The following is a 230,686-nucleotide window of genomic DNA, read 5'->3' as shown; positions in this document are numbered from 1 at the left end:
TTACGGCCTTTTATCAATCCGATCACTCCGGTAACGGCCATTATCTCAAAAGGGATCTCCATTGCCCCCAGTTGTTCCTGTATATACCTGGAAGTTTCAAATTCCTGGTAACTCAGCTCCGGATGGGCGTGCAGGTGCCGGCGCACCTCAATAAGTCCGGGAGCGTATTGTTTTGCCAGTGCTCGTATTTCATCAATCATCCGGCAAAAATAACTGATAATGCGTGTATTGGGAAATCGGGACTTCAGGTACAGCTCACTCCTCGCTGCCGGAGCTGTCCGGGCTCACTTCCACGATATCATTCATCAGGAAAACCCCTCCCGGAAAAAACGCGGAAAGCCGTTTCTGATAAGCCTGCGCCTCCTGGCGGGAGGTAAAATTCCCGGCCTTCACTTTAAAATAAGGCGACTGGTGCCACATATAGGGTTTGAGTTCCGGAAAGTTTGAGTAGATCTTTGTACGGGCAGCAATAGCCTCTGCCTTATTATTAGTGCTGATGATCAGCAGCCGGTACCCCGGAGCTGTTCTTCTTTTTGTGGAATTACGGGTGGATATATTATTTACGTCGGCCTGCTTCTTAAGCAGCTGATCAATACGCGGGTCTTTATACACAGCTACGCCTCCCTGTGCCTTTAACTGGGAAGACAAAAAAAACAGTAAAACAGGTAAAAGAAGATACTTCATATTTTTCTAGGGGGTTAAAATCGAATAGTCTACCGGTCCGTTCCAGTCCACCTAGTGTTTAAACTCAGATTATCCAATGACTGAAAAGGTTGCAGCAAAAATAATGCTATAAATCCAATAACTTTATTCCACCGGGAAAACCGGTCATTTTTTTTAACCATCAGATCCTGATTATGAATGATTATATCGAATACACCGGTTATCTGGCCATGACACTGCTGGTTATTTCATTTATTCCCAAACGGCTGGGCGCGATACGGATCATTAACTTTGCAGGTTGTGTATTCTTTATTGCCTATGGGATCCTTTTGGGATGGAAATGGCCCATCATTATTTCGAATGGACTGATCGCCATTATTCAGCTTTACCATCTTTTTGTTAAAAAACAATCGCAGACAACAGATAAAAGAGATTGATTGTGATTTGCTTGCCTTATTTTTGAATCTTTGCATTTCATGAAGATCCCGTCTGTTGCTATTGTCATTTTAAACTGGAATGGTAAAAAATACCTGGAGCAGTTCTTACCCGGCGTGGTACGCATCCGCTATGACCGTTTAGAGGTGGTAGTGGCGGATAACGGATCAACGGATGACTCAGTTGCCTACCTGGAAAAGGAATTCCCTGAGGTGCGCATTGTCCGGTTTGAGGAGAATCATGGATTTGCCAAGGGCTACAATCTTGCGCTGGAACAGGTTTCTGCCACCTATTACCTGTTGCTGAATTCTGATGTACAGGTTACGGAGGGTTTTCTCGATCCGTTGCTGCAGCTGCTTGAAACAGACCCGTTCCTTGCCGCCTGTCAGCCCAAGATCCTCTCTTACAACCATCCCCGGTATTTTGAATATGCGGGTGCCGCGGGAGGATGGCTGGATCATTACTGTTATCCTTTTGCCAAAGGCCGGGTCTTTGATTTTACGGAAACAGACGAGGGACAATATGATACCCCCGCTCCCGTTTTCTGGGCCAGCGGCGCAGCCTTGTTTATACGGGCGGCTGTTTTTCATGAGGCGGGTGGCTTTGATCCGTACTTCTTTGCCCACCAGGAAGAGATCGATCTCTGCTGGCGGATACAGCTGCTCGGGTATGGGATCAGCTCCTGTCCGCAGTCCGTTGTTTACCATGTAGGGGGCGGCACCCTACCAAAAGGCAATTCCTTAAAGACCTATCTCAATTTCCGCAACAACCATATCATGATGTTCAAAAACATGTACGGATGGAGGCGGTTGTATGTAATCCTGCTGCGGGCTGTACTGGATGGTGTTTCGGCGTTCAAAAGCCTGCTGGGCGGAGACGGCGGCTATTTTATAGCGGTGGCCAGTGCGCACCTGTCTTTTATAAAATGGATGCTTGTCGACCAGAAGAAAAGTACATTCCCGAAGGATAAAAAGAAGCCGCTCAGTGGCTTTCTGAAAAAGAACATTGCCTGGGAACATTTTGTAAGAGGTAAAAAAAAGTTCTCGGAAATTGTTGACAAAGAAGTGACAATTTAATAAATAGATCCTTATTTTTGCGGCATAATATTACTGATACAGAATGGAACATAATTTTGACGTTGAGCAAATAAAAGAACAGGAATACCAGGAAGAATTAAAGCAAAGCCAGAAAAAGGATTTTAAATTCAGTTGGGTTTCATCTTCTGCCTTTTTATTTTACCTGACATTTGCCTGTCTGATCCTGTTTACATGGGGAGGCTGTTACCGTCTTTATACCAAGAGATTTGAAAAGCCTGCTGTTACCATTCAGGAAAGCACTTTATATACTCCGAAGTATAAATAAAAAAAAGTTGCCGATTTTTTTTGTAATAAAAATAAATCGCTTATATTTGCAACCCCTTAAGTAACAATCCAATACTTGAGAAGAATACAAAAGTTCTTATAAATGCGGAAGTAGCTCATTTGGTAGAGCACGACCTTGCCAAGGTCGGGGTGGCCGGTTCGAGCCCGGTCTTCCGCTCACGAAAAAAGGTCCTCTCAATAGAGAGGATTTTTTTTGGGCGTTGGTTCTTCGACATGTTCAGAACCAGCCCCGTGAAGTAGTTCTTAACTTATTTCCCGATAGCTATCGGGATGGTAGACACACAGCGCTCGAGTTATTCCTGGCCGATGATGACAGCAAAGGTCTGAGTTCTTAAAATATTGCCCTGGTGGTGGAATTGGTAGACACGCAGGACTTAAAATCCTGTGGGCAGCAATGTCCGTGCGGGTTCAAGTCCCGCCCGGGGCACTGATTATCAATCAGATAGAAAGGTTCGCACAAGCGAGCCTTTTTTGTTTTTGAGAAATTTGCATACAATTTGCACATGGAGATTTCCCGGAGATATTAAAGAACTTTATTACTGAAGTTAACTCTTTTTAAGCACTAATCCTATTATCCGTTATAGTCATTTTATTTGAACGACATCACCTTTTTTCTTTTAAGGACCAGCCAAACTTTAGGCCTATAATAAAAACTACCAGTAACAGTTCTCCTATTGCGAGCAAAATATCACCAGGCACACGCATCCATCGCAAAAAATGCATCACATCAGTCTGCATAAACTCTGCTGACCGGGCATACCAGTATCCGTTTTTAATGGATGCCGCAGATTGCATAATGCCAATTGGCAAAAGGCTTATGGTTACCATAACCAACAAGCCTATGTTTGTAAGCCAAAAAGCCCACCCTATCAGCTTATCATTCCACTGTCGTTCCGGGTATAGCCCCCTCAGCACAAATAGCATTAATCCTATTCCCAGAATACCGTATACACCAAAGAGTGCCGCGTGGCCATGGACTGCTGTTGTATTCAGCCCCTGAATATAATACAATGCAATTGGTGGATTTATAGCAAAGCCAAAGATGCCTGCACCCAGAAAATTCCAGAAACACATTGCGATAAAACAGTAAATGGGCCATTTGTAAGCTTTGATCCATTTTGTAGACTTACTAAGCTGGTAGTTATGGTAGGCCTCGTATCCGATCAGCACCAACGGAACAATTTCCAATGCGCTGAAAGTAGCACCTAGCGCTAGAACTGCGGTTGGTGTTGCCGAAAAATACAGGTGATGAAAGGTTCCTAAAATACCTCCGGATAAAAATATAATAGTGGAGAACAATACTGCGTTTGTTGCTGACTTTATTCTTAGTAATCCCAGTCTGGTAAATAAAAAACCTGCCACGACCGTTGCAAAAACTTCAAAAAATCCTTCTACCCAGAGATGTACCACCCACCATCGCCAATATTCAGCAATGGCCAGATGCGTCTGTCGGCCATACATGAGCCCAGCCCCATAAAATAGAGCAATGGCTACTGAAGCCACAACAAAAAGGATTAGTAAATGTCGATTTTCATCTTTTCTTTTCAAAGCCGGCATTAGCGCTCTCAGCATTAACACCAACCAAAGGAGTAAACCAATCAATAGCAAAATCTGCCAGATTCTTCCCAATTCAAGATATTCATACCCCTGATGTCCCCAAAGGAAATTGTCAACAAGGCCCAATTTTTGCATAACACCCATCCATTGACCAGCGAGCGAACCAAGCACAACAATTAATAGAGCACTGAACAGTATGTTTACACCCAATTTTTGATATTTAGGCTCATATCCTGAAACAGCGGGTGCTATATACAAACCCGTTGCCAGCCACGATGTGGCAATCCAGAAAATAGCTAACTGTACGTGCCAGCTACGGGAAACAGATTGGGGCAGAAACCGATCCAGCGGTATCCCATAAAAAGCACTCCCTTCTACACCATAATGCGCTGTAATAACACCCGATAGCATTTGCACCAAGATCAAAAGAGCAACAATCCAGACATACTTCAGGGTTGCTTTCATTGACGCAGTGGGTTTCATATTTCGCAGCGGATCTTCCAACGGGGGTTTTTCGCTCATTTCATCGTCCTTATTCCGCGCATGATACAGCACCAAAATTCCTAAACAGGTTAAAAGCATCAGCACGCTAAATCCCGACCATAAGAATAAAGATCCAGATGGCGTATTGCCTACCAGTTCTTCATGCGGCCAGTTATTTGTATAAGATACGTCATTGCCAGGTCGATTCGTAACACAGACCCAGGTGCTCCAGGAAAAGAAAGCAGTCATCTTATTCATACGGCTACTATCTTTGATCGTATGCACAGGTATGGCATAGGCATTTCGTAATTTTGTCATCGAAGAATCACCCATAAAAAGTTTAGCATAATACTCCTCTAATTGCTTGTATACCCTAGCTCGCTCTGGCGAAACAACAATTGCATTCGTTTTTTCATCAAATGTATTGGTACGCAACTCTCTTTTTAACAAGATCCCATATTTAGCCTGCTCTTCGTCAGGAAGCTCCCGATATATCTTACCATCTTTTTTCGCCAATTCTTCGAGCAATAAAGAAGCTTCGCGATGGAGATAATCTGCCGTCCAATCCGGAGCAATATATGCCCCATGTCCCCATACGCTACCCACGGTTTGCCCTCCGATCGATTGCCAGACATTCTGACCATCTTTTATATCCTGGCCGGTATATAGTAGCTGGCCACCTGTCTCAACCACTTTGTCAGGAATTGGGGGTATTTTACGATAAATATCTACTCCAAAGTATAAAAGCACCGCAAAAGATGCTACAATGACTGTGGCAAGCCAGCTCCATAGTTTTTTAGGTGTCATAATTATCTATAGTTTTGTATTATAAAGCATTGGATTTTCTATGGGAGCCCGTTTATGCTCAAACGCAATCTCACTACAATAACTTAATATGTCTGACAGCAGAGCTTAGTAGCTTAAAGTTACTAACTTTTCAAAACCAGAAAAATCATTTACAATTGACGATCCGTTTAATCAATGTAGCTCCAAATAAGATCCCACACTCTTCAAAAATTCAACAATCAATATCTGTATTACTTCCGTATAGTCATTTTAAGATAGAATCTTCGCTTTACATACTCTGCAGTAGCAGCATATCCCATAACAATCAGCAGCATCCACCCATAAAAAGAAAATGGCAATGGCACAAAACCCAAAAATAAGCCAACTGGTGTGAAGGGTAATATTAGCACAACCAGCACAATTACAATAGCTGCCCGCGTAAGCAATTTTCCCGGCCTGCTTTTGAAGAACGGAAGCCGGGTCCGCACAATAAGTAGCACCATCACTGCCGATATAACAGATTCCGTAAACCAACCCGATTGAAATTCTTTTTCATTGGCATGCAACAAAAATATGAGTACACCAAAAGTAAGGTAATCAAAAACGGAACTCAGTAAACCAAATACGATCATAAACTTACGGATGAATGAAAGATTCCAACGCTGAGGGTGTTTGATCGACTGCGGATCAACATTGTCTCTGGCAATTGCCGTCTCCGGGAAATCAGTCAAAAGATTGGTGAGTAAGATCTGCTTGGGTAGTAATGGTAAAAAACGCAGGAATAATGAGGCACCGGCCATACTAAACATATTCCCGAAATTGGCGCTTGTTGCTATAAAAATGTACTTCATTGTATTTGCAAAAGTTTTGCGCCCCTCAATGATACCATTCAATAAAACCCCAAGGTCTCGTTTTAGTAGTACAATATCTGCTGCCTGCTTGGCAACATCTGCTGCCGAATCAACGGAAATGCCCACGTCGGCTACATGTAATGCCGACGCGTCATTGATACCATCTCCCATATACCCTACAACACATCCGGATCTTTTAAGTGCCCGGATGATCCGTTCTTTTTGATTGGGCTCCATCTCAGCAAATACGTCAACCTGACGGACTCTCTGAAGCAAGGCAGGATCACTTATTTCACGCAGCTCTATTCCCGTGAGTATTGCAGCAGATTTCAACCCAATATTTTCTGCCATCCGGGCACTAATCAGGGCATTGTCACCGGTTATCACTTTTAAAGCCACACCCGATTCGTTCATTTTCTTCAAGGTTTCTATAATATCTCCCTTGAGGGGGTCAAAAAAAGTAATAAATCCCAGGAACACCATCTCAACTTCATCATCCTTCTGAACTATTGATGATGTTGGAAAGCGCCGGTAAGAAATCCCCAATATACGTGCGCCCTCGTTACTTAATACTTCAAAGCGGTGATTTAAATCCTGCATTAATTCGTCAACGGGAACAATACCTTCTGCTGTTTCTACCCGGTTACAGCAGTCCAACACATTTTTAAATGCCCCCTTGGTAACCATCAGACTTCCATCGTTATCTAAAACCTGAACGGACAGTCGCTTGCGAATAAAATCATAGGGTATCTCTCCGATTATCTTGTAATTGTAACGGTACTCAGAAAATGCAGTCATTATTGCCTCGTCGATGGGATTATGAAATCCTTGCTGCAGTGCCGCATTCATCCAGGCATATTGCGCTGCTTTTTGACTGGTCTTACCCCCTGCATCCAAAGCTTCTTTCAATACTACTTTGCCTTCTGTAAGCGTCCCTGTCTTATCGGAACAAAGCACATTCATGCTTCCGAGATTCTCAATAGATGATAATCGTTTTACTACCACCTTTTGGGCTGCCATCCGTGATGCTCCGGTGGACAGGTTAATGCTTACTATTGCCGGGAGCAATTGCGGTGTAAGACCCACTGCGAGTGCGAGAGAAAACAAAAAAGAATCTAATGCAGGTTTATGAAGCAGTACATTGATCGCGAAAATGGAAAGCACTAATAGCAGCGTTAGTTCCATCAGCAAATAACCAAACCTTCGAATACCTTTCTCAAAATCTGTCTCAACTGCTGCTATTTGAAGGTTGGCGGCAATTTTTCCGAACTCCGTATATACTCTTGTATGTATCACCAAAGCAGTAGCTTTTCCGCTAACGACGCTGGATCCCATAAAAAGAGTATTTAACCGCTTCATTAACGGAGCATCTGCAGCTACTATTCCCTTTCTTTTCTCAACAGGAAATGATTCTCCTGTAAAAGTGGCCTCGTCCACGAACAGTTCGTTGGAATCCAATAAGAGGCAATCTGCAGGAATAATATCGCCCGCCGTAAGCTGAACAATATCACCTGGAACAGCGGCTTCAAATGGAACTTCCTGTTTACAACCATCCCGAATAACTGAAAAGCGCAATTGGACCAACTTAAGCAGCTCTTGAACGGCCTTATTGGCTCCCTTTTCCTGCCAGAAACTCAGGTAACTACTGACAAACACAATCAACAATATGATCAACATATCGGAAACATCGCCTAAAAACGCGGATAAGACTGCTGTTGTAATGAGCATTATCGTTATCGGACTTTTAAATTGCCGGAGAAACAGTAATAAAAGTGAAGTCCGATTATTGTCTTTAACCAAGTTAGGACCATATTGTTTTAACCGGTAAGCCGCGTCCTCACTGCTTAAGCCATCCCTATTACAGGAAAGCTGCGAAAAAAGATCTTCAACAGAGCTACTCCAGAAGCTTTCGGTATTTAACTGTGATTGATAACTCATAACTGGAATGCTATTGCAATAAACTGATCAAAGGTTGTACATCCTTTATTTTGAAGTGTCTGTCGCTGGCCCTGGCCTTTCAAATGCAGAGGACATCACATTGCTTTTAAATTTTGAAGATAAAAACAGCACCGGGACCGAAGGCGCTTCAATAAATGGTTTTGTTACACTTTTATGAAAAAAACGATGCTTATTTACCAACATGATTAATAAATCGGGTTTATTTTCAACTATATATTCCTTAATCCCATCAACGACATTATCATTCGTTAAAAAATAATATCGCAAGCCGAAACCCTTTAGTTGAGCGTTCACATTGATCGTCATTGCTGCTTTATTAGCCGGGGCTGTTGTGTCGGAAGTTACATATACAATATCCACTTGCGGGTGAAATAATTTTAACCAATTTCTTAAAAAACGCCATTCCACGGAACTATCCAATTTGAAATCAATGGCAATAGCCATTTTTTTAAATCCGGTCATGGTTGCAGATAGCGGAACGACAACAACGGGAAAGGCGCTGTACTTTGCGATGGAAACAGCATAAGTACCTAAGATGAATCGCTCAAATGCGGTAACAAATTGAGCCGCAATGAAAATTGCAAAGGGCTTTTCCCGTTGGCACAATGCATTCAGTTCACTGATCACCGATCCTACCTTATACAATATCTTCACTTCTATTTCATTATTGACTCTTGCCTTTATTTTTGAAAACAATTCCTTTAATAATTTATCTGATTCCTCGATAGTGGCATCACAGGCCTCCAATGGCAGCCGGGCATCCGACATAGCAGGCACAAGGCCAATTACATTAAAAATAATCAGGCGTGCCTTTATAGTCTTTGCCACATCCGCGGCAAAAGCCACTGCATGATTTGAGACCTCGGAAAAATTTGTGGCTGCAATAATGGTTTTCATTATTAAGCTATTTTATATTTAATACATGCTAAAATAGGATTGTCATATCCCCTGATTGATGACTTAACACATCCAATTCAATGATATTGATCATTCTGAGCCAACTCTTTTCTGATTTCTTTTGTAATAAATTATGGTTACCTCACAAATGAGTCACTAAAACACAGTACAAAAACATGGAATCCATTGAGGACCGATACTTTTTAACGGTAAACGCCGGCTCTTCCAGCCTAAAAATCAATCTATTTAAAGTTGATAAAGATTTGGGCCTTGTATTAAAGGGCAGTATACAGGATATTAGTAACGATGAAAGTCATTTTTTGGTAACCACAGAAAAAGAGCGGGTTTTAAACAATACAAGAGAACATTGCGACAGCCTTGCAACAGCCGCCCAGTTGTTTGCACAGTGGCTATTTCTTGAAGAAATTCCTGTCACTGCAATTGGTTACAGAATCGTTCAGGGAGGTACAGCCCATCGTCAGCCAGAGCTTATCGATAGTGTTTTTTTGGAGTATTTGAAATCTATACGATCATTAGCACCAACTCATATCCCCGATGAAATGAATGTAATCAGTACATTTATGAAAGTATTTCCGACAGTGAAACATATTGCCTGTTTTGATACTTTTTTCCACAGTTCCATTCCTCCACATGCAAAATACTACCCCCTCCCAAGATTTCTATGGAAAGAAGGAGTTCAAAAATATGGGTTTCATGGCCTTTCATTTGAATATATTATGCAATACCTTCAGAGATCTGTCCCAGATGAAACTAACGGAAAAATAGTAATTGCGCACCTGGGTAATGGTTCCAGTCTGGCTGCTGTTAATAACGGTGTATCCGTTGACACGACAATGGGAATGACGCCTATCGGAGGGTTAATGATGGGTACAAGGTGTGGCGATGTTGACCCTGGCGTGTTATTATATCTCTTAATACAAAAGAAAATGACTGCCCCAGACCTGGAACATTTATTAAGTCATGAATCAGGGCTAAAAGGTGTATCGGAAGTAAGTGCGGACCTGGAAACGCTCCTTTCCTTGGAGCTGGAGAACAGCCAGGTGGCCGAAGCCCTGGACCTATTCTGTTATAATATAAGAAAGATGATCGGGGCGATGACGGCTGTGTTAAATGGTATTGACACCCTGATCTTTACCGGCGGTATAGGAGAGCATGCTTCCGTTATCAGAAACAGGATTTGCGACGGTCTTCAATATCTGGGTATTCGCATCAACTCCGGGAATGGCAATAGCGGTGAACTTATTTCTTCAAAAAATTCTGCAGTTAAAGTACGGGTGATAAAAACAGATGAAGCTTATATGATTGCAAAACATATGCTTCTTTTTTCTTAAAAACGTAATAATTATGACAACAGAACAACAATTGCAAAGTATGCACCGGTACTGGCAAGCAGCCAATTATCTTGCAGCCGGGCAAATATATTTACAAGATAACCCGCTGCTGCGTGAACCGCTAAAGGCCGCACATATTAAGCCTAGACTACTCGGCCATTGGGGCACATCACCGGGTTTAAGCTTTATTTATGTACACCTTAACCGCCTGATAAAGGATACCAATGCCAATATCCTTTATGTATGTGGTCCGGGACACGGGGCGCCGGCAATCGTGGCTAATACTTATCTGGAGGGGAGTTACTCGGAAGTATACCCGAAAGTATCTATGGATGAAAAAGGTATGAAAAAATTATTCAGGCAGTTTTCGACTCCTGGCGGCATTCCCAGCCATGTAAGTGCACATACCCCGGGTTCCATACATGAAGGGGGAGAATTAGGATATGCAATGGTACATGCTTTTGGTGCCGCTTTTGACAATCCGGACCTGATTGTTGCCTGCGTAGTCGGCGATGGTGAGGCCGAAACGGCCCCTCTGGAAGGTAGCTGGAAATCTCTGAGCTTTTTGAACCCGATAAGGGACGGAGCGGTACTCCCTATTCTGCATTTAAACGGATATAAGATAGCAGGGCCAACTGTACTTGCAAGGAAAACAGATCCCGAACTTAAGGCCTTGTTTACCGGGTACGGGTATGAAGTGCATTTTGTAGAGGGCAGTGATCCTATACTTATGCACCGTGCAATGGCAGAAACATTTGACAAAGCCTATTCACAAATCAGAACACTTCAACAACGCGCCAGAACTACAAATGAGCCCGAAATCGAGGGGTGGCCCATGATCGTCCTGAGGTCGCCAAAAGGCTGGACAGGGCCAAAAGAATGGAATCATCAGCCGATCGAAAACTCCTTCAGGTCGCATCAGGTACCCTTAACCGATGTAAAATCCAACCCGGAACAGCTACAGCTTCTGGAAGAGTGGATGCGCAGTTATGCCCCGGAAAAACTATTTAATAAAAATGGAAGTCTGATTCCTGAATTGCAAAATATTGTTCCTAATGGGGGCAAGCGGATGGGGATGCTTTCCCTGGCCAACGGAGGAACAGTTCTTAAAGAATTGAACCTCCCTGATTTCAAAAAATACGCTATTACCGTTCCTCATCCCGGAACCACCGAAGCAGAAAGCACCCGGATCTTCGGTAATTATCTACGCGATATTTTTGAACTGAACCAGGAAAACCGGAATTTCAGGTTATTTTGCCCGGATGAAACAGCCTCAAACCGGTTACAGGCAGTTTTTGAAAAAACAATGCGTTGCTTTTTAGAAAAAAGACTGGATACAGACGACCATATTTCCGCAGATGGCCGGGTAATGGAAGTCTTAAGTGAACACCTTTGTGAAGGTTGGCTGGAAGGATATCTATTAACCGGAAGGCATGGACTGTTTTCCTGCTACGAAGCTTTCATAACCATTATTGACTCCATGTTCAGCCAATATGCAAAGTGGATAAAAACCAGTAGGGAACTGCCATGGCGCAAGCCGGTAGCTTCATTGAATTACCTGTTAACATCGCATTCCTGGCGCCAGGACCATAATGGATACAGCCATCAGGGCCCCGGATTTATTGATACGGTGATCAATAAAAAAAGTACCGTCACCCGTATTTATTTCCCTCCAGACGCAAATACCCTTTTATCAGTAATGCATCATTGTTTTTCCAGTAAGGATTATGCAAACCTGGTGGTTGCAGGAAAACAACCCGAATTACAATGGCTGACAATCGAAGAAGCCGTTGAACATTGCGCGCGTGGCGCATCCGTATGGAAATGGGCCGGTAACGATGACGGAACCCAACCAGATGTCATCATCGCCTGTGCAGGGGATGTTCCTACACTAGAAGCTGTGGCTGCCGTTTCAATTTTACGCAAACAGCTTCCAGAGCTAAAGGTACGACTCGTAAATGTTGTGGATCTTATGACATTATCACCGGTATTATACCATCCACATGGTTTAAGCGACGAGCAATTTACCGAGCTCTTTACAGATAATGCTCATGTAATATTTGCTTTTCACGGCTATGTACGCATTATCCATGACCTGGTTCATGGGCGTCCCAACCCTCCAAGGTTTCATGTACGGGGGTATATGGAAGAAGGTACAACCACTACCCCATTTGACATGACGGTACTGAATAATATGAGCAGATATCAACTGGCAATGGAAGCAGTTAGACGCGTTCCCGGGATGGTATATAAAAGGGACCAGTTTGATGCTTATTGTGAGCAAAAATTAAATGAGCATAAAGCGTATATCAGCACTTATTTTGATGATATACCAGAAATTAAAAATTGGAAATGGGAGTACTAAAAAGTGCTTCTAAACAAACATTGTTATCTGTATTGTCATTGATTGTGGCCTGAACATCCAGGCTGGTATATGCTGGAGATTTAACAAATCATCAATTCGTTTCAGATTAGTAAATGCACAAATCTGACACGGACATGGGCTTTAATGAGGCAATTTTTCTCTTAGCCAACCATAAACCCAGGTGCCGGCAACAGCACTCAAAAGCGTAACCAAAATGACAGTGCTCCCCGTTCCGATTTGCGCAAAAATCGGTCCCGGGCAAGCCCCCGTCATAGCCCAGCCCAAACCAAAAATCAATCCGCCATAAATTTGCCCTTTGTTGAACGTCTTTGGCGAGATTGTAATGGGTTCGCCGTAAATCGTTTTGATATTGAATTTCTTAATAACCCATATGGAAATAATGCCTGTTATTACGGCACTTCCGATTATTCCATACATATGGAATGATTGCAGGCGAAACATTTCCTGTATACGAAACCAGCTTACAACCTCGGCTTTAATCAATACAATACCAAACAGTATCCCGACGACCAGGTACTTCAGATTGTGGTACCATTTGTGTTTTAACATGCTTTCATTTACACACATTGCATCCAGCGAACGTGTTTCAAAATTTTTGTTACCCATAGAGTACATCTTATCGCGCTCAATTTATTAAAGTGATAAAACAAAGGGCAAAATCAGGTTTGCCATAATGAACCCTCCAATCATAAAGAAAATGGTGGCAATTAAAGAAGGTCGCTGCAAATTTGATAGGCCCATTATAGCATGGCCACTGGTACATCCCCCGGCATACCGTGTACCAAAACCCACTAAAAAACCACCAATGATCATTAATATAAATCCCTTCATCGTAAACAACGACTGCCAGCTAATGATATCTTCAGGAACTAAATTGTTATAATTGGTAATACCGTATCCAGCTAGCTCTTGTACGAGCTTAGGATTGATCTGGATAACAGACGGGATTGATAACAGGTTTATAGCTATAGCACCACCTAAAAAAATCCCCAGGGCAAAAAACAGGTTCCATACCTCTTTTTTCCAATCATACTGAAAAAATGGAATATTAGCCGGCATACAAGAAGCACAGATATGCCGGAGGGATGAGCTGATCCCAAACGATTTATTTCCCAGAATTAATAAGATGGGTACTGTAAGTCCAATAAGAGGTCCCGCCACATACCAGGGCCAGGGCTGTTTTATGAATGTCATCATCTTTATATTTTTCTTTTGAAGCTGCAGAACAGGAACTGCTGTATGGTCTGAAAAGGTGTGGTGTGATTTTCTGTTGTGCAACGAATTTTTTCAAAACTGCCGACAAAGCTATTAGAAAGTGTTGTTTCACTATATTGCTTAATAGGAAGTCCGCTGCATTTTTGCGGGCCATATTCCGAAAAAGTGCCAATCGTCAGAAATTTTGTTACAGATCTTTGAGCAATGCTTACGTACATTGAAACTTGCTCCCTCATTGTCAGGAAATGAAAAGTAGCTCTATCATGCCATATATCATAAGTTGTTTTGGGCTTAAAGTCCATAATATCACTTACGATCCAGCTTACGTTACCTGCTTTAACTCCTAAACGCTCTTTTGCTTTCTCAAGTGCTTTTTCTGATATATCTAAAACCGTTATATTTTTATACCCTTGTTCAAGTAAATGATCAACCAGTTTACTATCGCCACCACCCACGTCTATAATTTTTGCCTGCTTATCCACACCAAATGAAGCAATAAGATCCAATGAAATCCTGGGAATCTCCTGTGTCCAGCTTACCTCACTAGGGCGCGTAGTTTCATATACTGTCTCCCAGTGCTTCTTTTGTTTATCATTATTCATAATAGGTTTCACTTTTTAATAATTATTTTCATCGCTTTTTAAAATAGTCGTATCCCAGCCTTCGGCACAGCAACAACCGGTATTCAAAAACTATGAAAGCAACCCTTCCAATATCATTAACAGTATGAACACCGTTTTGCCAATTGTCTCCGTATTCTTTTTTATTATTATAGATTTCTGATTACGACCTCCCTTACGTTTCGCCAGGATCCACCGTTGACCACATTTTGAAAACCATTTTGTTCCAATATGCGTTTCGCCTGGCTGCTACGGCCACCACTCATGCAAAAAACAACAATACATTTTTTCCCTTTGAATTTTACTAGTTCGGATGGTATGCTTTCTACGGGAATGTTTATTGCACCATTTACACTGCCGCCCGAAAATTCTGCACCTGTGCGTACATCCACCAAAAAAGCTCCATTTTTTATAGCTTTGGTTAAATCATTACTATCTGTGTTCCCGAAAATGTTCGAAAAAAATCCCATAGTACTCTATTTTAAGAATTAATAATATGCACAGCAAGCTGTTTCACGATTCTCCGAAGACCATTCTTTCATTCCTCCTGAAAAAATTTTTACGTTTCTAAAACCATTTTTGGCAAGTATGGAATACGCAATTGTTGAACGATCTCCCGCCTGGCAGTAAATAACTACTTGTTTGTCTTTACTGATTTTATCAAGGTTCTCCCGAATGGTCCCGACAAAAATATTGTCTGCCCCGTCTATATGCCCTGCTTCGTACTCGGATGCGCCACGCACATCTATAATCTGCACACCTTCTTTTCCGATGTACGTTTTAAATGCATCTAAAGAAATTACATCTGTCGTCTGAAGTTCGATGTCTAACTCCTCTACCGCTGGAATATAGCCATAGATGTTATCCATGCCGATACGCATCAGTTTACGTGTCAAATCTTCCATTTGGCTATTATCAGCCACCAACATGAATTGTTCCTGATAGTTCAATAACCAACCACACCAGGTTGAAAAGGAGTTATTGCCCTGAATGTTAAAGCTGCCGGGAATAAATCCCTTAGCAAAATCAGCTTTATCACGGGTATCAATTACTTTAATCCCTTTCTTATAGGCAGAAAGGAACTGTTCCTGGGTTAACCGAGTAGGCTTCGGAACTTCGATCAGCAGCGGACGGTTGACCTTGTTCAGGTGCTTCATCATAGCAAAATATTTCGGCGGTTCTGGTTGATCTGCTAATAAATAACTGGTAAACTTCTTTTCATCTTCATCATATTGAAAGGCCCAATTGCGGATTTTTTCGTAACCTACTGTACTGTTATGAACTGCTCCCAAAGCCTTTCCACAAGCTGAGCCTGCCCCGTGAGCCGGCCATACCTGAACATATTCGGGGAGTGGAGCAAATTTTTTCAACGACTGAAACAGCTGTTTGGCTCCGATCTCTTTTGTACCGAAAAGTCCTGCTGCTTTTTCCAATAAATCAGGGCGTCCAATATCTCCAACAAATACAAAGTCACCTGTAAATATCATTACCGGTTTTTCGGTGGCCGGGTGATCGGTCAACAAAAAGCTGATACTTTCCGGAGTATGCCCGGGTGTGTGCATAACTTCCAGCATCAGATTGCCTACCCTGATCCTATCGCCATTTTTTAGACCTTGATGCGCAAATTGATATTGCCAGTTCTCACCACCTTCATCCGAAAGGTACATCGTTGCTCCTGTAACGGCAGCAAGCTCCCGGGAGCCACAAAGGAAGTCTGCATGAATATGCGTTTCTGTAATATGCGTGATACGAAGATTGTTCTGTTTTGCTATTTCCAGGTATACATCGATATCTCTTTTGGCATCTATTATTATTGCCTCCCCCGTTGCTTGGCAACCTATTATGTAACTACTCTGCGCCAAACTCTTGTCGTAAATGTGTTGAAAAAACATACTGAATTGTTTTAATAATTATGTACTTTGATATTGTAAATTTCTGACGATTATTTATCTTCTACTGCTACTTTTGTTACATTAGCTAAAATCACCTCTATATAGCTCTACTCAGGCTATAGCGCAATTTCTTTTACCAGTATGTAAATGCCCATCACTAACACAAACCATCCAAAAGCCGGCTTTAATATTTTACCTTCAATTTTAGATGATAGATAGCTACCGATCAGGATACCGATTATTGCAATAAAAGTAATACCGGTCAAAAGCGTCCACTGCACCGACATATGGGGCAAGGAAAAAAGGAATCCTAACAGAGAATTAGCCGAGATAATAACCAGCGACGTACCAACGGCAGTTTTCATTGGCAATTTTATTAAGTGCACTAAGGCAGGAATAATCAGGAATCCTCCACCGGCACCCACCAATCCGGTAACGCCTCCGATAAAAACACCCTGGATAATCAATTGTGTGTATCGAAGAGGTTCCTGTTGTGTGCTGCGGTCACTTTCTTTCCTTTCCGCACGTATCATACTATAAGACGCAACGATCATCAATATCGCAAAAAGCAACATTAATAAAATACTTTTTGTAACCTTAAAAGTTGTTATACTGAAAATCTCCTGGGGAATTAATGGAAGAAAATAGGTTCTTGTAAGAAAAATAGCAGCGATTGACGGGATACCAAAAACAATCGCAGCCTTAACATTTACCCATCTTTTTCTCAGGTATGAGACCGACCCCACGGCACTGGTGACACTCACAATAAAAAGTGAATAAGTTGTTGCCAGAACAGGGTCTATTTCAAAAAGATATACTAATACAGGAACAGTAAGAATGCTGCCTCCACCGCCTATGAGCCCGAGAGAGAAGCCAATAAAAACCGATGCCATATAACCTGCTATAACCATTGACTTTTGAATTGATCGTACAAAACTGCAACAATTCAAAAACCTGTACAGCTACTTTAGTTACACAAGCGTAATTTTATTTCTGCCCAGCTGGACCATTTTGTTTTCCTCTAACTGCTTTAATAACCGTGACACTACAACCCGGGCTGTTCCCAGTTCGTTAGCCAATTGTTCGTGTGTAATATTTAATGTTTTATTTCCTGTTAGCACTTTTTTCTTCTGAAGTAAGGACAGCAATCGCTCATCTACTTTCTTAAAAGCGATCGCATTAACAATTTCCAGCAGCTCCTCAAAACGTTTGTGATACAAGCGAAAAATATAATCCAGCCACTGCGGATATTCTTTAATGAACAATGACACTTTTTCAATTGGCAAGAAGAGGATCTCCACATCATCATCTGCCTCTGCCTTAACTTTACTTGTTTCATTGTGCAGTCCACCCAAAAAAGACATGATACAGCTTTCACCTGCCTTAATATAATACAGTAGAATTTCCCGGCCGTCTTCTTCGGTCCGGATAACCTTCAGCATTCCCTTTGTAACAATTGGAATCGAACGAACAGAAGCATTTTCATTCAGTATGATACTTCCGGCTTTGTAGTTTTTTTGAATCCCATATTTATACAATTCCGCTATTAACCCAGGGGAAGATTTAAATTCCACAATCTGCTCCAATAATTCCATAATAAAAAATAATATAAAAATACACCAAATTTACTTACTACATTCTACTCTCACAAGCCGATTTTACGTATCCACTCCTTTCCGCTCTACAAGCCCCTTTTTTTGTTTCTTTTGATCATCTTATAAAGTTCAAACCATACGACAGATACTACCGCAATAAGAGCAACGGTTCCTAGTTCAGACAAGTTCAATCCTGCAGTTTTAAAAAAAACAGAGAACGGTCTGATATATAATATGGCAAAAAGAAGCACTAATGTCAATCCGTTAATGATTACAAAAAGAGGGTTTCTATTTTTAAAACTTTCAAACAGGCTGTAAAAAAAAGAGCGGTTTACCAGACTTAGCATTATATTAGCAAAGATCAACGTGCTAAAAACCATTGCCCGGGTCTTTTGCTCATTACCGCCGCTTTGTACACCTAACTGATACGCAAACAGCACGCCAGCAGTAATTGCCAGCCCCTGAAAGATACTAATGGTTAATTCTCGCCAGTTCAAAAAAGTATCCGTCATTATTCTTGGCGGCAGTTTCATCGTGTTTTTTTCCATGGGCTCGTTCTCATATACAATGGAACAAGTGGGACCCATCACCAATTCCAGAAAAATAACGTGTACCGGAGTAAATATTTGAGGGAATCTCCATCCCAGAAACAACGGTAATGATACAGTAAGTATAATAGGAATGTGAATAGAAATAATATACTGGACGGCCTTCTTGATGTTGGAATAAATCCTTCTGCCGGCGGCAATACCAATAACCAGTTTTCCCAGATCATCATTTGTAATTACCAATGAGGCTGCTGCTTTTGCTATTTCGGTGCCCTTACTCCCCATGGCTACACCAATATGAGCCGCTTTAAGTGCGGGACCGTCGTTTACACCATCACCCAGCATTGCCACCACTTCCCCTCTCTTTTTCAAGGCATTAACTACAGCCAACTTTGCGTCAGGGAACATACGGGTAAACAACACTTTTTCTTCACAGACCTGCATCAACTCTGTTTCTGTGTATCCGGCGATCTGTTTTCCTTCTACTACAGCTGCGGTATTTCTAATTCCTGCCTGCGAAGCAATACTTTTTGTGGTATCAATATTATCTCCCGTAATTACTTTTACTTTTATACCCGCATCATAAATATGTTGAAACACCTCGTTAATGCCTTTTTTGGGCGGATCATAAAATACAACAAGCCCAATAAATCCAAACTCAAATTCCTGCTGCTTCTTGGGGAAGTTATTACCCTCAAAACCTGACCGGGCAACGCCCAAAACCCGATATCCCTGTCGGGCAAATTTTTCTACAACACTTCTTATCTTATTTTTCGCTTCCCCAGAGAGTCTGGAAACAGCAATAATAGCTTCCGGCGCACCCTTTGCAGCTATAACGCGCTTCTCATCCCCATTTTCAAAAAGATGGGTCATCATTGGAGGCTTCCCCTCCAAAGGATATTCATAAAAGAGCTGGTACTCTTTACGCAAATCTTTTTTTTTCGTTTGCTCATATACCCGATGTAGTGTTTTTTCCATCGGGTCAAACGGAACGGGTTCACTGCTCCACATAGCGTAATCGATCAGCGTTTCAAGGCTGGCAGCACCAAATTCTCCTTCACTAAAAGTCTTGTCCGACTGGTAATCGTACAGGTATTTTAGTTCCATGCTATTCTCAGTAATGGTTCCCGTTTTGTCGGTACAGATCACCGTTGTGCTGCCCAGAGTTTCAACAATAGCGCTTCTCTTGATAATAATACCTTCCCGCATCAGCTCCCAGGCACCCAGTGCCATAAAAGTGGTAAAAGCAACGGGGATTTCCTCAGGAAGTACAGACATGGCAAGCGTAAGACCGTTAAGCAGGCTTTCAATGAGGTTCCTGGTATGGTAATAATTAAAAGCACAGACTATCAGAAAAATAACAATACCGGTAATAGCCATCACCTTAACAAACCTTCGGATCTGCAATTGCAGTGGAGATGTTTCATCCTTTATTCCGGCTATCGATTCACCAATTTTGCCGATACGGGTTTCTTTTCCTACTTTTTCTACTTCAAAGATTGCCAAACCGGAAACAACGACTGTACCACTATAGACTTTATTATCTTCTGCATTACTGTTCTTGAAAACTGATAAACTCTCACCAGTAAGCGAAGCCTCGTTCACCGAAAAATCGTTGCTGTGTACAATGCGCCCGTCAGCATTGATCATTTTCCCCTCTTCCGTAATACAGAGATCACCTACTACTATTTCATGTGTGGGAATTTGTACTACTGCAGAAGTCCTGATCACAACACTCAAAGGCTCATTCAGTCTTTCCAATGCTTCCAGGGCTTTTTTACTGCGATTATCCTGATAAAAAGAAATCGCAGAAACAGCGATGATTGCAAAAAACATAAACGAGGCTTCTCCATAATCACCGATCAAAACGTAAATAATTGAAATGGCAAAAAGCAGGATAAGCATTGGTTCTTTCAGTACACCCATCAATAATTCAAGCCAGCTGCCTTTATTTACTTTTCCCATTTGGTTGTAACCGTACTGCTTTCTCGAAGCAATCACCTGGCGCTCCGTCAGGCCCTTAAAATGATCGGGAATATTATAAGACATTGGAATTCAGAGCTATACTCAAATAAATAATAGTTCGTCATGGCAAATACCCTCTGTTTCAATTCGAACAGGAGCTGATTGCCAATGTAAAAGATACGACAACTTCGTCTTAATCCTTATATTCTGTTATTTTGTCTCCATCCTGCAATCCGCCGGCTTGATTTGTAATATGCGCGCGTCGTAACATTCCTCTCATTATCCAGACAAATCAGGTTTTCAAACTGAAGGCCATACCAAGTATTGGATTGTACTTTCATAAGTTATAGGTTCGCCACAATCCAAAGCTCAAAAACAGAAAGCAATCTTATTTACCGATTAGTTATAGCAGTTTACCGGTTTTTCGCCTTATCAAAGATCCGCTATTCTATCTTTACTATAAATTCAAAAGAATGTCTACGCCAAAAGGATTGCAGCCGTGGTTAACGGTCATGATGTATTTTCTGGTTTTATCAATAGCAACAGTAATTGCAAAATTTGTCCCCGTACTGGATAACCTGTTCTTTTATTTTTGCGTATCATTTTTATCGAGCTTATGGATCTTGCGCAAGCAAAAGCTAGCAATTACTACAATCGGGTTTATTCCCACACGCAAAAGGGATTGGAAAAATTTTTTTATTGGATCAGGGATCGGCCTTCTGATGTTTATTGTCACATCCCTTTTAATAATATGGTTTGCAAAGGAGCAATGGCATCTGAATAAACAAATTTCGGTCATAAATTTAGTGATAACACTCATTATGGTTTTATGGTCAGCCTTTGTTCAGGAATTTGTATTTAGAGGATATCCTTTTCAGGAATTGTTGAAAAACTACAGGCCGTGGGTCGCACAAATTGCCATTGCTATTCCCTTTGGGCTGATGCATATCAATTCCTCGATGACGCCACTTGAAATGGGAAAAGTGATGCTTACCACAGGAATGGGATCCTTGTTATTTGGCCTGGGTTACATAAAAACAAAAAAGCTATTATTTCCGATTGGGTTGCATTTTGGCTGGAATTATGCGCAGGCACTGGTCTCAAGGACAGGCGATAATGCCTTTACGTTATTCAATGTTACGCAGAGCAATATGGAACACTATTCATTCTACAATACAACATTTCTATACCTGGTAGTGATTACGATCACCATGGTTGTAATTGCCAGATATAAAAGAGAAGATGTTTAGTTATTTCAATAATACGCCCATCCCACTCTTAAAGAAGCCATCGCAGAGGAAATCTCAGGAACTCAATGTAATGCTGGCCACTTCTTCCAGAGAGGAAGATTTTAAAATTGCCAATAAAGAAACCAGAACCATCCTCTTCACCCCTAATACATTGATTTACAATCGACTTATTCATTAACCAGTTTGGAGACATTATCCGAATTTAGATTTTAAATTAAATAGGATTCATTAATTTTTACATACTCCCTGTTTTCAGTGGTTGTTTTTGCCTTATTGGAATATACAATAGTTTGGTCAGACAATCACAACTATAACAAGGTAATTTGCGTTTTTAAATAACACCCCTTTTACGATTGATGATCATATGATATTCATGTAACTTATTGAAGATTTCATTTACATAACGAAGCGCAAAGGGTTCCTTTTGAAAATACAGGTGGTAGTTATTTTGGTAATCACGCACCCGGTGCACCAGAATAAGCCCAAAAGAGGCAAGCATATTCCTAAAGAAAATCCGGGAAAACAACCATTGTTTTAAGGGCATAGTCATAATGCTGACTGTAACAGGTTCCTACATCTGGCTTTTACAACGGATAAAGCTTACTGACTATAATTAACATCACATTTAGCTGTGACTGACATCATTGATCTGCCTTTAACGGGAATGATAATTTTACATTGAATTAGTTTTTTTAAAAAAACAATAGATCAACTATTAACGAGAGACAACTGCACTAAAAAAATCGAATTCAAATGAAACGTTATACGCTTTTTATAGTAGTTATTTTGATTGTCAAGATTTCCTTCGCCCAATCGAAAATAGAAATGGGTTTCAAAGTGGGGCTAAGCATCCCTAATTTAACTTCCGGAAATTCAGATAACCCCCTTAGTTCCGGGTATAGCTCACAATTAAATGGGTATGGTGCCATACAGGCTGAATTTCACATCAATAAACATTTCTCTATTCAGCCGCAATTGGAACATTCAGTTCAGGGTGGGAAAAAGAATGGAATGCAGGCCTTTAAAATACCGGATGAGATGGCGCAACAATTCCCGCCCGGAGCCGCACCAGCTTATCTTTATGCTGATTACAAAAGCCAGTCAAAAATGACTTACCTCATGTTGCCCATATTAGTTAAGTATCGCTTGGATCTAAAAAAGAACTGGGGAGCCTATATTGCGGCAGGACCATTTGCCAGCTACCTTTTAAATGCAAAAAATAGTACAAAAGGCTCCAGCCTCATTTATCTGGATAAAAATAAAACCCAGCCGCTTAGTCCAGAGCCCCAATCATTCGATAGCAATGATAATATCATCAGTGATTTGCATCGTTTCAATGCGGGGATAACGGGTCACCTGGGCTTAGGCTATAAGATTGTAAGGGGCAGCATTTTTTTTGAAGTTGGCGGCAATTATGGTTTAATCATCATTCAGAAAAATAGCGCTAACGGCAAAAATAAAACAGGGGCTGCTGTAATAAGTCTTGGATATCAATATGAATTGTGACCTGAAGTTGTACCTTTTTTCCCAACCAGTCAGGACCTAATTTTAAACTGCCCTAAAGTCATGGATGAAAAACCGGAAAATAAAAAACTATTTTCAATAGGAAATCTCATCTTCTATGGGCTTGCCATTTTAATATCCCTATTTGCTGTTTATTATTTTGGAGAAATCAAAACGGATTTCGAGCTTTTCCAAACGATAAATCCATATTGGCTTTTGCTCGCCGTTTTAGGTCAAATCGGCACTTATTTCTTTGGGGCAATGGTCTATCAGCAGTTATTGCTCGGATTTGATATTCATATCCATCAGACCGTATGGAGGTTATTTAAGATCAGCTTTATTACATTATTTTTTAATCAAACCATCCCAAGCGCAGGAATCAGTGGTAATACTTTTTTATTTAATTATTTGCAGAAAAGCAAAATTGCCGTCTCTAATATAATTTCGCTCATTTCGGTAGAGCTTTTAAGTTTTTATGCTTCCATTGAAATCATTATTATTTTGGTAGTGATGCTCAGCATGCTTTTTCTAAACATACCTGGTTCACTGTATATTATTTTTGGTACCGGTTTTATTGTCTATTTTTTATTTGGCCTGAGTGTAAATGTTCTTTCAAATAAATATACAATAGATGCCCTCCAAAAAAAACTGGCATCAATAAAGTTATTTACAAAGCTGGCGGATAAGTTTCAAACCTTTTTTACGACAAAGGAGCAGGTGGAAAGGCCTACGCAATTTTTTCACGAACACAAAACGGCGGTATATCGGGCAGTGGGGTTGCAGTTTCTTATTTTCCTTTCAGATGCTTTTACAATTTTGGCCCTGTTTCACGGCTTTGGTTTAGCAATTAATCTGCTTACGGTATCTGCAGGTTTTCTGTTAACAAGAATCATCTCTCTGTTACCAATATCTCCCGGTGGGCTTATTTTATATGAAAGTGGTATGACCTATTTTTTTTCAAGACTCGGCGTACATCTTAGCTCAGCACTGATAATCACGATCTTATATAGGGCATTATCATTTTGGCTGCCAATGATTGTTGGTTTTTTTGTATATAGAAAAATGCGAAGCGAATGATCTCAGCTTAGCCCGGGTTTCCCGCATAACAATTTTGCATTTGTTATTTGTGCTGCATTAAATTCAAAAACGGCTTTTTTAGCGATCCGTTTTGGCATTCGCAACCTCATTCTTGATTGCATTTAGGGTTTCGGGTATTTCCCGTACCACATCTGCAGGCCTTTTGTCGTTGCGGAAACCCAAAAATGTTGCAGGTTTTCGGATTCTTCCCGTTTTTGTCCAGGTAGCGAATTCAAAATTAGCAACAAGCCTTGGGCGTACATAATGTACCATCGCCCCTTTAGCGTCCAGGACCGGATTCACAAAGGGAGAAGTTTTCATTTCCAGTGCCTTAAGCTTCTCCAGAATATCAACCATTTCTTTTTCCTTATAGCCACCTCCGCTACGGCCAATCCAGGTAAACCGGTCATTTTCATAGGCCCCGAAAAGAAGGCTTTTAAAAGGACGCTTTTTGGAAGATTCAGCCCAGCCCCCAATTACAAACTCCTGCCGCTTCCTTGTTGGGATTTTTAACCAGTCATTACCACGCTCCCCTTCCCTATATGGACTATCTTTGCGCTTTGCTACAACGCCTTCAAGATTCTGAGACAGCATTTGCTTGTATAATGACTGCCCATCATCAAAGCTTTTACTGAACTTAAAAACTGCACGCTTATTTACAAGTTCCTTCAATAATTCCTTTCTTTCCGTCAGTGGACGCTGTTCCAGGTTTTGGCCGTCCAGCCACAGCAAATCAAAAACGCAGTAGCTGATTGGCGTATTTTCACCATTATATTTTTGAAGTGCATCAAAATCAGGTTTCCCTTCATCATTGAAAACTACTATCTCTCCGTCAATGATTACATCATGCTTTAAGTTCCTCAGCGCTTTTTCTATTTGCGGGTACCTGGCAGTATAGTTAAGTCCGCCTCTGGAATCCATATGAACCATACTCTCCTTTACATAGGAAATAGCGCGGTAACCGTCCCATTTGATCTCATACAAATAATTTTCCAGTTCAGGAAGCGCCCTCACTAATTTACAAAGCATCGGAGCTATCTGCTTCGGTATTGCGCTTTTTTCTTGCTTTGACATATGCCTTTTTTTCAGGTTGAATGTATTCTGGATATATCGGATCGATTTAAAAGCCGGATTCAGGGCATTATTCAATAACGCAATATTAAAGCCATCCTGTTATACTGTTTTAGTAACCCGTTCTCTACAAAACAAATACTGCCATTTTTCTCTAATACGCTTTCAATAATAACGGCAACAACATCCGGCAATGCTTTTTTCATTTTTTTGGGAGGATGCAGATAAAGATGATACTCGTTTTCTGCAAGAAATGCAGGTCGCCTGTAATCTTTTTCCACCAGCAACTTTAGTCCTCTTCCTTCCCGGGCAGCCACCCAGATATCCTGGATGTCTGAAAGGCCAAGATGCTCACCTAGTTTTTCCTCAAATGTTTCCATAAGATCTTTTGCTTCATTCTCAAAATACCGCAGCATCACGTTCCAGGCCAGCTGGGCAAGTTGTTTTTTATTATCATGATTATAGTTACCTGCAATTTTATCAATAACCTGTTGTAAATGGCTACTAACCTGAGCAAACAGGGACAGTTCTTTCTTTACTCCCAGTACTATCAATGGTGCATCCGTTACCAGACAGGCGTCCAGCGCTTTATCCAGATGCCGGAAAAAGTCTCTCAACCGTATGGTTTCCAATTCCGATTTATCTTTTTCAAAATCTTTTACATGCGCATAGCCTGCAGAAGACGAACTATGTGCAGGCCTTGCGTATATATAATCATCTGTATAACTCATTGGAAAACCATTATCCTTTATTTCAAAAACTGTATTCCAGCTGCCCTGAAACAAGCGGCCGCCCTGTGCCGTAAGCAATAGAAGATAATAAGGAGTTGCATAGTACTCCTTGTACATTAATTCTCGTAATTCAAAATGATCCGTCACCATTACCTTTTCCTCTACCGGAAAAGGAAATCTTACAACCAATTTAGCACCAGAAGATACAAAAAGTCCCAAACCTTCTGCATTGTTTGTAAAATCGATGGTCCCTGACAACTCATCTGCGTATCGCATTAAAACTTCTATTTCAGCCTCCCGACCCTCGTAATACAATAATTCCTTCACTTTAGCCAGGGCATCATTCAAAGTATTTTTGATCAGTGCTTTTTCTGTCGAGAATTGATGTGCCGGAAGTATTACGGAGATGCAAGTATTCCCATCCTCCTTTCTCAAGGAGGAAAGTGTACCATTCACAGGAATTTTAGTTTTCATAATGAAATAATTTTTTTCATCAACTTTGATATATACCATTAACTCTTTGATTTAACCTGCAGGCAGCACGGCCGGACGTGAAAGTCATTTTTGCGGGCATTGCTTATATAATAAAATATTACGTATTATATTGTAACTGTTGATTTTTTCCTCCAGGAAATACTCAGTACTATAGCACCAAAACAAGCACATATTAAAAGGATCACTATAATCCACCCGATGACAGGCATCAAGGTTATCAATTTCAATGCTACAAAAATCCAGAAGGCTGCAAATGCCAGACGCCAATAACTACATTTCATTTCAAATCTGTTATTGAGCCAGTTTGCCATAACAACCGCCGTAATTACTGTTGCAAGAAGAACAAGGACCAGGTAAGCGAAAATCAATAGTATACTCACAGGCATACCCACTAAAGTCAAAAAAGTGATTCCGGCAGCTACCGGAACTCCAATAAAAAACAGGCACCCAAATCCAATAGATTTTAATGGATGATCAAACACGTTATTGGCAGCATTTTTTAGGGTACGGGGAAATAAGTATTGTATAATCAGAATCATCAAAAGCACCATGCCCAGGTACCATAACAATAAAAAGACGCTGGTCATGCCTAGAAAATACCACTTTGCGTTTTCTACGCGCAAGGCGGGATCGTAAATCGCTTTCGCATTTTTCATGTGGTTACTAAAATCAATCTTTCCCTGCTCACTCCAGTATCGGACATCCTTATTAAAAACAGCTTTATCTCCTAAGATAATGTATTGCGCGCCAAGTATGGACGTGTCTCCAACGCTGCCATTTATACTGAGCGTTCCCCCGCGATAGGTGATACCTTTTGCAATATCTCCGTTAAGATTGAGCTGCCCAACAATACCGCTGACGGCTCCGTCTACATTTCCATTAACCGTAATCCGCCCCCCACAGAACGCCAAACCTCCAATAGTAACGCCCCTGTCAACAACTACCTCACCGCCTGCAACCAAAACGTCACCGGTTACATTTTTACTGATGCGAATATTGCCACCGGTACAGCGTATATCATCTCCTACGTAACCATTAAAGAGGACGGTACCACCGGCTAACAGGATATCATTTTCAACTGTATCATTAATGATGATTGTTCCACCAGCGATAACCAGATCTCCGTAGACGGGTGCATTGATCGTGATATTTTCCCCTCCAACATAGAGATCACCATATACGGGCTGGCTGATGATCACACGACTGCCAAATTCAAAATGGAAAGCAGTAACCGGTAAAAACTGAGCAAGGAATATACCAAGAATAAAAATCTTTTTCATAAACAAATTATTTAAGTATAAAGCCGCTATTTATAAAATATTTACCCCTATTCCCGGTAAGCCTTAGCCTCACTAACGATTTTTCACCAGTATATCCTTACCGTAAAGTCCTTCATTTTGTTTGGCGAAGCATCCTTTGTTAAATTCCTGCTATACCAATCTATTTTGACTTATTTCAAAGTAACTCTATTCAATAATAGGGAACCAATGACTTCAATCAGAATTGATTTTGATAAGTATCATCCTGGCAGATGGATGACGGTTGTACATTTATAGGGATTAAAAAGCGATATGGTAAAAAATGACAATAGTATTTCGTCCCTCCATCATTTCTGCAATCATGAAGCCGGCAAACTGACCTCAATTGAAACACAGATGAAACAGAACCTCAGGGAATGGATTATTCTGGCAAGATCAAGACAGTTAAGAACCATTTTATATGATTATCATGATGTTGTACGGCAACATGCTGCAAAACTGGAAAGCTTTTATCAAGAGGAGGTTAATGCCCCAATTGTTATTGACCGGGCATTGGAGGCATTTGTGAAAGAGGCAAATGAAAAGATAAAACAGTGCAGCGATCCGGAAATAATGGATGCCTGTTTAGTTACCTGTATACAAGCGATCAATCACTTTAAAATACTTTTATATAAAACTGCAGGCGTTTTTGCAAAAGAATTGGGAATGGAAAAGGCGGCAATAACATTCCGTGAAATGGAGACGAATGAAAAACATATTGATCATTGTCTGTCGCAATTAACCCAATATGATATTAATAAAAATACCCAGGCATTACTAATAATCACAGGAGAAAATTTAAAGAATAAGAAGTATACCTCATAGGGAAATATGCTTTCCTTCCAGGTGTGGAACCTATCTCCTCGTTAGAACATCATTTACTTATTTTTTTCTTCTCCTGTTTCCTGAAATAACCTCTTAATAGGAAGTTGTGCTTCAACGCCTCCATGCTTTGGTTGAATCCATCCGTTCCCTTCTGAATATTATCGAGACTGATATTCAGCTTTTGTGCGATTGTTGTATCGTAGAGCAGCGCATGGACCGGCCCATTTTTCTCTACCACCCCATTATGCACATTGTCCGCCACATTTTTGAGCAGTACAACCAGAGAGTCGGCAGTTTCGCTGGCCGAATAGATCTTATCCCCTGCCAGGCGAATATTGCTCGCAAACAGGGAGTCCTTTAAAATCGTTCCTGCTGCGCCCTGCCCATTCTGGACATCGTTCACCATTTCATCCAATTTGCCGGCAATTCCCGATACCCGGCTGCTGGCTTTCCGGATATTGAACAGCGTCGCTTTCACATCTTCAGGAACCGTGCTGTCATCCAATAGGCGCCAAATAGCACTCCTGTTAATACGCTGCGCCGTAATTTTCAGTTCCGCAGCAACCACGGCAATATCCCTACTTGATTGATCCAGTGTATCTAACATGTTCGTCAGGTTTGCAGAGGCTCTCGTAATCAATGTATCACCTTCCTGAGCCAGCCTACTGGTTAAAGAGACTGGCGTAATATCTACCACTTTATCACCAACCAATCCGTCTGTGCCAATAGCAACAACAGCATCCTTGCGGATCACCTGCCGCATCTTTCTGTCGATTGACATCACTATTTCTATCTGCGTGTTTTCCTCTATTGTGATCTTTCTTACAGTACCTACCTGTATACCGGAAAAGCGTACGTTATTACCTTTCACAAGCCCCCGTGCATTAAAAAATCGCGCTTTTAGCATATAGGTTGCTCCGAAAAGGTGCTCGTTCTTACCAATCATATACAACAGCAAGACCAATACCAGCAGCCCCGCCAGGACAAAGGTTCCTAACCTTATATTATCAGAAGTTCGCTTGGCCATGTTATTTATTCAAAAAATTGTTTAATCCGGACATCATTGCTCCGGCAAAAAGTTTCATAGTTCCCATCAGCATAACACTTCCCGTCGATCAGTATCACAATTCTTTTTCCTGCGATTTTTACGCAATTCATATCGTGGGAGATAATCAGCGATGTCGTATTGTATTTTTTCTGCATATCCATCATTAATCCGATAATTTCCCTACCGGTTATCGGATCCAGGCCGGTCGTAGGCTCATCGTACAGAATCACCTCCGGTTTCAGGATCAGTGTACGTGCCAATGCAATCCGTTTGCGCATCCCCCCTGACAGCTCTTCCGGCATCATTTCTATGGTATGCGCCAGGCCCACATCATTCAATGCTTCCAATACCCTTTCGTTAACCTGCTGATGTGTCAGGCGCATCCAGTGGCGGCGCAGCGGAAATTCCAGGTTTTCCCGTACCGTCATCGAATCATAGAGCGCATTACTTTGAAACAGAAATCCCACTTTAGCCCGTAGCTGATCCAGGCTCTCTCCCGTTGCATCCGGTACACGTACGTCTAAAAGCACCACATCACCCTGATCTGGTTTTAGCAAACCAATAATGCATTTAATCAAAACAGACTTACCGGATCCCGATCTTCCCAGTACTACTACGCTCTCTCCTTTTTTCAGTTCCAGGTTGAAATCAACGAGTACTTGATTCTCTCCGAACGACTTATAAAGATGCCTTACAATTAACACGGGTAACGCTTCCGGCAAATCCTGTTCTATTTGGGTGTGTATACGCATACCGTCCAAATTTTAGTTAAGACCCATTGCATCTGCAATTTGTACGGTAAGTAAATCAATGATGAAAATCACAACGGAAGAGACCACCACTGCGGAATTGGCAGAGCGACCAACGCCTTCTGTGCCTTTGCGGCTGCTATATCCTTTGTAACAGCCAACCGTTCCTACAGCAAATCCAAAAAAGTAGCTTTTGATAAAAGCAGGCAGCACATCACTGAATGAAAGATTATCAAAGACCTGTGACCAGAACAGGTTAAAGCTTGTAATCCCCCGTATATTGACACCAAGATAAGCCCCATACAGAGCAATGGCATCGCCCAGCATCACCAATACCGGCAGCATCAGTGTAGCTGCTAAAATGCGGGTCACCACCAAATATCGAAACGGATTGGTTCCGCTTACTTCCATAGCATCTATCTGCTCTGTTACTTTCATAGAGCCCAGTTCTGCACCGATACTACTACCGATCTTTCCTGCAAATATCAAAGCAGTAATCACGGGGCCTATCTCCCGTACAATAGCAATACCCACAATGGCCGGGATCTGTGAGGCCACACCATATGCTACCATAGAAGGACGAAGCTGCATGGTCAATACCAATCCCATAATAAACGTGGTAAGACTTACCAGACCAAGTGACCGGTAACCAATCACAAAACACTGCCTAATAAATTCTGCAACTTCATAAGGTGGCCTGAAACACTGGCGAAAAAACCTCCCTGCAAACTGGGCTAAATCACCTGCTTCAGATAAGAATAGTTTTATTGAAATAGCTTGTGGCATAGTGGATAGGATCTTTTTAATAGTTGCACGCCAATCATTGATCCATATTCGAAATTATCATTCTACATCGCAAAGACCGATGATCTTCATCATCCCTACCCCTGATCGTACTTTTCAACTTAAACCATTAACAAGCATCCACTTCTACCCTGGCTGCAAGCCAGTTAATCTCTTCGGCGCTTCAAAATGCGCGTGAACAGGCCTACCATTCTATTGATTGCCGAAACGCTCACGTTTGAAATAAAAAGTGCACACATAAAGTAGGATGCGAATAAAGTTGTAGCAAAGACGTTCAAACAACCTTACAAATGGCCTTTGATGAAGATAGTGATCCGGGCTGACCGGCGTACAATGAGCTACGATCAGCTGCTCCAGCTCCTGCTGCACCCGACGAACAAATGGGCGGTTACGAACTTCAAGATTTAACTCAATACTGGCATAAGTGCTGATATTATTGATATTGAAAGAGCCAAGGGTCAGCCAACGGCCATCTCTGACTCCCATTTTAGCATGCAATATACTATCCTGGTACTCATACACTTCTATGTGGTTACGAAGCAGCCAGGGGTAAAGATAACGCTCGGCCTGCTTGGCAATTAAAACATCCGACAAGCCTGCAGTAATTACTTTGATCTTAACCCCTCTGCAAGCCGCCAATTTCATTTGTCTGCGTAACCGCTTCCCGGGCAGAAAATAACTACTCACAAGATATACTTCCTCCTTGGCTTTGCTCAGCAGGTTAAAATAGCTTTTCCAAATGTCATTCCGGTTACGGACCCAGTCATTACGGAGTACTCTTACCGATATACGCTCAACTCCTTTTTCTAAATATCTCACCTGCTGCGTTGTCTGGCACATTGGTCTGTTACGAGCAGCTTCCTTATTCCACAACTGTACACATATTCGTTCCAGTTCTCCCGCCACGGTACCCTCTACAAACAAGGCCATATCCAACCAGGCGGGATGACTTAGGCTACCATAATAATCGTCATCAATATTATTACTTCCCACAAGCGCGCGACGTCCATCTGCCACTACAATTTTATGATGCATCCTTCTGCCAAAATAAAAGGCACCGTTTTTAAACAGCGGCTCATACCGCTCCACTTGTACGCCCTCACTTTCAATACGGTGCAGTATATTAAAAGCCAGATGTGTTGTATAGCCATCAACCAGCAGATAAACACTGACTCCTCTCCTGGCAGCCTGGCACAACCATTCCATAACCATTTGGCCGGCATTGTCATAGCGAAAAATATACATTTGAATATGTATACTCTGCTCGGCGGTAAGGATCAAATCACGCAATAATTCAAAATATTCAATCCCGCCTTTGAGAAGTAATAGCCTGTCCTGAGGCTGATAACTACTTTTACTATGCTTTTTATGAAGATGCACAAAAAGAATCTTAGCGTCATAATAATAACTAAAATACCAGGAAATTCCTCATAGAATAAATGACTTTAATCATCCCTAATAATGACTGCCAAAGCCAGCGGCAGCAATCATCAGTTCCTATCTTTTATGCACTTCCTAACAGTCCTGCTTCAAATTGACCTGCATCATCACGTCTGATGAGTCGCATCATTTTTTATCGGCCACTGATCAGATTATCTTAGAGATTATTAACAATAAAAAAAAATCATGAATCAGCTTAGTAAAACTTTGACAGCGGTTGCAGCGGGTCTGGCCGCGGGTGCTACTATAGGCAGCCTATTTGCTCCAGAAAAAGGTAGTGACACCAGAAAAAAAATAATGGCAGCCTGCAAAAAAATGGCGTCAAAAACGGACAATGCATTTGGCCGGTCAAAAGCAACAAAGCAGGAACCCGCATAAATGCAATAACTCAAATTCCAGCAGATTCTTTCATCTTAAAATTTTTTTATGGCAATTGTAAAAGTATTGGAACTAATGGCCAGCTCCACTAAAAGTTGGGAGGACGCCGTATCTCAAGCGGTACATGAAGCTTCCCAAACCGTCAAAAATATCCGCTCTGTGTATATCAAAGATCACAGTGCTGTAGTTAAAAACAATAAAATTACTGAGTATCGCATTGTTGCCAAACTCAGCTTTGAAATTGAGCCTAACGGAGCAAAAAAAACTTAAAATCAGCTGCGCCAAGGCTGGCTCCCCCAAACAGACACAGAGCTGCAATAATACCCGATACAAACCTCCCTGACTCAACAGATTGCCTGATGAGTCAGGGAGGTTTGCCGTTACGCTCTCTATGCGTGGCTATCATCCAATCTTTCCATTAACTGCAGTGCCATAATGCCCCCTCTTCTATTATTGCACCCAACTAATTTTGCTACATTTGAGAGCACTCAACCGGTTCCATCATTGAGATATTTCAGTTTTTTCAGTTACCCCTGGTATTGCCCCGGAAAAAGGGCAGGTTTCAAATCGAAACCTGCCCAAACGACAATGAGGGTTTATGATTCCTGGTTTAAACAAATATGCCGGGAGATACTTTTTCAAATTGTGTTGCCCAAATCCTTATCTCTCAGCTCACTTTTTAATCAAAGGCAAATTCCACCAAATCAATCTCAAGCTCATTTTCTACACTGGAGACACCCGGAGCATTCCAGGCAGCCTGTTCAGCATCTTCTTTTTCCGCAAATGAACGCACTTTACCGTGCAGCGTAACTTTACTGCCAGAAACATCAATACCAATACGCTCTGCGTCAACAGTTGCGCTGCGGTCGAATGCATCCCTTATTTTTTGCTGAACGCCTGAGGTGGTTACTTTTGGCTTTACAGTAATATAATTCAGTACGCTGCGTACTCCGGCCAGATTTTGTATGGCTGATTTTGCGTTATTACGCTGATATTCCCATTCCACTTCTCCATCAAGCTGCACAATCCCATCTTCGACTTTAATTTTGATTTTCTCTTCCTGTACAGCCGAATGCCATTTTAAAGCGTTCAATACTGCTTCCGCTATTTCTGTGTCTGTCTTGCGATAAGCAGAGGAAACGCCGACCTGGATATCTTCTGCCACTGCTTTTACCCCGGCGACTTTTTTTGCATCTTTTTCTGCCGCAAGTTTTTGAGAATAAGTGCTCACCTGACCTCCCAGCGTCACCACCCCCTCTTTTACAGCCACTCCGATTTCAGCTGCGCTTAAAACCGGGTCCCAATTCAATTCTTCCATTACATCTTTTTGAATTTGAATGTCACTTTTCATGATCTTTTGTTTTAATGTTTTTAAATAATAAATTTTTTTTAAGCTAACTCATAGCTTTAAAATCAAATTTAACTTTGGCTTCATCCTATTTCAATGACTGTCATCACCGGCATGTTTGAGTCCTGTCATCGAAAAAAGACCGCACAAAACCGAACGGTCAAAATGCATAAAGGCGGGAGTCTATAACAAGCCATATACATCCGGGAAATACTTCACTGCGCCACTGGCAGTGGCCTCAGCCGTCATGTACAAAACAAAAACCGGTACAGGTTCAGCTACTTTTTTTGCAATAGGTTGCTGGCCCTTAATACTGGCTTTTAAAAAACCCTCATCGAGCTTGTCTTCCAAAATCTCATTCGCCAGTTCAAGCGGTTGCTCGATCCGTATACAACCATGACTGAAATATCTTTTCTCCGCCTTAAAATCTGATTTCAGGTTTGTATCATGCAGGTAGACACTATAGGGACTGGTTAAGTTGAACTTTATAACACCTAATGCATTATCACAGCCCGTAGATTGGCGAAAGCGATAGGGAAAATTCTTGGCTGTAAACTTTTTCCAATCCAATCGTTTTGGATCAACAATTTCGCCTTTACTGTTAATCACCTGCATTTTTAGGATATCGAGCACCACGAGGCTTTTCTTGCAAAAGGGAAGAATTTCATTAACGGCAATGCTCCTGGGCACATTCCAATAGGGATAAAGAATAACCTGATCGCAGTACGTAACAAATCGCGGTGTCATCGTTGAAGGCTTCCCCGCTACAATCCGCATATTTAATATTACCGAGTCTTGCTCAAAATAATTTAACTCCGCTGAAGCGATATTAACCACTATAAAATTCTTAAATCTGAAATGACAGAACCAGCGAAAATTATTGAGACTGATCACCAGTGATGCGATTTTCTTCCGGTCTCCCAACTCCAACTGCTTTTGCAGTTCATCTTTTAATGACAAATACAGGGGTTGCGATGGCTCGAGAGCCGGCACCAGGGCCTTCAGGAGAGCGCTACTATTTACTTCGCTTAGACGGTCGACAATATATTGACGATCAATCATCCCATATTTCCCGGTGATTTCATCACTACCAACCCGTGTCCTTACCCTGGGATCCCCCCCATAGAGATCCGCAAAATAGGCGAACGCGGCATCTGTAAACATGCGGTCACACACCTCACTTTCAGACGAATCCAGGTCTGCAATAGTGGCTGGCAGCATTGACAGATACTTCAGGGAGTCCAACCCCTGAAGAACTGCCTCCTCCTTAAATATTCTGATCAGTTCGTTTCGCATGGTTCCTTCCGTTCCAGCTCCAGCCCCAAACCAGAATAAACGGCCTTCCCGTTGACGGTAAAATGCGTCCACCATTGAGGGATTTGACAATGGCCTGCTAATAAAGCGTCCTTGTGCATTTGTACTGGTTGCCATTATTGTACACAGAATCAGCAGAATAGCGAAAAAATCCCGTATGCAATTGCTACATAATTCCTGTATTTTATTTTTAATTAGCATAGTTATCTTTTGAAACCGTTGCCACAGTTTGTTCAAATAAAAGAGCCTTGTATCCGATTGGGTCTTCGTAAAATTCCTATAGATGCTACTGACAGCGACCTTATATGGCAATAGCCCGATTCAAGGCTGCCGCCTCAATTTCACCATTGTTTAAGCGTAATTCCGGGGGAATATACCTTAATCCCAATACGCTATACATATCTTCTTCTGTCAATCCGGCTAACCTCCGGTGCGTTGCAACTTCAAAAATCCCGTATTCATTCATCGTATAACCTTTCCGTTTGGCAATCAGGCGTAAATGAATCGTATGTTCCCGGGACCCCGTCATATAAAGCAATGCTGCACCATATTCATAGGCGCGAACGAGCCGAATATCTACCTGGATATTCCGGCACTTCAGTAAAACACTCGTCTTATTGATTCCTTTAACCAATACCCGCAGAATATGTTTGGAGGCAATAAAAGCCTTTACAATTGCTGACCGGTCTTCAGGCTCCGCAATAATAAGGATGTCAATATCTCCTATTAGTTTACTTTTTCTGCGGATACTGCCACACAGTTCCGCATGTTGCACGCCCGGCATTTTTCTTAGTACACCAATCAGGGCGTTTCCGATTCTCCGGCCATCCTTAAGCAACAGGGGTGTTCCCTTCCTTGTTACCGCCAATGACACCTTCATGTCTTCAATCTTCCGTTTACCGATCCCTTTAACTCCTTCAAGTCGCCGACCATTCAGCGCATCCAGAAGCTCGCTTTCATTCTTTATGCCCAATTGATTGTAAAGAATTCTTATCGTTGCAGGGCCAAAACCATTTATATCCATTAAGTCTAACAACCCGTAGGGCACTTGCCTTTTTAAACGGCTGAACAGTGCGATCTTACCCGTTCTGAGATATTCGGATATTTTCTTTGCCGTGCTAACGCCAATATTACCAAGAGCCTCCAGTCTTTTGGTATCCGAAGCATAGACCCCAATATCTTCCTGCATATTAAGCAGCCTGTTAGCTGCTCTTTCATAGGCTGACACCCGGAACTGCTCCCCACCCAGGTAGCGGTAGCAGAGTGCTATCTGTTGGAATATAAAGGCTATCGCCTCGTTGTTTTTTTGCTCCGGCTTTTGCATTATAGAAAATTAATCTCTTAAAAATGGGAGATAAAAACAGGATGCCCAATCGCTTCTCTATCCAAAGGCATTTTGTCATTCGATACCACTTCTGAAAGATTCGTTCTTCCCGATGCTCCCATTACAATAAAGCAATTGCTTCTTCTCCGGTAAAAATCAAATAGTTTACTGTCAAAATTCTTAGTGTACAACACCTCAAATTCTATTTGAGGATAATATTCCTCCAACTGATCTCTTATCAATCGCTCATGCCTAATTTCAGGGAACCGATCTGCGGAGACTACAACAATCTGTTTATTTTTAAAACATGGAAACAAATGGGCAAATCGTCTGAAGGCGAACAAAGAAGATGCAGAGCCATCATAAGTGAGCACGATTTCATCGATTTCGGACGACTGATCGGATACAATAACAACCGGACATTCAGCAACCTGAAGAAATGCCCAAACAAACGGGCTCAGATATTGCTTATCATCAGCATCAAATGACATTGCTCCTCCTAGCACCATCAAATCAGCAAAACGACTCTCAGAAACAGCATCCATCAACGGATCGCCTTCCAGGCAGTTTACAACACAGGGAATCTGTTCTTTCTTACAAATTTTCTTGAATTGACGGATATCATTCTGGGCGGCTTCGCGGAGACTTCCCGGTAATTTTTTAACCGAAGCTACCGATGTGACCTCACTACCCGCACCCTCCGTATACGGCACTTCTTCCTGAGCTTTTGTCAGTAACAACCCCTGAAGCCGGGACTGGGTTACCCTTGCCAGGTAGCAGGCAAACTCCAGCGATTTATCATTCAAAGCAATATCATTAATAACCAAAAGCAAATTTTCCATGAAAGTAAGTTTTAGAATAGTTTATTTTTTTGACCTTTAACGGTGCGCAACAAACAAAGGCATACGCTTGTCTTTCAGTATCCCTGATAAAAAGCTTCTCTTAATCAGTTGCGATGCCCTCGATCGACCACAAGCACCGGCAACTAATATTGCCGCCTGTTGACTTACCACCCATTCAGATAATTCATTAGCCGTATTCAATCTCAAACAGGTCGGATCCAGTGAATGATAATGGTTTATGGTAAGACTTTCCAAATTCGTTTTATTTAACCCCCCATTTTTGTTATTATTGGCGCCAACATTTACAAGAATCGTGGAATTAGCTCCGAGATCAGGTAATAAATAGAAAAATTGTTTAAGGGCATATACTGAGGAAGCGCTTGCATCAAAAGCAATAATATTTTTACTTGGAAACACGAACTGATCGGGGACGACGATTACCGGACATTCACAATGATGCAGAATCCGGGATAAATACTGCCGCGGCTTGCGCAATTTTTTGTTCTTTTGCTGAAAAATTGTATAGCTAACCACAAGATAATCTGCATACCGGCTTTCCCTTCTGAGTTTTAACAGGGGGGCTTCTCCTCTTCCGGAATAGGATGAATGGTTAATATGATGTTCCCGGCATAAATCTGAGAACCTGCAGGCCGCAGCAATCAGCTTTTCCTCTGTTTGAAAATTATAGGGAGGTAGCAAAAAAAAAGAGCCCGCCCTCAGCAGCCAATACCCCAGCGACCGTTTTGGTAAAAATATTCCATATAAAAACACAGGCGACCTTCGATTTATTTCTTTGATAAACTCAAATGCACCTTGTTCAACATCAACACCATCAGATATAAATAATACCTTCATCATAGCCTTTCAATATTGGTTTAAAACTACGGTAACCACTGTCGCTTATCTATGACAATAATCAACTTGCCCAATGATGCTGATTAAACATCAAATGCCGTTAGTCCCATCAATTTATTTCGAACAAACAACTATGACTGGAATCATGGTGATATCAGGTCCTTCTCATTGGATGGCACTTTGACAAAATATATCTTGTCATTTCGGCGACAAAAAAACAAGTCGTCCATTTTAATTTAAATAAATGCCTTACTATGCAACCAGTAACAATTAAACCCAGGACAAATAGGCTACCATTATGGCCGATAACCCCGATCGCAAGTATACTATTGATTGGAATAAGTGTTTATATTTTTACTTATCCCTGGGATAGCTATCTTCAGCTAATCAAACTTTCAGGGATTGGAATTCTGTTAAATGGCTTATTACTCATAGTTTTATACTATATCGAGGGAGCACTTCTTACTCGCTCTATCTGGTTGCTTATGGAGAGTGTATTAAATAGTTTATTCGGCGCACTGATGCTGTTCAATCCTTTGTTAAATTTCCTTCTTTTTTCATATTTTACCAGCATCTGGGCAATCTGTTGGGGTTGCCTGAAAATTGTGCAATCTCTATTTCAAAAAAAAGAGCTCAGAGGATGGTACCTCTTATCTGCCGAAGGTGCGTGTGCAATTGTAATTGGAGGGATACTGCTGCATCTCCCATTTATAAAGGCAAGACAAACTATTCAATGGATCTGCCTCCTGTTATTTCTTATAGGGTTCTTAAATATCTTCATCAATCTGAAAAACAAAACATTTAAAAAGAATCTTCCAATTATCCTTTAATCAACAACAGCAAACAGACTTCAGAGCACCCCAAAATATAAATCATTTAACCTCCGCGTATAATTTCCGGAATCGTTCGTAATAGGCCTGCTCTAACACCGCTCTATGATCAGGATGTGCAATACTAATTAGCAACCGGGCCCGTTGCTCCATATTCCGGCCATACAGATTCACAATCCCGAATTCAGTAGCAATATAATGAACATGTCCTCTGGTAGTAACCACTCCTGCACCCGGTTTTAAAAAAGGTACAATTCTTGAAATACCTGTACGCGTTATAGAAGGCATTGCAATGATAGGTTTTCCTCCTTCTGATAAAGAGGCTCCCCGCATAAAATCCATTTGTCCCCCAATTCCTGAATATTGAAAGGTACCAATGGAATCTGCACAGATCTGACCCGTAAGATCAATCTCAATGGCACTGTTAATCGCCACTACTTTTGGATTTCTACGAATTACATCACTGTCATTTACAAAAGCGACGTTCATGCAATTTACAAACGGGTTATCATTGACAAAATCATAGACTTTTCGTGTGCCAAGGATAAAACTGGTTACGATTCTGCCTGGTTGTACTTTTTTATATTCATTGGTAATTACCCCCTTTTCCACTAAGGGCACCAGCCCATCCGAAAACATTTCTGTATGTACTCCCAGATCTTTATGTCCTGAAAGTTGCTGCAAGACTGCATCCGGGATTGTTCCGATGCCCATTTGCAGAGTGGCCTCATCTTCAATTAAAGAAGCTACATTTTTACCAATTTTGATTGCGGTTTCGTCTACTTCAAGACTGTAGTCGATTTCAGGAAGTGGGCTGTCTTCCCAAACCATAGCCGTGAATTCAGAATAATGGATAATCCCATCCCCCATAACTCTTGGCATTTGTGGATTGACCTGTGCGATTACTACCGGCGCCATCCTGGTAGCACAAAGAGCTGCATCCACAGAGGTCCCTAAGGTACAATAGCCATGCCGGTCAGGAGGTGAAACCTGTACCATCGCAACGTCCAGCCGCAAAAGGCCTTCTTCAAACAAAGCGGGGATCTCGCTGAGGAAAACGGGAACATAATTTCCATTGCGTCCATTTACCCATTCACGTACATTCGAAGAAACAAATAAAGAATTTATGAAAAAGCCGTTATTAATCACTTTGGGCCGATTCCATTCTATTTCTCCATAGGTACTGATACAGGTCAGCTCAATGTTTTTAATTATTCCTGCCTTAGCCAATAATTTGTTCAACAGGAACCTGGGAGTTGCAGCGCTGCCATGAACAAAAACACGGTCCCCGCTTTTGACAAGACCTAATGCGGTATCTGCATTCTCATAATGGATTTCCATCTTTTCCGTTTTAATTCCTGTTCAATAGCTGCTAGTCGTCTTCTTGCAAATCAAAATCTTCCGGCTTATCAGGCACGGTAAGCTTACTGTCTTCGTATCCTTTTTCATTCTGCTGTTGCAAGGTCCAATCGTCCGTCTCGGTTGTCTGGATCCATACACGACCAGAGAAACGCATTACCTGTACAGCTATACCTGTTTTTTGAAAAAATTCTGATTCAAAATCGGCCACAGTCTGATTGCCTCCGGCATTAATAGACTGATTGCCAGTCATGGACGCCTCTTTTTTGACCAATGATTGCTTGCCTAACTTGTCATTGAACCATGAGGCCTCTCCCTGCAGATGAGGATGTCTATAAAACTCAAGTTTTAAATACGGATACTGTTCGTGAAAACTTGACTGGATATCTTCCATTGATGTATGCTCATCAAAATTAATATTCATATTCTTATTTTATTCTTCAAAATTATTCTATCATACGACAGATTTTAATGACATTCGTCATCTCCGAAGATTACAGGTATCAACATTTTCGTCTAAAATTCCACCACTATATGTAATGATCATCAAAGAATTAACCCGGTGCTTAGTATTCGCTATGGATGAAGTGCCATAATGGGCACGCTACAGTGAAGGACAAGTTTTTTGGTATGAGTGGGGAAAATCAGCTCTTCGAATAACGAATATTCTCCGGGAAAAAGAACCAATAAGTCAAATCCATTGTTTTCAACATACTCCATTATACTTTTTGAAGTCTTTTTACCTTCCAGGCAGTGGAATACAGGTGCCAGACGCGAAAATTCCATTTGAGATTTCAGGGTCTTAATGCGTAACTGAAGAAGATCCTTTTCCCCTATAATTACGCTAATTACATGCAATTCCGCACCAAAATCAGAAATAAGCTGACCAATTTTTTCAATAAACGATCGGTCCATTGGGTTTTGAAAATCCCAGGCAAGTGCAACTTTTTTTATTTCTGAAAACCTCATCTTGCAGGGCACTGCGAGCGATGTACATGGTAAATGCTGCATTTCATAGACAGCATGTCCACCCAACACCAGTTTTTCCATTATGGAAGTTCCCTGGCTACCCATTATGACGATATAGGGTCTGACGTACTCACAAAACGATTTCACCTCCGAAAAAAAATTGCCATTGCGCACTTCACTAAATATATTGAGGTCACCTCTGGTTCTTTCGTGAATTTTCACTTTTAATTTTATCAATTCTGCTTCCGCATTGAGACGCTCATCATCAATATCCAGGGATACCGGCACCTGGGTAAAATTAACCGGCAAATCGCAAACATATAATAGGAATAGGCTTGCTTTACAGGTCATTGCCACTTCAACGGCATAGTTAACTGCATTAAAAGCAGCTTTAGAAAAATCTACCAGAACAAGTATTGTTTTCATAAACATTATTTTATTAAGACCCAGAAAATCCGGGGCAGCTCAACTCCAGATTGGAAACCTGAAGCAGATTAAAAATAAAATCAGCCTTTTTTTGAATCAATGAGATTAATCAGGTCGCTTTCTGATCATTATTAACAGGCTACCATGAACGAATAAAAAATATACGGCCAAGGAAATACATCTTTTGAGGAAAATACAGCAGCACAGGATCTTACAAAGACTAATATCCGTCAAATGAATCAATGATTTTGGTCATTGTAACCCTTCATTTTTGTTCTTATTTTAGAAAAGGAAATGTTTTATTATATTTTTTGAAAACGCTCACTACCAGCGATGTCAAAAGAATCCTTTTTTAAAAGATTTTATTTTATTCCCCGGATCATTGATCATTTCTTTCTTCCATGGACAGCCTGGTTAAGAATGAACGGCTTTATTGAGCAAACGACGGTACCGGCATTAAAAGTTTCTGACGAAAAAGATCTTTACAAAATCACCGTCGCAGCGCCCGGTATTCACAAAAATGATTTTTTGCTTAAGACAATCCGCGATGAGCTTATCATTAAAATATTAAATGACAGGAAGCAGATAGTGCAAAAGGATCCGGTTTCAAAGAAAAAAGACCATTGTGACTTCTCTTGTTCCATCATTTTACCACGCGAAGTAAAACAAAGCATGATTGCTGCTCATTTGGATGAAGGTGCCCTTTCCATTTACCTGCCTAAAACGTCAAAATGCCCGGATCTGAAGACAACTATATTTTCTAACTATAAATAGCAATAGAATGAAATCAGATAAAACAATTCAGCAGGATGTAATAGCAGCCCTTCAGTGGGAACCCATCCTTAATGCCGAAGAAATCGGTGTTGCAGTAACGAATGGAGTCGTAACGCTGAGTGGACATGTTGATAAGTACATAAAGAAATGGAAAGCAGAATCTGTCGCCAAAAGAGTTAAAAACGTAAAGGCCGTCGCAATAAACATTTCTGTTGAAATCTCGGCCAGCGACAACAGCAATGATACAGAAATAGGCGAAGCCATCATCAACGCTTTCCGTTGGAACAGCCTGATACCGCAGGACAAAATTAAGGTTAAAGTGGAAAACGGTTATGTAACGCTGGAAGGGGGTGTTGAGTGGCAATACCAAAAACAAGAAGCATACAACACGATCAAACCGTTGCTTGGAGTCAAAGAAGTTTATAATTTACTATCCGTTAAACCTGCAATTAGTAAAGCATTGGTGAAAGATCAAATTAAAAAAGCAATGACCCGGAATGCCGATATTAAATCCAGTAAAATAGACATCGACATCTCTGGTAGAAAAGTCATTCTAAAAGGATCCGTTGGGACCTGGCAGGAGCGAACGCTGATTGAAAACGCGGCATGGTGTTCGCCAGGAGTAACCAACGTAATTGATGAGATCGAAGTCCGGTAATCGAGCAGCAGCCTATCACGGAATGCTGTTTGAGGCATTAAAAACCGGATGCTGGAAGTGCCCGGCATTTACTACTCCACCGGTGTATTTATAGTTTCTGTCATTTTTTATAATAAAATGATAATCAACATTTTAAATTATTTTATAACAAATAAAATCGCATTTATCAAATATAAAGGAAATATAAATTAACCCATCAATTTATTGGTATATTTGTTAAACCAAAGGATATTTAAAGGTACGGTTAGCAGGTCAGTTCATATTAATACATTGACACTCCCCTGACAATAATTTCCTCTTGAATGTCGGCCAGACAACCACATTTGATCGCTTTTGGAGTCAGGATTTGGATCAGCCAATTTTGGAAATTGCTATTTGGAATTATCATCAGTTGCCTTTGGTATTTTTCTTACATTAAGAACACTTAGCACAATGACAAGAATATTGCTTATCGAAGACAATCCAGAAATAAGAGAAAACATGACCGAAATTCTGGAGCTTGCAGGTTATGAAGTATTTACGGCTCCAAACGGGAAAGACGGTGTTGATACCGCCATCAGGGAGCAACCTAATCTCATTCTCTGCGATATTATGATGCCGGTGCTGGACGGTTATGGCGTGCTGCATATGGTGCAGAAACACCCCCAACTGCAAAGCGTTCCGTTCATATTTCTTACCGCAAAATCCGAAAGGAATGAAATCCGCAAGGGAATGGAATCCGGAGCAGATGATTATATCACGAAACCGTTTGATAGTACAGAATTGTTGAATGCGATCGAAATGCGTTTAAAAAAGATTGAACGACTAAAACAGCCGTTCCAGGGCAATCTGGAAGGTGTCAATGAGCTGATAACTGTTACCTATGGTAAAGATTACCTGGAAGAACTCAGAAAAGACAGGAATATTAACCGGTATAAAAAGAAACAGGTTATTTATTCTGAGGGCAATCACCCCTCCCGCTTATATTATATACAAAAAGGAAAGGTAAAAACTTTTAAGCGTAACGATGATGGGAAAGAACTTATTGTCGGGCTATACGCCGAAGGAGATTTCCTGGGCTATCTACCCCTGATGGAAGGGAGAACTTATCGTGAAACTGCTGAAGCTATGGAGGAAGTAGAACTCTCAATTATTCCCCGATCCGAATTTGAAGAATTGCTCGGCAGTAATCCCACCGTGATGAAAAAGTTTATGGGCATATTGGCTCGTAATGTTGATGAAAAAGCTGAACAATTACTTGCAGTCGCTTACAATTCATTACGAAAAAAAGTAGCAGATACTCTGGTCACCCTCAACAGAAAATACAACAAGGATAACGATGAAAGTTTTCATATCGATTTGTCGCGTGAAAACCTGGCCGCAATAGCAGGCGTAGCAAAAGAATCGCTGATCCGTATGCTCAGTGAACTGAAAGAAGAAAAACTAATTGGTCTGCAAGGAAGCAAGATAAAAATTCTGAATTATCCCAAACTGGAGGACATGTTCAACTAAACTCGCTTCTATTAAGAAAGGCAATAAAAGACAATTTCATTTTTTGAAATTCGACCTGTAACTGTTTCACAGCTTTTTCCAGCATCTTATATTGTGCTTTATCCTCATCTGTCATTTCATTAACCGATGTTTCTTCCCGTAATACTACGATATCCCTTCGCAACAAATCAATAACCAGGTCTTTTTCTATAAACTGCTGTTGAAATAACTCAGCTTTCTCAACAAAATCAGAAGACACTTGCCCGCTGATAGCTTTCGAAAGCCAATCCTTAAGTTGAACATTATCCATCTTAAGTTCCGTTAAAATGGTGATCCATTTCCTGTCTTCTTTCATATAAAATTTCTATTCCTTTCAAACGGCCTTATTCTATTTATCTTTTCAGCATCTGTTTAAAGGTAATGTTCGCTATCACGTATGATCCTAATTTAAATCATCGGTTTACAAGATTGAGGTCATTGTTATTCAGAAAACGTTGTATACCAGCATGTTTGAGATCGATGACGGAGTCATACTGCACTTTCTGACACCCTGATTGATCATTTGTGATCATAGCCAGGGCTAACTCAACGTCGGCTTAATCCTGTGGCATTACCAATACAGCAGCACCTTGCACGCTACCCTTGCGGAGCGCATCAAGCGCATCATTAGCCCGCTGAAGCTCAAAAAGCTGAACAGAAGCCTTTACAGGAACCTTAGGCGCAAGTTCCAGGTACTCCCGCCCATCGCTTCGTTTTAAATTGGCGACCGAACAAATTGTGCGTTCCTGCCATAAAAGATCGTATGAGAAAGAAGGGATATCAGACATATGGATTCCCCCACATACAACAATTCCTCCCCTATCAACATCAGCCAGTGCCTTGGGGACCAGTGGACCATGAGGAGCAAAGATAATTGCAGCATCTAAAGGTTTCGGCGGATCCTGTAAAGAATCTCCAGCCCAAACTGCACCGGCCTGGCGGGCAAACCTCTGGCCGTCGGTATCGCCCGGACGGGTGAAGGCATATATTTCTTTTCCTTCAAAGATAGCCAGCTGTAACAGCAGGTGGGCAGCCGCTCCAAAACCATATAACCCGATCCGACGCGCTGTGCCAGGCACCTTCCGGTAGGACCGGTAACCAATCAGGCCGGCACATAAAAGTGGTGCAGCGGCGGCGTCATGAAAGCTTTCAGTTAATGGGAAACAAAACTGCTCCCAGGCCACAGTATAAGAAGCATACCCTCCGTCTATATTATACCCTGTATAGATCGCATGCTCACAAAGGTTCTCACGGCCACTGCAGCAATAACTGCATACACCGCATGTATGGCCCAACCAGGGAACTCCGATCCAATCGCCTTCTTTTAGTTGCCGGACATTTGGTCCGGCGCTTACTACATATCCGACGATCTCATGACCGGGCACCAGTGGCAATTTAGGCTGCAATAACTCACCGTCAATAATATGCAGGTCTGTCCGGCATACGCCGCAGGCTAATACTTTAACAAGCACTTGTCCTTCCTGTGGCAGCGGCATAGGCAATGTGGCATATTGTAATGGTTCACCTTGCTGATATAGCACCATTGCATTTATAGTACTTGGTAAATTCATAATCGATGAAAATTAAGTTTTGAAAGAAAATAGTCAATTAGAGTAGGCCATAAAGCTGAAAACATGGTTCATAAATTTTACGAACCGTTTACTATCGCTCTTAAATTTTTTAAATATAATTCACCAAATTTCGTATTATGCGAGCAACACTAAAATGACATAAGAGAATATCGCTGCTGATTTAAATCATTAAGGCTCGGCACTATCAGACAAAAGCGAATATCATTTCGTTAAAATAAAATTGAAAATTTTATTGCCAAAAACAAAGCAATGACAAATCACAACTTTTATCAGCATCTGCGATGACCAGGTTCATTGTATTACAGTTATCCTGACAATAGCTTTGGGTATCCATTCATCCAAATCAGTTTATATCATGGAAGCATACCCGTATATAAGTAAAGAAAAGTTAATGGCTTTTATAACAAGCGCCTTTATTATTAGTTCTGTTTTGTTTTTTGGCCGCCATATAATCAAAGACGCCTTTATTGACCTGTTTTGGAAGCTATACGACATGGTCGTTAAGGCTCGTTAAGAACAGGCATCCTTATATTTTGAGGTGGATCCGGAAATTTACGGAAAACCATTACAGCCTTATCCATATTAAGGCCGGAATTATTTTTTGTAGTCTACAGTTATAGATGAAATGTGAGAGCCATCTATAAAGAATCAATATAGTTTTCCCTGGCATCCGGGTATCTCCATTTCAGCGTTCCCAGGTCATTTGTACCAATGGCACAACGGCCTGTCATTTGCTTCAGTTCTATACAAAAAAGGATACCATCTTTATCAGAATCTGAAATAGCAAACGGCCAGTAGGAAGATTTCAGGAGGTCGTCGCTTCCCACTTTGGCTGCAATCCGTGCCTGTAATACACGAATCGCGTTCTGGCGGTCCTCTGCTGAGTTCAGCTCCTTAAATTTCCCCCAGCAAACAACGCTTTCCCACTTCACCATTGTCTCAATATTCTCTACCTGAAAGCATACATCTGGATTTTCACGCATTATTTTTAGTTTTAGCCCTTCAGCCGTTCGGCCAAAAACGCAGCCTTGAGCATAGGCATAACAAATAGGGACAACATAGGTAAGACCATTGGCGTGACAACCGATATGGCCGAAAACCCGATGCTGCAATACACTTTCAATCTGATTCCTGCTTAATTCCTGAAACATTGCTGATACTTAAATAAATTAAAAAAACTAGATTACTATCAACCACTACCCCGATCCCACCACTAATAACTTTCCGGCTAATTAATGCTAATTCCGGAGATATCGAATACAAGTAAAGTTGCGCTATATAGCAAGCAGATTACAATGATTATTATCAACAATTCAGCTAACATCTGTTAAATTGACTAAAGAGCATATAACCCGGCAATCAGGGAAAGTTTTATTGATATCATAGGTTATTCCAGCGCCATTTCAAGACAGTCAGGGGCATCCTGGTAAAGTTTCTTTATCAAATAACCCACGTGCTGCCACAAATTGGAAATAGCTGAAGAATGATGTTTCCGGGCGTAGAAACACTTTGCCTGTAAGGTTCTAAACTTTATCAGGACTTTATTTGAGGCCACGTTCGCGCTGCAGTCGACAGAAGCGGTTCCACAAAGGTCAATGCTCCATTGTATGCCTTTTTTATGAAAATGTAATTGAGCTGGAAATTGTTCACGCATACCGTTGATATCAAGATAAGGCCTTTCAATAAAAAAGTATATATTCCCATGCAAATCAAAATCAAATACTCTGATCAGGGAAGTCGGGCATCGCAACACCTGGTCACTCTGATCCCGAAACAGGGCAGTATCTAATTCCATAATTTTGCTCATTAAAAATTCTGTTTGGATCTTTGTATTCATTGTATGATTCTTTGTGGCCAAATTAGATCAGATGATACCGAAAATCTATGATTGCTGTCGATCGGGATCGTGACGGTCATCACCATAATTAAAGTCCGAAAGAAGAACCAATAAAACGACCAGTCATCATTTCTGATTCCATGAGCTGCCGGAACTCCGTTAATACGCCTGCATCACTGATACCATCCCCTGAAGCCCCGTATATCTGATGCCCAAAGACTCCAGTAATTTTTTTATCCAACACCGGTCAAATTGTGATCACAATCAGTCAAAATATTAATTTTCCTCAATAAGAAAGCAATATTGGCTATATAGCTTTGTATACAACCTTGAGAAGAAAGGATGAAACCTTACTGTTCAAGCAAAATAAAATTTCTCATCATGAAAAAATATATTGTAGCATTTGACGGCCTTAAATATTCGGAAAGTGTTAGAGACTATGCCATCCAGCTTGCAACACAAAACAATGCACATTTAATCGGGGTTTTCCTTGATGATTTTATGCACCACAGTTACAAAATAGCTGAATTGCTAAAGCAAGACGGCGAATTTGAAGCAAAACGAAAGAAATACGAACAGAAGGACGAAAAGATGAGAGATCAGTCTGTGTCTGATTTCGAAAAGGCCTGCCAGCATGCATCGCTAACCTATTCGCTGCATCGTAATAAATGTGTCGCCATACAAGAGTTATTGCATGAAAGTATTTTTGCCGATCTTTTATTAATTGACAGCACAGAAACCCTCACGTCATACACTGAAAAAATTCCGAGTATGTTTATCCGCGACCTGCTAAGCGGTGTGTACTGCCCCGTTATCCTGGTACCACATTCCTTTAAGCCGATCAACAAAGTAATATTATTATATGATGGCGAGCCGTCGTCTGTACATGCTATCAAAATGCTTAGCTATACACTGGACGCTTTGAAGCAATTGCCAACGACAGTATTAACAGTAAAGGCAGACGACGAGACACTGCATTTTCCTGACAATAAATTACTTAAAGAATTCCTGAAACGCCATTTCCCGAAGGCCCAATATACTGCGCTGAAAGGAGCTCCTGAAACGGAAATTATCAATTATCTGAAACGGGAGAAAGAAGGGATATTTATAGCCTTAGGCGCTTATAGCCGTAGCGCGGTCAGCCGTTGGTTCCGGACCAGTATGGCTGATGTATTAATGAAAGAAATGAAGTATCCTTTATTTGTTGCACACACCTAATACGGGAAAAAAGAGAAACTGGAATCTACTTCAACAAGCAATCACACTGGGCATATTGAAGCGCAAAAAAAAGGTATTCACAGAAGCCCAACTAAAATGCCAGGTTCTGTTATCCAATTTGATTAACAAAAGGCAGGCTTTTCAGCCTGCCTTAAACCGATGACCACAGTTTATGGTCTTTTACAACGTTTATTCTGTGGTGACCTAATCAATTCAGTTGTATCCTGGTTAAGTTAACAGTTTTTATTCTGCGTTTAAAATATTCAGCTTACTGCCCTTTAAACAGATATATCTGAACTCCTTACTTTCCGACTGCAATTGAATTGAATCTAGTATAAAGATAAACGCTCCGAATAGGCCAATAAAATGACAACGGTCAACAATTCCGGCAATTGTCATCATTTTTCCTCCATAATGAATGGCCATATTGTCATTGGTAATAGAGCGATCTCTATGATTACAGAAACATTATACTAAAAAACATATAATCATCTGGTTCATTGATAATGCTCATTTTTTCTTGACCAGGGTCCACGCTATCTTACAATGTATATAATGGACATTTTCTAATTGGCATCGAAAAGTGATGCAATAGCGTTCGGTCTGATAGAAACATTCAACAAAGGATTAAAACTTGGTAGCAAATATTGAAAACTCAGATGTTATGAAGAAGAATATCAACTCAAAATTACTTTTCCTGCTGTTTTTATTTTTTGGTCAGTGCTTATTCATTTCCTGTGGCTCTTCAATTCGTCTAACAGCATCCTGGAGCGATAAGGATAGTCGGGCAATAAAGTTTTCCAAAATATTAGTTGTGGCTATCGGGCAGGATCTGCCAAAGAGAAAGCTGGAGGAAGATCAGATAAAGAGGGAGTTGTGGGCAAATTCTATACCTGCAATGACAAGTCTTGATGAATTTGGTCCTGATTTTGCGACCCAACAGGATTCTACAAAGATGAGAGAGGCGTTATTGTCCAAACAATTCGATGGCATATTGACGGTAAGAGTGCTGGACAGTCAGGAGCATGATCGATGGGTTCCAGGTAATGGTTATTATACTCCGGTTGATTTTTATCATAGATTTTACGGTTATTGTTATAGGGTATGGGAGTCTTATAGAGATCCGGGATATATGATAATAAATTTAGAAGTTTTGTTAGAAAGCAATCTGTACCAAGTGTCTGCAGGAACACTTTTATGGTCTGGGCAATCCAAAGCATTCAGCAGAGATCTCACGCAGACTATGGCTGCCAGCTATGCACATTATATAGTTAAGAATATGCTTCGTAGAGGTATAATCTCTATATAATTCAAATCATGAACGTTGCTATGTAATTTTTAATGGCCGGTTTGTACCAGCGTTGACAATATGGCAAAAAGCAATGGCAAATTGAGGTTCCCTATGAGCAGAAAACAGTGCAAGGAGGTCTTTCCAGATTCGTTCCCAATTCAGTTCTGCATAAAAAGGCAGGCTTTCAGCCTGCCTTAAACCGATGACCACAGTTTATGGTCTTTTACAACGTTTATTCTGTGGAAACTTAATCAATTCAGTTGTGTCCCGGTTAAGCTAACAGTTTTTTTTCTGCGTTTAAAATATTCAGTTTACTGCCCTTTAATACAGCTATATCTGAAATTCTTACTTTCCGACTGCAATTGAATTGAATCTGGTACAAATATAAACCTGATAAGGGAGGCAAATAAATGACAGTGATTAACTATTTGCTGATTATTATTATTGTTTTGAGTCTCGCAGAGGATTAATAGCTTATTATAAAAAAACAACATTCCCAGGTTAAGCAACCATTTAACCAACAGAAAGCAATTCGCTGATTATCAAAATATTATTGTTAAAAAATAACAAGTAATAATCATTACCTTTGAGTTGCCAAATCAACAGTCATGAATAAGGATACCGGCATTGGATTCGACGTCCTCTTCACCAATGCATCATTAGGCATAATGGTAGCAAATGAGCTAGGAGTCATTGTATTAGTAAACCCATTTCTTCTCAAACAATTTGGCTATTCAGAAAAAGAATTGCTTGGGCAGAAAATTGAAAAATTGATTCCCGAACGCTATCATGAACGGCATGTCACTCATGTACAGCACTATAATGAGCACCCCAAAAACAGGCCCATGGGATTGGGCCTGGATTTATATGCAATCCGAAAGAATGGAACGGAATTCCCGGTAGAAGTCAGCCTGGGAAGTTACCAAACAGAACAGGGTAAATATGTGATTGCGTTCTTAAGCGATATCTCTAAAAGAAAGGAAGTAGAACAGGCCTTGCAGCGACTCAACGAAGAACTGGAACAAAAGGTCGAAGAACGAACGGTGACGCTTAAAAGCACTGTAAAACAATTAGCAGCGCTCATAGCAGAAACCGAAGCAAAGGATACCGAACTTAACCGGATTAATATATTCCTAAAAAACATCTGGAACCATGCTGAAGCCATTATTATTGTAACAGATGATGCCAGCGTTATCAGGATGATTAACCCTGCTGCCGAAAGGCTATTGCAATATAGTGGTACAGAATTGGTCGGTAAAAAGACCCCTTCCATTTTCCTGAACGAAACAGAAATATCTTTATCCAGCTTGCTTGAGAAAGCCAATAGTGGAATATCAAGTGAAGTAGAAGTATATTATGAAAGAAAAGATGATACGCACTTCCCCGTCTCTCAAACTTTTACCGCAATGCGTAACATTAAGGGAGAAATTGAAGGATACCTAATGATCGCCATGGATATCTCCAAGCGAAAGAAAGCTGAAACGGACCTGCTTGTTGCGTTGCAAAAGGAGAAAGAACTGAGTGAGTTAAAGTCGAGATTTGTGTCCATTGCTTCCCACGAATTTAGAACACCTCTTAGCACAGTACTCTCATCAGCCTATCTGATATCTAAATACGCCGAAAAGGAAGACCAGCATCGCAGAGACAAGCATATACAGCGTATTGTTTCCTCTGTAAATATGCTCACAGATATATTAAATGACTTTCTTTCTGTAGGAAAGATCGAAGAAGGCAAAATTCAATTACGGCGTAGTATATTCGATATAAAACAACACTTACAGCAGATCACAAATGAGTTGAACGGATTACTAAAAAAAAATCAGCAAATACACTACCAACACAATGGAGCATTGCAAATTGACCTGGATCCATCCCTGATGAAACACATTTTAATGAACTTGCTTTCCAATGCGATAAAATTCTCACCTGAAGATAGCGTTATCGAACTCCGAAGTACACGAACACCAGAGAACCTGAAAATATCAGTCGCTGATAAAGGCATCGGGATCTCGCAGGAAGATCAGCACCATTTGTTTGAACGATTTTTTCGTGGTGCGAACGCAGTGAATGTTCAGGGAACCGGCCTGGGGCTTCATATCGTTAGCAAATATGTTGAACTGTTAAACGGCACCATTACCTGTGACAGTCAATTGGATACAGGAACTACATTTGAGCTCAACTTTCAAATGGAATCCTAACCCTCTTTCAGTCTTAATACGCTGTTTTATATTTGCCGCCGGAAACTGGCCCATGCTTTTATAGCCCTACATCTTCGGGCAGTTTAAAGGGCGCGAAATGCGCCCTTTAATAATTACAACTGGATAAGGCAGACTTAGCTGCTATTTTACCGCTACTTTCTTTTCAACCCGTTCTTCGCCGTCTTTATTTTTGGGCAATTCCAGGGTAAGGATCCCTTTATCATAATGTGCCTCGATTGCATCCGTTTTTACATCCGAGGGAAGTGTTAGTGTACGGGAAAAGCTGGAGTAGCTGTACTCCCTGCGTCGATACTTCTTTTCATTCTCTTCATGTTCTTTTTCGGAACTAGCGCTAATAGTAAGTACATTATCATCCACATCTACGTCAAAATCGCTCTTCTCCAATCCAGGTGCAGCCACCGTTATCTTATAACGGTCTTTCTCATCAGAAACGTTCAGCGCTGGTACTGTGTCGTGATTGAAAAAATTGTTTCTTCGAAACCAATCGCTCCATGGAGTAAAAAAATCATCGACAACTCCAGGAAAAACATCTTTCAAACTGATTAAAGATTGTTTAGACATAACATCCTCCTTTGTTTTTTGTAGTTAAAATTTACTTTTTGATATTTTGCTTATAGTGATAAACTTCGATCTCTTATAAAAGTAGTTGATCAAACAGTCATCATCCAATGACCTGGATCACCTAGCTTTATGACCATTGCTGTATCTGTCAGTGTAAAGGCCTTATTTTTAGTTCTGCCTGTACCATATTGGCGATACCACTTAATAAGGCATCCGCGTTAAAAGAAATGCTATCAATGCCTGCTTCAACCAGGAACTCAGCGAAGCCCGGATCATCACTGGGTCGCTGACCACAAAGACCTATTTTCTTTCCTTGTTTATTTGCCTGAAATATCATCTCGGCAATCATCTTCATTGCCGCAGGATCTCTTTCGGAAAACAGAGGGGCTATAATTCCCGAATCCCGGTCTACGCCTAAAATCAGCTGGGTCAGATCATTGGAACCGATCGAAAAACCATCGAAGATTTTGGCAAATTCAGCAGCCAGCAGAATATTTGATGGAATTTCCGCCATCATGTACACCTCCAATCCATTCTCTCCTTGTATCAATCCCTCCTCCCTCATTACAGCAATTACCTTTTTTCCTTCTTCTGTTGTTCTGCAAAACGGGATCATAAGCTTAACATTGGTCAATCCCATTTCGTCTCTCACCTTTTTCATTGCTGCACACTCCAGCCCAAAGCCCTCCCTGTACAAAGGGTGATAGTACCGTGACGCCCCACGAAAGCCCAGCATTGGGTTCTCTTCCTTGGGCTCAAACGCGTCGCCTCCCAGCAAATGAGCATACTCATTGGTTTTAAAGTCACTCATTCTTACAATCACGTCCTTTGGGTAGAAGGCCGCAGCTATTGTTGCTACAGCCTGAGCCAGCTTCTCAATAAAATATTTCCGTTTATCTTCATATCCTGTGGTCAACCGCTCAATCTGCTTCTTAGCTGTAACATCCCGTAACGTTCCATATTGTACCAGGGCCATAGGATGAATGCGGATAACATTATTGATAATAAATTCCATGCGCAACAGTCCCACTCCTTTATTAGGATAGAATGACCAAAGAAATGCCTTATCCGGATCGCTTATGATCAACATAGGTGCTACCCGATTTGGCATCTGTATATTGCCAGGTCTGACCATTTCCTCCGTCCACTCTCCCCGCCCCCTGTAAACATATCCTTCTTTTCCTTCGGCACAGCTAATAGTTATTTGCATTCCATCTGTAATTTTCTGTGTTGCATCTCCACAACCCACTACAGCAGGAGTGCCCATTTCCCGTGCAATAATAGATGCGTGACTGGTACGGCCACCTTTGTCAGTAATTATACCCCCAGCTTTTTTTAAGAAAGGATCCCAATCCGGGCTGGTCAGCTCTGTAACCAGGATATCCCCGGGCTGTAGCCGTGTTGCTTCTGAAGGTGTATTCAGTATACGGGCCGTTCCGGAAACAATCTTATTACCTACTGCCATACCTTTGGTAACGCAGGGGTAAGTACCTTTTAACCGAAATAGGCTGAAAGCTGGTTCCTTTTTTTTACCGTGGACCGTTTCAGGCCTTGCCTGTAGTATGAATAACCCATTAGTAAACCCATCTCTGGCCCACTCTATATCCATAGGCCTTTTATAATGGTCTTCAATAACCACCGCCCAACGAGCTAATTGCTGTATCTCTTCATCGTTCAGAATAAACTTGTTCTGCATGTCTTCCGGAGTATCAGTATTTATAATCCCCGTACTACCTATATCTTCACTGAATCGCATCCATTTTTCTTTACTTCCCAAAGCCTTTTGCAAAATGGCATATTTACCCATTTTTAGCGTTGGCTTAAATACCAGAAATTCATCAGGTGTTACTGTTCCCTGTACCATATTTTCCCCAAGACCCCAGACACCCGAAATATGCACAACATCCGAAAAGCCCGTTTCCGGTTCCAGCGTAAAACAAACTCCGGAGCAGGATTTATCAGATCGAATCATCTTCTGTACGCCTACAGATAATGCTACCTTATCATGCGGGAAGCCATTTTCAATGCGGTATTTGATCGCCCGGTCCGTGTAAAGCGATGCAAAACATTTTACAACTGCCTGTAAAAGGGGCTGTTCTCCGTGTATATTAAGAAAAGATTCGTGCAATCCTGCAAAACTGGCTTCGGGAAGATCTTCTGCAGTAGCACTGCTTCTTACTGCAACAGACTCCAAAACGGGTGTGTTTATTGCTTGATATGCGCTTAGCAACTCTTCCTGAACTGCATCGGGGATATTAGCTGTCAATAACAATCCCCTGCAGGCCTTCCCTACCTCCGCCAGATTATCGTAATCGGGAACAGTCAGCTTTGCCAATAGCTGTTTTAGCGGGTATGCTAACTGATTTTCGTGTATAAAAAGGCGGAAAGCATCAGCCGTGGTGGCAAACCCTTCCGGAACCTTAATATTCAGAGTAGATAGGCAGCTGTATAATTCACCAATAGAAGCATTCTTACCCCCTACTACGGCTATGTCAGCTATCCCTATCTCGGAAAAATGTTTAATATATTTCATTCTGCTTCTAAAAAATGATCATCAACTCTTGTCTACTCTAAATCAAAACCTTAGTCGGAGGAATAATCTACCCAAAATGGCGCATCCAGACAACCGGTTGCTCTGCAAAACTTTGCCATAATGCTTTATCAATTTTCACTTTACTTCCTGGGAAATAAACATGACAGGCACCGGAGGCAATAAGATAAATGACTTTGTTATACTTTTATGAAGAATTCCATGTTTCTGAACAAACATTACCAGCAAATCAGGAGTATTTTTTGTAACATATTCCCTGATACCGTCCTCAACATCATTATTGGCTACAAAATGATAGCTCACTTTGTAGCTCCCCAGCTGCTCTTGTGTATCAATTGTAAGTGGTACCCCCCTGGAAGTCAATTCTGCAGCGGGTGACACCGCTACTATATCCACTTCAGCATTAAATAATTTTAACCAGTCCCGTAAAAACTGCCATTGAATGTGACTTCTATGCTCCAGGTCGATCGCAATACCCATCTTTTTAAAATCCTTCATCATTGCATTCGCCGGCACAACAATAACCGGGAAGGAACTATGTTTTGCAATGGGAATAGCATGTGAGCCCCACAACAACCGCTCAAACACCGTAACAAACTCAGAAGCAATAAAAATAGCCAGTGGATCTTCTTCATCACACAAAGTATCCAGCTGAGTTGCCACTGTTCCTACTTTATAAAGGGCTTTAATTTCAATCTCGTTATTTGTCCGCTTCTTCATTTCCAATGCCAATTCTGACAAGGATTTATCTGCCTCTTCTTCCGCTACCTCATAGAAATCTATGGGAACCTGTGCGTCGGTAGTTACCGGCAGAATATCGACGACATTAAAAATAACCAGGCGGCCTTTTAGTAAACAGGCCACATCCGCTGCAAAAGCAACCGCATGATTGGCGGCCTTGGAGAAGTTCGTGGCGGCAATAATAGTTTTCATATTTAAAAAATATTGATTTCTAAAAATTTATTAATCTCTTAGAGTGAGAAATGATACTTTTAATAGCTGTTCATTTAATTCTGTATTAAAAATGATCCTTATAAATACAAATCTATTTTCTGATACACTGCCACGGAATGACTCAGATCACCAGATCAATTTACCTTTGTCATCTCAAAAAACGTGACCATCCCAAAATATCCTTTTAGCAATGTGTAATAAAAACAGGCTGCTTCAATAATTGTATCAGAGGTGTTGCTGTACTGTCCTTAAATAATTGAGATAAATAGGCGCGGCCGTAGGCCCCCATAACAATAAAACAATGATCCCTTTTTTTCAAAAAATTAAACAACTCAAACGCAGGGTCTTCTCCATGTAAAACCTCATATCCTATTTGCGAATAGTATCCTTTTAGTAATTCACTAATCTGTTGCTTATAGGATACTTCCGAAACATCTCCAACCTGAACTACAATAATGCGCTTGCTGTCAAAAAAAGATAATAGGTACGCAAATTGCCGGATTGCAAATACCGATGATGCAGAACCATCATACGCTAAAATGATCTCTTCAACATACCTGATCCGCTCAGATGAAATGATTATCGGACATTCGGCTTTTTGTAGTACTCCCCTTAAAAAGGGAGATGGGAAGCGGTTTTTCTCATCAGGAAAGGACATTTTTCCTCCGGCAACAATGAGATCGGCAAACCGGCTCTCTATCAAAGCATTATCTAAATCTGCCTTCCCCAAACAGCGAACGGTGCACGTTATATTCCTTTTTGCACAGAAATCTTTAAACCGCTGAATATTAAGTGCCTGAATTTCGGTACTGGTTTCGAAACCCACGGTATCCGGTTCTCCCAGGATATCCCCACATGGAGAAGGACTTAAATCAGATAATACAGCATCATCAACATAATCAGCGTCTTCGAAAAACAAGCCCTTTAGTGAAGCCTTTGCGTTGCCTGCAATAAAACAGGCGAAGTCCAGGGCATTACAATCTAAAGAGCACGCATCTGTCATAAATATTACTTTTTTCATAATTACTATTTTTAAAACCTTGAGACCTATCACTTAATAGCCAGTTATAAACATAGGCGCTCCAAAGCAGGGAAGCGCTGTACAAGTTGCGGCAACAATCATCGCTTTCTCTGAACTCTTTTCCCCGGAAAAATACTCCAGCATATTCCCAATCTCCGGCTCCATCCTATAAAATGGATAATGACTGTTTGCTACCTCAGTTAACTGCCCTTCTTTAAGTATTGAATCGTCTCTCACGCTATCATTGGAAACGGCGACAAACAATGTCTCATTTGCTGCAAATCCAGGCAATAGATGTGAAAACTGTTTCAACGCAAGAACAGCAGCTTCGCTCCCATCAAAAGCAATAATATTCTTAGTCGGAGCAGTATACTTTTCAGGAATTACAACCACCGGACACTCACAATCTTGGAGGAGCTTTTCCAGGTATTTTCCAGGCCGACTGTCTGTGTTACCACTCTTCAATAGCTCTTCGCCAATAATGAGCAGATCCGCGAATCGGGTTTCACGTTGCAATTCTGGCAGCTCAAATTGGCCGCTATCCGAATAGAGTGTATAATTGATATTATTGCATTTGCAAAAATTTATAAACTCATAAACGATTGTAACTAATTCCCAATGCATTTTTTCATCATACAACAGTTCCTCCCTTACGGAAGAACCAGCAGACAACAGATCAATAAAATGTAATTTTGGCAAAAACAAACCGGAAAGCAAAACGGGAGTATTTCGGTTCATTTGCTTAATAAACTCAAAAACCGTCGGACTGATCGTCGCACCTTCAGAAGCAACTAATACTTTAAACATAATTGCGATTATTCTCCAAATGTATTTCCTTGCACACTGCAAAATCAATGATGATCATCACTTCCGCCGCTAACGGCCATCAAAAACATTTCGTCGGCATAAGCCAACCATTTCAACCGTATCATAAGAAAATCCAGCTTCCAGCAAAAAGTCCTATAATAAAGATGACAGTAATCACTGCCCCTGTTAACCATTATCATAGACTTGTACACTCAAACCTCATTAGATTGCAAGAAAACATATTAAAATGAAAGCATTAGTTTATCAGGGTCCCGGAGATAAATCATGGGAAGAAAAACCAAAACCTGTTATTCTCGAGCCAACAGATGTAATTGTGCGCATAACAAAGACCACCATTTGTGGTACTGACCTCCATATTTTAAAGGGCGACGTACCTGAGGTGACTAAAGGACGCATACTCGGGCATGAGGGTGTTGGCGTCATTGAAGAAATCGGTGGAGCAGTCACTAATTTTAAACAAGGTGACCGGGTCTTAATTTCATGCATAACTTCTTGCAGCAAATGCAGCTACTGTAAAAGAGGCATGTATTCTCATTGCATAAATGGCGGGTGGATATTGGGACATTTAATTGATGGAACCCAGGCAGAGTATGTTAGAATTCCTTATGCCGATTCCAGTCTCTATCCAATTACCGAAGGAAGCGATGAAGACGCCCTGGTAATGTTAAGTGACATATTACCAACGGGATTTGAATGTGGCGTTTTAAATGGAAAAGTACAACCTGGCAGTATTATAGCTATTGTAGGTGCTGGCCCTATAGGATTGGCCGCCCTTCTTACAGCCCAATTTTATACGCCGTCTGAAATTATTATGATTGACCCCGATGATAACCGGCTGGCTATTGCCAGGCAGTTCGGCGCTACTCACATTATTAACAACCGGCAGGGAAACGGAGTAGCACAGGTTATGACCCTTACTTCAAACATCGGTGTGGACACAGCTATTGAAGCAGTTGGGATACCGGCTACATTTGAACTTTGTCAATCCATTATTGCGCCGGGAGGGGTCATTGCCAATATCGGGGTGCATGGGAAAAGTGTAGATTTACACCTGGAAAAATTGTGGTCCAGAAATATCACCATCACAACCAGGCTCGTTGACACTGTCACAACGCCTATGCTACTAAAAACGGTAAACGCAAAAAAAATTGATGCCAAAAAGCTTATTACGCATTACTTCAAATTAGACGATATCATAAAGGCATATGATACGTTTGAACATGCTGCATCTCAAAAGGCATTGAAAGTAATTTTAAACAATTCCTAAGCATAAAAACCCAATAATAACAACACGGTGAAAAAGATACTTTTTGTTTGTGATGGCGACAATTATTCGCACGAAGCTTTTGAGTTTATTAAGCAAATTCAGCAATATGAACCCTTATTAGTAAAAGGCATTTTCTTCTCAACCGTTGAGATAAGCGAACTAATCTATGCAAGCTACGCATTAGAGAATAATAATGAGTTGCGAGATGCCGAAAAGGGTATTCCATCCCAAGTTATTGAGCGTTTTGTCAATCAATGCAAAACGAATAACATCCAGCATATTGTAAAAGAAGAGATGGGCACCTCCTGGAACAAGGTTTTTTGGAGAAAAGAAACCAGATTTGCCGATCTTATGATCATCAGTCAGAAAATGCTTTGCAATAATATTGACGCACAGCAACCCAATGAGTATATGCTGGAGTTACTTCGTTGGGCGGACTGCCCTGTATTGTCAGTTCCGGAAAAAGCAACAAATTTTGAACAGATTATCGGAGCTTATGACGGTTCTCAGGAATCTACACATGCTCTAACGGCGTTTTGTAAAACATTTCCTCAGTATAGTAATTTGCCCGCAAATTTTGTGTATGTCAAAAATGAAGAAAGTGATAAAATTCCCGATCTAGAATTACTAGAAGAGTATGTCAATGCACATTTCAAAAATGCGGAACCCTATATTTTAAAATCAAATAGTTTAATTTTTGTGGCCGTTTTCTTTACCTCGGTTCCTACGTTTTCAACATCAGTACATACTTTTTGAAGATATCCGAATTTTCAATGATTGGTTTTAAACTACCGTTAAAGCGGAAAACGCTTTTTTTACATTTCTATCCCTCGTTTCATCGGTTTTAGCATTTACGATAGGCGCAACCAGCGCTTTTTTCCTGCTATTCGAAAGCGCTTCAAAAGTCTTTTTTGCAGCTGCATTTTTATTGAGCATTTTTTGCAGCTCAACAGGCACATCCACCGTTCTTTCTTCCGTATCCAATTCAATAGTTACATCAATCTTATCACCACCTTTTATTTTCGCGGCCTCACGATTTTCAGCATTAACACCTACCATATAAGCGCCTCCCATTACAGCTACGGCACTGCGGTAAGTAAAATTATTAATCGTAACTTTTACCAAAGGCTTTTTCCCACCACCTAATTTTTCTATTATCGCATCCGGGATTTTTATTCCCGTTGCTGTTTTACCCGACTGCAATAAGGTGGTTTTAAATTTTAGTTTTTGAGTGCTGGCCATTGTATACTATTTTTTAAATGGTTTCACGACAGTATCACCCGCCGACTTTACAAATTTAATCTATCTTGAAAATATCTCAATTTTTGAGTGCTGAATTATTTGATTGGTTTACGCCTGGCGGTCTGGTTATGGTATTCACCGAGTTTAAGACTTGAGGACACTATCAAACTTCTGTGTTTATCATTTAAACCCAATTTACTAAATGAAAAAAATCGGCTAAACTCTTTGAGATGCTAAAGACCTTTAATCCAAATGAGCAGTTCTAGTTCATTATCTGAAAAAAAGCTCCTTGAGTTCATTCAACTGTCAATCAATTTCTTAAATCGGGTTTTATTTTACACTTAACCTGTCGGATCATTTCCCGGTCAGTCCGTTTTTCGCATAGAGTTAAAGCAACGCAACGTTGCCAGGCACAATAAGAAATGCCTTTTTATTAAAAACAAGAAAGATATTGTACCCATCTTCTCACAAACGGAACATATTGCCGCAACATGGAGATCAGCTTTTACAATCCGAAATATAGACCATCCGTCCCCTCTCCTGCAAAAGGCTTGATCTAATCGGCGGCACCAATCTTAAAATTACTTTTTCTATACAGCGCCCATAACTGTTCCATTGTTTTGTCCGTTTTATCAATAAAATATTTTTGCTTTTTATAGGTCCCCTGTAAGCAGGCTTTATGAAGCGAAAGGGTAAAACCGGGGAACTTTGTGTCTAACCACATTAAGAATTTTGCTGTATGCTGGTAACCGCTTTGCCATGATATATCGTTTCGGGGAGTATTATTAAAACTATCTCTATGCCATTGCGGCGAAGTTGTTCCATAGTAATAATTTCCATAATCAGCCATTCCTTCAATCAACCATTTTTCAACATTGTTCTTATAAGGAAGTACCTGGTGCATTAATTCATGACAAAACGTTTCGGGTAACTGATCAGGGTTGCCCTGCAACTGACAGGGATACAAATAAATCACACTTCGTATGGAGCTGCCCGGGCCTGATTCTTTTGTATCGTTTATAAAAATTAAGGTTATTGTTTTAGGAGCATTGGGATTGAATTGTTCGCAAAATTTAGGATACCGGCCGAAAAAAGTGGTCACCAGCCTGCCGAGCAGAAAGGTATCCAAAGCTGCCGGGTTTCGTATTTTTAAACAAAGACCCTCTCTTCTGATAACTTCCTGGCTTGGGGCCGTACTTTTTACATGACAGGAGAAATCGATAATCACCACACATAGAAGAAATGCATGGGCCAGCATCCTGATATTTGAAAACCCGTTTTGCAACATTCATCTAAACAGAACTATTATAATAAAGACCGCGGGGCTTCCTCTGTCAATCACTTTTTATTCGCTTTCTTTTTGTATGGAAATCACCTTCGAAAATGCTTTCTTCCCGTCTTTATCCACCTGGGCAATACGTATGTAATACCTGTTACCGGAATTTTGCTCCAGTTCGCTGTCTGCCTTTTTTTGGCAGCTGATTCCAATGGTGGCCAGGAGAATAACCATCCCCGGCAGAAACAGGTTACCCCGTCTTTTTTGAGGTTGCAAACAAAAAGACAATGCGAGCAGCAGCATGAACAAGCCCGACCCCCAGAAATACCATCCCGCAACATCCGGTTGCTCTTTCATTTCATAGATAAAATCGTAGTTTAAAGCCGCTCCTGATGTGCCATCAGGTGCTTTCGATCTGACTCTGTCTCCAATTGCCCGGAAATCGGTGCCATTACGGGAGACCTGCACTTCAAAATAATCATTACCGGTTTCAGTTTCCGAAACCCAGTTTAGCTCAAGACGATTCCTCAGGAACCGGCCGGCAATTTTACCAAATTTGACCGGCAGTGCCACATCAAAAATATTGGTGGCTAAATCCGAAGCATAAAAACCCCATTGATCACCAGCACCGGTAGTTTGTACATCTGTAGTGCTGGTGTTACTGATAACGGTATTATTGCCGCCTGGAGCCAACTCCCAAACATATTGTGCAAAGGTATTTTCGTCCGGTGATTCTGCGGCCGACACCAGTAGCCGGCCTGTGGCGGTTATTGCCAGTCCGCCAAGCACGGATTGACCGGCAGGATAGGTGGGGTTCTGCGGAGTTCCATTGATTGAGCCTGTTATGGGCGTTCCATCAGCGCGGGTAATTTGCCAGAGCCGCTGCATAGTGACGTCTGAGCCTGCTGCTAAATCAGCGATCTGTGCTGCCGTCAGCCTGTAAATATAATACGTCACCTCGTCGGGAGGTGTTGCATAGGAATATCCAACATAGGGGCTGCCGTTGGCAACCAGCAAGTACATATTGTCGTTATTATCAAAACAAATGTCCTGGATAGTAGTGTAAGGAAGATCCCCTGCCTGTATTTTCCCATTTGAAGCGAAGTCGGCGAGATCTCCGCTTCCATTGGTTTGAAATGAATAGGCCTGAGCACTGAATCCTATAATATTATAATCAGCATCTTCTTCCCCGGTGTTGGTAATAAACCATGCTTTATCAGATCTGTCCACAGCCATAGCCGCCCCGTCTGAAGTATAGGTTCCAAGATTTGCTGCAACCAGCCGGTTAGTGCCCGGCTGATACCCTCCGGTCGTGTTCGCCGAATAGATATTGTATGCATTATAGTTTTCATTGGCACCGATGTAATAGAGATAATTGGCCGTGTTTACGCCAATAGCCTGATCTAACCCGGAAGCATATTCATCAGGTATTTTATTATAGGCATTGGAACCGCTTACAGCTCCGGTTGCATTATCCAGCTCAAAGAGCTCATACCCGTAGGTAGTATTATTACCGGGCGCCAGCATCTTCTGATTTGCGGCTCTCAAAGCCCATTCATATTTGCCGGATAAGAAATGCAGCTTATCCCGTTGCGCAACGCTGATTATACTGACCAGTAAGGCAAACACCAGCAGCATGTTCCTGACTATCATTTGGAAGGATTGTAAGATTAAAAGTTATTGCCAAATATGCCGGCAAGATACTTAACGAGGCTTCATGCAACTTTCAAATATTCTTAAAAAAGTTTTGAATATTATAGCTTTCCAGGGGTTTATAGAAGAACGGGGAAAATTATAGTTATATAAACCCTGACAAGAAATACAGATAGCCTTATCAGTCCCTATTTAACTGATAAAGGAATTTAATCGATGTATTTTAAAATAACATCGGACCGATTAAATTTAAGGCAGGAACAACTTCAGCACTAGCAGGAAACCATAAGTTATAATTTAAATAAATATTGGAATGATCCATATAAGTATTACTTCTTTTTAAGAAAGACAAAGCTCCGTCAAATAGATAACTTGTGCCCGTGCATCATAGCAAAAAAAGCGTTTCTTCTTTCGCGGTATTTATTGCAGTCCTTGCAGGACAAACAGCGCTATTTTATACCTGATCAAATAAACAGATGGAGCAAACAAAAGAGTATCCCAGTTTGAACTTTTCGGAAATACAGCAATTTTTGAACCGATATACGGATGTTATTTACCTGGAGATGAAAGGCGATAACTATCAGTGTCATTTTCCCACCAGGCACGATTATTTTGTGCTGATGCTGTTTGAAAATGGTGCAGGTATCAATACTATTGATGGCGTCGGTTACAATATAGCCCCCCTGCAAATGCATCTCTATTTCCCCGAGCAGATCCATCACTGGTCACTGGACGGCGATACTCTTGTGCATGAGATCCTGTTATCAAGGAAATTATTCGAGGTCTTCAGCAATTTATTAAAATATCCTTACTACTATTATAAGCAAAATCCCGTGGTGGATTTGCCCCGGGACACCTTTTATAAACTTGTACATGAACTGAAAAGCATCGGGGACGAACTAAGCATCCAAAGAGGCTTGCTGGAGATCATTAATTACCGGCTTTTTATCATATCATTAATGGTCAGCAGGGAGATATATACCACTTTTCCGGCAGAAGACCGATTAGCGATCCCGCCCATCATCATCCGGTTTATGGACCTCGTGATGCTCCACTTTAAAGAAGAACGGTCCGTCAGGTTCTATGCAGACAAGCTGTTCTTGTCACCCAACTATCTTACCATTCTCTGCAAGCAGTATTATGGCAATACGGCGTCTGCTATCATTCATAGCGAGGTCATTCTTGAGATCAAACACCAGCTGATCAATCCTATCAAGTCGATAAAGGCGATCGCGTATGATCTTAACTTTACCGGCATCTCCTCTCTTTCCGGGTTCTTTAAAAACAATACCGGGATGTCTCCAAAAGCATTCCGGGAGGAGCATATAAAAAAATTGCAGCAGGTAAAAGAACATAAGCCGGTCCTGTTCGCCAAATAGCCGGTTAAAGCAAGATGGCGGTATCTTAGACCTGCGAATAAGCTGTGGGAATCAAAAAAGTATTGCTGATCTTGGAAATCGTATTGGCATATTGAGGGTCCGCTACCAGCTTTTTCCACGCAGGATCGCTGATGAAGGCGGACCATCCTTTGTTCCGTTCCTCCATATTGTTGCAGGTGATCATATAAGTAAGGCGGGGCTGCCTGTCACCGGCAATCACTTCACCACAGAACACCGGGTTCAGTTTCGCCCGGTTAAAAATGGGAAATTCCCCGTCATGAAACATTTTAATTTTTCTCCGTACCGCGTCTTCACTATATCCCTCATAAGTCCTTAATTCAAAGATCCGCGATCCGCCGGGGGGTGCCACCATTGCAGGAAAGCCATCAAAAGCGATCATCAGGGAAGAGCCAAACCGGTTGTATACGGGTTTGTCAGCCGGTATGCTGTCGTATGCCGCGCTGTTCTTTATATACCCTGCGTCCGTTTTTATTTTTGTATTCGCAGAAAGGTAGTGATCAAGCGATGCATAAGGCACCAGCAAATAGATCCTGGCGGGTTCCGAAGGGCTCCATTCCCTGAAGACACCGACCTTTTTCACCCCGTATTGATTCAATGCGGGGATCAGCGCCGTCTTAAAATAATCTTCCAGTTGTCCCTGATCGGAACCGAAGCGCATTTCATATTCCCGCCATTCGTACACCTCTTTTTGTGCGGAAGACCGGCCACCTGCGTCCGCCTGGTTCACGGCTAATGTCATACCTGCAGTAACAGCAAGCGACGATTGAAGAAATTTTCTGCGTTGCATATAAATTGTGGTTTTTGTATCAGGTCAATAAATTTAAGATAATAGTTGTTTCAAAAAGCAGACCCGGTAGCCGGCACAGGGCGCTTACAGGCAACCGGCCGGACGACCAGGGTCCAATAAAACACAAAACAAGACACTGTTCGTCGCTGTATCAATACCGGCAAACCGGTATTTTTGAACCCGGACAGCCACCGGTTCCTTAAAACGGACAATCAACCATCACCATTTATCAAAATAAACTATTCCGCGTATCATGTCAGTCAACGCTGCTGCCTTATCTTAGTACGATAATTTTTATACATGATCCGTCTTGCCATTCTTTTAATGTTCCTTTTTTATAGTCACAAGGGAGTAACCCAGCAGATGCTGCCCCTGCCTTCTGAAACAACGCTCCCCGCTGTATCCGGCGACTGGCTGGTCACCCCCGTTACGGCCAGGGCCGGAGTTTACAGCAGCGCTGATAAAAAAGAGCTTCTGTTAAGCAACGGCCTTGTTCAGCGGCGGTTCCGCCTTCGGCCCAATCTTGCATGTATCGATTATAAAAACAGGATAACCGGACAACAGCTGCTGCGCTCAGTAAAGCCCGAAGCCCGGATCAGCATTGACGGCCTCCCTTATAACATCGGGGGGCTTTACGGGCAACAGGAGCAGGCTTACCTGCTTCCGGAATGGGTCGATTCATTTAAGAAGAACGACAGCGATTTTGTTTTTACAGAATATAAGGTCACTGACCTCCCACCCTATCTTGCGCCGCAGACCAAGAGCTGGGCTACCAACACGAAACCGGCCACAGGGAAGCTGCTAAGCTTTACCTATCATTCGCCGCTCGTTCCGCTCCGGGGTCTGAAGGTGACCGTGCATTATGAGCTCTATGATGGCCTGCCGCTGATCGCCAAATGGCTCAGTATCGAAAACAGGTCCGGCCGGACTTTCCGTCTTGGCCGTGTGGTAAATGAGATCCTGGGAATGGTGGAAGAGCAAAGCGCGGTTGTGGGCAGTCCCGAACAAATGGAGAAACCTTCCGGTCTTTATATTGAATCCAATTACGCATTTAACAACGCCATGCGTTATAACCTGAGCGACCAGACCCTGCACTGGAAAACAGATCCCGCCTACACTTCGCAGGTCAACTATGAGCTGCAGACCCCCTGCCTGATGGAGGTCTACCCTGAATATGGCCCCGGGATTGATCTGCGGCCCAATGAAAGCTTCACCTCCATCCGCACCTACGAGCTGGCCACCGACAGTTACGACCGCCAGCGAAGGGGAATGGCCATTCAGAAAATGTACCGCACCATTGCTCCTTGGATCACTGCCAATCCCATTTTTATGCACCTTGTCAGCAAAAAAGATGAAGAGGTATACCATGCGGTAGATCAATGCGCTGCCACCGGCTGTGAAGCCGTGATACTAAGCTTTGGGAGTCATATCAATATGGAAGATGTTTCCCCCGGGAACATCAGCCGCTGCAAAAAACTGGCAGACTATGCCCATAAAAAGGGCATCCGGATCGGCGTGTATTCCCTTTTCAGCTCCCGGCGTATCAGTGAGGAAGATGACGTGATCAATCCTAAAACGGGAAAAACAGGCGGTGCTTTTTTTGGTAATGCACCCTGCTTTGGAAGTAAGTGGGGACTGGCCTACCGGGATAAAGTAAAACAGTTTTTCAATGCCACCGGTTTTGATATCTGGGAAAATGACGGTCCCTACCCCGGCGACCGCTGTGCCTCCACACAACACCCGGGCCACCGCGACCTGGACGACAGCCAGTGGCGGCAAATGGAACTGCAGAAAGAGCTGTACCACTGGCTGAATGCCCGTGGTATCTATATTAATGCCCCGGATTGGTATTTTCTTGACGGCACCAATAAGATCGCGCTCGGCTACCGGGAAGTGAACTTCTCCCTCTCCCGTGCCCAGCAAAAAATACTGAACCGGCAAAACATCTTCGACGGTACCTGGGACAAAACACCTTCCATGGGCTGGGGTTTCGTACCCCTGACCCGTTACCAGGGAGGCGGGCCCGAAGCAGTGCTGGAGCCGCTTTCCGAACACCTGGACGATTATGAGCAACTGATGATGCAGTACTACGGCGCCGGCATACAGGCCTGTTACCGCGGTCCGCGTCTCTATGACACAGACCGTACGAAAGCCCTTGTAACCAGAGTGATCGGGTGGTATAAAAAATACCGGTCCATTCTCAATTCGGATATCATTCATGTACGCAGGGCCGACGGGAGGGATTGGGACGGCTGGCTGCATGTAAACCCGTTGCTAAAAGAAAAAGGACTGCTGCTGCTCTTCAACCCCACCAGTAAACCGATAGAACAGCAGCTCGTCATACCATTGTATTATACGGGACTCCATACCACAGCACGGGTCCGCGAAAAGGAAGGTGCTCCCAAAAATTACCGGCTCAACCGGAACTACGAGATCCGGTTACCGGTCACCCTGGCACCCGGCAGTTACTCGTGGTGGGTAGTTGAATGACGTAGTCCTAACACAATAGCGAACAGATCACACCCGGAACGTAATACAGGTTTTGGAAGAATGCTGCTTTCTTATTTCCCGGATGCATACCATTTTCCTGCAGCTTCCCAGTTCACGACATTCCAGAAAGCAGCAAGATAATCCGGGCGTTTGTTCTGATAGTTGAGGTAATAGGCATGCTCCCATACATCGGCGCCGATAACCGGCCGGCCTTTTGTTTCCGCCACATCCATCAGCGGGTTATCCTGGTTTGGCGTGGAAGTGATCTCCAGTTTACCGGCTTCAGTAACGATCAGCCATACCCATCCTGAACCGAATCGGGCAGCTCCTGCGGCATTGAACCGGTCTTTGAAATCATTGAAAGAACCAAATGCAGTATCAATGGCTGCTGCCAGTGCGCCACCGGGCACGCCACCACCGGACGGAGAAAGGATATTCCAGAAAAAACGGTGGTTCCAGTGTCCGCCGGCATTGTTCCTTACAGCCGGGCTGATAGCACCTGCCTCTGCCACCAGCTGCTCGAGGGTATGATTCTCATACGCCGTACCGGCGATGGCTTTGTTGAGGTTATCTACATAGGCCTGATGATGCTTTCCATGATGAATCTCCATTGTAAGAGTGTCAATATACGGTTCAAGTGCGGAAGGTGCATAAGGTAATACGGGAAGTTCATGTTTCATAATGCTGCTGTTTATTGTTTTAAAAAGAGTGTTGTCCCGGCAAAGGTAAGTGGTAATAATTAATAAACAAAATAAACACTTTGTTTATTAATTTTATTAAAAACGACGCGTATAAAAATAACATGCCGCCGGCACCTGCAGCTTTCCGCAGAATGTTTATTAATTTGCATTTAAAAGCCGCTTGCAACGTAAGATCATCCATATCGACATGGACGCTTTCTATGCTTCTGTGGAACAGCGCGATTTTCCCGGATACAGGGGCAAGCCAATAGTAGTGGGCGGCTCGCCGGAAGGACGTGGCGGTGTTGTGGCCACTGCAAGTTATGAGGCCCGGAAATACGGTATCCGGTCGGCGATGCCCTCCAAAACGGCGCAGCGGCTTTGTCCGGATGCGTTGTTTATCACTCCCCGGTTCCCGGTTTACAAAATGGTCTCCCAACAGATACGGGCGATCTTTCACCGTTATACCGATCAGATAGAACCGCTTTCGCTGGACGAAGCCTTTCTTGATGTAACAGAGGACAAAATGGGTATTGGTTCGGCACTCGATATCGCCAGGGAGATCAAGCAGTCGATCCGGGAAGAATTACAGCTGACGGCTTCTGCAGGGGTTTCGGTTAATAAATTCGTCGCCAAGATCGCTTCCGACATGGAAAAACCAGACGGCCTTACCTTTATCGGCCCTTCAAAAATAGAAGCCTTTATGGAAAGGCTGCCGGTGGAAAAATTCTTTGGTGTGGGCAAAGTAACGGCGGGAAAAATGAAGAGCATGGGACTTCATACCGGCGCTGACCTCAAAAGGCTTACCGAAGCCGAACTCGTACAGCATTTTGGCAAACCAGGTAAATTTTATTACCAGATCGTGCGCGGTATCGATGAGCGGCCTGTGGTACCGGACCGGGAAACAAAATCCATCAGCGTGGAGGATACGTACCAGGAAGATCTTACTACAAAAGAAGCCATGCTTCACGAACTGGAGATTCTGACCGGGAGGCTCGCAGAACGTGTAACGCGGGCAGGACTAAAGGGCCGGACCGTAACCGTAAAGTTCAAGTTCCATGATTTTACCATCAATACCCGCAGTCATTCGCTTCTTACTGCTTTCAACGACGAGGTGCGCATATTGGATACCATCCGTATGATCCTGGACAAAACAGACTTCTTTCAGAAACGGGTAAGACTCCTGGGTGTTGGCCTGTCTAATTTTGATGTATCCGGAACTGATTCCGGTACGCCCCCCGGCAGCAACCAGCTGGTGCTTTTTTAGCGGTTCAACTCCAGCGCCCGGAGACAGGCGGTCGGGATCGTGATAAATAAGAACAGTAAAACCCAAAGAAAAAATCTTCGTGATTCTTTGTGACTTCGTGCCTTTGTGGCCCCAGCGATTTTAGAAAGGGCTCACTGATGCCACAGACTCACACAGAAATGCCACCGCTAATATACTTAACAGTCCGTGTAATCCTCAGGAACAAATACCGGCAATAACCGTATAGATTCTTTGTGCCTTCGCGCCTTTGTGGCCCTAGCGATTTTAGAAGGGCTCACTGATGCCACAGATCCACACAGAAATGCCACCACTAACATACTTAACAGTCCGTGTAATCCGTGAACGCAACTCTTCATGGTTTCTTTGCATAAAAAAAGGCCGGCCCTGAAAAGAGCTGGCCGTTGCTAACCTATGAAAAACACCGGGACCAAGATACAAAAAATATTTTAGAAAATAAAAGATTAATTTCGTTGCCCTGATGATGACCAACTGCAAATACATTTTCGGCATTTGTCTGTTACTGACGACCCTGTTTTCCTGCAGGAAGGTCATTTATCCGGACTTTGATGACGACGGCACCCGTAAAACGGTCATCGAGGCATCCGTTTCCGACCTGAAAGACACGGCCATCGTTTTTATTTCCGAAACACTTGCCATATATGAGCCTAACAGTTATTCGGGTAAAGATGGCGCTGTGGTGTCGATAGCCCGTGATGACAGCACACCGGTACTTCTAACCAATCTTGGGAACGGAAGATTTGGCGGACACCTTACTGCCAGTACCGGCAGCTCCTATACCCTTCACATCCGCACAGAAACGGAACAATTTTCAGCCCGGTCTGTAATGCCTGCAAAAATCAGGATGGATTCATTGTTCATTACACGCCGCACGATCCTTGGCCGGAACCTCCGCATTCCGACAGTAGTATTCCGCGACCCTCCTGCTCCCGGTAATTACTATCGTTTTATACTTTGGGTAGATGGTTTTGAGAATACGACGATCTTTATTGAAAATGACCGGCTTTTTAACGGGAACCAGATGACCATGGAGTTGCTGGATGTGTTTACAGATGAGGGAACGCCTACATTTGTTGACAAATACGACCGGGTTACCGTAGAGATGCAATGCATTACCAAGGAAACCTATGATTATCTCTACCAGTTAAAAGGAAATGCGCTGGGCGATGGCGGCACTGCCAACCCCGGAAATCCTGGATCAAATATCACCGGTGGTGCCCTGGGTTATTTCAGTGTGCACACCTCGGAGCGAAAAGAATTGTTTGCCGATTAAAGATCCGCCGGCGGACACCCTATTTAATCCTTACTTTTGATATCATTATCAGCAGCAATAAAAAATCAGAAACAATCAAATGGAGATCAGACAGATCCGCCCGCACGAAGTAGCCCTGGTGGTGCGGCTTTTCGACCAGTACCGGGTATTTTATAAGCAGGCATCGGACCTGCAACGGGCACAACAATTCCTGGAAACACGCTTAAACAATAATGAATCCGTCATTTTTGCAGCGTTTGCGGATATCACCGGTGAAAAGCATCCGGTCGGTTTTACACAACTTTACCCCACCTACTCTTCTGTAAGGACCATAAAGAACTGGATCCTGAATGATCTTTTTGTTCAGGATGTTTACCGGAAAAATGGTATCGGGGAAGCCCTCATCCGGCGGGCCCTGCATTTTGCAATTGAGAACGGGGCTCATTTTTTGCAGTTGGAAACAGCCACGGATAATATTAATGCCCAGAAATTGTACGAAAAGATCGGGTTCCTGCAGCAGCAGCCGGGCACAGAATTTTTGTTGTACCGCTGCCCGCTTGTGTGACCATACAGTCCCGGTTGCACCGTTGGCAATCTGGCGGTTTGCACCTATCTTTACCAAAACGATCGACCATGTCATTACTGAACCAGAAGAACCAGAAAGACAAGAAAAATAAGGGCAAAAAATCCGGGGCAGCAATGGGCACTTCCAAACCGGCCCAGAAACCCAAAAGCACGGGCTTTGTAAGCAAACAACAAAATACAGGCGCGCAGCGGGGCAGCTGACCGTGCCTAGTCGAACTGTTCCAGTATCTTAAAGTGTTTTTTAGAGGCCTTCAGGAATTTCTTTCCGCGCCGGAACGACCAGTAAGGCACTCCCTGTTTATTATTATACCGGCTGATAGTAAACAATGCTTTCCAATGCTGCAGAATGACCCTGTAAGCAGCGCCCAGCCGCATCCCGCAGTCATAAATATGATTCGGTTCGGCCCCCGCTCCGTTAAATTCCAGTATCATAAAATGCCGGCCCGCTTTAAGATCCTCAATGGACGCCGTCTTGATATCATACCGGCCATAATAAAAGCTTTCATTATAATGGCTCAGGCGGTCAAATACATCCAACAGCTGTCCATCGATCGATGTATGCAGATTGGTAAACCGGGCGCCACGGTTGTGATTTCCCGCATAGGATAAATAAAACACCTCTCCCTTCGGAAGCACACGGTGGTACCGGTGCTGATGCCGGTGCTCCATCTCTGCAAGCCGGTGGCGTGCCCGGGGATGTTGTTCAATAAGTGCCTGCAGCGAACTTTGCCCGTCGCCGGTTACCTGTAACAGCTCTTTGTGAATAAAGCCCGATACCACCCCTTTTTTTTCCCAGGGATAGCGGTAATAAAATACACTCACCTCTACCGGGTAATCTACTTTCTCCTGGGCAATATATTCTACCGGCATCCGTTCATGATATTTCCGGAGCTGTTGTTCATTTTCGATCACGCGGAATAAAATGCCCTTCATACCCACATCCGGTTTCACCACAAAGGGATATTGTATCCCCGAAAGCCGCACTTTATACAGCACCCGCTCAAAAGGGATCCCATTCCGTATATAAATGGTTACCGGTACTACTTCAGGAGGGAGCTGATCGTACATTTCCTTTTTGCCCTCTCCCTCAAATCCGCCAAACGCAATGGTGGGATTGCTGGGTGTAAAAAACCAAAAGGACCTGCTGCGCAAACAATACCAAAGCCAAACCGGACTGATGGGCGCATACAACACATTAAAGTTCCACAATTCCCAGCTTGCAATCCTTCTAAAAAAATTCCTTACACTCATTAATAAAATATCCGCAAATATAAGGGGTATCCTTTTCCCGTTACGTTCAAACCTCCTGTCACCGCTTTTTACACCGGGCAGCCATCAGGCCTCCGGCCCGTTTGCCGGTACCCCAACGCGCCGCGAACAACCGGCCGCCCATAAACAGGTTTTTTTATACCTTCGTGCATAATTGAATGATAAAAGAATGAGTATAACTACTGTAGCGGAGCTGTTTGCCCGGGGCGAAACGCCCGAAGTGTTGTTTTGGGTAGGATGCGCCGGTAGTTTTGATCAGCGCGCGCAGCGCATCACCCGTGCCTTTGCAGCCATGCTGGACAAAACAGGAATCAAATATGCCATCCTTGGCAAGGAGGAAATGTGTACCGGCGACCCCGTGCGGCGCGCCGGTAATGAATTTATGTTCCAGATGATGGCCTATCAGAATATACAGATACTGGATAATTATAATATCAAAAAAATCGTTACGGCCTGTCCGCATTGTTTCAATACCTTAAAAAATGAATACCCGCCCCTGGGTGGCACTTACGAGGTCATCCATCATACCACCTTTTTACAGCAACTGATCGAAGAAGGGAGGATCAAACTCAAAGAAGGCGGTTCCTTCAAAGGAAAAAAGATCACCTACCACGACAGCTGCTACCTGGGCCGCGCCAACGATATTTATGAGGCCCCGCGGAAAGTGCTGGAATTGCTGGATGCCGAACTCGTGGAGATGAAACGCTGTCGCAGCAAGGGGCTGTGTTGCGGAGCCGGTGGCGCCCAGATGTTCAAGGAAGAGGAAAAAGGCACGACAAGAGTGAACCTGGAACGCAGCAAAGAGGCCATTGAAACCGGGGCATCTGTTATTGCAGCGGCCTGCCCTTTCTGTAACACTATGATGACCGATGGCATCAAAAACGCAGAAAAAGAAGACACGGTACAGGTGCTGGATATAGCGGAGATCATTGCCGGCTCCATTGAATAAATTATAAACCGAGGACCCTTATGCCCGTCAATATTTCCCGCATTACGATCAACGCTGCACCCGAGAACGTATGGGATGCCCTTACCCAACCCGAAAAGGTAAAGCTATGGCAGTTCGGCAGCCGGCTGCAGACAGACTGGAAACCGGGCGGCCCGATCCGCTTTACCACGGAATGGCAGGGTACGGTCTTTGAACAATGGGGCACCGTGCTGACGGTACAGCCTTTTCACGAGATCCGTTATAATCTTTTTGCTCCAAGACCGGATCTGGAAGACAAACCGGAACATTATTTCATTATGGAATACCGCTTAACGGCGGCTGACGGAAAAACGGACCTTGAGATCCGGCAGGTCGATGACCGCCCGGGCGCCGTTCAGGAGGCGCCCCAGGGGGAAGAGAACCCGGTGCTGCAATCCCTGAAAAAGCTGGCAGAATCAAACTAACAGGCCCTTTGGCCCGTTATAATTAAAAGTATACAATGAATTTAGCATATAAACATTTGATCAACCCCGGTTTCTCCCCTCATTCAAGGGTCTGGGTCTATCAATCCAGCAGGCTGCTCAGCCTTGCGGAAGCATTTGAAGCCGAAGACCAGATCCGGGAATTTGTTACTGCCTGGGTCAGTCACAGCGACGAAGTAAAAGCCGAAGGCCATTTATTTTTCGGTCAGTTCGTGGTACTTATTGCCGATGAAAGTCAGGTAAAGGTAAGCGGGTGCAGCACCGATAGCTCGGTACGGTTCATCAAAAAACTGGGAGAGACATTTAAAGTCGATTTTTTCGACCGGCAGAGACTGGCATTTGTAAAAAACGACAAAATAGAAATGGTTCCGTTATCGCAGGTATCTTATGCCCTGCAGCATGATATCCTTACACCCGATACACTCTATTTTAATAACCTGGTGCTCAATAAGGCGGCTCTGGAGAATGACTGGATCATCCCGGTCAAAAACAGCTGGCTGGCAAAAAAAGCCGGGATAACGGTCTGAGCGATACCCGTCTCGCCGCTGCATTCCCGGTTCCGGGGCCGCCCGGATTGCGGAAAAATGAACAATGCTTATATTTGTTCTTCAAAACAATAAACAAGGAAACCGAATATGTCCAAAGAAATTGAAGATTTTGATGCCGACCTGAGTGGGGCTGGTCAGGATAAAGATAAAGCAGGCTGGTTCAAAAGAATCAAAAAAGGTATTCTTACCAAGACATCAGAGAAACGGGAAACCCAGGAAGGGTTATGGACAAAGTGCCCGGAGTGCAATTATATTTCCACGCAGACCGAACTGAAAGAACAGCTGTATGTGTGTCCGAAATGTGGCTATCACCACCGGATCAGCAGCCTTCAGTATTACGATATCCTGTTCGACAACCAGGAATACACAGAATTGTTCGACAATATCCGCGGCAGGGATTTCCTGGGCTTTACGGACCTGAAGCCTTATAAAAAAAGGCTGGAAGATTTTTGGAGCAATACCGATATGGATGATTCCATGCGGGTAGCCGTAGGCAAAGTAGAGGGAGAAGACCTGGTAGTTGCGGCCATGGACTTTGCGTTCATTGGTGGCTCGCTCGGAAGTGTGGCCGGTGAAAAATTTGCACGTGCCGTGGATCATTGCATCCGGCATCGTTTCCCCTTTATGTGCATCTGTAAAAGCGGTGGCGCACGGATGATGGAAAGTGCCTTTTCGCTGATGCAGCTGGCAAAAACAAGTGGCAAGCTATCGCAGCTCACGGATGCGCAGCTCCCCTATATTTCTTTCTTAACAGATCCTTCTTTTGGTGGCATCACCGCCTCCTTCGGAATGCTGGGAGACCTGAACATCGCCGAGCCGGGCGCTCTCATCGGTTTTGCAGGTCCCCGTGTGATCAAGGAGACCATTAAAAAGGATCTGCCGGAAGGTTTTCAGCGAAGTGAGTTCCTACTTGAGCATGGGTTCCTGGATTTTATTGTACACCGCAGAGACCTCAAACATAAGCTGGCAACCGTTCTCCGCCATTTCCGGAATTAATTGCTGGCCGGGCTTTAGTGCAGCTGGCAGCCTCGTTGCGTCGCACACTTGTGCACCGGTGCATGGCCGGGCAAACAAAAAATGCCCAACCATTTTTATTTTAATTATTTAAACAGATCGACCCGTTGGCCAATCAACTCTCCATAAAGAACCGCTCTGCCTATTACGAGTATTTTATTGATGCTACCTATCAGGCAGGTATAGCGCTGCTTGGAACCGAGGTAAAATCGCTGCGGGAGGGCAAAGCCAGTTTTAACGACAGCTATTGTATCATACATCAGGGAGAGATCTGGCTGAAGAGCCTGCACATTTCCCCTTATTCCCACGGTACGGTCAATAACCATGATCCCGACCGCGACCGGAAGCTGCTGCTTCAAAAAAAAGAGATCCAGAAGATACAATCCAAACTGAAAGAAAAAGGATATACCCTGATCCCACTGAGGATCTACCGGAACGAAAACCAGCTGATCAAGATCGAAATAGGTCTTGCAAAAGGAAAAAAATTATACGACAAACGGGAAAGCATCAAAAAACGCGATGTGGAGCGCGATCTGAAAAAATACATCTGATCCGCTGTGGCGATGCTGAAGATGCCGGTATTCATGAACAATACTCGTGATCTGTCCCCGGGGCTGATCACCTTTTGGCCGCTATTTGAAAATAGCAGTTTAACCTTTTCAATACCTGAGTCAGAAGTTGTTAGATGAGACCGGGAACCACTATTTTTTTTAGTTTCAGATAAAAAAAGCACGAAAAAATTTTGACAGCAAAAAATCTACTACTATATTTGCACTCCCAACAGAAAATTGGTATAAGGATCGGTAGTTCAGTTGGTTAGAATGCCGCCCTGTCACGGCGGAGGTCGCGGGTTCGAGTCCCGTCCGGTCCGCAAAAAAGGATTATCAGCAATGATGATCCTTTTTGCTTTTTACCCTACTTTACTTTTAAGGGGCTGACTTTCAAAGTCTCATAACAAAATCCACTGAGAATCTTTACTACCTTTAAAACAGCTTAACAATTTTAAAAAGTAGACCAAAAGTAGACCTGATTTCAGGCTACTCAAGTCGATTAAAATTGTTCAGGTTATGTCTCTCCCAATTAAGCTAATTTGTCGAAAAAACCGGGTTCATGCTGATGGAACCTGCTCCATTTTTGTTCAGTATTGTTGCAATGAAAATCAGAAACCTTTATTTGGAACGGATGTCAAAATTCCACCCATCTATTGGGATAACGGAAGCCGCAGTATTAGTGATCGGCTACCTGCAACGCATGGTGATTACAACGAGCTCAATAATGAGCTAAAACGACTGAAAAAAATTGTAGAAGACATTGTTACCTATGCCGGATTAAAGAAAATTCCAATTGAGGCCCGCGCTGAGTTTACAAAGAAACATTTTTCGCCGACTTTTGACTTTGATGATATTGAAGCAAAAGAAAAAGAAGCCGCAGAAAAACAGGAAACCGAAAAGAAGAACAAGCTTAGTGTTTATTATCAATTTGATGAGTTTATAAAATCCAAGAAACGGAAGGTAAGTAAAGCCACTCTAACTGTTTATGGTAACGTAAAGTCCCATTTGCTCGCCTTCGAGGAATTCCGTAATCAGCAGATCACTTTTGATAGCTTTGATTTTAGCTTCTATGAAGATTTTGTGGACTACCTGACGTTTGAGCATGTACATATCCGCAGAAAAACATTGCTGGTCGGGCTTAAATTAAACACTATTGGAAAAACGATCAAGCATCTCCGGGGTTTTATTAAAGACCGGGTCAAAAGAAAAGTTATTAAGCCCATCGACCTGTCTGATTTCAGAATACCGGAGGAAGAAAGCGACGCCATATACCTCACCCATGAGGAGATCGCCAAAATCTACCAAACCGATCTGTCAGAACATCCTCATCTTACAGAGTACAGGGATTTATTTGTTCTAGCTTGTTTAACAGGGCTGCGGTTTTCAGACTTTTCAACTCTTCGACCAGAGGATCTCCAAAGGGATATGCTCTATAAAAAGCAGGAAAAATCCGACCATTGGGTGATTATTCCTTTACGGCACGAAGCAAAATTGATCTTTACCCGTCAGTTCCGCGATCGCATACCAGAGTTGACAAATCCTGAATTTAACAGACATATTAAGACCATTGGGAAACTTGCGGGGATTACCCAAATAGTAAAGTTTTCCTACAAAAAAGGCAACCAAACAATAACGGTGACCAAGCCAAAATATGAGTGGATCACATCTCATACTGCACGCCGTTCTTTCTGTACTAACGAGTTTCTAGCAGGTACGCCGGTTGAGCTCATTATGAAGATCAGCGGTCATAAAAGAACAAAGGACTTCTACAAGTATATCCGCATTACTCCAGAGGAAGCTGCAATGAAGGTTAAAGAATTATGGTTGGCTCGGAATGATATGAAATTAATTAAAGAAACGGTATCTGAAATAGAATTGCAATATAACTAATCCAAATATAATTAATGACGATCTAAAGGGACTTTGTAATTCATGATTGAACGCCGCATCCCAAACTTTATTACTTTTAATATATGAAAAATTATGTGCTCTCTGCATTGCCCAAACACTGCTGTACGCAACCAGCATTGCTCAGACCCCAAATGAAAAGACAGACCGCTATCTGATAACACAGATGAAACAGAAGCAGATTCCCGGTCTACAAATTGCAGTTATAAAAGGAACCTGTGTGGTTTTCTCCGCTTCAAAAGGAATTGCCGATGTGGCTTTTAATATTCCGGTAAGCGATAGTACCATTTTTTCGATTAATTCTATTGCAAAGATCTTTGCTGGCGTAGCATTAATGCAACTAGTCGAGGAGGGCAAAGTTCGTCTCAATGATCCTATAGGACGCCACGTAGACAGCTTGCCTCAAAGCTGGCAGAGTATTACACTTAGACAACTGATGGAACATGTATCCGGCCTGCCAGATGTTGAAGATGATCGTACTGGCGGACCAGTTGGCGGGCGTGGAGAAGATAGCGCCTGGAAACTGGTACAACGCCTGCCGCTCCTGGCTAAACCGGGAGAAACTTTCAACTACATGGCTACGAACTATCTTCTGATCCAGAAGGTGATCGGATTTTCTGGTAGATAATTTATTACTACTTCAACAGGTTTTGTAGAGCTTCAAAATCAAAATGTTCCGTAAAATTGTTTAGAATTCTAAGAGAAGAAGGTATAGTTACATACCGGAAGGCAACTGTTATTAACTGTGGAGTAGCGGCACCTACGTTGTTTGTCTTGAAATAATCGGGATTTATTTTATAAAGTGGCTGGCTTTTGCCTTCCCTATCATAAAATCTCCAAAACCGATTGTAATTAGTTTTTTCTTTTAGCTTTGCTTTATAATTTTGCGAAGCATCTTCTATCTTGTTTATGACAGCTTGCTGCTGTAACCATTCGTCTTTCTGTTCGCTTAGCGCTTTTTTTACTTTGGCTATTTTGTCGGTTATATCGGCTTCCCAGTTTCCACAATTACGCTCAATACCTTTGTCGTGATTAGTGGTTAATTCTGAAATCAGTTTTGGAAAATATAATTTTTCCCTTTCGTAATATTCTAAAAGACTTTGCAAATATTCTTTTCGGCTTACCGGAACTAAAACAGGAACATCTTTTTTCTTCACAAACCAATAGCGATAAATAAAATTATTTCGGTTGTTGGGTTTGATGTCTTTTTCGGCCACATCCTGGAAACATTTTTTTCCGGAGTTAATGGCGTCAATCAACTGTTCATTATTACAGGAAAAATAATTGAACAACCGGATTAACGGATCATTTACATTAACGGGCTTATGATTTTTCCAATTCTGGAACTGAAAACCAAAGTCATATTCCCCCAGGCTGCTGCCAAAGGGATAATCTAAAAAACGACTAAGTGTGTTGGAGGGAATGGCATTTACGTAAATCCGCAAAATGGTTCCGGCTTCGTCATTACGTTTCAGTTTACCATTCAGGCAAAAAAACTCGTGCAGCGAAGCTTCAAAGCTGTATTGTCCCAGCCTGGTATTGCCCAAATAAGCGTATCCTTTTGTTGAATAAATATTTTCCCAATTACCGCCGGTGAGGGCAAGACTGACATGGGTTTTCGCTTCAGTATTTTCTATCTCGGCTAATGTCTTTTTAACCATAGTTTTATCCGGCGCGGTGACCATATTTTTGAAATATTCTGCCTTTACAGCAGGCCAGGGATATTGTGCGGCAGTTTGGTATTTTCCCGGCATCGTTTCCACCTCGGCGCTGGTTTTGCAGTCTTGTGCGTGGGCAGTAGTGGATAATAGCGCAACAGGTATTATTGCACTAATAAATATTTTATTCATGACGTCCAATTATTTTTTGAAAATTTATTTTTAATGAAAATATCTATGTCACTTACCAAACCCACTTATTCCGCCGCTCATATTTCCTGAAATCAAACTCATGCGGCCTGAAACAGTAATGCTCACACTGGGGTCGCTTACTATACCGGCCGGGTCGCTTACCGTATTGGAACCTGCTGTCACTTTGGCTTCCCCGGTGGCATATACGTCTTCTATTCCCCGGTTGGTAAATTCTATACCCATACCGGCTTTTACCGATGCGCCCACCTGTAGCGGGCCTTTACCGGCAGAAACACTTTTATCAATTACCGTTGCTTCCATAGTGCCTTTTACGAAGCGTTCTTTTCCGGTATTATCAGATTTAAAATGAAAATTGCCACTGAGCCGACCGGCGTCAAATGATATAGATGACTTACCGCACTCAAATATCATGGTACACACCCTAAAATCCAGCATCGACTTGTATATGCAGTGCATATCATCAAAGTCGACAAGTTTATATTTTGATGTTTTCTTTTCGGCCGCTTTACAATCGCCATATTTATTGGTAGCAATGTATCTTGTATTTCCAAGGGCAGCCAGCCATTCCTTTTTGGCCGCAATTTTGGTAGCTTCAAATGTAGCTTCTTCTTGCACAAACTGCTCCCAGTACAATTCTTCCGTAATTTTTAAATACAACTGGTGTAAATAATTTTTATACGCTTCTTCTAAGGGTTTATTGTAATTGGTATAAACCCAATCGCTGTATTTTTGTTGCACCACGCAGTTATCATACCCCAGGTTTTCTCCTTTTTTGGCCAGTTCAGTTTCCTGTTCCGCCTTAATGCTGTTTTGTTTTTCAAAGGATTTGCGTTGTGCTTCATCCTTAGCCGTAAAATCTTTTATCAAATTATCAATTTGCTTTTTTGCAACCTTTAAACGGTAAGCGACACCGCCATCCTTATTCATTTCTTCCAGGTTTCGTTGGGCAGTAGCCTGGTACAAATTGCTTTCCGTTGCATTATCGGATTTCATTTGCAGGATTTGTCCTGCGCTTTTACCGGCAAATTTTTCATAAGCCTGTTGGGCTTTTTGATTATTTGCCTGCTGGTAAGGAATAAGGTCTTTTGCCAATTGCATGCTTTTTTCATTTACCTGTTTTTGAAAAGCATCCCAGTCGGCGCTTAATCTTAATTCATCGGCATAAGACATGGGAACATCGGGGCGGATAAACTTTTTTAGCCCCAACGGATCCGGATCGGGGCGAAACGGAATACGCATATCGCTTCCTTTTACTTTATAGCCCAGTTTGCGCAGCATATTTAATTTATCCAGCGAATAACTGTAGGCAATGGAGTTTTTCATTTTCTCTATTGCCTTAGGCGTATTGCCTTTGCTTTGCTCAATAAGGCATTGTGTATAGTTTGCCTGCGGGTGATAGGCAAATGCTTTTACCACCTTATTCAATTGTTCATTGGCCTTATCTGTTTCGCCCAGGTAAAACCAGGCCTGCCCCAGGTTGTTGAGTATCGTTGTATTGCCGGGGTATTGTTTATTGAGATATTCCAATAGCGGAATGGCTCTATGTGGCGCCCCGCCCATACTTAGCATGGCGGTAAAATTGCTCAGCAAATCTGCGTCTGTGGTATTGTCGGTACAGGCGCGCCCCATGATGTAGACGGCAATTTCCAAGTTACCGATTGTCCAATAACCAAGCGATGCATTCCCGATAGAAGCTGCATCGAATTGATTTGCCTTAAGGGTTGCATACACCTGCTGTGCAAATATTTTTGCATCATTGCTGATGCCTTTTTCAATATAATCGTTCAACGACTTTATGTAGGAAGGCAGCGTGGCTGTTGTTACGGTTATTTTAGAGATAGCAGCGATGAGCATTGTATTTTTTGAAGGCACACTGAAAGCATCTCCGTTTACTGCTGCTTTAACATCTGCATCGGTAATGCCGTTGAGCATTGATGGAACCGTGGTTGACATGCCCATTTGCTCCATCATCTTTCTTTGTTCCGGTGTCAGCTTATCCAACTGCTGCTGCGCCTGTTTGATTTTATCCTGCATTTCTTTTGTTGTAGTGGGATTTTTTTGCTGAGCTGCTGCATTGTGGATACAGACGAAAGCCAATATCCATAGAAAAATATTTTTCATTGCTATTTTCATTTTTATGCATATTATAATTTGAATCCCGGCGGATTGTCAATAGATGATGCTGATGTTCTTAGGCTATACCTCACTTCAATTGGATTATTATCATTGTTTGATTGAGCCCCGTCTCTTTGTGTAGCATTTGCGGCTTTTAGTACAACCGCATTACCATATGTTGGGTCGTTAATTGTCTCAAAAGTATAAGTAGTTTTTTCCAGTTTATAGTTGGATGATTTTTTCAATGGACCCCATTCCTTAGCGCTTGACTTCTTTCCCCAAAATCCTGCTTTCCCATTTTTAGGTGTAAGGGTGAGTTGGTTGCCCTGCACTGTATAAGTTCCGGTTTCGTACATAAAAATAATATTGGGCGCTGTAGTAAGCCATTGTTTGTTGCGGTATGTATAAGTTCCGTCCACGTTAAATTGGTATTCCCTTCTCATGTAGCCGGACAACCCGACTCCCTCTGAAACATAGTAGGTCCATAAACCGGCAATGGAGGAAGTTTCAGAAACGCTTGCTGGATTGTTATCGTCCATCGTTTCCAGATTGTTGTTTTGATTGTTCATTACACTGTCGTTTTTATATATTAGGTTATTGGCATCCAATTCTATACTGGCAATAAAATCTTTCAGGTTTTTCATATAGGGTTGCGCAGTGCCGTTCCACAAAACACTTACACAAACATTTCCATTGCTGTAAGTCGTAAGTACCGTTGCTACGTTTGTGCCATTGTATTGCCATACGCCGCTCCGGCTCATTACCTGCCAGCCTTCGTCAGATTTTGACGTCGTCTTGTCCTCCTGTTCTATAGTATGCCCCGCCAAAACAATATCCTGCCAGTCTTTTTGTGCATCTTCTACAATATTTCCACTGCTTTGTCTGCTTTTATAAACGGCAATCTGGCTCCAGCTTGCTCCGTCAATTCTGGAGTATGAAACATAATCGCCTTTGGGGTCTTTATTCCAATTTGCGGGCGGTGTATAGCTTACAATATCAAAGGTTTGCTTTTGGGCAAAAACACCTGTCGCAATGATTGTAAGTATTATGAGAAGCAATACCGGTTTCATCTGTTAATTTTTTATAAAACAAGATTACAATGCTATTATTGATTGTACAATCATTAAAAAAGATGATTTTTATTTGGAAATTACCACGAAGGCACGGAGATGCCAAGTTTCTCCATTCTTGTCCCCAAACCTTCGTGGCAATAGAAAAATCTATTTCACAACTATGCCAAACGCACCGGACCGGTCGCCGGTTGACAAAATAGTTTCCACACCATTTTTAAAATATTTGGCTTTCTCCCCCGAAGGAAAGCCGTATTCGGTTACTGCAACATATACATCGCTGCCAGATACAAAGATGGATTTAGCTTCTGCAGAATAAGATGCGGTAGCGGTAAAGCTGGTTTCCACGCCATTTTTCCAATACTTGGCGGCCCCTTTTTCATAACCCGCTACATATACATCGCCGCCGGATACAAAGATGGAATTTGCACGAGAAGAGTAAGTCCCTAAATCAATGCTAGCGCCGTTTTTCCAGTATTTGGCAATTTCAATAGTACCGTTAAACTGGTACCCGGCAACATATACATCATCGCCGCCAGATACAAAGATGGAATTAGCACGGGAATATTTTCCACCACTTGTAACATTAGGAAGAACCACTTTAGCGCCGTTTTTCCAATAACAGGCTACATCCACTGAGCCGCTATTTTCATATCCTGCCACATACACATCACTGCCCGATACAAAGATGGAACTGGCCGTAGCTGTTCTGATACCATCAGTAAGTCCTATTGCTGTGCCATTTTTCCAGTATGTGGCTACATAATTTGAACCATTGTCAATAAAACCTGCAACATATACATCGCTACCGGATATAACGACCGAATTGGCCCTGGAATTTGAATTAGATAAAACCGTAGCCACGCCATTTTTCCAAATTTTAGCATTATCTATCCCTCCGGTAAAATCCCAGCCTACCACATATACGTCTCCTGCATCTGAAACGGCAATACTGGAAGCATAAGATTTAAGAGAACTGCTTGCCAAAAATGAACCTGTGCCATCCGCCCATAGGCTTGCATGGTCGTCTCCTGTGCTGCGGTCATAACCACACGCATATACTTTTGGTACGGGAGCATCCGTGGTAAAACTAATATCGTTGCCATAGGCCGTTCCTGCGCTGCTTGTAGCGTAAGCCCTCACATGATAAGCGGTATTAGGCTGCAAGCCGGTTATGGAAGAAGTGAAAAAACCAATGCCTGCCCCATCGCTGGTTTTGGAGGTCAGATCAATGGTGGGGTTGGCAGTGGTACCCCATACAACACCACGGGCAGTTACAGCAGCAGAGCCCTGGTTGCTGATTTCGCCGCCCGCCATTGCTTCACTACTTGTTGTGACGCTAACGGGAATGGTGGTTACGGTTGGTAATACAATGTCCGCTTCTTTATCCTTCTTACAGGAAAAAAATATTACGGCCGTTGACAATGCGACTGAAAGAATGGTTTTCATCAGTTTTTTTTAAGAAACAAAATTGCCATGCTATTATTAGTCGCACAATCGTTAAAAAAGATGAATTTTGGAATGGCACTCAAAAAATCATCAAAAAAGATGAGAAAACATGATAACTTCAAATGTAAATTGCAACCATTATGTTGCCAAGTTGCTCAAAAATGACAAAAAGGCTATTCGTGCAATCTATCTGTTTGGCTGCTATGACTGTTTCGGCTATTTCACAGACGGGAAATAAAAAAGACAGTTTGCTGAAAGGGCTGGTTACTGCCAAAGAGGATACAGCTAAAATCAGGCTATTACTAAACATTGAAAAATTATACTCCAGTAAAAATTACGACAGCTTTTATTATTACTTAGACCAGGCAAATACACTAGCCAAAAAGTTGAAGACTGAGAAATTTGATTTTTTTATTAATGCGGGCTTTTCTGAATACTTCTATTACCAAAACGATTACAAAAACGCTGTTAAACATGCATTGCACAGTAGAGATGTTGCCGAAAAAGAAAATGACTTGAAGTTATTAGCCAAAAGCTATAACAATCTTGCGGCAGTGTACAATCACTTTGGTAATAAAAAAGAGGCGATTAATTGTATATTAAAAAGCCTTGATCTTTCTGAAAGAACAAAGGATAGCATTAGTTTTCCCGTCCGACATCTTACGGCCTCCGCTACTTACTATAATTTAGAACAATTCGATAAAGCAATTATACACGCCCGGAAGGCCGTTGAATATGGAAAACACTTTGCCAATTCTTTCGCAATTGCTATGGGGCTAAATAACTTGGCCGCCAGCTACTCCCAACTAAATATTCTTGACAGTGCCATTAGTATTGGCAAAAAGCAACTGGACTTTGCAAAAAAGGAAGCAGATGCAGATAATATCAATAATGCTCTAATCAATCTTTGTTACGATAATTTTAAAAACGGGAATATCAGGGAAGTTGCCTTCTATTCGAATGAATTAAAAAAAATAAGTGTAACACAGCAAGATAAAAAAAACACACCGGAATTAAACGTCTCTTACGCTCTAAATTTTATGGCACAAGAAAATTATATTAATGCCAAAATCCAGTTAGACAGTGCAATACAAATAGCCAATAAAGACGGAAATGCAGATGCATTACGAAATGCTTATCAAACCTATTCCATTTTCTATTACCTACAGGGGAAAATAAAGGCGGGAGAAACCTATACCTTCAAATATGATTCTTTAGTAAGAGCAACAAATTTGAAAGAGCTTAATTTTTATACTGAAGAACTTGAAACAAAATATGACGTCGAAAAAAAAGTATCCCAAATAAAACTTCAGCAAGTTGAATTAAAACAAAAAAGCATCCTCAATTATTTGCTCGCTGGTGCGGCTTTCTGCGCGATTCTTATTGGCTTACTGGGGTACAAGAGCTATAAGAATAAACAAAAACTACAACAGGCAAAAATAAACGAATTAGAAACCGAAAAACAACTTACCGCCACAGAAGCTGTACTCAAAGGCGAAGAGCAGGAACGTACAAGATTGGCTAAAGATCTGCACGATGGTTTAGGAGGTATGCTCAGCGGCATTAAATATTCATTTCAGAATATGAAAGAAAATCTCATTCTCACGCCCGATAATGCGCGAGCATTTGAACGGAGTATTGACATGTTGGACAGCTCCATAAAAGAAATGCGCCGTGTGGCACACAATATGATGCCGGAAACGCTCGTAAAATACGGGCTGGACACAGCGTTAAAAGAATTCTGCAATGAAATTGACCGCAGTGGTATTATTTGTGCAAGCTATCAATCGCTAGGAATGGACAATGCCCTCTTTGAGCAAACCGTTGCCGTTACGATTTACCGTGTTGTACAGGAGCTGGTGAACAATGTAGTCAAGCATGCGGCGGCCAAAAATGTACTTGTTCAGGCGCAACTTACAGAACAAGGTAAATTGTTAACAATTACTGTGGAAGATGATGGCAAAGGTTTTGACACTGATGAATTGACTCAAGCCAAAGGAATTGGCTGGAATAACATCCAAAACCGGGTAGAATTTCTCAACGGAAATTTGGATATAAGATCGACAGTTAATAATGGCACTTCCGTTTTAATTGAAATCAGTATTTAAGATGCTCTGTTGATACCTATTCAATAATCAGCTTCATGAAAACAAAAATTTTTATAGTTGACGACCACTACATGGTAATAGAAGGTATCCGCTCGCTGCTTCAAAAAGAAAAGAATATTGAGTGGATAGGACATGCCATGAATGCGGCATCCTGCCTGGCTTTTCTGAAGCAACAGCAGCCCGACATAATACTGATGGACGTGAGCCTGCCCGATATGAGCGGCATAGAGTTGTGCAAGGAAGTTAAGCAAAATTATCCATTCGTTTTTGTACTGGGATTAAGCACTTTTAACCAACAGTCCATTATCCGTAATATGACCGACAATGGCGCATCGGGATACATATTGAAAAATGCAACCCAAAAAGAGCTACTGGAAGCCATCTTCGCCGTAAGACAGGGCAAAACGTACTTGAGTTTTGAAGCAGCAACTACACTTAAAAAAAATGAGGATAAAACTCCTATTATCACCCGCAGGGAAAAAGAAGTGCTGCAGTTAGTCGCCGAAGGACTCACCAATGCTGAAATTGCAGAAAGGCTATTTATCAGCGTACCCACTGTAAACACCCATCGCAAAAGTTTAATAGAAAAATTTGATGCGGCTAATACAGCTGCGTTGATTAATAAAGCAGGTAAAACTGGTATTTTATAAGGGTAAAAAGGTAGTGTTTAGTTCTTTGTGTAAATAAATATTAAGTAACTGTATAGGAGAGTTAACCACCGGGCAGGGGAAGCGAAGTGAGGCGGAGCGTAGCGGAGCCGAACGAAGCGAACCTGCCCGGGTTGCGGCCGGCGCTTTGGCCCGGATTTTTTAACTTTAAATACAGTTTTATGGAACAGGACAACAAATTACCCAAAGATTTCTTCAAGCAATTTACAAGCAAAGAAGATTTTCAATCATTTTTTAGCGAGCTCTACAAACAGGGCGTAGAGCAGATGTTACAAGCCGAACTTGATAACCATCTCGGTTATGAGAAGCATGCCAAAGATGGCAACAATACCGGCAATAGCCGTAACGGCACCTACCCCAAAAAGGTAAAAACCCAGTCCCTGGGCGACATGGTGCTCAATATTCCCAGGGATCGCAACAGCGAGTTTGAGCCGCAGTTGATACCCAAAGGTCAGCGCATGAGCGATAAGCTTGAAGAGTCCATTATCGGCATGTATAGCCGGGGAATGACAACGTCCGATATTGTTGAACAGGTCAAGCAGGTATACGGTGTAGATGTTAGTGAAGGCACCATTTCTAATGTCACTAATCGTATTATAGAGCACATCAAAGAATGGCAGCAGCGGCCACTGGAAGTGGTGTATTATACGGTCTGGATGGACGGCATTGTGCTGAAAGTAAAGCAGAATGGCAAGTATATTAACAAATGCATTTACCTGGTTATTGGTTTGAAAAACGATGGGTTAAAAGAAGTGTTGGGCATGTGGATGGCTGAAACAGAATCAGCCTCTTTCTGGATGAGCGTACTGACCGATTTAAAAGCCCGGGGCGTGGAAGATATCCTGATCGCCTGCACCGATAATCTCAAAGGTTTTACAGATGCCATCAAAGGGGTATTCCCTGATACGGTAACCCAGCTCTGTGTGGTGCACCAGATCCGCAACTCCTGCAAGTATGTGGTGTGGAAAGACAGAAAGCCCTTCTGCGCTGATTTAAAGGAGGTTTATGGGGCTGTAAATCGGGATGCGGCAGAAGCTGCTTTGGAAAAATTATCCGAAAAATGGGGGCATAAGTACCGCCACGCCATTGAGTCCTGGCGCAACAACTGGGACTGTCTTACCAGCTATTTTGATTTTCCGCTGGAAATCCGAAAAATCATTTATACCACCAATACCATCGAAAACCTGAACCGGGGCATCCGAAAATACACGAAAACCAAGGTTCAGTTCCCCGATGACCAGGCGGCCTTAAAGGCGGTTTACATGGCCATTACCAATATCGAAAAAAAATGGAGTATGCCCATCCAAAATTGGGGGTTCATACTCCATCAGTTCTTAACTATCTTTGACAACAGATGCCGCCTCTAAATGCAGTTGCTTAATCCGTTTACACAATTTATTTTACGCTCTCGGTAAAAACCAAGAACCTATGCATATCAGCACTCGGGGAAAAGTGGCTAATCTCGTTGTACCAATCGTTTTTTTATCTGTTATTATCTCTTAAACTATAAAGGCGGCGCTTGTCATTTTCTATTTTATCGATTTCTGCATTGAACGACATAAGGTCTTCAATTCTGTTGTACGGTTTTTCAACATAAAGTAGGCGGTGAATTTCTTGATTCTGGTAGTTGTTTATTTGTCAAACCGTTAACTACCGCACTCCTGTTGGATCACGGAGCTATATTGAGGCGCTATTATAAATTTAAAAATGAAAGTCAATAATATTTTGCAAAAAGATTTATATACAGAGAGTGAGAGTTTTGACTAATATTGTCTAACGTTTTATTGTTTAAATAACTATAAAGAATAGGCAATTTTTATTGATAGTCAATAATTTAAAAAATTAAATTTTAGATAATATAATTTCTATGCAACTGTTTATTCTCTTTTCGGTGCTCATTACGATGGCGGCATTCTTTTCTTATATAAATGTCCGGTTGTTTAAATTTCCATCTGGTATCAGTCTGATGCTGATGGGGGTGCTGGCATCACTCGGCTTGATTGTATCAGGTTATTTTTCTTCGGGGTTCAAAGCAATGATCCAGCAAAAACTGGAGCTGATCAATTTTTCCGAGTTCCTGCTCGGTATCTTGTTGAGTTTTTTGCTTTTTGCAGGCTCCATGCATGTGAAAGTACCCGAACTGCGTAAGGAGGCTAAAAGCATTCTTACATTTGCGACAATAGGAACGCTTATCTCCACTTTTTGTGTTGGAGCTATCATGTATGAGTTGGCGCAATTATTTGCTGCACCCGTCCCATTCATCTATTGTCTGCTGTTCGGAGCGCTGATCTCTCCCACAGACCCAATTGCGGTTATGAGTATTCTCAAAAAGGCGCGCATCCCACAGAAAGTGGAAATCAACATTGTTGGAGAATCTCTTTTTAATGACGGTATTGGTGTAGTCATTTTTGCTACGCTGCTGGGCATAGCAGCGTGGGGCCCGGAACAGTTCGGTGTAATGGAAATTATTAAATTGTTTGGAAGAGAAGCGCTGGGCGGCCTGGTAGCGGGTGCACTTATCGGCTTTACCGGATACCGCATGATGAAAGCAATCGACCATTTTCAAACCGAGATCCTCATTTCCCTGGCAATGGTTATGGGAGGATACAGCCTCTGTCATTACCTGCATGTATCCGGTCCCTTGGCTATGGTGGTTGCTGGTATCATGACGGGTAACAGGGGCGCGGCCAAAGCTATGAGTGACATAACACGGGACTATATGGGGAAATTTTGGGAGGTTGTAGATGAGGTGTTGAATGCTGTTCTTTTTATGCTAATCGGGCTGGAAATTGTTATGGTTTCTTTTAACCGGGAAATGATCTTTGCTGGCTTGGTTATTGCCCCGCTGGTCGTAGTATCCCGCTTCTTTTCCTTGTATTTCCCTTCTTTAATATTTGGGTTTAAAAGAAAATTGGGAATTAAAACGATCTATGTAATGACCTGGGGTGGTTTAAGGGGTGGTATTTCTATTGCATTGGCATTATCCCTGCCACCCAGTACCTACAAGGAAATTATCGTTTCTATTACTTTTATAGTCGTGTTATTTTCTATACTCGTTCAGGGGCTTTCTGTTGGAAAGCTGATCAGCAAATTAAAATTCTCTGGGGAAAAATAACGACTCATTGCACAATCAATCTTACTGAATCTGTCTGGAGGCGTTCTTTCAGCCATTGTTGCATTTTAAGGCGATCGTCACGGGTGGGGGCCTTTGAAAAGTTGGCCACAAATAAAGTAATGGTATCGGTAGCCAGGGTATCTGTTCGGTAAATAATTGATCGGGACCCGGTATAATACATTAATCCAGGGTATAAAGCTTTCAGCTCGGCCCTGAGATCGGGTAGTTCCCGGGAAGCAGCCGCCGTCTCCTGTAGGGATGAGTTCCGTGCCGAATCTTCTTTAAAAACGTCCTCCAGGATGCTTGCTTTTATCTGGCTAAAGTCAATCTGTTGTTTCGCATCCAATCCCTGCCGTACAACCAGTTTGGCATCATTTAGCCGATACTGATTTAACTTTTGTGAGATAGTATCAATAGTAAGTTGAGGCAGTGTTTGTCCAATAAGCAGCAAGTCAATCTCACTGCTGTCAGATCGGTAACGAAAGGTCTTATTGACAACTTGTGTGTTTTTAAACCGGAACTGGTTGTTTACAAACGCTTGGGCATTGGACTCAAATATGCTTTTGTCCACTATTTTGTACGCCAGGTAGATGCTTGGGATTACTGCTGCAGTCACAATAAGCAGGATATAGCGGGACACTTTTTTACCATAGGTTTGATTTTCGAATTGCACTTTCCTGAAATTCAGAAACCGTACAATCAGGTAAGTGCTGAGGCAAATGAATACACTGTTAATGAAATACAGGTAAATCGCGCCCAGAAAATAATAGAAGTTTCCCGAAGCCAGCCCGAAACCTGCAGTACAAAGCGGTGGCATCAATGCCGTAGCGATGGCAACCCCCGGAATTACATTACTTTTCTCTTTCCTGGTGCTGGCTACAATGCCCGCCAGTCCTCCAAAAAAAGCAATAAAAACATCCCATATAGAAGGTGTAGTACGGGCCAGTAGCTCGCTTTGCGCATCATGCAGTGGAGTGATCCAAAAATATAATGCGGAAGTGGCAATACTGATCAACGTGGCTGTCAACAGATTCCGGCTCCCTTTTTTTACAAGATCAATATCGATGACCGCAATGCCCAGGCCTATACCCATAATGGGTCCCATAAGCGGAGAGATCAGCATGGCGCCGATGATTACGGCAGTCGAATTGACATTTAAACCAATTGAAGCGATAAATATAGCAAAGATCAGTGTCCACAAGTTAGGCCCCCTGAACTCAACGCCTTTTTTAATGGACTGGACAACATCCGCTTCATTTGCCTTTTCGAGATGCAGATTAAATAACCGTGCAATTGTTAGTCGAATTCCTCTGAAAAACTTGTTTTGATTACCCATAGCTTAACAAAATAATGATCATCATCTTCTGCTTAAAAATAGGCAACTTTTTTGTTTTAGCGAAGCCTGGATGGGAACTAAAAATCTAAGAAATAGATTTAACGACTATTTTATATCAGATAGATTTGCTGATTCAAAAGGATGCGTTATTGATAAGACTGCCATTGCTGCTTCCTTTAAGATGTATTCCGTATAGTTTTCACCGAATATGTTGTACCACTGTTTTTCAGAAGTAGCGTTAATTACAATCATATCAGCTTGCCTTTCTTTTGCAGCTAAAATAACTCCGGGAGCAATATTTTTTTTCGAGTCAGCATCAAAATCTGAAATTGAAAATTGTATTTGTTGGTTCTGAGCCAGCTCAATAACTTCATTAACCTTATATGAATCCGGTTGCCCAAGGCAAACAATGTGTAGCTCCGAGTTATCTTTTTGGATAAAAGGCTGGGAATGAACGAGTTTTTCTTTAACGCCTTCAACGTCACGAACGGGAAATAAGATTTTGTAAAAATCTGCCTTTTTAAAACTGAGCGGAATGGAAAGCACCGGGCATTCAATTTTCATAATAATTTCATAGGCCATGGATTCTTTGAAATATCGCTTAACACCATTCAGTACGCCGATAATTAAAAGATCTGTTTTGTTTTCAATGCAGTACTTATATATAAATGCAGCCACGTCACCAACACGTGCAAAAACCTTTGATTCGATGTCAAATTCATTTAGGATCCGATCTCGGTACATTTTTAACCGGTCGTAAGCAGCCTGAACAAATTCGGCCTTTTTATTTCTTGATTCTGCCGGAGATACCGCATGTATAATATCCAATTCAGCATTATGTTTTTTTGCTATCTCTGCGGCCTGATACACTGCATTATCTGATTCCTCACTAAAATTTGTTGCAATCGCAATTTTACGGATATGATATTTTATCATTGATTAATTTTAAGCGCTTCAACCGAGCATTACAGGTTTCAAAAATACCATTTTTGAACTAAGATCGCCTCCTATATTACCGATATATCGAATTAGATTGTCTTTTCAGTTTCCCGATTACATATCAGTTGCAAACCTGTGTTTTTATGAAAAAAGCATTTGAGTTTGAATTTTCTCACTCAAAGTTTGTTTGCCCGCTACAAAATGGGTACGTTTGCTTGTTAATATGACTTTTTTAAGCAGTATTAACATCGATGGCAGTACCCTTGTTCCTGACAGTAGTGATGTATATCAATGGACGTATGATATCTGGCAAAAATTAAATATTTCAGATAAAGCGGCCCATATTTTTACCAGTATCAGCTTGCTATTCGCCACTTTATTGATCGTGCTGATTGCAGACTACATCGTTCGCAAGATAGCTAAGGAATTATTACATAAAGTTATTGCACGTACCCGCTGGACCTGGGACGACAGGCTGATGGAGAACAAAGCACTTGATGCGGCCAGCAGGCTGATCCTTGTCATTTTAACCCGGCAATTGCTGCCCTATGTTTTTATAGGGTTTCCCCGGTTCACAGCCGGCCTGGAAAAGCTTCTTGAGATCTTGATCATTATTTGTACGTATCAACTGGTAAGCAGTATCTTAAAAACGATAAGAGACCTGATGGCCGGAACGAAGGCCTTTGCAGACAAGCCGCTGGACAGCTACCTGCAGGTTGTACAAATTTTTTTAATATTTATGTCCGGCACTTTGATCGTATCTTCTCTCACAGGCAGCTCCCCCTGGTCTTTTTTGGTATCTCTGGGTGCTGCTTCGGCTATCCTGATGCTGGTGTTCAAGGACACAATTTTGGGTTTTGTTGCCAGCATCCAGGTTTCGGCAAACGATTCCATTAGAGTCGGAGACTGGATCGAGATGCCTAAATATGGGGTAGATGGGGACGTGATGCAAATCAACCTGAATAATGTGAGGGTGCGCAATTTTGATAAAACAGTCGTTACTATTCCTACTTACACGCTGTTGAGCGACGCCTTTAAAAACTATCGCGGCATGGAGGAAAGTGGGGGAAGAAGGATAAAAAGGGCCATCAATATTAAAATTTCTTCCATTCGCTACCTGGCCTCTGAAGAGATTGAAGCGCTCAAAAAGATCCAGCTCTTAAAAGAATATATTGATAAACGGGAAACAGAAATCCGGGCATATAACCAAAAATACCAGGTTGACAGCACCGTTCCAGTTAATGGCCGCAGAATGACTAATGTGGGCCTTTTCCGGTCTTATATCCTTTCTTATGCAAAGCATAACCCGGAAATACATAAGAACATGACCTTAATGGTACGACAATTAGCACCTACTGAACATGGGCTTCCTTTGGAGTTGTACATGTTTACCAATGGAACAAACTGGGGCTACTTCGAAGATACAATGGCTGACCTTTTCGATCATTTGCTTGCGGCAATTAAATATTTCCATCTTGAAGTATTCGAATCTCCGGCTTCTGACGATCTCCGTCAGTTGCACATGATCCGGAAAGTATCGGAGGTAAGGTAGCAGGCAGACTACTTCTTCCGGATATCATGCAAAGTAATCCAGTCTGAGGTATAACCATGCCTTTCGCCTAACTTTGCCCCATTTCATCGCAAGTATTCTGGTGTTCTAAAAGACAGGATAACGACAAAAGTTGCTGTTTGTCATTATTTAAGGAGCGCTACCCATACTTTAACAGTAAACTTTGTGGAATTTCATAATAAAAAGAAGTACATCAGTTTCCTAAAATTCAAAAGAGATTTTCAAAAGTATAGCCTGGAGAAAGTGCGCAGTTATGAGCTGGTACTATTTTGGTTAAAAAACCGCCTGAACCGTAACCAGTTTTTGATTCTCTCCGGTATCCTTGTGGGATGTACGGCTGGCCTTGCCGGGGTGCTATTAAAAGCCGTCGTTCACTATATACACCAGTTAATTATAACCAAAGTGCATTTTGAGTACCAGGTACTTTTTTATATTGTTTTCCCGTTTTTAGGCATTGTGCTGACAACCATAACAGTGCTTACCGTGTTCAAAGGCCAGGACCGCAAAGGGATCGGCGCCGTTTTATATGAAATTGCCCAGAATTCGAGCATTATTTCCAGGGTAAAAATGTACTCTCAAATGGTGCAAAGTGCTATAACCGTAGGGCTGGGTGGTTCCGCCGGCCTTGAAAGTCCTATGGCTGTGACCGGTGCCGCCATTGGCTCTAACTACGCGCAAACCTATAAGCTGGGATACAAAGAACGGACTTTATTGCTGGCAGCTGGTGCTACTGCGGGCATTGCCGCTGCCTTTAACGCACCGATAGCAGGTATCATGTTCGCCTTTGAAATACTGTTGACCGGCGTAGTTTTTTCAGATTTTATTCCCCTGGTAGTTGCAGCCATCTGCGGCAGTTTGCTTTCAAGAGTATTGCTTGAGGATGACGTGCTCTTCCGCTTCTATGCCCGGCAGTCCTTTAATTACCATAACATCCTCTACTATTTAATATTGGGACTGGTAGCAGGATTTTATGCGCGGTATTTTGTGATCATTTCACAATATATCGAGCATTTCATCAAAAAGCTAAGGCTCTCCCGGCTCCGGGTTGCCATGTTGGGTGGTGCAGCGCTATCTCTATTATGCCTGCTGCTACCGCCATTGTTTGGGGAAGGATACACTATAGTGAAAGCTTTTGCAGATGGAAATGCGCAAGGCGTTTTACATAACAGCTTTTTCAGGTATTTTGAAACCGGTAACTGGACACTCATTATTTTTTTAGTATTGATCTGTCTTTTAAAAGCATTTGCCACATCTATTACCATACATAGTGGCGGTAATGGCGGTAATTTTGCGCCCTCTTTGTTTGCAGGTGGCACTCTGGGTTTTTTATTTGCCGTTATCTGTACACAATTGGGCTTTGAGGAGGTACCTGTTTCTAACCTGGTGCTGGCAGGCATGGCCGGTGTAATGAGTGGCGCCCTTTATGCACCACTTACCGCAATTTTCCTTATCGCCGAATCAAGCCTGGGATATGATTTGTTCATTCCGCTGATGATTGTGTCCGTTATTTCTTACCTGATTGCACGATGGTTTTCAGTGTTGCCCCCTGACTTCAAAGCATTGGCAACGCAGGGAAAGATCTTTACCCATGAGCATGACAAAAACCTGTTGTCGCTGCTTCATACGGCAGATCTGATTGACAAACAATCCCAGATAATAAGCCCACACAACACAATTACCGATTTGCAGGAGGCTATAAAAAATGGGAATAAGAATATTTTTGCTGTCCTGGATGATGTGGGTCATTTGACGGGCGTCCTGACCCTGGATGATATCCGGCCCATCCTGTTTAACAAAGACCTGGAAGGTATTCATTCGGTACAACAATTAATGAAGGCACCAGTAGCCATTATTCATCCCTGGCAACTATTACCGGAAATTATTAAAATTTTTGATGACACGAATGCCTGGCAGTTGCCGGTGACGGATGAAAACAACCGGTTTATTGGATTTATTTCCAAATCGGTCATCCTTTCCAGCTATCGGCAGTTATTAAAGGAATATTCGGTTGGATAGATTTTTATTTTTAACAAGTAGCTAAATTGCTACCGCGGTACCTCCGGATATCGAATGGCCGGGGATCGGACCAAGCCGTTATATTAAATGGTATTTTATCTCTATGCCGTCAAAGATTCCTGAAGGTTGAAATATTGCTACCCGAATATAACTTAAAAAAACGGCTGAAATGTGCCGGGCTTTCAAAGCCCAGTTCATAAGCAATTTCCTTCGCAGACTTTTCTGTATAATGCAGGTTCCTTTTGGCCTCCAGCAGAATACGGTTTCGGATCAGGACCGATGGTGGCGGATGCTTTAACAGCGCAAATACGTTACTAAGCGTTTTAGGGGATTTATTGAGAGCGGCTGCATAAAACCGGACCTCGTGTTCCAGCTTAAAATGGATCTCCAGCAATAGCGAGAATTTTCGAATTAAATCCATTCGTTCATCTGGAAACTGCCGGTAACTTTCACACTGTAACTTTGCCATTCGGGTAGTCTTTATGATCACTCTTTTCAGCAGCGCACGCAACATCTCTCCCTGGAAGTTGTCCTTTAATTGCAATTCGCTGGAAAATACCTTTTCCAGGTGGGTCATTTCTTCGGCAGCCTGTTTATCTAATTTAATGAACATGGGATGCCGGATGCCATAAAAAAGAAATCCCACGCAACCCACTTCTGCATCATGGTCCACAATACAATAAAATTCCCGGTTAAACTGCCAGGCGGTCAAAGCTTCCGGGCGTTGAAATACGAAATGCTGATTGGAAACCAGTGGTAAAATACTCAGCGGAGGCATGTTGTAGGCGATCTCATCTATCACAACCTGCTGGGCTGCTCCGCTATTGTAAACAAAGGTATTGATGGGATTGCTTCCCACGGTACGAAGCCCTTTACCACAAAATAATTTGTTATTGCGGTGCATTACAAATAGCGCTGATGTTGCCTTTTCATCATATTCCCTGATCATAACCTGCCTTATATTTGCCTGTTAAAGGTCTTTACAAAATTCAATATTTCACGATTTCTCTTTCGTTTTTTAAAACGTTAAAGATTCTTCCGGATACTCGCTGCTGCGGCTTTCAATAAATCCGGGCTTAAACGCTGTTTAAAATTCGGGTTCATATACTCAAAATGAATGGTGCCCGTTCTGTCCAGTATGAACACCGACGGTACCGGAAGCAGCAGGTCTGCATCTTTTCCTCCGGTTGTTTTAGGAAGCATTTCCCAGTATCCTTTCGGCGCTTTATAAGCGATTCCAACCTGTTTGGATAATGTGAGGTCTGCATCTGACAGCAATAGGTAACTTAGCTTTTCCTTTTGGGCTGACTGCATAAGGCCCTCCGGGGTGTCGGTACTGATGGCAATCAATTGATAGCCCAGCTTTTCCAGTTCAGGCAGCACTTCCTGTAAACCGGATAGCTGTCTGGAACAATAGGGGCACCAACCCCCGCGGTAAAATACCAGGATGGTCGGCTTCCTGGAAATAGCTTTGCTCAAATCAACCATTTGACCGGATGCACTTGGTAGTACCGCCATAGGAATCTTTTCTCCGTAGAGCAAGGGGCTGATATCTTCCGGTCTTTGCGGAATTACACTCGGCATTGCTTCCATTTTCATTTTACCATTCATGCCGGGTGATTTTATCTCTTTATGCTGCTGGGCATGAACGCCACCTATTGAACAAGCCACCGACAGGAAAGCGGCAATAACAATCTTTATTAAAGTACTCATTTTTTATCTTATTTGAGCGTCACTTTTATAATCTCCGGTATTGCCGGCAATGTAGTAAAGGCGTTGGGATTAGGCACCGCTTCAATAGCTTTGCTCTCTTCCAAAGGAGTTCCTGCCAGATTAAACTGTGTAATACCCGCACCGGGAAACTGGTTCACGGCAGTGCCATCATCGAACAGTCCTATCGAGGAGGATATATCTCCTTTGCTGGTTGCGTCCACACCGTTATCTTTAGATGCAAAGAACCAGTCGTTGGAAAGCCCGTACATAGTCGCAATAGCAAGGCGATCTCCTTTTGCAACCATTAATTCCTGCGAAACACTACTTCCTGCCTGTCCACCAATTTTAGGTAACAGAACGGTGGAACCTTCCGCAGCCAGCACATATACATCCCTTACACCTTGTACGGTTTTAAGGTAGGCCGCTAACCCGCTGGCATTTCCTTTTTGTGCCAGTTCTTTCAGTCCTTTGCCACGGTCTTTCTCTCCTGTTTTATAGATCGGGTTATCAATACCACTGTAAACGACAACAAGCACTGGCGAAAGTGGGGTAAAGGTACCCGTTTGCCCGGCGATGTAATTGCCAAGTACACTGTTATCACCCATTTCGGCAATATTGGTCAATCCATTGGCGCTGAGTTTACCGGCTTCATAGATCGGATTGGGGTTCAGCAGGTTGCCACCAGCGATATAAGATATAGCCCATACGCCCGGGCTGAAAGGTGTTGGATTAGACGTACTGCCCGAGGCATTAGCAATCGTTAGTGTAAACATAGAATTACCGTCATAGTGTAACGTGGCATTCATCAACTTTGAAGCCGCCGCATATGTGTTACCCTGCGCATCTGTTCCGTTTACTTCCATGATATTTTTAGGTGTTGTTTCTGCAGTGCCGGGATGCGATACGGACGCACCAGGAACCTGATTGATACGGGTCCCATTATCCCACAGACTAATCTGTGATGATACATCACCCTCGATCGGTGTTCCAGTATCCTCATAAAGTTTAATGCCAGGACCCGCAGGTGCAAAAAACAGGTCATTCGACCAGCCATACATTGTAGCAAAACTGATGGCCTGACCTTTGGCTGCTGAAAACTTCAAAGAAATCGACTCACCAGGCATAATAACGGGTGACGCCCCGTCGTTTTTAAAAATTCCCGATTCCACCAGCAACTTTGAGGCCAGCACATTCTCAACTGTAATAGTGGTTGTAGATGTTGACGGGATATTATTGTCATTTTTGTCACAGGCAACTATCATTAGAGGAAGTGCCACCAAAGACAACCAGGCAAAGTGTTTACATTTCATAATAAAATATTTTTTGTTGGTGCTACAAAGCTAACATCGGGAATTATCGGCATTGTTACCGATAGTTCCCGGTGTGTTGGCAAAACTTCCCGATCTAATAAAAAATAGAAGTACAGACCTTTATGATTTTTATGGACTGATTATTGAGGTTATTAAAACATAGATAGCACTTTATTGATCAATCATAAAACGTTTAGCTATGAAACATATGAGTTACAGAAAATTTGGTATCATGATGATTATCTCATTTTTCGTCATGTATTTAGCCATGTTTGTAAATATGGATCAGGCGGAACACTACCATACCAGTCTTACCAGGATCTATATGGCGCTGATCATGGTAGCACCAATGGCCATTATTATGATCGGGATGATGGGTAGTATGTACCCCAATAGGAGAACAAACCGCGCCATCATTGTGACAGCAATTGTTGTTTTTATTGCGGCATTGACTGCTTTACGTAGCCAAACGCCTATCAGTGATGTGCAATACATGAGGGCGATGATCCCTCACCATTCTTCTGCCATCATGACCAGTAAACATGCAAATATTAAAGATCCGGAAGTAAAACAGTTGTCAGAACAAATCATCCAATCCCAGGAAAGGGAGATCCACCAGATGGAGCAAATGCTTCAACGAATGAAATGACAGTAATTTTGTAGTACTGCCTAGATATTCATAGCTTTCATTTTCAGGATGGTAATCATCAATTTTTTGTAAACAATTTCCAGCAGCGGGTATACAACCTCAAAGACCGCATCATACCTTGCCGAGCAATAGGACTTTTGAAGCAGCCGGAATGCTTCTTGTTCCTTTTGTGTTGTGCCACGGAATTCCTCTGCAATACCGGGAGCTATAAAGCTGAGGTAATGATTAAGGTGATTAATATTGTGAATATGCAGCTCCAGACCGGTTTGGGATTTTATAAAGGCCGTTAATAACAATTCTGTAGCCAGGTGATACATAAACAGAGCCAGCCGGTACTGTTTCCTTACGGTAAAAAGTTCTGCCCCGGCAATGTATTCGTTAAAAAGTTTGAAACACTTTTCAAATGCCTTTTTATCGGTTTCCGGAATAGTTTCCATCACAGCTTCCTTTTTCCATTCTTTAAGTTCGAGGTTAGTATTACAAATAAATGGGGCGTTTGATAAAACGGTTAAAGCAAAAGAATCCTTTTCATTAAACCAGCGTGCAAAAGTGCTTGTTTGCATTACAATACAACTTACCTCAGTGGACGAGTTGCATTTTTGTTCAATTTCGTCCTGGTACATTTTGTGCCGCTTATCATCGCCGGTAATCAATATCAGCAGCCAAAATGCCGATGTGCGTGCGCCAGTAGCGCATTCAGGCATAAATATGTTCTGAGCTGTATTTACTTTTTTGCCTAAAACAAAGATGGTGTCCGCCCGCACAATTTTGGTAATGGTAGCCACCATCTTTGTGGCAATGGCTTTATCCTCTTCAGTCAGATAAAGCGCTTTATGGTTAGCAACGGTTTCTTCGTTCATGGTTAGCTGTTTTTAGTATGCCGGGGTTTACGAAACCATTTTTTAAACCACCAGGTTTGGTGTTTATCCCGCCATTTGGCGTACCGGTCTACTATTTTGCCATTACTTTCCCGTGGAAACAGCAGACCAACGGCATCCATTTCCTTAAAAATTTGGCGGATATCGGCCTCCGAATAATATTCTTGCCCGTAGCCGTGTGCAATAAAGTAATTGATGAGGTGTTCTTTGGCGGCGTCACGACCCTCACGTTTCCAACTGCCGCAAGACAGGTCATCCATAAAATCAGTTAGGGCCTCCTGCGGTGTTACCTCCATCAGGCGGCAGAGCAGCAGAAATTGATACGGTAGAATGAAATTAAAATCAGCAAACCGCTCATAGGCCCCGGTTTGCCATTTTAGTTCCGGCTTGGGCCTGCGCTGTTTTTGTTTGGGCATGGGTTTCTTTTTCATAGTTTTTGCATTTGTGCCCTAAATCTCCACCTGCTGCGGCCGCTATCCTAACTGAAAAGGCGATAATTTATTGGAAAAATGAGGTATTTTAGCAGGGCGATTTATTTATCTTTGAAAAACGCTGTAAAGGCATAAAAATCAAATCTTATGGAGAAAACAATACACCAGGGCAGAAATGTAAAGCGGTTTAGGGAAATGATGGGCATAAAGCAGGAAGCGTTGGCCGCTGATTTGGGCGATGATTGGAACCAACGTAAAATATCACTGCTGGAACAAAAGGAAGAAATTGAAGAATCGTTATTGAAACAGATTTCAGATGTCTTGAAAGTACCAGTGGAGGCGATCAAGAATTTTGATGAGGATGCTGCCATTTCCTACATAAATACCTTTAACGATAATAGTAAAGGTGATTTTAATTATAAATGCACTTTTAATCCCATAGATAAATGGGCTGAAGAAATTGCCGAAAATCGGAAATTGTACGAGCGCTTGCTGCAGGCGGAGAAGGAGAAGATGGAGCTTTTGCAGAAGCTGCTGGAGAAGGTGAAGTGATATTCAGCGCCGCTTACATGAATTTTCTTCTCTTAAATGCATTAATGTCGTTTTGGTTTAGTTCAAACCATTCTCCATTTTTCCTCTTTTCACTAAACCGGTTGTGCCAATATGCTTCTATTCCGACAGGATCATCTGTATTAATTGAATGAATTACCTCGGCGGTTTCAGGTAATTGTATGGCTAATTCGTAATGTCTCCGGCCCGTTGAATTAGAGCGTCCTATTTTGTAAAACTTGCCTGATTTAATTAAATAAACAGCACCGATAATTAAGTTATAGTCTTTCTCTTTTTCCAAATTGCCCGGAAATTTTAGTTCTGAACATATTTGAACTATATCGGCATATTGGCTTTTATTACCGCAAAATGCGGCGAGTTTTTTTATAAGTGTTTGTCTATTTCCTACACGGTTAAAAACATTGTGAGCAGGAAAGCTTTTGTCTTCTCTTGCTTTGATTCGTATTTCGCCAATTACAGGGTAATGCCCTAACTCCCGAATTAATGATATTAGCTTCTCTATTACGAATTCATCAGAGTAAGCCTTATTGAATTCATTTGGAGAAAGACCCGCGTCCTTAAGAGCATCCGACCATCTAACCCAATATTTCCCATACCAGTCCGCCATTTGAATCCCAGTTTCATTTGAAAAGCGCTTGTGACCAATGGATTTCCCATTTACTGTCCCCACCCGTTTTATTTCCGCTAGTATGAATTCTTTTGTCATATTGTTGTGTTGAATAGGTAAAACCATTAATTATTATAAAATAACCAATTCAAATGTGATTTTTCCACCCTTTCTCGTGCTTGTATTTTTTGTTTTATTGTTTTTCTATGCTCGGCCCCGCATATAAATAGAGCTCTGTCGTAAGGATATTGCTTGCTGTAATTATAAATATTATCAAGCATTTCATTTTCGCGTCTATTATCCAACTCTCGATCCGATTTATATTGATGTAATAGCTTTGTGTCATTCATGTCTAATAAAACGCTCTCCTCAAGAATGTGCATTTTATCAATTAGTTTAACACAATTATCGCTGTTGAGAAAGGAATACCCATGCTGACTAATAAATGATAAATGCTGTTTAAAAAATTCAAGATATTCAATATTTCTATTCGATATTATATCATACCCACTAAAAAGGTCCGTTTCGTTTTTCTCACAAGTATCAACTGGAAAATGCTCAATCTGATACGTTCTTAAATATTTTTTAATTGTAATTGCTTCTAGCGATTGAGGATTCCAGTCTTCGTTATAAATTATATTAAAAATATCAGGGGGGAGTTCTTCAAATATGACATCTGGACGTATTTCTTCAATGATCTTATACAACTCTGTTGAGTTGCATTTACCTAGTTCTCTATGGAATGAAGAAAGTAACGTGATATTATACATAGAATTGATTATATAATGCGAGTTTAATAAAGAGTGTTTATGATTTTCATTGCATTTTCAAATGCGATAGCTTTATCAGTAAATTTCTTTTTGTAAAAATAAAAAAGAGCTATTTGTTGTCTGGGCAATTCCAAAAATATAAAATCATCCATGTGATGGAAAAAATGAAAGGATTTATTAGTTGTCCTAAATACTATTAGAGAGTTAATGGCATTCAACTTACTTTTAATCAAAAGACGCTTTTGCGATCGCTTAATTTCAGTTATTGTCTTTTTGGGAGAATAATCTACCGATTTTCTTAAGACAGACAAAGGGAAATCTGCCAAGTATGGAATATATCCTGAACTTTTCGACGCCTTAAATTCTCTCTGAGCATTAAGTATTTGAAATTTGTAATCAATTATTTCTAACCACAGAATAATGCTTTCGAGTTCTTCTATAGTAAATGGCTGCTTTTTAACATCTCTATTTTTAAAACTGGCCTGGACATACTTTTCTAAAGAATTTAAAATATCCGAATTACATACAAGGCACGCAGGGATAGTCGTTTTTATGTATGTTTGATTAAGTCCATTAATGTCCGTCGTGAAAAACTTGTTAGGTGAATTCTCAAAAACCCAGCGAGATAATACGTGTTCTTTTGTTAAATTCTCTGACGATCCGCAAAACATGCATATATCTGGAATGTTTTGCTTTTCTCCATCTTTGGATATATATTTTTTGTCAAGGCCTTCAATGATGCTTTTAGCATTATTTCTGAGCCCTGTTCTTAGTAGCATCCCTTTGTGCTCCAGTGTCATGCGTGAAAATAAATTTACGGTTGGGAGAAAAAATGCTATTCATACCTGATTCTAATCTTTACTCGTTTTTTTGAACTGACTCTCCTCTTTATTACCAATTCCAGTATTGAACTTCTGCAAAGAAGTGATTGATGCTTGCGAAATTGTTTCCTGTTTTTTTATCAAACTTTTTAACACGACAATCAAATTAACTGTTACGCCAAAAAGTTGACGCAGTTGCGATACTCTACTGTCAAATCTGTCTTCTTTGGAAACATCAATAGCGGTAAAAAGTCCATCTGTCTTTTTCAACCAATTATTGGAACGCTTTGTCTCCTCAAAGTCAGAGAAACTTAATATATCAAATCTTCTACTAGCATTTTGAATTGGCTTTAACATCGTTTCTCCTATTGCGTTTTGCCAATCCCTATATATCCAGCAGTACTCCCTGGAAATTTCACTAATTGATGCATACCTCAATTCCTGTATAGTTTCTTTACTAATAGAAGCCTGACTTGTTTTAGAACAAATCAAATCCAATATTTCCTTGATTAGCTCCAATTGGGTAGGCTCGTCAAGCTCGCTTACAGCTGCTTTTATATTTGTCGGGATATGCTTGAAAACAATTTCTTCTATTTTTACTCCAACTAAGGCTCGTTCACTATCTGGTAATTTAACTTGGTTAAGCTTATAAAGTTTTGAAAGCTCGTCAAGTATTGATACCTCTACATGCGAGCCATCAGCCAATATTTTTTGAAAAGATTTAATCGCTATTTGAATACTATTATGTTGTTTTATTTTGAACCCTGACAAATAAGACTGTTCTTTTTTTGCAGCTTCCAACCATCCTAATACTGCACATAGTCTGTATGTTGTGCTTTCAAACTTGTATTTAAAAAAGCCATTTTCTGGTGCATTCGGCAATAAATAAACGCCCTTGAATTCCAGAATTTCTTTTAACCTCCAGGCAAGTTGTTCCAAAGAAAGAATCAAAGGGTTTGCATACTTTTTAATTGTGTCAGACTTTTCTTTTCGTTTTGCTTTTCTTTCGAAAAACTTGTTGATAAAAATAACGGATATGGCTATTAAGGCGCTTAATATTGCTGCCAGCAATGTGGCTTGCGGTTGAGTTAGATTGTTTATGAAATTTTGCATTAAGTTATTAGGATTTTATTGTGCGATATTGAGAAGCGGAAGTGTATCTTTTTTCAGGATTATTCAGACCGAGGTATAGGTAAGGTATGAGCCGACTCAATAATCTCTCTTAAAGCCGGTGGATATACGCGTTTATAAAAATCGGGGTTCACTAGCCAGTTATCCGAAACATATACCATTGAATAGCAAATAAATTGTACTATTTCAATTGCTGAAAAGCAACTAAGTATTTCTTTCAGGGATTTGAAATGACTTGAAACAACTGAGAAAACTACAATTGTGCTATTCTTAAATGGATGCACAATATAATTAACAGGATGGTTAAAATATTTCCTTTTGTACTTTATGGTTAATTCTCCATTATAGGAGAGAAAGATGGGAACCGAGCTGCTTAGTTCTACAACATACGATCTAATGTTTTTGTCCTTATTATGTTTTATATCTTCCCATATTTGGTTTTTAAATTTTGAAATACGGGAAATTTCCTTTTTTCGATCTTTTAGATCTTTTTGATAGTGCTCCTGTATTAGATCAGGAAACCGCATCTTTTCCAAATCAATGCCCAAATCCGCAAAGCCCTCCGAATATTTATTTCCAAATATGTTTTCAAACTTACTATGCTTCTTTTCAACTGCACGATTCATTGCTGTCACTGTTTTTTTGACAGCTACATCCCAAAAAACCTGATGATAGCAAACATTTTTATAAATCAGCAAACGCAACTCTTGCTCAAATTCGATAGATTCTTTTCTTTCGTACTCAAATAAGTTTTCATGCTCTTTGCAAAAACCAGGAAAAGTAAAGGCCCTGTTTATTCCTACTTCCATTAATTCAACTTTAATTTTTTTAAAGTCAACATTAGGGGCTATCAAATGACCAGCACTCGCAATTTTTCTTAGTATAGATTCTTGAAATAGATGGGACATGACCGCTTTTTTTCGGCAATATTTTACAGAACACTTGCGGGCATCACTTATTCTGTGTAAGTTGATACTGTTACCGAATATTAGGGCTTTGATTTCGGAAGAAGAGAAGGTAATTGAATTGTAATCGTTATAGGCTGAGTTAATAAGCTCATTAAAAAAGCAAGCAAAATCGTTTTCCTCATTCTTCATAACTTTAAGCAGTTTGTTTACGTTTTTTGACTAACTGAGGAGAAGAAAATTGTTACTCTTTATCATAATCCAGATCTATCTTGATTCCCAGCAGCTTTGATTCTTCGGATTCGTCAGTAAGCTCAAGAATAATATTATCAGCAATGACTTTGTTATATTCCTCTTCACCCATTTCAATTTTTACAGAATCGAGGGTATTTTGATTAGCTGAAATAATATACTGAAGATTATTTTCTTTTGTTTTTTTGTCCGCCACATTAAAGAGTGAGGCTTGTTGCCTGGAATCTATTTCTGATAACAGACGGCTATCATGAAAAATAAACTCCATTTTGTGATGATGTTTTGCAAGTAGCAGAGTCCAATCAAAGCAAAAGATTTTTACGTCATTAACCCCATCTCCTTTATCATCATCAATTTTTGCTCTTATTTCAAATCTATTTTTATTTACTCCTTCATTGCTTTTAACCTCAATACCCGCTCTTTTATGCTCGTAAAACTCTTCTGCCAGAGATTTGAAGATTAGAATATTGTTCTCAAGTAAAAGGCGGTTGCTTTCCAGGTAGTTCGAGGTTTTCGTGTTTTCTAAACTAAACTCTCTTTTTAACTCTTCCGACTTGGTTTTATACTCTTGCTTTAATTGACGATACTTTTCAATGCTGTCAAGCTTTATTTTTAGTTCTTTCAACTGATCGTTCATTTTTGTAAACTCATCTAAAGCACTTTTACTATTCAAATATTCAAGCCTAGCATCTTTCAGCTTCCCCAATCGCTTAGAGTTTGCGACTATTTCAGAAAGTTTTTTCTCGAAACTCAATTTTTCTTTCAATAAACGTTTGGATCTATTATCAAGTATTTTTTTATTAAACTCCTCAACATCAGCCAACTGTTTTATAACAGCATCTGGCAGGCTGACCATTGCCTCCTTGTACAACTGTTCGATACGCTTCTTGGGTATGTCAGGAGTAATATTTAAGCTTTTTTCAATATTGGAAAGTGCTATTTTAATGGTTGCTGCTTTATTATCGAGTGTTTTAATTTGCAATTTTAATTCATCCGCCTCTCTTACGACTTCATGATAATCTTCCGCTACCTCAAATTTTGATAGATTTTGTTCAAGCTTTTGAATTTTCACTTTTAAATCAACTACATCAATTTCAAAGTCATCATCTTCATTCTGTTCAAAAAAAGATTTTATAATAGTATCTTTTTCAAATGCCTTTCGCATGTCTTCAATCTTATCAAACTCATCTTTTAAGTTAAATTTCTTCAAGACAAGTGAAACATCGAGTCCCAAAAGGAAGGCATTGTTAATGGTGCGTTGAAATTCTTGCTCTTCAGGGATAAAATTGTCGAAGGAATTATAGCTAGCTTTTCGGGGACGAAGAAAACGCGGCAACAATGAACGAAAAGTCAGATACTTTGTATTTTCTGGAATTTCGAAAACCCTTGAAGAAAGAAAATCTGTATATTCTTTGAGCGTTTTTTCTTCATTATTTAGATAAATTGCTCCTTGATTACTACACTTACGCGTAGCAGTAAATAAAATATCGCTAAGCTCGAACTGCAATGTAAACTCCCAGTCATTTAGCTTTGCTTCAAACTCAGGGTTCCTTTGTGAGCCCAAGCAAAAATTAATTAAGGCAATAGATAATGATTTCCCAACGCTATTGTAAGTGTCCTTTTTATTTTTTGTATAGTCATTGTTATGCCTTTTCCCCACAATAAGGGAAAGGCCTATCCTGTTAAATTCAATTGTTTTGAATCCGGGATTATTTGCTGATAGTTTTATTAACCGCATTATAAATTAGTCCTTCAGAATTAATATCAATAGCTCCAATAATAAATAAATAATTTAAAGCTAAAACAACATTGTCAAAACCATGATACGAAAACGCTTTTTTTGTTTCATTTTGTTTGCCGACTTTAAACCAAAGCTGATCAACCGACTTAGGCCCATCATTTAGGTATTTCAAAAGATATGCTCCCAGTCCAATTAAAGATTCAGATATTCTAATGTGCTTTGATGGTAGAATCATTGAAACAAAGTTTGTTGTTGTTTTAGAGGGGGCTCTTCAAAAATATCACAATAGCTAAAAAAGTAAGCCATTAGAACAAACACAGCGTCCTGATAAACCTTCCCTTGTTTAGGATAAGCCTTTTTTGCAATATCAAAAAAAACCAAATCATTTTTACTATCTGAATCTGGGATTTCCTGTACAGCGTCTTTATATAATTTCGAAAATGTATTCTTGAGATCATCCTTAGCAAAGGTGCTGTTCACTTTAAAAAAATCTTTAAGAGCTCCATCTTGATAAGAACCATAGCGCAGAAATGTTGCTGCCGGTGAGCTCAAGGAATTAAATACTATTTTTTCTTCAAAATCAGGATTTACTGGGAAATTCTCGGGTGATGCGCCATCTTTTAAACTTATTAAATACTCGATAACTTCATTAAGATTTGATACATTTAAGCTTATATCTTCTGCTGTGGGGATTTTACCAAGTACATCTTCAATATTACTGTGCGGTAATTTTAAAAAGATATCTTCCAAATGTTGACTTAAAAATGGCTTGCATTTTACGCCGGCATGATTTCCTTCTATTTTTGTCAACTCCGGATGTAAGGAGGGATATGTACCTTGATATTTATCATTTAATACAAAATTAAATTCTAAAATTGGCGTTACTGTGGCATTCCAATATGCATATAGACCATTGAAATCGGTCACAAGCTTTTCAATCGTATCCTTTTCTTTGTGTGAAAGATTTTCCGGAGCATATACTTGATAATACTGCCCCGTCGATTTGATAAATCCATCATTTTTTCTATCACCAAATTGTCCCTGTGGTTTAATCTGAATGAAATCAATATTATGCAGCCGCATTATTTTTGAGAAGAAGTCTTCATAACTTTGCCCATTTCTTTTGTAAATCTCCAATTGAAATAGCTTTCGAGCAATATATAGATCATCAGCAGTTAGGGTTACAAACATTGCAGTTAATTTAGAATATATAAAATTTAAACATACGCCAATTCTTTCTTAGTGTTCATTACACTTGCATTTCTTAAATGTGCATTTTCCGGCACCGTTAATTTATAGGGACGATTAAGCGCCTCCTGTGAAATTTTAAAATGGGTGGCCAGCTTGCGGATCACTTCTTTTGAAAGCCCTTTTTTATAGTTCAGGATATCCGAAATATATCCTTTGCTCATATTTAAAACGGGCACCAGGTCTTTGGCCTTAAGATCATGTTCTTTCATAAGAGATTGCAAAAGTTGTATAGGGTCTAAGTCTTCAAAAGTATTATGCACCTCATCCCATTTTTCAATAAGCAGGGTAAGCAATGCAATTTCATCTTTTGTATCCCTATCTTTATTGCCGGAAAACAACAATTGCTCCAATGCGTTACAATAATCCCGGTACTGGGCTTTACTAGTAATTACCTTATATTTTAATGCTGCCATAATTGCTTTTCTTTAATAATCGTTTCTTGTGTATTGTTCATCATTTGCACATAACTTATCATACTGTGCATGCGTGCCAATCCAGCAAATGAATAAATGCATTTGTTTATCTCCAAAAGCATATTTGCCAATCATCCTGTATTTATTACCGCCAATATCAAATACCACTCTGTTGCTGCCATTGCCCAGCAAATCAGCACTGGGAAATGTGGCTGAAATATCCGCCGGACTGTCCCAATCTCCATACTTTACTTTTATAAGCCATTCTGCAAATGAGGCCCTGCTTTGTGCATTGTGTCTTACAAAATCCTCTATGGTTTCTTTTCTTATCAGGTGAACTTTCATAGCAAAATTACGTTTTTTTATTTAAAAGTTCACATTTAGAGAACTTTTAAATATTGCAAGCTAACTGGTTGAAAATAATAACACTACTAAAATACTTAGTTTTATTAAAAACGGATAGTGCAAGTTATACACAGGTCGTTAAAACTTTTGATTCCACCACTTGAACAAAAAACGGTTCTTTTAAAGCAAAGCATCATTTAACAGGTAGCTGGTGCTTCTTCCTCCTGCAGGCTCTTTCACCAACAGTTGCCGGTTTATCAGGTCCTGGATATCCCGTATAGCTGTGTCTTGGGAGGTTTTGGCAATCTTTGCCCATTTGGAGGAGGTGAGCTTACCGGCAAACCCATCCAGCAATTTATTCAGCATCAGCTTTTGCCGGTCGTTTAAAGTATGCGTAGCCGGCTGTTTCCAAAAGGCAGCCTTCTTCATTACCCCGGCTAGCGTAGTGCCTGCTGCCTCTATGGATCGTTCCAAGCAGCCCAGGAACCAATGGATCCATGGGGTTATATCCATCCGGCCTTTTTGGGTTGCCTCCAGTATATCATAATAGGCTTTACGCTCAGCCCGGATCTGGGTAGACATGCTGTAAAACCGCTGGCGCGTTTCATCTGCACGGGCCAGCTGCATATCTGTTATAGCCCGGGCGATACGGCCATTACCATCATCAAACGGGTGTATCGTCACAAACCATAAATGGGCAATAGCAGCCCTTAATACCGGGTCTGTTTTATCCGGAGCATTAAACCAATCCAGGAAAGCTTTCATTTCAGCCGGAACCTGGTCTGCATCCGGTGCCTGGAAATGCACGGTCTCCCGTCCCATAGGGCCGGATACAACCTGCATAGGATCATCAGGCAGGTTATCCCGCCATTGGCCGGTTACGATCCGGTGCATACCACTGCGCCCTGCCGGAAACAAAGAAGCCTGCCAGCCAAAAAGACGGTCTTCAATAAGTAACACCTGATATTGCTGGGTAGCATCCAGCATCATTTCCACAACGCCCTCCACGTTACGATCGGCAGGAACTAAACCGGCTATATCCATTCCCAAATGCCGGGCTACAGAAGAGCGGACTTGTTCGGCATCTAATAGCTCACCCTCTATTTCACTGGATTTGAGCACATCCAAAGTAAGGGTTTGCAAGGTAGCTTCCTCCCGCAGGTTAAACCCCAGGTTTTCCATTCGCCCCAATAGCCGGCCCTGTTGATGACGTACGCCTGCCAGCAAGGAAGCTATTTCTTCCGTGTTCCATTGAAAATGAGGCCATTGGGTTAATTGATAGATATACATTCTACGCATTTTATGCAATGAATATATCAAATATTCTCCGCATTAGCAATTTTTATACGCAAAAAACGCGAAGAATAGTACTGTTGTTCTTCGCACACACTCTCAGTATAATATGAATCTTCATCAATGGCTCGCTGCTTTCTGTATTTTCCTGGCTTCAGATTGAAGCCCCTTGGGCTTGTTTTATAATGCAATAGACCTATAGCCGGTAGCCTCTTTTTTTCTTTTTTCTAATGTTCCGGTAGTATTCCCGCTCTATTTGTGATGTAGCATAGTCCTCTGGTGATGGATATTGTACTTTATATAAATCGGCTACCAGATCGGCGGCATTTTCTGCTGCATGTTTTATCGATTGTATAAATGTGCTAATAAAATCGCTTTCCTGCGGATTTCTCTTGTATGGTGAAAAAGGCACGGTAAGTCGCCAGATACTTGAGCGCCCGTTTTCCGGGCTTTCTTTCTTTCCTTCTGACCGGGTCTGAGTGATGTATGGAGATTGGTTTTTCTGCAATATTTTCTCAATGGTACTTAAAGAAAGCCCCATATCGCTGCCTTTTATTTTAACGCCGTCTTTATCAACAAAAGAAATACCCCGGCCTTTAATAATTTCAAAACCTTGCTCCCTTACTTTCTGCTGAAAGCTTTCCATAGTTTTTGATGAATGCAATATTTGCCGTAACTGTGCTTTAATATGATCCCTTCGCTGGTCATTCCTGGGTAGTAATTGCTGGTCTTTTGATAAAAAACGCCGGGGGCTTAATACCTGTTGCAGCTTAAATTTTTGCTCCATTTTCCGGCAGAATTCCGCCATGCGCTTATAACTGTTGCTGTCCGACACATTGGTTTTGCCGCTATAACCAATCCGGTTGGCCACAATATGAATATGCTGGTGCAGGGTGTCCTTATGTTCTACCGCTAAGAATTGGTTATCTGCAAAACCAAATTCCTTTGCACAATCCTGGGCAATCTGGATGAGTTGTGACCTTGACAAATGCTCTCCGGGTGCCATACTCAAGACTAAATGGAAAACTGGTTTGGATTGCTTTGGGTTCAATTTCCGCACTTCGCGGAACTGCTGCGCCAGTTCTTTCCTGTTGCCAAAACATTTATTGAAGAGTAAAATCTCTGCCCGGTTTTCTATAATGGTCTGATCTGGATCTTCCTTCATTTTTTTGTCTTCAAGGCAATAGCCGATACACCCACTAAAACCTTTTCCAGTAATAACCTTACCGATCATCTCAATCTGTTTTTAATTGCCTCTGCCAACTCCTTTAGTTGTTCAGCCAGTTGCCTTAATTCTGTGCGCTCAAAAGCGTTAAATGCCTGGGCGGCGTTGTTTTTATAGGCCAGTGAATTAACATTAGCTGCCAGGTGATTCAACTGCCCGGTGAACTCCAAAACGGCTGCGGGCAACGCTTTCTGCCGGGTGTCAATATGACTGTTAAAAGTCGCCTCCCGTAAAAATTCTGAAACAGTGAGCTGTACTTGTTTGGCTTTTGCTTCAATTATTTCCCGCTCCAGTGCGGTACAAGCCACCCGCAAACGGTAGCTGCGTTTAACTGATTTCTTTGGCCTACCGCCTTTGTTTTTTTCATTTGGTGTATTCATTAATATTAATTTTAGAAGGTGACAACCGCACTTTGCGCCCCCATGAATGCCGCCCCAAAGCGGCATGAATGGGCCAGCTGTTCGAAGTGGGCGAGGTTACGAGCCCACGAGAACATAGCTGGCTCCCGAAAAATCATTATTCATAATTGGATCAAACAGGCTTAGATCCGTAGGATTAAACGCGAATGATCTTAATTAAATGTGTTGAAGCCCATCCAGACCTATTGCTGGTGCATCAACGCTTATATACTGTGAAAGGAAATTGAGCTACGCTTATCTATGGGCGTTTTATAGTTCATTGATCCTTGGCTGTTTTTTGTCGGTTGAACTGGGTTTGGAAAAAGGAAATGCCTCCGCTTTATTATTTACAGGTTCCACCTGAGCATGAGCTGTTATTGATCTGCTTTGAATTTTTTCCTTATCCTTCTTCCGTTGCTGTTGCAGCGCAGAGTTAAGGCTACTCAGATTTATTTTCTCCAGGGGAACGTCTAATTCCCCTGCAAGCCACCGGCGAAAGCGGGCAGGCGTTTCCAGGAATGCCATTTGTTCCCGGTACATTTCCAATATTTTCCGGTACACACCATACCCATTATCCAGCAAATCTTTTCTTATGAATTCTTTGTACATACGTTTAGCTATTTAATTCGCTTTCTGGGTTTCTTTTCGATGGTGCGAATACCCGACTTGTCAATTACCTTTTGCACTGCTTCGTAATGCTCCTTGTACCAAATAAGAGCTTGCTGGGTTTCCAGCTGCTTTTTATCGTTGTTTAGGCTGGTGAAGTAAACAAGCATCGCCGCTATTACCACAAGGCAAAGGCCCAATCCCCACTGGCCCATGCCGTGCCAGAATGCCTGCCACCGGGGATGATGCTGGTCTACCTGTAACGCTTTCTTTGATTGCTGTACTTCCGTTACTATTTCCCCCTGCGTCTTTTTCATCACTACAAACTGGGTCTTCATTTCCAGGAGCAGAACAACAAGAATAGTAAGGGCAGTTTCATCCAGCTCAACGCCATACTTAAGTGCAATCTGCAACCGGAGTTTCTTTAAATCAATCGGGGACTCTGGCATGATCAAATTTTTGATAATTCTTTCAGCATTTTTATCTTTTCAATAAACTGGAAAGCTTCCATTCCTTTGCCTTCGCTGATCTTCTGAAGAATGCTCCGGTGCGGAGCTGTGGTGATATCAAAGTCTCCATATAATTTAACAACGCTTACATTGTTTTCTTTCGCTGCGCTAAAAGCTATTAGCTCCTTTATCAGCCCGGGTGTTCCCGCAAAACTGCTTTCATTGATATACAGGTTCACTTCAAAAAGACCTCTATTCAGTAAAACGATTTTTTGGAGGTAATGCGTGCAAGGTTCATAGGCGCTGCCCCCGGCAATAACGACATTGAAAATAAATTGAGCATTCAATTCATCCTGCACGTCTTTAAATTCTTCAATAGTATAATCTTTATAAAACAAAGAGGGGAGCTGATCACTCTCCGGAGCGCCGAAATCCAGGTAAAAGCAGTCGTAATCCTTCTGTGACAGTTCGTATAAATTTTCAAACAACAGCTGACGATCCAGTTTCTCCCGGCTGTCCAGCAGGCTCATTGTTGCAAACCGGGAGGGTATTTTTCCCTGGAGAAACCGCAGCTGTTGAAGGCTGGATTTTACAGAGCTATCAAAATCTACAAAATAACATCGGTCATTACTTTGCTCTTTTAAGGCTTGCAGATATGTGAGCATTGATTTGCCAGCGCCACCCTTGGCCTGGATATTAAATTGAAATTGCTGCATTTTTTAATTTTTTGATTATAAAATTCATGTTGGGTAAAGGAATAAAATCAAATTCCCCGGCCTCTTGTCTGTCTTTGTTGTTCCTGCTGTCCGGCTCCGGCTATCAGCCAGGCATTCAGGTCGTCGAGGGACTTGTATAGATCACTTGCATCCGTATATTTTGCCGACCCCATTTCCTGATTCCAGGAAAGTGCCTTTTGGGTGCTTTGTCTGCCAGATAGGTCCCTGTCCAAGAACAGGAATATTTTATTATGCTGCTCCATCAGGGAGCGGCTTTTTTCAAAAAAGGCAAGGGAATTAAGTACCAGGCAATTTGTGAACCCTGAACTGGTTTGAGGGCGGATTACCGCAAACGACAAAAAATTAAAGAAGCCCTCAAATACGTAAAGATCATTTTTGCCATTGTCAAAAAAGGTAATGTCCTTCGGCGCAGCGCTGCCTTTAAAATGAGCGTTCCGTAATTCATATCCGCCTGCATTATTAGGGAACCCAATGGCATAAAATTTTTTATTACCCAGGTCATACTGTATCTCCTTGCAATAGGCCTGCGCAATGGATAACGGTATTTTTCGTTGTTCCAGATAACTGATAAGTGCAGGGGACTGTATAGGGCCGGTTGTCACAATCTTGATCTTTTTCTTTTCATCGGGAGATGGCGTAGCGCTGAACAGTGGAAAGGCCTGTAAGGAGCCCCGGTGAAAAGAAAGAAACTGTTCTAATTTGTCCAATGCCTCCGGCATACTGCAATCGTGATACAACATACACAAGTCAATCACACTGCCGCCTTTTCCAAGCCCATGATCGTACCACAGGTTTTTTTGCCGATCTACCTTAAAGGATGGCGTATTTTCATTTCTACCGGGCAGCGGTGACAGATACCAATACTGTTGATTGCGACTCATTTTTTTGTCCGGGTGATGGCCCAGGGAAGCCAGGTAGTCTAAAAGATCGATTTGCTTAACAGTTTCCCAGTTATTACTTGTCATATTTTTAGCGCTTTTATTATTAAAAAAGGGGAATCGAGGGATGTTAATTGTGAGAAAATCCCAAACGGTAGCTACATACGGAAGCCTCTTTTCCTTTCGGGTGGATCGTTTCGGAAACGATTTTGCTTCATGGCAGGGAAGATCTTTTGAGTAAATTCGAGTGCCTCTTGCAGTCGCTGTTTGGTTGCTTCCCAATTGAATGGCAAATAGGATAGCTGTATTTCATCATTTAAATTGACGCCAGATGTATCTGTTAGGGCCATGCGTGCCACAGCCGCCCTGGAATGCGGAGAATATTTTTCTTCGTATGCGGCATACATTTCTGCCAGCGGCATTTTCTCCAGCAAAAAACAGATATCTACAAAATCTTTTAATCGGCTTCCACTTCGAACGATAGCGTGAAGTTTCATTGCAGCAATATCTGATAGTGACATTATTCTAATGCCGTCTATTTGATTATGGGGAGATACTTCAGGATAAGGATGGGTAATAAGATCTAGTTTGACCTGGTCAATAAAACAAATCAGGCTACTTTCCCGCGGTTTCACTTCCTCTGCACGGTATACTGATTTTAGGTGATTAGCGATTAAGGCTGCATCAAATGAATCGAAAGCAAATAAATCGATATCAACCGACAAGCGGTGGCCAATCGTAAGCGCAAGTGCCGTACCGCCTACCAACAAAAAATCATTAAGTTGGGGATCGGCCATCAGCCGTTTGATTAAAGCCAGGGTATTTTCTGAGACAGTTTGCGTTTGTAACATAGCATGTCCTCTTTATTCAGGTTAAAGAATAAAGAAGCTTCATCTATGCACTCATCTGGCAAAAAGGTGATGCGTTCCTTCAGGAAATTAATAATGGTGTCTTTACTATAATAGCGGACAAGTTCATCCCAGTGTTTGGCAGACCCGCGTTCAAGCACCCGTTGTATTACAGTGCTGGCGTTTGCCATCCAGTCGATCCTGTCGTAATTAAATTCCCAAAAAAACATACGCGGAAAATCCGGTTTAGGAGCAGATACGATCGCTTTTTTTTCGATATAAACTGCTTCATCTTCAAAAACGGTTTTCCCAAAAGCAAGAGCATCCGTCAGTACTGACAAGTCATATCTCGGGTAGCTGGCTGCAAAAACTTCCAAGCTGTCGAAAATTTCGACATGATTTTTTTGTTGCTTCCAGCGTACAAGGTACACTTCCTTTTTACTAATGCTGCTGTTGCTCATTTCCGATACATCCAAATTTACTCAAATTAGTGGATAAAGCCTCTTTTTGAATTGTCTTGTGAATTGAAAAGTTGATTATCAGGCAGTGTTGCCTAAATTCCTTAAGGTGGAGCGACATCTGGTTGCAACAATTGCTGTATGTCGTTCCAAAGGAAGTATACCCTCGTGCGGATTTTGTAGGGCTTTAACTTTCCATGTTTGATCCAGTCGTAAATAGTAGGCTTGGTAACCTGGAATAGATGACAAACCTCACTAATTTTATAGAGTGGTTTGTAGGTCAGCCCAGAGGTGTTATAACTGGTAGCTGGTGGGGGGCGTTTTTCTAACTGTCCGATTTCCTCGCGTATCAATACGCGTAATGTCTGCCAGAACTGTTCCGGGTCAACGGGGAACAGCATTGGTGTTGCAGACTGCACACCATTTCCATTGTTTTTCATTTTAACTGATTTAATCAGCTAAAGTGATTTTATGGAAAGTGGAATATGGGCTAAGTATACTTGTTTCTAGCTAAAAAGTGCTTTTCTGATGCTTTTCTTACAATTATTAGGGTCGCAGGAATTTTTGTTCTAATTCCTTTAACAATTTTATGCCTTCTGAGAACTGCATTGTTTCTAAGATCGTAAAGGCCTCATTAAAATTTTTGCCTACCTCAACGCGGCCCCGAGGGTCCAGTTTTTCACGTTTTTCCTTTTTGAATACCAGATCAAGGTCAGTTCTCATACTTTTAGTAGCTACCCCAAAGATTCTGGAGAGCAGGACGGCGCATTTATCATTAGGAGAAAGGTAGTTTACCTTGCCTGCTTTGTCAAATACATAGAAAAGAAGAAGCAATGTTCTGTTGTCAGGCTGATCTTGTTTGCATTTTGCCATCCAGGCACGTTCTTCATTTTGATAGGTAGCTATTACGGTTTCCAGATTAGGGAGAAATTCGCGATTAAAAATGGGCAGATAAAGAAGCGGGAATAAAGGGATGCTTACGACAATAGCAGCTAATACAGAAGTTGAGAAATAAGCAACATTTGGCTGGCTGTTAAAAAATGAAGTAATGAACGTTGCAAGCCCTAATAATAGTAAGAAATGGATGGTTGCATTGCCCCAATAATCTGTTATTAACATTCGGCGGGTAGCCCTGGCCGGCCATGTTTCACGGATATCTAACCGTTGTTGATGAGTTTTGTAAAATGATTTGGAAATGTGATCGTAATCTACAGGACGTTCGAATGCGAAAATAGAAAGTACCTTCTTCATAATCTTTTAGTGTTTTTAGGTAAAATAATAATATGATTAGCAGCATAAATTTACTGAAATATGAAATCAAATCCAAGAGCCTGTTTCCTACACTTTATTTAAAGGCGGTCTGGTGGTACAAACCGATTAAAACCAGTAAAAAATGCACGGTTAAAAAAAGATTAAATGAAAAGTAGCGTAACTTTATAATGTCAACGTTAAGCGTTATAAAGTGTGGTAAGATTTGTGAAATTTAGCTCTTGGAAGTAGACTAAAAGTAGACCAGAAAAGAATCTATATTGATAATCAGCGAAATATGGGCGAGTGACTTATCCCGTCCGGTCCGCAAAAAGGTCCACTTTCATAAGTGGACCTTTTTGAATATATGGCTTTCTATGTTTACATCATCCGGAGTGTTGTTGACAACACTTACTACAATGGGTCTACGCAGCACCCTGTTGCCCATTTGCAGTTACATAATCAGGGACAGAGTTTATATACAAAAAGTAAAGTCCCATGGATATGGATATACGTGGAAGAACTCCCTTCAAAAAGAGATATGCTCATTCGCGAAAAGAAGCTGAAACGAGGCAATGCCGCTTATTTTCATCAGCTCATCAACGGTTGGCCAGACACCCACTCATCTGGTCAACCAGTTTGAAAACAGGGGTGTTAAAATAATAGTCGGTGAACAGCCCGTCCTTCATCAGTCAAACCTGAATGTAAATTCATTCCGGGCATCTTTTTTCCACGCAAAGGACTGTGAAGCAGGCGAAATTCCGAAGAGCGGTGAGAACGTTTTTACTTTCACCGTTTTACCGTCCGGGAAGAATTCAAGAATACGTAACCAGCCATCTCCCCCGTTTCCATAACGGTGGCCACCGCCCATTGACTGTGCATCAAACAGCAGCTGATGCACCGTTTTACCGGCAGCATTCTTGTCCTTCCGGTATCCTTCTCCTGAAATATGACCACACAACACCAGCTCAATATTAGAAGAGGGTTGCACCGTTTTTTCCCAGATGTGCTGACCATTATTAGCATCCGGCAATTTGATGCGTGGTGACTTCTGGATCATATTATTTACGTTATACGGTTCCCACCAGATCCAGTTCACCTCACCGGTGGTACGTTTATCCTTTGTATTTAAAAATTCATGTGTGGCCAGAATCACCCGGTGATCCTGGTATTGCGAAAGCGCTGTTACATTTTTCGCCCATGTGAGCACTGTATCCCTTGGACCATCCTCCACGGTCATGAACAGATAATCTTTACCATTCAATCCCTTTATTTCATACGCCGCATTTTCCAGCGTGGGCTGTCCCTGTGCATTCCGGGTATTCTGAACCAGTAATTTCTGGTTCAAATGATTCTTTTCAGGAACAAAGAACTGGCTGTATTGTGAGGTGCGGTTACCCTGCCGGTCGATACTATAATCATGATTACCCGTTGCTGCGATATACGGCACTTTCCCATCCAGTTTCCCAAAAGCCCTGGAAACATATTCCCACTGGCTTTTCGAGGTCTGGTCGCCATCGTAATCATTCGTGATCTTTCCATCATTTTCCACCAGGTCACCTACCCCCATTACCATCTTTATATTGAGGGTATCAATATTATCTATAATCCATGCCATCATAAGATCTATCAATGGCTGATTCCGCTGCCACTTTACATAATTCTGCAGGTCGGGCACCATGATCAGTGACCAGGACCCCTTCTGCTCCAATGCAGGTTTCTGATAATTACCCTGAGAAAACGCAGGCGTTGTACCCAGCAGGCACCAAAGCAGGCCACCCAATATTCTTTTTTTCATTATATCAATTTTTATTCAATGACAAAATCAGTCTGCATAAAAAAATGATCACTGGGATATTTCCCGTTGATACTATCTTTAATGATCTCCGCATTTACCGGCTTTGCTTTTCCCCGGTACCAGATATAATCGATCCTGCCTTTGGAAGGACCTTTTTCATAAGCAGTGCCCTGAAATTCATGACCGGTAAAGCCCGCTTCTTTTTCTCCGTGGATCGTTTCATAACTTTCTTTCCAGCCTCCATTCCGTACCGGTTCGAACACGTTACTGTCAAATCTGCTATTAAAATCGCCGGTAAGCAGCTGGGTATATTCCGGCGGGTACTGCGCGCTTTCTGCCACCACCATCTTTGCCTGCCGGACTTTTGCTTCAGCAGAAATATGATCCAGGTGCAGGTTGATCATTCTTATTTCTTTCCCGGTTTTCTTCTCTCTGAGCCGCACCCAGTTCGCGTGCCTGGCCCGGGCGGTATCCCAGGACTTACTTCCTGCTACCAGCGGTGTTTCGGAAAGCCAGTAAGTGCCGCCTGTAAGCAATTCATACCGGTCTCTGGAAAAAAGTATCGGGTTCTTGGCGATACCGTAATAGCCTGTTGGATGAGGATCCATTTCCGGACCTTCAAAACCGAATAACTGGTAGGAAGACAAATAACTCCTGAGATCATCCGCCTGCACTTTTAACACTTCCTGCAAGCCAACAATATCCGGTCGTTGGTCTTTGATCATCTTCAGGCAAATTGCTTTCCGCACCGACCAGCCCATTCCTTTTGTTTCATCTTCATCAAGCGGTACACGGATGTTGCAGCTCATCACACGATGTGCTCCGACCTTGCCGGCTGAAATTCCTGCATCCTTGCTGAAAGCGGGCAACACAGGCAGCAATGCTGCAGCACCCATTCCTTTTAAAAAACGTCTTCTGCCAAATGACCTCATTTTCTGAATTGTTTAATTTATGATACCGGCACTTCCGGAGCAACACGCAGGTATGCCCCTTTACCAAGGAGCTCCTCCTGCAGTTTCTTTACATCAATAGCTGCCGGCTGTACACCTGCTCTTACAGCCATCTTTGCTGCACGGCCTGCGGCTTCGCCCATCGCCATACAAGGCGCCATTACACGGATGGCAGACATGGCTTCATGCGTTGTGGAAATGCAGCGTCCGGCCACAATAAGGTTTTTAATTTTTTGAGGGATCAATGAACGATAGGGAATGTCATAGCAATCGCCACACCATTCCAGCGTACAGCCACCTCCCTGTGGATGGTGTATATCCAACGGATAGCTGGCCACTGCTATTGCATCTTCAAAATGGCGGCAGCTCATAATGTCTTCCCGGGTCATGGTATAATGCCCCTGTATCCGTCTCGTTTCCCTGATGCCGATGAAAGGAGCCGTTTTCAGGAAATAGGCCTGCTCAAATCCCGGCACATATTGGATCAGGTATTGCTGAATGTCCTGTATCTGGTGCCGGCCCTCTATTTCTCCATAAGTAAGGCTGCCGGGATCCGTACCATTTACGCCGTTCACGCGCGTCATGTTCACCCACACCTCTCCCTTACGCAGACCGGTAATGAGAATAGTACGCTCCGTTGTCAATGTCAATCCCGCCTCCTGTGCTTTTTTTACCAGGTTCCGCATACCTACCAGTACAAACTGATTGTTCTGGCCGAAGTATTCAGCAGGAATAAAATCAGTTAAATAGGTCCTGGGTTCTTCGGCAACGCTTGTGCGCAATTTTTCTGTATCGACCCCACCCAGGCAAAACATCAGTGTCGGGGGCTGTACACCCCCCTGCTCATTCCCGTATTCACAGGGGACCCCTGCGCGATAAGCCACATCAGCATCGCCGCTGCAATCTATAACCGTTTTAGCCAATATTGCTTCACGTCCTGCTTTGCTTTCGATGATCACCCCTTTCAATGCATCGTCCTCCATCACCACTCCTGCACAGAACGCATAGAACAATACCTCCACTTTTCTTTCTACCAGCATTTGCAGGGCTACTGTTTTTACCGCTTCCGGTTCCACCAGCGTCAGACTCATATGCAGAGGACAGGGCCGGTGCTCGCTGGAGGCCTGTACCGCTTTTAACCGGTCAATCAATTGCTGCGGGAGACCTTTAATGATCTGGTTACCCTTCTGACCAAGAAACCCCAGTATGGGAAGCCCAATCGTCATATTACCCCCAACAAAGCTGCGGCTTTCGATGAGCATTACATTTAATCCATCCTCGGCGGCCGCCAGGGCAGCCATAATTCCTGAAGGTCCTCCGCCAATCACCAGTACATCAGTTTCCTTTCGCACTGCAATTTCCCTGGTCGGTTCTGTAATTGTTTTTGACATATTATTTTTTATTTACTGTTTACTGCCACACCTGATGGTTTTTCAGGTCGCACCATTGTCCAAAGGATCAATACTGCCAACGGGTGTAAAAAAGCCATGGCAAAGAATATTTTTCCGGCACCCAGTGTGCCGATGAACTGTCCCACAAAATAATTAAACAATACTGCACCCAGCGCACCAAATCCGCCTGCAATGCCCAGCACACTTGCTACATTTTTTACCGGGAAGGCTTCGGCCACCACTACACTGATCGTAAACAACCAGCTCAGGCACGCAATCGCTACAATGCTGAATACAATCAATGTAGACCATGCCCCGCCCAGGTAAGGTGTCAGCGCGCACAAAGGACTCAGAATCGCAACGCGGGTAAGCATCCGTTTTCTGGCCCTTAATGGAGGGCAACCCTTTCTTACCATTTTATCAGACCATGCAGAGGTCCCGATAGCGCCCAGGTCGGCAAACAAAAACGGTATCCAGCCGATCATTCCCACCTGCGCCAATGTAAACCCTGACGATTCCTGTAAATAACCCGGCAGCCAGAAAAGACAGAAATACCATACGGGATCGCTGACGAAACGTATTAATAAAATCCCCCACAAACTACGGGTTCCCCATAACTGCTTCCATTTAAAAGACTCAGTCGTTGTTTCTCCAACGGACGAAGCCGTGGCTTCCTTCAGGATATGTGCCGGGGGATTTCGATAAATCAGTTTCCATAATACAGCAATAAATACCCCGATCGCACCCATGGTAATAAAAGCGATCTGCCAGCTATAGGTGAGGGACAGCCATGCAATGACTGGTGGTGCAATAATGGCTCCTATGGAACTGCCTGCCACACAAAGGCTATTGGCGGTAGCACGCAGTTTACCGGGAAACCACACTGCAATTACTTTTAACTGCGCGGGAAAATTAGTAGGCTCGGCCATTCCAAGTAACCCGCGGAAAAAACCGAACTGGCCAATAGTCCTGGACAAACCGCCGCCAATACAGGCCAGGGACCAGGTAATAATTCCATAGAACATTATCATACGCGCGCCAAACCGGTCAACCAGCCAACCCGTAACCGGATACATTATTGCGTAACAAATCGTAAAAATATTCAGGATCATTGCATAGCCGCTGTCATCGAGCCCAAATTCCGACTTAAGCACCGGTTTTAGTATTGATACGATCTGCCGGTCTACATAGTTAAACACTATGGCCAGAAAAATAATGGCGATAATAAACCAACGCCTTCTTTCAGGGCTAAGGAATCTTTTCATCCGATAGAATTATTATTAGCGCTATAGAATATTTTATGCCGTTTAAAATACATTAATATCCCGGGTTTTGCGTCAATTGTTTGTTGGCATCCATTTCAGATTTCGGAACCGGCCACAATTCATCCTTATTCTCTTTATAGACCACTTCCTGGGCCGTAAAATATTTAATAGCCTCCGTACGATTATAGATGGGTGTATAGTTCTCGTCAAATCCGGTCAGCACCTCTTTGGTCCAGGCCTTGGCATCCCTGTTCAGGTAGATATAACCATTCATTACTTTATTGGCGATACCCCAGCGACGCAGGTCATACCATCTCAAGCCATCATTAGCGAGCTCCACCTTGCGTTCATAACGCAAAGCCGTACGCAGTTTTGCCTGCGATAAGCCGGTGGGTAAATCGGGCATTTGTGCACGGTGGCGGATCCGGTTGATGGCATCATATACCGTATTATCCAATTCATTCGCTTCGATCTTTGCCTCTGCGTAGATCAGCAACAGTTCCGCAAAACGGAAGATACCCACATTCAGATCCGACACACCACTGACAGAAGTACTCGCATAATCAGCCAGATCTATTGGCTTACGCCAAAGATAACCACTGAAAGACCTGTAGGCATTTGTTGCATCGGTATTGGTTACGTTAGAGGGCGTAGCAGCCTGACCAGTTATGACCGGCCAGTAATTCTTCACAGTAGCAAAACTGGTAGCCGGCTCAAACTGGTAACCTACATAACGTGCATGCGGGCGGGCACAATACATATCCAGTCTCGGATCCCGATACTCAAATGGCTTGGAGGCGTCGTACAGACGAGATTCGGTAATCGGCAATCCATCGGTACATTGAAACGTATTGATCAGGTCCTGTGTTGGACCCCAGTAACAAACGCCCTTGCCCAAACGGGAGGCTGAATAATATTGCTGGTTATGTGTATTTCCTGGAATCGTCTGATTATACTCAGCCACCCATATCCACTCTTTGCTGGTTTTAAAGCCTGCGTGCCCAAAGATATTTGACAAATCAGGCTCACCAGCCGTATGGTCTTTGCCGGCATAACTGATAGAGCTGTTAAAATCAGTCAGGTCATATACACCGGAAGAAAGCGTTAAAGCGGTATTGGCAGCTGCAGCAGCTTCTGTATATTTTTTCGCATACAAAGCAATTCTTGCTTTCAGCATATATGCCGCCACGCGGGAAGCTCTTACATTTCCATATTGCGCCTGCGATACCGGCAATTTGTCTGCTATTTCAGTTAACTCATCCAGCAGGAATTGTTCAATCTCGGCCTTTGGCGTTCTGGGCACATTCGCATTATTAAGATCAACAGCATGCTTCAACAGCGGTACCGCTCCATATAATTCGATCAGCTGTGAGTAACAATAAGCGCGGACAAAGCGCAGTTCCGCATCCAGCTGATTGTAGCCGTCATCTGACATGGAACTCTTAATGCGTTCCAGGTTATCGAGCACGGTATGGCAACGTGCGATTGTCTGATAATGTACCTGCCAGGGTTTGTTGGCCAAAGCATTATCAGTGGTAACAGCACTGGTGATCGGCGATGTGTAGTTTGTACCAGGTCTGGCGTACCCAATATCCGTTATATTATCCATTACATGCCACATCGGGGTACTGGCGGCATCCAGTTTGCTTATATTCTGATAAGCTCCGAATAATCCCATTTCCGCTTCTTTAGCATTAGCAGGAAAGGTACCCGTAGAAGGGCCATTGAGTGATTCAAGATCCGGCCTGCATGCGTTCAGTGTAAAAATTGATCCCGCGATTATAATTGCAACCCTGGTTATCGTATTAAAGCGTTTCATTTTTTTAGAATTTAATGTCAATACCAAATGTGTAAATTTTAACCTGGGGATAGTAATTGCCTCCGCCCAACGACACTCCGTCTGCGGCATTCGCATTAAAGTTGATTTCAGGATCATACCCCTGGTAAAATTTCGTTTTTGTCAAAATGTTTTGCCCGTTTACATAAACAAATGCTTTTTGAATGCCCAGCCTTTTCGTAAATGCTGCCGGTATTTCATATCCCAGCTGGATATTCTTCAGACGCATATAGGCTGCGCTTCTCATCCATAAGGTAGAGTTTTGCGTATTATTGGTAGATGTAATGGATACGCGCGGCAGGGAGGCATCCGTATTATCCGGTGTCCAGTAATCCAGTTGCCAGGGTTTGATAGCACTGGAGTTAGCCGCCGGAATTACATAATGCGCATTCAGATAGCCGTCTACTTTACCTACGCCCTGTAAAAAAGTGCTCAGCCGTATCCCTCTCCAACCCAGATCCAGATTGGTACCATAGGTATAACGGGGGATCGTGCTTCCGATGATCACCTTGTCCGCATCTGTGATTTTTCCGTCGGGTATTGATTTTCCGTTTTCATCAAACGCACCGGCAATATCCCGGTACCGGACATCACCGGGTTTTAATGTACCTATTTGTACAGGTCCTTTGTCAATTTCGTCCTGTGACTGGTAAAGCCCGTCTGCTATATACCCGTAAATAGAGTTGATTGCGTATCCCTCCTGCTGCCGTAAAAGATCACCTGAAGTTTGTCCCTTCATATCAAGAATCTTATTCCTGACGTCAGACAGATTAACCCCCACTCCCAGGCGGAAATCGCCAAACTGATCATCGTACCTTGCAGCTACTTCCCAACCTTTATTGCTTACTACCGCAGCATTCTGATAGGGAGGTGCCAATCCGGTAAGTTGCGAAGTATTCAGTTTAAGCAGAATACCGTCTGTTGTCTTATCATACCAGTCGAATGTAAGGGACAGTTTGTTGAACAGAGTGGCATCTACTCCAACGCCTTTCATAACGGTTTCTTCCCAGCGGAGGTCCGGGTTGGAAAGTGTGGTTTGTGTGATCATCTGGTAAATGTTCCCGCCCATAGAAACACTACCCAGTGATAAAGCTTCCGCAAAAGGGTAATAGGAAGAACCGATATTCTGGTTCCCCAGCTTACCCCAGGAGCCCCTGATCTTAAGCATATTTACCACCGGGCTGATCTTGCTCCAGAAACGTTCTTTGGAAATCACCCACCCTGCGGAGAATGAAGGAAATGTAGCCCAGCGATTGGCACCAATGAAGCGGGAAGTGCCATCGTATCTTAAATTAGCTTCAAACAGGTACCTGGATTTAAAATCATAATTGAACCGGCCAAACCCGGATATCAGTATCCACTGACTCTGTGTACCATTATTATCTTTTGTAGCATTATCTGCACCGGCAGTCAGCTGTTCATAATTATCATAAACGAAGTCCCTCCTGTAGCCCGACAGGTATTTTTCATCATAGGTTTCCCGGGAGGTACCGGCCATTAACTTAAAATCATGATCCCCGAAACTTTTTTGCGCCGTGGCCTGGAACTGGTAGGTACCGTAAAAATATCTGTAAGCAGACTCTGTAAGTTCGGTGTAGGTATTCGCCGCTCCTGCTTCTGACCCATCCTCATAGTAGGTCATTACGCTTTTCCTGAAAAGATGAACATTAGAGGTCAGGTAGCGGGGTGCAAACATTCCTGAAAGGGACAACCAGTCCACCGGCTTGTAGTTCAGATTAAGATTTCCATAAAACTCCAGGTTATTTGCCTTCCGGTTGCCGCCATCTTCAATAAAACCAACCGGGTTAATTTTTACCCAGCCATCAGACCACTGATCACCATAACGGATAGGGATATTGGTGGGCATCCTGCCCAGGTAATTCCAGATCGTTCCTTCATCGGCGATCTGCTTTCTGTTTTTATTGGTCACCGCAATATCCGCCTTGATATTAAACTTTTCATTGGGAGTTATATCCAGGTTATTGCGAAAAATATAACGTTTAAAATTGGTATTCTTGATAATCCCTTCCTGGTCTGTATAGCTCAGCGAGGGCGTTACTCGTATAATACCGCTGTTAGCCGCTAAAGAGATAAAATGATTCTGTTCCAGCCCGCTGCCATTCAATATGGCACCCTGCCAATCGTAATTTTTCGGGTTTGCCTCGTATTGTTGCCTGAACTGCTCTATATCCTTGTCGCTATAGATTGTCGTGCCATTATCATTCATGCTGGCATCATTGAATACACGCATATAGGTCAACCCGTCTGTCACTTTGGGAATTGCTGTTGGTGTTTGTTTACCAATAAAGCCCTTATAATTCACCGACAGCTTGTCTTTTGCCCTTTTAGTAGTGATCAATATAACACCATTGGCAGCCCTGGAACCATAAATGGCTGAAGAAGCAGCATCTTTCAATACAGATATAGATTCGATCAGGTTCACATCCACATCATCAATTGAGCCTGCCACTCCATCAATAATTACCAGCGGGTTGCTACTGGACCCTCCAAAGGAATTGATCCCCCTGATCCGGATCTGTGCACCGTCCCCTCCGGGAGCACCCGTCTGAGAGGTAACGGTTACACCGGGAGCCAGTCCCTGCAGCGCATTAGAAGCAGAAGTATTAGGACGTCTTTCGATCTGGGCACTGCTGATAACAGAAACAGAACCGGTAAGATTGGCTTTTTTCTGTGTACCATAACCTACCACCACAACTTCATTTAAGCCGGTAACATCTTTTTGAAGGATTACATTTACCACTGCGGCACCGTTCAGGGGCATTTCTTTCTCCGCATAACCTACCATAGAGAAAACCAGCATATCTGTAAGATCAGGTACACTCAATGCATAATTACCTTCAGTATTACTGGTAGTACCTGATCCGGCCCTCTTCACGCTGATACTCACCCCTTCCAGGGGCTTATTATTTTCATCAGTAATTTTTCCGGTGATTTTTTTTGACTGTGCTGTGGCAGACAATGTCAGTAATAAGAGCCCAACCAGAATGAACAGCCAGCTACCGGTTAGTTTCGGAGAATTGCTTTGCTGCTGAACAACGGCAAAGCAGTAGTTTTTTTTCATAATGACCTGAGTTTTATTCCTTTCGATTTTTTATTTAATAGGCTGTTTTCAGTTTAATATACCAAGCAATCTTAAAAAGAAGTGATTCGAACATTCTGGAAAAACGATTTCTGTTATTTGTTCAAACCTGAGCAGCAGCCCTTAATTAAACCAAATATAATATAATTACACTTATTTAAACATTTATAAACTGAAAAAATAAATAAATTAATAGTTTATTAAACTTTTTTTAATCTAAAATTAATACTTTTAAATACTTGTGTTGTTCCCTAAGCATACAGGAAGAAAAGATCCTTTACAATCAGAACGAGCATTATTCATTTTCTTAAACGATTCAGTATGAAAAAGAGCTCGTTTTCACAAATCCAGTTCACCGCCAATCTGTTCAGCAGCTTATTTTGACTATCCTGTTCGGCCTGTTGCCGTTCCTGTTCATCGGATGCAGGAAGGAGTTTAAACCAGCCACCGGAGTGATTCCTGATAGGCAATTCATAAAAGGGATGGTTTCATTAACCGATTTTTCTCCTATTGCCTCATTTAAGGTCAAATACCAGGTTCTTTTACTATGATATTAACGGAGATGGTAAATGCATTGCAGGTACTGGATGAGATCTCCTGCAATTTGTTATTTCTTGGTATTGACGGCATTGATCTCGAGTAGGGAGTGCCCATTTCCAACATTCCCGAGGCCGCCCTTATTCGTAAAATGATTGAAGCTTCGCAAACATTAATCCTGCTTGCAGACAGCACCAAGTTCAATAAAAGAGGGCTTGGGAAAATCTGCAATCTTGACCAGGTGGAATATATTGTAACCGATAAGAACGTGTCTGAAGAAACATTGACTGCGCTACAGGAAAAAGGAATTAAAGTCATTATCGCCTGACGTGCAGCAGGTTCCTAATCCATAGTTGACCAGCCGGTACAGGATTTTACCAACGTAAAGAAAAAGCTTGTATTGCTATTGTTTAAAAGAGTCCGGCAGTTACCGGTCAGACTGTTTCCGGTTCAAAATTTCTTTTTTCTTTTTCAACACCTTCTCAGCTTCCGGAAGATGCCGGAAATACTCCTTCAGCGTCCATTCCATGTTCTGGGATTCCTTTAAATATTTCGCCAGCGGAGGAAGACCGATCTCTTTTCGCCAGGTATCTGTTCTATAAGGATCGATAAGCGGGTACATAATGGTTCTGTTATCCATCGTAACCATTAATTGTGTGCCGTATTTCTGTTTTTCTCCTTTGTCCGTCGAGATGCGGTCGGTAAAATAACCCAGGTATCGGGGTTCAAGCTTATTATCCTTCACTGCGTTTGTTACCGTTTCCAGGTATTTCTCATGGGTGGACAGGTCTGCATGGTGAAGCACTGCCCATACCGTTTTAGAGCCCTCTGTGCCCACTGCTTGGGGGTCGGGCCAGCCATCTTTTCTATGATGTTTATGATCGCATTTAAATTAGCAGAATCCGAATGATGCATTTTTTTAAATATGGCCTTTAAGCGCACTGAGTCAATTTCTTTTGCGTCGAGCAGTGGAATAAGTTGCTGCCGGTACCGCTGGTCCTCATAATCGACCTCCGCCAGTTCGCCGGCAAGAGCGGCATTCCAGGTATCTTTAGCATTGCTTTTAGGACCAGCATCATGCTGACAGGCAGCCGCAAAGACCAGAAGCAGAACCGGGATATATACCATTACTATTGCTGCTCTCATAAAGGTCTTTCTTATAAAATTAATCAATTCCGGATAAAGGAGCAGCCCCGCGGATCTTCGGTTTTATTACTACAGTTCCTTTATCCGGATATTCCGCAGCCGCAGTTCGGAATCATGGCCCAAAAATGCGATATAGCCTTTTTCATACAGCAAACGGGGATCCTTTGCCAACGCAGCCACCGGCAGTGCTTTGATATCGGTGTCCAGGATGGTTTCCCCGTTCAGCACAATTGTAATACGGAACCCGCGCACCCGCACTTCCTGGGTATTCCATTCCCCAACGGGCTTTAATCCCTTCCGCCTTGCAGGAACATAGCCGTAAAGCGAACCATGGTACTGATACGGCTTAAGATTTTTGTATACCGGAGCATCGTTATCCAGGATCTGCAATTCTATACCATCATACCCTTTTGTGCCGTCTACTAATTTATGACGTATACCCAAACCATTATTGGCGGCCGGTGTTAGTAAAAATTCAAACCGGAGGATAAAATCGCGGTATTCCTTCCCGGTGTACAGATTGCCGTACCCCTTTGTCTTTTTTACAATCGCTCCTTCACTCACATAGTACTGGTTGTTCTTATCGATCCAGTTTGATAAAGAGTATCCGTCGAATAATAACTGATAGCCCTCTTTTTTTTCCTGCGGGGATAAGCTATTGCTGACATCGCCCCCTGTTGCACGGCTGGGTTTAGGCGAACAGCTGAAGAAAAAAAGAACAACAGGAATTAGCAGAAAGTTTTGTCTCATAAAATAGTTTTAAAAAATGTAAGAGTAAATGGCTGCCGCCTGTAATATCTCCGGAGGGATACGGCAGGCCTTTTTGCCGGTCACTATGTTCCCATCCGCTGCCTCATTGTCTCGTAAAGGATCATCCCGGCAGCCACCGAAACATTCAGACTTTCGAACTCGTGTTGCATGGGAATGGAAATGGCAGTATCGCATATTTTCAGCAATGCCGGGTAAATCCCCTTCTCTTCACTTCCCATTACAATTGCAGCTGGTATGCTGAAATCGGCTGTTGCAACCGGTACCGAACCCTTCATTTCAGCAGCAAATACCGTAATACCATTTAAATGAAGTTCATCAACTGCCTTCATCAGACTGTTCACCCGGCAAACCGGGATCTTCTCCAACGCACCTGCAGAGGTAAGGATCGCATCTTCGTTTAATGCCCCCACCCCCTTATCCGGGATGATAATGGCATGAATACCGCAGCACCAGGCCGTGCGGGCAATACCGCCGATATTGCGTATATCGGTGATGCCGTCCAGGATCAGGAACAAAGGCACCTGGCCGCTTTCTGTCACAAAAGAGATCACATCCTGCAGGTTCTGATACGTGATACGGGACTTTTGGGCAATAACGCCTTCATGATCGCCTACATTGAAATAGTCCAGCTTCACCCTGGGAACATAATTCACCGGCACCTGGCTGGCGGTGGCCAGTCGCCGGATCTCCCCCAGCAGCGGATCTTTGGCCTGCTGATCTACATAGATCCGGTCAAAGGAATTACCATCCTGCAGCGCCTGACGTACGGCCTCCCTGCCATAGACAAGACTGGACTTTCTGGGACGTTGTTGTTTTTTTCTGAAATCTTTCACACCGCAAAGAAAAGGAAACCCACGTTAAAATTTAAATCCGCCTGATTTTTCATCCCATTCAATGATCCATTGAAGGAACCGGACGGCAAGAATGACCAGGAGCACCAGGAAAATTCCGGTAATGATCAGTATCATTAGAATAACCGAACGGGCGCTCCCCCTGTGTTTTCCTTCGGTGTAATGCTCCGTAAGTAGTTTCAGGTTACGGGTGTTTGCCTTATAAGCAAAATCAAAGATCCATCCGAGCACAGGAATGGCCCCTACAAATGCATCCAGTGTGGCATTGACCACCATTTTTGCCACCAGTTTCCCCGAGGCACCATGCTGGGCCATAGTGATGATCAACCCGATCGACATCAGGTAGCCACCCACATCGCCGAGTACCGGTATAAAATTCAGAATCGGATCCAGGCCAAATTTAAACCCACCAATGGAGAACTGTTCATCCATCAGCCTGCTGATCCTCCTCACCGTTCTCAAACGGGGATCTGCAGACGGGTCCGCTGTTGTCAATTGCCGGTTTTTATACTTCATCGTTTCAATATAAGATACCCTGGCAGCAGGCGGCTGATTTTTCACTTACACCAGGCGGGTTCCTTTGTGCTGCATCAGTGCCGCCTTTTGAAATGCCGCCACAGAGATAGCATCCGTGATCAGTCCGTCTTCTACCATGGCAAAAGCAGTTTCCAGGGGAAGTTTCCGGATCGTAAGCTGTTCGGTCTCCTCCGGCTGAGGGCTTTTCTGTATCAGTCCTGTCGCCAGGTATACAATGGCCAGTTCGTCAGAAACGGAATTGGACAAATGCATCCGCAACAGTTCCTTCCAGTGCAGCGCTTCCAGCCCGGCCTCTTCCAGCAATTCCCTCCTGGCACTTTCAAGCGGATCCGTTCCTTCCGGGCAGCCACCTTCGGGAATTTCCCAGGTATACACATCAATCGCAAAACGGTATTGTCCGATCAGGTAGGTATTCAACTGCTCGTCTAATACAAGGACCCCGATTGCTATATTTTTAAAATGCACTTTTCCATAAATACCTTTGCCACCCCGCGGATTGATCACATCATAAGCCGTCACATTGATCCAGGGATTGTCATATACCTCCTGTTTTCCCAATATCTTCCATGGATTTACCGTCGTTGTCATTTATCAGTTTTTGAATGATAAAGTTAACAATTATTGTTCCACAATTTATTGTAACCTATGTGCCGGAAAAACACCGCAGCATCTCATTTTCAGCAACCGGCAGTCCCCGGCCGGTATTTCCATCGAAGAACCGTTCATCAAGAACTCCGGCTTATAACAATAATTCAGTTAGCTTTGCGTATTAAGAATAAGCAACTTAACACTTTAAAATAATGATTATGAAAAAATCCTTCTTTGCTGTGGGCACCGTGGCCCTCATGATCCTGGCCTCCTGCGGAAATAGCGCTTCGGACACAAAAACAACAGACTCCACGGGCATGGCACCGGTAGATACCGGTGCTTCAACATCCACCGCACCAGCGCCGGAAGGCACACAGGTGGCGGTTGCAAACCTGCAATTAACTGCCGACAGCACCAAGCACATTGGAACAGCCAAGTTCTACAAACTTACAGATGGAAAGATCCGGCTGGACCTTGAGATCGATCTGAAAGAGCGGGCAGACAGTAATGTGGCGGTACACTTTCATGAGCACGGCGATTGCGGCATGAAGGGAGAAAACTCACACGGGCACTGGAATCCTACAAAATCCAATCACGGTGAGTGGGGCTCTGCCGCCTTCCACTCCGGCGATATCGGCAATATCAAATTAGATGCTTCAGGGCATGCAACAAAAAGTGTAACGACTGATCTGTGGAGCGTGGATCCGGGCGAAAAAGAGATCATTGGCCGCGCCATTATCGTACATGGCGGTACCGATGATTATAAAACACAACCCACCGGCAACAGTGGTCCCCGCATCGGCTGCGGTGTTATCACAAAGCCCTGATACGATCGGTTTAAATTTTCTGAAAGGCTGCAATGGTGCAGCCTTTTTTATTCCCCTGCATCTTGATGCACGACCCGTCAGAACTGTAGCAGTTCGCCTGGTATTGGCGGGAATTGATTAACTTGTATTGAAATGAAAAAGATCCTTCTGTTTGGAGCCGGCAAATCTGCTACGGTATTGATCCGGTACCTGCTGGATCAGGCAGCGCAGGAGAACTGGCAGCTTACGGTTGCCGAAGCAAATCCGGAACTGGCAAAAAGCAAATTGAACGGCCACCCCAGAGGAACAGCTGTTGCGCTGATGGCAGATGATGTATTGCTCAGGAAAACACTGATCACGGAATCGGATATCGTCATTTCCATGCTCCCCCCGGCCCTGCACATCCTTGTCGCCCGCGATTGTCTGGAACTAAAACGAGACCTTTTAACAGCCTCCTATATCGATGAGGAACTGCTGTTGTTAAAAGATGCAATCGAAGCCAATGACCTCTTATTTCTTTGCGAAACAGGGCTGGACCCTGGTATTGATCATATGAGTGCCATGCAGCTTTTTGACCGGATCCGGAGCGCCGGTGGTACGATATCCGGCTTTAAATCTCATTGCGGCGGATTGATAGCTCCGGAAAGCGACAACAATCCCTGGCATTATAAAATCAGCTGGAATCCCAGAAATATCGCACTGGCGGGCTATGCGGGGGCTGTTTATAAAACTGACGGGCAATTAAAAGAAGTCCCCTATCAGGAAGTTTTTGAAAATTGTCCGGTAATTGAGGTACCCGGTTCGGGCAAATGGGCCTGCTACCCCAACCGGAATTCACTGACCTATATTCCCGTTTACCAGCTCGACAGCGCTACAACCGTTGTCCGCTCCACTCTGCGGCATCCCGATTTTTGTACCGCCTGGAACTATATTGTAAAGGCCGGGTTATCTACGCTTACGGATGCAGAGTTGATAAACAGCTATCGGGATAAATCCATTGCCGACTGGTTCACGGCCTGCTTGAATTTTTATACGCGGGCGGAGACTTTTGCAGATTTCCTGAATCGATATGTGCCCGCTGCAGAACAGGAACTGGTGGATCATTTATTCCGTTACCTGGGATTGATGAGCGACGGGCCCCTGCCCCGGCATACAACGGTTTCGGCTGACATCCTCCAATACCTGCTGGAAACAAGACTCACCCTGTCCCCGGGAGACCGGGATATGATCATTATGATCCATGAGGTCGAATACCAGATGCAGGGGGTACACCAAAAAACGATCAGTTCGCTTATCGTAAAAGGAGAAGACGCCGTACATACGGCCATGGCAAAAACCGTGGGGCTTCCGCTGGGTATTGCAACCAAACTGATCCTGACCGGGCATATACGGGCAAAAGGATTGTGTATACCTACGGGAAAAGAGATCTATGATCCCCTGCTCCGGGAGCTGGAGCAGAACGGGATCCGGTTTTATGAAAAAGAAGAACTCTTGTAAAGGTGATAACATATAAAGTAAAAGCCCTCCAATCAGGAAGGCCTTTTACTTTATAGCTCTGTTATTGACTGCTAATTTGCGATCACTGCCATCAGTTGATCAATACGTTCTTCGTGATTTTTACTTACAGGAACAACAGGGAGCCGCATGGTATTTTTACAGTACCCCATTTTATGCAGCGCATACTTTACTCCTGAAGGACTGCCTTCTTTAAACAGGGCATCCACCATATCTAAATATTTTAAATGCAGGGGAAGTGCTGCCTCAAATTTTCCTGCCAGGCAAAGCCGTACCATATCCGAATACTCTTTGGGATAAGCATTGGCCACTACAGAGATCAGGCCTTTTGCGCCACAGGCGATCATTGGCAGGGTAATCGCATCATCCCCGCTGATCACCATAAAGTTTGCAGGCTTTGCTTTCATGATCTGGTTCACCTGTTCAAAACTGCCGGAGGCTTCCTTGGTAGCAAAGATATTTTTGCAGTCATGGGCAATACGCAATGTGGTTTCTACGGAAACGCTCATTCCTGTACGTCCCGGTACATTATACATAATTATCGGCAACGGTGCCGCATCATTCAATGCCTTATAATGCTGATAGATCCCTTCCTGGCGGGGTTTATTGTAGTAAGGAGATACGGAAAGTATCGCGTCATAGCCATCCAGCTTCATATTCCCGAAAGCTTCCAGTACTTCACGGGTATCATTGCCGCCAACCCCTGCAACAAGCGGCACCCTTCCCCCTGTTATTTTTTTTACAAAGTCAAACACCTCCTGTTCTTCTTCGCGGGTTTGAGTGGCACTTTCTCCGGTAGTTCCAACTGCAACCAGGTATTCCACCTTATTTTCGATCCAAAAATTGATCAGTTTTTCGAAACTTGCCCAGTCGATCGATCGGTCGTCATTAAATGGCGTAACAATGGCGATGCCGGTTCCTGTAAATTTTTCCTGTAGTGACATTTATTTAGATTTGAGATCCGGGCTACGGATCTTAGATTTTGAATTTGAAATTTAATGGTAGTTATGGTTCGGCGGGACCTTTATTTATACTCTTCCCAGAAACCCATTTTGGAGAACTTATCGATCCGTTCATTGATCCGCTGCTGCGGATCGATCGGTCTCAACTCATCCAAAGACGCAATCAATTGCTTTTTAAGGTTTTGAGCAGCGATTGCATAATCCCAGTGTGCCCCTCCATCCGGTTCCGGCACAATGCCGTCGATCAGTCCGAACGCTTTCATTTTTGAGGAGGTCAGCTTCAGTTGTTCGGCTGCTTTTACTTTAAAATCCCAGCTTCTCCATAAGATGGTAGAGCAGTTTTCGGGAGAAATCACCGTATACCAGGTATTTTCCATCATAAAAACCCGGTCTCCGACGCCAATACCCAGGGCACCGCCGCTGGCACCTTCGCCAATGATTACACAGATCACCGGTACTTTCAGGCGCATCATTTCATAAATATTCCGGGCAATTGCTTCACCCTGGCCCCGCTCCTCTGCTTCCAGTCCGGGAAATGCGCCCGGGGTGTCGATCAGCGTTATTATCGGTTTGTTAAATTTTTCCGCCAGTTTCATCAGTCGCAATGCTTTCCGGTAGCCTTCAGGATTTGCCATTCCAAAGTTGCGGAGCTGTCGTTTCTTCGTATTTGAACCTTTCTGCTGCCCGATGATCATAACTGTATGACCATCAATGGTTGCGAAGCCTCCGACCATTGCTTTATCGTCTTTAATATTGCGGTCACCGTATAATTCCACATAGTTTTCCGTCATCAATTCTATATACTTATGTGTATAGGGACGATCCGGATGCCGGCTCAGCTGAACACGTTGCCAGTCAGTAAGGTTCTGGGTGATACTCCTGCGCGTTTCCGCTACCTTATGTTCCAATTGAACCACCTGGTCAGAAAGATCGATTTTTGTCTTTTCAGTACGTTCCTTTGTCAGCTGAATCTCGTCTAAAAGGTCCTTAATCGGCTTTTCAAAATCCAAAAATTGTCTAACCTGATCTTGTGGCATAATTTTTTCTTCTTATTACGCGTCGAAATTAAGAATTTCTGAAGGATAAGTCGAAATTTTCGCTAAAAACATTAACAATAAGTAATCCGTTTAATGATAATATCATGTTAACATACATATGTAATAGTGTCTAAATAAAACTTTTTTAAAAATCCGTTTCTTATCCCCTCACCGTTTATATTTGCAAACTATTCATTTGAAACCTCGTTATTTTATGAAAATACGTGAAAACGCCCCCTTTAAAACATGGGAAGGAGTGTGTGTTATACTTGCTTTCACCGTACTGGCGATGACATCCTGCCGTACTAACAGGAATCTTGTGTATTTTAACAACCTCCCGCCGGAAGGCGATACCACGCAGATTGTCAATAAGATGGCTGCAAAGATCGAAAAAGGGGACATCTTGGGCATTAATATTACCACTCTAAGTCCTGAATACAATCAGCTTTTCAGTTCTGGAGCACCCCCGCAATCACTGGTTACAACTCAGAGCAGCGCAGCAAATACTACTGTTAATACTTATAATACAAATAGCTTTGATGCGACACGAAGCGGATATCTTGTGGACGAAAAAGGTCAGGTAAATCTTCCGGTACTTGGGAAAATAGATATTGCCGGACTCACCCGCAAAGAAGCTCAGGACAAGATAACAGCCGAAGTAGCCAAAACAGCCAAGGATCCAATTGTAAATCTAAAGTTTCTTAATTATAAAGTGACGGTGATCGGAGAGGTAGCACGCCCTGGATCATTTACAGTTCCTGATGAGCGGGTGAATGTATTAGAAGCTTTGGGAATGGCAGGGGACCTTACGCCCTATGCCATCCGGGAAAATATATTGGTGATCCGGGAAAAAGATGGCACCAGGACCATGCAGCGCATTAACCTGACTGACAAAAATGTATTTACCTCTCCCTACTTCTACCTTCAGCAGAACGATGTGGTATATGTGCAACCGGAGAATAACCTTAAAGCTAAGCAGGTAGATGCCAGCAATTATCGCTGGGTCCCTATTGCCACAGCAGGTATTTCAGCGATCGCTGTGATCCTGGCTTCACTGTTGCGCTAATTAAAGATCTTGCAATTATAACAATAATTTACGCTTTCTAATGAACGAAGAATCTGTAGTATCTGTTGAACAACCCAAGGAAATCAATTTACGTGCGGAGATCACCCGTTACACACGCAACTGGTACTGGTTTGTACTTGGGATAGTTACATGTCTGGTCCTCGCTTTTTTTTATCTACGTTACACTACGCCAGTCTATCAAACAAGCGCGGAGCTGTTAGTAAAGGATGATAAAAAAGGGGGCGGAGGCACTGATGCGATGCAAATGTTTCAGGACCTTGACATATTTAATACAACTAAAAGCGTAGACAATGAAGTACGCGTACTTAAGAGTAAAAGCCTCTTACAGAGAACTCTCCGGCAGTTGCCGGACTTACAACCCACCCAATTTGTGCAGGGGAACATACGCACTTCTGAAGCTTACGGGAGAAACAGGCCTTTTATCATCAACATTGATACACTTTACGAAGATTCCCTTTTAAAAAGAGGGATTGGGAATTATTCAATTTCAGTAAATAAGCCTCGTTCGGAATTTATCTTGACAGAAGATGCCGGTAGCTCAAAGACCTTCCGTTTCGGGCAAAAAATACAAATGCCTTTCGGAACTTTTAGCATCAACCCCAACCCAAACTATCGGTTTTCAGACGATAAGATCCTGCTTCGTTTCAATAACATTAAAGAATACGCAGCAGCTTATGCAAAAAACTTATCGATTGACGTAAGTGATCAACAGACAAGCACTATTATAATTACAGTTAAGGACCCTGTTTCTCAAAAAGCCATAGACATTATCAATAAACTTATCGAAGTTTATAACCAGGATGCGGTCGATGATAAGAATATCGTTTCCCGGAATACCGTGGCTTTTATTGATGATCGTCTGCGTACTTTGGTGGGTGAGCTCTCTGGGGTGGAAAAAAAGGTATCCGAATTTAAAGAAAAAAATCAGATCACTGATGTGACCTCGGATATTAACCAATACATGACTCAGACTCAGGGGCTTTATCAAAAAATGGAAGATGCCAAACTACAGGCATCCATTCTTACTTCTCTTCAGACATATATCAGCAAACCGGGAAATGAGCATACCTTAGTACCTACTTCTCTAGGAATCCAGGACCCTACCCTTAATGGCTTGATCCAGAGTTTTAATGACTTGCAATTAAAACGGCAGCAGACGCTGACAACAGTAGAACCAGACAATATACTGGTACAGAACATTGATAAAAGTATCAGCACGGTGCGCAAAAGCATTTCCGAAAATATCCGCAACCTGCAAAAGGGAGTAAATGTAACTCAGGGGCTCATTGACAAAGACTATGGGCAGTTTCAGTCCAAAATAAAAACTGTACCGGCGGTGGAACGGCAATTGCTGGAAATCCAACGGGAACAAGGTATTAAACAAACCATCTATCAGTATTTGTTGCAAAAAAAAGAAGAGTCCTTGATCTCCTTGGCAGCAACGGTATCTAATTCCCGGATCATTGATGATACTGCAGCAGACAATAAACCAGTTTCTCCCAAGAAAATGCTGATCTATCTTGGCGCAATAATAGCTGGCATTTTGATTCCTTTTGCTATCATGTACATACGAGATCTCTTAAATGACAAAGTACGTTTGCAAAAGGACATCCTAATCCGTACTAACATTCCCATTCTCGGAGAGATCATGCATGCTCAATCAGATGAAGAATTAGTGGTTAAGGAAAATACGCGCTCTCCTATCTCGGAAATGTTCCGTTTAATCCGCAGCAATCTGAAATTTGCTACTTCAGGGGAAGAAGATAAAGTAATTTTAACCACATCCAGTATGAGCGGAGAAGGAAAGACCTTTTTCTGTACCAATCTGGGGGCCAGTTTGGTTTTGAGTGGGAAGAAGGTGGTATTGTTAGAATTTGACCTGCGCAAACCCAAATTATTAAAAGGCTTAGGGATACCTTCATCCAGAGGTATTTCCAATTTTGTAATAGATCGAAGCCTTAGCCCTGCCGATCTAGTTCAGCCTGTACGGGAATTGAAAGGAATGTATGTAATTGGATCAGGACCCATTCCACCAAACCCTTCAGAGCTTTTGTTGAGCGAACGAATAGTCGAACTCTTTAATTTCCTGAAACAAGAGTATGATCATATTATTATAGACTGTCCGCCAGTGGGCCAGGTATCGGATGCCTTCACGTTGGGTAATTTTGCTAATATCAGCGCCTATGTCGTACGCTATAACTACACCTTTAAGGAGCAGTTGAATATTGTACAGGACATTTATAGCAATAAGAAGCTTAATCATTTGATGATAGTACTGAATGATGCCAAACCCCAAAACTCTTACGGTTATGGTTATGGCTATGGTTATGGGTATGGTTATGGAGACAATGATGTAAAAACGAAAAGAAGTCTGGGTAAAATGATAAGAAGCCTTTTTAAATAATAGGAATAGGATATTTGAACATTAGATGGGCAAAAATCAAATGATAATGAATACTGTTTGACCGGTCGCGAAGACCGATCAAAGACTCTATCATTATCAACATTCCCTGTCTCTCAAAATAAGCCGTTGGCAAATCATAATACGAGTGTGTGTTGTTTGTATATACCAACAACACTTCGATCAAGGGAACTTAGTCATATTTTAGGGCAGAAGATATAACAGGTCCTCCTCTCCTTGCAAAACTACCAAGTATGCGAGTTAGCTCTTTGTGGCAGAACAATCTGAGATAAAAAACAGAATTGGATAAATACTCTTGGATAAACTGTTATCGAGGTTGTTTTCTAAGATAAGCCGGGCTTGTTTATTTGCCTCACAATACAGATACAAAAACCAGACAGAACCGTCCTCTGTTAAATTTGAAGCAATTATACTAGAGGTAATGATACTATAACTAAAGGATCTATTGCCGATAAAATTGACGCTCTATTATAACTCTATTTATGAAAAAAAATTTAATTGTTTTTGGAACACGCCCTGAGGCTATTAAAATGGCGCCTTTGGTAAAAGAGTTTTTAAAACACCCCGATCAATTCGATACCAAAGTTTGTGTAACAGCACAGCATCGGGAAATGCTAGATCAGGTATTGGATTTTTTTGAGATTACACCAGATTTTGACTTGGATTTAATGAAACCCAACCAAAATCTGTATACACTGACCGCTGACATTCTTACAGGTTTAAAGCCTGTACTTGAAGCGTTTAAACCGGATTTTGTCTATGTCCATGGAGACACTACTACTACCATGGCAGCAAGTATAGCAGCTTTTTATTCGGGAGCAAAGATCTGTCATGTAGAAGCGGGGCTTAGAACTCACAATAAACGCTCTCCGTTTCCGGAAGAAATAAATAGGCAGGTAACTGGCAGAATTTGTGATTTCCATTTTGCCCCAACCCATACTTCAAAAGAAAATCTCATACAAGAAAATATATCGCCGCAGGCTATTTTAATTACTGGAAATACAGTTATTGATGCATTGTTCGATAGCTCGGCCCGGGTACAACAATTAAATAACGCAGATATCAGCCAATTAAAAGATATAGTCAATCCGGATAAAAGACTCATACTGGTGACCGGGCATCGCAGGGAAAATCATGGTCAGGGATTTATCAATATTTGTGAAGCATTGAAACAAATTGCTACAGCCAATCCTGATGTGCAGATTATCTACCCCGTCCACCTGAATCCTAATGTAAAAGGTCCGGTATACGAGATTCTGTCCGGTATCAATAATATAAAATTAATAGAGCCCTTAGCGTACCCGGCGTTTGTTTGGTTGATGAACCAAGCCTACATCATTATTACGGACTCAGGAGGTGTACAGGAAGAGGCTCCCAGTCTGGGGAAACCGGTACTGGTAATGCGGGATACAACAGAACGGCCGGAAGCCGTGGAGGCTGGTACTGTAATTTTAGTAGGCACTGACAAACAAAAAATTATTTTCCAAACACAGTCATTATTGGATAGTAAAGAACGATACGAACAGATGTCGGCGCTTCATAATCCCTATGGTGACGGGAAGGCCTGTGAGCGAATTGTCAACTTTATTAAAAAATTAAAATAAAAGAAATGCAAGCAAAAGTTGTTACTGTAGGATTGGGATATATTGGTCTACCAACTTCAGCACTCATTGCTAATAGTGGTATACCAGTGCATGGAGTAGATATTTCACAACATGTAGTGGAAACTATTAATGCCGGAAAAATTCATATTGTGGAGCCCGAGCTGGATAAAGCAGTTGCAAAAGCAGTTCAGGAAGGATTTTTAAAAGCAGGCACGCGGCCAGTACAGGCAAATACATATTTAATTGTAGTTCCTACTCCATTCAAAGGAGATCATGAACCCGACATTTCCTATGTTCAGGCGGCTACTGAAGCGATATTGCCCTTATTGAAAGAAGGTGATCTCTATATTATAGAATCTACTTCACCTGTAGGAACTACAGAAAAAATGATGGCCCTCATTTTTGCAAAACGTCCTGAACTCCAGGATAAAATTTATGTTGCTTACTGCCCCGAGCGGGTATTACCAGGGAACGTAATGTATGAATTGGTACACAATGACAGAGTTATAGGCGGAGTAAATGATGATTCGACACAAAAGGCGAAGGCTTTTTACGGCCAGTTCGTAAAAGGAGAACTACACTCTACAAATGCACGTACTGCCGAAATGTGTAAATTAACTGAAAACTCTTCCCGAGATGTACAAATAGCTTTTGCCAATGAATTATCATTGATTTGTGACAAAGCCGGCATTAATGTTTGGGAACTAATTCGCCTGGCCAATAAACATCCCCGGGTGAATATTTTACAGCCTGGTTGCGGGGTTGGTGGGCACTGCATAGCTGTGGACCCTTATTTTATCGTATCGGAGTTCCCATTAGAGTCTCGCATTATTGGGAAAGCCAGAGAAATCAATAATCACAAGGCATTTTGGTGTGCAGAAAAAGTAAAAGAAGCCCGAAAGGAGTATCAGCTAAAAAACAACCAAGAACCCAAAATCGCATTAATGGGCATGGCCTTTAAGCCAAATATTGATGATTTACGTGAATCACCTGCCAAATATATTGTACAGCGTATTTTGCAGGATGCCAACGACGAAGAATATTTTGTAGTTGAGCCTAATATTTCAGAGCATAATTTATTTAAATTAACAAATTATGTAGAGGCCCTCAATAATGCAGATATAGTGGTCTTTCTAGTAGCGCACAAAGAATTTAAAAATCTGAATATTCCAGCCGAAAAAATCATACTCGACTTTTGTGGTGTTACAAATAAATAAACAATGAAATCAATTATCATAACAGGTGGTGCAGGATTTATTGGTTCCCATGTAACCAGGACATTTGTAAATAAATATCCAGAATATCAAATTATCAATCTGGACGCTTTAACTTATGCCGGAAATCTGGGAAATCTAAGGGATATAGAAGAGCGTTCTAATTACAAATTTGTTAAGGCTGATATTACAGATGCTAATAAGATTGTTGAGATTTTTAAAGAACACCAACCGGATGGGGTGATTCACTTGGCCGCAGAGTCTCATGTAGACCGGTCGATAACAAACCCGGTGGCGTTTGTAATGACAAATGTGATTGGTACCGTTAATTTACTAAATGCTGCAAAAGAAATATGGGAAGATCATTATTACGAAAAGCGTTTCCTCCATGTATCTACAGACGAGGTTTATGGTTCATTGGGTGAGATTGGTCTATTTACAGAGACTAGCAGGTATGATCCTCATTCACCGTATTCCGCGTCAAAAGCGTCTTCGGATCATTTTGTGCGCGCCTATCATGATACATTCGGGTTGCCAGTTGTTTTGACAAACTGTTCCAACAATTACGGGCCGAATCATTTCCCAGAGAAATTGATTCCACTTTGCATCCACAATATTCTTCATAATAAGCCACTTCCAATCTACGGTGATGGTAAATTTACCAGAGATTGGCTATTTGTAATTGATCACGCCCGAGCTATTGACTTGGTTTATCATAAAGGGAAGAATGGCGAATCTTACAATGTAGGAGGATTTAATGAATGGCAGAATATTAATTTGGTAAAAGAACTCTGTAAGCAAATGGATGAGAAACTGGGTAGGCCGGAGCGCACTTCAGAACAGCTTATTACGTTTGTGAAAGACCGCCCGGGGCACGACATTCGGTATGCTATTGATGCTACGAAAATAAACCGGGAGCTTGGTTACAGTCCTTCCGTTACATTTGAGCAAGGTTTGAGCGAAACTATTGACTGGTATTTATCAAACCAGGAATGGTTGAACGACATCACCTCAGGAGATTATCAGCAATATTATAAAATGCAGTATACTGTCTAATTGATCTAGAGTTATGAAAGGAATTATATTAGCGGGAGGTTCCGGAACCCGGCTGCACCCTTTAACCATAGCGGTGTCAAAACAACTACTTCCCGTGTATGATAAGCCAATGATATATTACCCATTATCAGTGCTCATGCTGGCTGGAATCCGAGAAATATTAGTGATTTCAACACCTGATGACCTGCCCAACTTTAAAAAGCTCCTAGGAGATGGCTCCAGATTGGGTGTGCAACTTCATTATGCTGAACAACCCAGTCCGGATGGATTGGCACAAGCTTTTATTATTGGAGAAAAATTTATTGGGCAGGACGATGTATGTCTGATTTTAGGAGATAATATTTTCTATGGCGCGGGATTTCAAAAATTATTGGCGGAATCTGTAATAGGCGTACAACAGCATACAAATGCCGTCGTGTTCGGATATTATGTTGAAGATCCCGAACGTTATGGTGTAGCTGAATTTGATAACAATGGTACTGTGCTGTCTATCGAAGAAAAGCCAACACATCCTAAATCCAATCATGCAGTAGTAGGATTATATTTCTATCCCAATTCTGTTGTAGAAGTCGCAAAGAACATAAACCCCTCCGCGCGTGGAGAGTTAGAAATCACTACAGTAAACCAACACTACCTAATTTCAGGGCAACTAAAATTAAAAACCCTGAGCAGGGGTTTTGCTTGGTTAGATACGGGCACACATGAGTCACTAACAGAAGCTACAGAATTTGTTAAAGCTGTTGAAAAAAGAACTGGCTTAAAAATAGGCTGTGTTGAGGAAATCGCAGTAAGATACAATTGGATCACATCTGAGACTTTACAAAAACAGGTGCATTCCATGAAAGGCGATTATTATGATTATATAAAAAGAAAAGTATTAAACTTGAAATAACATGAGCCGCATTGAAGTTTTGGAATGGGATACTGAATTCTTCGGTTATAAAGTCGGAAGGATTGACTATAATGAGGGGGCTGCTATTTCAATACTTCCCTCAGAGTTCAGATTAATTTACGTTTTTTCTGAGCAACCAATAAATGAGATAAGCAATAAGCTTGTTGACAAAAAGGCCTGCTATGTCACTCTTTTAAACAACAAGCCAGAAACGATAGAAAATAATAAATACCAGATTCTTCCTTTTGATGCCAACGCTCACAATTATTCAACACTTCTGCAACTAACTCTGGAAAGTGGGACATACTCCAGGTTTTTTCTTGATAAGAATTTTAGAGACCGTGAGTTTGAAAGACTTTATACTAAATGGATAGAGAATTCTCTAAAAGATGAGGCCCCCTTAGGAGTATTCATTGCAATAGAAAATAATCAAATAATCGGGTTTATAACATTAGGCCGGAAAAGCCGGGAAGTGTCAGAAATTGGGTTATTGGCTGTTGGAGCTTCTGCCCGAGGTAAAAAAGTAGCTACTAATTTGATTAATTTTGTAAAGCAAAAAGCCATAGATATGGGCTTTCAAAAAATGCAGGTGATTACTCAACTAGACAATACACCAGCTACAAAATTATATGAATCAAACAATTTTATATTACACAATTTGACATATATTTATCACATTTGGAATTATGATACCGTTTAATAAACCTTATTTAACAGGAAAAGAAGCGCACTATATGTACGACGCCGTTCATACCGGAAAATTATCCGGCAACGGCAAATATACTAAACTGTGTCAGCAATTTTTCGAAGATGAATATGGATTCAAAAAATGCTTATTGACTACCTCTTGCACAGATGCTTTAGAAATGGCAGCTATATTAGCAAATATTGAACCGGGAGACGAAGTCATTATGCCTTCCTATACATTTGTGTCTACGTCGAATGCCTTTGTACTGCGGGGAGCTGTAATTCGTTTTATTGACAGTAAGAGTGATCAACCTGGCTTGGACGAAGATGCCATTGAGGCATTGATTAATAAAAATACAAAGGCTATTGTTCCCGTACATTACGCTGGTGTTGCTTGTGATATGGAAAAAATAATGAATATTGCTTCAAAACACAATTTGCTTGTAGTAGAAGATGCCGCACAGGCTATCGATAGTTATTATACCTTTAGCGATGGTTCACGTAAAGCGCTTGGATCCATCGGGCATCTAGCAGCCTTTTCCTTTCATGAAACTAAAAATATTATATCTGGAGAAGGAGGATTATTAGCCGTCAATGATGAACGTTTTATTAAACGCTCTGAAATTATTTGGGAAAAGGGAACTAATCGTTCAGCTTTTTTTCGCGGAGAAGTTGATAAATATGGATGGGTCGATATTGGTTCTTCCTTTTTGCCTTCCGAAACAATTGCGGCATTTCTATGGGCGCAGTTAGAGAATCTTGAAGACATTCAGGATCGTCGAAAACAGCATTGGCAAATGTACTATGATGGCTTGAAGAACTGGGCGGAACAATATTGTGTACAATTGCCCAACATCCCTTCTTTCGCCACGAACAATGCACATATGTTCTATATAGTTTGCAAATCAATGGAACAACGCTCTGAAATTATTCAACAATTAAAAGACCATGACATTCATGCAGTTTTTCATTATTTAAGTCTCCACAAAAGCCCCTATTATCAAAAAAAGCACGATGGAAGAGATCTTCTTCAAAGCGATCGGTTCTCAAACAATCTTTTAAGACTTCCTCTATATTATGAACTTACCCCGCAACAAATAAGTGAAATAATTAAAATTATTACAGATGTCAAAGGGTAGCTATTTACACTTTATTAATGACGAAAAGATAACAGATAATATAATCGAAAACTTTAGTTCTTTCGACAGACAGATATTCGTTGTTTTTACAAACTCAAAGGATAAAAGGTACTACCATGTCCGGGCGAACTCAGATAATATTTTCAAATATGCAGGGGAATCATTAAATAACTTGATACAGAAGTTTAATGCACATGGCATAATATTTCATGCGATTTCATCAGAGGCCTTTAGACTGTTACACAACATTGAAAAAACTGATGTCAAAATCGCCTGGATCCCTTGGGGGTTTGACATTTATAATTTAAAAAAGATAAAAGGGCATTTGCTAGCCCCTCTTACCAAATCTCTATATGCACGACGCCTTTTTCATCAGTTTAACGCAGTAGAATATAAAAAAATAATAAAAAATATTTTCACTAAAAGCAACAATATTAAAAGGAATTTAGACAAGATTGACTACATCTGTACTTATATAAAAGAAGATGTGGATTATTTAGCTAAATACTATCCCAATAGGATGCAATTCCTTCAGACATCTTTTAGCTCACTGGATCAATATCTTGCCGGGTTTAAAAATATACAACTAAATCACAATGCTACAAATATATTAGTTGGAAATTCTAACACCTATGAATGCAATCATTTGGATGCTTTTGAAATTTTAAACTTAAACCCTGTTTCTCAAATAGCTAAAATAATCATACCTCTGAATTACGGACAAAACGATTTCTACAAGAAACAAATTATTGAACAGGGGAAAGCGCTATTTGCAAACTTTCACCCTCTGCTAGAATTTATACAACGTTCCGTTTATGTAGAATTGCTCCAAACTTGTAGTACCGGCGTTTTTTATCATTATAGACAACAAGCAATGGGAAATATAATTCCTATGCTTTATATGGGGGCCCGGATCTATCTATCTCCTCTAAATCCTGCATATCAATTTTTACGAAGGATTGGAATTTTTGTATTCGATTTAGAGCGGGATTTTATCAAGTATGGTAATGAGAAATTGGCAAAAACCGAAGTGCTCTCCAACCAGAAAATTCTAAACCGAATCTTCAATGAAAAAGCTGTAAAAGAAGATCTGGCGAATTTATTAAATCTCTTATCATGAAGAAACAGGTGATGAAAGGACTAAAATGGACAACAATCAGTTCTATAATACTGGCTGTTGTTGCCATTTTAAGGGTCTCGATTTTAACTCGCTTTTTATCGAAAGATATGTTTGGAATTATTGCGATTTTAACATTTATCATTAACTTTTTGGAGCTATTCAACGATATGGGCATTTCAACAGCCATTCTCCATAAGCAAGAGATGAATAAAAAGGAATATTCCAGTCTTTATTGGCTAAATCTAATCTTCAGTAGTGCGCTATATGCACTATTATTACTCTTAAGTCCTCTCATTGTTAAATTTTACAATTTAGAAATACTTAAGGAGTTAATCCCCATAACCGGCCTGATTATCCTGTTCAATGGATTGGGAAGACAATTCAAAGTTGTAGAGCAAAAAAATCTTAATTTCAAAATAGTAAGTTTTACTGAAATATTTTCTGCTATTTGTTCCATTACTCTAGCTATAGTACTTGCATATTTTAACTTTGGAATATATGCCCTCGTCTTATCAACAGTTCTGCAATATTTTGTATCGAATTTCATCTATATTTTTATAGGCTTTGCAAAGAAAAGACTTCCCACCTTCTATTTCAATTATACTATCACAAAACCATTCATTAATGTTGGCATGTATCAAGTGGGAGGACAAATTGCTAACTACTTTAATAGAGATCTCGATATATTAATAATTGGTAAACTATTTTCAACAGATATATTAGGTGGTTATAGTTTGGCTAAGCAACTCGTGTTCAGGCCTTTTCAATTCATCAACCCGATAGTAATGAAAGTGGCAGGTCCGGTACTGGCAAAAATGCAGGATAATAAAGATTTACTGAAGCACAACTACCTTAAACTTTTGAATTCTATATCAACTGTTAATGTTACAGTATATGTAGGAATAATTGTTTTTGCTCATTTTGTCGTTGGCATTCTTTACGGGAATGGTTATGACAATATTACAATTTTAGTAAGAGTATTATCCGTCTATATGATTTTTAGGGCCATCGGAAATCCCGTGGGTAGCTTAGTCGTTGCTACGGGAAGAACAGATTTAGAATTCAAATGGAATTTATTTACGCTTTTTATTACCCCATTGTCGGTATATATTGGCTCTTTTTGGGGCACCATTGGAATTTGTACTTCATTAACAATTACACAGATACTCCTTTATGTACCAAGTTGGTGGTTTTTAATAAAGAGACTAACAACAATTACATTAACAGAATACATTAAGGCTAGTTTTCGAATTAACTTTAATTTTAAGATATGAAGTTAATTAACTATTTATTCTGTATCATATTATTCATAGGATTTTCGTCACCGACGAATAGGAGTTTCTTCATTAATTTTGGGCAACTAAATCTATCTATCGGGGAGATAACCATATTAATATTAACGATTTTAAATTTTTTTGGCCCAACTAGATACCCTCTAAAAAATAAATTCAGGCCTCTCATTATTTGTTTCTTTATTGTTACATTATTCAATGAATTTTTGCTAAAACCTATATTTTATTTGCAATCATTTTCAGACAGTACAAAGTCTTTTCGGTTAGGAATACCGTTATTTTGTGCACTTCTTTTCTTACATACAGGTTTCAGAATTGACCTGCAGTCAACATGGAAGGCGCTCTTATATTCAGTCCTTATCTCTATATTACTGTCAGTTATTAATACAATTATTCCTCTTCCTTTTCTACATTCTGCAAATCAGACAGATAGCGATATCGTCATGAGCTCATTCGAATATTCCGGAAGGCTTTTTAATGATAATGTTTCTTTTGGTATTATTGGTGCTTACTTATTAACCGAGAAAAGAAAATCTTGGTATAATAGTAAGTTCTGGCAAAAAATGATTTTTGCGATCAGCATAGCAGCACTCATCACAGCATTTAACCGAACTTACCTATTTATATTGTTTGTAGTAATTATTTACAATCTTACACGTGATATGTCAATAAAGAAAATTTTTTATATGTCTTTCTTTATCCTTCTTGCCATTCTTATTATATTTCAAATTTATGCGACCTTCCCTTTCGTTCAAAAACAGATGGATAAAAGAATTCTCTCTATTTTTATAGGTGACAATACTATTTATAAAAGTACAATTAAAGGGAATAGAGATGTCATTTATGAAGGAATTTATAATCGCTTTATTCAAGGATACTGGATAATAGGAATCCCTTATGATTTGGGAATTTTTACATACCACTGGAAAAGCGGAACTCCAATGAAATACACAGATACGTCCTTTGTTAATATTATCTTCAGATGCGGCATTCTGCCATTTATTATTGTTGCTATTATTTTTAAAACCTATTTTTTAGACAAAACACTACATAAAGGCTTTAGATTCTTAATGATGATCTTTCTTTTGGCATCGCTAAATATAGACGCCCTTTACAGGCATAATACTATTCTGTTTATAACTATTTTATACTACATTTATTTTGTCAATCAAAATAGATCTCAATTCACTATTAAAAAACAATGAAAAGAATTGCAATAGTCACAGGATATTATCACCCGTTGCAAACACCTCGTGCTTTTAGAGCTACGGAATTAAGTTTAGAGTTATCCAGGAGAGGCTACCATGTTGACGTTTATTCAGCAACCCAGAATTTTGATACAATTTTTCAAGAAAAAAATTTGAATGTATTTTATCTAAATGCCTGGCATATTGCAGAAACACAGCCGCGAAAGTCCGCTAACGCAAACCCGTTAAAATCATTTTTAAAGAAATGTGTATTTTATTTTACAACTGGTACTCTTTTCAGTTTGTTTATTAAACTGAAAGCTAAATTAATCTTCAAAAAAAAATATAATGTTTTGATCTCCATTGGATTACCATTTCATATTCATTGGGCGGTTGGAAGACAAATTAAAAGCAATAATATAGCAGAAAGATATATTGCGGACTATGGTGACCCGTTCTCGAAATTTAATAAAACATCTATTGTTGCTCCGTACTTTAGATGGATCGAAAAAAAGATCATGAATAAATTCGATTTTATAACAATACCTACAATCAAAAGCCTACCTGCATATCTTTGGCTGAAGGATAAAGAAAAAATAAGAATTATTCCCCAAGGATTCGATTTCTCTAAAATAAAATTAAAAGAATATAGGAAGAATAAGATCCCCACCTTTGCTTTTGCCGGCAATTTCTATCAAAATATCAGAGACCCAAAGATACTTTTCGACTATCTTTGTAAATTAGAACAATCTGATTTTAAGTTTATATTATACATAAAAAACACTCAGGATAATCTTCTTCTTCTCAATAACTACGTGGATAAATTGGGGAGCAAAATCGAAATCAGGCCCCCCATTAACAGACAAGATTTAATTCCCGAATTGAGTTCGATGGATTTCTTGATTAACCAGGACAACTTTAATTCTGTTCAAAGCCCAAGCAAGCTTATTGATTACTTGTTAACAGGAAGACCTATATTTAATTTCAATCAGGATCAACTTAATATTAACCTATTGGATCAATTTCTTCATTATGATTTTTCTTCATACCAAAGCAACATAAATATAGAGGATTATGACATTAGAAATATAACAACTCAATTTGAACAAATATTTTAATAATGTATAAGAAAATTAAAATACTAGCTTTTATAGTGCTATTGGCAATGTTTGGCAATGCAAACCCAATTGTTATTGTAAAAGATGGTCGGCCCAATGCTGAAATTATATTAAAAAAGGAAGATTACAGCAATTTACGTGACATTGCTGATACACTTTCTAAGTATATTTTCCAAAGCACCTTTGCTCAACTAAATGTGTTGACAGCACCGGCAAATTATAAGAATCAAATAGTAATTGGCATCAGATATGGAGAGGATCAAAAGTTCTTTAATTATAGTAATTTGGATGAAGATGGTTTTGTTATAATAGTCAGAAACGACAAGGTTGTTATCTCTGGCAACACTAAAACAGGCATCGAATACGGAGTCTATCAATTCCTGGAAAGATTCTTGGGTATATTGTGGCTAAGCCCTGGCAGCTTATGGACAGATATCCCCAAACAGGCAAATCTTGTGATAAATGAAACAAATGTGATTGAAAACCCTGAGTTTTTGACCCGCTATTTATCACCGGCGTATTTATATGATAATTATGACCTATCAGAATGGGCGAAAAAGAACTACATAAGAAAAAGAGTTGAGTACTCGCATAATATGTATAAATTATTTAGACCGTCTTCATTAAAAAAAGAATCAAACTTAGAGTTTTTCCCTGCTTTTAATGGTAAAAAATATATTCCGAAAGATGATAACGATCAGGCCTGGCAACCCAACTTCACGGCAAAAGGCAGTGAAAAATATGCGGCTCAGAAAATAAAAGACTTTTTTACGCAAAACCCCAATGTAACAACCTATTCATTTGGAACAAATGACTCACAAAACTTCGACACCAGTTATTTTAAGGGCAATAAAAATGAAATGGGGTACAATAACTATTCAGATACGTATTACCGATGGGTAAACGCAACAGTTGAAATTCTAAACAGAAGCTTTTCGAATAAAAGTTATGGCCTTATCGCTCATTATAACACTGCCACACCGCCAGGCTTCAACTTAAAAGATAATATCATTCCATTTCTAACCTTCGAACGACTTAAATGGATTGATAATAAAAGTAAAAATTATGATATCAGTAACACCAAGAAATGGCTGAAAACATCAAAGCAAATTGGATGGTATGATTACGTTTACGGTCGAACATATTTAACTCCCAGAACAGATTTTGAATTGATTGCCACCTATCTTAAGTCAGCTCGAGAAATGGGGGTACGGCATTATGTTGCCGAATCATATCCCAATATTTTGGAGGGACCAAAAATTTGGTTTATCACAAAATTACTTTGGAACCCACACCAGGATTTTAAACAATTACTAAATACATGGTACGAAAGAGCCGTGGGCAAAAACTCAGCAATTCATTTAAAACAATTCTATGATATCTGGGGAAAATTTTGGACAAAAGATATACAAAATACACGTTGGTGGAATACTAATGGTACTTACCTCAATTTTTTTGATTATTCCTATATCTACGAAATTCCATATGCTTATGTAAAAAATTCTGATGAATTGTTAAATAAGGTCTTATCAAACGCAGATAATGATATCCACAAAAAAAGAGCAGCTGAATTACTTAAATTTTGGAATTTCACTAAACTGAATTATATGTATATACGGCAAAATCCAAGAACAAGCTTAGATATAGACAATGAAATTATGAAGACAAAAAGAGTTTCTCAAAACGAAATTATGCAAGCAAAAAATAATTTGCTTGGAAATTTTAATTCCATCTATTTGAAATATATGAATAGCTTAGATCTATATTCTTTTGAATCTCAAATTCAGAAAGCGAGTAATATCTCTAAGGCAAACAATTTATTGGATTCAAAAGGTTCTATCAGCGGGAATCCCATACATTATAAATGGTTTACATGGAAAAGCAATAATAGCACTGGAAGTATTAAGCTCTCCAAAAATGGCGTAAATGTAACCAATATGAAGTCTGGAGCAATATATCAATTGATGCCATATAGCGGCAATGGTGTTTATATAGTTTCCTTCAATTTCAATCGGATTCAGTATACCAGTGGCACAATTGAAGTTGAGTTGAAAATTTCAACGCAGAATAAGACGGTTATTAAAAATAAATTTCCAACAATCTATCATATCGATTTAAATAAGTTAACAACAAATCAACTCACTTGTCAATTTAAAATGGAGCCGCAAGACAAAATGGCCTCTGTGGAGAATATAACATTACAAATTAACTTTAAAAATGAAGGGCAGCCTGAAGTAATTCTGCAAAATATCAAATTAGCAAAGAGTAATTCTTCAAACTAATCAAACCTAAATGTATACACTAAATAATATAAAAATTAATCACGCCAATTATCCTAAATGGTTCAATCGAAAAAAGAAGCAAAATATCATTCACTTAATAAATTAAGTGATGCCAATATTGTTTATCAAAAAGTTTAATTTGCAATAACTAAAAATGATTACTCTTTTTAATTTTCTTCCAATAAAGAGTGGCGGTGGTCAGCAGGTTGCTACTAATTTTTTAAATATTATGATATCTAAGGATTTACTTAACAATTCTTATTTTATCGTTACAAAAGACACGCATGTCGATTTTATATTAGCGAACGCTAACTTGAAAAATGTAATTAGAGTCAACCCATCAATCATAGCTAGGCTTAAATTCGAAACTATTGATGTGGCTAGAATCATAAGAAAAAATAACATTGATGTAGTTTATACAATGTTTGGGCCTAGTTTATTGAGAAGCAATTGTACAACCGTTGTTGGTTGTGCATATTCCAATATATTTTATCCCGAAATTCCTTTTTGGGGCAGCCATAATTGGCTCAAACGAGCAAAATTTAAACTTATTGACAAAATCAGGTTAAAAAAAACACTTTCCGCAGACGGGATTATTTTTGAAAACTTGAGTATGCAGACAAGAGCCCACGAGTTATATGGATACCCGCTCGAAAATACATGTTATATCCCTCCTTCAATTTCTGCCTATTCCTTTACTAAAAATAATTCTATTAACAAAAACCAATATGTTCGCTCATCGGGGTATAATGTTTTATTTTTTTCTGGATGGCATAAAAATAAAAATATTGAGTTAACACCCTTTATCATTTTGGAATTAAAGAAGAGAGGCATCTTTGATGTTAATTTTGTAATAACAGTTTCAAAAGATCATCCATCGTCTATCGCTCTATTTAATCATGCGGAGAAACTTGGTGTATCAGAAAATATAATATTTATAGGTCCGATACCCCCAGAGGAAACAGAAAACCTTTTCTCACAAATAGATGCTGTAATTTTGCTCAGCTTATTGGAAAGTTTCTCAAATAATATTATTGAGGCATGGTATTATAAAAAACCATTACTAATATCAAATTTAGAATGGGCTACGTCAATTTGTGATGATGCTGCAATTTATGTATCGAGAAACGATCCCCAGGATATTTCAAATAAAATAATTGATCTGACAAGAAATCCCCAGAAATCGGAGCGGCTCATTATGAATGGTTTAAAAAAACTGACGAACTTTCCTTCACCCGAGCAAAAAGTAAAGGAGCAGTTAAGGTTTATTAAAAAGATTTATGAATCTAAAACAATTAAGTAAAGATTTTTTCATTTCATCATTTGAAATGTTTTCTTATCTGGTATTTGCATTACCAAGACATAAAATCTTTAACCCTATAAAAAAGATCTTTTTGGCGTCAGTTGGTGCAAAAGTAGGTTCCTGGGTCACTTTTTATCCTGGAATAAGGCTAAGTCCAGGTCGGAACCTGACAATAGGAGATAATGTAGATTTAGCCTGGGGCGTTCTCATAACTACCGCAGGCGGAGTAGAAATTGGTGATCGTTCACTTGTCGGCTACAGAACAATGATTTTTTCAAGGAATCACAAAATTCCACCTAATTGCGGACAGATTTTTCATTCAGGGCATGATAATAAGAAAGTAACCATTGGAAAAGATGTTTGGATTGGAGCATCATGCATCATTTTACCAGGTGTAACTATTGGCGATGGCGCCATAGTTGCTGCCGGCAGCGTCGTTACAAAAGATGTTGCCCCTTTTACCATTGTTGCGGGCGTGCCATCAAAGGAAATTAAAAAAAGAAAATAGACAATAAATGAGGCAAATAATACAATCCTTTAAAACGGGCGAAACAATCCTAGAAGAGATTCCTGCTCCAGAAGTTAGTTCCGGAACTGTTTTAATAAAAACCACCTGTAGCTTGGTGTCTCTTGGTACCGAACGCATGTTGGTAGAGTTTGGAAAAGCTAACCTACTCCAAAAAGCCCGGCAACAACCTGACAAAGTAAAGCAAGTCCTGGATAAAATAAAAACAGAGGGGTTGATGCCTACCCTTGAAGCAGTATTTAATAAATTAGGAACGCCTATCCCTCTCGGCTATTGCAATGTTGGCAAAGTGGTGGCAGTAGGCAGAAATGTTAGCGAATTTAAGATTGGTGACCGCGTGGCATCCAATGGCAATCATGCCGAGTATGTATGTGTCCCTAAAAATCTGGTAGCCAAAATACCGGATTCTGTTTCGGATGAAGCCGCCACTTTTACTGTTATAGGAGCCATTGGGTTACAGGGTATCCGCCTCTGTAATCCCACGCTGGGTGAAATTATAGTAGTTATGGGGCTGGGCCTCATAGGACTAATCACCGCAGAACTGCTGATAGCCAGCGGATGTAAGGTTATTGGTGTGGATCTAGATGACCGGAAACTGGAGATTGCACGGCAAAAAGGAATCGTCACTTTTAATCCGAGGGGCGATGGTGACGTGGTTAAGTTTGTAAAGGAACAAACATTAGAAGCTGGCGCTGACGGAGTAATAATTACTGCCTCAGCCAAAACCAATGATATCATTGCTCAAGCGGCTCAGATGAGTCGTAAACGTGGGCGTATTATATTAGTTGGCGTTATTGGTCTGGGTCTTAACCGGTCAGATTTTTATGAAAAAGAGCTTACCTTTCAGGTGTCCTGCTCCTATGGACCAGGCCGCTATGACGAAGACTATGAACAAAAAGGAATGGACTATCCCCTCCCCTTTGTTCGTTGGACCGAAAAGCGAAATTTTGAAGCTGTTTTGACTGCTATTGCTACACACAAACTCGATATAGCTCCCCTGGTTACAGAAAGGGTGCCCCTAGAAGAGTTCGGGAAAATATACAATAATATGAATGGAGGTTCTATTGCCTCTCTTTTAATATATCCAGAACAAAGCAACGACAGCCATGTTGTTGTTACTACTCCAACAGCCCGTTTTACCAATGGAGCAGGTGGTATTGGCATCATCGGAGCCGGCAACTTTACGCAAATGACAATGTTGCCAGTTTTAAAAAAAGTCCAGGCCCCTCTAGTATCCATTGCCAGCAAGGGAGGAGTATCAGCTACCGTTTTAGCAAAAAAATATGGCATTCAAAAAAGCACGACATCTAACCAGGAAATACTGATGGATCCTACCGTGGACCTGGTCATGATCATGACTCGTCACAACTTGCATGCTCCAATGGTGATTGAAGCATTGAAAGCAGGTAAGCATGTCTTTGTAGAAAAACCATTAGCATTAAACAATACGGAATTGGATGCTATTATTGCCACCTATAATGGCAGCAAAACACTTACCGTTGGTTTTAACCGAAGGTACTCTCCACATATTCAAAAATTAAAATCGTTATTAGGGCAATCTCCCGTAAATGTGATAGCCACAATGAACGCGGGTCATATTCCACCTGATGTTTGGGTACATGATCTTGAAGTGGGAGGTGGTCGTATTATTGGTGAAGCCTGCCATTATATAGACCTAATCAGCTTTTTAGCCGGAAGTAAAGTAACTTCGGTGTGTATGAACGCCATGGGAACCCAGCCACAGGAGAACACTGACAATGCCTCCATTTTATTACATTACGAAAATGGCAGCACCGGAGTTATCAATTACTTCAGTAACGGCTCCAAAGCCTATCCAAAAGAGCGTATTGAAGTGTTTTCACAGGAGCGGACTGCAGTGGTAAACAATTTTCGCTTAACAGAAGCTTATGGGTTCAAGGGGTTTTCAAAACTCAAAACAGCAATTGATAAAGGACATGCGGCTCAATTCCGGTTATTATGTGAACGAGTTAAATACGGTGGGGCTTCATTAATCCCTTTTGAAGATCTGGTAAATACAACCAAAGCTAGCTTCGCAGCCATTGAAAGCTTGCGAACAGGCGGATGGATTAAAGTTGGTTAACCCATAAAAACAAAAATACGCATTACAGTTAGGGTTCGACCGTGTTTTATAAAAATAGTAGCTATTATTAACAAGATAGAAAAAGGCGACAGTAAAGTCTTGATCAAAAAAGCGACCTAATCTATTTATATGACATTATAATAAAAAATGAATTTAAAATTCTTTGAGCCATTAGAGGTAAATCGAAGGCGAAGTGAGTTAACTGAAGGAAACATATTATTGAATGTTTGTATACAACTATATAATATTCATGCTTCGTAAATTAAAATTACTTCTGAACACAACTAAATATCTGAAGGCAGTACAACTGCAATATCAGATCTTGTATCGTTTGAAGAAAGCAGCTCCTCTAAACACCTACAACAGTCGATACAGGATTGACCAACTGGTCATCCCTTTCTTCTCCTTACCTCCCTTCCAGCCTCAAATGGTTAATGAAACAGGAACCAATTTTTGCTTTCTGAATATAATCGAACAATTTGATACCGAGATTGATTGGGCATTGCAGAAACATGGGGCCCTATGGAATTACAACCTGCAATATGCTAACTATTTACTACAGGAGAACCTCTCTATTAAAACAAAAAAGGCCCTTTGGAATTCACTTCATGAATGGCTCTATTCAGGCAGACTGCCATTAGAGCCGTACCCAGCATCACTCCGCATTATAAACGCAATTCGTTTCCTTTCTGCAAACGGTGACAAAGACGAGAAGATGCTTTCCGATATCCACGCTGAACTGGACTTTCTTAGTAAGCGGCTTGAGTTTCATTTATTAGCCAATCACTTGTTAGAGAATTATTTTGCACTCCTTATGGGAGGAACATTATTTTCAGAAAAAACTTGGATAATCAAAGCCGAAAAAGGATTGCAAAAACAATTGGCGGAACAAGTGCTCGTAGATGGGGGACATTTTGAGTTAAGTCCAATGTATCATCAGATCATTTTATTCCGCGTATTAGAACTTTCTGACTGGTATTCCAATTGGGAAGGTCGAAAGCCTGACTTTGGCTCTTTTGTAAAAAATATTGCAGAGAAAATGCTGGCGTGGCTGAAGCAAATGTCTTTTCAAAATGGTGATATACCACATTTTAACGATAGCACCATTGGTATTGCCCAATCAACCTCTTGGCTTATTGAATATGGAAAATTATTAAATATTCAACCGCCAAACCAATGGAAATTAAAAGACTCAGGATATCGCGCATTTAATCATGATAATTATGAATGTCGTGTAGATGTGGCACCTATCGGCGCCTCCTATCAACCAGGCCATGCACATTCCGATGCCCTTTCATTCATTTTATATAAAAATGGAGAGCCTTTCTTTGTGGAACAAGGCACTTCGACCTACCAAATCGGTGAACGAAGAAATCATGAAAGAAGTACACAAAGCCATAATACTGTAGTAATAAATAATAACAACCAATCGCAGGTTTGGGGAGGGTTCAGAGTCGCTGAAAGAGCAAAGATTCAAATTGAATCAGAAACAAATTATAGTATAACAGCCTCCCACAATGGCTATCAAAGATGGGGAATTATCCACTATCGTCATTTTGAGTTTTATCCTGATAAAATTATTATTAAAGATAAAGTCACTGGCCCTGCGGAATCAGCTGTCGCCTACTTTCATTTGCATCCTTCCATTTCACTTCAAGCCGTAACTTTACAAAGCATCCTAGAGTTTCAACATGTTGATAATATTGTTTACGAAACATATAAGATGGCAGAAGGATATAATCACTATAAAGAAGGAACAAGATTAAAAGTGCATTTCAAAAGCCAGTTGACGACAGTTATTCATATTAAAAATATATGACAAAGAAAAAGATACTCTATCTAACTTTTTATTTTGAACCGGATCTTTGTGCAGGCTCCTTCCGCAATAGCCCCTTGATAAAAGAGCTCGCAAGACAGGCGAAAAACGAGGCATCTATTGAAGTATTTACAACGCTCCCTAACCGATATAGCTCCTTCCAGTCAGAAGCGCCTCATTTTGAAGAATTTGAGAATTATCAGGTACACCGGATTTCAATTCCAAAGCATAAAAGCGGAATGCAGGATCAAATCAACTCCTTTAAAACATATTTTAATGCGGTGAAAAGACAAACCCGTGGTAAAAAATACGATTTGGTGGTGGCATCTTCGTCTCGGTTGTTTACAGCTTATCTGGGCTATTCCATTGCAAAGAAAAAACATATCCCGCTCTATCTGGACATTCGGGATATTTTTACCGACACTATGGAAGATGTTCTAAAAAAATCAATACTAAAACCAGGTATATTATTGACTCTTAGGCTCATAGAGCAAAAAGTGTTTAGCTATGCGGCCCACATCAATTTGATATCAGAAGGATTTGCACCCTATTTTAAAAAATTTAAAAAGCCTAATTACTCCTTCTATCCTAATGGTATTGATCAAGAGTTCTTAAACATTCCTCCAAGTGTTCCATCTGAAAATCCTGTTAAAAGAATTGTATATGCCGGTAACATTGGAGAAGGTCAGGGATTACATAAAATCATACCTCAAGCAGCAAAAAAATTGGGGAATACATATCAGTTTTTAATTGTTGGTGATGGAGGAGCAAAAGATAAGTTCATAGGTGAAATGGAAAGATTAAAAATAAATAATGTAAAAATTATTCCCCCTCAAAACCGAAGCGATTTGTTAAGTATCTATAACAAAGCAGACTTCTTGTTTATCCATTTGAATGACTATGATGCATTTAAAAAGGTACTTCCTTCCAAAATTTTCGAACTAGGCGCATATGACAAGCCCATTATCGCAGGAGTTGCCGGCCACGCGTATGATTTTATTGAAAAAAACATTTCCAATAAAATACTTTTCCCCCCAGGCGATTCGGAAGCGATGGTAGACCAATTAAATCTTTATATATATAAACTGGAAGAGAGAATTTCCTTCAAAGAAAAATTTCAGAGAGAAGCCATAAATAAAGAGATGTCTAAATCTATATTGGGGTATTTATGAAAACAGTATTAATCACCGGAGCTTCCGGCTTTGTGGGTCAAAATTTAATAGCCTTTCTTCAGGAAGAAGGAAATGAAATATTTCCATTATCACTCCGAACTAATGATTGGCAGCAAAACCTCCCCGATCAATACGATGCTATTATTCACTTAGCAGGCAAAGCGCACGATACTTCCAACACAACAGACGAGCGTACATATGTTGCCGTAAACCGGGACCTTACCATTAAATTATTCCTCCAATTTTTGCAATCCGGTTGTCGTGATTTCTATTATTTCAGCTCAGTAAAAGCTGTTGCTGACACAGTGGACGAGATTTTAACAGAAGAAGTAGCTGCACATCCAAAGACACCCTATGGAAAATCAAAACAGGAGGCAGAAAAATATTTATTGTCACAAACGTTACCTCCCGGAAAACGACTTTTTATAATCCGCCCCTGCATGATTCACGGCCCCGGCAACAAAGGCAATCTCAACCTTCTCTATAAACTTGCAAAAAAAGGGTTGCCCTGGCCGCTGGCGGCGTTTGAAAACAAAAGATCATTTTTGAGTATTGACAACCTGTGTTATTTGATGGCACAAATGCTCAATAACCCTGAAGTCCGGTCAGGGATCTATAATTTCGCAGATGATATACCTTTGTCAACAAATGAACTGATCACATTAATTGCTAAGCTGGAAGGGAAGCGACCCCGGCTTTGGGCAATTTCCTCTGGCTTTGTAAGCCGTCTAGCCAAAATTGGCGATACACTTAGGTTTTTACCGTTGAACTCGGAGCGTTTAAAAAAACTGACAGAAAGCTACATCGTGTCTAATCAGAAAATAAAAAAAGAACTAAACATAGAGCAGCTTCCGACTACATCGGAGGAAGGTCTCAAAAAAACAATCCAAAGTTTTCAAAACATTTAAATATGCCTCTACACTTCAACATCGAGCAATTTATCGGAGCACATATCACCTACCGCTCTCAAAGCCTTTTCCTCCCCGATATGGAAGCGCATGCGAAAAGACTACAAGACGAAATAAAAGATAAAAAGGTCCTGATCATCGGCGGTGCCGGAACCATAGGGTCTTCATTTATCCGGGCACTCGTGCGTTATAACCCAGGGAAATTGATCGTAGTGGATATTAACGAGAACGGCCTTACCGAACTGGTGCGTGACTGCCGGAGCCGCACGGATCTGAAGTTACCGAGCGACTTCAAAACATATCCGGTAAATTTCAGCGATAATGCTTTCAGAAAGATCTTTGAACACGAAGGGCCTTTTGATATCGTTGCCAATTTTGCAGCGCACAAACATGTACGCTCCGAGAAAGACATCTTCTCCATTGAAGCGATGATCGATAACAACGTAACCCGGGCGAAAGAGCTGCTGGAATTATTATCCAAGCAGCCACCCAAACATTTTTTCTGTGTTTCAACTGATAAAGCAGCAAATCCCGTGAATGTAATGGGTGCCAGCAAAAAACTGATGGAAGAAGTCATTCTGGCGTATTCGGAACAAATGAAGATCACAACTGCCCGGTTTGCCAATGTGGCTTTTTCAAATGGGAGTCTTCTTGCCGGGTTTATCGAGCGGGTATTAAAACAACAGCCGCTCTCCTGCCCTTCCGACGTAAAGCGTTTTTTTGTTTCCCCTGACGAATCAGGGCAGATCTGCTTATGCGCCTGCATCCTTGGGCAATCGGGAGAAATCTTTTTTCCCAAACTGGAGGAATCCAGTATGGTGAATTTCTCCGATGTTGTAAAACCCTTTCTGAAGGAAATGGGATTTGATGCAAAAAGCTGTGCTTCAGAAGAAGAAGCCAGAGAAGCGACAAAAGACATCAAAAAGGGAATTTATCCTGTTTATTTTTTCTCCAGCAACACCAGCGGAGAAAAATTGTACGAGGAATTTTACACGGATGAAGAAGAGCTAGACTTAAAAACTTTCGGATCCTTTGGCATTGTCAAAAATGCAAAAAGAAGGAAAATAGATGAACTTGATAAAGTCATTCAAACACTAAAACAGGTGTTTGAAGATACAAAAGCTGAAAAGAAAGACATTATAGCAGCATTGAATTCGATGATACCAGGGTTTGAACATATTGAAACAGGTATAAATCTCGATCAAAAAATGTAACTTTTTAAGCCGGAGCTGGTATTATTCGGAGTGAAAACTTTATTTTTAGATCCTAATCCCTAAATAATGTACCCTTTTTTCAAGCGTCTTTTTGATCTCCTTGTGTCACTGATAGTGTTCCTCATTATATTGCCTTTCATGATCCCGATTGTGATCATTCTGCTGCTGACAGGGGAACACTATGTTTTTTACCTGCAAAAACGGATCGGCTACAAGAATCGCTATTTTAATATTATAAAGTTTGCGACAATGCTGAAAAACAGTCCGAATATGGGTACCGGTCTCATCACTGTACGCAATGATCCCCGGTTGCTTCCTATCGGAGGCTTTTTAAGAATGACAAAAATCAATGAACTTCCACAGATATTAAATGTGCTGAAAGGAGACATGAGCATTGTGGGCCCGCGCCCGCTTGTCGATAAAACATTTAATGCTTATCCTGAAGATATCAGGAAGCATGTATATGATTCTGTTCCGGGAATCACTGGGATCGGATCGATCATTTTCAGGGATGAAGAACAACTACTCACTAATACCAAAATGGACCGGGTTGAATATTACAATAGAGTAATTGCGCCGTATAAAGGGGAACTGGAGATGTGGTACAACAAACATAAAAGTCTCCGGGTTGATTTCTGGATCATTTTCCTCACAGCCTGGTCAATCATCAGTCCGAATACGAAACTTCCACATAAAGTATTCAAAAATCTTCCGGAAAGAACTTTTGCGGATATTCAGTAAACAAGCAGCGCTGCCATTCCCTATCTTTGCCCCGTTCACCACTTCACTGTGATTTTATGAAGGCAGGTCTATTTTACACATTGTTGCTATGTTGGGGGATTATTGCTTACAATCCGGTTTTTGCGCAGAGCGCCCGCTATAAAGCGCACCTGAACGTAGCCCGCCAGCATGGTGTGCCATTGCTGAAAAGCAGCGCCCAGGTAAAAAATTATGTAAGCAAAAAAAAACTGACCCGGGTCAGCTCCGGAAAAGGCTACCGGGTTCAAAAACTCAATTACAGCAGCCCCTACCTCACCCCAAGGGCCAAGACCGTCCTTAACCAGATCGCACGTTCTTTTAATGCACAGACCAGGAGCAGTTTTACGATCACCTCACTGACAAGAACACTGCATTCGCAAAGCCGGCTGCGACGGGTGAACGGGAATGCCACCTCGGGAGTCAGCTCTCATAATTACGGTAGTTCCTTTGATATTTCCTATATCCGCTTCAACGGCCGCAAAGGGCCTAATAAGCGGCTGGAACGGGCGCTGCACACCATACTGGCCAATTACCAGGCACGCGGAAAGATCCTGTTTATAAAGGAATATTATGTGAGCTGCTTTCACGTTACAGTCCGGTAACACCTTCCGGTGTGAAATTCAGCATCCACCGGATGCCAAACCGGTCGGTCAGCGAGGCATAATAACTTCCGGATGCCGTCGGAATCACCCGCTGGGTAGCCGTTCCGCCTTTACCCAGCCGTTGATAGACCTGCATTAATTCATTCAGACTTCTGCATTCGAGCATTAATGCAACATTATTTCCCTGGTATAGTCCTTCTTCCGGCACCAGGTCGGTTGCTATGATCTCTGCATGCGGAGAACGCAGCGAAGCCTGCAGGATATATGTTTCCAGCGCTTTGGGTAAGAGCTCGGCCCCCACCGATTCACCCAATGTCTGAAAATGCAGTTCTCCTCCCAGGCATTTTTTATAAAAAATCATTGCCTCCCGGCAATTTCCGTTAAATGTTAAATATGATTTTATCCGGATCACAGGCGATTCTTTCAACTACAAAATTGATCAAATTGAGGTAGTAAAACTGGTGGCATATACGCCATTAAAAGGGGTTGTTCGCGACAGATACATTAGTTATCTTTATAAAAATTTTCGAGATGAACCGAAGCATAATAATTTTCCCTGTCCCGGAGAATAATTAGTTGCAAAGTTCCGTCAGACCATAAAAAATAAAAAATCGACTGATGAAAAGGATCTGTATTTATGTCCCTATCAATGGTGTTATAGAAGCCGTAACACCTGCCGCAAGGATTTTTCAGACAGCCAATGAATTCCTGATCGCCAATGGTTACCCCGCGAAGTTCCAGGTAGAGCTGGTGGGATTGAAAAAAACGATCCCCCTTTCCAACGGATTATATGCCGTCACTACAGACCGCTTACTGAAGGATGTGACGGAAGCCGACCTCCTGATCATTCCCGCGCTGATTCACGGCGATATGAGCAAGGCCGTTGCTTCCAATGAACCGGCATTGCCGCTTATAACAGCCATTCATGCCCGGGGAACAGAAGTAGCATCACTTTGCCTGGGCGCCTTCCTGCTGGCAGCTACCGGTATACTGGATAACAAAAAATGCTCCACCCACTGGGCCTATTACCACGAGTTCATGCAGCTCTATCCGCAGGTGGAAATAACCGATGGGACGGTGATCACCGACGAAGCCGGAGTTTATTCCAGCGGTGGCGCCAACTCTATATGGAATCTCCTGCTCTACCTGGTGGAAAAATACACCAACCGGGAAACAGCCATCCTTCTTGCCAAATATTTTGCCATTGATATTGACCGGAACAGCCAGAATGCCTTTTCGATCTTTAAGGGGCAAAAAGATCATAATGATGAAGGCATCATAAAGGCACAGGAATTTATCGAAAAGAACATTGCTGAACGCATCAGCATCGATCAGCTGGCCGCATTGATCGCTGTAAGCCGGAGAAGCTTTGAACGCCGCTTCAAACAGGCAACCAACAATACGGTGCTGGAATACATCCAACGGGTGCGTATTGAAGCCGCCAAACGGAAGTTTGAATCCAAACGCCTGAACATAAACGAGGTGATGTATGATGTAGGCTATACGGATACCAAGGCTTTCAGGGATGTGTTTAAAAAAGTGACCGGACTCACCCCAATTGAATACCGGAATAAATATTACAAAGCCAATCTTGAAATGCCCTCCGCCAGCTATGCCTTTTCGGCGTAGCGGTTATTATTTTAGTGCCTCACGGACCTTTGGTGCTATTTTAGTTCCGTAGATCTCAATGGATTTCATAATATCTTTATGCATGGGCGCCCCGGTATCCATATGTGTGGCAAAGCGGGTCAGTCCGAATAGCTCCTGCAGGTATAAGATCTTATCAATAGCTTCATTGGCATCGCCGATCACCAGTGCCCCATTCTTCGTTTTTCCAAAATCAAACTGGTTCCTTCTGTAAGGCGGCCATCCCCTGCTGCGCCCCACCCGGTCCATCTGGGCGGCATACAACGGGTAATACATCTCGCTTAAAGCAGCGCTGTCTTCCCCGTAAAAACCATGCACATGTATGCCCACCTGGTACTGATCCGCAGGATGACCATATTGTTGATAGGTTTTTTTATACAATTCAAAAAAAGGCTGGAACTGCGCGGGGGATCCGCCAATGATCGCGATCATCAGTGGCAATCCAAGCCGGCCTGCACGATCCACCGATGAAGGGGTGCCCCCCACAGCTACCCAGACAGGCAGGTGATTGTTGGTGGCTCTCGGCAATACCATTTGCTCCTGTAATGGTGCCCGGTGTTTTCCCTTCCAGGTGACCACCGCATTTTTATTGATCTTTAGCAACAATTCCAGCTTTTCTTCAAATAACGCGTCATAATCCCGGAGATCGTAACCGAATAACGGGAATGATTCGATAAAGCTGCCCCTGCCGGCCATCAGCTCTGCCCGGCCATCAGAAAGGAGGTCCACCATCGCAAAATTCTGGTACAGCTTCACCGGATCCGATGAGCTGATAACGGATACCGCACTTCCCAGCTTTATTCTTTTGGTAACCGTTGCTGCCGCTGCCAATACGATCTCAGGAGTGGGGACCGCATAATCCGGCCGGTGGTGCTCACCGATACCAAAATAATCCAGCCCCACTTCATCCATTAATTTTATTTCTTCTATGATCTCTTTCAGTCGCTCACCCGGTGCCTGAACCGTATTGGTTGCCGGGTCGAAGTGAAGATCTCCAAACATGCTGATACCTAGTTCCATATCTTTGAGTTTTGACTACAAATTTAGCACGCTTCCGGCGGGCAGCGCTTAACCTAGATTAATGAAAAAACAGCTCACTGGCCGAAATGGCCGGCCCTTCCCTATTCCGCGGTGACGGATGAGAAGATGAAAGGCGCCCCGGACGTTTCAGCGCCTTTAACATCAACATCTTAAAATACGGAATTAATTCCGGCAACACCGTGACAGTTTGGAATACATCCGGTAACACCGTATTTTGCAATGAATTATTATCCACTACTGAAAATCGCATAAAAACAATCATATTGATCTTTCTTCCCCAAAAGACCAGTGCCTTTATCACCTTCCTGTTCCTGCTACCGGGTATCGCGGCAACGCAAACTCCTGACAGCATCAGCCGGCAGGGAGATCAGGCTATCAGAAAGCATATTTTTTATCCCAAACGCGTTACCGGCCGTTCTTATATTCTGCCTGCAGCCCTTATAAGTTATGGCACTGTTGCCACCATTGTAAAGGTTAATAAAAAAGAAGCGTTCACTGTTTCACCAGGCAGCGCGGGCAAAGAAACCAGTCCCTTCCTGGTACCCGAGAATTATACGGCACTCGCCCCTGCTGCCGCAGTATTGGGGTTGCAGGCATTCGGCGTAAAGGGAGCACATAAGCCCGGGGAACAGGCATTACTTTATGCGTTATCGGCCGGTCTGTCTTCTGCAATCGTCTATCCGCTGAAAAACAACACCCGGGTATTGCGCCCGGATAAAAGTAATGATCACTCCTTCCCCTCCGGACATAGTTCCCTGGCCTTTGCATCCGCGGAATTTTTGCGGCGGGAATATGGTCAGCGCTCCGTCTGGTATACGGTTGCCGGTTACACTGCCGCAACGGCTACAGCTGTATTACGCGTGGCAAAAGACAAGCATTGGCTGGCAGATGTAAGCACCGGCGCGGGCATCGGCATTGCATCGACCACTACGGTATACTGGATCTATGATAAAATAATCAATAAGCGCCGGTCTGAAAATAGCGCCACACTGCTTTTTGCTCCGGCAGTTTCGAACGGTTACTATGGTGTATACGTGGTGAAACGGCTTTGAAAAGACTTTAAAATCAGCCACCAAAAGCGTAGCTTTATACTAAAGTCCCTATATGAACGATTCTGTATTTACAGGTTCCAGAGACAACGGCAATGGAAATGAAAAAATCCCCTGCAGGCGGCTGCGTCCCGCATTGTTTGAATACATTAAACTGGAGCGCCCGGATCTGAAACGTTCCGACAGCATCTCACAAAACGAGCTGAACGAATACAAACTGCACTATATTTCCAAATACCTGTTGCGCGATATTCACCAGCTTTCTGAACTGGAAGACAATGTTATTTCATCGATGACGAACCAGACGGTCATCTCGGATATGATCGATGAAGACGACAGCAATAAACCGAGTCTCGGGCAGCGTCTTGCGGACCGCGTATCGGGTTTCGGCGGCAGCTGGCCCTTTATTATTTCTTTTGTCCTTTTCCTGCTGATATGGATCTTTATCAATATCTACTGGATGCACAACAAGGGGTTCGATCCCTACCCGTTTATCCTGCTGAACCTGCTGCTGTCCTGCCTTGCAGCCCTCCAGGCGCCGATCATTATGATGAGTCAGAACCGGCAGGAGGAGAAAGATCGTGTCCGCTCAAAAATGGATTATATGGTCAACCTGAAATCCGAACTGGAAGTGCGCATCCTGCACGAAAAACTGGACCAGCTGCTCAGCAACCAGGAAGAATATATGACCCGGCTGCTGGATCTGGAGCACAAATTATCCGGTGACGGTAAGGATCAATGATCATTGCTGTACTCACTCTCCGGCACCGGCAGGTTTTTCAATGTGGAGCTTCTGAGGGAGATCGTTGAAGAAGCGGAATATAAACCGATACCGTTCCCGAAATATGTGTAATCGATCAGCGACAGTTTTACAATACCATCAACGGCAAGCTCAATATAATTGCCGTAACGGATCAACCGAAAATGGAATTCTTTTTCTTCTTTCACATGAAAGATATTATCCTGGAGTACGTTGTAAATAAAATTTGCCCGGGTATTGGCCGCATTAAAACCCCAGCTTTGAAGATGCACCACACTGTTGATCACATCAAAACTATAGTAATAGCCCGATCCTTCCTCATCAATATCCGATACCAGTCCCAGCTTTCCCATGCCTTCCACTGCCAGTATCCCTTCCCAGATGAAACTGGGCGCTGATTTTTGTATCACAAAAACCTCATATCCGCTGCGGGATCCGCAGGTCCATCGGTCATCGCTCTGTTCAAAAACGGCCGTGGGATTTTTAAACAACGGAATAATGGTTCCCATATCATTCTGAATGATGGTATGGATCACCATCTGGTCCCAGCGATAATAGCTCTTCAGTACCAGCCTTCCCCGGTCATCTGTTTCCAGCTGTTTGGGCGGCGGAAAAATACGTAATGCATTGACATTTCCGTTTGCATAAAAAAAGTTATAGATCAGCAAATAATCCCCGTCCTTCTGGATCCGGGCTGCATAGTTACCCTGCGGAAGTAATACATTGTTATGAAAACAATGGTATTCCCCCATGAACTCCGGGGCAAACCAGTACCGCACTTTTATATCCTCTCGGATCGAACCCAACAGGTAGTGCGTTCCGTTGAATTCAAATACGCAGGGGCATTCCACATCATCGTACATCCGGGGGAAATGCAACGGCTGATGAAAGATCAGTTCCTTATCCATCAGCTGTACCAGACCTACACAGCCCCTTCGCGAAACCGGTCCTGTGGCAGACCGTGTACAAACCAGAAAGAAGGTCTTTCCTTCGTAATCATACCGGAACGGATCCCTGAAGCTCATCCAGAGACGCGGATTGTTCTCATAGGTTTCATAATACGGTGCACGTGGTCCGAAAGGAAATACTTCATCATTCACTTTCTCCCAATCGAAAAGATTATCCGACACCGCCAGCCCGATCTTTGACACCACGCCCCTGTCTTTACGCTGTAATCCCGTATAATACATCTCGAACCGGTTATTGACCTCATATACCTGCATGGTCCAGAGCATGTCATCATCCCAGTCACCGGGATCGCCTACAAACAGTGCATTCTTTACCCGCCGCCATGTAATACCATCTTTCGAAACTGCATGGGCAATATAGTCGTGATTGGGAATGATCAGGTGAAAAAGATGATATACTTCCTTATGCAGGATCATCGTAACATCGCCTATTTCCCATTCGCTGAATCCCGAGCCTGAATATAAATTATCGGTTAACCGCTCCATTTTTAAAAAATTAGTTATATTTCGTCCGTTTTTAAGTCCAATTGCCGCAACAGAACGGCCGGGAGTTAATCAGCAGGCACATTTCTTTCCGGATCTGCATCCGGCGCAACCCGCCTTCCGGGAAATTGCACCCGCTGTTCCCTCTAAAATAGCACACAATGCAAGAATACTACATACAACTCTTTAGCCCACACGGATTGATCCGGCATCATAAACCTGAGATCGGAAGGGATAAGGACACGGGCGGACAGGTAAAATACGTACTGGAATTACTGGAAGCCCTGTCTCATCATCCGCAGGTCAGAAAGGTGGATCTTTTCACCAGGCGGATCGCAGACAAGCGGGTGTCGGAAACATATAGTCACGAAATAGAAACCATCTCTTCCAAAGCCCGTATTGTACGGATCACCTGCGGTGGTCACTTATACAAACCTAAAGAAAGTTTGTGGGATAACCTTGATGAATTTGTAGACAAGGTCATCCGCTTTATTGAAAAACAGGACGACTATCCGGATATCGTACACGGGCATTACGCCGATGGGAATTATATCGCCGGGGAGATCAGCAAGATCTTTGAAATCCCTTTTATAGCTACCGGTCATTCGCTTGGGATGAATAAAAAAACGATCCTTTTAAAGGACGGGCTCTCGGAAGAAACGATCAACCAGAAATTCAATATGGTCCGCCGGGTGAATGAGGAAGAGAAGACCCTGCGGCAGGCCAGCCTGATCATTGTAAGTACGCAGCATGAGATCGAAACACAGTACGGTTCTTATCAAAACAAGGATAAGGCGCGGTTCCGGATCCTTCCTCCCGGTATCAATACCGAAGTCTTTTATCCTTTTTACCGCATCGGTATGCCTTCCTTTGTGCTGCCGCTGGAACAGGAACAGGCCATGTACCGCGTCAGTTCGGAGATCGAACGTTTTCTTTTTGCACCCGGCAAGCCCCTGATCCTTTCTATAGGACGGGCGGACAAGCGCAAAAATTTTGAAACCATCATCGACTGCTTCGGGCAGGATAAAGAGCTGCAGAGTATGGCCAATCTTGCCATTTTTGCGGGCGTGCGGAAGGATATCACACAGATGCCGGAAGATGAACAGGAGATCCTCACCCGGCTGCTGCTGCTGATGGACAAATACGATCTGTACGGCAAAATGGCACTCCCCAAGAAAAATGATCCTTCGCTTGAAGTGCCGGAGATCTACCGCCTGGCCGCACAACGGAAAGGAGTATTTGTAAATGCCACCCCCGGTGAGAACTTTGGTCTTACCATCGTGGAAGCCGCCGCCTGCGGTCTGCCGATCGTTGCATCTCCTACAGGCGGCCCCAAAGAGATCATCGGAAAGGCCCATAACGGGATGCTGGTAAATGTTCAGGACACAAAGGAAATTGCGGATGCCTTAAAAAAGATCATCGCCGACACCGCATTATGGGAAAAATATTCTGCAAATGGTATACGGGCCGGACAGGAAGATTATTCCTGGGAAGCGCATGTCAAAAACTATATCAAATCGATCGATGAGATCTATAAGCCCCAGGCGCATCTGAAGGAAACACAGGAACTGCCTCTGGGTAAAAAACTGATGAAGGCGGATCTTTTTTTTATTTCGGATCTGGATGGAACGCTGATCGAGGGAAAGGACGCCTCCGGCCTGGACACCATAAAACAATGGGTAGACGATAACAAGAACAAGGTCATTTTCGGGATCGCCTCCGGCCGGAATAAAGCGCTTACCAGTGCGGCACTCCGGCAGTTCCGGTTCCCGGAGCCGGACATCCTGATCTGTTCTGCCGGTACAGAGATCTATTATACCCGGAATTTCCTTCCCGACCCCGGCTGGGAAAGTCATATCAATCACCAATGGAAACGGAAAGAACTCGTTGCTGCCCTGGAAAACTATCCGGGCTTGCATTTGCAGGAAGCCGATGCCCAGTGGGAATACAAACTCAGTTATTATGTGAATGACCATTTTAATGAAGGAGACCTCGCCGACCTCTATAAATTCCTGGATGACCGCAGGCTGAGGGCTAAAATATTACTGACCGACAACCGGTTCCTGGATATCCTGCCCGTAAGAGCGGGAAAAGGAAATGCGGTGCGTTACCTGAGTTATAAATGGCAGCTGCCGCTTGATCATTTTATCACAGCAGGAAACGGAGGGAATGATATCGACATGCTGCGCGGCCGTACCCGAGGCATCGTGGTATCCAATCACAGCCCCGAACTGGAGTTGCTGAAAAAAAGCCGGCATGTTTATTTTGCAAAAGGAAAACAGGCCACAGGCGTTATGGAGGGGATTCATCATTATCTGAACCTGCACGCTTCAAAAGCAGAAAAATCAGATACGCGGAGCGATAAACCCGACCCTGATAGTCGCCGCGAGAAAAATCAGAAATGAGAAATTATATTCTTATTTTTACCGCTCATAATTCAACTGTATGGCATATAATCTTTTAAAAGGGAAAAAAGGAATCATCTTTGGTGCGCTGGATGATAAATCCATTGCATGGAAAACCGCACAACAATGTTATCGTGAAGGGGCCGAACTGGTACTGACCAATGCACCCGTGGCATTGCGCATGGGCGAGATCAACAAATTGGCAGCGGAATGCGGGAATGCTCCTGTGATCGGAGCAGACGTTACCAGCATGGATGACCTGAAAGCCCTGTTGGAACAATCAATAGCACATTTCGGGGGGAAGATCGATTTCATCCTGCACTCTGTAGGCATGGGACTGAACGTTCGCAAAGGAAAGGAATATACGGATTTAAATTACGACTGGAATCATAAAACATTCGATATCTCCTCCATGAGCCTGCACCGTATCTTAAAAACGGCATGGGACCTGGATGCTTTAAACGAGCAGGCCAGCGTCATCGCGCTGACCTACATCGCAGCGCAACGGGTATTTCCCGACTACAGCGAAATGGCGGACGCGAAAGCATTGCTGGAAAGCATTACCCGTACCTTCGGGTATTACTATGGCGTTAAGAAAAAAGTGCGCATCAATACCATTTCGCAATCGCCTACAAAAACAACTGCCGGCAGTGGCGTAAAAGGCTTTGACAACTTTATCAGTTATGCAGAGAAAATGAGTCCGCTGGGTAATGCTCCGGCAGAGGACTGCGCCAATTATATTTCCGTTATGTTCAGTGACCTCACCCGGTATGTGACCATGCAGAATCTCTTTCATGATGGAGGGTTCAGCTTTACCGGAGTTACGGAAGCAGTACTGGAGTCTATGCAATAAGATAAACATTCAAGCGCGGGCAATATTAATTTCCCATTGTTTTGACCCCGATAAAAGGAGTGGAAAGATCTGTAGTGATCTCCACTCCTTTTTATTGATTGATGGTCAACCGTTGCGGCCATCGGGCATAACCTCATTATAAAGTAACGATCACCTTACCAACCGTCCTGCCGGTTTCTACCTGAAGATGTGCTTTAGCCAGCTCCTCAAAGGGATAAACGGCCGCCACTTTTGCTTTTAACCGCCCTTCCTGAAGCCATGCCGCCAGGGATTGCATATCCTGTCCGCTCGACTGCACCATGATCTGTTTGAGATCGATATTCTTTGCAGCAGCCGCCGTTTTGGCTTCCTCAGAAAAACTGGAGGATGGCAACGTAATGATCCGCCCGCCGGGCCTGGTTACGGTAACAGACCGCTCCAGCACATTACCTCCAACGGTGTCCAGTACAAAATCGATATCGTTTAATACTTCATCAAAATTGTCCGTTGTATAATCGATGTGTGCGTCTGCGCCGAGTGACAGGATGAATTCCCGGTTCTTCCCGGATGAAGTGGCTACCACATAGGCCCCGAGGTTTTTTGCGATCTGGATAGCGAAATGTCCCACGCCACCGGCACCCGCATGAATAAGCACCTTATCGCCTTTGCCAACAGGATCAGCGGCAACCAGCGCCTGCCATGCCGTTAAGGCCGCCAGCGTGGTAGCAGCCGCTTCCTCATGGGAGATCTCCGAAGGTTTCATCGCCAGCTGGTCTTCCGGAGCGGCAACATATTCAGCATAGCCCTTGCCACTACCCGGAAAATTGATCATCCCAAATACGGCATCTCCTTTTTTGAACCTTGTTACATCCGAACCTGCCGCTACTACTTCCCCTGAGATATCCCACCCCAGGATCACCGGCCGCTGCGTACCAAAAAGCCAGTCCAGTGTTTTTTCATTCGCCCTTGCCTTTACATCCACCGGGTTGATGCTGATCGCTTTTGTTTGTATCAGCACTTCATTCTCATTCAGGACCGGTTCCGGTATATCTGTCAGCTTCAGTTGCTCAACGCCGCCGGCCTTCTCTAATAAAATTGCTTTCATTGATTGTTTATTTTAACTGCAAATCTATTTTTATAGTACCTTTAAAACAAGTATGCACTTTTTAGTAACTTATATACTAAAAGTATACTATTGTTAATTATCAACATTTAAAGAAATCATAAATGGCAAAAATAATTTCAACGGACTATGTCTGCTCTGTGGATTATGCGTTCCGCAGGGTCGGCGGAAAATATAAGGGGCGTATTTTATGGTACCTTCATGAACATAAAAATGTGTTGCGTTATGGGGAGCTGAAACGACTCGTGCAGAACATTACGCCCAAGATGCTTACGCAGACATTACGCGAACTCGAAGAGGACGATCTGGTGAGCAGGAATGTTTTTCATGAAGTGCCGCCCCGCGTGGAATATTCGCTTACGGCAACGGGAAAGGAACTCATCCCCTTCATCGGTCATCTGAAGCAATGGGGCGACAAACAGATCAAACGGGAAAAGAAACGGGCTGAAGCAACGCAGGCAAAGACCTGATCATACAAGAGAAGGTTCGAGTTAACGGTCATGGCATTGAACCGGGATCTTTTGAGGCCCCCTGAATGATCGTCAGGACATAAAAAGAGCTGTATCAAAAATCAGTTCAGAACAGCCTTGTATAGAACTAACTTTTGATACAGCTCCTGCTTCTATCATTTAAATCTATGCTTGTTGATACACCACCGCAGTTTGTTTGGAGGTGCCCAGTCCTTCAATACCCAGCTCCACCACATCGCCGGGTTTCAGGTACCAGGGCTCGGGCTTTTGTCCCAAACCCACACCAGCCGGTGTTCCCGTAGAGATCACATCCCCGGGAAGCAGGGTCATGAACTGGCTCAGGTGACTGATCACCTGTTGTATGTTAAAGATAAAATCGGAAGTAGTAGAATCCTGCATCAGGGTTCCGTTCACTTTTAACCAAAGCTTCAGGTTATTGGGGTTTTCGATTTCATCCGTTGTGGCCATAAAAGGACCGAGCGGTGCAAACGTATCGCAGCTCTTGCCCTTTACCCACTGACCACCGCGTTCGATCTGGAACTCCCGCTCACTGTAATCGTTGTGCAGGGCATACCCGGCCACATAATCCAGTGCTTCAGCCTCTTCAACATAGGATGCTTTTTTTCCGATCACTACCGCCAGTTCCACTTCCCAGTCGGTCTTAACCGAATTCTTCGGAATGATCACCTCATCAAAAGGTCCGCACAACGCCGTGGTGGATTTAAAGAAGATCACCGGTTCTTTGGGAACAGGAGCATTGGTTTCCTTTGCATGCAGGGCGTAGTTCAACCCGATGCAAATGATCTTGGAAGGCCGCGCCACACAACTGCCCCAGCGTTCGTTATCATCCACTTTTGGCAGAGCGGAAGCATTTTTATTTATAAATTGCTGCAGTCGCTCCAAACCATTGTTCTCAAAAAAAGCTTCGTTGTAATCTTCTCCGAATGCCGATGTATCATATCGTACATCATCAATCAGCACACCTGTCTTTTCCTTTCCCGGCTGCCCGTATCTTATTAATTTCATATACCAATTTATTGTTTTATTATTTACTTTTTACTGTTTAAGGGAAGAGCCATGATCGATAGATCAAAAACGCTTTAATTGTTCAGTTTAATGAATCCCCCGTCGATCGGATAATCACATCCGGTGATGAATGCGGCCTCGTCGCTGCACAGGTACAGGATCAGTGCGGCAATCTCTTCCGGTTTGGCCATACGGCCGATAGGTTGTGTTTTGGACAATTTATCGAACATCTCTTTTTCCTTGCCGGGATAGGTCTTTCCAAGGAACCCATCCACAAAGGGCGTATGTACCCGTGCAGGAGAAACACAATTGCAACGGATGCCATCGCTGATATAATCCTTGGCAACCGACAGGGTCATGGCCAGCACCGCTCCTTTACTCATCGAATAGGCAAAACGATCGGGCAATCCGATACTGGAGGCAATGGAAGCCATATTGACGATTACCCCACCGCCCTGTTTCTTCATTCGTGGTATCGCCGCATGCAACATGTTATAAACACCTTTTACATTTACGCTGTAAACCCGGTCGAAGTCTGCTTCAGCAGTGGTGTCCGCCTTTCCTATATGGGAGATACCGGCACTGTTCACCAGGATATCAATCACCTGCAGCTGTTCAAAGGCCGCAGTAACCTCTTCCTGGCGGGATACATCCAGAAAAATACCCTCCGCCTTGCCACCGGCGGCCTCGATCTCGCCGATTGTCTGCAATCCGGCTTCCTTATTAAAATCAGCCACTACCACCCGGGCACCGGCCTTTGCAAATAAAAGCGCTACGGCCTTCCCGATACCGCTTCCGCCGCCTGTTATCACAGCGGTTTTATTGTTTAGTTGAAACATAATTGAATATATACGCTTAAAATTAAAATGGCGCGGCTAATTTACCATATAAATGATAAAAAAGAGGAGTAAATGGAGTATAAGATTGAATAAGATAAGGGTACGACCGCCTTTAGGAACCGGCCCCCTGCAATCAAAGCATCCGGGCAGTGGATAAATTATTTTAAAAATACTAATAATTTTAGTATTTTTATCTATCTGTTGTACTTTAATTATAAGCTATTTAACTAATAAAAAAATTTATAAGCATTTAAGATTATAATTAAATTTATAAGTTTATTTGCTTATATTTGAAGTATGATAGCAATCGTTACCGGAGATATCATCCGTTCAGAAACGGTGGATCCCAAAGAGTGGATGCCGCTTCTGAAAAACTTTTTAAAAAAGCAAGGTCAGACCCCGGGCGACTGGGAGATCTACCGCGGCGATGCCTTCCAGCTGAGGTTACCGCCGGCTGAAGCCCTCTTCAAATGCATGCTGTTGAAAAGTATCATAAAACAAAAGGTAGACCTGGATGTGCGGCTCAGCATCGGGCTGGGGGACGTTTCGTATAAAACGGAAAAGCTTACAGAGTCGAACGGGACTGCATTTGTACGATCCGGCCGGAAATTTGACAGCATGAAGGAAGAAAAGACCACGCTGGCACTGGCAACCGGAGATGAAAAGACAGATACCACCCTGAACCTTCTGGCGCGTTTTGCTTCGCTGATCATGGACAACTGGAGTCCGGCTGCAGCGGCGATCGTACAGCTGTTCCTGGAAAAGCCCGAATGGAACCAGCAGCAGGTCGCGGAAAAATTAAAGATCAACCAGTCTGCGGTAAGCCAGAGCCGTAAACGTGCACAATTTGATCTCCTGATCGATTTCAATAAATTTTATCAATCAACAATAACCGGACACACCACATGATACTACTGATAAAACTGTTGCTGGCTCATTTACTGGGCGATTTTGTGTTGCAGCCCTCACGCTGGGTGGAAGAAAAAGAACGCAAAAAATACAAAAGTCCCAAGCTGTACCTGCATGTACTCATTCATTTTGCATTGATCCTGCTGATCACCATGGACGCCCGTTACCTGGCCCCGGCCGCGGTTATTGCAGGCAGCCACCTGCTGATCGACCTGGCCAAACTCCAGTTACAAACACCAAAAACAAGTAAAACATTCTTTGTACTGGACCAGGTATTGCATCTCACCGTGATCGTATGCGTTGCCTGGTGGATGGAGCCGTTTGCATTGCAGGTAACTCCTTCGCAGGTAAACACATTGCTGATCATTGCCACCGGCCTGGTACTGCTTACCACCCCGGTTTCTGTGATCATCAAACTGATCTTATCCAAATGGGCGCCGGCTACAGAAATCAGGACAGATGTTATTGAAACCAAATCATTGCAGCATGCCGGTATGATGATCGGCTATATTGAGCGCATACTGGTACTGATCTTTATCCTCAACCAGCAATGGGTGGCCATCGGGTTCCTGGTAACGGCCAAATCAGTTTTCCGTTTCAGCGACCTGAAGGTGGGACAGGACCGGAAGCTGACCGAATACATACTCATTGGCACCCTGCTTAGCTTTGGCATTGCGATCGTTACCGGCGTGATCGTTGAACAGGTGATCGGCATCAGTACTTCTTATATCCATTAATACCACTCATTTTTTTAATGCAACCGGTTGTCCTTTTATAAAACAACCAGGAATACAGCTGCGCAATCGTTTTCATAAACCGCTTTTTTCCGGCAGGGGTTAGTTACTTTTACACGATCATTTTTAACATAACTCAGCTATAATGAACCGGGAGTCTGGAATTGCATTCTTCAGAAAAGGAATCATCACTACACTGCTTGCCACAGCAACGATCATCACGGGTACCGCGCAGGTAACCCCTTCACAGCCGGCACTGATAAAACCAGCCGCTGATACACTCACCATAACCGGTGCAGAAAAGGTGAACCCCACAACGGTAAAGATCCGGTTCAGCAACCGCCTGGAGTTATTACTTGATTTTTATGGGGACAATATCTTTCGCCTGTTTGCAGATCCTTCGGGCGGATCGCTTCGGGCACCGGAAGCTACCCCACCGGCATCCATTCTTACAGACAACCCACGTAAAACGGTTTCAAAGCTGAACATAACAAGCAACAGCAATCAACTTGTAATTGCTACAGCTGCTGTAACTATTGAATTCAGCAAAACAACAGCACGCCTGAAGATCATCAATAACAAAAGCGGACAGGTAGCCGTACAAACCCTTAGTCCTGCATTGTTCGAAAAGAAAGGCACCAGCCTGAAGCTGAAAGAAGATCCATCTGAATATTTTTACGGAGGCGGTGTGCAGAACGGCCGCTTCTCTCATAAAGGAAAGATCATTGCTATAGAAAACCAGAACAGCTGGACGGATGGCGGCGTTGCCTCCCCTACCCCCTTTTACTGGTCTACAAACGGATACGGGTTTATGTGGTACACCTTTAAAAAAGGGAAATACGATTTTGGAGCCAGGGAAAAAGGCACAGTAACCCTTTCTCATGAAACCAATTACCTGGATGTATTCTTTATGATCGATAAACAGCCGGTGGCATTGCTGAACGATTTTTACCAGTTGACCGGCAACCCGGTGCTGCTGCCCAAATTCGGTTTTTATGAAGGGCACCTGAATGCCTATAACCGCGACTACTGGAAAGCGGATACAGTGGGTGTACTTTTCGAAGATGGCAAACGCTATAAGGAAAGTCAGAAAGACAATGGGGGTATCAAAGAATCACTGAACGGGGAAAAGAACAATTACCAGCTTTCTGCAAGAGCAGTGATCGACCGCTATAAGGCACATGACCTGCCCCTGGGCTGGATCCTTCCCAATGACGGATACGGCGCGGGGTATGGGCAAACCGGCACCCTGGACAGCAATATACAGAACCTGAAGGCCTTTGGCGACTATGCCCGCAGCAACGGCGTACAGATCGGCCTCTGGACCCAATCCGATCTGCATCCCAAAGACAGTATCCCCGCCCTACTGCAGCGGGATATTATCAAAGAAGTAGGCGTGGCCGGTGTGCGGGTATTAAAGACCGATGTTGCCTGGGTTGGACCCGGGTACTCTTTTGGTCTGAATGGCGTGTCGGATGTGGGTCATATCATACCAAAATATGGAAATAATGCACGCCCCTTTATTATTTCCCTGGACGGATGGGCCGGAACGCAGCGCTATGCCGGCATCTGGAGCGGGGATCAAACGGGCGGTGTATGGGAGTACATCCGCTTCCACATTCCTACCTACCTCGGATCAGGACTTTCGGGGCAGCCCAATATCACTTCAGACATGGATGGGATCTTCGGCGGCAAAAACACCAAAGTAAATACCCGCGATTTTCAGTGGAAAACATTCACACCGATGCAGCTCAATATGGACGGCTGGGGTGCCAATGAAAAATATCCCTATGCACTGGGCGAACCGGTAACATCCATCAACCGGACCTATCTCAAACTGAAATCAGAATTGCTACCTTATACCTACAGCATCGCCAAACAGGCCGTGAACGGACTCCCCATGATCCGGGCTCTGTTCCTGGAATATCCCAACGCTTTCACTTATGGCAAGGCCACACAATACCAGTATTTATATGGCCCCTGGTTCCTGGTGGCTCCCATTTACCAGGAAACAAAAGCCGATGAAAAAGGAAACGATATCCGCAATAATATTTACCTGCCTTCCGGTACCTGGATCGATTATTTTTCCGGTGACGTTTATGAGGGTGGCCGGGTGGTGAACAATTTTGAAGCCCCCCTCTGGAAACTTCCCGTATTTGTAAAAGCCGGTGCCATCATTCCCATGACCCATCCCAACAATAATAGTACACAGATCGATAAGACCAGCCGTATCTATGAACTTTATCCCGCGGGCAACAGTTCCTTTACCGAATATGATGACGATGGTGTAACAGAAGCCTACAAATCAGGCACCGGCGCCACTACACTGATCCGGTCGGCTGTTCAAAAAAATACCGCAACGATCACCATACAACCCACCAAAGGCAGCTATGATGGTTTTGTGAAAAATAAGTCCACAGAATTCCGGATCAATGTAACCCGGAAACCCGCAGGCATTACTGCGAAAACAGGTGCCACAAACCTGAAACTGAAAGCCGCCTCATCGCTTGAAGACTTCCGGAAACAGGTAAACGTTTATTATTATAATGCAGCTCCCAATCTGAACCGCTTCGCTACAGCCGGCAGCCCGTTTGCCCGGACGGCTATTATCAAAAATCCGCAGTTGCTGGTAAAACTGGCTGCAACCGATATCACCACCCATACCATCACCCTCACTGTCAATGGATTTTTCTTTGCTCCGGATGATCACCTGCACCAACAAACGGGCAGGCTGACAGCACCGCCACAGCCACAGGTCGCCGACAGCAACCGCCAGGCCTATACCTTAACACCCAGCTGGAACAAACAACGCAATGCCGACTTTTATGAGATCGAATTCAACGGGCAGCTTTATACAACGATAAAAGATACCAGTTTACTGTTTGACGGGCTGACTCCGGAGACCGGTTACCGGTTCAAACTCCGGTCTGTGAACAAAGACGGACAGTCTCCCTGGGCGACCCTTACGGCAACAACAAAAGTAAATCCGCTGGAATTTGCTATTAAGGATATGATCGCAACAGCATCTGCTCCTGATCAGGAAGGCAGTGAGGTTGCCCAGCTGGTTGATTTTGATGAGAGCAATCTCTGGCATACCAAATGGGGTACAAAAGCAGTGCCGTTCGACCTCGTGCTGGATCTGCGATCCGTAAACCAGCTGGATAAGATCCAGTACCTGCCCCGCACCCGTGGCAACGGCGTGCTGCTGAAAGGAAGTGTGGCTTATAGTACCAGCAAATCCGGCTGGACAGAGGCGGGTAATTTTGAATGGGCAAAGAACGGTGATACCAAAACATTCGGTTTCCCCAACCATCCCACAGCCCGTTATATAAAAATCTCTGTTACTGAAGCTGTAGGTGATTTCGGATCCGGACGTGAGCTGTATGTGTTTAAAGTGCCTGGCTCAGAAAGTTATATTCCCGGCGATATCAATAACGACCATATCATCGACAACAACGACCTTACCTCCTATATCAACTATACCGGGCTAAGGACCGGCGACGGCGATTTTGAAGGGTATATCAGCAATGGCGATATCAACAGGAACGGATTGATCGATGCCTACGACATTTCCAATGTAGCCACCCGTCTTGAAGGTGGTGCCGACCTGAGCAACGCCGATACATTACAGGGCCGGATTGAAGTCGTAACGGCAAAGAAAGCTTATAAAAAAGATGAGGTGATCGAAATCACCGTCAAAGGCATCAACCTGAAAGCCGTAAATGCATTGAGTTTTGCCCTGCCTTATAATACGCAGGACTATGAGTTTGCAGGCATCAGCCCGTTAAATATGAAAGAGCTGGAAAACATGACCAATGACCGGCTCCACAGCAATGGTAAAAAAGTGTTGTATCCAACTTTTGTAAACATTGGCGACCAACCTGCGCTGGAAGGTACACAGGATCTTTTCATCATAAAACTAAAAGCCAAACGCAACCTCGATGTTGATCTCAAACTTGCTGACGGCATCCTGGTGGATAAGCGGCTGAATACGGTAAGTTTTTAGGTAAAAAGTCTTCCCCGACCGTGGCAGAGCAGCCGCACAGCTGCTCCGCTCCGGCCGAAAGGGCGGTACCATCACGTCGGTGCTAGGATTCATCAGCAACAACAGGTCCTCCCCTGGACAATTCGCTTCCCTGTTTTTTTGATTTAAATACCGGCCAGAGGAACTGCGCATACCATTCCTCCTCCCGGTACGATTTTACGCCATAGGTCTCCGGATATTTCCGGGTAATGATGCCGGTACCAAAGATCATATCCCAGATAAAGAACATATTTCCAAAATTGCCTTTATAATGCCCTATTCCGTCATCCGTAGTATCTGCGTGGTGGGCGTGATGGGTAGCCGGAGTGGAAATCAGCCGTTCCAGTACCCAACCCGCCGGATGCAGCCACCGGTTGGTATAAAAAGGTTTATCCCATTTGATGCTGCTGTGTGCCGAAAGTGTGATCAGCGATTTTATACCACCTACAAATAATGCGGGCAACCCCAGCCCCAGGTAAGTAAGTATAGCAATAAGATAGATCTGTGAGAAGAAGATCGTATAGATAATATTCTGCCGGCTGGCCATGGACATGCCCATATAGGGAGCTGAATGGTGCGTGCGGTGAAACCTCCACAGGAACGGCACCTGATGATGCAGCCGGTGATACCAGTACTGGGTAAGGTCATCCGCCACAGCAATGATCAGCGCCCCCCACCAGAACGGCACCCATATAAAGGCATCCTTTGCCGATGGCAGCAATACCGGTAACAGCCTAAGGCTGAAAAAGGTGAGCACGGGAACAAACAGCAACTTAGGTGCCACAAAACATACGAGGTCCAGTATCTTTTCATTGCGTGTCCATCGGCGGTTCTCATAAAGCCCCGCGATTACTTCAATAAAACCCACCGCAATTGCCAGGACAATGAGTCCCCATTTGCGAAGATGGGTAAAAGACGACTGCAACCAGGACGGTATATTTTCCCGCGCGATATGCAGATTTTCAGCAATGGTATTTTGCCAGGGTTTTTCATTCACTATATAAAAATAGCCGAACATCAGCACAACGGGCAGGAGGTACAACCCCAGACTTACAAGAAGGTCTCTTGTTAACTTCCGGGGATTTTCAATTTTATAGTTCATATACGATAGTTTAATGCGTGAGCAATAATTGCAGCAGGTAAAGGCCACCGGCTATAAAAGCCAGTGGCACGATAACAATACCGATACTGATGATTATTTTTTTTGTGAGTGTGATCAGGTCATTCATAGCCGGCAGATTTTATTTTCCCGCTGCCGGTGGTACTGGCGTACCATATACGGCAGGTTTATAATTTTTATGGATCCTTTTTTCATACACATCTTCCCAGTCGATGAGTGGGTACAGGTTATTTTTCTCGGCCTGCTGATCAAACAGCTTTTTCAGGGCTTCCAGTTTTTCGGGATATTTCTTTGCAAGGTTTTCTCTTTCGTTAAAATCTTCATTCAGGTTATACAATTCCCATTCATCCTTATCCCACCGGCCGGGGTCACCCTTCCAGCCTGTGGTGCGTGTTTTTACATAATCGATTGCGTCTGGATGATGTGCTGTGGCGGCTTTCCAGCCATCGGCATAAACCGATCGCGCGCCAAAAATATAATAATGCTGCACCCGGTGATCCGCAACAGCTGCTGCGTTGTTCAGTGTTTTAAATAAGGAATAACCCTGGATGCTGTCCTGCGGAATATTCCGTATGGAGGCCGGTGCTTTTACACCCACAAGATCAAGTGTTGTAGGCAGTATATCAATCACATGACTGTATTGTGTGCGAATGCCGCCTTTTTCTTTTATTTCCCTGGGATAAAAAATGATCAGCGGATTATGTGTGCCCCCCTCTGCATTAGCATCCTGCTTCCATTGGCGGAATGGTGTGTTGGTGGCCTGCGCCCAGCCGAGCGGATAGTTCGTATTCTTCCCCTGGGGAAGTCCGATATCATCGATACGGGAGAGGTTGTACCGGAGCTGCTCTTCTTCCGTTTGTTTGCCGATCTGGTTCCGGGGCTGCAAGGTGCCCTGGAAAGTTCCTTCTTTGCTGGCTCCATTATCTCCGATCATCACAACAACAACCGTGTTTTCCAGCAGGTCTGCTTCTTTCAGATAACGGATCAGCCGGCCCACACAATAATCCGTATAAGTAAGATAGCCCGCATAAGCTTCCATAAAGCGGGCATATAATTTTTTCTTTTCGGCGGGCAGCTGATCCCAGGCAGGGATATCCGCGTTGCGGTCCGGCAATTTTGCATTCTTTGGCACTACTCCCAACCGGATCTGGTTCGCCAGTACTTTTTCCCGGTACTTATCCCACCCCTCATCAAAGAGCCCCTTATACCTGTTCGTGAATTCCGGTGCAACCTGGTGCGGGGCGTGCACTGCACCGGGCGAATAATAGAGGAAGAACGGTTTACCGGGCGCCGCCTGCTGTTGCTTCTGTATATAGGAAATGGCTTTATCCGTTATCTGGTCATTCAGATGCCGGCCATCTGTTTTAACATGTGCATTATTTTCCACGAGATCGGGATCATACTGATCGGTCTGCGATCCCAGGAATCCGAAGAACTGCTCAAAGCCTTTCCCCCCGGGCCACCGGTCGAAAGGACCCGCGTCCGTGGCTTCCTCATCCGGCGTCAGTCCGTACTTCCCTACGGCAAATGTGTTATATCCGTATGATTGAAGGATCTGGGCAATGGTTCCTTTATCTTCAGGGATACGGCCGTTCCAGCCGGGAAATCCGGCAGACATCGCCACATGTGAAAATCCGCCTACGCCCACGTAGTGAGAATTACGGCCGGTTAACAATGCAGACCTTGTTGGTGCGCAGATGGCAGCAGTATGAAAATTGGTATACCGCAATCCGTTATTGGCCAGCGAGTCGAATGTCGGCGTTTGGATCAGTCCTCCAAAACTGCTGGAGGCTCCGTATCCCACATCATCCAGCAGCACCCATACCACATTCGGTGCGTTGGAGGGCGGCGTCACCGGTTGCGGCCACCATTCTTCGGATGTAGCCAGTGTTTTGCCTATTTTACCCCGAAAAGGCTCTTTTTGCTGAGCCGTTGCCCGGCTACCGGCCAGGAGCAGTAATGCAAGCGCTGCAATAATTCTGATTTTCATAATTTCATTTTTTAAAACGGTTTATTGTTGGAAATTCCGGGATTACCTGCTCCATCCCGGGTTTTGTGTAAGCAGGTTATTGAGATCAAGTTCCACCTGCGGTATCGGGAACAGGTAATTTTTTTCAGATACATTGCTCGTTTTGGCAGGGATTTTTTTCAGTTCTTCCACCAGCGTGCCTTTACGTACCAGATCGAACCAGCGGTTAGCCTCCTGCACCAGTTCTTTCCGCCGCTCCAGAAAAACGGCCTCCCGGAAGCCTGCCTGGCTCAGACCTGAAAGATCCCGGCGGTGATCGGTATAACTGCCATTACCCACATACAAACCATAAGCACGTGCTCTTACAATGTTCAGCGCCTTGTAGGCTTCTGCCGAAGGGCCCTGTAATTCGTTCCGTACTTCCGCATACAGCAGCAGTACATCCGCGTAACGCAATACCGGATAGTTGATGCCACTCTGCGCCTGGTTGGTGATCGGGTTCAGACTAAAATCAATGAACTTTGCATAACGTGTTACCGGAGAAAAATCCACTTCCTGCCCGGTGGCAGGGTTCAGCATCTTTGTAAAGAAAGAGGCAGCTTTCCGGGTGTCTGCCTCTTCAAAGATTTTCGGCAGGTTCTCATCCGGTACATCGCCGGGAAAAGATTTGGGATTAAAGGAATTGAAATTGGAGCCGCTCAGGAAATTCTGCACGTTCCTTGCTCCCAGGTTCGATTCATATTGTACGGAAAACAGGTGTTCTTTTCCGTTTTTGGTAGGTTTCTGAAACACATCCTTAAAAACGGGGAACAGATCATACCCGTAGGTACCTGTTGCACCGGTAAACGTTCCTGCTGTCAGTATTTTTTCAAGTATTGTCCGCGCCGTTGCCCAGTCTTTCCTGGTAACATACACTTTGGCCAGCATACCAAGCGCAGCGCCGGATGTGGCGCGGCCTTTATCGGCACCGGAAAAAGAAGCAGGTAATGCGGTGGCAGCGGTCAGATCATCAATGACCTGGACATATATTTCTTCGGCAGTCGCTCTTTTCAGTTTTACCGCCTCTATGTCAATCGAAGAAGGATTGTGAAGCACGAGGGGTACTCCTCCAAATAAACGCACCAGGTTAAAATACAGGAGCGCTCTTATAAAACGGGCCTCATTCACAAGCCGGTTCTTCTGGGTTTCATCCATTTCAATGCCCGGTATCTTATCGATGGCTATGTTCGCCTTGTTGATTCCATAATAATGCTGCTGCCATATTTTCCGTACCCGGTCGTTCTCGGCAACATAGGTGATCGTGCCAATGGCCCGTACATCCGGATTGGTATTGGAAGGGCTGAATACCTGTTCATCGGAGCCATTGCTGATCAGGATATTCAGGTTGCGGCCATAGATTGGAAAGTCCCCCGCCGGATCGCCATTGAGACTGCCATAGACCGCATTGACCGCGCTCACCGCGTCAGAAGCAGTCTTATAATACTGGTCTTCCGTGATCACCGACTCAGGGAGTTCCTTTAGCTTATTGCATCCTGTAATAGTTACCGCAAAAATGAAGCTAACAGACAGGGGGATGAATTTCATTATACTGCTCATAATAGATCGTTGTTTGAATGATTAAATGGTAATGTTCAGTCCGACAAGGATCGTTTTCGTTGAAGGATAGATCCCATAGTCGATCCCCTGTTTGGTATTATCCACATCGTAAAGATTGGCTTCCGGATCAAGACCGCTGTAAGGGGTAATTGTGATAAGATTCTGACCGGTGATATACAACCGTAGTTTTGTTATTTTGTACCGGGCAAGCAGGTTTGCGGGAAGTGTATAGCCCAGTGTGATGTTCTTTACCCGCAGAAAAGAGGCATCCTCTATATAACGATCAATAACTTGCGGTACCGGTGAATTCGTAGCCCTGGGCTCTTTTCCTTCCGGATGTTCGGGGCTCCAGCGATCGAGCAGCGAGGCCGACGCGTTCAATGATAAGGTGGGAAGCTCCAGTTTTTGGCGGATAAAATTAAATACCTTATTGCCATAAGTACCCTGAAGGAAAACAGAGAGATCAAACCCGTAGGCGGTAAAGTTGTTGGTTATACCAAAGCTGAATTTCGGCTGTGCATTTCCCAGGTTTACTTTATCCGCTGTGGTAATAACACCATCATGGTTCGTGTCCACATATTTCCGGTCGCCTTCCTGCTGTGATACACCGGCCAGTTTTGGTGTATTGGCTGCAAGATCCGCTGCGGTCAGCAGTCCATCCGTCTTATATCCCCAGAAGGTGGATACCGGCAATCCTACTTTTACGATCACCGGCGACACAAACCCTGTAGGTGCTACGGGATAATAGTAGTCCACCCCATCTCCCAGGTTCAGTACTTTATTCCTGTTTGTAGCAAATACCAGTGAAGACTTCCAGTTAAATCGTCGTCCCCGTATATTCTCTGTATTGAATGAGAACTCGACACCGCTGTTGGAAACGCTTCCGGCATTTTTTAAGACCGTGTTGTAACCCGTATATAATGGAAAGGGCACAAACAGCAGCAGATCACTGGTCTTCTTTCCGTACACATCGGCCGTAATACTGATCCGGTTCTTAAAAAAGCCCGCATCAATACCCGCGTTCCACTGGGTGGTGGTTTCCCATTTCAGGTTTGCATTTGCAAGCTGCGATGGCGCCACACCGGTAACCAGCGCCCCGTTAAAAAAATAATTACTGGCAGCCAGCACCGACAGCGAGCTGTAAGGCGGCACTTCCGAATTTCCTGTTTGTCCGTAAGACGCTCTGATCTTAAGATTAGAGATCACGTCACTCTGTTCCAGGAACCGTTCCCTGACCGCATTCCAGGAAATACCCACCGAAGGGAAAAAGCCCCATTTATTATTCCTTCCTAACCGGGACGAGCCATCTGCACGTTGTGTAAGCGAAACAGAATATTTCTCATCAAATGTATAATTGATCCTTCCCAGGAACGAATTAAGAGCCGACGCATGCGCGTCTGATGAAGGCAGCACTGCTGTTCCACCCAGTGACAGGTTATTGTATTCTGTAAGGTCTGAAGCAAATTTCTGCGCACCCGCCACGGTGCTTTCATCTTCTGAGTACTGGGTTGTATATCCCAGCAGTACATTCAATGCATGCCGATCCCGAATGATTTTCGAGTAGGTTAATGTATTCTCGTTCAACCAGGAACTGCCCTGTATATTGCCTACAGCGGCAACACCACCAGCTGCATAACCCGCTGCCGTATAGGACGGAGCATAATAATTCTGCTTGGTGGTCAGCTGGTCGATGCCAAAAGAAGATTTTAGTACCAGTCCGTCAATGATCCTGTATTCAACATAAGCGTTGGCGAGACTGCGGTTGATCTGCGTTCCATTTTCTGTGGCCGTAATATCCCAGAGCGGATTTGTTGGAGTAGCGATATAAGGGTTCTGCGTGTTATAACTGCCGTCGCCGTTCTTTATTTTCACCACAGGTGGAGTAAGAATCAGTGTTGGAAACGCCCCGTTAAATCCGGTACCGCCAAAGTTGGCACCGGAAAGCTTGTCCTGACCTGCCCGGCTGAGGTATACATTTGCTGCTACTGTAAATTTACTGTTCAGTTCCCGCTCATAGTTGATACGGCCGGAGTAGCGGCGGAAGCCGGTGTTTCGGATCACGCCATCCTGATCGAAATAATTTCCGGAGATCAGGAAACGGGATTTTTCATCCCCCCCGGATATGGATAATTCATGATTCTGGGTTGCGGCGCGACGGAGTGCGGCCTCCTGCCAGTTATCGCCGGCACCGAATGCATTTATCTGCTCCTGCGTAAATGTTGCAGGCTGGTTATCACTTTTATTGATATCATTGATCAGTGATGCCCATTGCCCGCCGTTCAGCAACCGGTGTGTTTTGGCAGCTTCCTGCTGACCGAAATAACCGCTGTAATTCAGTTCGGTCCTACCCTTTCGTCCTTTCTTGGTGGTAATGATCACGACCCCGTTCGCTCCCCTAGAGCCATAGATGGCTGTGGCTGCTGCATCCTTTAAAATATCAATTGATTCTATATCGGAAGGATTGATGGTAGAAAGTGCATTAACACCGCTTCCGCTGGAAGCACCGGTATTGGTAAGACTGTTATTATTGTACACAATAAACCCGTCGATCACATACAACGGATCATTTCCGAAATTGATAGAGTTTCCGCCGCGGATTCTTATAGTAGCGGTGCTGCCGGGCTGTCCGGAGGATTGGGTAACGGCCACCCCGGAGACGGCGCCCTGGAGCAGGTTATCAAATGCTACGGCAGGTTGCGACAGGCTGGTTTTTGATACGGAGGCCACAGCTCCTGTAATGCTGCTTCGTTTCTGAGTGCCGTAGCCAACTACCACAACTTCTCCGAGGTCGTTCTTCCGCCGTTCCAACGGAACCGAAACAACGGCATCGGTAACATACACTTCCCGTGTTTCGTATCCCACAAAAGATACAATGATGGTAAAAGGCAGCTTCTGCCCTGTTCTTAAATTAAAATGGCCTTTTTCATCCGCCCGCGACTGGTTGGTGGTACCTTTTATCAGCACGGTGGCACCATCAAGAGGCAGCTTTGATGCCGAGTCGTATACATAGCCTTTGAATTGGGTATTGATAACAGCATGCGGTTCCTGTGAATACGCATTTTTCAGCAGTGGTGTAAACAAGATGGTAAGCAATAAAAAAACGATGAACTTTTTTTTCATTACATTTGATTTGCATTAAACAATAAGGTGGCCTGTATGCAATGGCATACGGGATCTTTTAACAGGGAAACACTTTATGATGCAGCCGGGTATCTGCGCCAACAGGCCCGGCATTTTTGTGATATTTCTACGAGTCGTCCATCGCGAAAAGATCGGTTAAGTAAAAAAAATGGTTAAAAAGGAAATCGCCTTAAAAAAGGCATCAGGCTAACAGCTGCAACAACAGACAAAAAAAGCAAATAGGCCGCCCATGTTTAACACCGATGGTTTTTGATTAATCCTATTACTGAATGTTGAGGAGTTCATAATAATCTGCAAGATTAACAGTATTTTTTTAGTCTACCAAATTTATAGACTTATATTTTATTCTTGTAAAAATATATGGGAAAAGCTGCCCACAAAATAAGTGTTGCCGCACCTCCCGGCTCAATATTTTTTAAGGCAGCAGCAGGTGGAATAACACATATGCAAAGTGGGATAGCACATAAGCTTTTGTAAACCTATTAAACCCAGGGCTGATTCGGGGTTATTGCCGGAATGAAAAAAGACCCGTCCGGAAAAACCAAAACGGGTCTTTTAAGAGAGGTCTCGAGCGGATTCGAACCGCTGTACGAGCTTTTGCAGAGCTCTGCCTAGCCACTCGGCCACGAGACCATTTATCGCCGGTTAGTGATCTTATAATGCCGGAAACCTGATCCGGACATTCATCAGACCATTTAATCTTTGAAGGCTGGCAAAAATAGGATATTTTTGATAAATAATAGCAAAGATTAAAGACCTTTTTATGAGCAGGATCGCAGAATCGGAATTGATCATCAATAACAGGGGGGCCGTTTACCACCTGGATCTTCGTCCGGAGGAACTGGCGGGCACTGTGGTTACCGTCGGCGACCCGGACAGGGTGGCTGAATTCAGCAAATATTTCGACACCGTAGAGATCAGGCGTCAGCACCGGGAATTTGTATCCCATACCGGTACCGTCAGCGGCAAACGGCTTACGGTTTTGTCTTCCGGGATCGGTCCGGACAATATAGATATAGTGATGAACGAGCTGGATGCGCTTGTAAATATTGATTTTGAAACACGGGAGATCCGCCCGGAGCTGAAGTCGCTCAATATCATACGGGTGGGTACTTCCGGTTCCCTGCAGGCAGACATTCCTGTAGACAGTTTTGTGGCATCCACCCACGGGCTGGGGCTGGATAATCTTTTAAACTTTTACCGTCCGGAGGAAACCGATGAAGAAATTCAGTTGCTGCATTCGTTTGTTACCCATGTTCAGATGCAGGGACTGAGTACGCCCTATATAACAGGTGCTGCTCCTTCCCTTCTCAAGCATTTTGTCACCGATTTTCACCAGGGCATTACTGTAACCTGCCCGGGGTTTTATGGCCCTCAGGGAAGGGTGCTGCGCCTGGGCGTACGCAATCCGCAGCTTATTGACCGGTTGACCGATTTCAGTTTCGGTCAGCACCGGATCACCAACTTTGAAATGGAAACCTCCGCGATCTTTGGACTGGGCAAATTGCTGGGGCACCACTGTCTGGCATTAAATGCCATTGTTGCGAACCGGATCGTAAAAGAGTTCAGCAAGGACGGAAAAGCAGCCGTGGAGCAATTGATCCGGAAGTTCCTCGAAACATTCAAGAACAATTTCTAGGTCCCCGTCCGGACAAACTGAATAACCAACCACCTTACAGAACCGTTGAATTTATTATAATAACAAAATGAACTTATCTTTTTATAAATACCAGGGTACCGGAAATGATTTTATACTTGTAGACAACCGGGAAGGCGCCTACTCCGGGCTTACCGAGGCGGTGATAAAAAATATGTGCGACCGGCGCTTTGGTATCGGTGCAGACGGTTTTATGCTGCTCAATGAAAAAGAGGGTTATGATTTTGAGATGGTTTATTTCAATGCCGACGGACGGGAAGGTTCCATGTGTGGAAACGGCGGCCGCTGTATCGTACAGTTTGCCCACGACAGGGGCATCAAGAAAAGCACTTATCATTTTATCGCCACGGACGGGCCGCATGATGCAACCATCGAAGATGGCGAGATCGCATTAAAAATGAAAGACGTGGATGGCATCAGGGAGTATAAGACCGACGCTATCCTGAACACAGGATCGCCGCACTATGTACAGCTGGAACCGGATGTGATGCAGCTCGATGTTTTTAAAGAAGGAAGAAAAATAAGGTATAGCAGGGATTTCTCCGACGAAGGTATCAATGTCAATTTTGTTCAGGTAAAGGAACCAGACACCCTGATCGTACGTACCTATGAACGGGGTGTGGAAAATGAGACCTATTCCTGCGGAACAGGTGTTACTGCAGCCGCGCTGGTTTTTCATCACAACGAAAACGGGTTTAACGCAGTCAACATAGAAACCCTTGGTGGAAAGCTTACCGTGCGATACCGCCGGGAGCCGGACGGCAGCTTTAACAGCATCTGGCTGAAAGGCCCTGCAGTACAGGTTTTCGAAGGCAGCATAAGCACAGAAACGCTATGATCAAATACTTTAAAAATCTCGATCACCATATCGTCGAAATTTCCGAGCCGGAAAACGACAGCTGGGTAAATGTAGTTCCACCGCTGAAACAGGAGGAATTTGATGAATTATCCGATCAGCTGGAGATCCCGATCGACTTCCTGACCGACTCGCTGGATATCGATGAGCGCAGCCGTTATGATGAAGACGACAATGTAAAGCTCATTGTTATTAAAACGCCCACCGAAAATAATTCATTCAACGAAAGCGATGCCTATTACATCACCATTCCTATCGTCATTATCCTCACCCACAATCATATCGTTACCGTAAACTCGTTCGAAAACGCCGCCATAAAAAAATTCCTGAACACCTTTCAGAACCGCCAGCCGGACAAAAAGAATATGATGGTGATCAAGATCATAGAAAAGATCATCCAGAACTTTATGGAGTACCTGAAGGAGATCAATCAAAAACGGAATGTGATCGAGCAAAAGCTCTATGATGCCAATAAAAATGAGCACCTGCTGGAACTGATGAAGATCCAGAAGAGCCTGGTATATTTCGTAACCGCCCTGCGCTCCAATGAGCTGTTACTGGCCAAGATACAACGCACCCGGTTCCTTCAGCTTACAGAAACCGAATCGGAGCTTCTGGAAGACCTTATGGTAGACAATTCCCAGGCCCTCGAAATGGCAAATATTTATACCAATATCCTCAGCAGCACGATGGATACCTTTGCCAGTATTATCGCCAATAACCAGAACCAGGTGTTAAAACGACTGGCCATTGCCACCATCGTACTGAGTTTCCCTGTACTGATCGCCAGTATCTTTGGCATGAATGTACCGAGCGGGTTTGAACATTCTCCTTACGCATTTTATATAGTAGCCATCCTTTCGCTGCTGCTGGCCGTGATACTCGGTGTGCTGGCCTTCAGAAAAAAAATACTGGAATGACCTTAACTTCTTTTAATATCCGGGTATACGGTATTTTGGTGAATGACCGGAAACAGGTACTGGTAAGCGATGAACGTATTTATTTCAACAACCGGGAGGTCACCAAGTTCCCCGGCGGAGGACTGGAACTTGGTGAAGGTACGCGCGACTGTATCATACGGGAATGTAAGGAGGAAATGAATGTGGAGGTAGCAGTGGTGGATCATCTGTATACCACCGATTTCTTCCAGCAATCGGCATTTAATGATGCGCACCAGCTGATCTCTATCTATTATATCGTACGTCCGCTGGAACCCCTGTCTTTTCCGGTGAATAACGGCCAGCCCGTCTATCCGGCCCTCATCACGGAAAACTTCCGCTTTGTAGACTGGGCTCACTTCTCGGCCGATGTAATGACCTTGCCGATTGATAAGATTGCCGCCGACCTGCTGAAAGAACGCGGGTAGCCTGTTACTGTTGCTGACAGAACTGCTGCATACCGCACAAAAACCCTATTTTTGAGACCAAGTTTAATCCGCCGGTATGAAACGAATTATTGCCCCGATCGTATGGATCACTGCTGTGCTTGCCGTTTGTGGCTGCTCTAAAAAGGACACTCCTTTTAACAACAATCCTGATGCAGATGCTGCCGCCTATACCAAACCGGTTGGAGCTGCGTCAAAGGATCTGTTGACCAGTACTCCTTTCAGTTCCCTCATTGTAGAGATACAATACATCCGGGGCTATGCCCCTGACGGAGCGGCGCTGGATCAGTTAAAACAATTCCTCGCCAACCGGCTCCATAAGCCGGGGGGAATTACCATTACCACAACGATCATTGCGGACCCCGGTAAAACAACGCTGTCGCTGAGCCAGATCAAGGAGATCGAGAATAATAACCGCACAGTTTTTAACAGCGGCACTCAATTAAGTGTGTATATCCTTTATTCCAACAGTGATTTTACCGATGCCGGTACCCTGGGAATCGTATACCGCAATACCTCGGCCGCCCTGATGGGTAAAAAGATCCATGAGAACTCCGGTGGCTTCGGACAGGTGAGCCGGACCAAACTGGAGGCCACCGTTCTGGAGCATGAAATAGGACATTTGCTGGGATTGGTTGACCTCGGATCGCCCATGCAGTCCGCACATAAAGACGCAGCACATGGCAATCATTGCAGCAACGAGCAATGCCTTATGTTTTACGCTTCGGAAACCACCGATGTGTTTGGTTTTTTATCGCGCAATAACCCCCCGGCACTGGATGCGGGCTGTATTGCCGACCTGAAGGCCAATGGAGGCAAGTGACAGCAACAATTGATGAAACCGGGAAGTGAATACATTTGAGCGTTGAACATTCAGAAATGAGGCGCTCCGATCGCAACAGCTCCTTCCTGAATTCTCGCAGCTCAAATCTCACAGCTGAAAACTGACAGCTAATTCCCTATCCCCTGATAATAATTATAGATCTTCACCCGCAGCAGGTATTCATACTTCCCGCCGATCAGGTCAATGTTGGCACGGTCGAGGTTATTTTTTACGGTAAGATATTCCACCGAGTTCCATTGTCCCACGTTAAAGCGCGCTTCTGCGGCCTGGTACGATTGCTGCAGGGCATTCACGCGGTCCTGCAATTTTTTATACCGGTCAAAGGCAGCATTCATATTTACTGCAGCGGCCTCAATGTTCTGTTGCAACTGTGTTTTTACCGCCTTGTCATTTTGCTCCGCGTCCTTCAGATCAAGCCGGGCCAGTTTTATATTATTCCGTGCCTGCAGGTTGTTAAAAATGGGCACTGACAGTGTAAAGCCCAGGTTTTTATTATTGTTGTTCTTCAGCTGGTCGGCCAGACTTGCTGAAGATGACTGTGCATAACGGCTGCTCATGCCATAACCAAAGTCGAGCGTGGGGAACAGTTTGGAGCGGGCAGCCTTCAGCCCGTAAGTCGCACTCTTAACAGAGAAGTCCGCGGCCTTTATCTGCGCGAAACGCTGGAGCGCTGCCTCGTAGGCATCGGTAGCATTTGTATTATTTTTCTCAAGGATATCCGAAACAGTCATCCGTTCAAACTTCATACTGCTGTCGTAGGGAACATTCATTAATGTGCAGATGTTGATCTTTGCCGTTTCCACATCACGTTTTGCATTGATAATCGTAGCCTGGTCATTGGCATACTGGCCCTTCATATCAAAAAGATCCGATGGTGCTATTGCACCCTTGGCATCCATATCTTTCAGCCGGGTCACCTGTTTTTCGGAAAGCGTTGCCTGGTCGTTGGTTTGTGACAGGATATCCTGAGAACTCATCATTTGCAGGTAGGCCAGGATCACGTTTAAGGTAATATTATCCTTCTGTTGTTGCCAGCTCATGTCAGAAGCTGCGGCTGTCATAGCCGCCTGGCGGGCGGTATTCTGCAGATTCATTCCCCGGAATAAGGTAACACCACCGGAAATATTATAATCTCCGGAATAAATATTATTATCAACAAAAGCATTGGTCGTATTATCAATACTCCGGCCAAAGAACCAGCCGTGACTTGCTGATGCATTCAGATTGGGCAGCATGTTCAGCCGGGCCTGCTTTTTGCCGATCTGATCGCGTCCGGCCTGGTTGGCCGCCTGGGTCACCTGCAGGTTGCTGTTAAGTGCAATATCAATGCATTGCTCCAGGGTATAATTTTTATCCTGTGCCAGCAGCATCTGCGGAATAAATATGAAAAAAAATCCGATAAAAAAAAACTTCATGTATTGAAAATTGAACATTGAGAAATCAGCCTTCAGCCATAAGCTGCCAGCTGTAAGCGGGCGTCATCCATTGTTTCTGCGTTCCACATGTCCGTCTAACAAATGAATGATCCGGGACCCGTATTCGGCGTTCTTTTCGGAATGGGTTACCTGGATAATGGTTACCCCCTCCTGGTTCAGCTGACGGAACAATTCCATGATCTCCTCCCCCTGCCTGGAGTTCAGGTTACCGGTCGGTTCATCTGCCAACAGCAATTTAGGATTACCGATCAGCGCTCTTGCAATTCCCACCAGTTGCTGTTGTCCGCCTGAAAGCTGGGTCGGGAACAGATCTTTTTTCCCCACGATCTGGAACCGGTCCAGCATATCGGCCACCATCGCCTTCCGTTCAGAGGTTTTAATCCCCTTATACAGGAGCGGCGTTTCAATATTCTCATAAACGGTAAGCTCATCGATCAGGTGATAGGCCTGAAAGACAAACCCGATATACTGTTTGTACAATGCCGTGCGTTGTTTTTCCTTCAGCTGCTGTACGGCTTCACCCATAAAATGATACTGTCCTTCATCAAAATCATCCAGCATGCCGATCACATTCAGCAATGTCGACTTTCCTGAGCCGGAAGGGCCCATTACAGACACAAATTCTCCTTCATCAATATCCAGGTTGATATCCTTGAGCAAAAAAGTGCGGTTGATCCCCGTGTTCACCCATTTGTAAATTCCTCTTAATGCTAATAACATAATTTATAAGATTTCAGTATTGAGACGTCAGATTTGAGATTTAAGATTCGAGAATTGAGATTTACCTGCTGCCCTTAAAACGGGTATTCCGCTGCAACTTCCCACCGGGAAATGATTATCCCGGCAGGTAAGATGCGCGGCTACTTGTTCAACATAAAAAGCAATTGGTATGGAGTTACAGATTGCTGTAACAATGGTATTCTGAGTGTCATTATTTATTTTATTTAAACCCATTTCCAACAAATTATTCACCACTACTTATTAAAACACTTTTCATCCTGATTAGATCACAACGGTTTATTCCGAGCGTAACGCTTTTACAGGGTTAGCGAACGCTGCCTTTGCCGCTTGCGCGGCGATGAGCAAAAAAGTAACGAATGCAATGCAAAAAAAAGCAACAACAAATATTTCCGGTGCTATTTTTATATGATATGCATAATTCTGCAGCCATCTGCTCATCAACCAGTAACCAAGAGGTACCGCAACCAACACTGCGATCAGCAATACCACAACAAATTCCCTTGCCAGCAGCCGTACGATACTGGAGGCGGAAGCTCCAAGAACTTTTCGTACACCAATCTCTTTAATCCGTTTTTGGATACTTAAAGAAACCAGGCTGAATATGCCCAGCAATACAATAACCAGGGCCAGGATGCCTGCCACATAAGCCGCCTTTTTTAACTGCAGCTCTTTGGCGTACATGATCTGTAAATCATCATCCATAAACCGGTATTCGAATGCAGTTTCTGGTATCAGTGATGACCATTTTTTTTGCAGGGCATCCAGGGAAGCCTGAACATTTCCGGGTTTCAGTCTGAACGATAAAAAGCGATACGTAGGATTAAAGTTAATGTTAAAGATCAGGATCGGTGGTATCTTCCCCAACATGGATCCGAAATGAAAATCACCGGCAACGCCTTTTACTGTAAATAGCGTTGGATCCCCCGGTATCTGTATCTTTTTGCCGACCGCATCAGCAACCGATTGATAACCCAGGACTCTGGCGCCTGTTTCATTAAGGATCACCTGTCCTGAATCGCGGCGGTACCCTTCAAAAGAACGCCCCTCCTTTAACGCGATCCCGTATGTATTTAGATATTTTTCATCACTCGACAAGACCTGGAACGGAAGTGCCGAAGCGGTATCCGTTCCCATTTTATACACGGGTGCCTGTCCCCCGTTGTTTCCGTTCGGGATCTCATAAGATAAAGAGACCGCCGTCACTTCCGGTAATGCAGCAAATTGATCTCTTATTGAAATCATCTTATCTACGCCGGGTTTCGACCAATCACGCGGCACCTGTGCAGATACCATAAATTCCTTATTATAACCCAGACTTCTGCTGAAAAAATGCATTACCTGCCGGGTAATCACAAAGGCCGCAACGAGTACCAGTAACGCAACTGCAAACTGGAATGTCACCAACCCTTTCCGCAACAATACATGCTCGCCAACAGATTTAAGCGTTCCTTTCATTGCATTTATCATGTTAATGGAAGAAAGTCGAAGTGCAGGGTACAGTCCGGATAAAACCCCGATGACCAATATCAGTAAAAGCGGAAAAACCACGAAATACGGGGGAAAGGAAAATAGTGACGGAAGGGGCTTACCAACCACATCTGCAAAAACACCCTTCGTTACAGGATAAGCGGCAAGGGCCAGAAGAACAGCAAGAGCCACCAGGATGACCGATTCTGAAAGAAACTGGAAAACGAGCTGTCTCCTTCTTCCCCCAATTACCTTGCGTACTCCAATCTCCCGGATCCGCGTACCGGCATTACTGATGCTTACATTAACAAAATTAATCACAGCCATTATCAGGATGAATAATCCCACCAGCGACAACGTATAAACAGTACGCTGTATCAGGCCATTATTTCTGCTCAAGTGATATTTTGTAAGCGGTACAGGAGCTACACGAAGATACTGCTGCACCGTTTCGGTTGTATTCTGTTTTAATAATTGTTCAATCGGCGCTTTGAGGTCCGCGGCTTTCACACCATTTTGCAACTCAATATAAGAGGCAATATAAATATTTTGCCAGCTGTCCAGATCGGTGCGGCCAAAATAATCATAGTTGGCTACGGGAACGAAAACCTGGCTTGGAGATGCAGATGTCAATTGTGTAACCGTATTCTCCGGAAGCTCATCTAATACTGCCGTGATCTTAAAATCATGAATATCTCCTGAGAAGCTGCGTATGGCCAGAGTTTGACCGATCACATCTGTGCTGTTAAAATAGGTGAATGCTATTTTTTTTGTGATTACCACACTAAAAGGCTGTTCCAAGGCTGTAGCAGCATTACCTCCCAGCAATTTAAAGCCGTACATGGTCAAAAAACCGGAATCGCCCAGCTGTACATCCTGCTTAAGTTTTTTGTCGCCCTTTGCAACAACAGCTGTAATGCCATCAAACCGGTAATAATTCCTTACAAGCCTGGGATAATCTTCTTTTAAGCGTTTTGCCAAGGGACCAATTGTCGCCAGGTCTGTTCCCATATCCGGATTTTTCCACAAACTTGTGAGTATATATTGGTTCCCCGCATTTTTGAGTTCCCGGTTTACCCGGAACTCACTCCACACATAAGCACCGATCAAAAAGAAAAACAGGATACCGGCAAAAAGTCCGATGATATTTACACTACTGTATAATACCTGCTTCCGGATATTCCGCCACGCTATTTTTATATAGTTCCTGATCATACCTGCTTGTTGATTTACACCCCGGAAGGAAGACCGGAGTCATCACTGCCGTTATGGCCTTTGTTCCAACCTTGATGCCACTAACATAAACAACTGATAATAAATATACAACAAACATATTCATTCCTCCGGTTGTGCGTTTTTAAAACAGGAACTGTCCGGTTTTGATACAGTTTATGAGCATTCGGGCTGTCAGCCACGAGACGTCTATATCGTCCATCCGGCGTTCCGTCTTCGATATTAATTGTTTACATATCAGGTCTTATGGCTCAAACCGGATCACTGACATCTGGATATTGATCAGCTATTCATTTCTCAGCGCGGCTACAGGATTGGCCAGCGCAGCTTTAATGGCTTGCAGACTAACCGTCATCAGCGTAGCGAGGACAGCCACGGATCCTGCAATAATAAAAACATCCCAGGTAACAGCAACCCTGTAAGTAAAACCAGCCAGCCAGTGCTGCATCAGCAGCCAGGATACAGGAATCGCAATGGTGAATGCGATCAGTACCAGCCTTACGAAATCTTTCGACAACAAACCTATGATATTCAGGGCCGAGGCCCCCAATACTTTCCGGATCCCGATTTCTTTTATCCTGCTTTCTGCCATATAGGCCATCAGACCAAATAAGCCCAGACAGGATATAAAAATCACCAGACCTGTGAACATCGCAGCGAGTTTCCGGATGAGTTGTTCATTTTCAAATTTCGTGGCAAACTCCTCATCAGTGAACCGGTATTCAAAAGGATAACCCGGATTGTATTTTTTAAGGACTCGCTCCATCGACATCAGATTTACGCCCACATTCGTACCTCCGTTCAACCGGACCAGCATTACCCCCATATATAGCTTTGGTCCGCGGATGATCAATGGTTTAACGGATTGATAGGGAGACTCCTGTATAAAATCTTCTACAACTCCCACCACATGCCATTGTTGGTCATCATCAGTGATCACCTGTCCGATTGGTTGTTTGAATTGCATTAATTTCAATGCAGCTGCATTGATAAGACAGGCAGTAGAATCACCGGCATACCGCAGGATATCGATATCCCGCCCTGCCATCAACCGCATTCCTGTTGTTTTCACAAGGTCCGCATCGGCCGTATATCTGTTGATCTGTGTCAGGGTGCCGGGAGGTTTTCCCTGCCACTGCAAATGATTGCCATAGCTCCAGTTTTGTGTAAGCGGTGATTGCCCCCTTGCCACAGATATCGCGATCCCCTGCTGTAATAACTCCTGTTTGATCACCGGAAAATTTTGCTGCATCCGGTCATTCATAACGATCGTTACCAGCTGTTCCATATCATAGCCTTTATTTCGTTCCTGTGCATGACTGATCTGGCGGATGATGATGACCGTGCCTGCTACCAGCACGATGGCTACGGAAAACTGTATTACTACCAGTATTTTCCGTGGAGTTACAGCAGCGTTTAGTTTAAAAAAATTCCCTTTTAATGCGGCCACCGGGCGGAAGGCCGACAAGAAAAGCGCGGGATAGCTGCCGGCCAGCAAGCCGGTAACCAGTATAAAACCCAGCAACGCCAGGATAAAATAACCGTTACCATAATCAATGTGAAGCATTTTGCCGGTCAATGTGCTAAAGAAAGGCAAGGTGCAACTGGCGAGTACTATTGCCAGCACGGCAGCAACAAAGGTAATAAGCAACGATTCAACAAGAAACTGAGCGATCAACGAAGAACGGCCTGCGCCTACGGCCTTGCGGACCCCTATTTCTTTCAACCGTTTTTCACTTCTGGCAGTGGAAAGATTCATGAAATTAATACAGGCTATCAAAAGAATGATCACCGCTACTGCAGTAAATGCCCTGACCAATATAATCTGTCCGCCAGCAGGCTTGCCGTTTTCAAAATCCGCATACAGGTGTAGCTTTGAGACCGGGTAAATAAATGCGTCGGTCTTCTGTGCTCCGCTGGTGTGCCAGGAAACAATCTTCTTTATTTTTCTGTTAAATGCGGCGGCATTCGCCTGGTGCTTCAATAAAACAAATGTAGCCACGGAAAAATTACTCCAGTCGTTGTTCACCTCATTGGCCTGGGATCTTTCGTTATAAGAAAGCAGGTACTCAACATCTTTAAACTGTGTATTTTCCGGAAGATCTTTCAATACACCGGTAATCGTGTAATTTTTGGAGTGTCCCATCTGTAGGGTCTTCCCTATAACATTTTCTTTCCCGTAAAGTTTCCGTGCAAAAGTTTCCGTAACTACGATCGAATTGGGATGGTTTAAAGCAGTCTCCTTGTTTCCGGCGGCCAAAGAAAAACTAAAAATGAATAAAAAGTCCGGATCCACCACAGCTCCGGTCGACATCAGGTTTTTATCAATCCCTGTTGTCAGCAGGTTGCGTGTCCACTCCAGCCGGCTCACTCTTTCCACCTCAGGGAAGTCCGTCTTCAATGAGGGGGCCATTATTTCCGGGGTGAACGATATGGTGTGCACTGTCCCCTCTACTGTATCATTGGACCATACCTGGTAAATACGATCCAGGTTGGAGTGGAAGCGGTCCACGCTTGTTTCATGTTGTGCCCAAAGCAGGATCATCAAAGCACTGGCCATTCCGACGGTTAACCCCGCAATGTTCAGAACAGCAAATATTTTATTCTTTAGCAGGCTGCGCCAGGCGGTAGTAAAGTAATTTTTGATCATCAGTTGTTCATGCATTTTGAGTGTTAAAAATCAGACAATGTCGAAATCTTCCTGATCAGCTATTCATTTCTCAGCGCGGCTACAGGATTGGCCCGCGCGGCGCGCAGCGCCCGTATACTGACGGTGAGCAATGCGACAATAATAATAAAGCTACCCGTGCACAGAAACATCCACCAGGGGATCGTGATACGATATGCAAATCCCTCCAGCCAGCGGTGCATCCCCCACCAGGTCAACGGGATAGCGATCAGCACCGCAATACCGATCAGCTTTAAAAATTCTGCAGAGAACAACCGCACAATACCCGCAACACCGGCACCCAGCACTTTACGGACACCTATTTCCCGGGTGCGTTGAACAGCCATAATACTTACCAGGCCAAACAGCCCCAGACCGGCGATCAGTACTGCAACACCTGTAAATAACAACGCCATTTTTTCCTGCTTCTCCTCCGTTGCGTATTGCCGGGAAAAGTTATCACGGAGAAAATGATAAGAAGTTACATTGGCAGGATCAAACTCCCGGTACACTTTTGCAATATGGGCCAGCGCTTCACGCTCTTTTCCTTTTGCCACCCGCACATAAAGATTATCTTCCATAGCCGTCGCTGGAGGCATTACCATTACAAGCGACGTTACGGGATGCTGTAAAGAATAGGTATGAAAATCTTTTACGACCCCGACGATGGTCCGTTCGGCCGTATGCCCCGAATCATCGATACTGAATTGCATCTTCTTCCCGATGGCGTCTTTCCATCCCAGCTTGCGCATCAGGGTCTCATTGATCAATGCAGCCCCATACTGGTCGCTGCGGATACTGTCGGAAAAATTCCTTCCGCTTAATAACCGGATGTCCATCGCCGGCAGGTAGGCTGCATCGATCATGAGTTCCTGCGCCGCCGTTGTAGCCGTTGAAAAGCCTCCGCCAGGTGTTTCAAAACGATAGCTCAGGCCACCAAGATCATTATTACCAATGGGATTCCCGGCCACCGCCACTGCTTCGATAACCGGGTACTGCAGCAACCGGTTTTTTAAACCCGGCAACTGGCCGCGCACTTTCATTTCATCGATGTGAAATGTCAGCACCTGCTCCTTATCAAAACCCAGGTCTGCCTGCAATACATATTGTAGCTGCCGGAAGATGATCACTGATGCAGGGATCAGCACACCGGCAACAGTAAACTGAAAAATAACAAAAATCCGGCGCAGGTACAACCCTTCGGTTTTAACCGTCACTTTTCCTTTTAGTGCAGGAGCCGTCTTCAGCCGGAGCAACAACAATGCTGGATACAAACCGCTCAGGCAACCGATAACAACAATAAAAATAAAGATTGCCCCGGTTGCGGGCAACAGTCCCGGGCCTCCGAAAGAAAGCTCCCGTTCTACAAAACGGCTGAACCACGGAAGGGACAGCTGTACGGCCAGGAATGCCAGCAGTACCGCAACTCCTGTAACCAGTACGGATTCCGCCACAAATAAAGCCACGATATCCCTTTTTGCCGATCCGACCACTTTTCGTATGGCGATCTCCCTGGTGCGGGTCACGGAGCCCGCTGTTGTCAGGTTCAGGTAATTGATTACTGCTACCGCCAGAACAAGAGCAGCGATCACGATCAGCAGATATACCCTGTTGCTATTGCTGTTCTGACTAAGCTCGTAGTCGAGGGCGGAATGCAAATGAATGGAAGTAAGCGGCTGTAATTCGATCTTATAATCGTTTACCCGCATGCGTTGCTGTATGGTAGCAGCGGCAAAACCCGGAAGTTTTTTTTCCAGCCCCGGGCGAAGCGTGCCCTTCCTTAGCAACAGGTAGGTATAATAATGAAAATTCTGCCATCCATCCTGAACAGCCTCCGGAAACGGCCGCACCGCGCTGAACCGTAAATGCGTATTTGCCGGAACATCCCGGATCACTCCTGTTACCCGGGCCGGCTGCTGCCCGTTAAAGTAGATGGTCTCCATTAATGCACGGGATGCAGTACCGAAAAGCTTACCTGCCAGTGATTCCGAGATCACGATCGACTGCGGGTCTGAAAGCGCCGTTCCGGGATTGCCGTATAAAAAATCGTAGGAGAAAATCCGGATCAGGGAAGGATCTGCAAAAATAATATCATCCTGTTTAAATTTCTGTTCCTTGTAGGAGATCACGCCCCCACCCTCCAGGTCGATCCGGACCGCATCCTCCACCTCCGGAAACATTTTTTTCAGTTCCGGCGCAAAAGGGGCTGAAGTTGTGGCCTGGTGCAGCTCGTTGCCATTCCATTTTGTGTGTTGTACCACCCGCACGATCCGGTTCGCATTTGTATAAAACCGGTCGTAGCTGTATTCATCCAGTACATACAGCACGATAAGCCCCAGCACCGTAAAACTCATGGTCAGTCCTATGATGTTGATCAATGCCTGTGTCTTATTCCGCCTGATGCTGCGCCAGGCTGTTTTAAAATAGTTGTTGATCATTGTTGAGAATTAAGAATTGAGATCTGAGAAATTGAAGGTCTCACCCTGATAGCTATCGGGGTGAGATTTGAGAATTGGACTGTCAGTTGTTGACGTTTATTCATTCCTCAATGATTTTACCGGGTTGGCTGTTGCGGCACGGACCACCTGAAGACCGATGGTGATCAAAGCGATGCCAACAGCCAGTGATCCTGCCAGTACAAATACCCACCAGCCCAGTTCGATCCGGTAGGCATAGCCCTCCAGCCACTTGCGGATACTCAGCCAGGCCAGCGGACAGGCAACCAGTATGGCCGCCAGTACATATTTTAAAAAACCGGCAGACAGCAATGCAGCGACACGCTGCACAGAAGCCCCCAGCACTCTTCTTATGCCGATCTCCTTTTTTCTCCTTTCTGCGGCATAGGATGCCAGACCAAACAATCCCAGGCAGGAAATAATGATCGCCAGGGTCGCAAGAATACCGATAACGGCGCTGACCTGTTTATCGGACCGGTATAACCCCGAAAAGTAGTCATCCAGGAACTGGTATTCAAATGGCTGGTCCGGACAGTGCTTCGTCCAGACCGATTCAATAAAAGGCAGTACAGACCGGGCCTGACTGCCATCCAGTTTTACCGAAAGTGTGCTAAAACCAAAATCTTTCTGATTGAATAAAAACAGGGTCTCTATTTTATGATGCAGTGAATTAAAATTAAAATCCCGGGCCACACCCACGATCCTTCCCAAGGAATCAAATCCGAACCTGCTGCCCAGCAAATCGTTCATCGTTGCATGCGGAAGCTCTTTTAATAATTCCCGGGCAAGTGTTTCGTTTACGATATACTCTCTTCCCCTCTGGGCAGGCTCCGCCGAAAAATCAGTACCGGCAACCAATGGTATTTTATAAAGATCCAGGTAGTCATGGTCCACGATCAACCGTGTGGCGGATAATACACGCACGGGTGCCCCCGGAGCAGTAAAGCCGACGCCCGACTGGTCGAGATGCCCTCCCAGCATATCCTGGGCACCGCTAACACCGGTGATACTACTGTTAGCCAGCAACTCCTGTTTGATGACATCATATTTTTTATAGGTAACCCCATTCAGTGGAATGGTAAGTACCTGTTCGCGGCTGAACCCCGGATCACGCTCCTGCATGTACTTTAGCTGACGAACGGCAAAAATGGTAGAAACAATCAGGAAAACCGCACTGGCAAATTGTATCACCACCAGCGCATTTCTTAGGACCGGTTTATTTCTCCCCGTCTGCACGGATCCCTTCAATACTTTTACGGGTGCAAAGGAAGACAGATAAAGTGCAGGATACAATCCGGACAAAATACCAACCGCCAACGCGCCGGACAGAAGTATCAGGATCGTGTTCCAGTGATACAACTGAAGGCTGAGGTCCCGGTCGATCAGCTGGTTGATCCGGGAAAGGAATAGCTCTACCCCTCCTACAGCAATAACCAGGGCGAGAAGGGAGAGTAATACGGATTCTGTAATAAACTGCAATCCCAGTTGAAAACGCCGGGCACCGGCGGTTTTCCGGATGCCTACCTCCCGTGCCCGCTCTGCGGAACGGGCGGTGGAAAGGTTCATGAAATTGATACCCGCAATAATAAGTACCACCAGTGCGATCACGAAAAATATATTGGTATATTTTTCATCAAATTTCCGGTAATTCACCACATCCAGTACAATGTCATCAGTTTTCGCATGGATGTCCCGCAGCGGCAAAAGAAAAAGTTCATAGTTTTTCCAGTTATCATTCTCAGTGAGGTATTTTTTGAGATAACCCGGAAACTTATTTTCCAACGCTTTTATACTGGTGCCAGGTAGCAGTTCAAAATAAGTGACCCATCCGTTACCGCCCCAATTATTCATCATCCGCAATTTGTAGTCGGCAGCAAAGGAAACCAGTATATCAAACTGCATATGAGAATTTTCAGGCAGATCCTGAACCACACCGGTGACCACAAAACTGGCCGTATCGCCCTCATAATGCATAATGGTCTTCCCGATCGGATCATCCTTTCCAAATAATTTTCCGGCAGTGGACTCGGTGATCACTGCACTTTGCGGCTGTCGGAGAACATTTTTCCGGTCTCCTTTCAGCAATTTAAAATCGAACATTTCAAGAAATGCCGTATCCACAAAGAATGCCTGCGGCAGGGCCAGGCGCTTTTCTCCATAAGTAGCCTGGTACCTTTTCGATACACGCACCCGGGTAAAATTAACGATCTCCGGAAATTCCTGTTTCATAGTTGGCCCCATCGGGAACATCGAAATGGGTACTTTCTGGGGAGCAGTCAGGCCTTCCTGTTTCTGAACCTCGTTGAGCCGGTAAATATTCTTTGTATGAAAATCATCAAAACTCTTTTCATAGATCACAAAAAGAATAATGACCAGGCTGACACCGGTACCCAGTGCAAGGCCGATGATATTAATGGCAGTAAATATCTTATTTCTCCATAAATTCCGCCAGGCAGTTTTTAAATAGTTTTTGATCATTTTTTCAGATTTGGGATTTGAGCCCCGATAGCTATCGGGGTGAGATTTTATTATCAGCAGCCGGCAGTTATTCACTTCTCAATGCCTTTACCGGGTTGGCCGTTGCTGCCTGAACGGTTTTGATACTAAGTGTCAGTACAGCAAACACCAGCATCAGCATGCCGCTGAAAACAAAAACCCACCAATTCATCGTTGTTTTATATGCATAGTTTTCCAGCCATTTGTGACCCGCCCACCAGGCAACAGGTGCAGCAATTAAGAACGCCAGCACCACCAGCACAATAAACTCCTTCGACAGGAGCGCTACGATCTGTTTCACCGGCGCACCCAATACCTTACGCACTCCGATCTCCCGGGTACGGCTGTTCGTGGTATGAACCACCAGTCCTAATAATCCCAGGCAGCTGATCAGTATCGTCAGTCCCGTGGCCCAGGTCAACAACCCCTCTGTTGCGCGTTCACTTTTGTAAAAGTCTGCAACCATTTCATCAACAAAAGCATATTTAAAGGGTTCTCCCGGGTATAGTTCCCCATAGGTCCGTTGCAGCCGGGAGATTGCCGCAGCCCAGGATCCGCCGGCATTTCCCCGTGTAAACCGTACATGAAACGTTGCACCGGTTCCGTTTTCAAATACCATGGGGCTTATCCGCGATTTTAAGGACATATCGTGAAAGTCTTTCATCACTCCCACAACAGGCACCAGTTCCTTATCATTCCATCTTAAATATTTTCCTAGCGCCTGCTGTGGCTGCTGAAAACCCATTTCCCGGGCAAAACTTTCGTTAACCAGGAATTCTTTTACAGAATCGTCTGCTGAAACATTTCTTCCCGCGACCAGTTTCAGATCATATACTTTCAGGTATTCCGGATCTCCCCAGCGGATCTGTGCCTGCGGCCTGATCTCTTCCGCACCATTGTTAAAGGAAACATTTACAAATGCCGCCCCCTGATCCGCAGGAGAAAAGAAACCGGAGCTCACGGATTGTACACCCGGAATTGCTTTTATCTTATTGATCAATACCGCCCGGTGGGCATCCAGGCTATCTCTCGGGATGTTAAATTTTATCACGGCGTCCTTGTTAAATCCCATGTCTGCAGTTACCGAATACCGGATCTGTTTGGCCACCAGCATAGTGGCAATAACAAAAAACTGGGCGATCACGAACTGGCTCACCGTAAGGATTTTTCTCACCCGGGCATGCCGCGACCCTCCGGAAACCATAACAACGTTCTTTAGCACCAGCGCCGGCCGGTACCCGCAGAGGATCAGGGCCGGATAGATCCCGGCCGCCAGGGTGATGACCAGGGTCAGCAGCGATAAAAAGAGCAGCACTCCCGGCCGGAACAAGAATCCGGCTGTAAGTCCTTCGGGTATATAGTCAGCAAATAATTGCAGCACCCATGGTGTTAAAAGCACAGATAAGAATACCGCCATCAACGTCACCAAAAATGTTTCGCACAATACCTGCAGGATGAGCTGCATCCGGGAGCTGCCGATCGTTTTCCGGATGCCGATCTCTTTTGCCCGCTGCGATGAGCGGGCTGTAGAAAGATTTATAAAATTGATACAACCCAGGAACAGGAGGAAGCCGGCAACGGCCAGCAGTCCGTACAATGTAGACCTGCTGGCGATACGGGAATCAAAACTCTGAAACTGACCGTTGAAATGTATATCGGACAACGGCTGCAGAATGAGCGTGATCTTATTTCCCGCCTTTTTGACCGGATCATAGTGTTGTTTGAATAATGCATTGATCGCAGTGGTTGCCTGTTCCGGTGTATACCCCCGGGATATTTTTACATAGAGCTGCGTATAAGCCATCCAGTCGTCCCACACATCCATCATAAAATTATCCCGGAGGCTGGTAGCCGATATAGTAGGTAATGAGATAAACTCCCGGGCTTTAAAGTCCGTCGGCTGATCCAGATCCTTTACGATACCCGAAACCGTTGCTGTTACATCGTTATAACGCAGCTGCTTTCCGACAACGGAATGTACCGGCAGACCGGGGAAATACAGCTGTGCACGGCTTTCCGTCAGTACTACCGAAAAGGGTTCTTTTAATGCCAGGGCTGCGTTGCCTGCGATCCATTGATACCCCAGCAGTTCTGTATACTCTGCATTGGTAAAAATTATGTTCTTTTGTTTCTTAAATATTTCCGGCTTTCCCGTATTGTCGTTGTCTACGCCAACATCCGCTGTTGCATCTCCCTGGAACTGAAACACCGGCACCGTCTGCGTTACAGCGGCTATATCACTGGCAACGGCACCACCTAAAGGCGCTGGTATTCCTGCGCTGAATCCCTGGGTGCCGCCTCCGAATTCAGCGCTGAGCACCACCCGGTAAATACGGTCACGATCCTTTTGAAAGCGATCAAAGCTGAATTCGTATGCAACGATCATAAAGATCACAAGGGCCGCGCTGATGCCAACAGCCAGCCCGAGCACATTGATCCCCGAAAAGATCTTGTTTCTCCTGATACTGCGCCAGGCCGTTTTTAGATAGTTTCTGAACATTTTTTTCAATTTTTCTGGAGTCGTTATTCCGAACGTAATGACTTTACAGGGTTCATTACTGCTGCTTTAATCGCCTGATAGCTCACCGTTATGATCGTTAGCACCAATGCCCCCATTCCGGATAAAAAGAAAACCCACAGGGACAGAGAAACCCGGTAGGTATATTGCTGTAACCATTGATGCAGATAGTACCAGGCAAAAGGGATCGCTACAAAGCATGCAATGAGCACCAGCAAGCAAAATTCGGCCGACAATAGCTGCCAGAGCTGATATACACTTGCACCCAATACTTTACGCAGCCCTACTTCTTTTTTTCGTTGTTCTGCCACAAAAGATGCCAGGCCAAACACACCCAGGCAGGAAATAAATACGGCCAGCATTGTGAACAATACAGATAGCCGGCCTATGCGTTGTTCATCAGCAAACTTCCGCGCGTAGATCTCGTCATTAAATGCATAATCAAACGGTGCCTGAGAATTGTATTTTTTAAAGACCTGTTCTATTTTATGCAGCGCCGTCTGTAGCACCACTCCCTTCTTCAGCGCTACGGTAACCACATTTGCCCAAGCGGGATTATTAATAAATACAGTAGGTACCGGCGGGGCGTAGGGTGATGTCATCACCATATCTTTAACAACCCCGATCACCGTGTATACCTTATCATTATGACGGAGCTCCCGGCCAATAACATCCTGTATCCGGCCTATTTGCTTCACTGCCGCCTCATTAAGGATCACCGCTGCTGTATCCGTTGGAAAATCTCCTGAAAAATCGCGTCCCTCCTTTATCTTCCATCCGATAGTATTCCCGAAATCGGTGGTTACCGCGATCATGCCAAACGTGGGCAGATCGTCCGGATCTTTCCCGTTCCATTCAAACCGGCTACTAAAACTATAAACATCGATCGTTGGGCTTGAGGACTCCGCCATATTCGCCACTACCCCTGTACCCAGCAGTTCATTCCGTAATGCATCATAATGCCCGTGAAGATCCGGAGTATTCATCTGCACGGTTATCAGCCCTTCCTTCCGGTAGTTTACCGGCCGGTCCTTTGCAAACTGGATTTGTTTGAACACGATCACGCTGCCAATAATCAATGCTATTGAAAAAGAAAACTGAAGCACAACAAGCACTTTGCGGGGAAGCGAGGCCGTTTTTCCTACACGGAATGAACCTTTTAACACCTTTACCGGCCTGAATCCGGAAAGATAAAACGCCGGATAAATACCGGATATCAATCCGACAAAGACCATAAAACCTACCGCTGCAGACCAGAATCCGATCGAATGCCAGGGGAATGACAGCTGTTTACCCGACAACTCATTAAAAAAAGGCATGGCTAAAAGCGCCAGTAAAACTGCCAAAAGAAACGAGAAGGAAGTAGTCAGTACAGATTCTGCCAGGAACTGCCGGATCAACTGACCTCTGCCTGAACCGATGGTTTTGCGGACCCCCACTTCTTTTGCACGCTGTTCGCTACGCGCCGTAGAAAGGTTCATAAAATTGATACCGGCCAGCAACAGGATAAAAATGCCGATCACTGAAAAGAGGTATACAAACCGGATAGCGCCCCCAACGGATCTTCCATTTTTAAACTCATTGTACAAATGCCAGTGATCCATTGGAAACAGCAGGGCCTGTTCCTTTTCTTTCTGAATCGCTTTATGTGTCATCACCACATTTTTTATTTTCCGGGAAACTGCGTTCATGTCAGCTCCTTCCGTCAGTTCCGCAAACACCTGGAATGATTGTTCGTCCCAGTCAGCAACGGCTTTCCGCACCCCTTCGGTTGTGGTGATGTATTTTTTCCAGGGCAACAGCAGCTTTGTCTCATAAAAAGTGGTGTTTTGCGGCAGGTCTTCATATACACCAGCTACCTTAAAATCATACAGGTTATCAAACCGGATCCTTTTTCCAACGGGGGCCTCGTCGCCGAACAGTTTTTGTGCAAGTGAAGTGCTGAGCAACACTGCAGAAGGATCATTCAACGCATTTATATTGCCGCTGCGCATCTTAAAGGAAAACATAGTCGGGAAAGCTGCTTCTGCCCAGAGCCCCGATGCGCTGATTCTTTTATCACCCGCTGCAAGAACGTGCCCCAGGTTCCAGGACGCAGCAGCAACATTCTTAAAATCACTTCCATATTGATTGCGTAACACAGCAGCAACCGGTATACAGGATGCCTGTTCGGTCGACAATGTTCCGTCATTGCTCCGATAGGTGCGCATCAGCTGTGCCAATCTTGCGCGGTTGGTATGGTAGGTATCAAAACGCAATTCATCCCATACCCAGAAACTGATCAGCATTGCAACCGACATTCCTACTGCAAGTCCGGATACATTCACGAATGAATACAGTTTATTCCTTGTCAGATTCCGCCAGGCAATGATAAAATAATTTCTCAGCATTGTTTAAATTTGCGTTTTCAGTTTCATTCTGTCCGAAGGGAGTTTACAGGGTTTGACACTGCCGCCCTGAAGGCATGATAGCTTATCGTTACCATCGCTACCAATACGGCACACACACCTGCATAAATAAATACACCCGGGGTAATCGCCGTTCTGTAGGCAAACCCGTTCAACCACCCCGTCATTACATATAAGGCAACAGGTATTGCAATAACATTGGCAATAAGCACCAGCAGCACAAATTCTGTTGCCAGCAGCCGGACAATCCGGACAGCTCCCGCACCCAGTACTTTCCGGATACCGATTTCCTTGGTTTTCACCTGCGCCGTATAAGCGGCCAATCCCAATAATCCAAGACAGGAAATAAATACGGCAACCGCGGCAAATAAACTAAATATAAGCTCCTGCCGCTGCTCCTTCAGGTAAAGTTTGTTATAGCTGTCATCCAGGAATTCATACCGGAAAGGAATATCATTGCTGTACTGCTTCCATACAGCCTGGGCTGCCGCGATTGCTTTTGCGGCATCGGCTCCGGTAGTTTTTACATACAAACGCCAGCAATTCTCCGGTTTAAACTGGAAAACGGCAGGTTCTATTTTATCATGCACGGATGAAAAATGAAAATCCTTCACCACCCCTATAATGGTTCCGTTAACCGTTTGGATCCGCAGCCGCTTCCCAATCGGATCTTTTAATCCCATTTCCCGCATCGCCGTTTCATTGATCAGAAAATGTGTGCTATCAGCAACGGCCCCGGAAAAATTCTTGCCTTCAGCCAGCTTCATCTTAAAAAAACCGATGGTGGTCTCATCGGCGAATACCTGACTAAACCAGGTATTCGATTTTGCAGGTTTCCCATCCCAGTCATTATCGCCGGTAGCGCTTCCCCCATTTACCATATCCCTTCCCACTCCGGCTACAGCCACTATTGCCTTGTTCTTCAGCAATTCATTCTTAACAGCCCCGGCATGGTTCTGCATTTCCGGCCGCATACCAAATGAAAAAATATGTTCTTTGTCGTAGCCGAGACTTCTATTCCGGATATAGCTGAGCTGACTCCCGATAATCATAGTGCCAACAATCAGGATAATGGAAACTGAAAACTGCAGTACTACCAGCACTCTTCTAAAGGTCCGGTTTCCCAGGTGTGTCATTATTTTTCCTTTAAGTACATTCAACGGTTTAAACGAAGAGAGCAACAATGCCGGATATATACTGGCTGCGGCAAGCGTACCCAGCAGCACCGCCAGTATCCACCACCACACGGTTTTATCCCACAGATGGAACACCAGCTGCTTACCCGAAAGCTGGTTAAAATAAGGAAGCAGCAAGTAGATCAGAAAAAATGCCAGTACGGCAGCGATCGCAAACAACAAAATAGTTTCGATCATGAACTGCAGGAATAACTGCAGCCTCCCGGCTCCAACGATCTTACGCATTCCTACCTCCTTTGCCCGCAGCATCGACCGGGCTGTGGATAGATTGACATAGTTGATACATGCTACTACCAGGATCAACAGGGCAACGATCGCAAACATTCTTACAGCAGCGATGCCGCCGTCACTCCCATCCATATTATACAAATGCATTCTACCAAGCGGCTGTGCTATATAAGGAACCGGTTTGTCATCCGGTTTATTGCGTTCATGGATAGCCTGTAATTTCTTTTCGATCATCGCCCGGTCGGCATTTGGCTGCAGCAGCAGGTAGGTAGCAAAGCCGAAGTTCGACCAGTCCGCATTCATAGAAGGGACCACCGTTTTCCCGTCATAAGTGGTTTGCCGTCTGACATAACCCAGTTCGTTAAACCTTGCGATAGGCAGCAACACCTTATATTGAAAAGAAGAATTTTCCGGGTAATCGCGGATCACCCCGGTCACCTTACATTGCTCATCCTGCCCCATGGTGACCACTTTCCCTATCGGATCTTCATTTCCGAAATAGCGGCGCGCGGTTGATTCCGTAATTACCAGCGAATTGATATCGGGAAAGGGATTATTCGGGTTCCCGCGTATCAGGCCGAAATCAAATACTGAAAAATAAGAGGGGTCCGTAAAGGCAAAATTATTCTCAATAAATACCTTATCCTTATACTTAAAGGGGGCATCCCCAATATTCATGATCCGCACGCCGTCCTGCACCTCCGGTAGTTCATTCTTTGCAAAAAAAGCCACAGGGGCAATAATGTGGGTAAAGATCTGCTTGCTGATGCCCGTCCCCCCTTCTATCCCGATCCGGTAAATATTTTTTTCATTCTTATGCGCCCGGTCAAAGCTCAGTTCATCCCGGACCCACAGCAATAAAAAAACGCCTACTGCAAGACCGATGGTCAATCCCCCGATATTAATGGTGGCATAAAATTTATTCCCGCATATATTCCGCCAGGCCGTTCTGAAATAATTTTTAAACATAATGCAATTATTTAGTGATCCTTATTCCATTACTTTATTCTCCCTACAGAAATTCTACGACATGAATGCCGGCTGATCTCCGTCTTTACTCCGTTCTCAGGCTTTTTACAGGACTGGCCATAGCTGCACGAAAAGCTTTATAGGACACCGACAGGAATGCAATGAGCAGCGCCAGGCCCACCCCCGCAAGAAAGAAGCCTGCATGCAGCGGGATCCGGTATACAAAGTCATCCAGCCAGGTCCGCATCATATACCAGGCTGCGGGAGCCGCCAGCAGAAACGAGATGCCGATCAGTACAAGGAATTCTTTTGAAAGCAACAGCACCAGGCCAGGTGTAGAAGCACCAAGCACTTTACGAATGCCGACCTCCTTGGTCTTTTGTACCACCATGAATGATACCAGTCCGTAAAGACCCAGGCAGGCAATCAGGATGGCAAGACCCGAAAAGATCTTATAGAGCAGGGATAACTGGGTATCCTGCTGATAAAACCGTTCGATATTTTCATCCAGAAAGACCGCATTATAGGCATACTCGGGGTAATACTGTTTCCATACCTCTTCTATTTTGTCTTTTGCTGCATTGAGATTGGAAGCATGCAGCTTTATGCCCACCTGGCCATATAACTGTTTCTGCGTAGTAATAAACATCGGCTTTACTTCCTGTTTCAGTGAATTGGCCTTAAAATCCTTTACCACGCCGGTGATCACATTCCAGTTGCTGCTTCCTATCTTTAAGGTCTTTCCCACCGCGTCTTTCATGTTTTTAACACCCAGCATTTTCGCCATTGTTTCATTGATCAGTCCTTCTTTTATAGTATCGCTGGCGCTGTAATTACCCCCTGCAAGGAAAGCCATTTTATACGTATTCACATAACCGGTATCCGCAAATTTCAGGTGTGCCTGAAATGATTCATCTGGCCTGTGATCAAATGCAAAATTGGTGGAAGAATTATTATCGGAGGTCGGGGCATCCGACTGAAAAGACAGCTGTTCTACCCCCTGTACGTTCTTCAGCGCTGCAGCAAAGGACTCCTGCCGTGCCAGGCTGACACTGTCCGTGCTACCGTTCAGCAGCAGGATGGCATCCTTGTTAAAGCCCAGATCTGCCTTGCGGATAAAATCCATTTGTGTTACTGCCACGATCGTGCCCACCATTAATACCTGTGTGATGGCAAACTGAAATACCACCAGCACCTTCCTTACCGAAAAGCCGCCGCTTTTTAAGGCAACCACCTTCTGGTTGAAGACCGAAGCCGGCTTAAAACCCGAAAAGATCAGGGCCGGATAAAGTCCGGCGAAAAAAGCGACTATCAGCCCGATGGCCAGTAATAAGCCCAGGTTAGCGCCATTTGCCAATGTCAGAACTTCCTGTATCGAAGCAATATGCTTTATATGGGGTAGTGCGACCCAGGCCAGTAAAAATGCGGCCAGCACGGCGATCAGTACCAGCAGCGCCGTTTCCCCCATCATCTGCCAGAAGATCTGTTTACGGTTGCCGCCCAGCACTTTCCTTACTCCCATTTCCTTAGACCTCGTAATGCCCCGCACGGTAGCAAGATTTACAAAATTGATGCCCGCCATCAGCAAAATAAATACTGCGATCAAAGAAAGAGTAACCAGGGTGGCGCGGGAGGTGCGATGGTCTCCGAATGTCTCGTACCTGGAATTAAAATGCAGGTCGGAAAGCGGCTGCAATGTATTGCTCTTGGTGGAAGTGCCACCTCTGTTCTGCCGGTTGTACTGCTCTTTGCTGAATTGAACCAATTGTTTATTCACCATCTCCTCCGAAATACCGGGTGGTAATTTAACATAAACCTGAAAATTACTGGATACACAACCCCAGCACTCTTCATTATAATAATAAAGACCTGGGTTTTGTTTGATGGTTTTCATGGAGATCAGCACATGCAATGGAAAATCCGTATTTCCAACAGGGTCTTCAATAATACCTGCTACTTTTAAAAGGATACCATGATCCAGCTTTAGCATTTTCCCCAGGCTTTTTTCTTCTTCCTTAAAATATTTTCTTGCTACAGAACGGCTGAGCACTACGGTATTCGGGGCATCCAGTACTGCTGCATTCCCATTCAGCCACCGTGTCTGAAACAGGTCAAAAAACTGGGGCTCACAAAAGAAAATGCCGGTCGTTTCAATAAAAGCAGTTTCACCGCCTTTTTCATCCGGCACATTGACAGCGCTTTGATAGGTGGCATTAATAGCACTAAAAGTGAGGTTGGGGAACTGCGCACGCAGATGTTTCAGCGTAGGCACGGGTACTCCCGAATTATAAGTAACCCCGTCGGAAAATTTATCCTGTGTTACCACGCGGTAGATCCGGTCATAGTCTGGCTGTGCCCGGTCATAGCTCCGCTCATACCGCACTACGATAAAAAGCAGCAATGCCGCCGCCATACCAATGGCCAGGCCCGTTATATTAATAAACGAAAACGTCTTTTTCTGAATAATGTTCCGCCATGCGATTTTAAAATAATTCCTGAACATCGGCTTCTTATTTAAAGATGGTTGATAAGGATACTTTTTTATTACTCGGTCCGGAGAGAGCGTACCGGGTTGGCTACCGCTGCACGAAGGGTATTTAACCCAACCACTATCAGTGCCAGCAGCAACACCATTACTCCCACCGCTGCAAATACCAGTATGCTGATATCAATATGATACGTATATTTTTCAAGCCATTGATGCATCAGCCACCAGGTAAGCGGAACAGCAATGACAAATGCGATGAGCACCAGTTTCAGGAATTCATGGGATATCAGCAACAGCACCTGGCTGATGGTGGCGCCCAGTACTTTCCGGATACCGATCTCCCGGAACCGCTTCTCTACCGTATAGGCGGCCAGGCCTCCGAGACCCATGCAGCAGATAAAAATGGCCAGGCCGGCAAAAATGTTTGTGACCCTGCTGATCAGTTCCTCTCCCATGAACTTTCTGCCAAACTCTGCATCGGCAAACTGGTATTCAAAAGGATAAGCCGGATTGTATTTTTTAAATACCCCCTCTATTGAGGATAAGGCATTTCTCAGCGGCATTTTATCAGCAATACGCAGACTGATAACGCCCGTTGAGCGTGGGTTATAAAAGGTCAACATCGGGTCTACCGGCTGAAATGGTGATTCCATAATTACATTTCCGGTAACACCGATCACGTTATATTTTTCATCACCAAAACGCATTTCCATCCCGATGGGATGTTCCAGGTTCATCGCTTCCACAGCGGCTTTATTGAGCAGCACCGAAGCGGAATCTGAGGGCCTGCCTGCAAAATCATGACCCTGTAAAATATCGATCCCCATTGTTTTTGTAAAGTCCACGTCCGTCCGTATGCCGGAGATAATCACATTCAGGTCCGCAGGCTTTCCATTCCAGTCCGGCGCCCCGGATTTCCACCAGATCTGTGTGATCGGTGAACTGGACCTGGTAACGGAACTAACTGCCCGGGATTGCAATAATTCCTGTTTTATCACCTCAAAATTCTTTTCCGTTTCCTCTGTTCCGGTGATCATGACCAGGTTATGTGCATCATAACCGGTTTTCCGGTCCTTTATGTGCCGGATCTGCTGATAAACAATGACGGTTGCAGAAATAAGCAGCATGGAGATCACAAACTGGAACACTACAAGTATATGTCGCGGCAGTGCTGTTTTACGCCCGGAAACAAAAACGCCTTTCAATACTTTCACCGGCCGGAATGAGGAGAGGTATAAAGCCGGATAACTACCCGCGAGGATCCCCGTTATTATTATAATAGCCAGGCTTCCCAGCCAGAATGCCGGCTCCCCGAATTCAAGGGTCAGTTCTTTGTTCACCAGCTGGTTAAAAAAAGGCAACAACAGCAATACCATACCAACAGCCACCGCAAAGGCGATCAGCACCAGCAGCATGGACTCTGAAAAAAACTGAAGTACCAGTTTTAACTTACTTGATCCAAGTGTCTTCCGGATACCCACCTCCCTGGACCGCCGCTCAGAACGTGCAGTGGAAAGATTCATAAAGTTCACACAGGCAATGAGCAGGATGATACCGGCAATGATGATAAACAGCCGCACATATTCGATCATTCCTCCTACGTTTTTGCCTTCTTTAAACTCGTCGTACAGATGCCAGCGCTTCATCGGAAAGGTAAAATAGCTGCTTATTCTATCTCCGGGATCGTGTTGTTTCTTTACCCGGTCAATGATCCGGTCCACCTGCTTCATATCCGCTCCGGGCGTGGTTTGTACATACACGCGCCAGCTTGATCCGTTCCAGTTCTCCATCATTTGTTTGGTATCGGGGTCATTGTAATTAAACGGTCTCAGGAAATCAAACTGAAAGGCAGAATTTCCCGGGGGATCCGCGACCACGGCCGTTACTTTTACATCCCGTTTCTCCTCAGCGATCCTTATTGTTTTATTGACCGGATCGGCATTCCCAAACAATGCTTTTGCTGCAGACTGTGTAAGCACGATGGAAGCGGGATCCAGAAGCGCCTGTGCAGGATTTCCCCTGAGGAATGTCCAGGAAAAAATATCAAAAAAGTGATCCCCGACCGTCATACCTTCTTTTCGGAGCTTGGCATCATTTACGTTCAGCAGCAGGTCATAGCCCTGGGTAGTGACTGTCGCATTTTTTATCTGCGGACCGGCATGCTGCAATTCACGGGCCATCGGCAGCACCATATTATAATCCGTAAACACCCGGTTCTTAAAATCGCGGTTGGCAACCACCATATGAATATTGTCATAATTCTTATGAAACCGGTCATATGTCAGCTCGTCCCGCACCCAGAGCAGGATCAACAGGGTTGCAGACATACTGATGGAGAGTCCCAGTAAGTTAACGAACATAAATCCCTTATTCCGGACCAGGTTCCGCCAGGCGGTTTTGATATAGATTTTTATCATTTATTTTATCAGATTTGAGATATGAGCCCCGATAGCTATCGGGGTGAGATTTGAGACCTGAGATTTCAGCTATAAGACCTGATTCACTTTTCACTGTTTCCCATTCACTATTCCGATCGCAGCGCCTTTACCGGATTGGCCAGCGCAGCTTTTATTGCCTGGAAGCTGATGGTAAGGAAGGCCACCAGCACTGCCGCCAGGCCGGCTGAAGCAAACATCCACCAGGCAATATTAACGCGATAGGCAAACGCCCCCAGCCATTTATTCATCCCCAGCCAGGCGACCGGCAACGCGATCAGAAATGCGATCAATACCAATTTTAAAAAACCTGCAGATAACAACATCACAATATTTGAAACACCCGCTCCTAAAACTTTCCGGACGCCTATTTCTTTTGTGCGCTGAAGGGTGCTGTACAGGGAAAGTCCCAGCAATCCCAGACAGGAAATAAAAACAGCGAGGAGCGCAAAATTGAAGAACAGATCACCAAAGCGGTCTTCCGCATGATATTGTTCATCAAAGAATTTATCCAGAAATGCATACTCAAACGGCCGGTTGGGAATGGCCTGCCGCCACCGGTGCTCTATTCCCCTGATGGTTTCCTTGATATTTTCGGGGGAAAGCTTAATGGAAATGATCGTAAAAGCGCCCTTATCATAGCGCATGGTTAAAGGTTTTATCTGCTGTTGCAGCGACTGGTAGTGAAAATCTTTCAGCACACCGACAATCGTTCCTTTACTTCCCCATTGGCTGAAGTTTTTACCAACCGCTTCTTTCGGAACCGTATATCCCAGCGAACGGGCAGCGGTCTCATTAATAAGCATCGCCTGAGTGCTGTCCGTTCCCAAATCCGCTGAAAGTCCCCGCCCGGCAACGAGCCGTAGCTGGTATTGCCGGACATAGTCGAAGTCAATAAAATTAAGATCCATATTGGTCTTCTGCATTTCCCCGCTCTTGTTTTCCAGCTCGGAATAGGCCGAGGTATTCCCTCCTCCCGGTATAAATGCTGAATAGCAACTGGAGACAACACCCCTGACCGTCGCCAGCGATTGTTTAAAGGCATCTTTATTCTTATCAAAATTCGTATTGATAAAAATAGTCTGCTCCCTGTTAAAGCCGAGCTGCTGGTTGCGCATGTATTTCAATTGTGTATAGACCACAATAGTGCCGACGATCAGTACGATGGAGATCACAAACTGGAACACAACCAGCCCTTTTCTAAGTAACAGGCGTTGTGTACCGGTTGCCTGCTGCCCCTTTAATACATTCACAGGTTTAAAGGAAGATAGAACAAAAGAAGGATACATACCCGCGGCCACGCCAACGCCTACAGAAAGAAGGAACAGCTGAAAAATCCGCCAGGGGTTAAAGAAAGCAGTTGCGCCGATCGTCTTCCCAGCAAGCTGATTAAATACCGGCAGCAGCAGCGTCGACAAAAGCAGCGAAAACAGGAAGGACATTAGAGAGATCATTACCGACTCTCCCATAAATTGCCGGGCCAGTTGGGCTCTTCCGGCACCTGCTACTTTTCTGATGCCCACTTCCTTTGCGCGCTCGGCGCTGCGCGCCGTTGTAAGGTTTATAAAATTAACACAGGCGATCAGCAGGATAAAAACAGCGATAACTGAAAATATATATACATTATTGATATTCCCTGATACAAACCCATCTCTTTTTGACCTGAGATAGACATCATGCAGCGGTTCCAGGCTCAGATAGTCCTGCATTTGCAATTCCTTCGCCTGCTTGCCATGATGAAACTCCATGAACCCAGGGAATTTTAACGCCAGTTTTTCCGGGTCCGTCCCGGGTGTCAATTGTAAATACGTATAAAACCCGTGATTGGTCCACTCACTGTCAGCGGTTGGGGCACCATAGATCTGTTTAAATGATGACATGGAGACGAACAGGTCTGCTTTTATCTGCGAATTTTCCGGCAGGTCTTTCATCACACCGGTTATAGTCGAAGGGATCGCAGCCCCGGTCAGCAGCAGGTGTTGCCCCAGCGGATCTGCATTACCGAAATATTTTTTTGCTGTTGTTTGCGAAATAACAATACTCATCGGTTCCTTCAAGGCCGTTTTCCGGTCTCCGGAAACAAGCGGAAAATCAAATACACCGAATAAAGCGGAATCTGCAAGTACGGTTCTTTTTTCCTGAAAAAACACATCCCCTTTCCGCACCAGGTATTCATCACGAGCCAGCCGGACGGCTTCCTCAATCTCCGGGAAATCGCGTTTCAGATTGATGGCAACGGGTGCTGAAGTAAGGCCCTGTGTTGTAATCGTCTCTGATGGTGTTTTAACATCCGCCACTATGCGGTAAATCCGGTCTGCCTTTGAATGAAAATTATCATAGCTCAATTCAAAGCTTACATATATATAAATGATAAAACAGGCGGTCATCCCAACAGCCAATCCAATAATATTGATCAGCGAAAATGCCTTGTTGCGTACAAGGCCTCTCCATGCTGTTTTAATATAGTTTTTGATCATTTATTTTTGCTTGAGAGTTGATTCCGGGATTTGAGCCCCGATAGCTATCGGGGTGAGATCTGAGACCTGAGCTTTCAGCTATCCGCCTGATTCACTTTTCACTGTTTCCCATTCACTATTCCGATCGCAGCGCCTTTACCGGGTTGGCCAGCGCAGCTTTGAAGGATTGCACACTGATCGTCAGCAGGGTGATAAAGGCCGCTCCGGCCGCTGCAGCCACGAAGATCCACCAGGGCACGGGAGCACGGTAGCTGTAATGCTGCAGCCAGCTGTGCACACTATACCAGCCCAATGGGATTGCAATAAGGATGGATACAGCGATAAGGACGGCAAAATCCCTTGACAATAATTTCCATAAGCTGAACACGGAAGCCCCCAATACTTTGCGTACACCGATTTCCTTGATGCGCTGCTCCGCCATAAAGGACGCCATACCGAACAATCCCAGGCAACTGATAAAAACGGCCAGCAATGCAAAGCCCCCCCCGAGTTTTCCAAAGCGCTCCTCATCTCCGAATTTTCTGTTATACGCTTCGTCGATAAACTGGTAATGGAACGCTTTGTCCGGTGCATATTGTTTGCTAACGGACTCCAGCTGTTTCACCGCCGCTGCAGCGCTCTGGTCGGGGCGGATACGGGCGACCAGGAAATCCATATTGTTCTGATCAATACTAAAAATCGTTGGCCTTGCGTCTGTATACGGCGATTCCATAATCAGATCCCTTACCACACCAATAACTGTTAGAGGGTCTCCCTCCCAGGTAATAACCGTTCCCACAGGTGTTTTCAATCCCATAAAACGCACTGCTGCTTCATTTAAGATCACCGAGGCTGAATCAGAAGGACGATCAGCAGAAAAATCCCTGCCCGCGGCAAACTCCCATCCTACCGTCTTTCCGTATTCCCGGCTCATATTCTGAACGCCAAACTCCCCGGTGACACCGGCCTCCTTACCGGGCCAGTCGATTCCTGTGGTACTGTTATTGATGCCGGTAGGCAGACTGCTGACAGTAGCTATTGAAGAAAAAAGATTCGTATTCAGCAAGGATTGCCGGACGGATGAAAAGTGATTTACTAGTTCCGGGGAAGTAATATCAATTGCTACCAATCCTTGCTGATCATATCCCAGCGGACGGTCTTTTGCAAACCGGATCTGCCGGAACACCATCAGGGTGCCGATAATCAGCACTATTGAAACCGTAAACTGAACAACAACAAGTACCCTGCGTTGCGCACCCGCTGCACCACCGGCGCGGAATGTTCCCTTAAGTACTTTTACAGGATTGAAAGATGAGAGATAAAGTGCGGGATAAATACCCGCCAGCAGACCGGTGATCAGACAAAATACAAGACCGCAAACCCAGAACCAGGGCTGCCCCCAGATCACCGGCATTGTTCTGCCGGCAATAATGTTAAAATAAGGGATCGCCACACTCACCAGGATCAGGCTAAGACCAAAGGCCAGGAACACATAAAGAAAAGATTCGCAAAAAAATTGCTGCACCAACTGCCACCGGAAGGATCCCACTGTTTTTCTGACACCTACCTCCCTCGCCCGTTTTACGCTGCGGGCTGTGCTGAGGTTCATAAAATTGATGCAGGCCAGCAGCAAAACGAAAAAGCCGATGATCCCGAACAGCCATACATATTGTATACGACCGCCATCATTGATCCCGTTATTAAAACGCTCATACAGGTACCAGCGGTCCATCGGATGCAGGAATAACTGCGGGTTTTGTTTTGCCAGCCGTTCGTTTACATGCCGCAGCCGCACGTCTTTGATCAGTGCGGACACCTGTGCAACGGTTTCATTTTCTTTTAACCGCACATAGGTCTCAAAAGCATTGGGACGCCAGGGATCCGCAGCCGTTCTTACCCATTCCGTATTATTAAAAAACAATTTCCAGGGAGCAATGAACTGAATGTCTCCCAGATCCGAATTCAGCGGCAGGTCTTTGTACACGCCGGTTACCGTTAGCCGTAAGCTGTCTGCAAATGTTACAGTTCTTCCTACCACCTTCGTGTTACCAAACAAGGAACGTGCTGCTGATTCAGAAAGCAGCAACGAATGGATGGTTTTCAATTCATCCCGGCGGCCCTCCTTCATCTCCAGTCCAAGAAGAGAGCCGATCCCTTCTTCAAAAAAGCCCCCCTGCATTGCTATCTTCTTATCACCTATGGTAAAAGTGCCGCCACTGTGCGTTTGTGCGACCACTACCTCTTCAAATTTATCGCCATATTCCCTGCGAAGGACCTCTGCTAACGGATAAGGTGTCACATTATTGGTTTCTACAACGCTTCGATTGGTTTTATTCTGCATTATCCTTGCAATCCGCTTATGATTGGGAATGCCTTTATTGAACGAAAGCTCATTCCATATCCAGATACCGATCAATATCACCACAGCCATCCCGATCGCCAGCCCCACGATATTGAGGGTCGCGAATAATCTTCCTTTTTTTAGATTCCTCCAGGCTGTCTTTATATAATTTCTGATCATTGTTTTCAGATTTCAGATTCGAGAATTGAGAATTGAGATTCGGGAACTGAGAATTGGGTGTGCTGTCATCTTCCTCATCTGTTCATTTTATCCGCTGTCACCATTTCACTTTTCAGCATTCATCATACTACTCCGAGCGTAAGGCTCGTACCGGGTTCGCTACTGCGGCCTTTAGTGCCTGGAAGCTGATCGTTACAATAGTAATAACGAGCGCCAGCACTGCCGCTGCCACAAATACCCACAACCCGATATTGATCCGGTAATTGTATTGCTGCAACCAGTCGTTCAGAAAATAATAGGCTACCGGCGACGCCAGCACGCAACTGACCAGTACCAGCAACAGGAAATCTCCTGACAACAAGACCCATATCTGTATTATTGATGCACCCAGCACTTTCCGGATACCGATCTCTTTTGTACGCTGCTCTGCAATATAGGCAGCAAGACCAAACAGCCCGAGACAGGATATAAAGATGGCCAATGCGGCAAATATGCCTGACAGTTTACCAATCAGCAGCTCCAGCCGGAACTTACCGGCGTAGTTGTCGTCTTCAAACTGATATTGATAGGGGAATGCGGGACTATATTTATTAAATATTCTGTTTAGCTGCATAATAGCTTCCTGCGTACCAATACCGGGGGCAAGTCTGTACAACAGGATCTCCCGGGGCTCCGGACTTATGGCAAACATCGTGGGATCCGGCGGGGCAAAAGGTGATAACATCAGTGCATCCTTTACCACTCCAATGATGCGGTAATCCTTATCATCCACTTTTATGGATTGGCCCACAGGATCTTTCAGCCCCAGCCGTCTGACAGCAGCTTCATTAAAGATAACACTGGCCGTATCAGTTGAATTTGCAAAATCACGCCCCTCGCCGATCTTCATTCCGAGCGTTGAAAAGTAATTCTCCCCTGTAATGATCGTTCCCATTTCCACCGTCTCACCTGCGTGCTTTCCCGGCCAGTAATCGATATCCCTATGCCAGTATATATTTGTGGCGGGACTGCTGGCGCTGGTAATCCCCTCCACAATTCCGTTTTGCAGCAATTCGTTTTTAAGGGCAGTAAAATTTTTTTCAAGATCGGCATTGCTGTTCGTCAGCATCAGCCGGCTGAGCTGGTATCCGTTGGGCCGGTCCTTTGCGTGCTGTACCTGTTTGTAAATAACAAGGGTACTAATTACTAATGCGATGGAGCAGCTGAATTGCAGCACTACCAGTACCTTCCGGGAAAGTGAACCGCCTCTGCCGGATCTCGCTCCTCCCTTCAATACCTTTACGGGCTGAAAACCGGAAAGATAAAATGCCGGTCTGCTACCCGCAATCACAGCGGTCACCACCACGCACCCCAGCATGATCATCCAGAAATACCCGTTAAAAAAGGGAATAAAAATAGCGCCTCCTGTAAGCGCGTTGAACGGACGTTGCATTACCTGTACCAGCACCAGTGCCAGTATAAATGCCAGTGCTGTTAACAGAAAAGATTCCGTCAGGAATTGAAATATCAGATCTTTCCGGCGGGAACCGATGGCCTTTCTGACACCGACTTCCCGTGCTCTTTTTTCCGATCGTGCTGTCGTGAGATTTATAAAATTGATACAGGCGATGAGCAGCACCAGCATGCCGATAATACTGAACATCTGTACATACAACAGAAAGCCCGGTGTATCCTGACCGTTTACATAGTTGGAATACAGATGCCAGTTACGCAGCGGCTGCAGGGTAACATAAGAGTTCATCGCATTTCTGTTATTCTTCTCTGTGTGTTCTATCTCCCTTATTTTGGGATATACCGTCTCATATGAAATACCCGGTCGTAATTTTACAAAGATCTGGTAACCGTTGTTGCCGAAGCTTCCCGTCCTTTGTTGTTGCAGGCCCGGTTGGGTCTGCTCCATATATGCGAATGGCACAAGGTAATTAAAACGGAGGGTAGTGTTCGCAGGAAGGTCTTTTAATATTCCTGTAACCCGGAGGTCGTGTTCATTATCAAACCGCACCAGTTTGTTCATGGGATCTTCGTTACCAAAGAGCGCTTTTGCAGTAGATGCAGTAAGTACAATAGAATACGCGTCTTTAAACACCGTGTTGGCGGCACCCTGCAGCAGTGGAAACTGAAACATCTTCAGGAAATCGGAGCCGGTCTGTCCCCCTTCAAGATACAGCTTTTTATCCCCCACCATTAACCCATGCGGCCCCATCCAGTCGCTCTCCGCTACATATTCTATTTCGGGAACCTGGTTCCGGAGTGCATCCGCCAGTTTTAATGAAGTGGTGAGGAAGGTGAGCGTATCCCCGTTACTGTCGAAATTCCGCTGCACCCGGTATAACCGGTCATAGTCCGGAAGGAATTTATTATAGCTGTATTGTTCATATACCCAAAGACCGATCAGCAAGGCAACAGCCATTCCTGTAGCCAGACCGAGTATATTAAGGATACTGTATCCAAGTGTCCTTGTGATATTTCTCCAGGCGGTCTTTATGTAGTTTTTGATCATTTATTTTTCAGATTTGAGAATTCAGTTATCAGCCTGTTTTCTTTCACTATCGCCATTCTATTCAGAACGCAAGGCCTTCACCGGATTGGCCAGTGCTGCCCTGACCGATTGAAAACTAATGGTGATAAGAGCCACCGTTAACACCAATAAACCGGCAATAAGGAACATCCACCAATCGATGCTGATACGGTAAGCAAAATCCTGCAGCCACTGGTTCATAACCCACCATGCAAAAGGTGTTGCTATTGCCAATGCGATCAATACAAGTTTTACAAAATCCTTTGAAAGCAGTACTGCGAGTTGCCCCACACCGGCACCCAATACTTTCCGGACACCGATCTCTTTTGTACGCTGCTCCGCCATAAAAGCGGATAATGCGAAAAGACCCAGACAGGCGATCAGGATGGCAAGAATGGCAAAACTGCTGAAGATATTTCCCATCCGCTGTACATCCGCATACATACTGGCAAAATTCTCATCCAGGAAGGTATAGCGTATGGGCTGGTTGGGTGCAAATTTTTTCCAGACAGCAGTAAGGGAAGCGATCGTATTCTTCAGATCTGCAGGGTTTATTTTAACAGCCACTATGGATGAAGCATTAAACCGGCCCATGGCCAGGCATAATGGTTCAACATGCTGGCGCATCGTTTCAAAATTAAAATCCT

The 230,686-nt window shown here is 43.2% G+C and carries 194 protein-coding genes, 4 tRNA genes and 1 pseudogene (2 of these 199 only partly in view); 84 read left to right on the top strand and 115 right to left on the bottom strand.

Translation table 11 applies throughout. From position 1 onward, the window contains the following. Nucleotides 1–200, bottom strand: the 5' portion of a protein-coding gene (locus K7B07_RS22335) for a M20 metallopeptidase family protein (protein ID WP_223712759.1). It extends 991 nt beyond the left edge of the window; the window shows 200 of its 1,191 coding nt (coding positions 1–200); its start codon is at nucleotides 198–200; the stop codon falls past the left edge of the window. A gap of 55 nt (nucleotides 201–255) precedes the next feature. Further along, nucleotides 256–684 (bottom strand): SPOR domain-containing protein, encoded by a 429-nt coding sequence (locus K7B07_RS22330; RefSeq protein ID WP_223712758.1) that lies wholly within the window; start codon nucleotides 682–684, stop codon nucleotides 256–258. A 173-nt stretch (nucleotides 685–857) separates the two neighbouring features. On the opposite strand from K7B07_RS22330, the gene K7B07_RS22325 reads away from it, so the two are divergent. The 5 genes from K7B07_RS22325 (at nucleotide 858) to K7B07_RS22305 (ending at nucleotide 2,907) form a co-directional block, all read left to right on the top strand. Continuing rightward, nucleotides 858–1,100, top strand: coding sequence for a uroporphyrinogen decarboxylase (locus tag K7B07_RS22325; protein WP_223712757.1), 243 nt, complete (start codon nucleotides 858–860; stop codon nucleotides 1,098–1,100). A gap of 39 nt (nucleotides 1,101–1,139) precedes the next feature. After that, nucleotides 1,140–2,174, top strand: coding sequence for a glycosyltransferase family 2 protein (locus K7B07_RS22320; RefSeq protein ID WP_223712756.1), 1,035 nt, complete (start codon nucleotides 1,140–1,142; stop codon nucleotides 2,172–2,174). A 43-nt stretch (nucleotides 2,175–2,217) separates the two neighbouring features. After that, the gene (locus K7B07_RS22315) at nucleotides 2,218–2,460 is read left to right on the top strand and encodes a hypothetical protein (RefSeq protein ID WP_223712755.1); all 243 of its coding nucleotides are present in this window, start codon (nucleotides 2,218–2,220) and stop codon (nucleotides 2,458–2,460) included. 104 nt (nucleotides 2,461–2,564) lie between these two features. Beyond that, nucleotides 2,565–2,637: transfer RNA gene (locus K7B07_RS22310), tRNA-Gly, on the top strand. Nucleotides 2,638–2,821: 184 nt separating this feature from the next. Further along, nucleotides 2,822–2,907 (top strand) — tRNA-Leu (locus K7B07_RS22305). A 176-nt stretch (nucleotides 2,908–3,083) separates the two neighbouring features. Here K7B07_RS22305 and K7B07_RS22300 read toward each other — a convergent pair. From K7B07_RS22300 to K7B07_RS22290, 3 genes are all read right to left on the bottom strand, one after another. Further along, on the bottom strand, nucleotides 3,084–5,327 hold the full coding sequence (locus tag K7B07_RS22300; RefSeq protein WP_223712754.1) for a nitric-oxide reductase large subunit: 2,244 nt from the start codon (nucleotides 5,325–5,327) through the stop codon (nucleotides 3,084–3,086). A 230-nt stretch (nucleotides 5,328–5,557) separates the two neighbouring features. Further along, nucleotides 5,558–8,095, bottom strand: a complete 2,538-nt coding sequence (gene mgtA / locus K7B07_RS22295) for a magnesium-translocating P-type ATPase (protein WP_223712753.1) — start codon at nucleotides 8,093–8,095, stop codon at nucleotides 5,558–5,560. A gap of 45 nt (nucleotides 8,096–8,140) precedes the next feature. After that, on the bottom strand, nucleotides 8,141–9,013 hold the full coding sequence (locus K7B07_RS22290; protein ID WP_223712752.1) for a universal stress protein: 873 nt from the start codon (nucleotides 9,011–9,013) through the stop codon (nucleotides 8,141–8,143). A 176-nt stretch (nucleotides 9,014–9,189) separates the two neighbouring features. Here K7B07_RS22290 and K7B07_RS22285 point away from each other — a divergent pair, with 176 nt between their 5' ends. Together K7B07_RS22285 and K7B07_RS22280 are read left to right on the top strand one after the other, a co-directional pair. Beyond that, nucleotides 9,190–10,365: an acetate/propionate family kinase gene (locus tag K7B07_RS22285; protein ID WP_223712751.1), complete on the top strand. Its 1,176-nt coding sequence runs from the start codon at nucleotides 9,190–9,192 to the stop codon at nucleotides 10,363–10,365. 13 nt (nucleotides 10,366–10,378) lie between these two features. Then, nucleotides 10,379–12,730: a phosphoketolase family protein gene (locus tag K7B07_RS22280; protein WP_223712750.1), complete on the top strand. Its 2,352-nt coding sequence runs from the start codon at nucleotides 10,379–10,381 to the stop codon at nucleotides 12,728–12,730. 141 nt (nucleotides 12,731–12,871) lie between these two features. Here K7B07_RS22280 and K7B07_RS22275 read toward each other — a convergent pair whose 3' ends face one another. The 8 genes from K7B07_RS22275 to K7B07_RS22240 all read right to left on the bottom strand — a co-directional run bounded on the left by K7B07_RS22275 (nucleotide 12,872) and on the right by K7B07_RS22240 (nucleotide 20,670). Beyond that, entirely contained in the window at nucleotides 12,872–13,357 is a 486-nt protein-coding gene (locus tag K7B07_RS22275) for a YeeE/YedE family protein (protein ID WP_223712749.1), read from the bottom strand. Between the two features lie 27 nt (nucleotides 13,358–13,384). After that, entirely contained in the window at nucleotides 13,385–13,948 is a 564-nt protein-coding gene (locus tag K7B07_RS22270; RefSeq protein WP_223712748.1) for a YeeE/YedE family protein, read from the bottom strand. Nucleotides 13,949–13,950: 2 nt separating this feature from the next. Next, a complete protein-coding gene (locus K7B07_RS22265) occupies nucleotides 13,951–14,568 on the bottom strand; it encodes a class I SAM-dependent methyltransferase (protein ID WP_223712747.1) in 618 nt (205 codons plus the stop codon). Nucleotides 14,569–14,735: 167 nt separating this feature from the next. Next, nucleotides 14,736–15,056, bottom strand: coding sequence for a rhodanese-like domain-containing protein (locus tag K7B07_RS22260; protein WP_223712746.1), 321 nt, complete (start codon nucleotides 15,054–15,056; stop codon nucleotides 14,736–14,738). Between the two features lie 18 nt (nucleotides 15,057–15,074). Then, nucleotides 15,075–16,478, bottom strand: a complete 1,404-nt coding sequence (locus K7B07_RS22255) for an MBL fold metallo-hydrolase (protein WP_223712745.1) — start codon at nucleotides 16,476–16,478, stop codon at nucleotides 15,075–15,077. A gap of 116 nt (nucleotides 16,479–16,594) precedes the next feature. After that, a complete protein-coding gene (locus K7B07_RS22250) occupies nucleotides 16,595–17,389 on the bottom strand; it encodes a sulfite exporter TauE/SafE family protein (protein ID WP_223712744.1) in 795 nt (264 codons plus the stop codon). A 60-nt stretch (nucleotides 17,390–17,449) separates the two neighbouring features. After that, nucleotides 17,450–18,073 (bottom strand): Crp/Fnr family transcriptional regulator, encoded by a 624-nt coding sequence (locus tag K7B07_RS22245; RefSeq protein ID WP_223712743.1) that lies wholly within the window; start codon nucleotides 18,071–18,073, stop codon nucleotides 17,450–17,452. Nucleotides 18,074–18,159: 86 nt separating this feature from the next. Then, nucleotides 18,160–20,670, bottom strand: a complete 2,511-nt coding sequence (locus K7B07_RS22240; protein ID WP_223712742.1) for a cation-translocating P-type ATPase — start codon at nucleotides 20,668–20,670, stop codon at nucleotides 18,160–18,162. A gap of 389 nt (nucleotides 20,671–21,059) precedes the next feature. Between K7B07_RS22240 and K7B07_RS22235 the strand changes: the two genes are divergently transcribed. The 3 genes from K7B07_RS22235 (at nucleotide 21,060) to K7B07_RS22225 (ending at nucleotide 24,416) form a co-directional block, all read left to right on the top strand. Continuing rightward, nucleotides 21,060–21,836: a CPBP family intramembrane glutamic endopeptidase gene (locus K7B07_RS22235; RefSeq protein ID WP_223712741.1), complete on the top strand. Its 777-nt coding sequence runs from the start codon at nucleotides 21,060–21,062 to the stop codon at nucleotides 21,834–21,836. Between the two features lie 753 nt (nucleotides 21,837–22,589). Beyond that, complete coding sequence (locus K7B07_RS22230) at nucleotides 22,590–23,342, top strand: porin family protein (RefSeq protein WP_223712740.1); 753 nt, start codon at nucleotides 22,590–22,592, stop codon at nucleotides 23,340–23,342. A gap of 60 nt (nucleotides 23,343–23,402) precedes the next feature. Then, a complete protein-coding gene (locus K7B07_RS22225) occupies nucleotides 23,403–24,416 on the top strand; it encodes a lysylphosphatidylglycerol synthase transmembrane domain-containing protein (RefSeq protein ID WP_223712739.1) in 1,014 nt (337 codons plus the stop codon). A 78-nt stretch (nucleotides 24,417–24,494) separates the two neighbouring features. Here the strand turns inward: K7B07_RS22225 and ligD are convergent, their stop codons facing one another. The 3 genes from ligD to K7B07_RS22210 form a co-directional block, all read right to left on the bottom strand. Continuing rightward, the gene (gene ligD / locus K7B07_RS22220) at nucleotides 24,495–25,490 is read right to left on the bottom strand and encodes a non-homologous end-joining DNA ligase (RefSeq protein WP_223712738.1); all 996 of its coding nucleotides are present in this window, start codon (nucleotides 25,488–25,490) and stop codon (nucleotides 24,495–24,497) included. Between the two features lie 71 nt (nucleotides 25,491–25,561). Then, on the bottom strand, nucleotides 25,562–26,692 hold the full coding sequence (locus tag K7B07_RS22215; protein ID WP_223712737.1) for a baeRF3 domain-containing protein: 1,131 nt from the start codon (nucleotides 26,690–26,692) through the stop codon (nucleotides 25,562–25,564). A gap of 125 nt (nucleotides 26,693–26,817) precedes the next feature. Next, nucleotides 26,818–27,993 carry a FapA family protein gene (locus K7B07_RS22210; protein ID WP_223712736.1) on the bottom strand — a complete coding sequence of 392 codons (1,176 nt, stop codon included), beginning with the start codon at nucleotides 27,991–27,993 and terminating at the stop codon, nucleotides 26,818–26,820. A 291-nt stretch (nucleotides 27,994–28,284) separates the two neighbouring features. On the opposite strand from K7B07_RS22210, the gene K7B07_RS22205 reads away from it, so the two are divergent. Next, complete coding sequence (locus K7B07_RS22205; protein ID WP_223712735.1) at nucleotides 28,285–28,836, top strand: YciE/YciF ferroxidase family protein; 552 nt, start codon at nucleotides 28,285–28,287, stop codon at nucleotides 28,834–28,836. 49 nt (nucleotides 28,837–28,885) lie between these two features. On the opposite strand, the gene K7B07_RS22200 is transcribed toward K7B07_RS22205, so the two are convergent. The 4 genes from K7B07_RS22200 to K7B07_RS22185 all read right to left on the bottom strand — a co-directional run bounded on the left by K7B07_RS22200 (nucleotide 28,886) and on the right by K7B07_RS22185 (nucleotide 32,817). Continuing rightward, the gene (locus K7B07_RS22200) at nucleotides 28,886–29,863 is read right to left on the bottom strand and encodes an MlaD family protein (protein ID WP_223712734.1); all 978 of its coding nucleotides are present in this window, start codon (nucleotides 29,861–29,863) and stop codon (nucleotides 28,886–28,888) included. A gap of 5 nt (nucleotides 29,864–29,868) precedes the next feature. Beyond that, complete coding sequence (locus tag K7B07_RS22195) at nucleotides 29,869–30,636, bottom strand: ABC transporter ATP-binding protein (RefSeq protein WP_223712733.1); 768 nt, start codon at nucleotides 30,634–30,636, stop codon at nucleotides 29,869–29,871. A 12-nt stretch (nucleotides 30,637–30,648) separates the two neighbouring features. Then, nucleotides 30,649–31,419 carry an MlaE family ABC transporter permease gene (locus K7B07_RS22190; protein WP_223712732.1) on the bottom strand — a complete coding sequence of 257 codons (771 nt, stop codon included), beginning with the start codon at nucleotides 31,417–31,419 and terminating at the stop codon, nucleotides 30,649–30,651. A gap of 210 nt (nucleotides 31,420–31,629) precedes the next feature. Continuing rightward, the gene (locus tag K7B07_RS22185; protein ID WP_223712731.1) at nucleotides 31,630–32,817 is read right to left on the bottom strand and encodes a phospholipase D-like domain-containing protein; all 1,188 of its coding nucleotides are present in this window, start codon (nucleotides 32,815–32,817) and stop codon (nucleotides 31,630–31,632) included. Between the two features lie 246 nt (nucleotides 32,818–33,063). Here K7B07_RS22185 and K7B07_RS22180 point away from each other — a divergent pair, with 246 nt between their 5' ends. Beyond that, nucleotides 33,064–33,255: a YtxH domain-containing protein gene (locus tag K7B07_RS22180; protein WP_223712730.1), complete on the top strand. Its 192-nt coding sequence runs from the start codon at nucleotides 33,064–33,066 to the stop codon at nucleotides 33,253–33,255. 48 nt (nucleotides 33,256–33,303) lie between these two features. Further along, entirely contained in the window at nucleotides 33,304–33,525 is a 222-nt protein-coding gene (locus K7B07_RS22175) for a dodecin family protein (RefSeq protein ID WP_223712729.1), read from the top strand. A 409-nt stretch (nucleotides 33,526–33,934) separates the two neighbouring features. Here K7B07_RS22175 and K7B07_RS22170 read toward each other — a convergent pair whose 3' ends face one another. The 5 genes from K7B07_RS22170 to K7B07_RS22150 all read right to left on the bottom strand — a co-directional run bounded on the left by K7B07_RS22170 (nucleotide 33,935) and on the right by K7B07_RS22150 (nucleotide 38,941). Then, on the bottom strand, nucleotides 33,935–34,606 hold the full coding sequence (locus K7B07_RS22170) for a BON domain-containing protein (protein WP_223712728.1): 672 nt from the start codon (nucleotides 34,604–34,606) through the stop codon (nucleotides 33,935–33,937). A gap of 180 nt (nucleotides 34,607–34,786) precedes the next feature. Next, nucleotides 34,787–36,034, bottom strand: coding sequence for a L,D-transpeptidase family protein (locus K7B07_RS22165; protein ID WP_223712727.1), 1,248 nt, complete (start codon nucleotides 36,032–36,034; stop codon nucleotides 34,787–34,789). 184 nt (nucleotides 36,035–36,218) lie between these two features. Further along, nucleotides 36,219–37,241 (bottom strand): helix-hairpin-helix domain-containing protein, encoded by a 1,023-nt coding sequence (locus tag K7B07_RS22160; RefSeq protein ID WP_223712726.1) that lies wholly within the window; start codon nucleotides 37,239–37,241, stop codon nucleotides 36,219–36,221. 17 nt (nucleotides 37,242–37,258) lie between these two features. Further along, complete coding sequence (locus K7B07_RS22155) at nucleotides 37,259–38,083, bottom strand: universal stress protein (RefSeq protein WP_223712725.1); 825 nt, start codon at nucleotides 38,081–38,083, stop codon at nucleotides 37,259–37,261. Between the two features lie 36 nt (nucleotides 38,084–38,119). Further along, nucleotides 38,120–38,941: a hypothetical protein gene (locus tag K7B07_RS22150; protein WP_223712724.1), complete on the bottom strand. Its 822-nt coding sequence runs from the start codon at nucleotides 38,939–38,941 to the stop codon at nucleotides 38,120–38,122. 251 nt (nucleotides 38,942–39,192) lie between these two features. Between K7B07_RS22150 and K7B07_RS22145 the strand changes: the two genes are divergently transcribed. Further along, complete coding sequence (locus tag K7B07_RS22145; RefSeq protein WP_223712723.1) at nucleotides 39,193–39,768, top strand: DUF308 domain-containing protein; 576 nt, start codon at nucleotides 39,193–39,195, stop codon at nucleotides 39,766–39,768. A 42-nt stretch (nucleotides 39,769–39,810) separates the two neighbouring features. Here K7B07_RS22145 and K7B07_RS22140 read toward each other — a convergent pair whose 3' ends face one another. The 3 genes from K7B07_RS22140 to K7B07_RS22130 form a co-directional block, all read right to left on the bottom strand. Next, the gene (locus K7B07_RS22140; RefSeq protein ID WP_223712722.1) at nucleotides 39,811–41,109 is read right to left on the bottom strand and encodes an acetyl-CoA hydrolase/transferase family protein; all 1,299 of its coding nucleotides are present in this window, start codon (nucleotides 41,107–41,109) and stop codon (nucleotides 39,811–39,813) included. Between the two features lie 31 nt (nucleotides 41,110–41,140). Beyond that, entirely contained in the window at nucleotides 41,141–41,551 is a 411-nt protein-coding gene (locus K7B07_RS22135; RefSeq protein ID WP_223712721.1) for a hypothetical protein, read from the bottom strand. Between the two features lie 152 nt (nucleotides 41,552–41,703). Further along, entirely contained in the window at nucleotides 41,704–42,522 is an 819-nt protein-coding gene (locus K7B07_RS22130) for a universal stress protein (protein ID WP_223712720.1), read from the bottom strand. Nucleotides 42,523–42,942: 420 nt separating this feature from the next. Here K7B07_RS22130 and K7B07_RS22125 point away from each other — a divergent pair, with 420 nt between their 5' ends. From K7B07_RS22125 to K7B07_RS22115, 3 genes are all read left to right on the top strand, one after another. Further along, nucleotides 42,943–43,296 carry an Hsp20/alpha crystallin family protein gene (locus K7B07_RS22125; protein ID WP_223712719.1) on the top strand — a complete coding sequence of 118 codons (354 nt, stop codon included), beginning with the start codon at nucleotides 42,943–42,945 and terminating at the stop codon, nucleotides 43,294–43,296. 7 nt (nucleotides 43,297–43,303) lie between these two features. Further along, entirely contained in the window at nucleotides 43,304–43,954 is a 651-nt protein-coding gene (locus K7B07_RS22120; RefSeq protein WP_223712718.1) for a BON domain-containing protein, read from the top strand. A gap of 432 nt (nucleotides 43,955–44,386) precedes the next feature. Further along, entirely contained in the window at nucleotides 44,387–45,445 is a 1,059-nt protein-coding gene (locus K7B07_RS22115) for a response regulator (RefSeq protein ID WP_223712717.1), read from the top strand. Here K7B07_RS22115 and K7B07_RS22110 read toward each other — a convergent pair. From K7B07_RS22110 to K7B07_RS22095, 4 genes are all read right to left on the bottom strand, one after another. Then, a complete protein-coding gene (locus K7B07_RS22110; RefSeq protein ID WP_223712716.1) occupies nucleotides 45,438–45,779 on the bottom strand; it encodes a hypothetical protein in 342 nt (113 codons plus the stop codon). The two genes, K7B07_RS22115 and K7B07_RS22110, sit on opposite strands and share 8 nt — an antisense overlap. Before the next feature lie 241 nt (nucleotides 45,780–46,020). After that, on the bottom strand, nucleotides 46,021–47,034 hold the full coding sequence (locus K7B07_RS22105; protein WP_223712715.1) for a zinc-dependent alcohol dehydrogenase family protein: 1,014 nt from the start codon (nucleotides 47,032–47,034) through the stop codon (nucleotides 46,021–46,023). Nucleotides 47,035–47,693: 659 nt separating this feature from the next. Then, on the bottom strand, nucleotides 47,694–48,206 hold the full coding sequence (locus K7B07_RS22100) for a pyridoxamine 5'-phosphate oxidase family protein (protein WP_223712714.1): 513 nt from the start codon (nucleotides 48,204–48,206) through the stop codon (nucleotides 47,694–47,696). 236 nt (nucleotides 48,207–48,442) lie between these two features. Continuing rightward, on the bottom strand, nucleotides 48,443–48,892 hold the full coding sequence (locus K7B07_RS22095; protein ID WP_223712713.1) for a hypothetical protein: 450 nt from the start codon (nucleotides 48,890–48,892) through the stop codon (nucleotides 48,443–48,445). 381 nt (nucleotides 48,893–49,273) lie between these two features. Here K7B07_RS22095 and K7B07_RS22090 point away from each other — a divergent pair, with 381 nt between their 5' ends. The 3 genes from K7B07_RS22090 (at nucleotide 49,274) to K7B07_RS22080 (ending at nucleotide 53,599) form a co-directional block, all read left to right on the top strand. Beyond that, the gene (locus K7B07_RS22090) at nucleotides 49,274–50,110 is read left to right on the top strand and encodes a universal stress protein (protein ID WP_223712712.1); all 837 of its coding nucleotides are present in this window, start codon (nucleotides 49,274–49,276) and stop codon (nucleotides 50,108–50,110) included. 664 nt (nucleotides 50,111–50,774) lie between these two features. Continuing rightward, nucleotides 50,775–51,419: a hypothetical protein gene (locus K7B07_RS22085; RefSeq protein ID WP_223712711.1), complete on the top strand. Its 645-nt coding sequence runs from the start codon at nucleotides 50,775–50,777 to the stop codon at nucleotides 51,417–51,419. Between the two features lie 590 nt (nucleotides 51,420–52,009). Then, nucleotides 52,010–53,599, top strand: coding sequence for a sensor histidine kinase (locus K7B07_RS22080; protein ID WP_223712710.1), 1,590 nt, complete (start codon nucleotides 52,010–52,012; stop codon nucleotides 53,597–53,599). A 141-nt stretch (nucleotides 53,600–53,740) separates the two neighbouring features. Here the strand turns inward: K7B07_RS22080 and K7B07_RS22075 are convergent, their stop codons facing one another. The 5 genes from K7B07_RS22075 to K7B07_RS22055 form a co-directional block, all read right to left on the bottom strand. Then, the gene (locus K7B07_RS22075; RefSeq protein WP_223712709.1) at nucleotides 53,741–54,181 is read right to left on the bottom strand and encodes an Hsp20/alpha crystallin family protein; all 441 of its coding nucleotides are present in this window, start codon (nucleotides 54,179–54,181) and stop codon (nucleotides 53,741–53,743) included. A gap of 148 nt (nucleotides 54,182–54,329) precedes the next feature. Further along, nucleotides 54,330–56,714, bottom strand: coding sequence for a phosphoenolpyruvate synthase (gene ppsA / locus K7B07_RS22070; RefSeq protein WP_223712708.1), 2,385 nt, complete (start codon nucleotides 56,712–56,714; stop codon nucleotides 54,330–54,332). A 135-nt stretch (nucleotides 56,715–56,849) separates the two neighbouring features. Then, on the bottom strand, nucleotides 56,850–57,665 hold the full coding sequence (locus K7B07_RS22065; RefSeq protein ID WP_223712707.1) for a universal stress protein: 816 nt from the start codon (nucleotides 57,663–57,665) through the stop codon (nucleotides 56,850–56,852). Between the two features lie 205 nt (nucleotides 57,666–57,870). Then, the gene (locus K7B07_RS22060; protein ID WP_223712706.1) at nucleotides 57,871–58,707 is read right to left on the bottom strand and encodes a universal stress protein; all 837 of its coding nucleotides are present in this window, start codon (nucleotides 58,705–58,707) and stop codon (nucleotides 57,871–57,873) included. Nucleotides 58,708–58,740: 33 nt separating this feature from the next. Beyond that, nucleotides 58,741–59,514: a hypothetical protein gene (locus tag K7B07_RS22055; RefSeq protein WP_223712705.1), complete on the bottom strand. Its 774-nt coding sequence runs from the start codon at nucleotides 59,512–59,514 to the stop codon at nucleotides 58,741–58,743. Nucleotides 59,515–59,761: 247 nt separating this feature from the next. Here K7B07_RS22055 and K7B07_RS22050 point away from each other — a divergent pair, with 247 nt between their 5' ends. Continuing rightward, on the top strand, nucleotides 59,762–60,802 hold the full coding sequence (locus K7B07_RS22050; protein WP_223712704.1) for a zinc-dependent alcohol dehydrogenase family protein: 1,041 nt from the start codon (nucleotides 59,762–59,764) through the stop codon (nucleotides 60,800–60,802). Between the two features lie 27 nt (nucleotides 60,803–60,829). Then, nucleotides 60,830–61,558 carry a universal stress protein gene (locus K7B07_RS22045; RefSeq protein ID WP_223712703.1) on the top strand — a complete coding sequence of 243 codons (729 nt, stop codon included), beginning with the start codon at nucleotides 60,830–60,832 and terminating at the stop codon, nucleotides 61,556–61,558. A 27-nt stretch (nucleotides 61,559–61,585) separates the two neighbouring features. Here the strand turns inward: K7B07_RS22045 and K7B07_RS22040 are convergent, their stop codons facing one another. From K7B07_RS22040 to K7B07_RS22030, 3 genes are all read right to left on the bottom strand, one after another. Continuing rightward, entirely contained in the window at nucleotides 61,586–62,044 is a 459-nt protein-coding gene (locus tag K7B07_RS22040; protein WP_223712702.1) for a YdeI/OmpD-associated family protein, read from the bottom strand. Nucleotides 62,045–62,600: 556 nt separating this feature from the next. After that, nucleotides 62,601–62,996 carry a basic secretory protein-like protein gene (locus K7B07_RS22035; protein ID WP_223712701.1) on the bottom strand — a complete coding sequence of 132 codons (396 nt, stop codon included), beginning with the start codon at nucleotides 62,994–62,996 and terminating at the stop codon, nucleotides 62,601–62,603. A gap of 393 nt (nucleotides 62,997–63,389) precedes the next feature. Beyond that, nucleotides 63,390–64,973 (bottom strand): hypothetical protein, encoded by a 1,584-nt coding sequence (locus K7B07_RS22030; RefSeq protein WP_223712700.1) that lies wholly within the window; start codon nucleotides 64,971–64,973, stop codon nucleotides 63,390–63,392. Between the two features lie 476 nt (nucleotides 64,974–65,449). On the opposite strand from K7B07_RS22030, the gene K7B07_RS22025 reads away from it, so the two are divergent. Continuing rightward, nucleotides 65,450–66,352, top strand: coding sequence for a helix-turn-helix domain-containing protein (locus K7B07_RS22025; RefSeq protein WP_223712699.1), 903 nt, complete (start codon nucleotides 65,450–65,452; stop codon nucleotides 66,350–66,352). Between the two features lie 25 nt (nucleotides 66,353–66,377). Here the strand turns inward: K7B07_RS22025 and K7B07_RS22020 are convergent, their stop codons facing one another. Then, nucleotides 66,378–67,160 carry an NIPSNAP family protein gene (locus K7B07_RS22020; protein WP_223712698.1) on the bottom strand — a complete coding sequence of 261 codons (783 nt, stop codon included), beginning with the start codon at nucleotides 67,158–67,160 and terminating at the stop codon, nucleotides 66,378–66,380. A gap of 300 nt (nucleotides 67,161–67,460) precedes the next feature. Here K7B07_RS22020 and K7B07_RS22015 point away from each other — a divergent pair, with 300 nt between their 5' ends. Continuing rightward, complete coding sequence (locus K7B07_RS22015; RefSeq protein WP_223712697.1) at nucleotides 67,461–69,650, top strand: alpha-galactosidase; 2,190 nt, start codon at nucleotides 67,461–67,463, stop codon at nucleotides 69,648–69,650. A 71-nt stretch (nucleotides 69,651–69,721) separates the two neighbouring features. On the opposite strand, the gene K7B07_RS22010 is transcribed toward K7B07_RS22015, so the two are convergent. Further along, nucleotides 69,722–70,330 (bottom strand): superoxide dismutase, encoded by a 609-nt coding sequence (locus tag K7B07_RS22010; RefSeq protein WP_223712696.1) that lies wholly within the window; start codon nucleotides 70,328–70,330, stop codon nucleotides 69,722–69,724. 181 nt (nucleotides 70,331–70,511) lie between these two features. On the opposite strand from K7B07_RS22010, the gene dinB reads away from it, so the two are divergent. The 4 genes from dinB (at nucleotide 70,512) to K7B07_RS21990 (ending at nucleotide 73,653) form a co-directional block, all read left to right on the top strand. Further along, nucleotides 70,512–71,597 carry a DNA polymerase IV gene (dinB, locus tag K7B07_RS22005; RefSeq protein ID WP_223712695.1) on the top strand — a complete coding sequence of 362 codons (1,086 nt, stop codon included), beginning with the start codon at nucleotides 70,512–70,514 and terminating at the stop codon, nucleotides 71,595–71,597. A gap of 478 nt (nucleotides 71,598–72,075) precedes the next feature. Next, complete coding sequence (locus K7B07_RS22000) at nucleotides 72,076–72,888, top strand: DUF4249 domain-containing protein (protein WP_223712694.1); 813 nt, start codon at nucleotides 72,076–72,078, stop codon at nucleotides 72,886–72,888. A 79-nt stretch (nucleotides 72,889–72,967) separates the two neighbouring features. Beyond that, complete coding sequence (locus K7B07_RS21995) at nucleotides 72,968–73,432, top strand: GNAT family N-acetyltransferase (protein ID WP_223712693.1); 465 nt, start codon at nucleotides 72,968–72,970, stop codon at nucleotides 73,430–73,432. Between the two features lie 68 nt (nucleotides 73,433–73,500). Continuing rightward, entirely contained in the window at nucleotides 73,501–73,653 is a 153-nt protein-coding gene (locus tag K7B07_RS21990; RefSeq protein WP_223712692.1) for a hypothetical protein, read from the top strand. Between the two features lie 6 nt (nucleotides 73,654–73,659). Here the strand turns inward: K7B07_RS21990 and K7B07_RS21985 are convergent, their stop codons facing one another. After that, nucleotides 73,660–74,703, bottom strand: coding sequence for a hypothetical protein (locus K7B07_RS21985; protein WP_223712691.1), 1,044 nt, complete (start codon nucleotides 74,701–74,703; stop codon nucleotides 73,660–73,662). Between the two features lie 187 nt (nucleotides 74,704–74,890). Here K7B07_RS21985 and K7B07_RS21980 point away from each other — a divergent pair, with 187 nt between their 5' ends. The 8 genes from K7B07_RS21980 to K7B07_RS21945 all read left to right on the top strand — a co-directional run bounded on the left by K7B07_RS21980 (nucleotide 74,891) and on the right by K7B07_RS21945 (nucleotide 80,780). After that, nucleotides 74,891–75,670 carry a (Fe-S)-binding protein gene (locus K7B07_RS21980; RefSeq protein ID WP_223712690.1) on the top strand — a complete coding sequence of 260 codons (780 nt, stop codon included), beginning with the start codon at nucleotides 74,891–74,893 and terminating at the stop codon, nucleotides 75,668–75,670. Between the two features lie 20 nt (nucleotides 75,671–75,690). Continuing rightward, nucleotides 75,691–76,113 carry an SRPBCC family protein gene (locus tag K7B07_RS21975; RefSeq protein WP_223712689.1) on the top strand — a complete coding sequence of 141 codons (423 nt, stop codon included), beginning with the start codon at nucleotides 75,691–75,693 and terminating at the stop codon, nucleotides 76,111–76,113. A gap of 35 nt (nucleotides 76,114–76,148) precedes the next feature. Then, nucleotides 76,149–76,658, top strand: a complete 510-nt coding sequence (locus K7B07_RS21970) for a hypothetical protein (RefSeq protein WP_223712688.1) — start codon at nucleotides 76,149–76,151, stop codon at nucleotides 76,656–76,658. 108 nt (nucleotides 76,659–76,766) lie between these two features. Beyond that, nucleotides 76,767–77,675: an acetyl-CoA carboxylase, carboxyltransferase subunit beta gene (accD, locus tag K7B07_RS21965; protein WP_223712687.1), complete on the top strand. Its 909-nt coding sequence runs from the start codon at nucleotides 76,767–76,769 to the stop codon at nucleotides 77,673–77,675. Between the two features lie 125 nt (nucleotides 77,676–77,800). After that, nucleotides 77,801–78,244 carry an SsrA-binding protein SmpB gene (smpB, locus tag K7B07_RS21960; RefSeq protein WP_223712686.1) on the top strand — a complete coding sequence of 148 codons (444 nt, stop codon included), beginning with the start codon at nucleotides 77,801–77,803 and terminating at the stop codon, nucleotides 78,242–78,244. Between the two features lie 246 nt (nucleotides 78,245–78,490). Beyond that, nucleotides 78,491–78,564: transfer RNA gene (locus tag K7B07_RS21955), tRNA-Asp, on the top strand. A 196-nt stretch (nucleotides 78,565–78,760) separates the two neighbouring features. Next, nucleotides 78,761–80,134 carry a site-specific integrase gene (locus tag K7B07_RS21950; RefSeq protein WP_067754940.1) on the top strand — a complete coding sequence of 458 codons (1,374 nt, stop codon included), beginning with the start codon at nucleotides 78,761–78,763 and terminating at the stop codon, nucleotides 80,132–80,134. A 46-nt stretch (nucleotides 80,135–80,180) separates the two neighbouring features. Next, nucleotides 80,181–80,780, top strand: a complete 600-nt coding sequence (locus K7B07_RS21945; protein ID WP_223712685.1) for a serine hydrolase domain-containing protein — start codon at nucleotides 80,181–80,183, stop codon at nucleotides 80,778–80,780. A gap of 7 nt (nucleotides 80,781–80,787) precedes the next feature. Here K7B07_RS21945 and K7B07_RS21940 read toward each other — a convergent pair whose 3' ends face one another. From K7B07_RS21940 to K7B07_RS21925, 4 genes are all read right to left on the bottom strand, one after another. Then, nucleotides 80,788–82,002: a hypothetical protein gene (locus tag K7B07_RS21940; protein WP_223712684.1), complete on the bottom strand. Its 1,215-nt coding sequence runs from the start codon at nucleotides 82,000–82,002 to the stop codon at nucleotides 80,788–80,790. A gap of 48 nt (nucleotides 82,003–82,050) precedes the next feature. Next, nucleotides 82,051–84,144: a tetratricopeptide repeat protein gene (locus tag K7B07_RS21935; protein ID WP_223712683.1), complete on the bottom strand. Its 2,094-nt coding sequence runs from the start codon at nucleotides 84,142–84,144 to the stop codon at nucleotides 82,051–82,053. Nucleotides 84,145–84,167: 23 nt separating this feature from the next. Next, nucleotides 84,168–85,208 (bottom strand): hypothetical protein, encoded by a 1,041-nt coding sequence (locus K7B07_RS21930; RefSeq protein ID WP_223712682.1) that lies wholly within the window; start codon nucleotides 85,206–85,208, stop codon nucleotides 84,168–84,170. A 150-nt stretch (nucleotides 85,209–85,358) separates the two neighbouring features. Continuing rightward, entirely contained in the window at nucleotides 85,359–86,657 is a 1,299-nt protein-coding gene (locus tag K7B07_RS21925) for a hypothetical protein (protein WP_223712681.1), read from the bottom strand. 161 nt (nucleotides 86,658–86,818) lie between these two features. Here K7B07_RS21925 and K7B07_RS21920 point away from each other — a divergent pair, with 161 nt between their 5' ends. From K7B07_RS21920 to K7B07_RS21905, 4 genes are all read left to right on the top strand, one after another. Continuing rightward, nucleotides 86,819–88,765, top strand: a complete 1,947-nt coding sequence (locus tag K7B07_RS21920) for a tetratricopeptide repeat-containing sensor histidine kinase (RefSeq protein ID WP_223712680.1) — start codon at nucleotides 86,819–86,821, stop codon at nucleotides 88,763–88,765. Nucleotides 88,766–88,800: 35 nt separating this feature from the next. Beyond that, nucleotides 88,801–89,415 (top strand): response regulator, encoded by a 615-nt coding sequence (locus K7B07_RS21915; protein ID WP_067754964.1) that lies wholly within the window; start codon nucleotides 88,801–88,803, stop codon nucleotides 89,413–89,415. A 179-nt stretch (nucleotides 89,416–89,594) separates the two neighbouring features. Beyond that, nucleotides 89,595–90,800: an IS256 family transposase gene (locus K7B07_RS21910; protein ID WP_223712679.1), complete on the top strand. Its 1,206-nt coding sequence runs from the start codon at nucleotides 89,595–89,597 to the stop codon at nucleotides 90,798–90,800. Nucleotides 90,801–91,300: 500 nt separating this feature from the next. Next, the gene (locus K7B07_RS21905; protein WP_223712678.1) at nucleotides 91,301–92,548 is read left to right on the top strand and encodes a cation:proton antiporter; all 1,248 of its coding nucleotides are present in this window, start codon (nucleotides 91,301–91,303) and stop codon (nucleotides 92,546–92,548) included. A 4-nt stretch (nucleotides 92,549–92,552) separates the two neighbouring features. Here K7B07_RS21905 and K7B07_RS21900 read toward each other — a convergent pair whose 3' ends face one another. After that, nucleotides 92,553–93,884 (bottom strand): TIGR00341 family protein, encoded by a 1,332-nt coding sequence (locus tag K7B07_RS21900; protein ID WP_067754970.1) that lies wholly within the window; start codon nucleotides 93,882–93,884, stop codon nucleotides 92,553–92,555. A gap of 105 nt (nucleotides 93,885–93,989) precedes the next feature. Then, a complete protein-coding gene (locus tag K7B07_RS21895; RefSeq protein WP_223712677.1) occupies nucleotides 93,990–94,820 on the bottom strand; it encodes a universal stress protein in 831 nt (276 codons plus the stop codon). Between the two features lie 226 nt (nucleotides 94,821–95,046). Between K7B07_RS21895 and K7B07_RS21890 the strand changes: the two genes are divergently transcribed. Together K7B07_RS21890 and K7B07_RS21885 are read left to right on the top strand one after the other, a co-directional pair. Next, nucleotides 95,047–96,375, top strand: a complete 1,329-nt coding sequence (locus K7B07_RS21890) for a mechanosensitive ion channel family protein (RefSeq protein WP_223712676.1) — start codon at nucleotides 95,047–95,049, stop codon at nucleotides 96,373–96,375. Between the two features lie 183 nt (nucleotides 96,376–96,558). Next, nucleotides 96,559–98,409, top strand: coding sequence for a chloride channel protein (locus K7B07_RS21885; protein WP_223712675.1), 1,851 nt, complete (start codon nucleotides 96,559–96,561; stop codon nucleotides 98,407–98,409). 109 nt (nucleotides 98,410–98,518) lie between these two features. On the opposite strand, the gene K7B07_RS21880 is transcribed toward K7B07_RS21885, so the two are convergent. From K7B07_RS21880 to K7B07_RS21870, 3 genes are all read right to left on the bottom strand, one after another. After that, nucleotides 98,519–99,358, bottom strand: coding sequence for an AraC family transcriptional regulator (locus tag K7B07_RS21880; RefSeq protein ID WP_223712674.1), 840 nt, complete (start codon nucleotides 99,356–99,358; stop codon nucleotides 98,519–98,521). Between the two features lie 77 nt (nucleotides 99,359–99,435). Continuing rightward, on the bottom strand, nucleotides 99,436–100,122 hold the full coding sequence (locus tag K7B07_RS21875) for a peroxiredoxin-like family protein (protein WP_223712673.1): 687 nt from the start codon (nucleotides 100,120–100,122) through the stop codon (nucleotides 99,436–99,438). An 8-nt stretch (nucleotides 100,123–100,130) separates the two neighbouring features. Beyond that, nucleotides 100,131–101,432 carry a spondin domain-containing protein gene (locus K7B07_RS21870; protein ID WP_084490136.1) on the bottom strand — a complete coding sequence of 434 codons (1,302 nt, stop codon included), beginning with the start codon at nucleotides 101,430–101,432 and terminating at the stop codon, nucleotides 100,131–100,133. 199 nt (nucleotides 101,433–101,631) lie between these two features. Here K7B07_RS21870 and K7B07_RS21865 point away from each other — a divergent pair, with 199 nt between their 5' ends. Further along, nucleotides 101,632–102,081, top strand: coding sequence for a DUF305 domain-containing protein (locus K7B07_RS21865; protein ID WP_067754987.1), 450 nt, complete (start codon nucleotides 101,632–101,634; stop codon nucleotides 102,079–102,081). A 20-nt stretch (nucleotides 102,082–102,101) separates the two neighbouring features. On the opposite strand, the gene K7B07_RS21860 is transcribed toward K7B07_RS21865, so the two are convergent. Next, on the bottom strand, nucleotides 102,102–102,941 hold the full coding sequence (locus K7B07_RS21860) for a HEPN domain-containing protein (protein WP_223712672.1): 840 nt from the start codon (nucleotides 102,939–102,941) through the stop codon (nucleotides 102,102–102,104). Between the two features lie 2 nt (nucleotides 102,942–102,943). Then, complete coding sequence (locus K7B07_RS21855) at nucleotides 102,944–103,390, bottom strand: hypothetical protein (RefSeq protein ID WP_223712671.1); 447 nt, start codon at nucleotides 103,388–103,390, stop codon at nucleotides 102,944–102,946. 147 nt (nucleotides 103,391–103,537) lie between these two features. Here K7B07_RS21855 and K7B07_RS21850 point away from each other — a divergent pair, with 147 nt between their 5' ends. Further along, nucleotides 103,538–103,942, top strand: a complete 405-nt coding sequence (locus K7B07_RS21850; protein ID WP_223712670.1) for a helix-turn-helix domain-containing protein — start codon at nucleotides 103,538–103,540, stop codon at nucleotides 103,940–103,942. 13 nt (nucleotides 103,943–103,955) lie between these two features. On the opposite strand, the gene K7B07_RS21845 is transcribed toward K7B07_RS21850, so the two are convergent. The 21 genes from K7B07_RS21845 to K7B07_RS21745 all read right to left on the bottom strand — a co-directional run bounded on the left by K7B07_RS21845 (nucleotide 103,956) and on the right by K7B07_RS21745 (nucleotide 120,339). Next, nucleotides 103,956–104,666: a GIY-YIG nuclease family protein gene (locus K7B07_RS21845; RefSeq protein WP_223712669.1), complete on the bottom strand. Its 711-nt coding sequence runs from the start codon at nucleotides 104,664–104,666 to the stop codon at nucleotides 103,956–103,958. Nucleotides 104,667–104,692: 26 nt separating this feature from the next. After that, nucleotides 104,693–105,337, bottom strand: a complete 645-nt coding sequence (locus tag K7B07_RS21840) for a hypothetical protein (protein ID WP_223712668.1) — start codon at nucleotides 105,335–105,337, stop codon at nucleotides 104,693–104,695. A gap of 23 nt (nucleotides 105,338–105,360) precedes the next feature. After that, nucleotides 105,361–106,137, bottom strand: a complete 777-nt coding sequence (locus K7B07_RS21835; RefSeq protein ID WP_223712667.1) for a hypothetical protein — start codon at nucleotides 106,135–106,137, stop codon at nucleotides 105,361–105,363. Nucleotides 106,138–106,188: 51 nt separating this feature from the next. After that, a complete protein-coding gene (locus K7B07_RS21830) occupies nucleotides 106,189–107,271 on the bottom strand; it encodes a hypothetical protein (RefSeq protein ID WP_223712666.1) in 1,083 nt (360 codons plus the stop codon). A gap of 59 nt (nucleotides 107,272–107,330) precedes the next feature. Then, nucleotides 107,331–108,386: a hypothetical protein gene (locus K7B07_RS21825; RefSeq protein ID WP_223712665.1), complete on the bottom strand. Its 1,056-nt coding sequence runs from the start codon at nucleotides 108,384–108,386 to the stop codon at nucleotides 107,331–107,333. A gap of 52 nt (nucleotides 108,387–108,438) precedes the next feature. Continuing rightward, nucleotides 108,439–110,184 (bottom strand): DUF2326 domain-containing protein, encoded by a 1,746-nt coding sequence (locus K7B07_RS21820; RefSeq protein WP_223712664.1) that lies wholly within the window; start codon nucleotides 110,182–110,184, stop codon nucleotides 108,439–108,441. Further along, nucleotides 110,156–110,422, bottom strand: coding sequence for an ABC-three component system middle component 6 (locus K7B07_RS21815; RefSeq protein ID WP_223709474.1), 267 nt, complete (start codon nucleotides 110,420–110,422; stop codon nucleotides 110,156–110,158). Before K7B07_RS21815 ends, K7B07_RS21820 begins: the two co-directional genes overlap by 29 nt. Further along, the gene (locus K7B07_RS21810; RefSeq protein WP_223712663.1) at nucleotides 110,419–111,378 is read right to left on the bottom strand and encodes an ABC-three component system protein; all 960 of its coding nucleotides are present in this window, start codon (nucleotides 111,376–111,378) and stop codon (nucleotides 110,419–110,421) included. The genes K7B07_RS21815 and K7B07_RS21810 overlap by 4 nt, the downstream gene beginning before the upstream one ends. 26 nt (nucleotides 111,379–111,404) lie before the next feature. Further along, nucleotides 111,405–111,851: a helix-turn-helix domain-containing protein gene (locus K7B07_RS21805; RefSeq protein ID WP_223712662.1), complete on the bottom strand. Its 447-nt coding sequence runs from the start codon at nucleotides 111,849–111,851 to the stop codon at nucleotides 111,405–111,407. Nucleotides 111,852–111,863: 12 nt separating this feature from the next. After that, entirely contained in the window at nucleotides 111,864–112,196 is a 333-nt protein-coding gene (locus K7B07_RS21800; protein WP_223712661.1) for a type II toxin-antitoxin system HigB family toxin, read from the bottom strand. Nucleotides 112,197–112,376: 180 nt separating this feature from the next. Further along, a complete protein-coding gene (locus tag K7B07_RS21795) occupies nucleotides 112,377–113,486 on the bottom strand; it encodes a Fic family protein (protein WP_223712660.1) in 1,110 nt (369 codons plus the stop codon). A 199-nt stretch (nucleotides 113,487–113,685) separates the two neighbouring features. Next, nucleotides 113,686–114,654, bottom strand: coding sequence for a relaxase/mobilization nuclease domain-containing protein (locus tag K7B07_RS21790; RefSeq protein ID WP_420847751.1), 969 nt, complete (start codon nucleotides 114,652–114,654; stop codon nucleotides 113,686–113,688). A 65-nt stretch (nucleotides 114,655–114,719) separates the two neighbouring features. Then, nucleotides 114,720–115,160: a plasmid mobilization protein gene (locus K7B07_RS21785; RefSeq protein WP_223712658.1), complete on the bottom strand. Its 441-nt coding sequence runs from the start codon at nucleotides 115,158–115,160 to the stop codon at nucleotides 114,720–114,722. A 222-nt stretch (nucleotides 115,161–115,382) separates the two neighbouring features. After that, nucleotides 115,383–115,721, bottom strand: coding sequence for a hypothetical protein (locus K7B07_RS21780; protein WP_223712657.1), 339 nt, complete (start codon nucleotides 115,719–115,721; stop codon nucleotides 115,383–115,385). An 8-nt stretch (nucleotides 115,722–115,729) separates the two neighbouring features. Further along, entirely contained in the window at nucleotides 115,730–116,167 is a 438-nt protein-coding gene (locus K7B07_RS21775) for a hypothetical protein (protein WP_223712656.1), read from the bottom strand. 2 nt (nucleotides 116,168–116,169) lie between these two features. Then, a complete protein-coding gene (locus K7B07_RS21770; RefSeq protein ID WP_223712655.1) occupies nucleotides 116,170–116,883 on the bottom strand; it encodes a P-loop NTPase family protein in 714 nt (237 codons plus the stop codon). 47 nt (nucleotides 116,884–116,930) lie between these two features. Further along, nucleotides 116,931–117,869: a toprim domain-containing protein gene (locus K7B07_RS21765; protein WP_223712654.1), complete on the bottom strand. Its 939-nt coding sequence runs from the start codon at nucleotides 117,867–117,869 to the stop codon at nucleotides 116,931–116,933. Nucleotides 117,870–117,940: 71 nt separating this feature from the next. Continuing rightward, nucleotides 117,941–118,633 carry a nucleotidyl transferase AbiEii/AbiGii toxin family protein gene (locus tag K7B07_RS21760; protein ID WP_223712653.1) on the bottom strand — a complete coding sequence of 231 codons (693 nt, stop codon included), beginning with the start codon at nucleotides 118,631–118,633 and terminating at the stop codon, nucleotides 117,941–117,943. After that, nucleotides 118,591–119,091, bottom strand: coding sequence for a DUF6922 domain-containing protein (locus K7B07_RS21755; protein WP_223712652.1), 501 nt, complete (start codon nucleotides 119,089–119,091; stop codon nucleotides 118,591–118,593). The genes K7B07_RS21760 and K7B07_RS21755 overlap by 43 nt, the downstream gene beginning before the upstream one ends. Before the next feature lie 101 nt (nucleotides 119,092–119,192). After that, nucleotides 119,193–119,528: a helix-turn-helix domain-containing protein gene (locus K7B07_RS21750; protein WP_223712651.1), complete on the bottom strand. Its 336-nt coding sequence runs from the start codon at nucleotides 119,526–119,528 to the stop codon at nucleotides 119,193–119,195. A 106-nt stretch (nucleotides 119,529–119,634) separates the two neighbouring features. Beyond that, the gene (locus tag K7B07_RS21745) at nucleotides 119,635–120,339 is read right to left on the bottom strand and encodes a hypothetical protein (RefSeq protein ID WP_223712650.1); all 705 of its coding nucleotides are present in this window, start codon (nucleotides 120,337–120,339) and stop codon (nucleotides 119,635–119,637) included. A 364-nt stretch (nucleotides 120,340–120,703) separates the two neighbouring features. Between K7B07_RS21745 and K7B07_RS27920 the strand changes: the two genes are divergently transcribed. After that, nucleotides 120,704–120,979, top strand: a complete 276-nt coding sequence (locus tag K7B07_RS27920) for a GIY-YIG nuclease family protein (RefSeq protein ID WP_223712649.1) — start codon at nucleotides 120,704–120,706, stop codon at nucleotides 120,977–120,979. A 45-nt stretch (nucleotides 120,980–121,024) separates the two neighbouring features. On the opposite strand, the gene K7B07_RS21735 is transcribed toward K7B07_RS27920, so the two are convergent. From K7B07_RS21735 to K7B07_RS21710, 6 genes are read right to left on the bottom strand one after another with little or no spacing between them, the layout of a single operon-like run. Beyond that, nucleotides 121,025–122,134, bottom strand: coding sequence for a metallophosphoesterase family protein (locus K7B07_RS21735; protein ID WP_223712648.1), 1,110 nt, complete (start codon nucleotides 122,132–122,134; stop codon nucleotides 121,025–121,027). An 11-nt stretch (nucleotides 122,135–122,145) separates the two neighbouring features. Further along, the gene (locus tag K7B07_RS21730) at nucleotides 122,146–123,066 is read right to left on the bottom strand and encodes an endonuclease/exonuclease/phosphatase family protein (RefSeq protein WP_223712647.1); all 921 of its coding nucleotides are present in this window, start codon (nucleotides 123,064–123,066) and stop codon (nucleotides 122,146–122,148) included. Nucleotides 123,067–123,083: 17 nt separating this feature from the next. Beyond that, nucleotides 123,084–124,475 carry an FAD-dependent oxidoreductase gene (locus tag K7B07_RS21725; RefSeq protein ID WP_223712646.1) on the bottom strand — a complete coding sequence of 464 codons (1,392 nt, stop codon included), beginning with the start codon at nucleotides 124,473–124,475 and terminating at the stop codon, nucleotides 123,084–123,086. A gap of 8 nt (nucleotides 124,476–124,483) precedes the next feature. Next, nucleotides 124,484–125,740, bottom strand: coding sequence for an MFS transporter (locus K7B07_RS21720; protein ID WP_223712645.1), 1,257 nt, complete (start codon nucleotides 125,738–125,740; stop codon nucleotides 124,484–124,486). Between the two features lie 52 nt (nucleotides 125,741–125,792). After that, nucleotides 125,793–127,559 carry a RagB/SusD family nutrient uptake outer membrane protein gene (locus tag K7B07_RS21715; RefSeq protein ID WP_223712644.1) on the bottom strand — a complete coding sequence of 589 codons (1,767 nt, stop codon included), beginning with the start codon at nucleotides 127,557–127,559 and terminating at the stop codon, nucleotides 125,793–125,795. A gap of 4 nt (nucleotides 127,560–127,563) precedes the next feature. Further along, on the bottom strand, nucleotides 127,564–130,659 hold the full coding sequence (locus tag K7B07_RS21710; RefSeq protein WP_223712643.1) for a SusC/RagA family TonB-linked outer membrane protein: 3,096 nt from the start codon (nucleotides 130,657–130,659) through the stop codon (nucleotides 127,564–127,566). Nucleotides 130,660–131,323: 664 nt separating this feature from the next. Here K7B07_RS21710 and K7B07_RS21705 point away from each other — a divergent pair. Then, nucleotides 131,324–131,542 (top strand): DeoR/GlpR family DNA-binding transcription regulator, encoded by a 219-nt coding sequence (locus K7B07_RS21705; protein WP_223712642.1) that lies wholly within the window; start codon nucleotides 131,324–131,326, stop codon nucleotides 131,540–131,542. Nucleotides 131,543–131,641: 99 nt separating this feature from the next. On the opposite strand, the gene K7B07_RS21700 is transcribed toward K7B07_RS21705, so the two are convergent. From K7B07_RS21700 to K7B07_RS21675, 6 genes are all read right to left on the bottom strand, one after another. Beyond that, a complete protein-coding gene (locus K7B07_RS21700; RefSeq protein ID WP_338041363.1) occupies nucleotides 131,642–132,019 on the bottom strand; it encodes a DUF6624 domain-containing protein in 378 nt (125 codons plus the stop codon). Further along, entirely contained in the window at nucleotides 131,968–132,360 is a 393-nt protein-coding gene (locus tag K7B07_RS21695) for a hypothetical protein (RefSeq protein WP_223712640.1), read from the bottom strand. The genes K7B07_RS21700 and K7B07_RS21695 overlap by 52 nt, the downstream gene beginning before the upstream one ends. Before the next feature lie 69 nt (nucleotides 132,361–132,429). Next, the gene (locus tag K7B07_RS21690; protein WP_223712639.1) at nucleotides 132,430–133,110 is read right to left on the bottom strand and encodes a 3-keto-disaccharide hydrolase; all 681 of its coding nucleotides are present in this window, start codon (nucleotides 133,108–133,110) and stop codon (nucleotides 132,430–132,432) included. Nucleotides 133,111–133,193: 83 nt separating this feature from the next. Next, nucleotides 133,194–133,964, bottom strand: a complete 771-nt coding sequence (gene rlmB / locus K7B07_RS21685) for a 23S rRNA (guanosine(2251)-2'-O)-methyltransferase RlmB (protein ID WP_223712638.1) — start codon at nucleotides 133,962–133,964, stop codon at nucleotides 133,194–133,196. Nucleotides 133,965–133,988: 24 nt separating this feature from the next. Continuing rightward, nucleotides 133,989–134,498: a DUF4112 domain-containing protein gene (locus K7B07_RS21680; RefSeq protein ID WP_223712637.1), complete on the bottom strand. Its 510-nt coding sequence runs from the start codon at nucleotides 134,496–134,498 to the stop codon at nucleotides 133,989–133,991. Nucleotides 134,499–134,543: 45 nt separating this feature from the next. Further along, the gene (locus tag K7B07_RS21675) at nucleotides 134,544–135,107 is read right to left on the bottom strand and encodes an NUDIX domain-containing protein (RefSeq protein ID WP_223712636.1); all 564 of its coding nucleotides are present in this window, start codon (nucleotides 135,105–135,107) and stop codon (nucleotides 134,544–134,546) included. Between the two features lie 218 nt (nucleotides 135,108–135,325). Here K7B07_RS21675 and K7B07_RS21670 point away from each other — a divergent pair, with 218 nt between their 5' ends. Together K7B07_RS21670 and K7B07_RS21665 are read left to right on the top strand one after the other, a co-directional pair. Further along, complete coding sequence (locus K7B07_RS21670; protein ID WP_223712635.1) at nucleotides 135,326–135,934, top strand: superoxide dismutase family protein; 609 nt, start codon at nucleotides 135,326–135,328, stop codon at nucleotides 135,932–135,934. Between the two features lie 132 nt (nucleotides 135,935–136,066). Further along, nucleotides 136,067–137,410: a saccharopine dehydrogenase C-terminal domain-containing protein gene (locus K7B07_RS21665; RefSeq protein WP_223712634.1), complete on the top strand. Its 1,344-nt coding sequence runs from the start codon at nucleotides 136,067–136,069 to the stop codon at nucleotides 137,408–137,410. A gap of 71 nt (nucleotides 137,411–137,481) precedes the next feature. Here the strand turns inward: K7B07_RS21665 and dapA are convergent, their stop codons facing one another. Next, the gene (gene dapA, locus K7B07_RS21660; protein ID WP_223712633.1) at nucleotides 137,482–138,372 is read right to left on the bottom strand and encodes a 4-hydroxy-tetrahydrodipicolinate synthase; all 891 of its coding nucleotides are present in this window, start codon (nucleotides 138,370–138,372) and stop codon (nucleotides 137,482–137,484) included. Between the two features lie 80 nt (nucleotides 138,373–138,452). Next, entirely contained in the window at nucleotides 138,453–139,427 is a 975-nt protein-coding gene (locus K7B07_RS21655) for an acetyl-CoA carboxylase carboxyltransferase subunit alpha (RefSeq protein ID WP_223712632.1), read from the bottom strand. Between the two features lie 214 nt (nucleotides 139,428–139,641). Between K7B07_RS21655 and K7B07_RS21650 the strand changes: the two genes are divergently transcribed. The 22 genes and pseudogenes from K7B07_RS21650 (at nucleotide 139,642) to K7B07_RS21545 (ending at nucleotide 166,928) form a co-directional block, all read left to right on the top strand. Then, complete coding sequence (locus K7B07_RS21650; RefSeq protein WP_223712631.1) at nucleotides 139,642–140,493, top strand: polysaccharide biosynthesis/export family protein; 852 nt, start codon at nucleotides 139,642–139,644, stop codon at nucleotides 140,491–140,493. 40 nt (nucleotides 140,494–140,533) lie between these two features. Further along, a complete protein-coding gene (locus K7B07_RS21645; RefSeq protein ID WP_223712630.1) occupies nucleotides 140,534–142,918 on the top strand; it encodes a GumC family protein in 2,385 nt (794 codons plus the stop codon). A 500-nt stretch (nucleotides 142,919–143,418) separates the two neighbouring features. Continuing rightward, nucleotides 143,419–144,540 carry a non-hydrolyzing UDP-N-acetylglucosamine 2-epimerase gene (gene wecB / locus K7B07_RS21640; protein ID WP_223712629.1) on the top strand — a complete coding sequence of 374 codons (1,122 nt, stop codon included), beginning with the start codon at nucleotides 143,419–143,421 and terminating at the stop codon, nucleotides 144,538–144,540. A gap of 5 nt (nucleotides 144,541–144,545) precedes the next feature. After that, nucleotides 144,546–145,757: a UDP-N-acetyl-D-mannosamine dehydrogenase gene (gene wecC / locus K7B07_RS21635; RefSeq protein ID WP_223712628.1), complete on the top strand. Its 1,212-nt coding sequence runs from the start codon at nucleotides 144,546–144,548 to the stop codon at nucleotides 145,755–145,757. 3 nt (nucleotides 145,758–145,760) lie between these two features. Continuing rightward, on the top strand, nucleotides 145,761–146,810 hold the full coding sequence (gene rfbB, locus K7B07_RS21630; protein ID WP_223712627.1) for a dTDP-glucose 4,6-dehydratase: 1,050 nt from the start codon (nucleotides 145,761–145,763) through the stop codon (nucleotides 146,808–146,810). Nucleotides 146,811–146,823: 13 nt separating this feature from the next. Further along, on the top strand, nucleotides 146,824–147,702 hold the full coding sequence (gene rfbA / locus K7B07_RS21625; RefSeq protein ID WP_223712626.1) for a glucose-1-phosphate thymidylyltransferase RfbA: 879 nt from the start codon (nucleotides 146,824–146,826) through the stop codon (nucleotides 147,700–147,702). Between the two features lies 1 nt (nucleotide 147,703). Beyond that, the gene (locus tag K7B07_RS21620) at nucleotides 147,704–148,402 is read left to right on the top strand and encodes a GNAT family N-acetyltransferase (RefSeq protein ID WP_223712625.1); all 699 of its coding nucleotides are present in this window, start codon (nucleotides 147,704–147,706) and stop codon (nucleotides 148,400–148,402) included. Next, nucleotides 148,389–149,528, top strand: a complete 1,140-nt coding sequence (gene rffA, locus K7B07_RS21615; protein WP_223712624.1) for a dTDP-4-amino-4,6-dideoxygalactose transaminase — start codon at nucleotides 148,389–148,391, stop codon at nucleotides 149,526–149,528. Before K7B07_RS21620 ends, rffA begins: the two co-directional genes overlap by 14 nt. Beyond that, the gene (locus tag K7B07_RS21610) at nucleotides 149,515–150,648 is read left to right on the top strand and encodes a TDP-N-acetylfucosamine:lipid II N-acetylfucosaminyltransferase family protein (RefSeq protein WP_223712623.1); all 1,134 of its coding nucleotides are present in this window, start codon (nucleotides 149,515–149,517) and stop codon (nucleotides 150,646–150,648) included. The genes rffA and K7B07_RS21610 overlap by 14 nt, the downstream gene beginning before the upstream one ends. Then, nucleotides 150,645–151,922, top strand: a complete 1,278-nt coding sequence (locus K7B07_RS21605) for an MOP flippase family protein (RefSeq protein ID WP_223712622.1) — start codon at nucleotides 150,645–150,647, stop codon at nucleotides 151,920–151,922. The genes K7B07_RS21610 and K7B07_RS21605 overlap by 4 nt, the downstream gene beginning before the upstream one ends. Nucleotides 151,923–152,383: 461 nt before the next feature. Beyond that, a complete protein-coding gene (locus K7B07_RS21600) occupies nucleotides 152,384–153,145 on the top strand; it encodes a hypothetical protein (protein WP_223712621.1) in 762 nt (253 codons plus the stop codon). Continuing rightward, nucleotides 153,142–154,245: a glycosyltransferase family protein gene (locus K7B07_RS21595; RefSeq protein ID WP_223712620.1), complete on the top strand. Its 1,104-nt coding sequence runs from the start codon at nucleotides 153,142–153,144 to the stop codon at nucleotides 154,243–154,245. The genes K7B07_RS21600 and K7B07_RS21595 overlap by 4 nt, the downstream gene beginning before the upstream one ends. Nucleotides 154,246–154,247: 2 nt before the next feature. Then, nucleotides 154,248–156,527 carry a DUF4838 domain-containing protein gene (locus K7B07_RS21590; protein WP_223712619.1) on the top strand — a complete coding sequence of 760 codons (2,280 nt, stop codon included), beginning with the start codon at nucleotides 154,248–154,250 and terminating at the stop codon, nucleotides 156,525–156,527. Nucleotides 156,528–156,681: 154 nt separating this feature from the next. After that, nucleotides 156,682–157,830 (top strand): glycosyltransferase, encoded by a 1,149-nt coding sequence (locus tag K7B07_RS21585; protein ID WP_223712618.1) that lies wholly within the window; start codon nucleotides 156,682–156,684, stop codon nucleotides 157,828–157,830. A gap of 346 nt (nucleotides 157,831–158,176) precedes the next feature. Beyond that, a pseudogene (locus K7B07_RS27915) lies at nucleotides 158,177–158,338 on the top strand (DapH/DapD/GlmU-related protein); the annotation flags it as partial. A gap of 7 nt (nucleotides 158,339–158,345) precedes the next feature. Next, nucleotides 158,346–160,457 (top strand): bi-domain-containing oxidoreductase, encoded by a 2,112-nt coding sequence (locus K7B07_RS21575; RefSeq protein WP_223712617.1) that lies wholly within the window; start codon nucleotides 158,346–158,348, stop codon nucleotides 160,455–160,457. A 250-nt stretch (nucleotides 160,458–160,707) separates the two neighbouring features. Continuing rightward, complete coding sequence (locus K7B07_RS21570) at nucleotides 160,708–162,276, top strand: alginate lyase family protein (RefSeq protein ID WP_223712616.1); 1,569 nt, start codon at nucleotides 160,708–160,710, stop codon at nucleotides 162,274–162,276. Then, nucleotides 162,273–163,445, top strand: a complete 1,173-nt coding sequence (locus K7B07_RS21565) for a glycosyltransferase family 4 protein (protein WP_223712615.1) — start codon at nucleotides 162,273–162,275, stop codon at nucleotides 163,443–163,445. Before K7B07_RS21570 ends, K7B07_RS21565 begins: the two co-directional genes overlap by 4 nt. Next, entirely contained in the window at nucleotides 163,442–164,353 is a 912-nt protein-coding gene (locus K7B07_RS21560; RefSeq protein WP_223712614.1) for an NAD-dependent epimerase/dehydratase family protein, read from the top strand. Before K7B07_RS21565 ends, K7B07_RS21560 begins: the two co-directional genes overlap by 4 nt. A gap of 2 nt (nucleotides 164,354–164,355) precedes the next feature. Beyond that, nucleotides 164,356–165,567 (top strand): polysaccharide biosynthesis protein, encoded by a 1,212-nt coding sequence (locus K7B07_RS21555; protein ID WP_223712613.1) that lies wholly within the window; start codon nucleotides 164,356–164,358, stop codon nucleotides 165,565–165,567. A gap of 66 nt (nucleotides 165,568–165,633) precedes the next feature. Continuing rightward, nucleotides 165,634–166,308 (top strand): sugar transferase, encoded by a 675-nt coding sequence (locus K7B07_RS21550; RefSeq protein WP_223712612.1) that lies wholly within the window; start codon nucleotides 165,634–165,636, stop codon nucleotides 166,306–166,308. 56 nt (nucleotides 166,309–166,364) lie between these two features. Further along, complete coding sequence (locus K7B07_RS21545; protein WP_223712611.1) at nucleotides 166,365–166,928, top strand: DUF5715 family protein; 564 nt, start codon at nucleotides 166,365–166,367, stop codon at nucleotides 166,926–166,928. Here the strand turns inward: K7B07_RS21545 and K7B07_RS21540 are convergent. Then, a complete protein-coding gene (locus K7B07_RS21540; protein WP_223712610.1) occupies nucleotides 166,915–167,340 on the bottom strand; it encodes a VOC family protein in 426 nt (141 codons plus the stop codon). The two genes, K7B07_RS21545 and K7B07_RS21540, sit on opposite strands and share 14 nt — an antisense overlap. A gap of 206 nt (nucleotides 167,341–167,546) precedes the next feature. Here K7B07_RS21540 and K7B07_RS21535 point away from each other — a divergent pair, with 206 nt between their 5' ends. Beyond that, nucleotides 167,547–168,557, top strand: coding sequence for a GlxA family transcriptional regulator (locus K7B07_RS21535; RefSeq protein WP_223712609.1), 1,011 nt, complete (start codon nucleotides 167,547–167,549; stop codon nucleotides 168,555–168,557). Nucleotides 168,558–168,563: 6 nt separating this feature from the next. Here the strand turns inward: K7B07_RS21535 and K7B07_RS21530 are convergent, their stop codons facing one another. Then, a complete protein-coding gene (locus K7B07_RS21530) occupies nucleotides 168,564–169,595 on the bottom strand; it encodes an Atu2307/SP_0267 family LLM class monooxygenase (RefSeq protein WP_223712608.1) in 1,032 nt (343 codons plus the stop codon). 284 nt (nucleotides 169,596–169,879) lie between these two features. On the opposite strand from K7B07_RS21530, the gene K7B07_RS21525 reads away from it, so the two are divergent. Next, nucleotides 169,880–170,668: a phosphatase PAP2 family protein gene (locus tag K7B07_RS21525; protein ID WP_223712607.1), complete on the top strand. Its 789-nt coding sequence runs from the start codon at nucleotides 169,880–169,882 to the stop codon at nucleotides 170,666–170,668. Between the two features lie 52 nt (nucleotides 170,669–170,720). Further along, complete coding sequence (locus K7B07_RS21520; RefSeq protein WP_223712606.1) at nucleotides 170,721–171,407, top strand: DUF1003 domain-containing protein; 687 nt, start codon at nucleotides 170,721–170,723, stop codon at nucleotides 171,405–171,407. Here the strand turns inward: K7B07_RS21520 and K7B07_RS21515 are convergent. Continuing rightward, nucleotides 171,401–172,879 (bottom strand): glycoside hydrolase family protein, encoded by a 1,479-nt coding sequence (locus K7B07_RS21515; RefSeq protein ID WP_223712605.1) that lies wholly within the window; start codon nucleotides 172,877–172,879, stop codon nucleotides 171,401–171,403. The two genes, K7B07_RS21520 and K7B07_RS21515, sit on opposite strands and share 7 nt — an antisense overlap. 158 nt (nucleotides 172,880–173,037) lie before the next feature. On the opposite strand from K7B07_RS21515, the gene K7B07_RS21510 reads away from it, so the two are divergent. Together K7B07_RS21510 and K7B07_RS21505 are read left to right on the top strand one after the other, a co-directional pair. Further along, nucleotides 173,038–175,281 (top strand): HAD-IIB family hydrolase, encoded by a 2,244-nt coding sequence (locus tag K7B07_RS21510; protein WP_223712604.1) that lies wholly within the window; start codon nucleotides 173,038–173,040, stop codon nucleotides 175,279–175,281. 40 nt (nucleotides 175,282–175,321) lie between these two features. Further along, complete coding sequence (locus K7B07_RS21505; RefSeq protein ID WP_223712603.1) at nucleotides 175,322–176,134, top strand: enoyl-ACP reductase FabI; 813 nt, start codon at nucleotides 175,322–175,324, stop codon at nucleotides 176,132–176,134. A gap of 136 nt (nucleotides 176,135–176,270) precedes the next feature. On the opposite strand, the gene K7B07_RS21500 is transcribed toward K7B07_RS21505, so the two are convergent. Next, nucleotides 176,271–177,218, bottom strand: a complete 948-nt coding sequence (locus K7B07_RS21500; protein ID WP_223712602.1) for an NADP-dependent oxidoreductase — start codon at nucleotides 177,216–177,218, stop codon at nucleotides 176,271–176,273. 122 nt (nucleotides 177,219–177,340) lie between these two features. Between K7B07_RS21500 and K7B07_RS21495 the strand changes: the two genes are divergently transcribed. Next, nucleotides 177,341–177,706: a winged helix-turn-helix transcriptional regulator gene (locus K7B07_RS21495; RefSeq protein ID WP_223712601.1), complete on the top strand. Its 366-nt coding sequence runs from the start codon at nucleotides 177,341–177,343 to the stop codon at nucleotides 177,704–177,706. A 165-nt stretch (nucleotides 177,707–177,871) separates the two neighbouring features. Here K7B07_RS21495 and K7B07_RS21490 read toward each other — a convergent pair whose 3' ends face one another. Beyond that, on the bottom strand, nucleotides 177,872–178,732 hold the full coding sequence (locus tag K7B07_RS21490) for a fumarylacetoacetate hydrolase family protein (RefSeq protein ID WP_223712600.1): 861 nt from the start codon (nucleotides 178,730–178,732) through the stop codon (nucleotides 177,872–177,874). Between the two features lie 74 nt (nucleotides 178,733–178,806). Next, nucleotides 178,807–179,571: an SDR family NAD(P)-dependent oxidoreductase gene (locus tag K7B07_RS21485; protein WP_223712599.1), complete on the bottom strand. Its 765-nt coding sequence runs from the start codon at nucleotides 179,569–179,571 to the stop codon at nucleotides 178,807–178,809. A 297-nt stretch (nucleotides 179,572–179,868) separates the two neighbouring features. On the opposite strand from K7B07_RS21485, the gene K7B07_RS21480 reads away from it, so the two are divergent. The 3 genes from K7B07_RS21480 (at nucleotide 179,869) to K7B07_RS21470 (ending at nucleotide 185,220) form a co-directional block, all read left to right on the top strand. Continuing rightward, nucleotides 179,869–180,480, top strand: coding sequence for a SatD family protein (locus tag K7B07_RS21480; protein ID WP_223712598.1), 612 nt, complete (start codon nucleotides 179,869–179,871; stop codon nucleotides 180,478–180,480). Next, on the top strand, nucleotides 180,477–181,217 hold the full coding sequence (locus K7B07_RS21475) for a DUF3307 domain-containing protein (protein ID WP_223712597.1): 741 nt from the start codon (nucleotides 180,477–180,479) through the stop codon (nucleotides 181,215–181,217). Before K7B07_RS21480 ends, K7B07_RS21475 begins: the two co-directional genes overlap by 4 nt. Nucleotides 181,218–181,359: 142 nt before the next feature. After that, nucleotides 181,360–185,220, top strand: a complete 3,861-nt coding sequence (locus tag K7B07_RS21470) for a TIM-barrel domain-containing protein (RefSeq protein WP_223712596.1) — start codon at nucleotides 181,360–181,362, stop codon at nucleotides 185,218–185,220. 82 nt (nucleotides 185,221–185,302) lie between these two features. On the opposite strand, the gene K7B07_RS21465 is transcribed toward K7B07_RS21470, so the two are convergent. From K7B07_RS21465 to K7B07_RS21445, 5 genes are all read right to left on the bottom strand, one after another. Continuing rightward, nucleotides 185,303–186,340: a sterol desaturase family protein gene (locus tag K7B07_RS21465; RefSeq protein WP_223712595.1), complete on the bottom strand. Its 1,038-nt coding sequence runs from the start codon at nucleotides 186,338–186,340 to the stop codon at nucleotides 185,303–185,305. A 139-nt stretch (nucleotides 186,341–186,479) separates the two neighbouring features. Then, nucleotides 186,480–188,348: an arylsulfatase gene (locus K7B07_RS21460; RefSeq protein WP_223712594.1), complete on the bottom strand. Its 1,869-nt coding sequence runs from the start codon at nucleotides 188,346–188,348 to the stop codon at nucleotides 186,480–186,482. A gap of 42 nt (nucleotides 188,349–188,390) precedes the next feature. Then, nucleotides 188,391–189,923 (bottom strand): RagB/SusD family nutrient uptake outer membrane protein, encoded by a 1,533-nt coding sequence (locus tag K7B07_RS21455; protein ID WP_223712593.1) that lies wholly within the window; start codon nucleotides 189,921–189,923, stop codon nucleotides 188,391–188,393. Between the two features lie 21 nt (nucleotides 189,924–189,944). Beyond that, nucleotides 189,945–193,043 (bottom strand): SusC/RagA family TonB-linked outer membrane protein, encoded by a 3,099-nt coding sequence (locus K7B07_RS21450; RefSeq protein WP_223712592.1) that lies wholly within the window; start codon nucleotides 193,041–193,043, stop codon nucleotides 189,945–189,947. A 583-nt stretch (nucleotides 193,044–193,626) separates the two neighbouring features. Then, nucleotides 193,627–193,697, bottom strand: a tRNA-Cys gene (locus K7B07_RS21445). A gap of 130 nt (nucleotides 193,698–193,827) precedes the next feature. Here K7B07_RS21445 and K7B07_RS21440 point away from each other — a divergent pair. The 5 genes from K7B07_RS21440 to K7B07_RS21420 all read left to right on the top strand — a co-directional run bounded on the left by K7B07_RS21440 (nucleotide 193,828) and on the right by K7B07_RS21420 (nucleotide 197,784). Continuing rightward, nucleotides 193,828–194,703, top strand: a complete 876-nt coding sequence (locus K7B07_RS21440; protein ID WP_223712591.1) for a nucleoside phosphorylase — start codon at nucleotides 193,828–193,830, stop codon at nucleotides 194,701–194,703. Between the two features lie 67 nt (nucleotides 194,704–194,770). Next, the gene (gene dapF / locus K7B07_RS21435) at nucleotides 194,771–195,559 is read left to right on the top strand and encodes a diaminopimelate epimerase (protein WP_223712590.1); all 789 of its coding nucleotides are present in this window, start codon (nucleotides 194,771–194,773) and stop codon (nucleotides 195,557–195,559) included. Next, a complete protein-coding gene (locus tag K7B07_RS21430; RefSeq protein ID WP_223712589.1) occupies nucleotides 195,556–196,497 on the top strand; it encodes a magnesium transporter CorA family protein in 942 nt (313 codons plus the stop codon). Before dapF ends, K7B07_RS21430 begins: the two co-directional genes overlap by 4 nt. Beyond that, entirely contained in the window at nucleotides 196,494–196,943 is a 450-nt protein-coding gene (locus K7B07_RS21425; RefSeq protein ID WP_223712588.1) for an NUDIX domain-containing protein, read from the top strand. The genes K7B07_RS21430 and K7B07_RS21425 overlap by 4 nt, the downstream gene beginning before the upstream one ends. A gap of 76 nt (nucleotides 196,944–197,019) precedes the next feature. Continuing rightward, nucleotides 197,020–197,784 (top strand): M12 family metallo-peptidase, encoded by a 765-nt coding sequence (locus K7B07_RS21420; protein WP_223712587.1) that lies wholly within the window; start codon nucleotides 197,020–197,022, stop codon nucleotides 197,782–197,784. Between the two features lie 128 nt (nucleotides 197,785–197,912). Here K7B07_RS21420 and K7B07_RS21415 read toward each other — a convergent pair whose 3' ends face one another. The 15 genes from K7B07_RS21415 to K7B07_RS21345 all read right to left on the bottom strand — a co-directional run. After that, nucleotides 197,913–199,220 (bottom strand): TolC family protein, encoded by a 1,308-nt coding sequence (locus K7B07_RS21415; protein WP_223712586.1) that lies wholly within the window; start codon nucleotides 199,218–199,220, stop codon nucleotides 197,913–197,915. A 63-nt stretch (nucleotides 199,221–199,283) separates the two neighbouring features. After that, nucleotides 199,284–199,961, bottom strand: coding sequence for an ABC transporter ATP-binding protein (locus tag K7B07_RS21410; protein ID WP_223712585.1), 678 nt, complete (start codon nucleotides 199,959–199,961; stop codon nucleotides 199,284–199,286). Between the two features lie 297 nt (nucleotides 199,962–200,258). Further along, nucleotides 200,259–202,664, bottom strand: a complete 2,406-nt coding sequence (locus tag K7B07_RS21405; protein ID WP_223712584.1) for an ABC transporter permease — start codon at nucleotides 202,662–202,664, stop codon at nucleotides 200,259–200,261. Nucleotides 202,665–202,968: 304 nt separating this feature from the next. Further along, nucleotides 202,969–205,347 (bottom strand): ABC transporter permease, encoded by a 2,379-nt coding sequence (locus tag K7B07_RS21400; protein WP_223712583.1) that lies wholly within the window; start codon nucleotides 205,345–205,347, stop codon nucleotides 202,969–202,971. Between the two features lie 44 nt (nucleotides 205,348–205,391). Continuing rightward, on the bottom strand, nucleotides 205,392–207,788 hold the full coding sequence (locus K7B07_RS21395) for an ABC transporter permease (protein WP_223712582.1): 2,397 nt from the start codon (nucleotides 207,786–207,788) through the stop codon (nucleotides 205,392–205,394). 96 nt (nucleotides 207,789–207,884) lie between these two features. After that, entirely contained in the window at nucleotides 207,885–210,284 is a 2,400-nt protein-coding gene (locus K7B07_RS21390) for an ABC transporter permease (RefSeq protein ID WP_223712581.1), read from the bottom strand. A 67-nt stretch (nucleotides 210,285–210,351) separates the two neighbouring features. Then, nucleotides 210,352–212,802 (bottom strand): ABC transporter permease, encoded by a 2,451-nt coding sequence (locus K7B07_RS21385; RefSeq protein ID WP_223712580.1) that lies wholly within the window; start codon nucleotides 212,800–212,802, stop codon nucleotides 210,352–210,354. A gap of 23 nt (nucleotides 212,803–212,825) precedes the next feature. Next, complete coding sequence (locus tag K7B07_RS21380; RefSeq protein WP_223712579.1) at nucleotides 212,826–215,210, bottom strand: ABC transporter permease; 2,385 nt, start codon at nucleotides 215,208–215,210, stop codon at nucleotides 212,826–212,828. 23 nt (nucleotides 215,211–215,233) lie between these two features. Next, on the bottom strand, nucleotides 215,234–217,621 hold the full coding sequence (locus K7B07_RS21375; RefSeq protein WP_223712578.1) for an ABC transporter permease: 2,388 nt from the start codon (nucleotides 217,619–217,621) through the stop codon (nucleotides 215,234–215,236). 85 nt (nucleotides 217,622–217,706) lie between these two features. Beyond that, nucleotides 217,707–220,124: an ABC transporter permease gene (locus K7B07_RS21370; RefSeq protein WP_223712577.1), complete on the bottom strand. Its 2,418-nt coding sequence runs from the start codon at nucleotides 220,122–220,124 to the stop codon at nucleotides 217,707–217,709. Nucleotides 220,125–220,165: 41 nt separating this feature from the next. Then, nucleotides 220,166–222,526, bottom strand: coding sequence for an ABC transporter permease (locus K7B07_RS21365; protein ID WP_223712576.1), 2,361 nt, complete (start codon nucleotides 222,524–222,526; stop codon nucleotides 220,166–220,168). Between the two features lie 107 nt (nucleotides 222,527–222,633). Continuing rightward, nucleotides 222,634–225,021: an ABC transporter permease gene (locus K7B07_RS21360; protein ID WP_223712575.1), complete on the bottom strand. Its 2,388-nt coding sequence runs from the start codon at nucleotides 225,019–225,021 to the stop codon at nucleotides 222,634–222,636. Nucleotides 225,022–225,136: 115 nt separating this feature from the next. Further along, complete coding sequence (locus K7B07_RS21355) at nucleotides 225,137–227,521, bottom strand: ABC transporter permease (RefSeq protein ID WP_223712574.1); 2,385 nt, start codon at nucleotides 227,519–227,521, stop codon at nucleotides 225,137–225,139. A 127-nt stretch (nucleotides 227,522–227,648) separates the two neighbouring features. Further along, nucleotides 227,649–230,021 carry an ABC transporter permease gene (locus K7B07_RS21350; protein ID WP_223712573.1) on the bottom strand — a complete coding sequence of 791 codons (2,373 nt, stop codon included), beginning with the start codon at nucleotides 230,019–230,021 and terminating at the stop codon, nucleotides 227,649–227,651. Between the two features lie 57 nt (nucleotides 230,022–230,078). Next, nucleotides 230,079–230,686, bottom strand: the end of a protein-coding gene (locus K7B07_RS21345; protein ID WP_223712572.1) for an ABC transporter permease. 1,837 nt of this gene lie beyond the right edge of the window; only the last 608 of its 2,445 coding nucleotides appear in the window; the start codon falls outside the window, past its right edge — the gene reads right to left on this strand; it ends in the stop codon at nucleotides 230,079–230,081.

Origin of the sequence: Niabella beijingensis (assembly GCF_020034665.1) — a bacterium.
Lineage (GTDB): Bacteria > Bacteroidota > Bacteroidia > Chitinophagales > Chitinophagaceae > Niabella > Niabella beijingensis.
Note: the sequence above shows the minus strand (reverse complement) of the source record. Positions and strands in the feature narration are given on the sequence as shown.

Excerpts from the sequence above, each read along its gene's own strand:
- K7B07_RS21930 (WP_223712682.1), bottom strand. The coding sequence starts at position 85,208 with ATGAAACCGGTATTGCTTCTCATAATACTTACAATCATTGCGACAGGT.
- K7B07_RS22020 (WP_223712698.1), bottom strand. The coding sequence starts at position 67,160 with ATGCAACGCAGAAAATTTCTTCAATCGTCGCTTGCTGTTACTGCAGGT.
- K7B07_RS21420 (WP_223712587.1), top strand. The coding sequence starts at position 197,020 with ATGAAACGAATTATTGCCCCGATCGTATGGATCACTGCTGTGCTTGCC.
- K7B07_RS21515 (WP_223712605.1), bottom strand. The coding sequence starts at position 172,879 with ATGGAGCGGTTAACCGATAATTTATATTCAGGCTCGGGATTCAGCGAA.
- K7B07_RS21995 (WP_223712693.1), top strand. The coding sequence starts at position 72,968 with ATGGAGATCAGACAGATCCGCCCGCACGAAGTAGCCCTGGTGGTGCGG.
- K7B07_RS21675 (WP_223712636.1), bottom strand. The coding sequence starts at position 135,107 with ATGACAACGACGGTAAATCCATGGAAGATATTGGGAAAACAGGAGGTA.
- K7B07_RS21390 (WP_223712581.1), bottom strand. The coding sequence starts at position 210,284 with ATGATCAAAAACTATTTAAAAACTGCCTGGCGGAATTTATGGAGAAAT.
- K7B07_RS22225 (WP_223712739.1), top strand. The coding sequence starts at position 23,403 with ATGGATGAAAAACCGGAAAATAAAAAACTATTTTCAATAGGAAATCTC.
- K7B07_RS22240 (WP_223712742.1), bottom strand. The coding sequence starts at position 20,670 with ATGTCTTATAATATTCCCGATCATTTTAAGGGCCTGACGGAGCGCCAG.
- K7B07_RS21605 (WP_223712622.1), top strand. The coding sequence starts at position 150,645 with ATGAAGAAACAGGTGATGAAAGGACTAAAATGGACAACAATCAGTTCT.
- K7B07_RS21825 (WP_223712665.1), bottom strand. The coding sequence starts at position 108,386 with ATGAAGAATGAGGAAAACGATTTTGCTTGCTTTTTTAATGAGCTTATT.
- K7B07_RS22075 (WP_223712709.1), bottom strand. The coding sequence starts at position 54,181 with ATGTCTAAACAATCTTTAATCAGTTTGAAAGATGTTTTTCCTGGAGTT.
- K7B07_RS21835 (WP_223712667.1), bottom strand. The coding sequence starts at position 106,137 with ATGACACTGGAGCACAAAGGGATGCTACTAAGAACAGGGCTCAGAAAT.
- K7B07_RS21840 (WP_223712668.1), bottom strand. The coding sequence starts at position 105,337 with ATGTATAATATCACGTTACTTTCTTCATTCCATAGAGAACTAGGTAAA.
- K7B07_RS21780 (WP_223712657.1), bottom strand. The coding sequence starts at position 115,721 with ATGTACAAAGAATTCATAAGAAAAGATTTGCTGGATAATGGGTATGGT.
- K7B07_RS21970 (WP_223712688.1), top strand. The coding sequence starts at position 76,149 with ATGAATTTAGCATATAAACATTTGATCAACCCCGGTTTCTCCCCTCAT.
- K7B07_RS21555 (WP_223712613.1), top strand. The coding sequence starts at position 164,356 with ATGCCTCTACACTTCAACATCGAGCAATTTATCGGAGCACATATCACC.
- K7B07_RS21355 (WP_223712574.1), bottom strand. The coding sequence starts at position 227,521 with ATGATCAGAAATTATATAAAGACAGCCTGGAGGAATCTAAAAAAAGGA.
- K7B07_RS21975 (WP_223712689.1), top strand. The coding sequence starts at position 75,691 with ATGCCCGTCAATATTTCCCGCATTACGATCAACGCTGCACCCGAGAAC.
- K7B07_RS21920 (WP_223712680.1), top strand. The coding sequence starts at position 86,819 with ATGACAAAAAGGCTATTCGTGCAATCTATCTGTTTGGCTGCTATGACT.
- K7B07_RS21400 (WP_223712583.1), bottom strand. The coding sequence starts at position 205,347 with ATGCATGAACAACTGATGATCAAAAATTACTTTACTACCGCCTGGCGC.
- K7B07_RS21440 (WP_223712591.1), top strand. The coding sequence starts at position 193,828 with ATGAGCAGGATCGCAGAATCGGAATTGATCATCAATAACAGGGGGGCC.
- K7B07_RS21430 (WP_223712589.1), top strand. The coding sequence starts at position 195,556 with ATGATCAAATACTTTAAAAATCTCGATCACCATATCGTCGAAATTTCC.
- K7B07_RS27920 (WP_223712649.1), top strand. The coding sequence starts at position 120,704 with ATGGCTTTCTATGTTTACATCATCCGGAGTGTTGTTGACAACACTTAC.
- K7B07_RS21785 (WP_223712658.1), bottom strand. The coding sequence starts at position 115,160 with ATGCCGCTTTGGGGCGGCATTCATGGGGGCGCAAAGTGCGGTTGTCAC.
- K7B07_RS21645 (WP_223712630.1), top strand. The coding sequence starts at position 140,534 with ATGAACGAAGAATCTGTAGTATCTGTTGAACAACCCAAGGAAATCAAT.
- K7B07_RS22025 (WP_223712699.1), top strand. The coding sequence starts at position 65,450 with ATGGAGCAAACAAAAGAGTATCCCAGTTTGAACTTTTCGGAAATACAG.
- K7B07_RS21990 (WP_223712692.1), top strand. The coding sequence starts at position 73,501 with ATGTCATTACTGAACCAGAAGAACCAGAAAGACAAGAAAAATAAGGGC.
- K7B07_RS21765 (WP_223712654.1), bottom strand. The coding sequence starts at position 117,869 with ATGACAAGTAATAACTGGGAAACTGTTAAGCAAATCGATCTTTTAGAC.
- K7B07_RS21510 (WP_223712604.1), top strand. The coding sequence starts at position 173,038 with ATGCAAGAATACTACATACAACTCTTTAGCCCACACGGATTGATCCGG.
- K7B07_RS21465 (WP_223712595.1), bottom strand. The coding sequence starts at position 186,340 with ATGAACTATAAAATTGAAAATCCCCGGAAGTTAACAAGAGACCTTCTT.
- K7B07_RS22040 (WP_223712702.1), bottom strand. The coding sequence starts at position 62,044 with ATGGCCAGCACTCAAAAACTAAAATTTAAAACCACCTTATTGCAGTCG.
- K7B07_RS21890 (WP_223712676.1), top strand. The coding sequence starts at position 95,047 with ATGACTTTTTTAAGCAGTATTAACATCGATGGCAGTACCCTTGTTCCT.
- K7B07_RS21485 (WP_223712599.1), bottom strand. The coding sequence starts at position 179,571 with ATGTTTCAACTAAACAATAAAACCGCTGTGATAACAGGCGGCGGAAGC.
- K7B07_RS21795 (WP_223712660.1), bottom strand. The coding sequence starts at position 113,486 with ATGTATATCTATCAATTAACCCAATGGCCTCATTTTCAATGGAACACG.
- K7B07_RS21370 (WP_223712577.1), bottom strand. The coding sequence starts at position 220,124 with ATGTTCAGGAATTATTTTAAAATCGCATGGCGGAACATTATTCAGAAA.
- K7B07_RS21535 (WP_223712609.1), top strand. The coding sequence starts at position 167,547 with ATGAAAAGGATCTGTATTTATGTCCCTATCAATGGTGTTATAGAAGCC.
- K7B07_RS21925 (WP_223712681.1), bottom strand. The coding sequence starts at position 86,657 with ATGAAAACCATTCTTTCAGTCGCATTGTCAACGGCCGTAATATTTTTT.
- K7B07_RS21490 (WP_223712600.1), bottom strand. The coding sequence starts at position 178,732 with ATGAAATTAATAAGATACGGGCAGCCGGGAAAGGAAAAGACAGGTGTG.
- K7B07_RS22065 (WP_223712707.1), bottom strand. The coding sequence starts at position 57,665 with ATGAAAACTATTATTGCCGCCACGAACTTCTCCAAGGCCGCCAATCAT.
- K7B07_RS22190 (WP_223712732.1), bottom strand. The coding sequence starts at position 31,419 with ATGCCACAAGCTATTTCAATAAAACTATTCTTATCTGAAGCAGGTGAT.
- K7B07_RS22205 (WP_223712735.1), top strand. The coding sequence starts at position 28,285 with ATGGTAAAAAATGACAATAGTATTTCGTCCCTCCATCATTTCTGCAAT.
- ligD (WP_223712738.1), bottom strand. The coding sequence starts at position 25,490 with ATGTCAAAGCAAGAAAAAAGCGCAATACCGAAGCAGATAGCTCCGATG.
- K7B07_RS21500 (WP_223712602.1), bottom strand. The coding sequence starts at position 177,218 with ATGAAAGCAATTTTATTAGAGAAGGCCGGCGGCGTTGAGCAACTGAAG.
- K7B07_RS21860 (WP_223712672.1), bottom strand. The coding sequence starts at position 102,941 with ATGAACGAAGAAACCGTTGCTAACCATAAAGCGCTTTATCTGACTGAA.
- K7B07_RS21935 (WP_223712683.1), bottom strand. The coding sequence starts at position 84,144 with ATGAAAAATATTTTTCTATGGATATTGGCTTTCGTCTGTATCCACAAT.
- K7B07_RS21850 (WP_223712670.1), top strand. The coding sequence starts at position 103,538 with ATGGAGAAAACAATACACCAGGGCAGAAATGTAAAGCGGTTTAGGGAA.
- K7B07_RS21565 (WP_223712615.1), top strand. The coding sequence starts at position 162,273 with ATGACAAAGAAAAAGATACTCTATCTAACTTTTTATTTTGAACCGGAT.
- K7B07_RS21715 (WP_223712644.1), bottom strand. The coding sequence starts at position 127,559 with ATGAAACGCTTTAATACGATAACCAGGGTTGCAATTATAATCGCGGGA.
- K7B07_RS21395 (WP_223712582.1), bottom strand. The coding sequence starts at position 207,788 with ATGATCAACAACTATTTTAAAACAGCCTGGCGCAGCATCAGGCGGAAT.
- K7B07_RS22215 (WP_223712737.1), bottom strand. The coding sequence starts at position 26,692 with ATGAAAACTAAAATTCCTGTGAATGGTACACTTTCCTCCTTGAGAAAG.
- rfbA (WP_223712626.1), top strand. The coding sequence starts at position 146,824 with ATGAAAGGAATTATATTAGCGGGAGGTTCCGGAACCCGGCTGCACCCT.
- K7B07_RS22125 (WP_223712719.1), top strand. The coding sequence starts at position 42,943 with ATGAACGGCTTTATTGAGCAAACGACGGTACCGGCATTAAAAGTTTCT.
- K7B07_RS21820 (WP_223712664.1), bottom strand. The coding sequence starts at position 110,184 with ATGCGGTTAATAAAACTATCAGCAAATAATCCCGGATTCAAAACAATT.
- K7B07_RS22010 (WP_223712696.1), bottom strand. The coding sequence starts at position 70,330 with ATGAAACATGAACTTCCCGTATTACCTTATGCACCTTCCGCACTTGAA.
- K7B07_RS21480 (WP_223712598.1), top strand. The coding sequence starts at position 179,869 with ATGATAGCAATCGTTACCGGAGATATCATCCGTTCAGAAACGGTGGAT.
- K7B07_RS21755 (WP_223712652.1), bottom strand. The coding sequence starts at position 119,091 with ATGAGCAACAGCAGCATTAGTAAAAAGGAAGTGTACCTTGTACGCTGG.
- accD (WP_223712687.1), top strand. The coding sequence starts at position 76,767 with ATGTCCAAAGAAATTGAAGATTTTGATGCCGACCTGAGTGGGGCTGGT.
- K7B07_RS22165 (WP_223712727.1), bottom strand. The coding sequence starts at position 36,034 with ATGGCAACCAGTACAAATGCACAAGGACGCTTTATTAGCAGGCCATTG.
- K7B07_RS22160 (WP_223712726.1), bottom strand. The coding sequence starts at position 37,241 with ATGCAAAAGCCGGAGCAAAAAAACAACGAGGCGATAGCCTTTATATTC.
- K7B07_RS22280 (WP_223712750.1), top strand. The coding sequence starts at position 10,379 with ATGACAACAGAACAACAATTGCAAAGTATGCACCGGTACTGGCAAGCA.
- K7B07_RS22300 (WP_223712754.1), bottom strand. The coding sequence starts at position 5,327 with ATGACACCTAAAAAACTATGGAGCTGGCTTGCCACAGTCATTGTAGCA.
- wecC (WP_223712628.1), top strand. The coding sequence starts at position 144,546 with ATGCAAGCAAAAGTTGTTACTGTAGGATTGGGATATATTGGTCTACCA.
- K7B07_RS21750 (WP_223712651.1), bottom strand. The coding sequence starts at position 119,528 with ATGAAAAACAATGGAAATGGTGTGCAGTCTGCAACACCAATGCTGTTC.
- K7B07_RS21450 (WP_223712592.1), bottom strand. The coding sequence starts at position 193,043 with ATGAAAAAAAAGTTCATCGTTTTTTTATTGCTTACCATCTTGTTTACA.
- dapA (WP_223712633.1), bottom strand. The coding sequence starts at position 138,372 with ATGTCACTACAGGAAAAATTTACAGGAACCGGCATCGCCATTGTTACG.
- K7B07_RS21865 (WP_067754987.1), top strand. The coding sequence starts at position 101,632 with ATGAAACATATGAGTTACAGAAAATTTGGTATCATGATGATTATCTCA.
- K7B07_RS21725 (WP_223712646.1), bottom strand. The coding sequence starts at position 124,475 with ATGTCAAAAACAATTACAGAACCGACCAGGGAAATTGCAGTGCGAAAG.
- K7B07_RS21735 (WP_223712648.1), bottom strand. The coding sequence starts at position 122,134 with ATGAAAAAAAGAATATTGGGTGGCCTGCTTTGGTGCCTGCTGGGTACA.
- K7B07_RS21405 (WP_223712584.1), bottom strand. The coding sequence starts at position 202,664 with ATGATCAGGAACTATATAAAAATAGCGTGGCGGAATATCCGGAAGCAG.
- K7B07_RS21915 (WP_067754964.1), top strand. The coding sequence starts at position 88,801 with ATGAAAACAAAAATTTTTATAGTTGACGACCACTACATGGTAATAGAA.
- dapF (WP_223712590.1), top strand. The coding sequence starts at position 194,771 with ATGAACTTATCTTTTTATAAATACCAGGGTACCGGAAATGATTTTATA.
- K7B07_RS21425 (WP_223712588.1), top strand. The coding sequence starts at position 196,494 with ATGACCTTAACTTCTTTTAATATCCGGGTATACGGTATTTTGGTGAAT.
- K7B07_RS21770 (WP_223712655.1), bottom strand. The coding sequence starts at position 116,883 with ATGCAGCAATTTCAATTTAATATCCAGGCCAAGGGTGGCGCTGGCAAA.
- K7B07_RS22210 (WP_223712736.1), bottom strand. The coding sequence starts at position 27,993 with ATGAAAAAGATTTTTATTCTTGGTATATTCCTTGCTCAGTTTTTACCG.
- K7B07_RS22325 (WP_223712757.1), top strand. The coding sequence starts at position 858 with ATGAATGATTATATCGAATACACCGGTTATCTGGCCATGACACTGCTG.
- K7B07_RS22200 (WP_223712734.1), bottom strand. The coding sequence starts at position 29,863 with ATGGCCAAGCGAACTTCTGATAATATAAGGTTAGGAACCTTTGTCCTG.
- K7B07_RS22155 (WP_223712725.1), bottom strand. The coding sequence starts at position 38,083 with ATGGAAAATTTGCTTTTGGTTATTAATGATATTGCTTTGAATGATAAA.
- K7B07_RS22130 (WP_223712720.1), bottom strand. The coding sequence starts at position 42,522 with ATGAAAACAATACTTGTTCTGGTAGATTTTTCTAAAGCTGCTTTTAAT.
- K7B07_RS22265 (WP_223712747.1), bottom strand. The coding sequence starts at position 14,568 with ATGAATAATGATAAACAAAAGAAGCACTGGGAGACAGTATATGAAACT.
- K7B07_RS22235 (WP_223712741.1), top strand. The coding sequence starts at position 21,060 with ATGTCTACGCCAAAAGGATTGCAGCCGTGGTTAACGGTCATGATGTAT.
- K7B07_RS22055 (WP_223712705.1), bottom strand. The coding sequence starts at position 59,514 with ATGTTTAAAGTATTAGTTGCTTCTGAAGGTGCGACGATCAGTCCGACG.
- K7B07_RS21460 (WP_223712594.1), bottom strand. The coding sequence starts at position 188,348 with ATGAAAATCAGAATTATTGCAGCGCTTGCATTACTGCTCCTGGCCGGT.
- K7B07_RS22110 (WP_223712716.1), bottom strand. The coding sequence starts at position 45,779 with ATGAAAGAAGACAGGAAATGGATCACCATTTTAACGGAACTTAAGATG.
- K7B07_RS21665 (WP_223712634.1), top strand. The coding sequence starts at position 136,067 with ATGAAAAAGATCCTTCTGTTTGGAGCCGGCAAATCTGCTACGGTATTG.
- K7B07_RS22330 (WP_223712758.1), bottom strand. The coding sequence starts at position 684 with ATGAAGTATCTTCTTTTACCTGTTTTACTGTTTTTTTTGTCTTCCCAG.
- K7B07_RS21495 (WP_223712601.1), top strand. The coding sequence starts at position 177,341 with ATGGCAAAAATAATTTCAACGGACTATGTCTGCTCTGTGGATTATGCG.
- K7B07_RS21560 (WP_223712614.1), top strand. The coding sequence starts at position 163,442 with ATGAAAACAGTATTAATCACCGGAGCTTCCGGCTTTGTGGGTCAAAAT.
- K7B07_RS21900 (WP_067754970.1), bottom strand. The coding sequence starts at position 93,884 with ATGGGTAATCAAAACAAGTTTTTCAGAGGAATTCGACTAACAATTGCA.
- K7B07_RS21980 (WP_223712690.1), top strand. The coding sequence starts at position 74,891 with ATGAGTATAACTACTGTAGCGGAGCTGTTTGCCCGGGGCGAAACGCCC.
- K7B07_RS22195 (WP_223712733.1), bottom strand. The coding sequence starts at position 30,636 with ATGCGTATACACACCCAAATAGAACAGGATTTGCCGGAAGCGTTACCC.
- K7B07_RS21375 (WP_223712578.1), bottom strand. The coding sequence starts at position 217,621 with ATGTTTAAAAATTATTTCAGAACGGCCTGGCGGAATATATGCGGGAAT.
- K7B07_RS21800 (WP_223712661.1), bottom strand. The coding sequence starts at position 112,196 with ATGAAAGTTCACCTGATAAGAAAAGAAACCATAGAGGATTTTGTAAGA.
- K7B07_RS22320 (WP_223712756.1), top strand. The coding sequence starts at position 1,140 with ATGAAGATCCCGTCTGTTGCTATTGTCATTTTAAACTGGAATGGTAAA.
- K7B07_RS22145 (WP_223712723.1), top strand. The coding sequence starts at position 39,193 with ATGCAACCAGTAACAATTAAACCCAGGACAAATAGGCTACCATTATGG.
- K7B07_RS21805 (WP_223712662.1), bottom strand. The coding sequence starts at position 111,851 with ATGGCAGCATTAAAATATAAGGTAATTACTAGTAAAGCCCAGTACCGG.
- K7B07_RS22255 (WP_223712745.1), bottom strand. The coding sequence starts at position 16,478 with ATGTTTTTTCAACACATTTACGACAAGAGTTTGGCGCAGAGTAGTTAC.
- K7B07_RS22250 (WP_223712744.1), bottom strand. The coding sequence starts at position 17,389 with ATGGTTATAGCAGGTTATATGGCATCGGTTTTTATTGGCTTCTCTCTC.
- K7B07_RS22275 (WP_223712749.1), bottom strand. The coding sequence starts at position 13,357 with ATGGGTAACAAAAATTTTGAAACACGTTCGCTGGATGCAATGTGTGTA.
- K7B07_RS21940 (WP_223712684.1), bottom strand. The coding sequence starts at position 82,002 with ATGAATAAAATATTTATTAGTGCAATAATACCTGTTGCGCTATTATCC.
- K7B07_RS22260 (WP_223712746.1), bottom strand. The coding sequence starts at position 15,056 with ATGGGATTTTTTTCGAACATTTTCGGGAACACAGATAGTAATGATTTA.
- K7B07_RS21655 (WP_223712632.1), bottom strand. The coding sequence starts at position 139,427 with ATGCCACAAGATCAGGTTAGACAATTTTTGGATTTTGAAAAGCCGATT.
- K7B07_RS22270 (WP_223712748.1), bottom strand. The coding sequence starts at position 13,948 with ATGATGACATTCATAAAACAGCCCTGGCCCTGGTATGTGGCGGGACCT.
- K7B07_RS21760 (WP_223712653.1), bottom strand. The coding sequence starts at position 118,633 with ATGTTACAAACGCAAACTGTCTCAGAAAATACCCTGGCTTTAATCAAA.
- K7B07_RS22180 (WP_223712730.1), top strand. The coding sequence starts at position 33,064 with ATGAATCAGCTTAGTAAAACTTTGACAGCGGTTGCAGCGGGTCTGGCC.
- K7B07_RS21475 (WP_223712597.1), top strand. The coding sequence starts at position 180,477 with ATGATACTACTGATAAAACTGTTGCTGGCTCATTTACTGGGCGATTTT.
- K7B07_RS21590 (WP_223712619.1), top strand. The coding sequence starts at position 154,248 with ATGTATAAGAAAATTAAAATACTAGCTTTTATAGTGCTATTGGCAATG.
- K7B07_RS22105 (WP_223712715.1), bottom strand. The coding sequence starts at position 47,034 with ATGAATTTACCAAGTACTATAAATGCAATGGTGCTATATCAGCAAGGT.
- K7B07_RS22000 (WP_223712694.1), top strand. The coding sequence starts at position 72,076 with ATGATGACCAACTGCAAATACATTTTCGGCATTTGTCTGTTACTGACG.
- K7B07_RS21570 (WP_223712616.1), top strand. The coding sequence starts at position 160,708 with ATGCTTCGTAAATTAAAATTACTTCTGAACACAACTAAATATCTGAAG.
- K7B07_RS22015 (WP_223712697.1), top strand. The coding sequence starts at position 67,461 with ATGATCCGTCTTGCCATTCTTTTAATGTTCCTTTTTTATAGTCACAAG.
- rffA (WP_223712624.1), top strand. The coding sequence starts at position 148,389 with ATGATACCGTTTAATAAACCTTATTTAACAGGAAAAGAAGCGCACTAT.
- K7B07_RS22135 (WP_223712721.1), bottom strand. The coding sequence starts at position 41,551 with ATGAATATTAATTTTGATGAGCATACATCAATGGAAGATATCCAGTCA.
- K7B07_RS21875 (WP_223712673.1), bottom strand. The coding sequence starts at position 100,122 with ATGAGTACTTTAATAAAGATTGTTATTGCCGCTTTCCTGTCGGTGGCT.
- K7B07_RS21385 (WP_223712580.1), bottom strand. The coding sequence starts at position 212,802 with ATGTTCAGAAACTATCTAAAAACGGCCTGGCGCAGTATCAGGAGAAAC.
- K7B07_RS22080 (WP_223712710.1), top strand. The coding sequence starts at position 52,010 with ATGAATAAGGATACCGGCATTGGATTCGACGTCCTCTTCACCAATGCA.
- K7B07_RS21815 (WP_223709474.1), bottom strand. The coding sequence starts at position 110,422 with ATGATTCTACCATCAAAGCACATTAGAATATCTGAATCTTTAATTGGA.
- K7B07_RS22095 (WP_223712713.1), bottom strand. The coding sequence starts at position 48,892 with ATGAATACAAAGATCCAAACAGAATTTTTAATGAGCAAAATTATGGAA.
- K7B07_RS21380 (WP_223712579.1), bottom strand. The coding sequence starts at position 215,210 with ATGCTGAGAAATTATTTTATCATTGCCTGGCGGAATCTGACAAGGAAT.
- K7B07_RS21545 (WP_223712611.1), top strand. The coding sequence starts at position 166,365 with ATGAAGGCAGGTCTATTTTACACATTGTTGCTATGTTGGGGGATTATT.
- K7B07_RS22315 (WP_223712755.1), top strand. The coding sequence starts at position 2,218 with ATGGAACATAATTTTGACGTTGAGCAAATAAAAGAACAGGAATACCAG.
- K7B07_RS21870 (WP_084490136.1), bottom strand. The coding sequence starts at position 101,432 with ATGAAATGTAAACACTTTGCCTGGTTGTCTTTGGTGGCACTTCCTCTA.
- K7B07_RS21350 (WP_223712573.1), bottom strand. The coding sequence starts at position 230,021 with ATGATCAAAAACTACATAAAGACCGCCTGGAGAAATATCACAAGGACA.
- K7B07_RS21505 (WP_223712603.1), top strand. The coding sequence starts at position 175,322 with ATGGCATATAATCTTTTAAAAGGGAAAAAAGGAATCATCTTTGGTGCG.
- K7B07_RS22085 (WP_223712711.1), top strand. The coding sequence starts at position 50,775 with ATGAAGAAGAATATCAACTCAAAATTACTTTTCCTGCTGTTTTTATTT.
- K7B07_RS22100 (WP_223712714.1), bottom strand. The coding sequence starts at position 48,206 with ATGTTTCAGGAATTAAGCAGGAATCAGATTGAAAGTGTATTGCAGCAT.
- K7B07_RS22140 (WP_223712722.1), bottom strand. The coding sequence starts at position 41,109 with ATGGAAATCCATTATGAGAATGCAGATACCGCATTAGGTCTTGTCAAA.
- K7B07_RS21550 (WP_223712612.1), top strand. The coding sequence starts at position 165,634 with ATGTACCCTTTTTTCAAGCGTCTTTTTGATCTCCTTGTGTCACTGATA.
- K7B07_RS21595 (WP_223712620.1), top strand. The coding sequence starts at position 153,142 with ATGAAAAGAATTGCAATAGTCACAGGATATTATCACCCGTTGCAAACA.
- K7B07_RS22285 (WP_223712751.1), top strand. The coding sequence starts at position 9,190 with ATGGAATCCATTGAGGACCGATACTTTTTAACGGTAAACGCCGGCTCT.
- K7B07_RS21680 (WP_223712637.1), bottom strand. The coding sequence starts at position 134,498 with ATGAAGTATAAAAACCGGCAATTGACAACAGCGGACCCGTCTGCAGAT.
- K7B07_RS21650 (WP_223712631.1), top strand. The coding sequence starts at position 139,642 with ATGAAAATACGTGAAAACGCCCCCTTTAAAACATGGGAAGGAGTGTGT.
- K7B07_RS21585 (WP_223712618.1), top strand. The coding sequence starts at position 156,682 with ATGATTACTCTTTTTAATTTTCTTCCAATAAAGAGTGGCGGTGGTCAG.
- K7B07_RS22115 (WP_223712717.1), top strand. The coding sequence starts at position 44,387 with ATGACAAGAATATTGCTTATCGAAGACAATCCAGAAATAAGAGAAAAC.
- K7B07_RS21895 (WP_223712677.1), bottom strand. The coding sequence starts at position 94,820 with ATGATAAAATATCATATCCGTAAAATTGCGATTGCAACAAATTTTAGT.
- K7B07_RS21845 (WP_223712669.1), bottom strand. The coding sequence starts at position 104,666 with ATGACAAAAGAATTCATACTAGCGGAAATAAAACGGGTGGGGACAGTA.
- K7B07_RS21730 (WP_223712647.1), bottom strand. The coding sequence starts at position 123,066 with ATGAGGTCATTTGGCAGAAGACGTTTTTTAAAAGGAATGGGTGCTGCA.
- K7B07_RS21830 (WP_223712666.1), bottom strand. The coding sequence starts at position 107,271 with ATGCAAAATTTCATAAACAATCTAACTCAACCGCAAGCCACATTGCTG.
- K7B07_RS21470 (WP_223712596.1), top strand. The coding sequence starts at position 181,360 with ATGAACCGGGAGTCTGGAATTGCATTCTTCAGAAAAGGAATCATCACT.
- wecB (WP_223712629.1), top strand. The coding sequence starts at position 143,419 with ATGAAAAAAAATTTAATTGTTTTTGGAACACGCCCTGAGGCTATTAAA.
- K7B07_RS22150 (WP_223712724.1), bottom strand. The coding sequence starts at position 38,941 with ATGATGAAGGTATTATTTATATCTGATGGTGTTGATGTTGAACAAGGT.
- K7B07_RS21365 (WP_223712576.1), bottom strand. The coding sequence starts at position 222,526 with ATGATAAAAATCTATATCAAAACCGCCTGGCGGAACCTGGTCCGGAAT.
- K7B07_RS21905 (WP_223712678.1), top strand. The coding sequence starts at position 91,301 with ATGCAACTGTTTATTCTCTTTTCGGTGCTCATTACGATGGCGGCATTC.
- K7B07_RS21775 (WP_223712656.1), bottom strand. The coding sequence starts at position 116,167 with ATGCCAGAGTCCCCGATTGATTTAAAGAAACTCCGGTTGCAGATTGCA.
- K7B07_RS21880 (WP_223712674.1), bottom strand. The coding sequence starts at position 99,358 with ATGATCAGGGAATATGATGAAAAGGCAACATCAGCGCTATTTGTAATG.
- K7B07_RS21910 (WP_223712679.1), top strand. The coding sequence starts at position 89,595 with ATGGAACAGGACAACAAATTACCCAAAGATTTCTTCAAGCAATTTACA.
- K7B07_RS22060 (WP_223712706.1), bottom strand. The coding sequence starts at position 58,707 with ATGAAAAAAGTAATATTTATGACAGATGCGTGCTCTTTAGATTGTAAT.
- K7B07_RS22050 (WP_223712704.1), top strand. The coding sequence starts at position 59,762 with ATGAAAGCATTAGTTTATCAGGGTCCCGGAGATAAATCATGGGAAGAA.
- K7B07_RS21360 (WP_223712575.1), bottom strand. The coding sequence starts at position 225,021 with ATGATCAAAAACTATATTAAAACAGCATGGAGAGGCCTTGTACGCAAC.
- K7B07_RS22030 (WP_223712700.1), bottom strand. The coding sequence starts at position 64,973 with ATGATAGTCAGGAACATGCTGCTGGTGTTTGCCTTACTGGTCAGTATA.
- K7B07_RS21670 (WP_223712635.1), top strand. The coding sequence starts at position 135,326 with ATGAAAAAATCCTTCTTTGCTGTGGGCACCGTGGCCCTCATGATCCTG.
- K7B07_RS21455 (WP_223712593.1), bottom strand. The coding sequence starts at position 189,923 with ATGAGCAGTATAATGAAATTCATCCCCCTGTCTGTTAGCTTCATTTTT.
- K7B07_RS22290 (WP_223712752.1), bottom strand. The coding sequence starts at position 9,013 with ATGAAAACCATTATTGCAGCCACAAATTTTTCCGAGGTCTCAAATCAT.
- K7B07_RS22090 (WP_223712712.1), top strand. The coding sequence starts at position 49,274 with ATGAAAAAATATATTGTAGCATTTGACGGCCTTAAATATTCGGAAAGT.
- K7B07_RS22175 (WP_223712729.1), top strand. The coding sequence starts at position 33,304 with ATGGCAATTGTAAAAGTATTGGAACTAATGGCCAGCTCCACTAAAAGT.
- K7B07_RS21575 (WP_223712617.1), top strand. The coding sequence starts at position 158,346 with ATGAGGCAAATAATACAATCCTTTAAAACGGGCGAAACAATCCTAGAA.
- K7B07_RS22230 (WP_223712740.1), top strand. The coding sequence starts at position 22,590 with ATGAAACGTTATACGCTTTTTATAGTAGTTATTTTGATTGTCAAGATT.
- K7B07_RS21710 (WP_223712643.1), bottom strand. The coding sequence starts at position 130,659 with ATGAAAAAAAACTACTGCTTTGCCGTTGTTCAGCAGCAAAGCAATTCT.
- K7B07_RS21690 (WP_223712639.1), bottom strand. The coding sequence starts at position 133,110 with ATGAGACAAAACTTTCTGCTAATTCCTGTTGTTCTTTTTTTCTTCAGC.
- K7B07_RS21985 (WP_223712691.1), bottom strand. The coding sequence starts at position 74,703 with ATGAGTGTAAGGAATTTTTTTAGAAGGATTGCAAGCTGGGAATTGTGG.
- rfbB (WP_223712627.1), top strand. The coding sequence starts at position 145,761 with ATGAAATCAATTATCATAACAGGTGGTGCAGGATTTATTGGTTCCCAT.
- K7B07_RS22120 (WP_223712718.1), top strand. The coding sequence starts at position 43,304 with ATGAAATCAGATAAAACAATTCAGCAGGATGTAATAGCAGCCCTTCAG.
- K7B07_RS22245 (WP_223712743.1), bottom strand. The coding sequence starts at position 18,073 with ATGGAATTATTGGAGCAGATTGTGGAATTTAAATCTTCCCCTGGGTTA.
- K7B07_RS21520 (WP_223712606.1), top strand. The coding sequence starts at position 170,721 with ATGAACGATTCTGTATTTACAGGTTCCAGAGACAACGGCAATGGAAAT.
- K7B07_RS21855 (WP_223712671.1), bottom strand. The coding sequence starts at position 103,390 with ATGAAAAAGAAACCCATGCCCAAACAAAAACAGCGCAGGCCCAAGCCG.
- K7B07_RS21610 (WP_223712623.1), top strand. The coding sequence starts at position 149,515 with ATGTCAAAGGGTAGCTATTTACACTTTATTAATGACGAAAAGATAACA.
- K7B07_RS21600 (WP_223712621.1), top strand. The coding sequence starts at position 152,384 with ATGAGCTCATTCGAATATTCCGGAAGGCTTTTTAATGATAATGTTTCT.
- K7B07_RS21745 (WP_223712650.1), bottom strand. The coding sequence starts at position 120,339 with ATGAAGAAGGTACTTTCTATTTTCGCATTCGAACGTCCTGTAGATTAC.
- ppsA (WP_223712708.1), bottom strand. The coding sequence starts at position 56,714 with ATGAAATATATTAAACATTTTTCCGAGATAGGGATAGCTGACATAGCC.
- K7B07_RS21415 (WP_223712586.1), bottom strand. The coding sequence starts at position 199,220 with ATGAAGTTTTTTTTTATCGGATTTTTTTTCATATTTATTCCGCAGATG.
- K7B07_RS21720 (WP_223712645.1), bottom strand. The coding sequence starts at position 125,740 with ATGAAAAGATTCCTTAGCCCTGAAAGAAGGCGTTGGTTTATTATCGCC.
- K7B07_RS21410 (WP_223712585.1), bottom strand. The coding sequence starts at position 199,961 with ATGTTATTAGCATTAAGAGGAATTTACAAATGGGTGAACACGGGGATC.
- K7B07_RS21810 (WP_223712663.1), bottom strand. The coding sequence starts at position 111,378 with ATGTTTGTAACCCTAACTGCTGATGATCTATATATTGCTCGAAAGCTA.
- K7B07_RS21620 (WP_223712625.1), top strand. The coding sequence starts at position 147,704 with ATGAGCCGCATTGAAGTTTTGGAATGGGATACTGAATTCTTCGGTTAT.
- K7B07_RS21530 (WP_223712608.1), bottom strand. The coding sequence starts at position 169,595 with ATGGAACTAGGTATCAGCATGTTTGGAGATCTTCACTTCGACCCGGCA.
- K7B07_RS21950 (WP_067754940.1), top strand. The coding sequence starts at position 78,761 with ATGTCTCTCCCAATTAAGCTAATTTGTCGAAAAAACCGGGTTCATGCT.
- mgtA (WP_223712753.1), bottom strand. The coding sequence starts at position 8,095 with ATGAGTTATCAATCACAGTTAAATACCGAAAGCTTCTGGAGTAGCTCT.
- K7B07_RS22170 (WP_223712728.1), bottom strand. The coding sequence starts at position 34,606 with ATGAAAAGTGACATTCAAATTCAAAAAGATGTAATGGAAGAATTGAAT.
- K7B07_RS21695 (WP_223712640.1), bottom strand. The coding sequence starts at position 132,360 with ATGAGAGCAGCAATAGTAATGGTATATATCCCGGTTCTGCTTCTGGTC.
- K7B07_RS21790 (WP_420847751.1), bottom strand. The coding sequence starts at position 114,654 with ATGAAGGAAGATCCAGATCAGACCATTATAGAAAACCGGGCAGAGATT.